Genomic DNA, 230686 nt, shown 5'->3' on the forward strand with positions numbered 1-230686 from the left:
ATTGCGGGTACTGGAGTATGACTGCAAAAGCAAACGTGCAACTGCTGAGTTTGAGAAGATTGTCAAAACGGCTGACAAACTGGCATCGACAGGAGTTATTGACCATACAGCAGTTGACAGGGTTATCTATGCAATCAAGGAGGCACAGGCTTGCATCGATTTTCAGGGGCAGCCTGTTAAAGCTGTGACAACGGAAGCGGTACGCAGAGCCATGAATGCCAAAGAGGTCTTGGATCGTATTGCCAAAGAGACGGGTGTTGTGTTTGAGATCATTGACGGGGAGAGAGAGGCAGCACTGACACTCAATGCGGTAAAATATCGTTTGCAAAAACTCTGTTTTGCTTCAGAGAAATTCGTACTTGCAGATATTGGCGGAGGGTCGACGGAGATTATTTTTATTTACAACAACCGTGTCTTTATGAAAAGTTTTCCGGTAGGCATTGTGACCATAGCGCAGGAGTATAAAAGTCTTGAGGCCATAGAAACTGCTTTACCCCAGGTGATGCTTCCTATGCAAATGTTCGCAGCCGAAGTCTATGCCACACAGGGAAATGTAGAGACATTTGTTGCAACAGCAGGTACCCCTACAACGTTAGCAGCTATGAAGCTAGGACAGTGTTATGCTACCTATGATGCAGGGAAGATAAACGGTACGACTTTAAAAAAAGATGAACTTGCTTTCTATTTGGAAAAGCTGCTTGCTATGCCGTTTGAGAAGAGAGAAGAGATGGTCGGTGTCGGCAGAAGCGACCTTATAGCAGCCGGTATTCTTATTTTCAGGTACTTGTATGTGCTGTTGGAAAAAGAGGAGTGTATTGTTGTAGATGACGGTTTGCGTGAAGGTGTTGCTCTGGAAAGTTGTCAAAATAACTCCTACACCGGTTAGATCAAAGAAGAAGATAGACAAGAAAAAGTGCGTCTAAGGTTTACAAGCTTGGGAGACTTGCCTACCGGTGTAGTGTCATTTTAGAGGTGTTATTTTCTAACAAGGGGGGGGATATGTAGTTTTATTCCACCTCTTACGAAGAAGTATAGTAGAAAAGTTTGTCACATTTTGTCAAAATAATTTTTTTTTAAATTATTTTGTAATAAATATATATCCGGCACCGTAACTACTTTTTAAAACCTCTTTTGGAAGCTTTTGGCGAAGACGCTTAATAAGAGAAGTGACTGCATAAGAAGAGAAGTCGCGTTCAGGCTGGTCTTCATAGATACAGTTATAAATATCGATAGCAGAAACTGTTTGATCCGTTTTTGAAATGAGAAGAGCAAGTACCTTTTGTTCTTTGGGTTTCAGTTGGATCTCTTTTTCTCCGTGAAAGAGTTTTCCTTTGATCTTGTCCCAGTAGTATCCCTCTTTTATCGGAATAAGGGAGCGTTCTTCTCTCAGTTCTTCTACAAGGGTGAAAAGCAGTTCTTTCAGGGTATTGCTCTGTACGGGCTTGATCAGATACTTCACAAGATTCAACTCTATTGCTTGCAAAAGTTTGTCTTTTTCCGAGTGGGCAGTGGTGATGATGATCTTGGTCTTCCGGTCTTTTTCCCTGATCTTTTTGATCAATGAGAGTCCATCTAAAAGTGGCATATGGATATCTGCGATGACTATATCAGGACCTTTTGTCAAATAAAGCTCATAAGCACTTTTTCCATTTTCAGCAGCATAGACATGTGTGAAGAAAAGCTGGAGGTACTCTATCATAGAATGCAGCAGTTTTGTTTCATCTTCTGCAATAAGTATGGAAATGTCCTCTATTTTAACAGTTTCCATCTACTCGATCCAATATAATATGAAAGGCTGCACCTTTTGTACGGTTTTCAACATCCAATCTGCCGCCCATATTTTTCTCTATGATCATTTTCGAGATATAGAGTCCCAGACCTGTACCCATAGATTTATGTTTGGTCGTGAAGTAGGGATCAAAGATCCGCTGCATATGCTCAGGTTCGATCCCCCCTGCATTGTCGCTAATGGTCAAAGTAATATTTCCATTATTTTTAGAGAGGGTGACATCAATTTCGGCATGGGCTGTCTTTCTTTCAACCAGTGCATCTTTTGCATTGGTAAGCAGGGCCATAACGACCTGGGTGTATTCATTCATATACCCTTTTACATAGGCAGTGTCACGATATTCAAAATTAAGTGTGATACCGGCTTTTTCCAGGATTGGGTGCATAATGGTCAAAGCATGTTCTATCACATCCGATACACTGAATATTGTTTTCTTTTTTTCTGGATGATAAAAACGCATAAAATCATCAATGGTTTTTGACATATACTGAATATTGTTCTCCATCTCTTCGAGTTTTGCAAGGAGTTCGGTACTCTCCAGTATCTGCATTTGGGATTTCTCTTTTAGAATGGAAAGAATAGTATTACTGATTGCCAAAGGCTGTCGCCACTGGTGGGCAATATTCCCTATCATCTCACCTATATCTGCCATTTTTGCTTTCTGAAAGAGAAACTCCTCCTTCTCTTTCAGTGCATTCATTGATGCTTCCAGAGCCATATCTTTTTGTTTCAGCGCTTCAATAGTATAAAGCAGTTCATGCCGGTACGCTTTTTCTATATAGAGTCCGCACTCGAGTGCTTTCATCTGTTCGATCAATGCAGGAATATGTCTCTTTTTGATGATAGAACCGTGTTGCGGTGCTATCATCTCTATATCGAGTGCTTCTATTTTGGTGAGTGCATAGTTGAAGATATCGCGGCTTGGCATATATTCTGCATGGAACTGTTTGGCTTTTTCAAAATAGTTGTCTCCTGCAAAAAATTCCCAGGATTCTTCTATCCCTCCAAAAATATCTCCGGAAAAGAGTGTTTTGGTTTTGGGTTCATAGGTGACAAAAGCACCAGGTGAGTGGCAGTAGGGGGTGGTAATGAACTTAAGTTCCAGATCGCCGCACTGCAGACTATGATCATGTTTGTCTATTTCATAGTAGTCTGAGCGGATCAGGTAGTGTTTGACAAGCGGTACCATACGGGAATGTGTGATTACTTTCAGGTCACTTCTGTTGATAAGCTTTTCCATTTCAGGGACACTTGCGGCGAGGTCAGGGTCCTGATGATGGAGAATGATATATTTGATATGGTGCATATTGCTGATGGTATTGATCTTTCGGACAACAGCATTGAATTCCAGCATGGAACCGGGATCAATAAGAATGGAGTTTTCTCCATTTTCAATGAAGTAGGGGTGACACTGGAACGGATCATTGGGCAGATACATACCGACCCACCAGATCTCTTTGGCTATCTCTATTGCTTGTGTAAAATCCATAGACAAAGTGTAGTAAAATAAGTGTAACTTTTTCCTGATTTCAATCAATGAATAGGTGTATTTGTTTCTTGTGCAGCATACAGTAAGTCCCACCTCTAATATTATTTTGCTATAATCGGAGTAAAAATAATATAATATGGAGTGTTGACCATGCAGATGAGTGGTGCACAGATGGTGTGTGAAGCGATCATCGCCGAGGGAATCAAAACAGTTTTTGGTTATCCCGGCGGTGCGATCATGCACGTTTATGATGAGATTTACAAGCAGGACGGTTTTGAACATATTCTTACCCGTCATGAGCAGGCGGCTGTCCATGCAGCCGATGGTTATGCCAGGGCGACAGGCGAGGTTGGTGTTGCAATGGTGACATCCGGACCGGGCTTTACCAATGCTGTAACCGGATTGGCAACAGCGTATATGGATTCTATTCCTATGGTTGTCATCTCCGGGCAGGTACCGCTTTCGCTTATCGGAACGGACGGATTTCAGGAGATCGATGCGGTAGGTATCTCAAGACCATGTACCAAACACAATTTCCTGGTACGCTCACTTGAAGAGTTGCCGCGTATTCTTAAAGAAGCATTTTATCTGGCAAGAAGCGGAAGACCAGGACCGATACTGGTAGATATCCCCAAAGATATCACTGTTGAGGTTGGTGAGTTTGACTATCCTGAGTCAGTGAACATCCCAAGCTACAAACCGACTTATAAAGGGAATGCCAGACAGATCGAAAAAGCGGTTGATGCTATCAAAAAAGCCAAAAAACCACTGCTTTATATTGGTGGAGGCGTGGTACTTTCCAATGCTTACGAACTGGTTCGGCAGCTTGCTGAGAAGACACAGATCCCTGTGGTTGAAACTTTAATGGCAAGAGGAGTAATGGGTGCAAAAAATCCACTGCTTCTCGGTATGCTTGGGATGCATGGGAACTATGCTTCAAATATGGCAATGAGTGAAACAGATCTGGTGATTTCTCTGGGTGCACGTTTTGATGACAGGGTTACGGGGAAACTCTCCGAGTTTGCCAAATATGCGGATATCATTCATGTCGATATTGATCCGGCGAACATCGCAAAACTGGTAGATGTAGATTATCCGATCGTTGGTGATGTAACACAGGTGCTTGAGAAGATGATCCCGTTGCTTGACGGAGTCAATCCTGACCGTTATCAGGCATGGAGAGAGATTTTGAAGCGTTATGATGAACTTCATCCCCAAGCCTATGTGGATTCTGATGAGGTCATTAAACCGCAGTGGGTTATTGAACGCCTGGGAGAGTTGGTTGGTGAAGATGCGATCATCACTTCAGATGTTGGACAGCATCAGATGTGGGCGGCACAGCACTATCCGTTTGACAGACCCAGACAATGGATCAATTCAGGTGGTTTGGGAACGATGGGATTTGGTTTCCCTGCTGCGATCGGTGCGAAGAAAGCCTATCCTGAAAAGACAGTTATAAACATTACCGGAGATGGTTCGATTCTTATGAATATGCAGGAGCTTGTGACAGCAGCAGAGTACAAGATCCCGGTCATCAATGTGATACTCAATAACCACTTCCTTGGAATGGTACGTCAATGGCAGACCTTCTTCTATGAGAAGCGTTATTCCGAAACGGATCTTACATTCCAGCCAAACTGGAAAGCACTTGCCGAGGCATGTGGCGGTATCGGGTATGATGTTACGACCAAAGAGGAGTTTGATGCAGCGCTTGAGGATGCTATCAAACAAGACAAAGTATGTTTCATGAACGTAGCAGTTAACCGTTTTGAAAACGTACTTCCGATGGTACCGGCAGGCGGGGCACTCTTTAATATGATGCTACCACCTAAAATCGAAAAAGACGGGGAGGAGAAGTAATGGCAAAAAGTACCGATGAAAGACGTGTAATCTCCGTTGTCGTAATGAATGAAAGCTCTGTACTTGCAAGAGTTACTGCACTCTTTGCAGGACGTGGATACAATATTGAGTCTTTAACTGTAGCACCGATCCCTGAAAGTGATATGTCGCATATCACGATTGAGACCAAAGGAAATGCAAAGGTTATGGAACAGATCACCAAGCAGTTGCATAAGCTGATTCCTGTCTATAAAGTAATTGAGCATGAAGAGATGGTTGAGAAAGAGATGGTACTTATCAAGTTCCCTATAGCCGAGAATCTCAGTGATATTGCTGCATTGGCTGCTGCATATAACGGCGGTATTGTAAATGTAGGCAAAGAGATGGTTGTTGCTCAGGTAGCGGATGAGCCGAAACGTGTCAAGCACTTTATTGAAGCAGCACAGCGTTACAACCCATGTGAGATCGTACGTGGCGGTGTAGTTGCTATTGAACGATAGAGACTAACCTATTCCTACAAGCACAACATACAAAATTTTATAATGCCGGGCTACCCCTTTCGGGTACCCCCTATAAAAAGGACATTTTGTGACCTACACACTCTCCCAGATCAGCAAAACGCTCAATCTCGACTTTAATGGCAATGATATAGAAATAGACGGCATCCACACTCTCGCTGAAGCCTCTTCCTCCCAACTCAGTTTTTTTAACGATGCCAAATATGCTTTCCAACTTCCAAAAACCAAAGCCGGTGCAGTACTGATCGATTCTGAACATGCAAAGCTGCTGCCTGTTTCGACCATTGCGCTCATTACCGATGAGCCTTATCTGAAATTGGCATATGCCTCCAAACTTTTTGCCCATACCCTCTCTACGGTATCGGAAGCACCCAAAATGGGAAGCGACTGTGATATTGATGAGAGCGTACGGTTTGGCAGTGGTGTCGTGCTTGGTGAAAATGTGACTATACTGGCCGGGTGCTACCTTGGAGACCATGTCTCAGTCGGTTCAAATACGATTTTGCATCCCAATGTAACACTCTACCACGGTACCAAAATAGGTCGTAACTGTATCATACACAGTGGTACTGTAATCGGTTGTGATGGGTATGGATTTGCACATACAAAGCAGGGAGAGCATGTAAAGATCTATCAGAACGGAAATGTTGTGGTAGAAGATGATGTGGAGATTGGTGCGAACTGTACGGTTGACAGAGCAGTATTTGGTTCGACAGTCATCCGTAGAGGTACGAAGCTTGATAATCTCATTCAGATCGCACACAACTGTGATATTGGTGAGCATACACTTTGTGCGGCACAGGTTGGCCTGGCAGGTTCAACGAAGCTGGGCCGCAATGTCGTTATGGGTGGACAGAGTGCGACAGCAGGACATCTTGAAGTGGGTGATTTTTCTACTATTGCAGGGAAAGGCGGGGTAACAAAGTCACTTGAGGGCGGAAAAACCTATGCAGGCTTCCCTGCCGTTGAGATCAAAGTGTGGCGTAAGATGCAGGCTGCTTTAATGCGTTTGGTAAAAAACCGTTAACTTTTATGCTATAATGATTGAAATCCAACTTAACAGGAGTAAAGATGAGTGGTAAAGTAACAGAAATATCAGAAATAGGCCTAAGTAGCAGCAATGATGGAAAGATAACGGTTACAACGATAGAAGAGCCTTACGGTACCGGAAGTGAAAGTGTAGCAAGTATCGGTATCTCATTGCAGGCAAATGCAGAGGAGCCAGACTGGAAGGTGCATATTCCAAAAGCGAATATCGATGCAGTGATCGATGCGCTTCAAAAAGCGAAAGAAGCACTCTAAAAAAGAGTGTTTCGTTATTTAAATATTTATTTTTCCTGTGCTTTCATGGTCTTGTACTGTGCAAGTGCTCTATCCATAGCGTCTCTGTCGGGTATTTTACGTCCGGCTATATATCCCACAATATTCCCTTCCTCATCCAACTTTGGTTTGATCCATACAACAACAAGGTAGTACTTGCCTTCGCTTGTCATATTTTTGACATACCCTTCCCAATAGTTACCGTTTTTGATAGTTTCCCACATTCCTTTAAATGCAGCTTTTGGCATATCCGGATGACGATTGATACTGTGTGGAGAACCGATGAGCTCCTCTTTGCTGTAGCCGGTTAATTCTCTAAATTTGCGATTGGCGTAAGTGATGATACCGGCTGTATCGGTTTCAGTGATCATTACCCCACCGTCAAAAGGCACTTCTTCATCTATCGGATCAGGCTTGGTGATCTCTTTGCCTGTAATAATATTTTTGATTGATTTACCCATTTATTATCCTTGTTTTATGCATTTGGCAGAGGGAAAAAAGCAACTATGCTGTAGTTGGAAACTCGGTGTCCCCGAAAGATTTATAGCATGCTGTCCTGTCTCAGCAGAGAGGTCTGACTTTTTCCATACGTCTATTTTTTAGCGTTAAAATTATAGCATTTTAACCTCTTAAAAACAACAGATATAGAGTTTAACGATACTTTGATACAATTGCATATTATATTCTTGGGGAGAAACCCAGAAAAGGAATACTTTGCCTGTCACAGAAACGATTAAAAATCTTTTAGAAGAGCGTATACTTGTTATCGATGGTGCCATGGGTACACAGATACAGGATCTTGAAGTACCCAAAGAGGCATGGATAGACCACAGAGGTAAAGAGCAGGAGGGGTGTAATGAACTGCTCAATGATACTGCTCCCGAACTGATAGGGCGCATCCATAAACGATATGCAATGGCTGGGGCGGATCTCATTAAGACCAATACTTTCGGAACGATGCCATGGGTACTCGATGAGTATGAAATGGGTGAACGTGCCTATGAACTTTCGAAAAAAGGTGCACAGCTTGTAAAGAGTGTCTGTGAAGAATACAGTACAGAAAACGCTCCAAAATTTGTACTTGGTTCCATCGGTCCCGGAACGAAACTTCCCTCTTTGGGGCATATCCACTATGATGAGATGTATGAAGGGTATAAGGAGGTAGCTCTGGGGCTCATTGATGGTGGCTGTGATCTCTTTTTGCTTGAGACCTGTCAGGACCCGCTGCAGATCAAAGCGGCACTGCATGCCTGTGAAGATGCGAATAAAGAGAGAAATATAAAATTGCCAGTTATGGTCTCGGTCACTATTGAATTAAGCGGTTCTATGCTTATTGGAACAGATGCAACAACAATTGTAACGATTTTGGAGCCGTTCGATATTCTTTCGCTGGGCTTTAACTGCGGGACAGGACCTGACCAGGTAAAAAAACATCTCAAAGTGCTTTCAGAACTATGCAGTATTCCTATTTCTGTTCATGCCAATGCGGGACTTCCTCAGAATCGGGGAGGATACACCTACTACCCGATGGGACCGGAGGAATTTACCCAAAAACAGTTGGAATTTACAGCGTTTGACGGTGTGGGGTTTCTGGGCGGATGCTGCGGAACGACACCACAGCATATTCATGCACTGAAAAAAGCGGTTGAGACCATTAGACCTAAAAAACCTACAGGAAGTATCAAGCCAAGTATTGCATCACTCTTTAATACAGTCGAGCTTTTTCAGGAACCTGCACCGCTGCTCATAGGTGAACGGAGCAATGCAACCGGGTCCAAAGCCTTTAGAGAACTCATTATTGCCGGAGACTATGAGGGGACACTGACGGTGGGACAGGCACAGGTACGTGACGGAGCGCACTGTCTGGATGTCAACGTGGAGTTTGCCGGACGTGACGGTGCCAAAGATATGAAAGAGGTGATGGCACTTTACAATCAAAAGATCCCTCTGCCGTTGATGCCGGATGCCACACGTGTCGGAACAATGGAGGCCGCACTCAAGTGCATTGGAGGAAAGCCTATTATCAATTCGGTCAACCTTGAGGATGGAGAAGAGAAACTTGATGCCATCTGCCGTCTTGCCAAACGTTTTGGAGCAGCTTTGGTTTGTCTGACCATTGATGAAACGGGAATGGCAAAGACCACAGATACAAAATTGGCTGTTGCCGAGCGTCTTTATGATCTTTGTGTCAACCGGCACGGTATCGACCCAAGCAATCTTATTTTCGATATGCTCACATTTACGGTAGGATCTGGAGATCTTGAGTACCGTGATGCTGCTATTCAGACTCTTGAGGCGATCAGGGAACTGCACAGGCGTCATCCTGAAGTGGGGTCGACGCTGGGGCTTTCCAATATTTCGTTCGGTTTGGACAAAAATGCACGTATCTTCCTGAATTCTGTTTTCCTTCATCACTGTATTCAGGCAGGGATGACCTCGGTTATCATCAATGTCAAGCATATTGTCCCTATGGCAAAGATGAGCCAGGAAGATATTGATATATGTGAAGAACTGCTCTTTCATCCTGATGACAATTCACTTTTCAAGTTTATTGAACACTTTTCTGACAAAACACTGGATGATTCGTCCACCGATGAAGCATATGAGGCAATGAACATAGAAGAGAAGATCGCCAAACTGCTGCTTGACGGGGATAAAGAGCGCATGATCCCGTTGGTTGAAGAAGCACGACATGATATTCATCCGGACAAGATTGTCAACGAAATTCTTATTGATGCGATGAAGGTTGTGGGTGAACTCTTTGGGTCAGGACAGATGCAGTTGCCGTTTGTACTCCAGTCGGCAGAAACTATGAAAGCAACAGTTGATTATCTTAATCCGTATCTGACCAAACAGGAGAAAGAGACTGATACGACACTGGTGATCGGTACGGTCAAAGGGGATGTACATGATGTTGGGAAGAATCTGGTCGATATTATCCTCTCCAACAATGGTTTCAAGGTGATTAATGTCGGAATCAAAACCGAACTTCAGGAGTATCTGGATGTAATGAAGGAAAAGTCTATTCAGGCTATCGGTATGAGTGGATTGCTGGTCAAGTCTACTGCTGTGATGAAAGATAATCTTGAAGCAATGGCTGAGATGGGAATTGAGATCCCTGTGTTGCTTGGAGGTGCTGCTTTGACACGCAGTTTTGTCGATGACTTCTGCCGCCCCGTATACAAAGGACCGATCTTCTACTGCCGTGATGCTTTTGACGGAGTAATTGCAATGAGCCGCATAGAGAAGTACAATGAAGATCCAGCTGCCGGGTTGGATACGCGTCTGGCAGGAGATATGGTGAAAAGAGAGGAGAGGAAAGAGAAAAAAGAGGTGGTTATTCCTCCTTTCGAAGAGATAAAGATGCCGCCTGCTGTAGATATTCCCACTCCACCGTTCTGGGGCAGAAGAGTGCTTCAAAAAGATGATCTTGATCTCGATATGATCTTTGACTGGGTTAATCAGAAAACAGTTATAAAGATGCACTGGGGATACAAAAGCAAAGGGATGGACAAGGCAGAATACCAGAAGCTGCTTGATGAAACGGTCTATCCTGCCTATGAGCGCCTGAAAAGAGAGTTTATCCAAAAAGACCTTTTTGATCCGACGATCATTTATGGGTATTATCCGGTACGAAGCAATGACCAGGAACTTCTGGTCTTTGATGAACGTGAAGGCTGGAATATTGATGCCAATGCGAACCGTGAAGCCTTCAAAGAGGTAGTAGGCAGAGCAGAATATGCCTTCTCTTTTCCAAGACAGAGAAGAAAACCCTACCGTGCGCTCAGCGATTTCTTCAGGCACGAAAGACATGATGTTCTTCCCATTACCTGTGTGAGTGCCGGGCCTAAGTTTTCTGCATATGAAAAAGAGCTTTACGATGCAGGAAAATACCTGGAGTATAATATGGTTCACGGTTTTTCCGTAGAACTTGCCGAGGCTTTGGCAGAAGTGGTACACAAACAGATACGTATGGATCTTGGTATCTTGAAAGAGGATGAAAAAGCAACTCTGCGTGATGTACGCATGAACCGATATCAGGGAGCACGCTATTCATTCGGCTATCCGGCCTGTCCCGATCTGGAACAGAGTCGTATTATCTTTGATCTGCTTAAACCTGAAGAGTTCGGTATCGAGCTTTCTGAAACTTTTCAGATTCATCCTGAACAGAGTACGACAGCTTTGGTGGTGCATCACCCTAAAGCAACCTACTATGCAGTGTAACCGGAAGAGAGGTTCTGCATGGTGCCTCTATGTTGAACACGTCACTATGGTGTAATATATGCTTCAATCGTTCCCACGTTGTACGTTGGAACGTATATTTCAAATCTAATATGCCCACAAATCGATAGCATGCTGTGCTCATCTATATGTTCCTGCGCAAAGCATGGGAACGAGTTTAAAGATCACTTGCTTGTAGCAAGTATCCGGACGGAATGAAAAAGACCGTTTACTTGATGCCATACTTGTCGCCGTAATTCTCAACAACAAAGTCAATATCTTTATCACCGCGTCCCGAAAGGTTTACAAGGATCGTACCGCCGTTATTATTCTCTTTTGCCAGCTTCAGAGCATAGGCAACAGCATGCGCTGATTCGATCGCCGGTATGATCCCTTCTTCTCTTGAGAGTTCGAAGAAGGCATCAATCGCTTCATGGTCGTAGACGTAGTGGTAGTTGACACGGCCGATGTCTTTGAGATAGGCATGCTGCGGACCGACCGATGGATAGTCAAGCCCACTGGCAACAGAGTAGACCTCTTGAGGTTCTCCATTACTATCCTGAAGCATATAGGATTTAAATCCGTGCATAACACCAGGTTTGCCGAGCGTCATAGTTGCTGCATTCTCTCCAGGAATCTCCAGGCTGCGTCCTGCAGGCTCCACACCATGCATGGCAACGGACTCATCATTGATGAATGCAGTAAAGAGCCCCATGGCATTGGAACCGCCACCGACACTGGCAACAAGATTCTCAGGCAGTTTTCCTGTTATCTGCTGAAACTGCTCTTTAGCTTCCACCCCGACGATCGACTGGAAGTCACGTACCATTTTCGGAAAGGGGTGAGGTCCTACGACCGAACCGATGGCATAGAACTGTGTGACGGGGTCTTTAAGATAGTTTTCAAATGCTGTGTCGACCGCCTCTTTGAGTGTCCGTCTTCCATGGGTTGCCGGAATAACCTTTGCTCCCAGAATGTGCATACGTACGACGTTTGGACGCTCTTTTTCCATATCGACCTCACCCATGTAGATGTCACACTCCAGCCCGACCAAAGCGGCAGCTGTTGCCAGTGCGACACCATGCTGTCCCGCACCGGTTTCTGCAATGAGTTTCTTTTTCCCCATCTTTTTTGCAAGCAGTGCTTCACCCAGACAATGATTGATCTTATGTGCACCGGTATGGTTGAGGTCTTCTCTTTTAAAATAGATGGCGGCACCATACTTTTTAGAGAGATGTTTGGCATGGAAAAGAGGACTTGGACGGCCTACATAGTGCTGATAGAGATCAGCCAGTTCATTCAGGAAGTCGGAGTCTTTTCTTATTTCATCGTAAGAACTACTGATCTCATTCATGATGACTTGAAGTTCCGGTGGAATGAAGGCCCCTCCATACTCTCCAAAAAATCCATTTTCATCAGGCAGCGGACAATCGAAAATATTTTCAGCCATAGTCAATCCTTATATATGCAGTTTTGACAATTGTACTTTAAAAGCGTTTGTGAATAACTGAAGGGTTTTTTATGTTAGAATATTTAGAAAAGGTGGAATATGGAGATCAAAAAAGGGATTTACCGGCATTATAAAGGCTGTGAGTATGAGGTATTTATGACGGCACGACATTCGGAAACAGAGGAGTGGCTGGTGGTATATCGCGCACTTTATGGTGATTATGGCGTATGGGTACGTCCTTATGAGATGTTTATTGAAAAAGTAGAAGTCAATGGAGAAAAGGTGGATCGGTTTACATTTCTCTACGCATGATTCTAAATTCCCTCCATTCTTCTTGCTTCAAAACTGACAAGGATATCATCTGAGAATCTAAAAGAGAGTTCAACAGGACGACAGCAGACCTCGCAGTCTTCGATATATTCACTCTCCTCTTCAGATGGGTCGAGTATCATTGAAATCTGTTCCCAGCAGTAGGGACAGGTAAAAAAATGTTCCATTGGTTTCTCCTTAATTCTGTTATTGTCAATGATCACTGTCTCTTTTCCTGAACCATCTTGTCAACCAGTTAGGTAAAGTACACCCGCTGCACTCTCCAGTTCTTTCACAGCGGCTCATCTGAATGTTCCGCCCGAGTATGATGGTGAAGCCTATGGCGATGACAAGCTGGAGTATACCGATACTCCATTGGTGGTTGATGAGGTTTTGGATACTTAGGACAAGCATCAGGATGGTGACGATAAGGCACACAAGGATATCCTTAATTTTATGTGATTGTATTATACTTCTTTGGTTATATCAAAGGTTTACTTTTAATAAGGGGTGATATCCCTGCTTTTTTAGAAAAAGTAGGTAACAATAGTTACTTTTTCAATTGTGCGGACGGTACCCGGGGCAATCTGTTTCGGAAATGTGGTTGCGTATGTACCTGCATAACCTGGCGCAAAAGTGACAAAACCATGTGTTCATAAAAAAATATCTGTAGAATGCGTTTTAAACGCACCATGTAAAGGAACAAAATGTCAAAGATCATTGAACATTTCAAAACATTGACTCAGATACCGCACTGCTCTAAAGAGGCAGACAAGCTGTGTGATTTTTTGGTTGGTTTCGCCAAAGAGAGAGGGTATGAGGCAGAAGTAGATGAAGTGAAGAACATCTACATCCATAAAGGTACACCAAGACTTTGTCTGCAGGCACACTACGATATGGTCTGTATGGGGAAAGCCCCTCAAATAGAGACCTATGAGGAAGATGGTTGGATGAAAGCCAAGGATGCCTCTTTGGGAGCAGATAATGCAATGGCGATAGCCATGATGATGCAGCTGATGGAGGAGGGAAAGGTATTGGAGTATCTTATCACTTCCGATGAGGAGATAGGACTTATCGGTGCCAACCAGCTTGCCTTTGATCTGAAGGCCTCCTACATGCTCAATCTTGACAGTGAGGATGAGGCGGAAGTCTACATCGGGTGTGCAGGAGGAGCGGATATTACGGCATTCAGGCAGGATAGCTATACGGAAGGAAAAGGAGCCTGTTATGAAGTGGCGGTCAGGGGGCTTTCGGGTGGACATTCCGGGGTTGACATCGATAAGAATATCCCCTCTGCCATTAAGGTGCTGGGAGCGTATTTGGCAAAGCAGAATGTTACACAGCTTGTCAGTCTCTATGCCGGAGAGCGTCGCAACTCCATTCCTGCCAATGCCGTGGCTATCGTGCGGAGTGAAACAGTGTTGCCGAATGAAGAAGCGGTGACGGCAAGGGTTTTAGATGAGTCACCGGATATCCTGAAAGAAGGAGCTCGGATCATCGAACTGATAAACTGCTTCAGGCATGGAGTACATCAAATGAACAAATCATTTGGTATTCCGCATACGAGTATTAATCTTGCCATTATATCGGCCGATGAAAAGGGAGGTATGCAGGTAGAGACCAGTGCCAGGGCAATGGATATGGAGGCACTGGAGAAGCTGACACAGGAGACGGTAGAACTGTTTGAAACTTTTGGGTTGACTGCAAAAGTCGAAGACAAGTATCCCGCATGGAAACCAGAGGTTACCGACTTTACAAAATTGGTAGACAAAAAGATGCAAGAGGTGTTCGGTCAAAGCAGGCTGATGGCGATCCATGCCGGGCTTGAGTGCGGAGTGATCGCCCAGAAGTATCCTCATATAAAGTTCGCTTCTATCGGGCCGACCATACGTTATCCGCACTCAACACGTGAGATGGTACAGCTTGATTCTGTGGAGAAGACTTTTTCAGTGCTTGAGAGGATCATCCAGGCTCTTTAGAAGATGGGTCAAGGAACGACTACTCCTGCTCATAATGTATTAATCATGTGTAGGTGTGACCATGTCACACATCCTGACGATGTTGATATCTGGTATGGGATCAAGACGTTATGCAGCGTTTGGTATAGCCAAACCTACTGAAATTTTTGTTGTTTTATGAAGAGGAGGAAGAGGGGTATTATACCTTGAAACTCTCTTTCGTTTTACAGTGTGCTGCCAGGAAACAGTCATCACATTCAGGTTTGACAGCCTTGCATCTGTAGCGTCCAAAAAGGACCATTGCCTGATGAAGACGGTGCAGATCGGTTTTGAACTTCCTTGTCAGCTCCTCTTCGCACTTGAGAGCAGTGGGAGCATCACACAGTCCCAAACGGTGTGCTACACGGTAGACATGTGTGTCGACTGCCATCAGGTTGGCACCTGTGTATTCTATCATTACCACGTTGGCGGTTTTTTGCCCTACACCTGCAAGTTTGACCAGTTCATCCCTCTCCAATGGTATCTCTCCACCGTAATTCTCTACGACGGACTGTGCCATTTTGATGAGGTTCTTTGCTTTGTTGTTGAAGAATGAACAGGTATTGATGTAGGATTTGACCTCGTCCAGATCTGCGTTGGCAAGGCTGACAGGATCGGGGTAGCGTTCAAAGAGCGCTGGTGTGATGATGTTAACCCGTTTGTCGGTACATTGCGCCGAAAGCATCACTGCAATGAGCAGCTCATATATGTTTTTATATTCCAGCTCAGTAACCGAATCAGGGTAGTGTTCCAAAAAGAGTGCTTTGATCTCTTCAATCTCTTTTTTTGTTGCTTTTTTTACCTTTTTAGCCATAGTGACTCAACTCCTTAAGAAAATCTTAGCATAACGCGTATTTGTTAATGAATTGTTTAACTAGAACAGATATACTATTATCACTTATAATTTTAAATCAAAAAGGACATCGTTACAATGTTAAAACTTGCAAAAACTTCACTTATCGCAGTTGCTGTTATGGCAACATCGGTTGTCGCATCAGACATCCTTGTTACCGTAAACGGAAAGAACATCACTAAACAGGATGCAGAGGCTTTCGTAAATGCAACTTCACCTCAGGCACATTATGCGCAGTTGACACCTGAGCAGAAAGCATTGGTGAAAAAGACATTGATTGAAAAAGCACTCTTTACCGAACTTGCGAAAAAAGAAGGGATTGACAAGACTCCTGAGTTTAAAAGAAATATGGCAAAGATCGCTGATGAGCTTATGGTCAATATGTGGATGAAAAAGCAGATGGACAGTGCTGTGGTCAGCGACAGTGAGGCAAAAGCTTTCTACGAGAAGAACAAAGATAAATTCATGATGCCTGAAACAGTACATGCCAGACATATTCTTGTAAAAACAGAAGAAGATGCAGAGGCAATCATTAAAGAGCTTAAAGGACTTAAAGGCGAGGCACTCAAAAAGAAGTTTATCGAGTTGGCAAAAGCAAAATCTACAGGCCCTTCAGGACCAAAAGGCGGAGATCTCGGAAACTTTAAAAAAGGGCAGATGGTACCGGAGTTCTCTAAAGCAGTATGGGCACTGAAAGTAGGAGAGATCACAACAAAACCGGTCAAAACACAGTTTGGTTATCATGTGATCTATCTTGAGGAAAAAACAAAAGCCAAGCCGGTCGCCTACGATGTTGTTAAAGAGAAGATCATTGCTACACTGAAGCAGCAGGAGTTTGCCAAAAAGATCGCTGATATGGCAAAAGAGCTGACAAGTAAAGCAAAAATCGTTGATATGAGCAAAGAGACGAAGAGAGAGAAAAAATAAGCCAGATCGCAAACAGGGGAGGAAGAATGAAAAAGATAGTTGTAGCGATAGGGCTTAGCAGCGGACTGTTGATCCAAAGTGCATCTGCAGATGCACTGAAGAACAGTCTTTCCGGTATGCTGAACAAAAAAGAAGAGACACCTGCCATGGTCAACTTAAACGGGATCAGTCTAGGCAGCAAGCCTGATCGGGTGAAACCGAAAACGCGCTCTGCCAAAGCGGTTATTGCTACGGTCAATGGTATGGAAATTGTAAAAAAAGAAGCAGACAACTATCTCTCCAAACGTACAAAGGGCAAAATCAAAGATTTCGATCTACTACCCAAAAAACAGCGTTTGGCACTTGTTAAAGAGCTGGCTCTTCCTATGCTTTTGGCAGAAAAAGCAAAGAAGGAACTCTCAAGTGAAGAGAAGGATGCGGTTCTCTCACGTGTCTGGATGCAAAAATCAGTTGCCGCAACCAATGTTCCTGATGAACAGGTCAGGGCAGCCTATGAGAAGATAAAGGCACAGGCTAAAGCGCAAAGTGCATTACAGCAGATACCTCCTTTTGAGGCAGTCAAAGACCGTATTAAACTGCAGATCATCGAACAACAGGTGGTTGCACAGCTGCTCAATGGTGCCAAGATCAGAGTCGAGCCCTCTTCAGATACGATTGCAGGATATGTCGGCATGATGGCACTGACTATTGATGAGGTGAACAAGGCATTGCAGATAAGAACCAACGGGAAGATGACCTGGGCAACTCTGCCTGAGAAGGAGAGAAAAAGAGTGCTGCAGATGGTCGCACCTGCCAAATTGATCGCGTTGGCAGCCAAAAACGGTCTTTCCAATGAGGAACAGGACACGGCTCTGGCAAACTACTGGATGCAAAAAAAACTCTCCCGGATAAGTGTAACGGATGAAGAAGCAAAGAGACGCTATGAAAAGATCAAAAAGATGGCCAAGAGATCTCAAAACAAGAAAAAACTTCCTGAGTATACGGAACTTGAGAAGAGTCTGAAGATGCAGATCGCACAAGAGAAGTTTATCGAGAAGTTAACAAAAAAAGCAAAGATCACATTGAAGTAAAGGAAGCAGTGAATATGTCTACAAAAGTGTTAGATACAGTAAATGCGGGTGTAGTTACCGGAGATGATCTCCAAACACTCTTTAGGATTGCAAAAGAGAATGAATTTGCCATTCCTGCAGTTAACGTGGTAGGAACCTCGTCGGTAAATGCTGTTATGGAGGCAGCTAAAAAAGTAAATTCTCCTGTCATTGTACAGTTCAGTAACGGCGGTGCAGCCTACTATGCGGGAAAAGGCATTCCTTCGGAAAAAGGTGCTGTTCTTGGAGCGATCTCCGGTGCACAGCATGTACATACTATGGCTGAAGCTTATGGTGTACCTGTAGTACTTCATACAGATCATGCAGCAAGAAAGCTGCTTCCATGGATCGATGCACTGCTTGATGCAAGTGAAACCCATTTTGAACGATATGGCAAGCCGCTCTACTCGTCGCATATGATTGATCTTTCGGAGGAACCGATCGAAGAGAATATTGCTACTTGTAAAGTGTACCTGGAACGTATGAGTAAAATAGGAATGACTCTGGAGATCGAGCTTGGAGTAACGGGTGGTGAAGAGGATGGTGTTGACAATACCAATATTGATAACGCTCTACTCTATACACAACCTGAGGAGGTTGCGTATGCCTATGAAGAACTGATGAAAGTCTCTGATAAATTTACTATTGCTGCATCGTTCGGGAATGTACACGGAGTATATAAACCGGGTAACGTAACGTTGACACCAAAGATCCTGGACAATTCTCAAAAGTACATTGAGGAGAAGTTCAGTACACGTCAAAAGCCTGTAGACTTTGTTTTTCATGGTGGCTCAGGTTCCGAGCTTTCGGATATCCGTGAGGCTATTGGTTATGGTGTTGTGAAGATGAATATCGATACTGATACCCAATGGGCATTTTGGGACGGTGTGCGTCAATACACAGCTTACTACCATGACTACCTGCAAGGCCAGATCGGCAATCCAGAAGGTGAAGACAAACCTAACAAGAACTACTATGATCCTCGAAAATGGCTTAGAGAAGGTGAGCTCTCTATGGTCAAGAGGCTTGAACAGGCATTTGAAGACCTTAATTGCGTAGGACGCAATTAAGAGGCATTGAGTACCGAATGTTTGGAAGAGGCAGCAAAGTTGCCTCTGAATCTACCTTCCCCTATTCAATCTATCTTTTTTGAAAATAAACAGTTCTATTTAAAACGTGATGACTTGATACACGCTGACTTTTCGGGGAACAAAGCACGTAAATTTCACTATTTTTTAACACATAGTTTTCCGCATATTAACAAGGTGGTCTCTTATGGTTCAGCACAGTCCAACGCTATGTACTCACTCTCAGTATTGGCAAAGATGAAGGGGTGGGTGTTTGAGTACTATGTGGATCATGTCGCAGACTATTTACAAGAAAATCCGCATGGGAACTATAGAGCAGCATTGCAAAACGGCATGGTGCTTCGACCAGCTCAGAAAACGGTTGCTGAGCTGGTCGAAGGGAAACCGGATATACTGTTTATCGAAGAAGGGGGGCGTCAACAAGAAGCTGTATACGGCATTAAGATATTGGCCCAGGAGATCATAGCCTGGCAAAGAGAAAATAATATAGAAAAACTTAATATATTTTTGCCATCGGGTACGGGGACGACGGCACTTTTTCTCCAAAAATCCCTCTTAACACTCAATGCTCAACGCTCAACGCTTGTATACACGACGCCATGTGTTGGAAATAAAGCTTATTTGAAGGAACAGTTTTTAATGCTGGAAGAAGATAAAGTATTCCACCCGACTATCTTGTGTTTGGAAAAAAAACACCATTTTGGCAAACTCTATAGAGAAAATTACGAAATTTGGCTAAAATTACAACAACAAACGGGCGTCCTGTTCGATCTGCTGTATGATCCTTTGGGGTGGCGGACACTGTTAGTCTATCCCGAAGTTTACAGCAAGCCGACACTTTATATCCACCAGGGGGGAGTGCTTGGCAATGAAAGCATGCTCCGACGATATGTGCGGAAATACCCGTCTGTCATGAGTGAATAATTAATGGGCACCTCTAATAACCCCATACGCCCATAATGGGTTTTGCAGATGTGAGATTTTGCAAGAGGCTTTCAAGTCCTAGCCAAAGCTAAGACGATGGAAGCATCTTGTGAAAGATCGCGTCTGCAAAGCCCACCCTTTGGGCAATGCCGGCTTTGCCCTATGCGGCGTTACACTTTTTCGACTTAGCTACGGCTAGGTCTGTAAAGTGTGCCTTGCCTAGAACAAAGCCGGCAATGTTATGAGCATATGGGGTTATTAAAGGTGCCCTAATAATGAATAGTGAATAGTTTTGGTATGCTTTCTTTTAGAAAGCTTTGATTAAAAAAGGTAGAAAATGAAAATATTGTACAGTAGTGATGATACATTTGAATCGAATTTCAATGAACTTTTAGAACGTGGCAAGATGGATATAGAGGGAGTAACCGGAATTGTTTCCGGATTGCTCAAAGAGATACAGACAGATGGAAACAGTGCACTTAAAGCACAGATTGCACGTTTTGACAGATGGGAACCGCAAAGTGATGATGACCTTCTGGTCTCAGTCGAAGAGATGGCAAAAGCATACGAGCGTATTGACCCCGCACTTCGTGAAGCCTTGCATCTGTCTTATGAGCGTATTGAAGCTTATCATCAGAAACTGATGCCAAAGACCTGGATGGACAAAGAAGAAAACGGAACTATCCTGGGACAAAAAGTAACGGCCGTAGACCGAGCAGGTCTTTATATTCCTGGTGGAAAAGCAGCCTATCCAAGCTCTCTTTTGATGAATGTGATTCCAGCACAGGTTGCGGGTGTAAAGGAGATCGTAGTCTGTACTCCGGCACCTGATAATGAACTCAATGAGCTGCTTCTTGCTGCATGCCACCTTTGTAAAGTCACCAATGTATTCAAAGTGGGAGGTGCATCAGCGATAGGAGCAATGGCGTATGGAACCGAGACTGTCCCGAAAGTTGATGTGATCACGGGACCAGGAAATATCTTTGTGGCAACAGCCAAGAAACTGGTGTATGGTGAAGTGAATATCGATATGATCGCAGGGCCTTCTGAGATCGGTATTCTGGCAGATGAGAGTGCCAAAGAGGACTATCTTGCGATCGATCTTCTTTCGCAGGCAGAACATGACGAAATGGCAAGTTCTATTCTTATTACCACCGACAGTGAGTTGGCAAACAAGGTCAGCGATAAAGTAGAGGAGTTTCTCAATACCCTTTCACGGGAAGATATTGCAAGAAAATCCATAGAAGAGCGTGGAGCGATCATTGTTACAAAAGATATGGACGAAGCGATTGAGCTGATGAATGAGATTGCTCCGGAACACTTGGAGGTAGTGACTAAAGATCCCATGACTTTGTTAGAGAAGATCAGACATGCGGGTGCCATTTTTCTTGGAGAGAATACACCGGAGCCTATTGGAGACTATATTGCAGGACCGAACCATACACTTCCGACAGGCGGTACGGCAAAATTCTACTCTCCTCTGAGTGTAGAGAACTTTCTGAAAAAATCTTCGATCATTATGATGAGTAGGCAGGGAATGGATGAGATCGGTGAGAAGTGTGCTTTAATCGCCAATACAGAAGGCTTGACAGCACATGAAGAGAGTGTTAGGATCCGTTTGAGAGACTAGCATCTTCTCTGTATATTCTCCATACTTGGTGAGAGTATGAAAAATATTATTTTTTTAAAAAACTGTTTACATGCAGTTTTTACCAGTTTTCTTACGGTTCTTGACCGATTAGAGACCTTTTGGCACGTCAGACAGGCATGAAGCTGATCTGATGCCTGTCGGATTTCCTCTGTAAATTACGTATAAAACATATTGTCGTACATAGATTTTGCCCAGGTAAATTGTGACTTGTGTTTGCCAAGAGTATTATCTCTCCAGTCTTCATCTGAGATAGTCTTGGCAAACTTTGTTTCTCCTTTGGAACCATATGTATATTCCGAAAGCAAAGAGATCTCACGTTGGGGCTTCATTGAAATCAGTGATACACAAAAAGTGATAGGTGATTTCCATTTTATCGCGTTTTTTCCGATGGCATCAGCAACCATTTTAGCTACATTGGCACCTTCAGTATAGGCGGTATTACCAGACTTTGAAAAGCCCATAGGTCTTAAGTCTCCACATCCGAAGATGTTATCATGCCCTTTGAAGCGATAGGTATAGACATCGAGGTTGGCTTCAATACGGTTGTAGGGAGTTTTGGTGGTCAGACCAAGTTTTTCAAGAAGCTTTGGTGCACGAACATTCGGGTAGAAAGCAGCATCTTCAAAAGGTATTTCATCAAATTCAGTCACTACAGTTTTTTTATCTAAGTCGATAGACTCTATTGTAGTCGAGGGCATATAGACAAGTTCTTCCTTGTATAGCTCTTTGAAAGCAGAAAGAAAGCCCTCTTCTTTGATAGTTACAGTATTGTTTGCATCAAGAATAACTACTTTGCCTTTTATTTTATTGCGTTTAATATGGTCAGCAAGCAGACAGGCCCGCTCATAAGGAGCAGGTAAACAACGATAGTTTCCGTTGGGTACGGTGATGATAAAGTTGCCGCCTTTAAAATGTTTGATTTTTCGTTTGAGTGTTAAATGTTCTGAACCGGGAATAAATGCCGGAGGATATTCTCGTTGGATACGTTTTTCAAATGCATTATCGCCTTTGCTCCATACGTAATAGTCATACTCTATGCCTGTAGCAAAAACAAGGTAGTCATAGTGCAGATCACCTTTGGTAGTTGAGAGGATATTCTCTTTGGCATTGAGTCCTGTCGCTTCGGCTTGCAGGTAGGTGTAGTTATGGTTATTCGCTGCATCAATAAAGCTGTGAGTTAAAAACTCCAGGTCAACCAAATCAAAGAGCCAGGCATTGCTGGCAGGGCAGGATACAAAGTGATCACGTTTTTCAACCAGTGTTACATTTGCGTGTGGCACATACTCTTTGACATGTTTGGCAAAGGAGAGTCCTGACCACCCCCCGCCTACTACTACAATATGAGGACCTTTTGAAGGTTTTTTGTTTGTTTGTGGTATTTGGGTGTTTTTTGAAGGCTCTGCTTTCATCATGGAAGAGAGCGACAAGAATGCAATGAGTGAACTTTTAAAAAGGTCTCTGCGTTTCATAGGAAATCCTTTTTTTTTGAAATAAAAAAGGATTATAACATAGATGAGATTATTGCTAATTTTAAAAATGTATTTTTTGTTGAATTATTTAAAGGAAAATGAGAATTGTTTGCCATACTATTTTGGTGGTCAGGATGATTTCCTTGTATCATGTACTAAGAAAGAGATGGAGAAGAGGATAAAGACTTGAACTATTTCCTGCAAAAGTATAAATAGCAGTTGTGTTTTTATAGAGAGAAGGATGATAATAAAAAAGAGCAGATATCCAATAAGGGTTTAGAAAATTGCATTTTGGTGCGGACAAGAGGACTCGAACCTCCACGGGATTGCTCCCACTAGAACCTGAATCTAGCGCGTCTACCAATTCCGCCATGTCCGCATGATTATCTGGAATTTGTGATTATAAAAAAGAAGTGGCGCGGCGGACGAGACTCGAACTCGCGACCCCCTGCGTGACAGGCAGGTATTCTAACCAACTGAACTACCGCCGCACCTGAACCTAAAAAGGTTGAAAAGTATTTTACCTTTTTTTCTTTAAAAAAGGTTATGGTGGTCGCTACAAGACTCGAACTTGTGACATCTACCTTGTAAGGGTAGCGCTCTACCAACTGAGCTAAGCGACCGAAAATGGCGACCCCTAGAGGATTTGAACCTCTGTGACTACGATGAAAACGTAGCATCCTTGGCCACTAGATGAAAGGGTCATCTAGATCCAAACAGTCACATATTGTATGGTGGTCGCTACAAGACTCGAACTTGTGACATCTACCTTGTAAGGGTAGCGCTCTACCAACTGAGCTAAGCGACCAACGAAGTGATTGTTTTGGTGGTGACCCGTCTAGGATTCGAACCTAGGGCCCACTCCTTAAAAGGGAGTTGCTCTACCAACTGAGCTAACGGGTCACAGTGACGAAAAGTGTGAATGGCGCGGCGGACGAGACTCGAACTCGCGACCCCCTGCGTGACAGGCAGGTATTCTAACCAACTGAACTACCGCCGCACATTACACATGGTGGTGACCCGTCTAGGATTCGAACCTAGGGCCCACTCCTTAAAAGGGAGTTGCTCTACCAACTGAGCTAACGGGTCACACGACTTATGCAGATTTTCTGAATAAGTGGACGGAATTATAGCCAAGACCGTCTTTATTGTCAAGAGATTTTTACAAAAACCGAAAAAATTTTCAAATATTCAGTTTTACAGCAAGTTTTTTAACGGCATACTGAACAGACTGCTCCTGTACCGATTCCCTGTTCCCTTTAAAGATGCAGTGGTATATCTCTTTCTCTCCCGGTGTCAGAACACCTATATAGACAGTACCTACCGGTTTGAACTTAGTTCCTCCAGCAGGTCCGGCAATACCGGAGACGGCGATGGCATAGTCTGCGTTTGCCATTTTTACAATACCGTCAAGCATCTGAGAGACACACTCTCTGCTTACAGCACCATAGTTTGCCAATACTTCATCCTCAACACCAAGCCAGAGATGTTTGATCTCATTTGAGTAAGTGACACAGGAACCGTTCAGTACGTTTGAAGCACCCGGGATCGCAGTAAAAGCTGCAGCGATCCTTCCCCCTGTACAGCTTTCTGCAAATGTGATCGTCTCTTCTCTTTTTTCCAGTTCTCTGATGATATTTTCTACTGATTTCTTTAGTTTCTTCATGATAAAATTGTACCAAAAGTAGCCTCTAATAGACATTTGGATATAATCACACGATAATATAAAAGGGGCGACCCTAAAAAGGTATTATCGACTATGGATTATAAAGAGACACTTCTCCTCCCCAAAACAGACTTTCCGATGCGTGGAAATCTTCCTGCGAATGAACCAAAAAAGTATAAGCACTGGTTTGATACCAACATTTATGAACAGATGAAAACCAAACGTGAAGGTGCTCCTGTATTTACGCTTCATGATGGTCCTCCTTATGCCAATGGTGATATTCACATCGGGCATGCTCTCAACAAAATTCTTAAAGATATTATCCTGAAGTATAACTATTTTCAGGGGAAAGCAGTTCGTATGACACCAGGCTGGGACTGTCACGGCCTGCCTATAGAACAGAAAGTTGAAGAGAAACTCGGAAAGTCCAAGAAGGAAGCAATGCCAACCGAGCAATTCAGGGAACTCTGTAGAGAACATGCAGCAAAGTTCATTGATATTCAAAGAGACGGTTTTAAATCACTTGGAGTAATTGCTGACTGGGAGAACCCCTATGTAACTATGGATTTCAAGTTTGAAGCGAATATTTACAGGACCTTGTGTGAAGTAGCCAAGAGAGGATTGCTTGTGGAGCGCCATAAGCCGATCTTCTGGTCATGGGCAGCACAGACGGCACTGGCAGATGCAGAGGTTGAGTATGAAGATAAAGAGGATTACTCGATCTACGTACATTTTGAGCTTTCCGATGCGGCAAAAGAGAGGGTAGGGGTTGAAGGAAAAGCCGGGCTGGTTATTTGGACGACGACACCCTGGACACTGCCGGCCAATACTGGTATTTCCATTAATCCTGATGAGATGTATGTACTTACCGATGACGGACATATCGTTGCAGAAGCACGTTATGATGCCATGATCGAAGAGGGAGTTGTCAGCGGTCATGCTTCACGGAAGATTGCTGCTACAGAAATGGAAGGGTTACTGGCGATAAACCCGCTGAACGGCCGCCCTTCAAAAGTAGTTCTTGGTGAACATGTATTGATGGATGGTGGTACCGGGTGTGTACACACAGCGCCAGGGCATGGTGAAGATGACTATAAAGTAGGGCTTAAATATGGTCTTGAAGTGCTTATGCCTGTGAATGAGAAAGGACTTTATGATGAATCGGTCGTAGGGTTGAACCTTCTGCCTGAGCCTGAAAAGTTTGTGGGAATGCATATTTTTAAAGCCAATGAGCCGATCCTTGAGCTTTTAGGAGACAATTTACTGAAAGTCAGCAAGTTCACACACTCTTATCCTCACTGTTGGAGAACGAAAAAGCCTCTCATCTACAGAGCGACCAATCAGTGGTTTATATCAATTGACGATAAAGCGGAAGGTTCTGACAAGACTTTAAGGGACGCAGCACTGAATGCCATTGAATCTGTCGAGTTCTATCCGGCTACGGCTAAAAACAGACTGCAGCCTATGATTGAAGGAAGGCCGGACTGGTGTATCTCCCGTCAGAGAAGCTGGGGTGTACCTATTGCCTTTTTCCGGGTCAAGAGTACCAAAGAGGTAATCTTTGATGAAGATGTGCTTGAACATGTAGCATCACTCTTTGATGTATATGGTGCAGACGCATGGTACTCTATGAGCATCGCAGAGCTTTTGCCTGAAGGCAGCAGATACAATCCTGACGAGCTTGAGAAGATCGAAGATATTCTGGATGTATGGTTTGACAGCGGTTCGACATGGAATTCGGTACTGAGTTCGGGTAATTATGATGCAGGAAACTATCCGGCATCACTTTACATTGAAGGAAGTGACCAGCACAGAGGGTGGTTCCAGTCTTCACTGCTTCTAAGCAGCGCAATCAACCAGATCTCTCCATATGAGACATTGATCACCCATGGTTTCACTGTCGATGAGAAGGGTGAAAAGATGTCCAAATCCAAAGGGAATGTTGTTGCTCCGGATAAAGTTATCAGGCAGTATGGCTCTGAGATACTCAGGCTGTGGGTTGCACTTTCAGATTATCAGACGGATTTGAAGATCTCTGACGGTATATTGAAGCAGACAGCAGAACAGTACAGAAAGATAAGAAATACTTTCAGGTTTCTGCTTGCCAATGTGAATGACCTGGATACTGTAGTGGCACAGGAAGCTTACGGAGAGCTGGATAGGTGGATATTTAATAAAGCAAGAGAAGTCTTTGCTTTGGTTAAAACGAGTTTTGACAGCAATGATTTTCTTAAAGGTTTTGCAACGCTCAATCACTTCATTACCAATGAGTTGAGCGGTATCTATATGGATATTACCAAAGACAGGCTTTATTGTGAGGCAAAAAACTCTGATGTCAGACGTGCAACACAATCTACGATGCTTCTTATTGCCAAGGCGATGTTGGGGTTGGTAGCTCCGGTACTTACCTATACTGCAGATGAGATCCTGGAGTATGCTCCGGCTATTTTCAAAGGGGGAATGGAGAATGTGTTTGATCTTGTCTATGAACCGCTTCCTGAAGTAGCTGCAAGTTTCAATGATGCGATTTTGCTTGAAGCCAGAGAGAAGTTCTCCGAAGCGATCGATTCCCTCAAGAAGGAGAAGATCATCAAATCAACACTTGAGCTTGAAATAGCAGGAGAGAGAGAAGCACTGCCAATCAGTGAAGATAAAGATATTGAAGACTGGTTTGTTGTTTCGGCTGTGAAAACAAGCAGTGAGGGAGATGAAGTGGCTTCTTTCGAAGTAGATGGCAAGACCTTTACTGTTCACAAGGCAACAGCGGCGAAGTGTCCAAGATGCTGGAGATTTACAAGCAGTTCTGAAGAGTGTGTCTGTGAACGTTGTGCAAGTGTTGTTGGAGAAGAGGCATAATGTTCGATCTCTCCCAACCTGTCCAACTGAGTGTGATCATCGGTTCGATCGTTTTTGTTTTTGGGTTGGTGGGAATTGGTCTGGCTATTGTTGCATACTATAAAAAGAAGTTCGATATTAAATAAGGATAAACAGTGATAACATTAAAAGAAGCATTAACAAAGTCTGCTGAGGAGTTGGCAATATTGCGACAGGAGCTTGAGGCAAAGGCAAAAGAGAGCGGTCTTAATGCGTATGTCGGTTTTGAAAGTTCGGGTGAAGGCGTACCTATTCTTATTAAAGACAATATTCAGGTAAAAGACTGGTCTGTCACTTCGGGTTCAAAGATCCTTCAAGGGTATATCGCACCTTATGAAGCAACAGCAGTTAAAAATTTGAAAGCTAAAGGAATGATGGCCTTTGGACGTGCAAATATGGATGAGTTTGCGATGGGGTCAACCACTGAGAGCTCCTGCTATGGACCAACGAAGAATCCGTACGGCGAAGAGAGGGTTCCGGGAGGAAGTTCCGGCGGATCGGCTGCAGCAGTAGCGGGAGGTATCGCTATTGCTGCTCTCGGATCCGATACAGGAGGGTCTATCAGGCAGCCTGCAGCCTACTGCGGATGTGTCGGGATGAAACCAACTTATGGACGTGTCAGCCGTTTTGGTCTTGCTTCCTATGCGTCAAGTCTTGATCAGATCGGACCTATCACACAGAATGTGGAGGATGCGGCTATTCTTTATGATGCAATTAAAGGGCATGATGACAAAGACTCTACCTCTGCGGATTTTGAGATAGAAGATATCGCGAACAATCTCAACCCGGATGTAAAGTTGACTATTGCAGTGATAGACTCCTATGTAGAAGCGGCAGATGCCGACATCCAAAAAGCTTTTGCCGATACTGTAGCAAAACTGGAAGCGGCAGGACATACCATTGTCCGCAGGGAGATGAGTAATACAAAATATGATATTGCTACATACTATATCTTGGCTACAGCAGAAGCAGCGACAAACTTGGCACGCTATGACGGTGTACGCTATGGCACCCGGGCAGAGTCCAAAACAACCGAAGAACTTTTCTATAATACAAGAAGTGAAGGTTTTGGAGAAGAGGTTAAAAGACGTATTTTGTTAGGGAACTTTGTGCTTTCATCAGGTTATTATGATGCTTATTATGTGAAAGCACAAAAAGTCAGACACCTCATACGGGATGAGTATAACAAGATATTTGAAGATGCAGATCTTATTCTTTCGCCTGTTGCACCAAGTGTAGCACCGAAGATAGGTGCACTGCATGATCCGCTTGAGATGTATAAGTCAGATATGTATACATTGGGTGTAAACCTTGCAGGATTGCCGGGTATTTCACTCCCTGTCGGAAAAAACAGTGAAGGTATGCCGATTGGGCTTCAGCTTATTGCCAAAGCTTTTGATGAAAAAACACTTTTTAACGGTGCTGCAAGTATGGAAAAAGCAGTTAACTATACTAAATAAATAAAGGAAAATTATGAGAATCAAAAAAAGAGCATTGACATTTGAAGATGTATTACTGGTACCACAACACTCTACTGTATTGCCTAAAGAAGTAAGTGTCACAACACAACTTACCAAAAGGGTTTCTCTTAATATTCCTATTGTTTCAGCAGCAATGGATACTGTAACAGAATTCAAAGCAGCGATCGCGATGGCAAGGCTTGGAGGGATCGGTGTGATCCATAAAAATATGGATGTAGCCACACAGGCACTTCAGGTTAAAAAAGTAAAAAAGTCTGAGAGCGGGATCATTATAGATCCGATCTTCATCGGTCCTGATGCAACGGTGGCTGAAGCAGATGCATTGATGGGCGAATACAGGATCTCAGGTGTACCTGTGGTTGATGATGCGCAGATACTTATCGGTATTATAACCAACCGTGACATGCGCTTTATTACTGATATGTCATTAAAGGTAAAAGAGGTTATGACACCTGCACCGTTGGTTACTGCTAAGAAAGGTACCACTCTTGAAGAAGCGGCAAAGGTACTTCAAAAACATAAGATCGAAAAGCTTCCAATCGTAGATGACGATGGAAAACTGATAGGTCTTATTACTATCAAAGATATTGAAAAGAAAGAGCAGTATCCTCATGCGAATAAAGATGAATTCGGACGTCTCAGGGTAGCAGCGGCTATCGGTGTGGGACAGCTTGAACGTGCCAAAGCATTGGTAGAAGCGGGGGTTGATGTGATTGTTCTTGATTCTGCGCATGGACACTCCCAGGGGATCATGGATACAGTACAGCTTATCAAAAAAGAGTTGGATGTTGATGTGATCGCCGGAAATATTGCTACAGGTGAAGCTGCGAAAGATCTTATTGAAGCAGGTGCAGATGGTGTTAAAGTAGGGATCGGACCAGGTTCTATCTGTACAACACGTATTGTTGCAGGTGTTGGTGTACCTCAGATCTCTGCTATTGATGAAGTGGCACAGGTTGCACATCAGTATGGTGTACCTGTTATTGCAGACGGAGGTATTAAATACTCCGGGGATGTAGCAAAAGCATTGGCAGTAGGTGCCAGTTCGGTCATGCTCGGATCTGCGTTGGCCGGAACCTATGAAGCACCAGGTGAGATGATCATCTACAACGGTCGTCAGTTCAAAGAGTATAGAGGGATGGGGAGTATCGGTGCGATGACAAAAGGAAGTACCGACAGATATTTTCAGGAGGGAACAGCAGCAGATAAGTTAGTTCCGGAAGGGATCGAAGGGCGTGTACCGTATCGTGGGAAGATCGCAGATGTTATCCATCAGATGATCGGTGGGCTTAGATCTTCTATGGGGTACTGCGGTTCTGAGAGCATCAAGATATTCTGGGAGAAAGCGGAGTTTGTCGAGATCACTGCAGCGGGACTTAAGGAGAGTCATGTACATGACGTTACCATTACAAAAGAGTCACCAAACTATCACGGTTAAAAAACTTTCTTTCGTTGCACCTTTTAAGGTGTAACTCTCTTTCCCGCCAAAGTGCAGTTATATTAAAATTTTCGAACTGTATCAAATCTATAGGCAAGCGTAAAGTATGTTTTATTATACATAGACCTATTACCCTTAAGAGTATCAATAATACTATATAAAGATATAAATAGAATACAAGTAATCATAAGCTATAATTTATATAAATATTTTAAATTAAGGAAACTTAGAATGCATGAACAGACCTTAGCGATCCATGCCGGATATGAAAAAGATGCACAGGGAACCATGGCGGTACCGATCTATCAGAGTACTGCGTATGAGTTCAGAGATACGGAACATGCAGCAAATCTATTCTCTCTCAAAGAGCTTGGCAATATCTATACCCGTTTGATGAACCCTACAACAGATGTATTCGAAAAGCGTTTTGCTGCACTTGAGGGAGGAGCTGCCGCGATCGGTACAGCTTCAGGGATGGCGGCGATCTTTTATGCCATTGCCAATGTAGCTGAAGCCGGAGACAACATTGTTGTTGCAAAGCAGGTGTATGGCGGAACGACAACATTGACAGGGCATACCATTAAACGTTTTGGGATTGAAACACGTTACTTTGATGTGACAGATCCATCCCAGATAGAACCTCTTCTCGATGAAAAGACGAAGCTGATCATTTTTGAAAGTATCACCAATCCGAGTATTGATGTGGCTGACATTGAAGCGATTGTAGCAGTTGCAGACAGACATGGTATTTTGACATGTGTAGACAACACGGTGGCAACACCGGTACTTTGCAAGCCGCTTGCATATGGTGTTGACCTGACTGTACACAGTACCAGTAAATATACAACCGGTCAGGGGTTGGCATTAGGCGGGATCATTGTTGAACGCAAGGATCTGGTAGAAAAGATTAAAGGTAACGACCGTTACTACCATTTCAATGAACCTGATGCCAGCTATCACGGGCTTGTCTACAGTGACCTTCCGCTTCCTTTGTTTACGTTGAGAGTAAGACTGGCATTGCTTCGTGATCTTGGCGGTGCACCAAGTCCGTTCAATTCATGGCTGCATATTCAGGGATTGGAGCATCTGCCGCTTCGTATGAGACAGCATTCCGCCTCAGCCTTAAAGATTGCAGAGTTCCTTGAATTACATCCGAAGGTCAAAAAAGTGAATTATCCGGGGTTGAAAAGCTCTCCGCAGCATGGATTGATTGAAAAATATTTTAAAGAGGGTATGGCAAGCGGACTGCTCTCTTTTGAAGTAGAAAGCAAAGAGACAGCACAGCAGATCGCAGACGCTACAGAGATCTTCTCGGTCGTAGTCAACATTGGTGACAGCAAATCGATCATTACACACCCTGCAAGTACGACACATCAGCAGCTCTCACCGCAGGAACTTATCGACGCAGGTGTACCGGGTGGACTTATCAGGCTCAGTATCGGGCTTGAAGATACGCAGGATCTCATTGAAGATCTGAAAAAAGCATTAGAATAAGATGTATGATGGGTGTTGCAAAGTATTGCATAAAAAAATTTGCATACAATTGCACGTCAGCAGAAAGAGATAATCTGTTTTGAGCATCAAAAAATACGTTGGCAAACGCACCCTACAAGTTTAAATATGATAAAATGTTGCACTTAAATCCTATCACAAAAGCCGTGTATGAAAATAGAAACCAAAACAGCACATTTCAGTTCACCACTTTACCTTGAGAGCGGACGTATCTTGGAGCCGTATGAGATCGCTTATGAGACCTACGGTGAACTTAATGAAGAGAAATCCAATGTCATACTTGTCTGTCATGCACTCAGTGGTTCACATCATGCGGCCGGTACGTATGAAGGGGACAGAAAACCGGGCTGGTGGGATGGACTTATCGGAGACGGTAAAGCAATAGATACGACCAGATATTTTGTGATCTGTACCAATGTGATTGGTTCATGTTTTGGGAGTACAGGTCCTATGAGTGAGAGTTACCCCTCACTGGAACCGTACCGGCTTAAATTCCCTGTTGTGACCATTAAAGATATGATCCGTGCACAGATGCATCTGCTCTCAGATCTTGGTATCTACCATGTACGTGCTGTCATCGGAGGTTCTATGGGTGGCATGCAGGCACTGCAGTTTGCTGTGGATTATCCCAACTTTGCAGATGACATCATTTCGCTGGCAGCAACGTATGCTACACGACCGTGGACAATAGCGTTCAATAAAGTGGCAGTTGAAGCCATACGTCGGGATCCAAGATTCAAGCATGGGAATTATGCTAAAGATGATTTTAAAGAAGAAGGGTTGGACGGATTGGCGGTCGGGCGTATTGCGGGGCATATTTCCTACCTTTCTCCCGATTCAATGGATGAGAAGTTTGGACGAAACTATGTGAGTAATGATGGGCTTTTTGAACTTTTCGGCCGTTATGAAGTAGAACGCTATATGGAGTATAATACCAATAACTTCTCTACGATCTTTGATCCGCTTTCCTATCTTTACATTGTGAAAGCGATCAATACCTTTAACTTGAGCCGCGGGTATGATTCTCTGTATGATGCAGTCTCCCGTATCAAGGCAAGAGTGCATCTGGTCAGCTTCTCTTCAGACTATCTTTTTTTCCCTTCAGAGATGGAACATATTGCCAAAATGCTGGAACGTAATGGGCAAGAGTATACTTACCTGGAAGTAGAGAGCAGTTATGGGCATGATGCATTTTTGGTAGAACTGGATAAATTTGATCAACACATCAAAGATGTGTTGAAGTGAAGGTTTATGGTAAGGTGCTCTTGCTTTGCAAGAAAGGCATAATTAATAATGAATAGTGAATAATTTTGGTATGCTTGCTTTTAGAAAGCTTATATTATTTGTAGGGTGCATACTTACGCACCATTAAGGTGTACGAATGAAAACTGAAACATTTGAAGAGAAATTGGCGTACTCCAAGCAGCTGCTTGAGAAACTGATGGACCCGGAGATCACACTTGAAGAGTCAGTAAAACTTTATGAAGAAGGTTTGAAAAATATCAAAGAGGCAGAAAAGCTGATTGAAGAGGCAAAGATGAAGATCTCCTTGATCGATCAGGCGAACCAGCAAAACGAAAGTGAATTGTAATGGCAAAGAAACTGGTAGTAGCGGCACTGCAGCTGCCTACACTGGGTATGAATGCTACACGTTTGGAATTCTATCTGAAAAAAGCGACAGAACGCGGTGCACAGGTTATGCTGCTTGGAGAGTATGTACTTAATCATTTTTATAAAGAACTTGCCTCTATTTCCAAAAGTATGGTTAAGGCACAAACAAAAAAACACCTGGAATTGCTCAAGGAGCTTTCAGTCAAATATAATATCGTCTTTGTGGCACCGATCATTCTTGTTAAAAAAGACGGTTACTATAAAACAATTGTCAAAATCACTCCGAAGAATACACGTTATTATGAACAGCAGATCCTGTTACCTTATGAACATTGGAATGAAAAGGCATTTTTCTCTAATGTCATTAAGCCACTCAAAGACCCTATGGTCTTCAAGCTCAAAGGTTTCAAGATCATGGTGATGGCAGGGTTTGAGATGCATTTCGACCCTTTCTGGAAAAAAGTAATGGAGAAGAAGATTGATCTGGTCCTGCTTCCTACGGCATCGACATTCGGTTCACATAACAGGTGGCGCGAGATCATCAAGACCAAAGCATTTTTGCACGGGTGTTTTATTTTGCGTGCCAACCGTTTGGGTGAGTACAGCGATGAAAATGTCAAGTGGAAATTCTATGGTGATACGATGCTGGTCTCTCCTGATGGTGAAGTTGAGATGATGCTGGAAGACAAAGAGTCGATGCTTGTAGAAGTGATCGATAAAAAAGAGGTGATCGGACACCGTAAAACATGGCAGTTTGAAAAAGCTCTTAATGAGCATGAAGTATAAGCAGGAGAGGAAAGTATGATACAAGAAGAGTATTTCAACCGACAGATACAGTTATGGGGTGAGGCAACACAAAAGAGTCTGCAAAAGAAGAAGATCGCTATCATTGGTTCAGGTGGACTTGGTTCTACCCTGGCAATGGCACTGGGTACTTCAGGAATCGGTGAGATTCACTTGGTAGATTTTGATACAGTCTCCAATCATAATATCCATAGACAGATCGCTTTTACACTTGAAGATGAAGGCCTGAATAAAGCCAAGACCATTGCAAAGCTTCTGGAGCGTAAAAATCCTTTTGTCAAAGCTGTGGCTTTCGATATGCCTTTTGATGATTTTAAAGAGATGGGAAACAGTTATGATCTGATTCTGGATGCAACAGACAATCTTCCGGTACGCTCTGAGATAGACAGGTATGCAAAAGCAACCGGCAGACCATGGATCTATGCCAGTGTGGAAGAGTTCAACGGCCAGGTCTGCTTCTTTGAAGAAGCAAATTTTCAGGTATTCAATATCTCTGACCACAAGCCTGGAGGCATTGCTGCACCGATCGTCATGCATATTGGATCACTCCAGGCAAATTTTGCATTGCGTTATCTTGCAGGGCTTCCTGTTGTGAAAGATAAGCTCTATTACCTCTATTTTAATAACGAGGGTGAACTTGTTACACAGAAGTTTGGAATGCCAAAAGCATAATAGTGATAGAATTGTAAAAATTTAAAAGGACATGATTATGAAACTGAGCATCGCACTATTTTCAGCTGCTGTGGCCTTTTCTTTTGTCGGATGTACACAGGAGACACAGAACTCGTTAAGCCGTTCTCTGCAGAACTGGACAGGGACAAACGGTGTTCTTGATGTGTATGCAGGAGACAAACTGGTACATAAATTTATCAAGATCGATAAGGTTTCAACTGCCTATGGAACAAATGACGGAAAAATGAGACCGTACCGTTATGGATATGGTGTAGATGATCTGAATTTCAACGGGAAGGCAGATCCGGGAGAGAAGAAGGTCTATTTTGAGTTCTCAGACTACTCCACCTCATATATATTTTATGAAAGAAACACCAAATAGAAAAGGAAAGATAAATGATGAGAATTGTAGCAACAAATGAAGCACCGGAAGCGATCGGCCCTTATTCTCAGGCGATCGTAGCAAACGGACTGGTATATACATCGGGACAGATCGCCTTGATGCCGGACGGTACGATGGAAACACGGGGGATCGAGTATCAGACCAAGCAGGTATTGAAAAATCTCTATTATGTACTGAAAGAAGCGGGTTCAGGATTTGATCATGTTATTAAAACAACCATCTATTTGGCTGATATGGATGATTTTAGCAAAGTGAATGAGATATATGAACACTATTTTGGAGACCACAAGCCGGCAAGGAGTACAGTAGCAGTGAAGACCCTTCCTAAAAATGCTTTGGTTGAGATAGAGTGTATTGCATTTGCAGATAAACACGTTGATTTTGGATAATGTGACATACTTTAAAAAAATATTAAACATTGATTGGGTATAATCACGAACTTTTTAAAATATACAGATAGTAAAGGGTTTGCAATGTACGCAATCATTAAAGCAAGTGGCCAACAATTCAAAGTGCAAGAGGGTGATATCATCTGTTTTGACAACATGGGTCTTGAGCCAAAAGCAGCAGTAGAATTCAAAGAAGTTCTTGCTGTAGATAACGGTGAATTAACAGTAGGTACTCCTTTTGTAGAAGGTGCTGTTGTTAAAGGTGAGGTGATCAACGAAGGTAGAGACAAGAAAGTGATCATCTATAAGAAAAGAAGAAGAAAAGATTCAAAGCTCAAAAGAGGTTTCAGAAGAGACTTTACAAGAGTTAGAATTACTAAAATCGCATAAGTATTTATAGAAGGAGCAAGATATGGCACACAAGAAAGGTCAAGGGTCAACCCAAAACAACCGTGATTCCGTCGGACGTCGTCTAGGCGTTAAAAAATTTGGTGGTGAGAAAGTAATCCCAGGTAATATTATCATCAGACAAAGAGGAACAAAAGTTCATCCTGGAAATGGTGTTGGTATGGGTAAAGACCACACTATCTTTGCACTTGTTGAAGGTGTAGTTAAATTTGAGAATAGAAGCAGAAGTCAAAAGAAAGTTTCTGTTATTCCTGCATAATATCCTAATTATCAGTATACCTTCAGGTGTACTGGTAATACTTCCTTGTTTTCCATAATTTTTTTACAATGTTGTGTTGAAGCAGCTGAAATCAATACGGCTCCTCTATCACGAGTAGATGACGGCATCTATTGCGTCCCAGAAACCATCCTTCATAATAATCTATATTTTGGTTAAAGAGTCTATGGGATTTTGTATAGGTTCCTTTGGCAGTTTCGCATCCGTCTCTGATACCTTTTTTGTAGATATCGGAGAGATCTTTTCCGAATGAGACACCACTGTAGGTATAGCCACCGAAATAGTGTGGAGTATTATTGGATTTGCATGCAGGTAAAAAGAGGATAAGCCCTCCTGTAATAAGTGTTGAAAGTGTGATTATTTTCATTTTGTAGTGATTGTTCCTTTTCTCTTTTTTGAATATAGCACTTGGTCAATTATATCAAAACTGTGTGAATTTGGGTATAATTCCGTAATTCATTCTACCATCTGAAATGACAGGATGGTTTTTTATAGTAAATAAAGGTAAATATATGTTTGTAGACAGTGTAGAGCTGACGATCAGTTCCGGTAAAGGTGGTGCAGGTGCCATTTCGTTCTGGACAGAAAAATTTGTGATAAAAGGTGGTCCGGACGGAGGTGACGGGGGTCGCGGCGGTTCAGTATTCTTTAAGGTGGACAACAACACAGACACGCTCTCCGGACTGCGGGGAAGAAACCATATCAAAGCTGAGAATGGTCGTCCTGGTGAAGGGCGTAAACGTTACGGAAGAAAAGGTGAGGATGTTACCATTACAGTTCCCCCTGGTACAGTAGTGATCGATATGGAGACAGGAGAAGAGTTGCTTGACCTGGTGGAAGAGGGCACAGTGGTAAAATTTCTTGAAGGCGGGAAGGGTGGTCTTGGCAATATGCACTTTAAAAGCTCGACGAACCAAAGACCTACCTATGCCCAGCCAGGCCTTCCGGGTATTACCAAACATGTCAGACTGGAGATGAAACTTATTGCAGATGTAGGGCTTGTAGGGTATCCGAATGTGGGTAAATCAACGCTTATTTCAACACTTTCCAATGCAAGACCGGAAGTAGCCAACTATGAATTCACAACATTGACACCAAAGCTTGGAGTGGTGCACATTGGTGATTATGATTCCTTTATGATGGCGGATATCCCGGGGATAATTGAAGGAGCGAGTGACGGACGAGGGTTGGGATTGGAGTTTCTTAAACATATTGAGCGTACCAAGACGCTGCTTTTAATGATTGATGCAGCAAACTATAGAGAGATGAAATATCAGTATAAGACACTTTTGGTGGAACTGGAGCGCTATTCAGAGATTTTGGCAACTCGTAAGCATGCTGTTGCCATAACCAAGATCGATGCATTATCACAGGATGAAGTGAATACCTTGACAGAACAATTTTTTAAAGATATTGATCTCACTCCCAATGATACACTTGGAAAGTATAATGCCGATATGGACTATATCAGTTATGGTTTCAAGACAGACTTTGGTGTGAAGCTTCCTGAAAAAAAGCCTCTGTTTGTAATGCCAGTCTCTTCCGTTGCCCATATTAATACAGAGGCATTACGTTATGCTTTGGGGGACTTTATTAAAAATGTTGAAGCAGAGAACAAGGAAGTATAGTGCGTCTGGTTATTAAAGTCGGTTCTCATGTCCTTACAGAAAACAGTACTATTGTCAAAGAGCGTATGATGGCACTGGTCAAGTTTGTCTCTGAGCTTAAAGAGTATAACTATGAAGTGATACTTGTCAGTTCCGGTGCGGTGGCAGCAGGATATACACTGTTGCCACTGGATAGAAGTTCGGTAGCAAACAGGCAGGCTTTGGCTGCGATCGGTCAGCCGTTACTGTTGAAAATGTATCAGGAGAAGTTTGCAAAATTCGGTTTTCTCTGTTCCCAGATACTTTTGAGTGCAGATGTTTTTGACTCACGCAAAGCAACGGCATATGCCAAAGTGGCGATCGATACTCTGCTTGCAAACGGTGTAGTACCTATTATTAATGAAAATGATACAGTGAGTATCGAAGAGCTGGTTTTTGGTGACAACGACAGGCTTTCTGCGCATGTAACACACTATTTTGATGCACAGATGCTGGTGATCCTCTCAGATATCGATGCATTCTATAATAAAGATCCGAACTGTTACGGTGATGCTGTACGGCGTCCTGTAGTTACTCATATCAGTGCAGAGGAACTTGCTGCTGAGCATACACCCAACAATGAGTTTGCCACAGGTGGTATCGTAACTAAATTGCAATCGGCAGACTTTTTGATGAAACATGGCAGAGAGATGTTCCTCGCAAGCGGATTTGACCTTAGTGATGCAAGATCTTTCCTGTTGGAAAAAGTACATAAAGGCGGTACACTGTTCAAGTCGCCCAATAAATGAAAGGATGGTTTTGAATAAAAAAATTGTCTATATGGGTACGCCCCATTATGCTCAAGAGATACTAGGGACTTTGATACAGTCTGAAGATATGGATGTGATATTGGTGATTACACAGCCTGACAGACCTGTAGGACGTAAAAAGGTTATGACACCACCGCCGGTAAAAGAGTTGGCAACGGAACATAGTATTGAAGTACTGCAGCCTAATCGCCTGAGTGATGCGGGGATCGAAGAGGCGATCAGGCATGTAAAACCGGACTTCATTGTTGTGGCTGCATTTGGCCAGCTTTTGCCCAGATCCATTCTTGACATTGCTCCGTGCATTAATCTGCATGCTTCATTGCTGCCACAGTATCGCGGTGCATCACCGGTACAACAGTCTCTACTTAATGGTGATAAAGTGACCGGAGTCACTTCTATGCTGATGGAAGAGGGGCTGGATACGGGACCAATACTGGAAAAAATTATTTTTGAGATTCCCCGGGATATGCGTCTGCATGCACTGATGGAGCAGCTTACCAAAGATGCCTGTACCCTGACACTCTCTACACTGAGAAACTTTGAAAATATCACACCACAACCTCAGGATGGATCCAAAGCAACACTTTGTAAGAAGATCCGAAAGAGTGATGGAGAGGTTGACTTTTCCGATGCGGAGGAAGTTTATAATAAATACAGAGCATTTGAAGGCTGGCCCGGAATCTTTGCTGCCAACGGTACGAAATTTGACAATGTGACGTTGCTGGAAAGAGATATAGCACATACCCCTTTTGAGATTTTGTCTTTTGAAGGAGATGAAGTGATCGTAGGGTGTGGAAAAGGAAGTTTGAAGATCGGTACGCTGCAGCCTGTTTCCAAAAAACCGATGAGCGCCAAAGCTTACAGTGTGGGAAGGGGGTTGAAAGTTGGAGATCATCTGTTGAATGGAGAAATATCTTGAAGGGCCCTCAAGATACAATGCTGACGCCGGGTAAAGCTGTGCAGTCGCCTCATCTGACCAGTCACATGGAAAACTTTGATATCCTTTCTTTTCCAAAACTTGCCTCAACACAAAAGTATCTTGTTGAGGCACTCAGGGAAAAGAAGCTTCAGCCTCCTGCTGCAGTAGTCACGGAAGAACAGTATGCAGGAGTGGGAAGCAGAGAGAACAGCTGGGAAGGAGAAAGAGGCAGTTTTTTTGCTTCGATTGCTCTTCATATTGCAGATCTGCCTGAAGATCTTCCTCTCTCTTCAGCCTCCATATATTTTTCTTTTCTTATGAAAGAAATACTCTTGGATTATAATGAAAAAGTATGGCTTAAATGGCCTAACGATCTTTATGTAGATGAAAATAAAATCGGTGGTACGATCACTCAAAAAGTAAAAGATATTTTAGTATGCGGCATAGGGATTAATTTAAAGAAAACACAAAGTGGCTACAGTGCCTTACAGTCCGATGTTTCACCTGATATTTTACTCAAACTGTACCTTGAAAAGCTTAATAAGTTTCCAAAATGGAAGCAGGTTTTTAGTGAGTATCAGGTAGAATTTGAACAGAATAGAAAGTTTTTTGCACATATAAAAAACATCAGGAAGAGCCTTTCTGAAGCACTTTTGTGCGAGGATGGCTCTTTACTTATCGAGGGGGAGAGGGTATATAGTTTACGATGAGTGAAATAATCAGCATAGCCAACCAAAAAGGTGGCGTAGGAAAGACAACCACTGCAGTCAACCTGGCAGCCTCATTGGCTGAAAAAGGTAAAAAAGTACTGCTTCTTGATATAGATCCGCAATCAAATGCAACGACCAGTCTGGGATTCAGCAGAAGTGACTATGAGTACAATATTTATCATGTACTTATCGGAAGTAAAAAACTTTCTGAAGTTGTACTTAAGACACAGATAAAGAAGCTTGATCTTGCACCGTCGAACATTGGTCTGGTCGGGATAGAAAAAGAGTTCTATAATCCAAAAAAGAAAAACCGGGAATTGGTGCTCAAAGAGAAGATCAGTGAGGTCTCCAAAAAGTATGATTTTATTATTATTGACTCTCCTCCTGCATTGGGACCGATCACTATTAATGCCTTGAGCGCATCTGATTCTGTTATCATTCCGATCCAGTGTGAGTTCTTTGCACTGGAAGGACTGGCACAACTTTTAAATACAGTAAGCCTTTTGAAAAAGACTATCAACCCGAAACTGAAGATCAAAGGTTTTCTGCCGACAATGTACTCCAAGCAGAACAACCTCTCCAAGCAGGTATTGGCAGACCTTTCCCATCACTTTAAAGATAAGCTCTTTCATATTAAAAAGAACTCCAAGGAGTGTATCGTCGTTCCACGCAATGTGAAAATCGCAGAGTCCCCGAGCTTTGGAAAACCTGTAACAGACTATGCAACGAGCTCAAAGGGTTCACTCGCCTACAGAGATCTTGCTACTGTGATCGCAAGAGGTTAATACATGGCTCTTGGTAGAGGACTGGGAGATATTCTCTCTGAAGTAGAGGAAGCATACGAGAAGGATCTGAGCGGTATCGACAGTTTTGAACTGGAGGCACAGGGGGCACGTGTTGAAGAGTTGGAGGTCAATTCGATCTCACCCAACCCTTTCCAGCCGCGTAAACACTTTGACGAAAAAGCTCTCAAAGAGCTGAGCAGTTCGATTAAAGAGCACGGTCTCCTCCAGCCCATTGTAGTGATCGAAAAAGGGGAAGGGTATCTTCTTGTCGCAGGAGAGCGTCGTCTTCGTGCCCACAAACTGGCAAAAATCCCCACGATTAAAGCTATCGTTGCCAATGTAAATATTGATGAACTACGTCTGCGGGAATTGGCACTTATAGAAAATATCCAGCGTGAGAATCTTAATGCAATAGAGCTGGCAAACTCTTATTCAGAACTGATAGAAGTACATAAGATCACGCATGATGAACTCTCAGAGATTGTGCATAAAAGTCGTTCACAGATTACCAATACCATACGACTTCTATCACTAAGTGACTATGCCAAAAAGCAACTGGCCAATGGAAAAATATCGCAGGGACATGCTAAAGTACTGGTAGGACTTGATGAAAAAAAACAGAAGGTCATTATTGACTCAATTATAGGACAGAAACTGAGTGTTCGTGATGTAGAGAAACTGGTTAAGAACAACAAGCACAAAAGTGTATCAAAAACACCAGCCAAGGCTTCACTGCTTGAAAACGCTGCCGAGGATATAGAGGCAGTATTGCCCTTTAAACATAAGCTCAAATCCAAAAGTATAGAGATATATTTCGAAAATGCCCAAGAGGTTGCAAACTTTCTCACATTCCTAAAAAATCGTTAAAAATTAACCCTTATCTCATATATAAGATGGTAATATATTGCGAAATTACTAGAGGAGTTTGAATGCTTGACATACATTTACCATTGATGTTGTTCGTCCTGGCGTTGTTCCTGACCCTTCTTGTCGTTTTAAATCGTATGCTGTTTCAACCGTTGTTGAAATTCATGGACGATCGTGATCGTTCCATTGCAAAAGATTTGGAAGCGGCAAAGGGCTTGAGCGGCAACAGCGATGAACTCAATGCCAAAGCGGAAGAGAACCTTAGCAAGGCTAAGAGTGAAGCTGCTGCGATCAGACAGAAAGCCATTGAAGAAGAGAAAGCTTTGGCGGCAAGTAAAGTCGAAACAAAACAAGCCGAGTTGGATAAGGCGTACGCAGAGTTCACTGAGAAGCTGGCTTCAGAGAAAGAGAATCTTAAAAATGAGCTTCTTTCCCAAATGCCTCTTTTCAAAGAGAGCCTCAAAGCTAAGTTCAGCAAGTTATAGGAAGGATGGATATGAAAAAAGTTTTACTGGTATCTCTGCTTGTCCTGCCTGCGCTTCTTTTGGCAAGTAGTGGACATGGAGAGGAAGCGAGCCGTTATTTCGCACAGACAGGAAGGGAGAGTGACTTCTGGCCGAGAGTGATCAACTTCACGATCTTTGCGGCACTGCTCTGGTATCTTCTTGCCAATCCTATCAAGAACTTCTTTGTAGGAAGAAAAGAGGGGATCGCATCTCAGCTTAAAGAGATAGAAGAGAAGCTTCAGGCTGCCAAAGATGAGAAAAAAGAGGCTCAGGCTCGTTTGGATGAAAGTGTGAAAAAAGCGGAGCAGATCATAGAAGATGCAAAAAAAGAGGCAGCTATACTGGCTCAGAAGATCGCTGAAGCAAATGCTCAAGAGTTGGAAGTGATGGAGAAGCAGTATGCTGAGAAGATTGCACTTGAGGAACGTAAAGCCTCAAGAGAAGCGATCGACGAAGTATTGAGTGAAAACATTACAACTGACGACATTATGCTTGATCAGGCTAAAGTGGTCGACATTATTTCTAAGAAGGTGGCATAAGTATGGAAGAGTTAATCGCAAAACGATATGCATCAGCCCTCTCTTCAGCAAGTAAAGATGTTGCTTCTGATTCAAAAATACTGAATATCTTGACAGAGGCCATTTCAAACGATGAAGTAATGACAGCATTGACTTCTCCGATCGTTTCGGCAGAGAAGAAGACTGAGATGATTCTCTCAGCTTTGGGTGATGAGGCAGACAAAGTGTTGGTAAACTTCATAAAGATCCTCGGTGAGAACAAAAGACTTGATCTGATTCCTGCGATCGCGAAAGTACTCAATGCAGACCTGCAAAAAGCATCTAACAAGTATGAAGGTGTACTTAAAAGCAACAAGAAACTGGATAAAGAGGAGTTGAAGAAACTCGAAGAGACACTTACCAGCTATACAGGGTCAAAGATCAAGTTGAAGCAGGAAAAGACAGATCTTGACGGAATGCGTGTTTCAGTGGATGATTTGGGAATTGAGGTTAACTTCTCCAAGCAGAGAGTTAAAGAACAGCTAATTGATTTCATTAAGAAATCTTTGTAGTTATCTATTAATAGAAAGGAGTATCAGTGGCAGTAAAATTGCAAGCAGATGAGATAAGTTCGATCATCAAAGAGAGAATAGAGAACTTTGAGATTGATGTAGACATCAACGAAGTAGGAAAAGTAGTAGGTATCGCAGACGGTATTACAACAGTTTACGGTCTTAACAATGTTATGGCCGGAGAGGTTGTAGAGTTCGAGAATGGTGCAAAAGGACTTGTTCTTAACCTTGAAGAGGCAAATGTCGGTGTCGTTGTATTGGGTAGCAGTGCAGGAATCAAAGAGGGGATGAGTGTTAAAAGACTCGGAACCCTTCTGAAAATACCGGTAGGCGACAGCCTGATGGGCAGAGTAATCAACCCGCTTGGTGAGCCGCTTGACGGAAAAGGTGCTGTAGAGGCAACAGAAGAGAAGTTCATTGAAGAGAAAGCACCGGGGATCATGGCACGTAAGTCCGTACATGAGCCACTTCAAACAGGTATCAAAGCGATCGACGCACTTGTACCGGTTGGTCGAGGACAAAGAGAACTTATCATTGGTGACAGACAGACAGGTAAGACAACTCTGGCGATCGATACGATCATCAACCAAAAAGGACAGGATGTTGTATGTATCTATGTCGCTATCGGTCAAAAGCAGTCAACAGTTGCCGCAACGGTTAAAAAACTTGAAGAGCACGGTGCAATGGATTACACTATCGTAGTCAATGCAGGTGCTGCTGACTCCTCTGCGCTGCAGTTCCTTGCACCATATGCGGGTGTCACTATGGCTGAATACTTCAGAGATAACGGCAGACATGCAGTTATTTTCTATGATGACCTTTCAAAGCATGCGGTTGCATACAGAGAAATGTCTTTGATCCTTAGACGTCCTCCGGGCCGTGAAGCATACCCGGGAGATGTTTTCTATCTACACTCAAGACTGCTTGAGAGAGCTGCGAAACTGAACGATGATCTTGGTGCCGGTTCTATTACGGCATTCCCGATTATTGAAACACAGGCAGGTGACGTTGCCGCGTATATTCCGACAAACGTTATCTCTATTACGGATGGTCAGATCTTCCTTGAAACCGATCTCTTTAACTCAGGTATCAGACCTGCGATCAATGTCGGTCTTTCTGTTTCACGTGTTGGTGGTGCTGCGCAGATCAAAGCAACAAAGCAGGTTTCCGGTACACTAAGACTTGACCTTGCATCGTTTAGAGAGCTTCAGGCGTTCGCACAGTTCGCTTCGGATCTTGATGATCACACAAGAGCACAGCTTGAGAGAGGTCAGAGAATGGTTGAAGTTCTTAAACAGGGACCATACTCTCCAGTACCTATTGAGAAGCAGGTTGTGATCATCTTTGCCGGTGCCAATGGATATCTTGATGATATCCCGGCATCATCAGTAGTGAAGTTTGAGGCGGAACTTATGCCATTTATGGAAGCAAAATATATGAATGTTCTTGATGCGATCAGAAATGACAAGAAGATCACAGATGAGACAGATGCAGAGTTGAGAAAAGCGATCGAAGATTTCAAAGCTTCATTTGCAGCGTAAGAAAGGCTTATCATGGCTAATTTAAAAGAGATTAAGCGTAAGATCGGAAGTGTAAAGAATACACAGAAAACCACTAACGCTATGAAACTTGTCTCTTCTGCGAAACTGAGAAGAACAGAAGAGCTTGCAAAAAGATCACGTGTCTACGCAGAAAAACTGACCGAACTTCTCAATGAGATCGCGCAGAAGATGCAAAAGGCAACTGATGATCTTGACAATGTCTACTTTAGAGCGGTAGAGAAACCGCAAACGGTAGATATTGTTTTCATAACGGCAGACAAAGGTCTTTGCGGTGGATTTAATGCACAGACTATCAAGAGAGTCAACCAGCTGATTGCTGAGTACAAAGCGGCAAACGTCAAAGTACGTCTTAGAGCGGTAGGAAGAAAAGGTATTGACTACTTCAAGTTCAATAATATAGAGTTGAACAATGAGATAGTCGGTCTCTCTGCTGCACCTGATTATGCGACGGCGGCTGAGTTCATCTCTGAAGTTTCACAAGCTTATCTGAATGGTGAGACAGACAAGATCATCATGGTACACAACGGATATGTGAATATGATCACACAAGAGATCAGAGAAGATCAGGTTCTTCCGGTCGATCCGTCCAAGTTGGAGTTAAACACAGTTTCTGCTTCAGAGCTTGAGGTGGAACCTGATGAAGATGATACTCTGCTTGATGCATTGGTCAAACGCTATGTTGAGTATACAATGTATTACTCTCTTATCGATTCGCTTGCAGCAGAACACTCTGCACGTATGCAAGCAATGGATGCAGCGACAAAAAATGCAAAAGAGATGGTCAAAACATTGACCGTTGCCTATAATAAAGCAAGACAAGAAGCGATTACGACTGAACTCATAGAGATCATCAGTGGTATGGAATCAATGAAATAATTAGAGGAGAAGTAATGACAGGTAAAATAGTTCAGGTTTTGGGTCCGGTAGTAGATGTAGATTTTACAGACTACCTTCCTGAAATTAACGAAGCATTGGAAACTACACTTGTTGTAGATGGTAAAGAACAGAGATTGGTACTGGAAGTTGCAGCACAGCTTGGTGACAAAAGAGTAAGAACCATTGCTATGGATATGAGTGAAGGCCTTGTAAGAGGTCAGGAAGTAAAAGCAACTGGTGCTCCGATCAAAGTTCCTGTAGGTGAAGAGGTACTTGGACGTATTTTTAACGTGATCGGTGAACCGATCGATGACAACGGACCGTGTGATGCAAAAGAGCACTGGTCAATCCACAGAGATCCTCCTCCGTTTGAAGAACAGAGTACAAAAACCGAAGTCTTTGAAACTGGTATCAAGGTTGTAGACCTTCTTGCTCCATATGCCAAAGGTGGTAAAGTAGGACTCTTCGGAGGGGCTGGAGTTGGTAAAACAGTTATTATCATGGAGCTTATCAACAACGTTGCAATGAAACACAGCGGTTACTCTGTATTTGCGGGTGTTGGTGAAAGAACACGTGAAGGTAACGACCTTTACTTCGAAATGAAAGAATCGAACGTTCTTGACAAAGTTGCTCTGTGCTACGGTCAGATGAATGAACCTCCGGGAGCAAGAAACAGAATCGCTCTTACAGGTCTTACTATGGCTGAATACTTCCGTGATGAGATGGGACTTGATGTTCTTATGTTTATCGATAACATCTTCCGTTTTGCGCAGTCTGGTTCAGAGATGTCTGCACTTCTTGGACGTATTCCTTCAGCAGTTGGTTATCAGCCGACACTTAGCCGTGAGATGGGTGCACTCCAAGAGCGTATTACATCGACTACCAAAGGTTCTATTACTTCCGTTCAGGCTGTTTATGTACCGGCGGACGACTTGACCGATCCTGCACCGGCATCTGTATTTGCCCACTTGGATGCAACGACTGTACTTAACAGGTCTATTGCTGAAAAAGGTATTTACCCTGCGGTCGATCCATTGGATTCAACTTCAAGAATGCTTGATCCTCAGATCATTGGTGATGAGCACTATGAAGTTGCACGTGGTGTCCAGCAGACACTTCAGAAGTATAAAGATCTTCAGGATATTATTGCAATCCTTGGTATGGATGAACTTTCCGAAGATGACAAACTTGTGGTTGAAAGAGCTAGAAAGATCGAAAAATTCCTTTCTCAGCCGTTCCATGTTGCAGAAGTATTTACGGGGTCACCAGGTGTATATGTTACATTGGAAGATACCATTGAAGGATTCAAAGGTCTTCTTGAAGGTAAATATGATGATATGAATGAAGCAGCATTCTATATGGTAGGAAATATGGCTGAGGCTATTGCGAAAAACGATAAGATCAATTCTAAATAGGACGCTTCAAAAGCAAAGCTCATAAAGTTACATTGGAACCGAGTCGACCTAAGAGGTCGGCTTGGGAAGCCAGCTATGTTTCAGTAGAGCTTTTACTATTTGGTTTACTAAAGGAAAACTATGGAACTAATGAAGCTTGAAATCGTCACACCAAACGGTGTGATATTCGATAACGATGTTCGTCAGGTAACACTTCCGGGGTCTGAAGGAGAGTTTGGAGTACTTCCTAAACATGCTACCTTGGTCTCACTGCTTGATACCGGTGTAATCGATATCGTAAAAGCTGATGGCAAGGAAGTAGCGGTTGCCATCAACTCCGGTTATGTCAAAGTTGACGAAGAGAAGACAACCTGTATCGTAGACGGTGCTGTTGCACTCTCCGGAGAAGATACAGACCTTGCCAAAGCACTCAATGAGGCAAAAGAACTTCTCAAAAAGGCTGAGTCATCCAACACGGTTATCGCAGCAGCGGTAAGTAAAGTAGAACAGATCGGAAAGTCTCTTTAAGTTGGGTTCTCTTCTAGATTATTTCATCAACAGCAGTGCGATCACCATTTTCGTACTGCTGGTGCTTTCACTCTATTTTATAGCTACCTTCTGGATATTCCTTGACCGCTACTATATTATCTCTGCCCGTATCAATTCGGAAGCGCGTTCTCTTAAGTCACTCTATACAGGTCAGTCAAAATCAGTGGCCGACAACTCACTTATTTTTACTTATCTATCACGTGTCAATAAACCAAATAAAGCCATTCTTAATGCTGCTGCTTCAGATGCCATTCGTGTCTCAACCAAAGGCTTGACCTGGCTTTCTATCATTGCATCAACCTCTCCCTTTATCGGTCTTTTTGGAACCGTTATCGGTATTTTGGAAACTTTCTCCAAACTTGGAGCAGAGTCTTCGGCTTCGCTCACAGTAGTTGCGCCAGCTATTTCTGAAGCACTCATTGCAACTGCAGCGGGGATTGCAGTTGCGATCTTTGCCTACAGTTTTCATCTTATTCTGAAACGTAAAGCCTATGAGCTCTCTTCTCTTCTTGCTTCCCAGTCAGAAGTGATACTCTCTCAAACAACAGAGGAGTAGACCATGTTTTCATGGGATGACAATCCGGATTTGAATATCACTCCGCTGGTGGATGTCATGCTGGTACTGATGGCTATATTGATGATCACTGCACCTACCATCACTTTCCAGGAACAGATCGATCTTCCGCAAGGTTCCAAAACTGTTAAAGTCACAAAGCCAAAAACGCTTACTATACGTATGGATAAAAACCAGAAGATATATATGGGTAAAGAGAAGTACACTCTCGCAACGTTCGCAGACGATTTTGTCAACAAGTCTGTTGATTACGACAAGAATACTGAAGTCTATATCCGTGCTGATGAGCGCTTGAAGTACAAAGATGTGATGTATCTGCTTAAAAGTGTTAAAGCTGCCGGTTTTGAAAAGGTCTCTCTTATTACGCTATGAAGCACAGAATACTGAGGATAGTCTGGGGAGTAGCATCGGTGGGTATCTACTTCTCAGTGGTAAGCTTGCTTATTTTTTATTTTAATCAGAGGGAGGTACGGGAGAAGAGGCATTATGTCAAAAAAAACGAGCATCGAATACAAGTAGCGCTTTCATCACCGAAAAAGAGGGTTGTCAGTAAACAAAAGAAACAAACCAAATCCAAAACAGTTCAGAGGCAAAGAAAGAGCACAAAACAAAAAAAGCATACACAGAAAAAAGTGATCAAAGAGAAGGTTGTCAAAAAGGTTGTAAAGAAAAAAGAGCAGAACCTTAGCAGACCCAAAAAGAGGCCCAAAGATCTTTTTGCCAATATTAAAACAGAAAAAAGAAAACCGCTTATCCAGGTTAGCAGCAAGCCAGTTTCAAGTAAACCCAAAAAGCAGTTGTTCGAAATAAGGGAAAAACGCCCAAGTGCGAGTATGCATATCAGTGATTCACTGAAGGTGCAAAAAGAGATGGACAGCGGTGTGGAAGATGCCTATCTTGCAAAGGTGCAGGAGATGCTTGAAGGGTGGCCGGCACAAAGTGATTTTGCCGGTGAGAAGGTTAAAGTACATCTTAAAATAAGACCAAGCGGCTATTTTGAATTTGTCATCAAACGAAAGTCGAACAATCCTGCTTTTAACGAGGCATTGAGTGACTATCTGAAACAGCTGCAGGAGTTTGGCTTCGGTCCTCATAAAGGAAAACGTACTTATCTGTTCGAAGCAGAATTTATTGCAAAAGATTGAGTTGTTTCCCTGCTTTACCATTATTAGTCTGCTGTTTGGTTCTGGCTCTGATGATCATAGAAGTCAAACGTTTCTTAAGTTTTATAGTATAAAATAACAAAATATGATATATTTTGTCATATTTTCTGCAATAAAGCCAAACCTGTTGCGAGGCAGGGACGGAAAGCCATGGGTCTTCCCAAGATCGCCAGGCCGCTCAGAAATCACACATATTTTACAGTTATGCAGCTTAAAAGGCTTCCAGTGTCTTTTTGGAATGCGGGGTGTTCAAGTATGTATCAGGTAGTAAAACTGACTATACATAAAAGGAGAGAAAATGAAAAAGGGAGTATTGTCTTTAGTGTCGATTCTGGCACTGAATGGAGTTGTGTATGCAGGAGGTAATATTGTACTTTCAGAACCAGCAGTGGAAGTACCGGCAGAGGTTTTGACAGGGTTCTATGTAGGTGTAGGCCTTGGACAGGCTGATGTCGATAACGATACCTCAAGGGAGAACTGGGACAGCAGTACACTCCTGTTCCAGGCAGGTTATCAGTTTAACCCGTATGTAGCTGTTGAAGGACGTTACAGTTTTGGTTTTAATATGGATTATGATAAAGGCGTTACACTGGGGACATATAATGGCATACCCCTGGATAATGATTTCTCAAGCTGGGGATTGTATCTAAAACCGATATATCCGATAGGCAATTTCAATCTTTATGCATTGTTAGGATACGGAGGTCTTCAGCTGAGTGATATCAGAGGCGGGGATGCCTATGAGGATGGTCTCCAGTGGGGACTGGGTACAAGCTATAGCGTAACAGAACGTATCTCTGTGTTTATGGACTATGTCTCTTTGTATGATGATACAGGATTTGACTATGTAGGTACATTGGACAGCTGGAATGCCGATACATGGACGATCGGTATCTCGTATAAGTTTTAAAAGGAGTTGGAGATGAGAAGAGTATATAGAAAGATAGCATTGATCGCACTATCGGGTATGGCAATGACAGCCTTAAGTGGATGTTTGGGAACAGGGGGAAGCACTTCGGAGAGTGGAGCAGGAGATGCATTCGGGTCTGCTTATGTGCCGGCTTATCCGACTGAAGCTGATAGCTTTGAAGGAGCAACAGGTGACAACAACATGTCAACTGCATCAACGATAACTGTCGGTGAGCCGTTACAGGGGCGCAGTATTTTCCCTCAAGGTGACTATGACTGGGTCAAGGTAGAGTTGGAGGCAGGAGTTGTGTATGATTTGTTTACAACAAACCTGAATGAAACTGGTGATACATATCTTTATCTGTATGATGATAGTGGAAATGAACTGGATAGTGATGATGATCATATAGACTATGATAGTTTTATAGAGTTTAATGCAACATATACAGGAACTTTTTATTTGAAGGTGCGCTCTTACAGTGTTGAAGAGGCCACTTCATATGAGTTAGGGGTTCGTGTACATATAGATGAAGATAATGACGGATACTCTGAACCATTTGACTGCAATGATAATAATGATACTATTTATCCCTTTGCAACTGAGATAGCAGGTGACGGTATTGACCAGGACTGTTCCGGTGTAGATGCAATTGCAAATGGTACACCAGATAATTATGAAGAAGATGATGACTTCAATAGTGCAAAGCCAATGCCGGAAACACAGGGTTCCTATGAGGAAGTACAGCACCGTAATGATATATTCAGTCAAATGAGGACACTGCATAATACGTCAGATACAGATTTTTACACAGTGACTATTCCTGCATATTCAGCAGCATATGTAATTGAATATGCTGGATATATGAGTGGAAACACCTTGAATAGTTATGAGTGGTATGTATATGATGAGAACCACACAGAGATTAATAATGGTACACCAGGGGTATATGAATTAGTTAGAAATGACAGTAGTAGTGAAAAAACCTATTATATTGAAGTACGGTCAAATGGATCTGATATCGGGTGGTATGCTCCTGCTCTGGTACATATTGGAGAAGACAGAGACAGAGATGGTTACTATACAATGGATTGGTATGGAGACTGTAATGATGCAAATGCTTCCATTTATCCTGATGCCAATGATGATAATGATACCGATGGTATAGATATGAACTGTGACGGTGTTGATGGTTATAATAGCAGTTATTAATCTTAAAGGTAGAGGTTGAAATATAAAGCTGTCGTAGTAATCTTGGTTATAGGGGTTGGCGTAGTACTGTACGGTTTGCTGAAGCCAACTTCTCAGGTGGAGAAAAAAGGTAGATATATTCCACAAAATATAATGCATGCTGTTTGGCCGACCAATAAAGCGAAGAGTGACATATCGCCGAAAGGGTCCCATGATAGTTACTCTCAAGCACATCAAAGTGATCCAAAAGAAGTGAAGGGCTCATCTTTAGTAGGGTCAGCAGCAGAACATGTTGAACGAGAAGCACTTTTTGCAACACGAAGAGAGAAGATAGAGGCTCGTAAACAGTATCAAAAAGAGCGTTATGAGTGGAGAAGAAGACTGAATAAAGTGTTACAGCAGGCAAAAAAAGATGGTGATTACTCAAAATACAATATGATCAAGGAGATGGAACCTGACAAGGAATTATTTTTAAAGTAAAGATTATTTATTAAGACCGTTCAGGGTTTGGTCCTAATTGATAGTTGCGCAAATGATATTGCAATTCAGGAGCTTTATCAAAACTTTCTTCAAATGAGATAGAGAGCTGTGAGATGGTGAAGCTCCAGTTCTGTATCGGTATAGTCTTTCGTGTTGATCTGCCGGAATATGGTACGTTTTGCATAGCTGCAAGACGGTCTTTTTATCCTGTCTGTTCTATTTACACATCAATTACATAAATATATACTATTGTGGAAGAAGGTATTAAAGTGTAGTCCGTGTTAAAAAAGGACAGCGATGAGGAGTCTTTATGCAAAAAATAGCTATTGTGGGAGCAAGCGGCTTTGTCGGAAGTTATCTGAAAACCGTTTTTCAAAAAAACAGATATGAGATCGTGGCTTTAAACAGCAGGGAAATGCGTAATGAACCTCTTCAGATAGCGAAGATGATAGAAGGGGCTTCCGTACTGATCAACCTTGCCGGTGCTCCTGTTATTCACAGGTGGAGTGAAGCCTATAAAAAAGTACTCTATGAGAGCCGTATAAAAACGACTGCAAAAGTGGTAGAAGCGATACGATTGCTGAAGCAGAAACCGAAGATACTCTTCTCAACTTCAGCAGTGGGTATATATGCAACGGGAGGACCCATGAGTGAGTCAAACTATACTTATGGTAATAACTTTTTGGCAACGATCTGTAAAGACTGGGAAGCAGAGGCGATGAAGGCCCAGGAGATGACAAGAGTCGTCATATTCCGTTTCGGTATCGTACTCGGTAAAAATGGCGGAGCCCTTGAAAAAATGCTGCCCTCGTTTAAATTGGGGATTGCAGGGACAATAGGAGACGGCAGTGAAGCTTTCAGTTGGGTGCATATAAACGATCTTGCCAGAGCCTATCTGTTTGTATTGGATCATACGAACATGGAAGGCGTTTACAATCTTACATCACCTAACCCTGTAACCAACAAGGTCCTCACGAAAACTTTGGGAAGGATACTGCACCGGCCGACATTGATCCCTTTGCCTGCATTTGTATTGAAGCTCTTTTTTTCCGAAGGAGCGACAGTTTTGACTGAAGGACAGAATGTGATCCCTGAGAGATTGATACAGGAGGGATTTTCATTTGAGTTTGAAGAGATTGAGGATGCTTTAAGAGAAGTATTGAATAATTAGAGTCACTGAAGAAGTCAGTGACTCAATATTAAAAAACAGAGTTGTTGTCACAAAAGTGTAAGACTACTCTTCTATCAGTCTACCGTTTGTTGGCTGAACAGGTCTGTTGTTCGGGAAGCCAAAGAGGCTGAAAAATGTATTGATCTGCTCTTTTGAAGCGTTAAGAGGGGTTTTGAATACATGCCACTTGACATTTTCACTGCATGGAGGAGTTGTAAGCGATCCCATGAATTTATAGTACTCTTTGTCTTTTGGCATCAAAGCTTTGATCTCATCGGCACTCAGTCCGCATTTTACAGCTTTCCCTACTTTCAGTGTGGGCAGTTTTTTCCATACTTTGTCCAAAACGGGATTAGCCTCTCCTTCATTGAACATGACTGCAATAACTGCCAGTTTGCCGTCATCTGTTGCATGTACAAAGTGTGCTTCTAAAGGAAATGCATCTCCGTTAATATTGTTTTCGCTTGGTACATGGAAGTGAAACTGTTTAAGTTTATATGTAACTCCATCGATGTTAAAGAGACTTCCCTTGTCAATATTGATCTGTACAGTATGTCCATTGTTGACAATAGTTGTAGAACCTGCTTTATAGTGAATATCCAATGGTTTCAGCTCTGTATCTTTGGTTGGAATGATATTGATAGGGGATTGCTGTTTCCCCTCAGAACACATATGGTATTTTGCATCAAGTTCACTCCAGTGGCGTGGTCCTGTATTGCCCATATACCCCCAGTGCTTTGTATGCGTTTCATGATGGACGGTCTTTTTGTCATTTGCCTGAATCGTTGTTGTAAGCAGTAATGCCGAGATTGCTATGGCTGAGCAGGTTAAGTGTTTCTTCATCTATTCTTCCTTTGTGTAAATGTAGCTTTATTTTAAATTAGTCTGGTTAAATGGTATGTTAAAAGGCCTCAAAAAGGAACAAAAAGAGGGTATTTTTCATTTTATTGAAAACAAATAGACAAATAGATCATAATATTTGATCTGTTTATTCAATAGAACATAGCACAAGAAATATATCTTGCAGCGGAAAGTGTATCTGTACTTCTTTTGTATTCTTTTTGTTTAGATCAGTACATGAGACTTGAAAGAGTATATCAGTATTACCTCTTTACTCCTGCAAAACAGTAATTGTGATCTGGATTTATGACAATACTTTTCTGCGGGATTGGAGCGTGACCTCCCTGAAGTCTTTTATCCATTTTGGATTCTTCTGACTCAGCCGGTATAAAAGGATGAAAGTTTTTGACGACCTGATAAGAAGATTTTCATTAATACTCTTTTGTTACAATTCTCCCACAATTAAAAGATATGATTTGAAAGATTTTATCTTCATTTATGGTGGAGCAGGTTATTTCATATTTATTAATGGGGGTTTCAACTCCGCCTTGTTACAATGCATAGTAAAAATCTAAAATTTTCTTAAATGAGTGAGTGTAAAGGATTATAATTGCGATATCTTCTATTTGTATTGGTGACACTGAATTTCTTGTCTGCTGTAGATGCCACATTGACTATTGAAAAAGATGTAGAACAGCGTACACGTATCGCTCTGGAAGACGGTTCGGCTTTTCCCAATGAGCAGCTTTTCAATATTTTGCTCTCCGATTTTAAGATCTCCGGGCATTTTCTTGTTGATGAGACTCCCCGAAAGGGGGTATTTGACGGTGGAGTGATTGACCCTGCACTAAAATCCCAGGAGTATGTACTCAAATATACGATGAGTCAGACCCAGGGGACAAAGCTCTCAATAAGACTCCTCACAGCATCTGACGGCAAGGAATTTTTTAAAAAGAGTTATGCTATCTCATCTGCAGCAAAAATGCCTTTTTTGGCACATAAGGCAGTCTCTGATATTAACAAGGTATTGAGATATCCAAGTATCGACTGGATCAACAGATATGTTGTCTTTTCCCGTTATCTGACTCCAAAACGCAGCGAAATAGTCTTGGCCGACTATACTTTCACTTATGAAAAAACGATAATTCGTGGTGGACTGAACCTCTTTCCGAAGTGGGCAGACAGGAACCAGAGAAGCTTTTACTATACCTCATACAGGGGATTGATACCGACACTTTACCGGTTGAATATTTATAATGGTGCCAGGTCCAAAGTAGCCTCATCGGAAGGAATGATGGTCTGTTCGGACGTCAGTATGGATGGAAGAAGACTCCTGCTTACTATGGCACCTCAGGGACAACCTGATATTTACGAACTCAATCTGGCAACAGGAGAAAAAACCAAGATTACACATTTCAATGGCATTGATGTAAATGGAAAGTATGTTGATGATGAGGGCCGAATGGTCTTTGTCTCCAACCGTTTGGGATATGCCAATATCTTTATGAAAGATATTAGAGGTTCTGCTGTTTCCCAGGTAGTTTACCACGGACGCAACAACAATGCCTGTGATGCTTACGGAGAGAAGATTGTCTATACAAGCCGGGAGAGCAGCAGTGCATTCGGGCATAATACATTCAATCTATACTTGACGTCAACGAACAGTACAGTTACAAGACCCCTTACTACAACAGGAAGTAACCAATTCCCCCGCTTTTCATCGGATGGTTCTGTAATACTCTACATCAAACAGACAGAAAGCGGATCTTCGGTGGGATATATCAATCTTCAAAGTAAACAGAGCCTGCTCTTTCCGATAAACGGAAGAAAGATTCAGGCAATTGACTGGTAATTGCATAAAAAAGGAAAAGAGATGATCAATAAAACAGTTATAGGCGCAGCAACTCTTGCACTTCTGCTTTTGAGCGGTTGTGGACAACCTGTTCCGGGGCTTGGCGGAAGTGGAAATATTTATGATACCGATACGGTGAGTATCGATGAGAGCCGATATGGCAGTACAGTACGAAACAGCAGCAGTGATGGTTTCCAGAGCCTCTATTTTGAGTTTGATTCTTACAGTATCACAGCCAGTATGGAGAATACTATTGCGAAGAATGCCTCTGTTGCACAAAAAGAAGCTGGACGAAAGATAAAGATAGAAGGTAACTGTGATGAGTTCGGGACGGATGAATATAACTATGCATTGGGACTGAAGCGTGCCAAGGCGGTCAAAGATTCTCTCTTGATGCAGGGAGTTCCGGCTTCGAGGATGGTACTTGTCAGTTACGGAGAGAGCAACCCTGCATGCAGCGAACCTACTGATGCGTGTTATGCACAGAACAGAAGAGTTGATCTTCGTCTGGCGAAGTAAAATATGATGCATATAAAAAGATCTCTTCTGCCTGCTCTTCTGGTATTGTTAAGCGGTTTGGTACATGCAGATGATCTTGCGATACAGAACCGCAACAATATTATTGCATTGCAGCGTGTTGTCATGGAACAGAATGAACGGATAGACGGGCTGACCTCTCTTATTGAAGGCTTGAGTGCATCTGTGGCTGAATTGAAAATGGCAAAGCGAAAGGGGATATCTTCAGCAGAAGAGAACAATATAACCTTGAAGCTTATCCGGGATCTTGGGAAAATGATCGATGAGATCAATAGGAGCTATGTAAGCAAAACAGAGCTTAAGCGTATTTTGGATGGAGAAAAAGCGGCTCTTTCCAAAGAAAAGAAAAAAAGTGTGAAGAAGCAACAGCGGGCCGAGAATGAACTGGAACGGACAGCTCCGGCAAAACTTTATAGTGAAGGGGTCAGACTTTTTGTCAAAAAACGCTATGAAGAGGCCGCAAAACGTTTTATACTTACTTCATCAAAGGGATATAAGCCGGCAGCTTCCAATTATTATCTCGGGGAGATCGCCTACTATACCAGAAAGTATCAAGATGCGATCTTCTACTACAAAAAGAGTGCCAGCCTGTATGATCGGGCAAGCTATATGGATGTACTGCTTCTGCATACGGCTGTCTCACTCGACAAGACCGGGGAGAAAGAGCAGGCAAAAGTCTTTTATAACAATGTTATTGATAACTATCCCGATAAAAAATCCTCTGCCATTGCCAAAGAGAAACTGAAAAGGATATAGATGCTGCATTGTCTACGTTCTTTGCCCTGGTTGCTCCTGTTGCCCCTCTTTTTATTGGCAGAGGTAGAGTATGATCCGGATGCGCCTCCTGTACCGCTTAAACATGAAGTGGTACCTGTGTCCAAAACACTTTTTCAGGTCATTCATCTTCAAAGCGGGAAAGAACGGCTGGTTGACCTGAGCGGGAAGGACTTTATTTTGGTTTCGGTACGGGAAGAGGGAAGTGACGGACGTTTTTATGCAGTAGACAGAGATGGTACGGTGTGGTGGAGCGGGGCAGTCACTTCGGGTGCCCCTCAATTCAGAAGTCCTTCAGGGGTTTTTAGCATTATCCAGAAGAAGCGTCACCATATGTCGACACTCTACCCTGATGAGAGCGGAGTGAACAATATGGATTATATGATGAAGTTTACAAAGGGAGGGCATGCCTTGCATAAAGGAAGTGTTGACTGGATGTCGCATGGATGTATCCATGTTGATCCCAAAGATGTTCCGGTCATCTACAAGTGGTCACGGTACGGTATGCCGGTTGTGATCACCCGACATAGCTATATGCCTTTTGCCAAAGAGGATCTCAGACGTATCTACCTGGATAGATAAGCAATGGAAAATGCTCAGGAGGAAAGATCAACCGCTTTTTTATAGGCTTTCTCTACAGCTTCCATACAACTTGCCCGAACCCTGCCTTTCTCCAAAGTACTGTATCCGGCAGCAGTAGTGCCACCTGGGGACATAACACTGTCTTTCAGCAAGGCAGGATGCATTTCCTGAATGAGTTTACCAAATCCGGCAAAGAGCCCCCGCATTACCAGCATAGCATCTTCCCGTTTAAGTCCCTGATTGACCGCACCGTCTGCAAGTGCTTCTGCTATAAGTGCAAGATAGGCAGGGCCTGAACCTGCCAATGCCGTTGCAATATCGATCTCTTTTTCGCTCTCCAGCCATAAAACACTGCCTGCACTGCGCATAAGCACTTCAGCCTCTTCTCTATGCTCTGCATCACCTGTAAGGGTTGTCATGGAAGCACCTGCTGACGCAGCCAGGTTCGGCATTGCTCTTACCACTGCTTTGCTTTTGATCTTTTTCTTAAGTTTCTCAACAGGTACGCCTGCAAGTACAGAGAGAAGCAGTTTGGCTTTTCCTTTCAGCTGTTTTGCGACACTTTCCAGATTCCCCGGCTTTACACACAGCAGGATAGTCTTGTCTGTAATATCAAAATCATCCAGAGGGAATTTCTCTACCTTTTTTCCCAGTGCTGCCTCAAAAGCATCAAGTCTTTCCATATTGCGTCCGACCACTTCGATATTGTATTTGCCTTTAAGCCCCTGGGCAATACTCTTAGCCATGTTTCCGTTACCAATAAATGTGATGGTTTGCATCAATGCCTCACTTTGATTTTGAATTAAAGTGATTATAGCATAAATGCATTTATGCTGATTGGTTATAGGTAATCATCTCTTCATCCAAGTGAAATATATTTGGTATAATACGGCAACTATTTTATGAGGATATGTTTCATGGAAGTATTTTTACAAGAGGCGAAAGCATCTAGCAGAGTATTGGCGCAGCTGAACGGTGCTCAAAAGAACCGTGTACTGCGGGAAATGGCCAAAGCACTGCGTATGCAAAGCAGAGAGATCCTTAATGCAAATGCGCTTGATATGGCTGATGCGGACAAGAATGACCTGACTCCTGCACTGAAAGAGAGGTTGTTTCTGGATGAAACACGTATCGAAGCAATGGCAGTAGCGATCGAGGAGATCGCTGCATTAAAAGATCCTGTCGGACGTGTACTGGACGGATGGTTGACTGAGGACGGACTCAAGATTGAGAAGGTTTCCATTCCTATAGGTGTGATCGGAATCATATATGAGTCAAGACCAAATGTCACCTCAGATGCAGCAGCACTCTCTTTTAAAAGTTCCAATGTGTGCGTACTCAAAGGAGGAAAGGAGGCACAGCATTCCAATGTGGCTATTGCAAAAGTATTGCAAAGTGTACTTAAAGCAAATGGTCTGCCCCAGGCGCTTATTTCACTTCTTCCGGATGCATCACGTGAGGGTGTTTCCAAGTTGATAAAGATGGATCGATATGTAGATCTTATTGTACCGCGTGGTGGGGAAGGGCTTATTCGGTATGTTAGTGAGAATGCGACCGTACCGGTAGTCAAACACGATAAAGGACAGTGTCATACCTATATTGATGCAGATGCAAATATTGAGAATGCCATTGCTATTGCACTCAATGCCAAAGTACAGCGTCCCGGAGTCTGTAATGCTATGGAGACACTGCTTGTGGACAGGGTGATAGCAGAAGAAGTGCTGCCTCAGCTGAAAGAGGTATTTGACAGTGCTCATACACAACTCAAAGGGTGTGATGAAACACGTAAAAGTATTGATGTAGAGAGAGCAACGGAGCAAGATTATGACACGGAGTATCTTGCAAATATTTTGAATATCCGTGTGGTTGATGGTGTCGAAGGAGCAATCGATCATATCCTCCGTTTTGGATCGGGACACTCTGAAGCGATCATTACAGAGAACATTACAACAGCAGAGAGGTTTCTTAATGCTATTGATGCTGCGGCAGTCTATGTCAATGCCTCAACACGTTTCACGGATGGCGGTGCATTCGGATTTGGGGCTGAGGTAGGTATCAGTACCAACAAGCTGCATGCAAGAGGGCCTATGGGGATTGAAGGCTTGACGACCTACAAATTCAAGATTTACGGAAGTGGGCAGATACGGCAATAATAGTTCATTAAGTTTGCTTAGATAGAATGTCACAAATCTAAATATTAGGAAAAATACATGGCAATTGAAAAAGAAAACAGTGTAGTAGGAATTGAGTACGAAGTAAAAGAAGCGGGTACTACAGAGATCGTAGACTCCAACAAAGGTGCACAGCCACTTGAGTTCGTAATGGGCAAAGGACAGATCATTCCCGGTCTTGAGAATGCATTGGTAGGCATGAATGAAGGCGAGAGTGCCGATATTCTTGTAAAAGCTGCAGATGCATACGGTGAGGTGAATCCTGAAGCAGTACAGGTACTTCCGATCGAGCAGTTCGAGGGTGTGGATCTTCAGGAAGGTATGACACTTTACGGACAGGGTGAAAATGGACAAACTGTTCAGGTTGTTGTAAAATCGTTCAATGACAAAGAAGTGACGATCGATTTTAACCACCCTTTGGCGGGGAAAGACCTAATGTTCTCTGTTACAGTTCTCTCTTCAAGAGAAGCAACAGCAGATGAAGCTGCAACCGGTCAGGTCGGTGGCGGCCATGGAAGTGAAAGCTGCGGTTCAGGGTGCGGCTGTCACTAATTCTTTTTTTCTCCCCTTCATGCCGGAAGGGGAAAGTTATTCTCACCTTTCTTCCTTTTTTACCATCAGTATAATATATTGAAACGTGACTATTATAGGTTTTGTGTTAAGATAGAGTATATTGAACTGGAACTATCGTGCGCAGAGGGGAGAAAAAGATGAAAGAAGTAGAGAAGTTTTTTGATATCAATATGGTCCTGATGACGATCTACTCTGCTCTTGAACAAGTAAGAGAAGAGGAAAAAATAGAGCTGGTCTATGATATTGATTCGACGATCCCCAAAGAGTTGCGTGGTGATGCAGCATCCGTTACCCATATTCTAACACAGCTTCTGATGTTTGTATTTCAAAATACACACAAACATGAAGTGATACTCTCTTTATATGCCCCCAAAGATTTTCTCTACGAAGAGTTCATCACTTTTGCCATAGATAATACTGGCATTAGCCGGGAAAAGGCTCTTAGTTTTTTTGATGCACGTCTGAAACCGTTGCTGGATAGACTTGATGCAACAGCTTCCTATGCAGAAGAGACTGAACGGATCTCTATCTCTGTCCCGTTTAAACTGCAAGATCTTGGGAACAGACGTTATTACCGTCTGCCGGATATTGGAATGCTTGGGAAGAATGTATTGCTTATTTGCAAAAGCAAAATCATTTCAGAAAGTCTTCAGAAAATGTTCAAATATTTCCTTTACGAAGTTGATGTAGGTGCGCAAGCATATAAAGAAAGAGGCAGCAACCTGGCACACTATGATCTTTTTGTATTGGAAGATTCTTTGTTGACCGAAGGTATAGAGGAACTGGTACAGAAGGTGCAACAAAAGCATGACCTCAAGTTGGTGATCCTTCAGGATGCCGATAATGCGAAAGTAATGAACAAGAAATATCTTTCTGCATATCTTGTCAAGCCTGTGATGCAAGAGAGTATCTATGAATTGATCATCTCGCTTTTTGAAGAGGATGTCAAAGAGAGAAAGATCAAAAGAGAACCGGAAAAACCGATTATCAATATGGAAAAATATATCATAGATGCTTTTAAAAAGAGTGAAGAGGCTTATGTGAGTATGGAGAAGGTCAAATCTGAGTTGAAACCCAGTGTGCTTTCTCCTGCCAGGAAGCAAGATACGGTCCAGGTGTTGAATGTTGCAGCAGGTGAGAAGAAGATGAAAAAAGCAGGCGTTGATTATGCAAAAGAGCTTGAAAAATTTATAGAGACGTTCGATCACTCTGATGTCTACTTCAGAGATATTGCAAAAAGCAAAGCGGCATGGCAGATCAAGGAGTTTGCGATCGATCTGGAGAAAAATGCCAACCTTATCGGAGCTGAGCGTATTGCACAGCTTGCAGAAAAGATCAGCCTGCTTTTTGTCTATGACAATCTGGATATGCTCCCTGTCTATACCGGTAAATACCATGTGGAATTGACAAAACTGCTGAGTGAGATCAGAAGTTATCTGAAGAAACGAAAGTAACGGCTTTAGGAGTATGTCAATTTGACATATTTCTGTTGTTCAGTTGAAAAATTGGACTATAATCTTTTATGCAGATCTATACAGACACCCAAATATATTCTATTGGAATACTCTTTCTTTTTTCTATTCTCTTGCTATGGAGAATTGTGTATTTCTTTGCCTTATCCCCATCCAAACGTTACTTGAAGCGGTACAGAACGGTCAAAAAACTTAAAAAACTTACCTGGAGTGAATTTGAGTATCTATCTAAACTGCTTTTTGAGGAAGAGGGATGGAAGGTGACAGAAAATGCCGGAAAGGGTGCAGATGGCGGTGTCGATCTCTGGATGAAAAAGTGGCGTATGTCCGCAATCGTACAATGTAAAAAGTATGAAGATGCCAGAGTGACCATTAAAGTGATCAGAGAGATGTATGGACTTATGTATGAATATAAAGTCGATAAAGCATTTATTGTTACTACCAGTGAATTTACCAAAGAGTGCTATAGGTTCGTTGAAGACAAGAAGATAGAACTGATCAATGGAGAGGGTGTGGTGAAAAGGATCTCACAGCTGATAAAATAACCGGCAATCACTCCTCATAAGGTTCAAAATCTTCTTTTGAAACACCACAGTCCGGGCATTCCCAGTCTTCAGGAAGTTCTTTGAATGGTGTCCCCGGAGGAATACCGCTGTCGGGATCCCCAATTGCGGGATCATAGATATATTCACATACTGTACAGATATATTTTTGTTCCATCTTATCTCCCTTCTGGTATCGGATTTATTTAAAAATGGTAAAATGTCTAAACTAATTTTACTAAAGCTACTGTGCAATATCTGTGCAGTCACGCTTTGAAACAAAGGACTTCAATATGTCAATCAAGTGTGCATTTTTATTTCCCGGACAAGGTTCCCAGGCAGTAGGTATGGGAGAGGATTTTTTTAACAATTCAGAGATCGCAAAACAGATGATCACAGATGCAAGTGAACGAACGGGTATCGATTTTGAGACATTGCTTTTTAAAGAGAATGATCAACTTGAGAAGACAGAGTTCACGCAACCTGCTATTTTGCTTGTCTCATCGATCGCGCATAAGCTTTTTGAGAACGAAATGCCAATTAAACCAGTGTTCGCACTGGGGCACTCTTTGGGTGAATTCTCGGCACTTACGGCCGTAGGTGCGATCGATCCGCTTGATGCGGTCGAGCTGGTTAATCTGCGTGGCAAGCTGATGGCGCAGGCATGTGAAGGTCAGGATGTCGGAATGCTGGTCTCATTGGGGTTGGATGACAAGACCGTAGAGAATATCTGTGAAGAACAGAGAGAAGCAGGGTTGCAGGTATGGCCGGTAAACTATAATGCCGAAGGACAGATCGTGATCGCCGGTATTAAACCGGATCTGCAAAAACTGGAACCTGTTCTAAAAGAGGCAAAAGCCAGAAGGGCAATGCTGCTCAATATGTCGGTAGCTTCCCACTGTCCTCTGTTGGAGAGTGCGACTGTACCGTTATCTGAAAAACTTAAAGAAGTACTTAGGGATGAGTTTACAGCACCGGTGATCTCCAATGTGACAGCTGAAAAGTACTCTACAAAAGAAGAAGCACTGGAACTGTTGCCCAAACAGCTGGTCTCTCCTGTCCTCTATAAACAGTCTATAGCAAAATTTGATGAAGAGGTGGACTGTTATGTTGAATTCGGTCACGGCGGTGTGCTCAAAGGGCTGAACAGAAAAGCGACCAAGAAACCACATTTTGTGGTTTCAGATATGCAGTCTCTGGCAAATGCATTGGAAGAGATAGGCAAACTAAGCTAAATTACTGCACTTGGATGTGTGCGGAACAGATAAACTAGGATTGAAATGAAAATAGCTATTATGGGTGCAATGCCCGAAGAGATCGAACCTTTGATCGGCCAGCTCGAGAATGTAAGTTCTTCGTTATATGCGTCAAATACCTATTATGAGGGAATATATAAAGGGAAAGAGGTAGTTGTTGCCTATTCAAAGATCGGAAAGGTCTTTGCTGCATTGACTGCCACGATACTTATCGAAAAATTTGATTGTGATATTCTGCTTTTTTCCGGGGTTGCAGGTGCAATCTCAGAAGAGCTCAAGATCGGTGATCTTATTATTGCAGAAGGCCTTTGTCAGCACGATCTTGATATAACTGCTTTTGGCCATCCCTACGGATATGTACCGGAGGGAGAGGTTTGTGTCAAAACCGATAAGCATTTACGTCAGATTGCTAAAACAGTTGCAGAAAAAAAAGGGATTACTCTTAAAGAGGGGGTCATTGCAACCGGTGATCAGTTCGTTGCAGACCCTGAGAGAAAAAAGTGGATCGGAGAGACATTCAAAGCAGATGCACTTGAGATGGAGGGTGCCAGTGTGGCAGTGGTCTGTGATGCATTGAATGTACCGTGCTTTATTCTGCGTGCCATCTCAGACAGCGCAGATATGGATGCGAGTTTCAACTTCGATGAATTCCTTGAGAGTTCAGCAAAAGTTTCAGCAGGCTTTATCCTCTCTATGGTAGAGGAAATTGAAGATATTTCATAAGAGATGTATTGATGCGGGTGTATAGTCACGCGCCGAAAAAGAGAGAATTGTGGAAGATAGAAGACGAGAAGAGACAAACAGTATTCCAATGAGCCGAAAACTCCTCAAGGTCATAGGCAAGACCAATGTAGAGTTCAGGCTTATCGGTGAAGGAGATAAAGTTCTGGTAGGACTGAGCGGAGGAAAGGATTCTCTGGCTTTGGTTCATGCACTCAAACATATTCAAAGACATGCACCGTTCAATTTCGAGTTTGAAGCCTGTACGATCAAGTACGGTATGCCGGATGAGCACTATGACTATCTGGCAGCACACTGTAAAGAGTATGGTATCAAACATACGGTGTACGATACCAATATTTATGAGATCTCTCACGATACCATAAGGGAAAATTCTTCATTCTGTTCATACTTTTCACGTATGCGGCGTGGGGCACTCTACAGTTTTGCCCAGGAAGGTGGATTTACCAAAGTGGCATTGGGGCATCATTTTGATGATGCAGTGGAGAGTTTCTTCATGAATATGTTCTACAACGGAACACTTAGAAGCCTTGCACCTATTTATAAAACGGGTAAAGGTTTTCATCTGATCCGTCCACTCATCCAGGTGAGAGAAAGACAACTGAGGGATTTTGCTACCGAGAACAACCTGCAGGTTATTGGTGATGAAGCCTGTCCTGCTATGCTGAAAGATGTCAAGATGCCTCATGCCAGAGCCTCTACCAAAGCATGGTTGGCCCAAATGGAAAAAGAGAATAAAGAGATGTTCAAGATGATCAAAGCGTCCTTCAAGCATATCCATGACGATACGTTCCTGGATCCCAAACGCTGGGAGAGGGATGATATTGTAATGAGTAATGAGTAATGAGTAATGAAAAACAGACTGTTTTAAAAGCCGGAAGAATAGATAAAATACTCTCTGATACTTTGGATATCAGCCGTAACCAGATTGAAAAACTTATTAAAGAAGGGCTTGTATCTGTTAATGGCAGAACTGTGAGAAAAACCAGTTTCAAAGTGGAAGAGGGTGATGAGATAGCCTACGTGTTCAAAAAGGCTGAAAAGCGTGAGCCTGTAGAGGTTGATTTTGATGTTGAAGTCCTCTATGAGGATGAATATCTTCTGGTGATCAACAAGCCTTCGGGGCTTGTCGTACATCCGGCTCCTTCGGTGAAGGAGCCGACACTGGTTGACTGGCTGGTCCAAAAGGGTATTTCTCTCTCCACCATTTCCGGAGAAGAGCGTCACGGGATCGTACACCGTATCGACAAAGAGACGACAGGCGCTTTGGTGGTTGCCAAAGACAACAGGGTGCATATGAAACTCAGTGAACAGTTGCAGGAGAAGAGTATGGGACGCTATTATCTTGCATTGATCGATCATCCGCTGAAAGATGATGTCACTGTGGACAAACCTATAGGACGTAATCCGAAGAACCGTTTGAAAATGGATGTCGTACCACACGGGAAAGAGGCAAAAACAGCTTTTAAAAAGCTTTTGGCATCACAGTATGATATTGAGCTGGTCTCTGCCAAACTCTTTACCGGACGTACCCATCAGATACGGGTACATCTGAACACACTGGGACGCCATATACTGGGAGATGATTTATATGGCTTTAAGAGCAAAAGAGATAAAATTCCAAGAGTTTATCTGCATGCCTATCTGCTCTATCTGACTCATCCTGTGACGGGGAAACAGATGGAGTTTGTTGCCCCGCTTTTTGACGATATGCAAACCTATCTGACAAAATATTTTGAAGAAGACGAGATCGAAAAGAAGCTTGATCCGAAGTGTTTGAAAGAGGGGTTTCAGGTTTTAGGTGTGTAAGAAATTTCCAATAAGCAGGAAGCTATGCCTCACATTAAAGTCAAACCGTTCGATACCGCCATTGTTGAAGAAAAAATCCCACAAAGCAGTCTATTGACATTCCGTGCAACAGCACTTAACCGGGGTGATGAACTTTGGGGGGTGGAAGTGGAAGGAAAAGAGTTCCTGCTTCAGGTCAAACCTGCTGGGAGCAATGTACTTATCAAGTATGACAAAGTAACCAGGCCGCTAAGGGTCAACCTGCTTAAAGAAGCATTGGCACAGGTGGCAAAAGAGCTTGAGCTTGAGATCATCGCATCCAATATTGCACAGCATAAAGAGACACTGTTTGCCTCTGCATATGAGAAGAAGATAGAGGATTTTGAAAATATTGCTTTCCCTAAAGAAAAGGTCTCTGTTGAGGTAGGGTTTGGATCAGGGAGACATTTGCTCTACCAGGCGAAGAAAAACCCGGATACACTTTTTATAGGACTTGAGATCCATACACCGTCAGCACAGCAGGTACTTAAACAGATCGAACTGCAGGGCCTGGAGAATATCTGGGTGGTCAACTATGATGCAAGGCTTTTTCTGGAGATGCTTCCCTCCAATCTTCTGGATCAGATCTTTGTGCATTTCCCTGTACCATGGGACAAAAAGCCGCACCGGCGTGTGATCAGTCCCAGTTTTCTCAATGAATCCATGCGAGTTCTTCATAAGGAAGGGCGGCTGGAACTTCGTACAGACAGTAATAACTACTTCTGGTATGCACTGGAGACTTTCTTTGCTGCTCCCAAAATAGAGCTGGAGGTACGTAAAAATGAAGCACTGGAGGTCACCAGCAAATATGAAGCACGCTGGCTCAGGCAGGAGAAAGACATTTATGACGTTTACGTAACATCTAAAGAGATGTCAGCACCCAGAGAAGTCCTGATTGACTTTAACTTTAACAATGTAAAATACAGCAAAGGGGTTGAAACATGTCTGCCTGCAAAAACATTGGTATTTGAAGACTATTTCGTACATATTGAACGTCTCTACAGGATCGGTGGAAGCAAGATGCTTATCAAGTGCTCATTCGGCAGTTTTGATCGGCCTGAACATAAGTATATTTTGCTTGAAGAGGAAGGATGCCGGTACTTTGTCTCTCCACCGGTTAAGACCAGTGTAAACCACAAAGCCCATCAAAAAATAACGGAGTTGCTCAATAATGTCAAATGTAATTAGTGCGAAGAATCTGACTTTGGCGTATGACAATGGTAGAAAAGAGATCATTAAAAATGCAAACTTCAGTATTGGAAAAGGGGATTTTGTTTTTATCACAGGTCCCAGCGGTTCAGGTAAATCGACATTGTTGAAGGCACTTTACGGACAGATCAGACCAAAAGAGGGAAGTCTGGTGGTAGGAGGGGTTGATCTTGCCAGCGTCAAGGCACGCAAACTGCAGGAGCTGCGTACCCACCTGGGGATCATTTTTCAGGACTATAAGCTTATTAATGAATGGACTGTAGCAAAGAATGTTGTACTTCCGCTGATGATCGCAGGATACTCTATCGATGTGCAGAACACCCAGGCACACAGACTGCTTAAACATGTAAAGTTGGCTGAGCATGCCGAGAAGTTCCCTTTGGAACTAAGCGGTGGTGAACAACAGCGTGTAGGAGTAGCCAGAGCTTTGGCGAAGAACCCGGTGGTTATTCTGGCTGATGAACCTACAGGGAATCTTGATGATTACTCTTCCAATGTGATCTGGGATCTGATGGAGAATGCCTGTCAGCAGCTTGAGACTACTGTACTGGTGGTTACACACAAGATCCCGACGATCTTCTCACTGCCGTATCGTCACTTTATTATCGAGAGCAAGGGTGTGTATGAAGTTCATTAAAAATCATTTGATGTTTATTTTGCCATTGATGGCAATACTGCTTGGGATCGAGTTCTATCTTGTGTTTGACCGTACGACAGACTCGTATGAGAAAGGACTTAAAGAGGGATATACGATGCTTGTTGTAACCCAAAAACCTGTGGAGCTCTCCAGGCTTAAAGCCCTTAATGAACACATTGCCGGCTCTGAGGCGATCAAACGGGAGAATATCGTTTCGGAAGTAGCCCAGGGGGTCAGCAAAGAGAGTAAAAAAGAGATTCTTGCGCTGCTTCCGTATTTTTATAATGTCGGCTTGGACAGTTATCTGGGTACAAAAGAGATCGAAAAGATAAAAAATGACCTTGAAAAAGATCCGAATATAAAGCGTGTTGAGACTTTTGGCAGCAGTTACAGTTCGGCCTACAGGCTCTTTTCCTTCATCAAGTTCCTTTTGAAGGTCTTTATCGGCTTTATGGGAGTCGTCAGCCTTTTCCTCATAATCAAGCAGATGGAGATCTGGAAGTATGCACATAAAGAGCGTATGCAGGTGATGGAGATATTCGGTGCACCGCTGATGCTGCGTTCAGGGGTACTCTTTAAAATAGCAATTTTTGATGCGTTTATTGCGACACTTTTTACTTCAGCGATCTTCTTTTATGTAAAATTTGTCTGGGCAGCACAAAGCGGTATCGATCTGATGATGCAAAAACAGGATGAGCTTTTCAGGTTGACCGATATGGCTATTTTACTTGCGGCAGCCCTTTTACTTGTGATTATTGCAGTCTACAGTGTTGTTTTCAGTTCCAGGGGAGTACAGGAGTGAGAGCACTGATCCTCTATCTTTTTCTTGCTGCTTCACTGGTCTGCGGAGCCAGTTCAACTACCAAAAAGATCTCTGTTTCCAAAAAGCATTTGAGCAAGGTTCAGAAAGAACAGAAACAGGCATCACGCCGCCTTGACAAGATCGCTAAAGATATCAAGGCAGCTGAAAAGGAGATCACCTATCTGGAAAAGAAAATAGATCTGCTTGCCAAAGACCAGAATGTCACAGAAGCTTCCTATCATCGTTTGAAAAAGGAGTTGAAGTATTCTGAAAATGAGTTGGCAAGGACAGGTCGGGAGCTTGAAAAGAAGCGCAAACAGTTCATCTCTCTGCTCTCTGAACGTTTTTCAGTGATCTTTGCAATGGAGAAGGCGCATGAGCCGACAAAGAAGTCGATTATTGACCAGGAGGTTTATCGGGTCTACAAAGTACAGAATACCAAGATGCTTGCAGCGTTGAAAAAAGAGATCAGTATACTGAAGAAGAAGAAAGAGGATACAAAGTATCGGCGCAACAAGACCAGGAATCAGCTTGCACGTATCATCAAAAAGCGTGAAAGCTATGCACAGAAGAAGAAGCAGAAAGAGAAACTGCTAAAAAAACTTGAGGCAGATGAGGAGAAATATACTGCAAAACTCCAGAAGATTGTTGATAAACAGAATGCTTTGCGTACAACATTGGCAAAGCTGAACATTTTACACAAGAAGGAGGTTGAAGAGGCACGCAAGAGAGCGGCTGCACGTAAAGAGGCATTGCGTTTGGAGAAAGAGCGTAAGCGAAAACTCAGGCTTGCCAAAGCCAAGGCGAAAGAGAAAGAACGAAAGGCACTGGAAGCGCTTAAGCGTGCCAAGACAGAAGAGGCACGCAAGAGAGCGCGTATGGCAGCAAAAGAGGCGGAATCGGAGAGAAAAAAGATTGCCAAAGAGAGCCAGAAAGTGCGTAATATCAACTCCTCTTACAAAAAAGAGGCAGTTTACCGCTACCGGGGAGGAAAGACGATCTCTCCGATCGCAGGAGCGAGGGTGATCAAGAAGTTCGGTACCTATGTCGACCCCATCTACAAGATTAAAATATTTAATGAGTCGATTACACTTCAGGCGCCGTCATCCCCTGCCAAAGTAAAGAATGTACTCAATGGAAAGGTTGTTTTTGCGGGTAAATCCAGTATGCTTGGGAAAGTGGTTGTGGTCGCACATAGCGGCAAAATGCATACAGTTTATGCCGGTCTTTCCAAGATCGCACCAACCATCCGTGTCGGCACGAAGATCAGAAAAGGGTATGTGGTCGGAAAAGTAAAAAGCAAGCTGGTATTCCAGGCGACCAAGAATTCAAAGCATATCAATCCGCTTAAACTCATTCGTATTTAAGTGTAATAACTGCGCTCCTTAAACCCCTCCTAACCAATATTTGGGTATAATCGCGAAATTATATAAGGGGCTTAGCTGTGGTAAAAAGAGTATTGGTAAAGTTTTCCGGTGAAGCATTGGCCGGCAAAGAAGGCTACGGGATCGACACAAAGATCCTCAACTATATCGCAGGCGAGATCAAAGAGCTTGTCGATAACGGTGTTGAAGTCGGTATTGTTGTCGGCGGGGGAAATATTATTCGCGGCGTGACTGCTGCTGCGGATGGAATTATCAAAAGAACCTCAGGTGACTATATGGGAATGCTTGCCACAGTTATCAACGGCGTAGCGATTCAGGAAGCACTTGAGCATGCAGGGCTCGAAGCACGCTTGCAGTCTGCGATCGATATGCATGAGATCGGTGAAGCGTTCATTGTCAGACGTGCGAGAAGACACCTTGAAAAGGGAAGAGTCGTCATATTTGCAGGAGGTACCGGAAATCCCTACTTTACGACCGATACTGCTGCGACACTGAGAGCTTCCGAGATCGAAGCGGACCTTCTTATCAAGGCGACAAAGGTTGATGGGGTATATGACAAAGATCCTGCGAAGTTTGATGATGCGGTCAAACTTGAGGCATTGACGTACGACCAGGCACTCAATGATCATATCAGGGTGATGGATGATACCTCTATTGCCCTGGCAAAAGAGAATAACTTGCCGATCGTTGTGTGCAATATGTTTGAAAAAGGTAATCTGTTGGCAATCATCAAAGGCGATATGAGTCTTTGTTCTATTGTCAAATAGCCGGTCAAAGAGGTTTGTTTTACAACCCTCCGGCATAATGCAAATGATGAAAAGTATAAAGCGTAAGATAACTTTTCTCGTTGGCGGCTTTGAAACCGGAGCGGTTGCATAAAAACGAGTATCATTCGCGATATCACAGGCAAGTTTTTCAGAAATGAGTGATCTGTCAAAGAATTTTAAAATGAAGGAATAAAAATGAGAACCGAACAATTAACTGCAAAAGCACTTGAGAAAGTGGACTATGATAAATATCTCTTGGCAAATGCCGTAGGAAAAAGAGCAGAAGAGATCGCAGGCGGCGCCAAGCCGCTTATAGATGTGGACCCTAAAATGGTGAAGCACACTGACATTGCTCTGCAGGAGATCGCAGAAGGCAAGCTTATAGTAAGTCTTGAGGGATAACTCCTTTTGGATGCGTTTCTCGCTAAAGTTAAAGAGATACATACGATAGAAGAGGCGACAGCCCTTCTGTGGGAACAACTTCCCTCTCCTTCTTCCCAGACCACCAAAGCGCTTGATGTCGCTATGACCGCTCATGACGGACAAAAGCGAAAAAGCGGTGAACCCTATATCGTACATCCCATTCTTGTTGCCGTGATCACTGCCTCCATCTCCGCTGATGAGACAATGGTGCAGGCAGCACTGCTGCATGATGTGGTGGAAGATACGGATATTGATCTTGAAGATCTTGAACATGAGTTTGGCGAGGATGTGACCCATATGGTTGAAGGACTCACCAAGATCGTGGAGATAAGGGATGAAGAACTGGCCCCGTCCGGTTCTGATGACAGGCTTATCTCTTCGGCATTGACTTTCCGTAAGATGCTTATCGCATCGATTAAAGATATACGTGTTTTGGTCATTAAACTTTGTGACAGGCTGCATAATATGCTTACTTTGGATGCCCTGCCGCTCCATAAACAAAAACGTATTGCTGAAGAGACACTGGTGGTGTACTCGCCGATCGCCCATAGACTGGGAATATCACGCTTGAAAAATCATCTGGAAGATCTGAGTTTTTACTATATCTACCCCGATGATTATGCCAAGATTGATACCTATATCAAAGCCAATGCACAGAATCTTCAGTTCAAACTGAATGCTTTTATTCAGAAAGTCAGGACACTGATGGAGAAGAACGGCTTTGAGGGCATGCATTTTGAGATCATAGGACGGGTGAAGCATTACTACTCCATCTATCTCAAAATGCACCGCAAAGGAGTGAGTATTGAAGAGGTACTTGATCTGCTGGCGATCCGTATTATTGTCAATGAACCGCTGGAGTGCTACAAAGTACTTGGATTGATGCATCTGAACTTTACACCGCTGATCTCACGTTTCAAGGACTATATAGCTGTTCCCAAAGAGAACGGCTATAAAACCATCCATACGACACTCTTCAATGAAGAGGGAATAGTGGAGGCACAGATACGTACTGCACAAATGCACCGTCTGGCTGAATACGGAGTTGCTGCACACTGGAAATACAAAGAGGGAAGCAACAGTGTCAATCTCCAGTGGCTGGAGAGTCTTTCTTATCAGAATGAATCGGTCGAAGAGTTCTATGAATTGGCAAAGAGTGACCTTTTTTCTGAAGATATTACGGTGTTCTCTCCCAAAGGGGATTATTATACGCTTCCCAAAGGGTCGGTTGTACTTGATTTTGCCTATGCCATTCACTCGGAAGTAGGTGCCAATGCCACAGGTGCACTGGTCAACAAACAGAAATCCTCTCTGCTTACGGTACTGAAGAATGGTGACATCGTCAGGATCATTAAAGATGATATGCCGCATCTTCACTGTTCCTGGCAGGATGCTGTGAAAACATCCAAGGCCAAAGAGGGAATACGAAGCCACTGTCGTGCAAGGCTTAAAGAGACAGATACCTTCTCTGCCTATAATATTCTCGCGACACTTTTTGACCAAAGTGTTGATGCTATAAAAAGACGTATAGAAGCTATGGGACTTGCAGAATCGATTCATAAACTTCCTACACAACTGGATTTTTTCAAAGAGACCATCCGTAAACTTGCAGTCTACATCGGTGCGAAAGAGGTACGTTTCTGGGAGCTTCTGAAAAAAGGTTACAAGAAGCCTCAACCCAAAAAGATCGAGCATTTTAAGTTTTTTACCAACAAGCCGTTGGACGGTGTAGAGTTTGATTATTGCTGTCATCCGAAAGTTGGGGACAAAATTGTTGCATTTTATAAGGACAGTAAGGCTATTATACATCATAAATTGTGCAAGAAAGCCTATGCGAAAATTCTCAATGCAGAACCGATGATCTTTGTAAGCTGGAGCGGCACTAAACTCTCCCGCTACAGGCTTATTATAAGCTTGCAGAACCAAAAAGGCGTATTGGCGGATCTGCTTGCCAGACTCTCTTCGCTGGATATGAATGTCATCAGTATCGAACTGGGTATTAAAAATTCAGAGAGTGCTGAGTATTGCCGGATTGAAGTTGAAAGTGCCGAATCAAGAAAGAGTGTACTGGAAGAGAAGATCGCACAACAGTTCAAACTGATCGAGATGATCAGTCTGGATGATGCATATAACAAATAAGTAATGTCATTCTGAAACTGTTCTGAATGAGGAAGAAAGGAAAAAATGTCAGTTAATCAAGCGTTAGAAGAGATCCGTAGGGGAACGGCCGAGATCATCGATATGGAACGTATCGAAACATTGGTGAAAAAGTTTTACGAAACAGGGGAGACCTATACGGTCAAAGCAGGATTTGATCCTACCGGAGCCGATCTGCATCTTGGACATACCGTACTGCTTCAGAAGCTGCGTATCTTCCAAAAACATGGAGGACGGGTACAGCTGCTCATCGGTGACTTTACTGCCATGATCGGTGATCCTACAGGAAAGAGTGAGACACGTAAAGTACTTGACAGGACTACGATTCTTGAAAATGCACAAACCTATCAGGACCAGGTTTTCAATATTCTTGACAAGAGCAGGACAGATGTGGTCTTCAACTCGACATGGCTTGAAGCACTGGGAGCTTCAGGTATGGTCTCTTTGACAACAACCTTCAATGTGGCGCGTATGCTTGAGCGTGATGACTTTGAAAAACGCTACAAAGCCGGGAAAAGCATCTCTATTTCCGAATTTATATATCCATTGCTTCAGGGATACGATTCCGTTGAGCTTCAGAGTGATATAGAGATTGGCGGGACAGACCAGAAATTCAATCTGCTGATGGGGCGGTTTTTGCAGCGTGCCTATGAAATAGGCAAGGAACAGGCAGTACTGATGATGCCTATCCTTGAAGGCCTTGACGGTGTTCAGAAAATGAGCAAGTCACTGAACAACTATATTGGTATCACGGAAGTGCCTAAAGAGATCTATGCAAAAACACTCTCTATTTCTGATGAGTTGATGTGGCGTTACTATGAACTGCTGAGTGAAAAGTCTCTTGAAGAGATCGCACAGATGAAAGAAGATGTAAAAACAGGGAAACTTCATCCCAAAGCTGCCAAAGAAAATCTTGCTCTTGAGCTGGTGACACGTTTTTATGATGAGGAAGCGGCAAAGGCTGCCAAAGAGGAGTTTGATAATGTATTCAAGGCCAATAAACTTCCCGATGATATACCTGAAGTAGAAGTAGAAGAGGGTATCTGGATCTGTAAGGCATTGGTAGATGCGGGGATAGAGCCTTCGACTTCACAGGCACGTAGGGACATTAAACAAGGTGCGGTACGTATTGATCAGGAGAAGGTAGGTGACGAGAAGCTCAATCTGGATACCGGAGAGTATATTTTACAGGTTGGAAAACGAAAATTTGCAAAAGTGAAGGTTGGAGTATGACATTTAAACCATTAAAGATCGGAAAATATACGATAGAAAAGCCGATCATACAGGGAGGTATGGGAGTAGGTATCTCTTGGGACCAGCTGGCAGGCTCTGTTTCCAAAGAGGGAGGGCTTGGTGTAGTCTCTGCAGTAGGTACAGGTGTGTACAAAAACAGAGCCTATCTGGATGAGGCAGAAATGGCGGGGAGAGAACACAGACCGCTTGAAGCGATCAACTTCTACTCTTACAGGGCATTAAAACATATTTTTGACAATGCCAGAGAGATCTGTGGTGACAGACCGCTTGCAGCAAATATCCTTTATGCTCAAAGTGAGTATGACAGAGTGGTTCAGGATGCCTGTAAAGCCGGTGCCAATATTATTATTACCGGAGCTGGACTTCCTCTTACAATGCCTGAAGCAGCAAAAGACTATCCTGATGTAGCACTGGTACCTATTGTCTCTACGGCAAAAGCGTTGCGTATTCTCTGTAGACGATGGAAAAAAACACATGACAGACTACCTGATGCAGTGATTGTCGAGGGACCGCTCAGCGGAGGACATCAGGGATTCAAATATGAAGAGTGCTTCATGCCGGAGAACCAGCTTGAAGCGATCTTGCCACCTGTAGTGGAAGAGGCGAAGAACTGGGGTGATATTCCGGTTATTGCTGCCGGTGGAGTGTGGGATCATAACGACATTATACGGATGATGGAACTTGGTGCCAGAGGTGTACAGCTTGGTACACGTTTTATCGGTACTGTGGAGTGTGATGCTTCAGATGTGATGAAGAATATCATTATCAATGCTACAGAAGATGACATTAAACTCTTCAAGTCACCGGTAGGATACCCTGCACGCGGTGTTAAAACAGAGTTGCACAAACGTATAGAAGAGGGAACAGCTCCGAAAGTAGCGTGTATTTCGAACTGTGTAACACCGTGTCATCGCGGAGAAGAGGCAAAGATAGTAGGTTACTGTATCGCAGACAGGCTTACTGATGCCTATGACGGGATCGCAGAGACAGGGCTCTTTTTTACAGGAGCCAACGGCTACCGTCTTAAAGAGATTATAACGGTTAAAGAGCTGATGGATAAACTGATGAACGGAGAAGAGAAGTAGCGTGAGAGGTTTGGTTCTTCTTTTTCTATGGTTCTGCAGCACAGTAATGCTCTTTGCTTCTGTAACGATCCTGGAGAAAGTCGAGATCAAAAAAGAGGAGCTGCGTCTCCATTTTAACAAAGGTTATAATAAAAGCGATATTCATCACTTCAGTCTGAAGAATCCCTATCGTGAAGTCTTTGATATACCGGATGTCCGTCTAAAAAACAGCCGGGTAGGGAAATATCTTCGTACATCACGCTGTCACTCTATCCGTATCTCCCAGTATAAACGCAATACGGTCCGTATCGTAATGGAAACGGAACGGGCATATGGATGTACACCGTACCGTCCGCTGTTTGCCTACAACTCCTATCATATCCCGCTTCCGCCATTCAAGGTAAGTAAAAAACATTACAAAGCCAAAAAGTCTTCAAAACCGAAAACAGTGGTGAAAAAAACGTATGGGAAAAAGAAATGGAGCTCTAAAAAAGCTGTGAAACCAAAACCCTATGTGATTGATACTTCCAAAAATATCTATCAAAAAGGGAGTGGAGAACTGATTGTGATAGATGCAGGGCATGGCGGGCACGATACAGGAGCGATTGCCGGAAGAAAGCGAGAGAAGGACCTGGTACTTCAGATCGCAAAGCGTTTGGAAAAACAGTTGAAAAAGCGTGGATACAGGGTCTATATGACACGACGAACAGACAAGTTCCTCAAATTGCCACAGCGTACCCGAATTGCGGACCGTAAAGATGCAAAGGTATTTATTTCTATTCATGCAAACTCTGTTCCGAAGCGTAAACGGAACAAGATACATGGAGTCGAGACTTTTTTCCTTCAAAAGACCAGAGATGCCAAGTCCCAGCGTATTGCCGCACGTGAGAACAAGGCGGTACTGAAGGGTGCAGGCAGCTCTTTGAGTAAAAAGGTGATCATCGATTCTGTACTTAACGGACCGAAGATTATTGAATCGAACAAACTGGCCATTGATGTTCAGCGCCGTATGATGGCAAATCTAAGAGCCCATTACAGAGGAGTAAGAGACGGTGGTGTAAGACATGCACCATTCTGGGTACTGGTAGGAGCCAGCCGACCTTCTATTCTGATAGAGGTAGGGTATATCTCACATCCAAAGGAGCGCAAGCGTCTTTTTACATCCCGCTATCAGGAACTTATTGCAAAAGGGATCGCAGAAGGGGTACAGAACTACCTCAATAACCGAAAAAGAGAGATTGAACTTTAGATGAAGTCTCTAAAATACCTTTTATCAATATTTGGGCTTTTAATACTGACTGCCTGTATGGGACCGGACCGTTCTTCCCGGCTTGTAGTGGTCGATGCAGGACACGGAGGACACGACTGTGGTGCACAGTGTGAAGGAAAACAGGAAAAGGACCTGGTACTTCAGCTGGTACATAAATTGCGAAACGAGTTCAGAAGTGAAGGGTACCAGGTCTATATGACAAGAGGAAGTGACCGCTTTTTGACATTGGGACAGCGTACACAGATTGCCGATAAAAAAGATGCTGATGTCTTCATCTCCATTCATGCCAATGCCATTGCAGATAAGAGCCGTTTTGAAATAGTAGAGGGAATTGAGACCTACTTCCTTCAAAAGACAAGGGATGAGAAGTCTCAGCGTATTGCAGCAAGAGAGAATGCTGCAGTACTGCAGGGTGCGGACGAACTGAGCAGGAGTGTGATTATCGATGCGGTACTCAACGGTCCTAAGATCGTAGAGTCCAATAAACTGGCTATAGATGTCCAAAAGAACATTATGGCAAGAGTGAAGTCAAGATATTCTGATGTAAAGAACGGTGGTGTCCGTCCTGCCCCGTTCTATGTACTTGTCGGTGCAAGCCGCCCTTCCATTCTTGTAGAAGTAGGATACATTACCAATTCCAAGGAAAGAGAGAGGCTTTTTACTTCTGACTATCAGGAACGCATTGCAGAGGGGATCGTTAAAGGTGTGAACCGTTATTTGGATAATCGGGAAAAGGAACTTGGAATTTAACCCGGAATATGCTGCAAAGTATAAGCAGTAGGTTAAGAAAGCAAGGCAGGTACGCTATGTACCATTTGCTGCCTGCGACTTATTTGTAGTTCTTGATCGCTTTCTCAAGGATCTCTGCTGCAGCGGCTTTGTCTTTGAACCCGCTTACTTTTACCCATTTGTTAGGCTCAAGCATTTTGTATGTTTCAAAGAAGTTCTTGATACGGTTGAGTGTATGCTCAGGTACATCTGCAAGGTCCTGGATCTTTGCATAGGTAGGATCGATCTTTTCTGTTGGTACTGCAAGCAGTTTCTCGTCTCCGCCAGACTCATCTTCTGTCATTAACACACCGACAAGTCTGCATTTGATGTATGAACCTGCCTGAAGCGGATAATCGCAGAGTACGAGTACATCTGCGGGGTCACCGTCATCAGAAAGTGTGTTTGCAACAAATCCGTAGTTTGCAGGGTAGTGCATTGCTGAGTATAGTACTCTGTCTACCTCCACAGCACCCGAATCTTTATCGATCTCATATTTGATGTTCGAGTTAAGCGGTACTTCGATGATTGCTTTGACTGCATCGGGACATTCACCCGGTCCGATTTTAGTAATATCCATAAGATATCTCCTTGCATTGAAGATCGTAGATCCTCAGAAATTTTGTTAGCAGATAGTAGCATAAAATTCATAAATACTTCATCAAGCTTTGCTATGATATGTAAAATAATATAGGAGTATAAGAAATGAAAAAACTGATTATAGGGTTGGCATGCGTTTTATTGAGCGCATCGGCTGTTGAAATTGGAAAGGTACCTGTAGAGGTAAATATTGGAGGCAGAGATGGGGGAAAAACAGATGGTACAGTCTGGAATTCATCCATGTTGAAAGGGAAGGTATACGTTCTTTTTTATGTAGATCCTGATGAAAAGGATCTGAACAAGGCATTGACACAGGCATTGAAAAAGCGTCACTTCAGCAGAACAAAATACGGTTCTGTTGCTGTAGTGAATCTTGCTGCAACATGGAAACCCAATATGATCATCGAGGCATTGTTGAAAAAGAAACAGAAGGAGTTTCCCGACACTCTCTATGTCAAGGACAAAAACAAAGTATTGGTTAAGCAGTGGGGGCTTGCTGATGACAATTCAGACATTTTAGTGCTTGATAAAAAAGGAAAGCTTATCTATAAAAAGTATGGAAAACTCTCTTCGGATGAAATAAAAGAGGTTCTTGCTTTGATTGAAAAGAATTTGTAGGTTTCTGGAAACAGGTTAGAGATACTTTTTCCTGAACCAAAGGTAATAGATCGCTGCAGCTATAAAACCGATACCGAGCAGAAAGGTGATCTCTTCCAGCGTAAGACCCCATTTTGAGGTATAGCCGATAAAGAGTGCCGTAATAATATTGGAGAGCATAAAGAACATGTCATTATAAGAGATAACACGTCCCATGAAGTCCTTTTCTGTCTCTTCCTGGAGCATCAGATAAGTCTGTGACCAGAGTGTGGAAGTGAAGAACCCTACACCAAAGAGCGCCACCAGAGCCCAATAGAAGTCAAACTGTACCTGGCTCCAGACAATGATGGCAGCTCCTTCAAGTATGAAAAAGTAGTGCAGGTTTTGCGTATTGATCCATCTCCCGATGAAAAATGGACCGATCATCAGAGCTGTTGCCCGTATCGCATTGATCCACCCGATGGCAAGGGGAACAGCAATAAGTTCTTTGTACTGAAAGTCTGCAAGAAGGGTAACCAGAGCATCGAAGCTGGTCAGACCAAGTGATGCATGGAGAAAGATAAGGTGCAGGATCTTTTGATTGCCTTTTAGATAGGCAAAACCGCTCTTGAGCATTTGAATATGAGTCTGCTTAGGTTCATGTATCTCCAGGTCGAGCTTCAAACCCAAAAGAATAAAGAGTGCAATAGTATACAGAAAAGCATCAATAAGAAATGCAGTATCGTATCCGAGATAATAGGTGACTACTCCGCCTGCTGCCATTCCCGCCGCATATGTGAAGGACCAGATGATTGAATGGATCTCGTTGGTGTTTTTGAGCATATCTCCCTCAATTATTTTAGGAAAAAGTGACATTTCGGCAGAAAAAAGCATAGAGCTGGCAGCAGAGCGTATAAATATAAGCAGCAGTAAGATCCAGATCAGAGAGATGGAGTTGATCAGTGTAAAGCTTGTGGTCATTGCAATCTCAATGATCAAAAGGGTGGTCATAAGTCTTTTAAAAGGGATACGATCGATAACAATACCGATGATCGGAGCCAGTACTACTGCAGGAAGCATTGCAGTTGCAGCTGTGATAGCGATGAGAACAGCATCTGCTTTGAACTCCACCAGCATTGAGAAGATTGCGACCTGTGAAAACCAGGTACCGAAGTAGGAGATAAGTTGTATAAGTGAGAGTCTGGCAATGACAGGATGTTGAAGGGTACGTATATAACGGGACATTATTCATCAGTAAGGGAGTAGGGGATCTCTCTGCATTCAAGCAGGGCAGTGTAACGTTTAAATGTTGTCTGTGCAAGTGCTTTGTCCCGTGAGGCGACAGAAAGAGTGACTCTCCACCCCTCATCATGCAGTTTTGGAAGAGAGGAGACCTCTATCTCTTTTGGCATCTGTTCCATAAGCTCGATGAACTCATTTTCTCTGCAGTGTGCTGTCAGTGTATAGCGATAGAACGGGTTCGCGAAGGGGAGGATATCTTCAACTATCTTTTCTACCATCGGGTGACTCATTTCGGGAAAACCGGGCATAAAAAAGAAACGCTTATCCAGAGCAAATGCAGGCATTTGGTTGACAGGATTCTTCAGAAGAGTAGCATTTTTGGGAAGTTGTGCCATCTTGACAGGATGAGGGTAGGCTCGCTCTTTTAAAGTCTCTTCGATGATTTTTTTGGCCTGCGGGTGTTCATAGAGCTTTCCGTCACGCAGTGCTATGGCGGCACATTTTCTTGTATGATCGTCCGGTGTCGAACCGATACCCCCAAAACTGAAGAGTACGGGATTTGGTTGAGAAGCAATGAACTTGATGGTTTGAACAATGAGAGCAGGGTCATCTTCGATGATGAAGGAACCTGAGAGTTTATGCCCTTTTTTTGCAAGGGTGCTGCTTACAAAGTCAAAATGTTTGTCTTCTCTTCTTCGGTTGAGTATTTCGGTTCCGATGATGAGGGTAAAGAAATGTGGTTCAGACATGATCTGGCTTCTCCTGCTTGGAAGCGTCAACCCGGATCTGCAACCCCTATGGTATTTCAGAGTCCCTTTGGATGCAAAAATTGTTTTAAAGTTTTAGGGACTCTGAAGCAAGGCCGGTATGACATATTATAGAATGAAAAGAACTACTCTTCGATATAGTTTTTAAGTTTACGTCCGACTTTTGGATGTTTGAGTTTCTTTATTGCGGAAGATTCGATCTGTCGGACCCTCTCACGTGTGACATTGAGCTCTTTACCAATCTCCTCAAGCGTTCTGTCACTCTCATCTTCCAAAAGACCGAAACGCATACGTATAACCGCTTTTTCTCTCTCGTTGAGTTGGTCAAGTACCTCGTCTATCTGGTTGTTAAGGTCATCTTTGAGTACGACGTCTGTCGGACTGAGTGTTGTCTTGTCTTCGATGAAATCCCCGAATCTACCGTCATCCTCATCCCCTACAGGGGTTTCAAGAGAGACTGGTTCTTTGGTGATCTTGATAACATTCTTGACCTTATCTACAGAGAGCCCTACCTCTTTGGCAATAGTGTCCAGATCAGGTTCCTTTCCTGTCTCCTGAAGGTACTTTCTGATGATCTTGTTGATACGGTTGATCGTTTCGATCATATGGATCGGGATACGGATGGTCCGTGCCTGATCAGCGATGGCTCTTGAGATAGCCTGACGGATCCACCATGTCGCATAAGTGGAGAACTTGTACCCTTTCTCATATTCGAATTTGTCGACTGCTTTCATCAGACCGATATTCCCCTCCTGGATAAGGTCAAGGAAGGGCAGACCGCGGTTGGTATAACGTTTGGCAATAGAGACCACCAGTCTGAGGTTGGATTTTGCCATTCGTGTTTTTGCTTTCTCGCTTTTGGCCTTACCCTGCCGGATCTGGTTGAGGATCTCCTGCAGTTTCTCCTCACTAAGATCGAATCCGCCTTTGCTTGCCTCTCTTGTCTCGAAGAGTTTCTTGATCTCGACATAGGTGCTGACCATAGTGGTTTCAGGAACAGCATCGATGATATCCTCTTTATCCATATTAATGATATTGTCGAGGATCTTCTGGTGATTTTCTCTGAGCGTATCATTGAAAAGCGGGAGTTTGTACTCCAGACGTTTGAGTTCTTTGTCGAAACTGTCATCGCTCTTGAGCGCAGTTTCCATCGCTTTGACCAGTTCATTGATGAGCTTGGAAGTCGGTCCAAGGTCAAGCAGTGCTGCTTTGAGCTGTTCTTTTTTGAAGGCGATCTTTAAACGCTCATGGATAACCTTGACCGGATCTGTCTCGTTCTCAAGAACATCATCCAGTCCTTCTCGTGCCTTCATCCACTCTTTCTTGGCTTTTTCAAGGCGTTTGAAGCTTTCAACGACATGTTTGACACGTTTATCGTTTTTTGGTGTTTCCAGTGTATCTTCTTCACTTTCCGTCTCTTCCGTTTCTTCTTTGTCGTTGTCGCCTTTTTCATCTTCAAAACTTTTAAAAAGTTCTTTTACACGTCGTTCGCGGTTAAGCAGAGGCTCTTTGTAGTTGAGAATATAGTCGATCAGGTAAGGAACCGAACAGATCGCATCAATGATGATCTCTTCACCCTCTTCGATCTGCTTGCTCAGTTCGACCTCTTCTTCCTTGGTCAAAAGCGGGATCTTCCCCATTTCTCGCAGATACATACGTACAGGAGAGTCTGAACGACTCCACTCAAGAAGCTCTTTTTCCTTATGAAGATCAAACTCGTCCTCTATCTCACCTTCAGCACCCCTTTTGCGTGCATCTTCTCTGCGTTTGGTCTCTTTATCTGTCAGCTGTTTGGCATATTCTGAAGCAGAAACAATCTTTACCTTTGCATCTTCTGCCAGTTTGTGGATCTTCTTTGCCTGGGCGGCAGTAGGGGCTTTGTTGAACTCTTTGGAGATGTTCTCAAAGGTAACCACATCCCCCTTTTTCTTGGAGTTGAATAGTGCTTCTATATTTTTCATACTGTCTTTTACTGCCATTAAAACCCTTTAGATGCTTTGATGTTTAGGAGGAAATCTCTTTAAGAGATAATTAAGGTGGATTATACCGAAATTTTCTTTGTTCTGGGTGTAAAATTTGTTAATTTCCATTTTTTTGGCTATAATCGCGAAAATTTTTAACGGGGAGATCCCGGATCAAAGGATGAACTTTGCAAGGAAAAGTTTGGAAATTCGGTGATAATATTGATACAGACCTTATTATCGCTGCACGTTATCTCAATACCAGTGAGCCATCGGAACTGGCGAAACATGTCATGGAAGATGCAGATCCTGAATTTGTATCAAAAATGAGTGAAGGGGACATTATTGTTGCAGGTGAGAACTTTGGATGCGGTTCAAGCCGTGAGCATGCACCGATTGCATTGAAAGCTGCAGGGATCAATGCTGTCATCGCACAGTCATTCGCACGTATATTCTATAGAAATGCATTTAATATGGGACTGCCTATTTTTGAGCTCAAAGAGGCAAATGAGATCAATGAGGGTGACACTGTACGTATCGATATGGATGCAGGTGAGGTTATTAATGTTACACAGGCGAAAACCTATAAGTTCACACCTATCCCGGAATTCATGCAGGAACTGGTTGACGCAGGCGGACTTATCAATTTTGCCAAAAAAGAACTTGAAGCAGGAGCAAAATGATGAAAAGTTACAGAATCGGTGTTATTAAAGGGGACGGGATCGGTCCGGAGATCGTTGATGAAGCACTGAAAGTACTGGATGCCGTTTCAGTTACACAGGGATTCAATCTCAAATATGATGAGATGCTTCTGGGTGGCGCTGCTATTGATGAGACAGGTGTACCTCTTCCTGACGAGACCATTCAGGGGGTCAAGAAGTGTGATGCCGTACTTTTTGGGGCTATAGGTGGGCCAAAGTGGGACAATCTGGAGCGTCATTTGCGTCCTGAGACAGGACTTCTCGGACTGCGTAAGGAAATGGGAACCTTTGCAAACCTCAGACCCGCAATGGTCTATGATGAACTGGTCAATGCTTCCAGCCTGAAGCCCGAAGTGATCCAGGGGGTAGATATTATGGTTGTCCGTGAGTTGACAGGGGGGATCTATTTCGGTCAGCCAAGAGAGCTTCAGGAGGAGAAAGCGTACAATACGATGGTCTATACCAAAGAAGAGGTAAGACGTATTGCGATAGTTGCATTTGATATCGCTATGAAGCGTAACAAACGTATCTGTTCTGTCGATAAAGCGAATGTACTTGAAGTCAGTCAGTTCTGGAGAGAGATTGTAGAAGAGGTTGCCAAAGACTACCCTGAAGTGGAATTGAGCCATATGTATGTGGACAATGCAGCAATGCAGCTGATCCGTGATCCTAAGCAGTTTGATGTGATATTGACAGGAAATATCTTTGGAGATATCCTCTCAGATGCGGCAAGTATGCTCAGTGGCTCCATCGGACTTCTTCCAAGTGCCAGTACCGGTAAAGGGGTTGGACTTTTTGAACCGATCCATGGTTCGGCACCGGATATTGCAGGGCAGGGTATCGCCAATCCGTTAGCGACCATCTCCAGTGCGAGTATGATGCTGCGTTATGCACTGGGTGAAACGGAAGCAGCAGAGAGAATAGATGAAGCGATTAAAAAAGCACTCGCAGAAGGATACAGAACCGGTGATATCGGTGATTACGATGCTAAAGAGATTGTCAGCTGTGCCGAGATGGGAAGCATTATCGCTGACTATGCAAGTCGATAAATTTAGTGAAGCATTAATACGAAGAGTTGAATATGCGGTGCACTGACTCCGCTTTTTACTGACATACAGGTGTGTAGATACACTGAAAAATGAACAATAGGGTACCAAATGGAAACCAAAGCGCGTGTACTGATCGACTGTCATGATGCCAAGGGGTTGGTCTATAAGATCTCCAGGGTTTTTTATGACAGAGATCTGAATATAGACTCAAACCGTGAATTTGTTGACAAAGAGAATGAGAAGTTCTTTATGCGTACTGTGGTGACCGGAAAATTTGAGATCAATGAGCTCGATGCTGCACTTAGAGAAGTGGCACCTAAAGAGGCACACATCAGAGTGATCGTACCCAAAGATAAAAAGGTGGTCATCCTGGCAACCAAAGAGTCGCATGCACTGGGTGACATTCTCATACGTCATGCGGCAGGAGAGCTTGGTGCGACCATTGAGTGTGTTATTGCCAACCATGAGACACTGCGCGATCTGGTCGGGCGTTTCGATATTCCTTTCTTTTATGTACCTGCTGAAGGGCTAAGCAGAGAAGCACATGAAGCCAAAGTAATGGAGAAGATCAATAAACACGACTTTGACTATATAGTACTGGCTAAATATATGCGTATTTTAACCCCGTCATTTGTTGCTGCCTATCCACAGCAGATCATTAACATCCACCACTCCTTCCTCCCTGCATTCATTGGTGCGAATCCGTATAAACAGGCATATGAGAGAGGTGTGAAAATCATTGGAGCAACGGCACATTTTGTGACAGATGATCTTGATGAAGGACCGATCATTGCACAGGATGTCATTCCTGTCAATCACCGTTTTGACTGGAAGGACATGCAGCGTGCAGGACGTGATGTAGAGAAGGTCGTGCTTTCCCGTGCTTTGAACCTGGTATTGAACGACCGTGTTTTTGTCAATGGCAATAAAACGATAGTCTTTTAATGGGTTCATAATGTTTAATATCGTATTAGTAGAGCCTCAAATTCCTCAAAACACCGGTACTATCGGACGTCTCTGTGTGAACCTTGGTGCAACACTGCACCTTGTCAAACCGCTTGGGTTTGATATTGATGACAAAGCGGTCAAACGGGCAGGGCTTGACTACTGGAGACTGCTTGATCTTGTCGTTTGGGAGAGCTTTGATGACTTCCTGAATGCCCATCCGATCGATGAGCATACCTACATGGCAACTACCAAAACAGACAATCTATACTTCAATGCACCTTTTAAAAAAGGGGATTACATCCTTTTTGGTTCAGAGACAAAAGGGATCGATGAACGTGTACTGCTTGAGCATCCCCGGCAGTGCATTACTATTCCTATGGGACCACAAGGCAGAAGTCTCAACCTTGGTGTCAGTGTCGGTGTGGTACTTTATGATGCAGTACGCCAGAACTATGAAGGCTTTGAGAAGATTACGATCCCCAACAGCCTAAAGGAGGGATAATGTCTTTTGGTGACATTCTCTATATCATCGTAGCTTTTCTTTTTTCATACATGACCTTTGTGATCATAAGAAATAACTTTCGTTCCAAATTTGATGAGGAGCAGAGACGAAAAGACCTTGTAGACGACTATGAAGATGACTATATATCAGACAAGGCAAAAAAAGAGTAATCTCCTGCCGGTCTCACTGCTTCCCGCGGCATACGTATAAACTTACATACAGACCCATCTGTCGGGCAAACCTCAGGATGATGTTTCAAGCAAGCATAGGAACGGGGCTTAAGGATCAAACGACTAACCACCCATTTACCAACATTTGGCTAAAATACAGCCTATTATTTCATATCCATAGGACAAATCTGTTATGACACAACCGCTACTGATAGAGATAGGGGTAGAAGAGCTGCCTGCTGTTCCGCTGCTTAAAATTGTAAAGAATATCGAATCTTCATGGAAAAAGATCCTTGAAGCGTATAAGTTGAATTCTGACTTCACATTCATTTATACCCCACGAAGACTGGTCCTGATGCATGAGGCTATGCCGCTGAAGCAGGAAGACAGTACCATTGAACTGATGGGGCCTCCAGTCGGTGTTGCCATAAAGGATGGAGAACCTACACAGGCAGGTCTGGGCTTTGCAAGAAAGTGTGGTGTAGACTTTTCTGAACTGGGACGGGCACCAAAAGGTAATATGGAAGTACTCTATTTTAAAAAAGAGGAGAAGGGTGCAGAGACTGCTTCATTGCTGCAGGAGATGCTGGAGAAATGGATCAATGCCATGGCATTTGGAAAAATGATGCGCTGGGGGAGCAGAAGTGATGAATTTATCCGTCCTGTCAGATGGCTTCAGGTACGTCTGGGTGAGACTTCTGTACCGGTGCAGCTTTTTGGAGTAGTATCCGGCACCAGAACCTATGTGCACCGTATGGTTACCCATGATGCGGTGGAGGTACCGGCTATTGAGGAGTATTCACGTATTTTGAAAGAGGGCGCAGTGATGCTGGAGCCTAAAGATAGGGAGGCATTGATCCTTACTGAATTTGATGCACTTGAGGAGCAGTATGATATTGTTATCGAAAGAGATAACACATTATTGGCAGAAGTAGTTGCGATTACTGAAAATCCAAAAGCACTGATAGGAAGTTTTGATGAACTCTTTTTGGAACTGCCGCCCGAAGTGATCATTACATCGATGAAAGAGCACCAGCGCTACTTTCCAGTTTTCAATAACGGCAAGATCACCAATAAGTTCGTGGTAGTGAGCAATGCTTATACGGATGACTACAGCAAAGTGATCGCGGGAAATGAACGTGTACTCAAACCAAGACTTTCTGACGGACTCTTTTTCTACCGTAATGACCTTAAAAGAGGATTGAGCACAGAGGGGCTTGAAAAGGTACAGTTCATTGACGGGCTGGGAACTCTGGCAGACAAGATCAAACGTGAAAAGAATATTGCCATCCGGCTTTTGGCTCTTTATATGGATCAACTTGAAGCAGAGACCGGTAAAAGTACGGCTGAACTTGAAAAGCTGATGGATCGGGCTGTAGAACTTTCAAAAGCAGACCTGATGAGTGAGATGGTGTATGAATTTACGGAACTTCAGGGACTTATGGGGTACTATTATGCCAAAGCACTGGGTGAAGACCCGCTGGTATATAATGCGATAAAAGAACAGTATATGCCCGTAGGTGAGGGGGCGGAACTTCCCTCTTCCCTCTTCTCCTCCATCGTAGCGATGAGTATTAAGCTTGATACGCTTCTGGGGCTCTTTTCGGTTGGAAAGATACCAACAGGTTCCAAAGATCCGTTTGCGCTCAGACGTGCAGTGAACGGGATCGTGCGTATTGTGACAAATTATGATGTCGCGTTCAATATTGATGATGTGATAGAGTTGCTCAAAGGTGACTATACCCAGTTTGATACAGAGGTACTCAAAGAGTTCATCATCGAGCGTATCAATAAATCACTCGATGCCAATCCGTCAGTGATCGCGGCTGTACTGGCAAGTGGAGAGAGAGATATCAATGAGATCGCAAAAAAGGTAGCAGCATTAAATGATATTGTTTCCTCAGATACATTTAAAGAGCAGTTCTCTACCTTTAAACGAGTGGCGAATATCTCCAAAGATATTGATCTTGAAGGTGATCTGAGTATTGATATTTCACTTTTTAAAGAGGATGCGGAAGTAACACTCTATACTGCCTATGAGAAAGTGGCTAACCAGAACTTTCCTGATTACAAGACCAAACTGGAAGCACTTTTCGGTCTCAAGCGAGAGCTGGATGCATACTTTGATGATGTATTGGTTAATAGTGAAAATGAAGCATTGAAGAAGAACAGACTGCATACCATCGGTTCGATCTATAAGACTTTCAGGGATATTGCAGATATCAAAGAGATCACGATATAAACACTTTGGGCTTTTACAGCTCTGTGATCACCCTGTTCCTTCCTTCGTTTTTAGCCTTGTAGAGTGCATTGTCTGCACGTTTAAGAACATCTTCAATTTTTGTATCGGTATCAGTTTGCAGAGCCGATACTCCTATGCTGACAGTCAGTTTTATCGTATACCCCTCAAGAACTATCTCTTCTGAGGCAATGATTTTGCAAAGTCTTTGCGCATATTCGGCAGCTGTATTGATATCTGTTTCGGGAAGCAGTATGATAAATTCTTCTCCGCCAAAACGGAAAATATGGTCGAGACTGCGCATATGTTTTTTACAGACAGTAACAAGTTTTTGCAGTACAATATCGCCATTGGCATGACCATAGTTGTCATTAATGCTTTTAAAATAATCTGCATCAATAATAAGAAGAGACAATGGCCTGCTGTTATGCTTTGAGCGAAGCAGTTCATAGTTGCTTATATCTTCGAACTTTCGTCTGTTGAGTGCGCCTGTAAGCGGATCGTAAAAGGCTATGTTCTCGAGATTCTCCGCCTTTTGCTGGTGTGCATGGATCTTGATCTCCTGTCTGTCACTTTTGAGCAGTTCGATCCTAAGGGCTTCATAGGCATCCTGAAGAAGTCCGAATTCATCTTTTGTGTGTTTCCGGAAAAAGTGGATATTCCTCTCTCCTTTTGAGAGAGCGATAAGCAGGTCGCTGAGTTTCTTGATGGGATCGTAGATGCTTTTTTCAAGTAAAAGAATAAAGTAGGTAAAAAGAATACCAAGCAGAACCAATACCCCTATCCACAGAAGAGGTACTGTAGTGAATGCTTCCGTTTTTCTGCGTGTATACTCCTGTATATGTTTGACCTCTCTATCGATAAATACTTTAAAAAGCTCAATACTCTCTGTCATGGTTTTAAACCACTCTTTGCTTGCAATGCCTGCCTCTCTGCCTTCGATGATCTGTTTAATGATCGCTTCTGTATATTGCCGGGAGAGTTGGGCAGGCTCTTTATTAAGAAGTGAGAAAAATTCCTTTTTCTGGATTTCGTCGGCCTGTTGCAGAAAAACTTTTCGAAAGAACTTCTCCTGCTCGTCAAGTGTGATGAATTCTCTTTTGAACCATGTCTGTTTTGGTTTTTGAAGCAGTATTGTACCGATAGCACGTTTCAGACCCATCTGTTCTTTCTGATAGAGCAGTGAAGCAAGTGAGATTAAAGAGGAACGAAGCATTTTGTCCGCAACGTTTTTTGAAAGATGCTCTTCCTGATTCAAAAGCTGGTGGATCATAAGAGTATAGGTATTGAGGATGTGATGTATGCTGCACTTGTTTTGATCTGTGTTCTGACGGCACTTTTTGATACGGCTGTATTGAGTATCTATATTTTGAATCAGTTTTCTATACTTTTGGGGAGAATAGAGTTCTTTGATCTGCCCGGTATACTTCTCATAATATTGTTGGACAAGGTGCTGTTGTGTAATGAGATCATTTTTTAAATTGCTATTTCTTTTAAAACTGTAGGCAATACTCAATCCACGTTCGAGCTGAAGAGCATTGGTCAGCCTGTTCATGCTTATGAAGGTCTGACTGCTGTTGTAGACTTTTCTGTTTGCCAGATAGTCATCATAGTGCTCTTTTATCATACTGAACACAAGTATTAGAATTACAAAGATCGGAATGGATGTAAGTGCCCAAAGCCGCATGCGTATTGTAATATGCCGGGAGAGTTTGTGAATGAGTTTCTGAAATAGTGATCTTTTCTTATGTAATGTTTCACTGTGTATATATTTGGTATATTTCAAGTCTTCTTTAATAATGTGGTTGACAAGCCAGTCAGCCAGAAACTGGTAGATGTTAAGTGCAGTCTCATGTGAATCTGCAGAGAAGAACTGCTCTTTAAGCTTTGGAAGTTTGTTTTGAAATTCCCTGTGAAGACGGATATGCTCTTCCAGTTCAGGAAACCGATGTTTTTTCATCAAAACTTCTTCACGTGCAAAATGGGTGGTAACATACTGGTCAAGCCAGTCGAAAATCTCTTTGAGTATCTGGGGACTTTCGTGGTTTCTGATGGCTTCCAAAAGGGTATTTATTATAGAGATAAGTTCTTTATGGTCTTCATCAATTGCAGCTACACCGACACTTAAGCTCTCATCCCATTCAAATGTGTGCATGATTGAAAAACTCCGCTTTTGAATAGATCCTGTATAATATAAGATCCTACAGTATAGTATACAAATATCATTAAATTATCTGTATCATAATAAAATAAAATAGAATTTTACCGGAAGTTTAGACAAACATGATGGAAGGTTCTGATTTTGAAAGAATACAGGAATGGAGAGGAAAGAGAAGATTGGCAGGCATATATGAAAAAAACAGACTCTGTACTTAGCCCTTATTGGTTATAATCACGGGAAAACACACTTTACCGGTTCTTTATAAGCCAGAGGAGTTTAGTGTATTATCAGATGGAGATCACATGTATGATACGATTGTTGTTGGTGCAGGGATTGCAGGGTGCTGTACGGCTCTTGCTTTGCATCAAAAGGGACAGAAGGTTCTGCTGGTCGACCGCAGCGGTACGGCTGCTGCCGGCGGTTCCGGTGCTGCAGGAGCATTTGTCTCTCCCAAGATCGGCAAGGGAGGTCCGCTTCAGGCTTTGACAAATGAGGCTTTTACATTTGCCAAAGAGTTCTACCTTGAATATTTTCCTGACTACTTCCATCAGACTGGTGTGATCCGCATTCCCAAAGATGATGAAGATGCCCGGAAATTCCATATCTATGAAGCATTCAACTTTTCAAAGTATCGTTGGGTTACCAAAGATGAATTGCTGTCACTGGGTATTGATGATGCAGCGGAGAGTTTTCTTTTTCCTGAGGCAGGTGTATGTGATGCACCGGAGCTTTGTAATGCCATTCTTGAGCATGTGCTTTTTAGACAGTTTGATGTTGCTCAACTGAAATATCATGATGACTGCTGGACTCTTTTCAGTGCTCAGGGCTCAATACTGAACGCTCAGAGCATCGTTCTCTCAACAGGATACCAGAACGATCTTTTTGATATGCGATATATGGGTGTAAAGGGTACCTGGGGTTCGCGCGGGGACTACTGTACCAAATCAAAACTGGAGGTCAGTATGCACAAAAGCATCTCTGTCTCTGCCAATATCAATGGTATTGTAAAACTTGGCGCAACACATGTCAAGGTCAAAGATCCCTGTATGGTTTGTGACGGAAAACCGCTGCAGAGTCTGGAAGAGAAAGCTTCTTGGATGGTAGATACAAGTGACTTTAAGCTCAAAGAGACCTTTTGCGGGATGCGTTCAGGCTCCAAAGACTACTTTCCGCTTGTAGGAAAAGTGATAGATGTACATTTTATGTTTGAGAGCTGTCCGGCTATTGTAAGAGGTGCAAAGCCGGAGATAAAACATAGGGATCATCTATATATACTCAACGGTCTTGGCGGTCGGGGTTTTGTCTTTGCACCGTTGATGGCGAAGTGGCTGAGTGAGTTGATCGTTGAGGGCAAAGAGATGGATAAAAGAGTTGATCCGGACCGGTTATTTTTGAAATGGGCGAGGAAGCTGAAGGCGGAGCCTTCAGCTTAGTGAAGAGTGAAGAGAGAATAGTGAATAGTTTTGGAAAGCTTTGCAGAGCAAAGCCTTTTAATTTTTAATTTTTAATTTTTAATTTTTAATTTTTAATTTTTAATTTTTCACTTCCACTGTTCCATTTCTCCCATAAAGGCTGTTCTGTAATATGCGGAAATCCATCCAGGATCTCCTGAGGTTGGAATTTCGGTTTATAGGCAAAGGCTTTGCACCCTTCAACCCAGTAACCAAGATAGATGTAGGGAAGTTCCAGAATACCAGCCAGTTTGATCTGGTAGAGGAGGGAATAGGTTCCGAGTGAAAGATGTGCATAATCGGGGTCATAGAAGAAGTAGATGGCACTGATGCCGTCATCAAGGATATCAATGAGGTCTACACCGATCAGTTTGCCATCGATGATATAGAGTACCTCTTTACCAAAGTCATGTGCTCCATCTACAAAATTCTCATGGTACTCTCTTTGCGAAATATTTCGGTGTGACCAACCGTCTTTTTCATGTTTATAGGCATGGTATTTGTTATAGAGATCAAGATGTGCCTGGGTCAGTGTTGGCTTTTGGACAATGATCTGGGTCTGTTCATTACGTCTGATCGTTTTTCTCTGCGATTTGCTGAATTTGTAGTTCTCCACATCGATACGGATGCTTTTGCATTCGTCACATCCATTACAGACAGGGTGGAAGAAGTACTTTCCAAAGCGTCTCCATCCTCTGGCAATGACGGCAGTCGCAAAGGTCCTGGAAGCATTTTGGACATACTTGTAATGCATGCGAACACTGCGTTCAGGCAGATAGGCACACTCATAATCGAGCATGGAAAAGTCTGTAGAGGGAGGGTTCAGCAGATCCAAGTCTTCATTCATGATACTCCCCCTTTGATATAGTCGGCTGCATGAGCCTGCTGCCGAAGCAAATTCAGTGTTAGTGTAGTAATACGGGATTTACTCATTTTGCGTTCTGTTGATATTTGGGTTTAACAGTTTTAATTCTTTATTCATCATCGCGATTATACAGAAAATATTGTAAAATTGCTATATTTTTCCTTTCAGGAGTACAGGTGTTTCTTTATCAGCCTACATCGGGATACTGTTATAACAGTGATTCTATCTTTCTTTATGATTTTATTTCAGAGTTCCGACCTAAAGGGAAACTGCTTGATGTAGGATGCGGGGTTGGAATCATTTCACTGCTGTTAACACGTGATTTTAAGATAGAGACAAGTATTATAGATAAACAGGAGAAGATGCTTGCCTATGCCAGACACAATTTTGCACTTAACGGTCTTGACGTTACTCCTTACCTGGGAGATTTTACATCGTTGCAGACAGAAGAGCGGTTTGACTTTATTGTCTCAAACCCTCCCTTCTATGACCCCCGTGTGACCCAAAGTGAAGATACACATCTGAATATTGCACGGTATGCGCACCATCTGCCAATGGAATTGTTCATCAGGCGGGTGAAGACATTTCTCAAGCCGAAGGGATGGTTCATTTTTTGTTATGATGCCAAACAGATAGATCTGTTGATGCAGTATCTGAAAGAGTACGGTATCAACCCGGAGAAGATACAGTTTGTCCATTCCAAAATAGACAGGGAGTCAAAGCTGGTGATGATCGCAGCGCGGAACAACTCCAAAACGATGACACAGGTTTTGCCGCCTTTTGTAGTGTTCGATGAGAAGAGCAACTATCTGCCTAAGGCAGCAGAGGTATTTAAAAGGGCGAATACCCACAGTATCAAAGGGGAACTTTTTAGTGAGGAGTAGTGTTGCTTTACAGCAAGCGAAGTGTGAAGCGTTTTGGTATGCTGTGCTTGGCAAAGCTTTTATTGTTGTAGGGCACCTCTAATAACCCCATACGCCCATAATGGGTTTTGCAGATGTGAGATTTTGCAAGAGGCTTTCAAGTCCTAGCCAAAGCTAAGACGATGGAAGCATCTTGTGAAAGATCGCGTCTGCAAAGCCCACCCTTTGGGCAATGCCGGCTTTGCCCTATGCGGCGTTACACTTTTTCGACTTAGCTACGGCTAGGTCTGTAAAGTGTGCCTTGCCTAGAACAAAGCCGGCAATGTTATGAGCATATGGGGTTACTAGAGGTGCCCTGTAGTGAAAAAAGGAACAGAATGCAAAATGCACTGATGGAAAAAGAAGGGTACAGTTACAAGTTTGATTCCTCTGCCTGTGAAGAGTGTGGAGGGCACTGCTGTACGGGGGAGAGCGGATACATTTGGACAAAGTATGATGAGATCATCAACATGGCAGCCTTTGTTAACCTTTCAGTGGAAGAATTTGCTACAATGTATCTGAAAAAAGTAAAACATCGCTACTCTCTTGTTGAAAAGCAGCTGGCACCTGACAATTTTGCCTGTATCTTTTTCGATGAAGAGAAAAAACGGTGCACAATCTATCCGGTACGGCCTCTACAGTGTCGTACCTTCCCCTTCTGGGAACAGTTTAGAAATGATGAAGATGAGGTAAGAAAAGAGTGTCCTGGTATCGTATAGTCCTGATATTTGTTACTGTTTTTGTTGTCAGTGCAAGTATGGTTCAGGCCAAAGAACTGCGTATGATCAGTGAAGATGAGCTGATCATGAGAGGGCTGCTCTATACGGAGTATAAAGCCTATGAGAACAGTCGTCAGGTTTTTGGAAAACTTTATGATATGACTGATGAAAAAGAGTATCTCTTCAGAGAGATGGCTTCTGCACTGCTTGGCAGAACACATATTCCGGAGAGTATTGCAAGGTTGAAACGCTTTGACAAGGAACATCCGGATATGCTGGAGGTCAAACGTCTGCTTATTCCTCTCTATCTTACCAACCAGCAGATCAATGAGGCTAAAAATGAAGCCGCATACCTTATAGAGCGTTCCGGTAAAGCGGCTGATCTTGATCTGGCATCCAACCCCTATCTCTATTCCGGTGAGTTTAAAAAGGCTGTTGCACTTTTGCAGCGTGCCTATGAGACATCTTTCAATGAGGAAATTTTGTTGCGGATGGTGACTATTATGGATGAGTATACTGCTGAACGCAAAAGGGCAATACAGCTTCTGGAGACACACAGACGTATGAATGCAGTAAACAGCAATGCAGTCTATTTCAAGCTTTTGGCACTTTATGTGAAAGAGAATGATGTGGATGGTGTGCTTGCTGTTTATTTGGCACTCTACGAGAATGAGAAGAGTGAAGAGTACCTGGACAAGATCATCAAAGCCTATGCTTTCAAAGGCGATATTGATGGCGCCATTGCATTTTTGGAAAAGAATCAGGCAGGACTGAAGACGCTTTATCAACTCTATAAAACGAAAAAAATCTTCTCCAAGGCATTGAAGCTGGCACAGAAACTATACAAAGAAGAGAACGATCCGAAATGGTTGGCTGAAATGGGGATCTTGTACTATGAACAGGCCAAAGATAAAAATGACAAGGCAATGATCGATAAAGTTGTCAAAACATTTGACAAAGCGATCTCTTTGGGGGTAGATGACAGTATTTATCTGAACTATTACGGATACACGCTGATCGATAAAGATATTGATATTCAAAAAGGGATGAAGATCCTTAAAAATGCACTTGAACAGCAGCCGGACAATAGCTATTATCTTGATTCGCTTGCCTGGGGATACTATAAAGAGAAAGAGTGTGGTAAAGCATATGAACTGATGCAGCGGGTTGTTGAACAGGAAGGTTTAAAAGAGCCTGAGATCGTTGAGCATTGGAAGATGATACAAAAGTGCAAGTAGAGCGTTCAGCGTTCAGCGTTCAGCGTTAAGGTATAATGCGGTAAAAATTTTTAAAGAGAAGAGATCATGGCTCAGATTTTAGATGAAATTATCAAAAAGACCAGAGAGGATCTGGAGAAGCGTAAGGTAGATTACCCGGTAGAGTGGCTGGGGCGTTCACTGGCATTCAATCCTTTTGTACCAAAAGATGTACAGTCTGCCCTGCGTGCAACACCTGACAATCCGTACCGTATTATTGCAGAGGTTAAAAAAGCAAGTCCGAGTAAAGGGGTGATACGTGAAGACTTTGACCCTGTAGCGATCGCACAGGCTTATGAGAAAGGTGGAGCAGACTCTCTCTCCATTCTGACAGAACCACATTTTTTTCAGGGAGACAAAGAGTACCTTGGGATGGTACGCCGTTATGTAGCTATCCCTCTGCTTCGAAAAGATTTTATTATTGACAAGTATCAGATCGTTGAAGCATTGGCATTCGGAGCAGACTACATTCTGCTCATTGCCAAAGCACTTTCGCGCAAAGAGCTGAAAGAACTTTATGAGTATGCTCTGCATTTGGGCCTGGAAGTACTTGTAGAGATCCATGACAGGACAGACCTCATTAAAGCTATGTTTGCAGGAGCAACCATTGTCGGTATCAACCATAGAGATCTTGAAACTTTTGAAATGGATATGCGTTTGACAGAAAAGCTTATTCCGCTTATCCCAAATAACAAGATCATTGTAGCTGAAAGCGGCATCAATGATCATGAAACAGTTGTAGAGATATCAAAAATGGGAGCGGATGCATTCCTTGTAGGTGAACACTTTATGAGGCAGGATGATATCACTGCGGCGATCAGAGAAGTGAAATTCGGTCCTTTGGCAGACTCAGATACCGAAAAATAATATTGCGTAGGAGACTGTGCTCCTGCAGCACTGTTTTTTATCTTTGAAATGAGTTGGTGCCGTCAGGGAACAATACACTGAGATCTAGCTCAAGAGTTTTTTGACCACCTGGTTAATACGTCCACCGTCAGCACGGTTTCCTACTTTTGCTTTTCCTGCACCCATCACTTTACCCATATCTTGCATACTCTGGGCACCTGTTTGGTTGATAACATCTTTTAAAATAGTTTCAAGTTCTTCATCACTGAGCGGTTCAGGCAGGTAGTTTTTGACGATGGCAAGTTCAGCCTCTTCTTTCTCCACCAAGTCCTCTCGCCCTGCATCTGCAAACTGTCTCTTGGCATCTTCACGCTGTTTGGCATATTTCATTAAAACTGCTTCAATATCACTGTCGCTGAGTTCACGTCTTTCATCGACTTCGATCTGTTTGATGGCGGCCTGCAGATTTCTAAGCGTATCTCTTTTTGCTTTCTCTTTGGTCCGCATGGCTTCCTTGATGTCATTTTTGATTCTCTCTTTTAAACCCATATTTCATCCTTTTATAATTTAATACGATTATACTATAATCATACTATGAAAATAAGAATACAAGACAAAGAGTTCGATACCAAAGAGATCACACAGCTCTATCCTGCAGCGGTAGTAAAAACAGGGTATAAAGATGAAACGACACAGGTAAGTCTTGAATGGCTTGAGGTAGAGTCAAAAGGGAAGGTTGAAGTGGTAGGTTTTGCTATTTTTGTGCATCTTGGTGAAGAGAAACAGCACAGTTTCATCTTCAGTACAAGGGAAGAAATGGATGAAGAGGCAGGGCGAATTGCCAGACAGATACAGAGCAGCCGAGCCTAAAAAACGTATTTTGTACAAAAGCGGTTTTTTTTGAAAAGTTCAGCTTCACGCCGGGTGTGCATTCATGCACACCAAATGTTACTGTTCTTTCTCTTTAAAATCAAGAGAAGCAGAGTTGATGCAGTATCTTAGGTAGGTTGGAGCAGGACCGTCCGGAAAGACGTGTCCAAGGTGTGATCCGCAGGCAGAACATCTTACTTCGACTCTGGTCATACCATGAGAGTGGTCCTCTATCTCTTCGATGACATCATCACAGATCGGCTTGAAGTAGCTTGGCCATCCTGTACCGGAATCAAACTTGCTCTCTGAAGAGAAGAGGGGGGTCTGACAGCATTTACAGCTGTAGACCCCTTCGGCCTTGTGATCCCAGAACTCATTTTGGAAAGGCGGTTCCGTACCGTGGTTCAGACAGACATTATATTCAAGCGGTGTTAATTCTTTTTGCAGCTTTTCTCTATCCAGTTCTATTTTATAGCCCATAATGATCCTTTGATTGTTTTTGGTATCATAGCCAAATTTCTTTGGCTTTAAGGTTGATTATCCTATTATTCGACATAAACTTTTGGAGTATATATGACAACGTTTCAACTTTTCCTACTTATTATTGCAGGAGGTGTTTTTTACCTCTTTTTCAAACAACTTTTTTCAGGAAGCTACCCTAAACGCGGTGTGGATTTTGAAGCCAAGTTGCCTGATGAGCAGATAGGTGGTATCAACCGTCCGGACAAAACTTTTTCCAAAACGCAACAGCCGGTATCCCGTATTGAGCAGCTTATCCAAATGACAGATGAAGCCATAGAAAAAGGTGATCTTCTTGAGGCCAGAAAAGCTGTACAGAGCGCACTGATCATTGATGAGAACAATATTGAAGCACTTCGAAGAGAGGGATATCTCTATTTGGAAGACAGAGAGTATGAAGAAGCCAAAAAGGTTTATGAAAAGATCCTCTCTTTGGATCCGGATGATGATATTGCACATGACTCTCTTGCCAATGTATTGCATAAGCTTGGAGAGGATGGGACTGCGCAGATACATCATAGAAAAGCGATAGAGCTTGATCCGGAGTATGCACCGCACTATTTCAATTATGCCAATACACTGTATGATATCGGACTGAAGGATGATGCATTGGTTAATTATAAAAAAGCGTATGAACTGGATAATACAATAGACGAAGCGAAAAAAATAATAGATGAACTGGAGGGGAGAAATGAGTAGTAATGCCTGTTTTGTAACTCAGGTGGCAACAAAAGAGATATTGCTTCGTGTGACCAATGTCTGCGGTGAATGTTATGCTGACCTTCATGAGGGAGATACGATCCACTATGATATGCAAAACTACCGATTCCTCTGTAACTGCTGTCAGGAAAAGCTGTGTTCAATGATGAACGAAGAGTGTGAAATCGTGCATGATGAAGCGGAGCCGAGTCTCTTTTGCTAAAAGGAAAAGTGTTTTAGCAAGTGAATGGTTTTGGTATGCTTTAAAAAGAAAAAGCGTAATGACATGTAACTTTTCCAAAGTTTTTTGAGAAGGTGAAGTGTACTGAAAAGCGTGCTGTACACTACACGCCCACAATATATTGAATCGCATTGAAGTAACTCAAGTGATTCAGTTTTGCTCTCTTGTAGGCAATATCAAATGCCGTACCGTGATCGACAGAAGTACGCAGGATCGGTAGATTCAGACTGATGTTGATCCCTTCATCGAAGTAGAGTGCCTTCAGCGGTGCCAGTCCCTGGTCATGGTACATGGCAATATAGTGGGTGTAGTATTTTCTTGTGTTAGGGGTAAAGGCAACATCGGGTACCATGGGACCTTCAAACGGAGCATTGAGCGCTGAGCATTGAGTGCTGAGAAATTGATTGGCATTGTTAATTGCTTGAGTGATCATCTTCTCTTCATCGCCGAGTACACCGTCATCTCCTGCATGTGGGTTAAGTCCGAGTACTGCAACGCTTGTTGCGGGTTTGGCGGTATGGTAAAAGTCTATCAAAAACTGTGTCAGCTTCTCTTCGTCAATGCTGCCGGCTACCTCTTTTAGCGGAATATGCTCAGTGTAAAGAGCTACATACATTTTGGGGCAGCCGAGCATCATGATGGCATCGCACTTAAAAAAATCGCGTAAGGCATCGGTGTGTCCTTTGTAGTGTACGCCGGCAAGTTCCCATGCTTTTTTGTGAATGGGCAGGGTGCAGATGGCATCGACCTTTTTTGCTTTTGCCATCTGTACGGCTTTGAGGAATGAAGCATAGGCATATGCCCCGCTTTCTTTGGTGACTTTGCCTGGTTTGATCTCAAAGGAGGGAGCAATCTCTTCTACTGTTCTAAAGTGATTTGGTACAGGGATATTTAGTTTTTCAGCTGCCTGTTCAAGCATGATGCTGTCGATACAGTAGATAGGTTCTGCTATTTGGGAAACCTTTTTATGGTTTTCCAATGCGAGTTGGATACCGATACCGTTGAGGTCTCCAATGCTGATGGCTACTTTTTGTTTTTCCATAACACAACCTTTGTTTTCAGTATAATGGTTTTATGTTCATTTCTTTTTTCTTTGTTCATGCAGTAAAGAAAAAAAGAAACGAACCAAAGAAAAAAGAAAATGCGAAGAACTGATACGTTGTCAAAAAGCTGCCTGTAGCAGGAAACTTCTTAGGACAATTTGCGTTTTGAGCAAAATTCTTGATAGTTTAAGTTTAACTGTGAAATTGTCACTTGACACTATCGTATCAACAGTGCTTTCATATCTACAATCGCCTGTTCCAGTCCTGTATAGACAGAGCGTGCAATGATGCTTTGTCCTATGTTGAGTTCTTCGATGGTCTCTATCTCTACAATGGCTTTGACATTTTGCATATTGAGTCCGTGACCTGCGGCGACTCTCAAACCAAGTTCCATAGCGTCACAGCTGAGCAGACGGAGGTTACGCAGTTCATCATCGAGCATCTGTTTCAGTATTTTGCGTGAGAGTTCAAGTTCTTTGATCGAGTGGTGTGTTTTGGCAAGGTTGGAGTAGAGCATTGCATGAATGTTGGCATACCTGCCTGTATGGAACTCGATCCACTCAACACCAAGATCAATGGAGGCTCTGACAGCATCCAGGGCAGGATCGATAAAAAGAGAGACCTCTATCTCCTCTTTCTGTAAACGTCTGATCGCCTCTTTGAGTCTGGACTGCTCTCCTGTTACCGCAAGGCCGCCTTCAGTGGTAACCTCTTCACGTTTTTCAGGTACCAGTGTAACGCGATGGGGTCTTAGTTCGCAGGCAATATCGATCATGGCCGGTGCGATAGCACACTCAAGGTTCACAGGAAGGGCAGAGAGTTCAATGATGCTTTTGGCATCGGAGTCCTGCATATGCCGTCTGTCCTCACGCAGATGAATGGTGATCTGGTCCGCCCCGGCACGTTTACATATGCCAAGTGCATCGAGGGGATCGGGATCGGCTACTTTTCTGGCTTCTCTTAAAACAGCAATATGGTCGATGTTTACACCCAACAACATGAAACTTCCTTGCATTTTTGATAAGTCTGATTATAGCAAAAGTTTTTAAGATAGGATTTGTATAATCACCAAATCACCACTTAAAGGAGTGCAAATGTCGGAAAAAAAGCCGCTTCCGGTCAGTCGATATGCCGATATCAAACACAATATCGGAAATGGACACCCTACCATTTTGGCATTTGGCATGAGCCACTGTTACAGTTGTCTTGCTATGTCTAAAGTATTTGCCCAGATTCTGGAAGAGCATCCGGAGTATCAGATCTATGCTGTTGACGGACAGAAAGAACGGATCATAAGCCGTGATATCTACAAACTCAAAGAGATGCCGACACAGATCTTTTTTGATGCTGAAGGCAATGAGATATTTCGGCATACAGGGGCATATAAAAAGCCTGTACTTGAGATCATTATGAAGAAATACGGCTTTATGCAGTGTTAGAGATGACCTTAACCAACATTATGGTAAAATCGCGACAATATTATTTTTTAACAAGGCTGAAACATGGCAAAAAGAAAGATCAAAAAGGCTGTACTGGCTTATTCGGGTGGGCTTGATACAAGTATTATCCTTAAGTGGCTGCAAGATGAATACGAATGTGAAGTGGTGACTTTTACCGCCGACCTTGGACAGGGTGAAGAGGTAGAACCTGCACGTCAAAAAGCGTTGGATATGGGGATCAAACCTGAGAACATCTTCATCTTGGATCTTAGAGAAGAGTTCGTAAAAGATTTCGTCTTCCCAATGTTCAGAGCCAATGCGATCTATGAAGGAGAGTATCTTTTGGGTACTTCCATCGCCAGACCGCTCATTGCCAAAAAACAGATAGAGATCGCAAAAGAGACAGGGGCTGATGCGGTCAGTCACGGGGCGACAGGAAAAGGAAATGACCAGGTACGTTTTGAGCTTGGTTATCTTGCACTTGATCCCGATATTGCGGTGATCGCACCATGGAGAGAGTGGGACCTTAACTCCAGAACAAAGCTGCTTGAGTATGCAAAGAACCATGGTATCGACATTGACGGTAAAGGTAAACCGAAGCCTTACTCGATGGATGCGAACCTGCTTCACATCTCTTATGAGGGTGAGTGGCTGGAGAATCCGTACAATGAGCCGGAAGAGGATATGTGGCTCTGGTCTGTCTCTCCGGAGGAAGCACCGGATGAGCCTGAATACATTACTATCACCTACAAAGAGGGAGATCCTGTGGCGATCAACGGTGAAGAGATGACTCCGGCCACGATCCTTGAGAGCCTCAACACATATGGAAAGAAACACGGGATCGGACGCATTGATATTGTTGAGAACCGTATGGTCGGCATGAAAGCACGCGGGTGTTACGAGACACCGGGCGGAACCATTATGCTTAAAGCACACCGTGCTATCGAGTCGATCACGCTTGACAGAGAAGAGGCACATGCCAAAGATGAGATGATGCCAAAATATGCCAAACTGATCTATAATGGTCTTTGGTGGTCTCCTGAACGCAGGATGATGCAGGCGGCCATAGATGCGACACAGGAACAGGTAAACGGTGAGGTCAGGCTCAAGCTTTACAAAGGGAATGTAATGGTTGTAGGACGTAAGTCTGAGAATTCCCTCTACTCTGAAGAGCACTCAACTTTCGAAGCAGATGAGGTTTATAACCAGAAAGATGCAGAAGGGTTTATTCGTCTCAATGCACTGCGTTTTATCATCGAAGGGAAAAAACAGCCGGAGCGTATTGCAACACTGGTAGGTGACTATGATGAGGTAGAGGTGTGCCATATTGAGACAGGTTCAACAACCATCTGTCAAAAAGTAAAACAGTTCTTTAAAAAGCTTATTGGTAAAGGTTAAGTGATCAAGGGACTGCAACTTATGCGGTACTGATCACTCCAGGACTTCTTTCATCTCTTTCAATATTTTGGAAGGGATGAACCTTAAAAAATCTTCCCGAAATAGAATGCTCGGAATAAACTCCAAAAAGAGATAGGCAATCCACAACATCGGATAGAATATATAGTATTCATACTTGAAAGAGTTGAATGTATAACGTTCTTTGAACCACTGTGTTGCACTTTTAAGATGGTGGTAAAAAAGAAGTACCTGCATGGCAAAGATGGAACCCCAGACAAAATAGGTCATGCCTGTTATCAGGAGAGCTCCTTCTATGCCGTATATACCCATCACTGCAGCTAAAAAAACAGCGCCATAGATTGCAAAAGAGCCAAAACCTATGGTAGCGAAGATCACCAGTGCAGAAAAAATGAAGAGCAGTGCACCACTGAGATAGAAAAGCTCCAAAAAGCTTTTCTGCTCTTCAAAGGTAGGGCTGAAATAGGCACCTGCCAGGATAATGCCAAAGAGTGCGAGAATGGTTAAAATCAGATAACTGTACTCTTTCATATCTCTCCTCTATAGGTACGTATTTACGTACGCTATGCGATTTCGTATAGTTTTATAAGGCTCTCTACCTCAGGTTTGCGGCCCAGCCACTCCCGGTAAAGTTCACTCATCTCTTTGGCTCCGCCGTTGGCAAGAATGATCTCTTTGTATCCCTTGGCACGCTCTTTGTTAAAACCTTCCTGCTCATCGAGACACTCAAAGAAAGCATCGGCACTGAGTACCTCTGCCCACTTGTAAGAGTAATACCCTGCAGCATATCCGCCTGCAAAGATATGGGAGAAGCCATGCTGGAACTTGTTATAGCTCGGCGGTTTGAGCAGAGCAGTCTTCTCTCTGATCTTGTCAAGGAGTGCCTGGACCTCTTCACCCTGATAGAGCTTTTGATGCAGCTTGAAGTCAAAAAGCGAGAACTCAACCTGACGCAGAATACCAAGAGCGGCCTGAAAGTTCTTTGTCTCTTTGATCTTTGCCATAAGTTCTTCAGAGATGGGCTCCCCAGTTTCATAATGGAAACCAAAGCGTTTGAGAATAGCAGCTTCGTAGGCAAAATTCTCAAGGAACTGGGAAGGGAACTCCACTACATCCCAGGCAACACCGTTGATACCGGAGATCGAACGCTCCTTGCATTTTCCAAAAAGGTGATGGATGGCATGTCCCATTTCATGAAAAAGAGTGACGACATCATCATGGCGCAGTAAAGAAGGGGTGGTTTCGGAAGCAGGTGCAAAGTTGCATACGACAAAGGCTGATGCAAGATGTTTTTTCCCCTCACTGTCGATGAAGTGTGTCTCCCAGTCAGCCATCCATGCGCCGCCACGTTTCTCTTTACGTGCTTCAAGGTCGAAGTAGATACGTCCTGAGAGCCTCCCCTCTTCGTATATGTCAAAAGGTTTGACGCACATATGCCATGTCGGAACATCTGCGGGCCTGAACTCTACACCAAAAAGTTCCGAAACGACATCGAGCAGTCCCTGAAGTACTTTTTGCTGTTCGAAGTAGGGCTTTGTCATGGTGTCATCAAAATCGAATTTCTCTTTTTTGAGTTTTTCGGAGTAGTAGGCAATATCATATCCGGCAAGCTCTTCGATACCGTCACACTCTCTGGCAAAAGTTTTGAGCTCCTCAAGTTCCTCTCTGGCTTGCGGCAGCGCTGCATCGGCGAGTATATCAAGAAACTCCAGTACCTCTTCCTGGTTTGCGGCATCCCTTGTCTCGAGTGCATACTGAGCATAGTTCTCAAAGCCGAGTATTTTTGCTTTTTCCTGTTTCAGTGCAAGGATCCTGTCGATCACCTCTGCATTTTCGGGAGCTCTGGTGCTGTAAGCTTTGGAGAGAGCTTCTCTGTATCTGCGGTTGGGGCCATAGGTCATATAGGCAAGGTAGCTTGGGATCTGGAGGGTGAACCTATAGACCGTTTTGCCGTCGATCTCTGTTCTGGCAGCTTCAATATCTGTTTGGGGCATGCCTTTGACATCTTTTTCATCTTCAATGATCAGTTCATAGGCATTGGTTGCATTGAGCAGGTTCTGTGAGAAAGCGTTGGAGAGTTCGGAGAGTTGAAGGGAGATCTCTTCAAGCCGTTTTTTCTCTTTTTCGGGCAGATCGATCCCGGAGAGTCTAAAGTCCCTTACATCATATTTGACAACAGTCTGCTGCTGGGGATCATCTGTTCGTATCTGCTCGATTTTTCTGAATAGAGGAACATTCTGTGCCATCTCCGAACTGAATTTGGAGAGCAGAGGAAGTGATGCTTCATATGCTTTTTGTGTCTCTTCGGAGTTCATGACCGAGTTAAGATGGGAGAGAGGAGTAAAAAAGAGATTTAACTCCTCATCGAGATCCTGAAGCGGTTTGAGTATACTGCCATATCCGGTTTCACTCGTTTTTGTGATCTCATCGATCTTTTTGCGCTGTGCATTGAGAAGCGTTTCGAGTTGCTGGGGAAAAGTGTCTAAGTTCTCTAGTTGAAAGGTTTGAAACATGTTGCTTTATCCATTTAGAAATTAATTTGTGTGATTGTAGCACATCGACTGTTAAGGGTACCTCTAGCAGCATGTTATCTCTGTACAGTACTGTCGGATGTGCCCTTAGTATTAATAAACTTTAGCTAAAATATTAATAATTTTAACAAGTATAACCCTAAAGGATAGTGAAAATATGAAAGTACTATTGATCAAAGATGTTAAATCACTGGGAAAAGCCGGAGAGATCAAGGAAGTAAAAGACGGATACGGACAGAATTTTCTGATCAACAAAGGACTGGCCAAACTTGCAACTCCAGAGGTGGTGGAGAACTGGAAAGCAGAACAGGCACGTAAGGAACAGGAACTCAAAGAGGAACTTGCACGTCTTGAGGCGGAGAAGAAAGAGCTGGAAGAAGCAACGATCAAAATTGAGAAACAGGCAGCACCGGTCGGGATCAAAGGTTCTGTAGGCAATGCTGACATTGCGGCAGCAGTCAGGGAACAGCTTGGGATTGAGCTTGATAAAAAGCACATTAACCTTAAAAAAGCGCTCAAGTCCACCGGTATTCATGAAGTCGATGCCAAGTTGGGACATGGCATTCATGCAATGTTGAAAGTAGAAGTAGTAGGTGTCTGATGTTTGAAGCAACTACGATACTGGGTTACAAAGCTGACGGGAAAGCTGTTATCGGCGGTGACGGACAGGTCACATTCGGTGATACGGTACTTAAGAGCAATGCGACAAAGATACGTACTTTGTATGAAGGCAAGATACTGGCAGGATTCGCAGGCAGTACGGCAGACGCTTTTAATCTGTTCGATATGTTCGAGGGATTTTTGAATGAGAAGAGAGGAGACCTTTTCAAATCAGTGATCGCCTTTTCCAAAGCATGGCGGAAAGACAAGCATCTGCGTCAGCTTGAGGCGATGATGATCGTTCTGAACAAAGAGCATATTTTCATCCTTTCCGGAACCGGTGATGTGGTAGAACCACAGGATGGCAGGATCGCTGCCATTGGAAGCGGCGGAAATTATGCGATATCGGCGGCAAGGGCATTGGATAAGCATGCAAACCTTGAACCACGAGATCTGGTAGAGGAGTCTTTGCAGATCGCCGGAGAGTTGTGTATCTATACCAATACGAATATAAAAATACTGGAATTGTAAATCGGTTTGTGGTAGCAAAAGTTTTTTAGTAAAGGGCACTTCTAATAACCCCATACGCCCATAATGGGTTTTGCAGATGTGAGATTTTGCAAGAGGCTTTCAAGTCCTGGCCAAAGCCAAGACGATGGAAGCCTCTTGTGAAAGATCGCGTCTGCAAAGCCCACCCTTTGGGCAATGCCGGCTTTGCTCTATGCGGCGTTACACTTTTTCGACTTAGCTACGGCTAGGTCTGTAAAGTGTGCCTTGCCTAGAACAAAGCCGGCAATGTTATGAGCATATGGGGTTATTAGAGGTGCCCTAAAGAAAAAAGAAAGGCTGATTTACTGATATCTCATCATAACTCTTTTCTGTAAAACAGTGGGAGGAGTGGTATGAAGGCCTTGAATAACAGAATTATAGGAGAAATGTTTGGATAATTTAACACCAAAAGAGATCGTGTCGCACCTTGACAAGTATGTGATCGGACAGCATGATGCCAAAAAAACAATCGCTGTAGCGCTGCGCAACCGTTACAGACGTATGCAGCTTACCCCCCAGATGCAGCAGGATGTCACTCCTAAGAACATTCTGATGATCGGAAGTACCGGTGTAGGTAAAACAGAGATCGCACGCCGTCTGGCAAAAATGATGCAGCTGCCTTTCATAAAAGTTGAAGCGAGCAAATATACGGAAGTGGGCTTTGTCGGACGTGATGTAGAATCGATGATCCGTGATCTGGCGGTTACAGCAATGAACATTGTACGTGAGTCGGAGAATGAGAAGAACAAAGAGAAGATCGCCAACTATATTGAGAATAAGATCATTGAAAAACTCCTTCCGCCTCTTCCTGCCGGTGCCAGTGAACAGAAGCAGGCAGAGTACGATGCATCTTTTGCCAGAATGCAGGAGAAGTTTGCCAAAGGAGAACTGGATCATCTCAAGGTCAAGGTAAACATCCCAAATAAAGCGGACTTTCCTGAAGAGGGGCTTCCTCCGCAAATGATACAGGTACAGGAGTCCATCGTCAAAGTACTTGGCGGTATGGGAAAAAAGGGACCTGAAAAAGAGGTAACTGTTGCAGAGGCCAGGAAGATCCTGGAACAGGAAGCAAGTGAAGTGCTTCTGGATGAGGAACAGCTTAAAGAACTGGCCAGAGAAAAGGTAGAGAAAGGCGGTATCGTTTTCCTTGATGAAGTAGACAAAATCGCTGTGGCAGCAGGTTCCCATAACAGACAGGATCCAAGCAAAGAGGGAGTACAGAGAGATCTGCTTCCTATCGTTGAAGGATCAACGGTCAATACCAAACTTGGAATGATCAGAACGGATCATATTCTTTTTATTGCAGCAGGGGCATTTCACCTGAGCAAGCCGAGTGACTTGATTCCTGAACTTCAGGGACGTTTTCCTCTGAGGGTGGAGCTTGAGAGTCTTAATGAAGAGACACTGTACCGTATCTTGACAGAGCCCAAAAACTCACTCGTTAAACAGTATCAGGCACTTTTGGCAGTAGAGGGTGTAGACCTGGTATTTGAAGAGGAGGCACTCCGTGCCATTGCACACTATTCTCTGCTTGCCAACGAAAAAACGGAAGACATAGGAGCCAGACGTCTGCATACAGTCATGGAAAAAATCATCGAAGAGATCAGTTTTGAAGCTGATATGCATAATGGAGAAACGATCAGGATTACCAAGGCTATGGTCGATGAGAAGATAGGCAGTGTTGTCGAAGATGAGGATATGACACGTTATATATTATAGTGAAAATGATGGAGATGGGAGTAATGGAGAAAAATGTTTAATCAGGGAAAAGAAGATACCAGGGCAGGATTTGTGGCAGTAGTTGGACGACCCAATGCAGGGAAGAGTACGCTGCTTAATTATATTGTAGGTGAGAAACTTGCCATGGTCTCAAAAAAAGCGCAAGCCACACGTAAGCGTATGAATATCATTGTGATGCATAAAAATGCACAGATCATCTTTGTGGATACACCCGGCATCCATGAGAAAGAGCGTCTGCTTAACCAGTTCATGCTGGATGAAGCGCTCAAAGCGATGGGAGACAGTGACCTGATCATTTTTTTGGCACCTGTGACGGACAAGCTGACAGAGTATGAAAAGTTTCTGGCACTCAATGAGGCCAAGGGGACCAAACATATGATAGTGCTGACCAAGATCGACCATGTAAAACAGGGGGATATTCTAAAGAAGCTTGGAGAGTATCAGAAGTATCAGGATAAATTTGAAGCGATTATTCCCTTCTCTGTAAATAAAAAGGTAGGAAAGGAGCAGCTGCTTGATGAGATCACCAGGCATTTGCCTGAATCTCCCTGGCTATTTGATCCGGAGATCCTGACCACTGACAATATCCGTGATATCTACAAGGAGTTGATACGTGAATCGATCTTTGAAAACATGAGTGATGAAATCCCTTATGAAAGCGATGTGATCATCGATAAGATCTATGAGGAGGATCATATAGACAAAGTCTATGCAACGATCGTAGTGGAGAAGGAGACCCAAAAAGGTATGATCGTAGGGCAGAAAGGTGCGGGGATCAAGCGTGTCGGAAAGCTTGCACGTGAACAGATGGAGCGTTTCGCCGGCAAGAAGATATTTCTTGATCTTCATGTCTCTGTTAAAAAAGGCTGGAGCAAAAATAGAGAAAGCCTGGAAGAATTTGGTTATATTGTATAAAGATATTGATTGCAAAAAAGTTGATCTAAACCCTTTGGGTCAAATAGTTGACAATTAAGAATAGTTATAATTTTTTTACTATATTGTAAGATAGTTTTAATATTATAACATATATAATTGGTCAACAAAGAAGGAAGTTTAGAGATGTTTTTGAAAAAGAATGGACTACCAGAATCAAAGTCGGCTATAAAGAATTTTGTTACGCTGAACGCATATACGGGGAAGAACTACATATTCAAAGGGGACAAGTTCCAGCCTTTGAAAAAACTGACCTATAATACCGCAAATTTTATCACCTCATATCTGAGTAATAAAGATTTTATTACCACCACAATAAGTGTGAGTCGAAGTATCCCTGAAGAGGATCTTCAAGATATTCTTGAGATCAAAGCCTATGAAGAGTTGGGATTGGATCAGGCACAAGAGTATATCATCTCTTCTATAGAAGCTGAAAGCAGCAATGAAGAGAGAGAATTCCATCTCTTTGTCGCGGAATCGGAAGTACTCAACCAGCTTTATCTGCCCATCAAAGAGGAAACGAAATATCTGGATCTTATTGTACCGGTTCCTCTTTTATATAAAGTCCTTTATGAAAAAGAGATCCTGAATGACAGTGGAACACACTGTTTTGTATACTTTACAAAGTATGATGCCTTCATCTGTTTTTACAAGAATGGCGAGTATATTTATTCAAAGTCTATAGAGTTCTCTCTGGAACAGATCTACGAGAAGTTTTGTGAAATAGAGGGCGAGCAGGTCGATAAAAGTGAATTCTTTTCTATTTTGGAGACAGAGGGACTGAAAGCGACAGACAGTAAATACCAGCAGAACTTCATGAAAATTTTCGGTGAAGTCTTTATTACGATCAATGACATAATTATCTATACAAAAAGAGCCTTTCAGCTTGAAACTGTTGACCATATGTATATCGGCAGCGCACAGGGACCGATTGTAGGGATAGATGAATACAGTCATAACTATCTTGGACTTCCTTCTGCAGATTTCAATTTTGATTACAATGTCAATAATGAAGAGTGGTATACTGATCAGCTTCAATACTTGATGCTGCTGACTTCAATGGAGTATATCGAAGACGAAAGCATCGTATTGAATCTCACAGTCTTCCCCAGACCGCCGGCATTTGTCAAGAGGGCAAGCGGTCAGTTCATTATTGCGACCTTCGCCGCTATTTCGATTGGGCTTGCGTATCCGCTTTATCACCTGATGAGTTCCTATGCAAATGATGCAAAGACATTTGCATTAAGTAAACAAAATGAGGTCTTGACAGCAGAGACAAACAAATATAAAAAGATCCTGAGTGAGAAAAAAAAGCAGATCAGTCAACTTGATAAAGAGTTGGCACGTCTGGCCAAACTCTATAGTGAAAAAACAAAAACACTGCAGTCTGTCTACAAGGAGAAAGTCGATTATCATCTTAAATCTGAACTTTTTTATACGATAGCCGAAGAGCTGAACAGATTTAATGTACATGTTGACAGGATCTTTACCAAGGAAGATACCATCTGGATGTCGCTTGTCAGTTCTGATGACAGGAAGCTTACGGAGTTGATCAAGTATATCTCTGAGACACATTTTGATGAGATTAAAGAGATCAATATCGAATTGATCGAGAAAGAGCCGGGCAGTGAGCATTACAAAGGTTTGTTAAAGGTTGAATTAAGATGAAGTTTTTAGAGGATAAATTAGAAGAGCTGGATGCTTATTTTGCTCCGAAAAAAGAGAGTGAAAAGTGGTTGATCATTCTGGGGATCGCAGGTTTTATTACCTATCTTGCCTATGATTATCTCCTGCCATATACCGAGCAGCTGCACAAAAAGAGTGAAGTGGCAAAAAAATCTGTTGAAAAAAGCATTAAAGATAACAGGCTTTATATGCGCAGTATCACAGTCAATGGAGATAAAGACTATTATGTGAAAAAGTATACTCAGGATATTGCCAACAAGAAGAAACGTATTGCCAAAACAAAAGAGAAGATCACCTTTATTGACTCAAACCTTAACAAGCTTTCAGATATGCTTTTTAACCAGAAGAACTGGTCTATCTTCCTGAACTCTATCACAGATAAAGCGGAAGTGCAGAATGTAGACCTGGAATATATAAGCAACAAGTATGTGAACAGTTCCGGGAGTTTCGGACATGTACTTGAAGTAGGTATTGGCTGCAAAGGGGAGTACAAGAATATTGTCAAGTTCATGAATGAACTGGAACAGAATGTGCTGGTTACAGATATTTACGGTACAGAGTTGTATATGGATGAAAACTCATCCAAGATCGTAGCAGATATCAATATCTCAGTATGGGGGATCAATCGCTAATGAAAAAGTTATTAACAATCATATTTTTTTGTCTGACCGCCGTCTATGCTGATTTGTCTGTTCAAAAGATAGAAAATATGATCCAGAAAATACATCTGAAACGTGAAGGCATCAGTCTTGACAAGCTGGAACAGACAAAAGAGCCGTTCGTACGTATTGAACAGGAAGAGAATACTACAGTTGTGATTGTACCTGAGCCGAGAGAGGAAGATGTAAAGCTGTCACTGCACGCAATAATGGGAGGGAAAGCCTTTATCAATGACGGCTGGAAAAAAGTGGGTGATGTGATCCTTGGCTATACAGTAAAATATATCGGTAAAAAAGGTGTGGTATTGAGAAACAGAAACACCATAAAAAAGTTGTTTCTTGGCAAGCCAAAGAAAAAAATTATCATACTAGAAGAAAGGGAATAGGATGAAAAGAGTAAAAAACAAGGGGATACAGTTCGTTTTTGCCATAATGATGGCAATAGGGCTGACCAATACTGCCGTTGCAGATGAGTGTTCAAGCAAACTCTTCTCGGTTACCATTGACAGTCAACTGACAATCGGAGATGTGATTGAAAATCTTGCAGATACATGTGCCATGACGGTGGTTGTCAAAGATGAGGCGGCACGGAAAAGAATGAAGAAGAAGCTTTACTATGTAAAGCTGAAGAACGCTACTCTGAAAGGTTTTCTGGATACGATTCTCAAGGATAATGACCTTCATTATACGCTTGCAGGGAATAAACTGAATATCTCCTATCTCATTACAAGGACATTCCGTATCCATTATATTTCCGGTCAGAGAATTGGAAAGAGTAATGCAAATGTTACTATTGCCAGTCCACAGAGCTCTACAGGCGGAGTCAGAGGTTCAAATACAATAAATAGTGGCAGTACGCAAAATAGTCTTTCAAAGACCGGTATTTCAATTGAAAGTAGTGATGAATTCCAGTTCTGGAAAACAGTGGAGACGGAGATACAGCGTATCCTTATAGGTGCGGCAGACGGGAGTACACACTATACACGCACTGGTGATACCTGGACCGGTCCTGACGGCAGAGTATGGGAGTATAATCCTTTGGCTCCGATCGTAAATCCGGAAGCGGGTATGATCACAGTCACTGGTACAGCAAGGCAGATCAACAGAGTGGCAAGATATATCCATACTTTAAGCAAGCAGATCAAGCAGCAGGTATTGATCGATGTACGTATTCTGTCAGTCACCTTTGATGACAGCCGTACGAGTGGGGTGGACTGGTCTCAACTCTACAGCCTGCAGAATTTTACGGTAGACTCGCTGCAAATGGCACAGAACAATGTGGCATCTTACACATTTGATGCTATTCAGGGGATTACTGAAGCAACTTTTGCACCGAATACTGATCCGACATCCGCCAGTGTTGTGAGTATTACCGGACATGCATCTGTGCAGGAGGTAGTCAAGTTCCTGGGAACACAGGGGGATGTAAAAGCGATCTCAAGTCCTCGTGTTATGACACTGAACAACCAGCCTGCATTGATCAGTGTGGGTAAAGAGTTGTTCTACAAGATCAAGTCAACCAGTGCCCTTGGAACAGGCAATAATCAGAATACAGCCGAAGGAGAAACGGTCGATTCCGTTTTTGCCGGGATCCTGCTTGATATCACGCCTGAGATCGATGCAAACGGAATGATCACACTGAAGATAAACCCTTCTATTTCGGAAACAGTAAATCCAGTTGGCAAGGATAATACAATAAGACAGATCCCGCCGGATCTTATCAGAAGACAAATCGCATCAGTCGTAAAAGTAAAAGACGGGGAACATGCGATCCTTGGCGGTCTTATTACGTCAAAAACTGGATTTGAAGCAAACAAGGTGCCGATACTTGGAGATATCCCGGTTTTAGAGTATCTATTCAAACAAGAAACAAAAATTGAGACCGTAGAGGAGCTGGTACTGATTATTACGCCGCATATTGTTAAAAACAGCAAATCTGTTTCTCTTAAAGATTTAGGATATACAAAAGTTAATGAAAAGTAGGTATGAAGCTGCCAAGAACGTATTTATAGATTCAGTTGATCTTGATGATTATATTGAACTGGACTCTTCTCTGACTGCTTATCAACAGCTTGAACACAGCATTGATAAGCCTTTGAAGATGATCCTTCTCTTTGGCCGTCCCGGTACAGGGAAGAGTATTCTTCTCAATCGTCTCCATAATAAACTCAAACACAAACGAGAGATCCACTACTTTGATACACCGGCGACCAATGAAAAGGAGTTTTTTCATAAAGTCTTTAAAGTATTGACAAAAAAATCGTTACCGCAAAACACTGAAGTGAACTTCTCTGCGCTGGTAAACTACTGTAAGGACCTGCGGGGGGAAAGAGAGATCATTATTCTTCTGGATGAAGCACAGATGTATGGTTCGGAGATGATGGAGAAGATACGGCTTCTCTCAGACAGCAGGGCAGTAAAATTCATTGTCTCTTTACATAAGACAGATGATGAAGACCTTGTGGCAAAGGAGCATTTCCAGTCAAGAATATGGGAAGTGATCGAGCTTCAAAATGCAACTCTGCCGGAGCAGGCAGCCTATATACATAAAAAGCTTTTGAAAAAAAATCTTTTTGAAACTGCCAACAGTATCAAAGAGAAGCATATGAAACTTATCCATAAGTTTACACAGGGTAACTACAGGGAGTGTAACAAGATGATGTTCACCATTTTTGAGATTTGTGAATATTATGACAGGCATGAACCTTCAAAGATCAACTACCAACAGGTACCCAAACGTATCATAGAGATGGCTGCGCTGAAACTGGGGTATATCAATGTATAACATCAAAGCACTTGAAGAGGATTGGAAACGGTATAACCGTAAAAAAAAGATACCCTGGATCATACTTCTTCTGCTTATAACAGTTGTTTTGGCGCTTATCCTTGCAAGGAATAGCGGTATGTTAAAACTTCAGGATACCAATATGAAAAATCAGGTTACTACCACACCATCCACGCTGCAGCAGAGTCAGCCTGTTTTCAGGGACAAAGCATTAACAAAGCTTGAAGAACAGGATAGAGAAGAAACGGTAGATGCACCTATGGATACCGGTTCTGGTGAGAGTATCAATGAAACAGATATGCAAGAGCGTACTGCTTTGGTCTCTTCAAAACCCCCTCGCAAAAAACTGCATATTGAAGTGATTGAAACAGCTTCAAGCCCTGAAGCTTTTAAAGAGATTGAAAAAAGATTCCGACTCGGGCATGATACAGACGATTCTCTTTTTCTTGCAAGAGCATATTACAGTAAGGGTAACTACAAGAAAGCGGAGTACTGGGCGCTTCAGACCAATAAGATCAATGAGAATATAGAAGAGAGTTGGCTGATCTTTGCAAAAGCGAAAGTGAGGCGGGGACAAAAAAATGAAGCAATAAGAATTTTGAACAGATATGTCAAGAAAACAAACTCGATCGAAGCTAAAGTACTTCTGGAGAAGATAAAAAAAGGTATGATCAGATAGCATTTAGCCAAATTGCGATGATAGCGTGGTATACTAATTAGATAAAAGGAGGGCGGAGAATGGTAAAACTGATCGAGATGATGTTGGATGAAGGTCTTATTACAAAAGAGGCTATTTCGACACTGGTAAAAAGCAGACCTCCTAAAAAAATCTCTTTTGCAAATCTTATTGCAGAGAAGATGATCGATCTGAGTGTAGTTGAGAATTTTCTTGTCAAGAAAATAAGACAAGGAGTGATCACACTCTCCCATCTCGAGAAGATAGAAGGTATTGATATTGTTCCGATCTTGAAAGAAGTTGCCAAAGAGCTGCATGTCGAGTATATTGACCTGGATGAACATGAGATCGATATGAGACTCTTCTCCGAAATCCCCTACAAGCAGCTGATCAGATATAATGTAATACCTATCGAAGAGACAGATCTCAATATTTTGATTGCATTTGAAGACCCTCTGGATATGGGAGCACATGATGCGATACAGCGTCTCTTTCCCAAAAAACCGATTAAAATGGCTATTGCAAAACCGAGTCAGATCCGTCAGCATCTGCAGCGTCTTGAGATAAATGAGAGTGTTAAAGGGCTTATTCAGGATATCAGACAGGATCTGAGTCAGGAAGGCAATATTGATGAAGATAATGAAAATTCATCTGCTGTATTGAAGCTGATCGATATCATATTGAAGTCAGCGATCTATATAGGTGCAAGTGATATCCATATTGAAGCAACTGAGAAAAGCTGTGTCGTACGTGAACGTGTGGATGGCATGTTAAGACAGAGTTTTACTTTCGATAAGGATATTTTCAATCCACTCTCTTCAAGAATGAAACTGCTTTCAAATCTGGATATCGCTGAAAAACGAAAACCGCAGGATGGAAGATTTTCCGCCTCTATAGCCAACAGGGATTTTGACTTCAGGGTATCTACGCTTCCAACGATCTATGGAGAGTCGATCGTACTGAGAATTCTTGACAAAACAAAAGCAATGATCAGACTGGAAGATGCAGGAATGAGCAAATTCTGTTATGATCGTTTTTCACAGGCGATCAAAGTACCATACGGGATCGTTCTTGTCACCGGGCCTACAGGTTCAGGTAAAACAACGACACTTTACGGAGCCCTCAATGCGATCAAGGATGTAAAAGACAAGATCATTACGGTTGAAGATCCTGTAGAGTATCAGATGAGCGGACTGCAGCAGGTACAGGTGCGGCCGCATGTCGGTTTGGGATTTGCAGATGCTCTGAGATCGATTTTGAGACAGGATCCGGATAAGATCATGATCGGTGAGATCAGAGACAAGGAGACACTGCGTATTGCTATCCAGGCAGCATTGACAGGGCACCTGGTTCTTTCAACCCTTCACACAAACGATGCGATCTCTGCAGTAACGAGGATCCTTGATATGGGGATCGAAGAGTACCTTGTCAGCGGGGCATTGGTGGCTATCCAGGCACAAAGACTTGTCCGAAAGATATGTACACATTGTAAAAGAGAGACGGTATTGCCGGAAAAACTTTTACAGGATGTCAGACAGTATCTTCCGGAGAACCCTGTTTTCTTTAAAGGAGAGGGGTGTAAAGAGTGTGGCCACAGTGGTTACAAAGGACGGGAGATGATTTCGGAAGTTTTGACTATCAGTGAGACATTCTCTCGAATGATCGCGCGTAATGCTTCAAAAGAAGAGATGACGAAGCAGGCAGTAGAAGAGGGGTTTATCAGTATGTTTGAAGATGGTGTCCATAAGGCATTGGCAGGCAAAACAACGATTGAAGAAATTTACAGAGTAGCGAGACTATAGTGATGAAATATTTTAATGTAACAGTCATGGAGCGTGGAAAGAGACGTCAGGAGCTTTTGAAAGCAGACTCAAAGATGGCTGCAATAAAACAGGCAAAATATAAATTTCCGACAAATGTTGTGGTTGTAAAAGCAGAAGAGACCTCTGCCCCTCTGGGAGAGACTTTTTCAGCCCTCTTTGCAGGTTTGAAAAAGCTCTTTAGAACAAAGGTACCTATCAATGACAAGATCTCTACGATCCGACAGATCGCTGTTATGACGGATGCAGGTATTGCTATCAATGATACTCTGGAGGATGTGGCTGACAATACGCATAATGAAAGGCTTAAAGAGATCTACACGAAGATCAATAACGATATCAATGCCGGACACAGTATGTCAGATGCAATGGAGCCTTATACGAATGAGTTCGGGCATGTGGCATTGGCCATGACAAAACTGGGTGAGCGTACCGGTAATATTTCCGAATCATACCATAAGCTTGCCGACATACTTGAAAATATTCGTGACAATACAGCAAAGTTCAAAAAAGCGATCAGGACCCCACTGATCACTTTGGTGGCAATGGCTATAGCTTTTACGATACTTATTATGGTAGTCGTACCGAAATTCAAAGATATTTTTGACAAATTCAAAACAGAACTGCCTCTGCCGACACAGATACTTTTGAAACTGGAGTGGGCATTCAGCAACTATGGTGGATATATTCTTATAGCGATCATAGCATCCCTTGTCATGTTGAAGTTTTTATATCAAAATAATGAGGAGTTCAAATACCAGATAGATAAAATTCTGATACATCCCAGGTTCTATCTGATCAATAAAGCGATCTTTCTTTCGACGATGCATAAATACAATCTTGTCTTCGGAGAGCTGGTTAAATCGGGTGTTCCTGTTTCCGAAGCTTTGGAAACAGCAGTCGGTATGGTCGATAACCTGGCGATCAAAGAGCAGCTTTTGACGGTCAATGCCAATATCGGACGGGGTATGAACCTTGCAGATGCATTTGCCATCACCGGTTTATATGAGAATATGCTTCTGCAGATGATCAAAGCGGGTGAAGCAGGAGGTCAGCTGGATGCCATGCTGGAAAAAGTTACCCAATATTATGATATGCAGTTCCAGGATCTGATAGACAACCTGGCTGCCTATATTGAGCCGATCATGCTGTTTTTTATTGCAGGTTTGGTACTTTTGATGGCACTGGGTATCTTTATGCCGATGTGGGATCTCGGGAAAGCTGTTAAAGGATAGCATGCAGCGTGTGTGACAGAAAAACCTCTTTCTGTCTGCACTCGGGTTTATTGTGTTTTATGTTTGATCTTCAGAGTCTGTGGTGCCTGATCGCCTTCTCCAGATCCTCTGGTGTATCTATGCCAAAACTCTCCGTACGGACCTCTGTCATAGCAACCTCATAGCCATGGTAGAGCGCACGTAACTGCTCCAGTTTTTCAATCTCTTCCAGTGGTGCAGGAGAGAGTGCACAGAATTTTTGCAGTGACCTGACTGTAAATCCGTAAATTCCCAAATGTCCTTTGTATCTGTCAAAGTGGTGATCTCTTGGATAGGGTACCTTTGCACGTGAAAAGTAGAGTGCGATATCCTTACTGTCTGTAACGACCTTGACGATATTTGGATCGTCTGCTTCGGGATTGCTGATGAACTTGTAACAGGAGTTCATCATGATCTGTTCCTTCTCTTTGTTCTTTTCGGTCAGATCATAGATAGCCTGTACAACCTCCGACTCTATAAAGGGTTCATCTCCCTGAACGTTGATGATGATCTCATCTTCTTTAAGAGAAAGTTTGACTGCTGCTTCATAGATACGATCTGTACCGCTTTGATGGGAAGAGGAGGTCATTACAGCCTGAATATCATGTTCTGCTGCAATCTCGATGACCTCTTGGGAGTCTGTGGCAATGATGACACTGTCAATATCCTGTACAGTCATAGCTGTTCTTACAACCATCGGTACGCCGCCTATATCTGCGAGTACTTTATTTGGAAAGCGGCTTGAACCGATACGTGCGGGGATAATGATCATAATAAAACCTTTTATGTTGAATTAGGTATGATTTTACACTCTCTATGCTAAAATACAAGACTTTAATCAAGAATGGAACAGGTATGAACAAGGCACTGCTGCTACTTAATATGGGCGGACCCAACAATATCGGAGAGGTAGAGCTTTTTCTTCGTAATATGTTTGCTGACAGGAATATCCTGCCTATGAACCCGTATATGCGAAAGTTTATTGCCAATATTATTATCTCCAAGCGTCTGGAGGATGTAAAAGAGAACTATCGTCTTTTGGGAGGAAAGTCTCCGCTTCCGGATTTGACGGCACAACTCGTTACAAAGCTTAGAGAGAGACTCTCTCTGCCTGTCTACGCAGCAATGCGTTACGTACCGCCTTTTGCAGATGAAGCACTCTACCGGTGTCAAAGAGAAGGGGTAGAAGAGCTGATACTTTTTCCTATGTATCCGCAATACTCTACAACAACAACACTCTCATCCGTAGAAGATATAGAACAGCGTTGTGCTGCAATGGGATATGCACCGAAGATCACAGTGATAGATCCCTACTATGATGATTATGATTACATCGAAATATGTTGTGAAAAGATCATGGAGGCAATGAAAGGCAGAGAGACAAGAGAGTATGATCTGCTTCTTTCTGCCCATGGCCTGCCTATGAGTATCATTAAAGCCGGTGATCCCTATCAGAACCAGATAGAGGGAAATGTTTCTGCGATCAAGACCTATCTTGCTTCCAAAGAGATTGTATTTCATGATATTAAACTGGTCTATCAGTCCAAAGTAGGATCTTCTGCCTGGCTGGAGCCGAATCTGGCAGATGTACTGCGAAACCCGACACATCGGAAAGTACTTATCTATCCATTGGCGTTTACCATTGACAATTCAGAAACGGTGTTTGAACTTGATATAGAACATAGAGAGATTGCAGAGAAGTTGAAGTATGAGGATTTTGTGGTTGCCAAATGTATGAATGATGATGAAAAATTTGTTCAGCTGATCGTGGACAGAGTTGATGCCTGCACAGTATAGGCTCCTGATAAAGTGTAGTTTCTGGGGTGCTCTGATCTTTAGCTATATTGCTGCGATCGTACCGCAGGATACGGCGCCTGCTGTTGGTGAACTGTCGGATAAAATATTGCATTTTATGGCTTTTTCTCTTTTGAGCCTGCTGCTGATGCTCTCCTATCGTATACAATGGTGGAAAAGTGTTGTCTACCTGTCAGGGTATGCGGTATTCATAGAACTCTCCCAGTCTTTTACTCCCAACCGTTGTGCCGACTGGATGGATGTTGCAGCAGATATGATCGGTATCGCTGCAGGACTGATAGTGTACAGCGTTTACCGAAAACTGGAGGCTCTCCGTGCAGACAGTTGAACGGACCGTTGAGACGGTCACAGAAGTGAACCGTTCCAAATTCATAGCCTATCTTCTTCCCTATACAGAATTTGAAGGGATGCAGGAGGAGTTAAAGGCTCGGCATCCCAAAGCCAACCATGTGGTCTATGCGCTTCGATACCTGAATACATTTGAGCAGGTCGTGGAGAACAGTTCAGATGACGGAGAGCCGAAAGGCTGCGCGGGTGTCCCCGCACTTAATGTGCTTCGCGGTGAAGCGATGATCAACTGTGCCGTACTTATTGTGCGTTACTTTGGCGGTATCAAACTGGGAACGGGGGGTATGGCAAGAGCTTATGCCAAAGCAGTTAAAGATGCCTTGAAAGCAGCCAGCACGACTCCTTATGAGAGAGAGATCATATATGAGTTTACCACAGATTACAGCAGCATAGACAAAATCCTGCATAGATTGAAACAGCTTGGTATTACTCAAATAGAACGGGATTTTGGAGTAGGTGAAGTAGTGTGGAAAATAAAAGCCTGTGAAGAAAAAATAAAGGCGTTCAGAGAACGCTAAGTGCTCAGCACTTAACGCTACAAGGCATCTTCATCCTCTTCATCTGTTCTGATACGAATGGTTTTTTCGATCTCCGATACAAAGATCTTGCCGTCACCGATCTTGCCTGTCTTGGCAGAGGTCTTGATCGCTTCAAGTGCTTTGTTGAGGTACTCGTCATTGCTGACGACGATCTCGAGCTTGACTTTGGGAATGAATTCGACCACGTACTCTGCACCTCTGTAGAGCTCCGAGTGTCCCTGTTGTCTTCCGTATCCTTTTACCTCGCTGATGGTCATACCTTCGATTCCCGCTTCGACCAGTGCCTCTTTGACATCGTCGAGCTTAAATGGTTTGATGATCGCTTCTATTTTTTTCATACGATAGCTCCTTAAATACTACGTTTAAATTCTGGGTAGGCTTCCATACCGCATTCGATGGAATCAATACCTTCGAGCTGTTCTTCATCTTCTGCGCGCAGTCTGAAAACCTTGTTGATACTATAGATTATAGCAAATGATAGTGGAAAAACAATAGCACCTACGACTACCACACCTTTTAGTTGTGTTAAAAAGCTGACATCGGTGAAGATACCTACTGCAAGTGTTCCCCAGATACCGTTGACAAGGTGTACCGAGAGTGCACCGACGGGATCGTCCATTTTAAGTTTGTCAAAGATCGGTACAAAGAGTACAACCAGTGCTGCACCGATCGCACCGATGAGGATAGGAGTATGAATATCATAAAGATCCGGTGCAGCGGTAATGGCAACCAGTCCGCCCAATGCACCGTTCAGTATCATAGTGATATCGAACTTTTTGTAACGGAAGTAGGTAAGCAGCCAGGCCGCAATGGCACCTGCAAGTCCGGCAGTATTGGTATTCATAATGGTGAGGGCTACAGCATCGGCATTCTCTTTGCTTGAGATGGCACCGACTGAACCGCCGTTGAAGCCGAACCATCCGATCCACAGCAGAAAAGCACCCAATACAACCAGCGGGATATTGGAAGCTGGTATGACCTGTACGGCACCACTCTTTTTATACCGTCCGCGTCTTGGTCCCATGATGAGAATGGCAGCCACAAGTGCCCACCCTCCGGTAGAGTGGATTACAGTTGATCCGGCAAGATCGTGCATCTCTGAGATGTCAAGAAAGGTACCGGAGAGAAAGTTTGCTCCCCAGGTGATATTGACAATAGTGGGATAAAGGAAGGCACCTACGATCACAGTAAAGATCACCAGCGGAATGATACGGGAACGTTCACTCACTCCACCGCTCATGATGTTGATGACCTTGCCGACAAAGGCCATCTGGAAAAGGAAGAAAGCATATTTGTTGATGCTCTCCTGATGGTCCCAGCTTCCGAAAGCATAGGTGTAGCCTATAAGCAAAAAGGCCATCGATGCAACGGCATAGATCATGGTATTGACTGTCAATACCGCAGTGACGTTCTTGGTTCTGACAAGCCCTGCTTCAAGCATAGCAAAGCCTGGCACCATTAAAATGATAAGTGTCATGGCAAAAATACTGAAAAACGTGTCAATGACATAATGGATTTCCATAAGAGACTCCTGATATTAATATTATAATAATATAAGTGTATCAGTTCCTGAGAGTAAAAAGTAGTAAAGATTGATGAATAAGTCATCAGTAAGGAGAGAAATTATTTTGTTTAATCGTTAATATTGATTATTTTTTAGGCAATTATGAGAAAAGCATACTTTTGCAGTATACAGAGAGTAAAAGAGATTTGGTTTCTCTCTCCTCTCTTGCCGCATATCTGAATCAGAGTGCCTCTTCGTCTTCTTCATCTGTTCTGATACGGATGGTTTTTTCGATCTCCGATACAAAGATCTTACCGTCACCGATCTTGCCTGTCTTGGCAGATGACTTGATCGCTTCGAGTGCTTTATTGAGGTATTCATCAGTACTGACCACGATCTCCAGTTTTATCTTGGGGATGAATTCTACGACATATTCGGCACCTCTGTAGAGCTCAGAGTGCCCCTGCTGTCTTCCGTACCCTTTGACTTCTGAAACTGTCATACCTTCGATACCCGCTTCAACAAGAGCCTCTTTGACATCATCCAGTTTGAATGGTTTAATGATTGCTTCGATCTTTTTCATTTGTATATCCTTTATTCCTGTATTGTCAGGGAAGAACCGTTAAAGGTTCATTCCTTTTTCTCCATGTACCGATTCGTCAAGACCCATCTCTTCACTCTCAGCAGTTACTCTTGCACCGCCTGTCAGAGCACTTGCAATATAGTAGACCACGACTGTACCGATAAGTGTCCAGATACCGACTACGAGAACGGATTCTATCTGTACCATGAACTGTCCCATTCTGTCTCCGCTCTCTTTCAGCGGACCGTCCCAGAGAAGATCTTTGTCATTAAGAGCAAGAAGACCTGTTGCCAGTGCACCCCAGAGACCTGCAAGGAAGTGGATACCAAAGGCATCAAGCGAGTCATCGTAGCCCAGTTTTTTCTTGAGTGTTACAACACCGAAGAAGGCAATGACCGATCCGAAGATCCCGATGATGAATGCCCCGCCGACACTTACAAAACCTGCTGCCGGTGTAATAGCAACCAGTCCCGCAATGATTCCTGATGCAATACCAAGCAGTGTCGGTTTTTTGAATACCACCCACTCGATCAGCAACCATGTTACACCTGCAGCAGCAGTTGCAACCGTAGTTGTCAGTACAGCAAGACCCGCAATAGCATTTGCACCAAATGCAGAACCGCCGTTAAATCCGTACCACCCGAACCAAAGCAGTGCTGCACCTGCAGCAGTGAAGATAATACTGAAAGGCTTCATAGCGACCTTTGGATAACCGGCTCTTTTGCCTACAAGGATTGCAAGTACCAGACCGGCCAGACCACCGTTCATGTGTACAACTGTACCACCCGCAAAGTCAAGAGCACCTGCATCAAAAAGAAGGGCACCGTCTCCACCCCATACCATATGTGTGATAGGCGCATATACAACCAGACCCCAGAGAGCAACAATGACCATCCATGTCGAGAACTTCATACGGCCGATCACTGAACCCGAAGCGATCGCTACAGTGATCGCAGCAAAAGTACCCTGGAACGCAACAAATACATAAGTCGGGTATGTACCGCTCAGGTCAGTCCACTTGGTTTCACTTAGAAGTACATTGCCAAGACCGCCGATAAATTTCTGAATACCGGCACTTTCAGCCGTACCGAATGCAATAGAGTATCCTGCAATGATCCATACTACAAAAGCGAGTACGAATGCCCCCATCACCATAGCATAGGTGTTGAGTGCGTTTTTGCTTCGTGTCATACCTGCATAGAAGAGGGCAAGTCCCGCAGGTGTCATGAGGAGTACGAGCGCTGTGGAGATCATCATCCAGGCTGTATCCCCGGTATCAAGTTTGTCTTCTGCAAAAGCAGCAATAGGCAGCAGTGCTGCCATAAGAGCGAAAAGTTTCAACTTCATGTTATTTCCTTTTAATATGTTAATACCAGAGTATCATAACATGTGGGAAAAAACTTTTGCACAGGTTTATGATTAATTTTTAATCAATCTATTGAATAAGAGGGATCTCAAGTTTGACAATGAACTCTTGCAGGTTACAGCTGATGTTGCACTGTTCGGAGAGGGATACGATCTCCTTGTCTGCATCTGTATAACGTCCGTTGGCACTGACGGAGAGTTGTGCTATCGCTGTTTTTTGGTTGTCGATGATCACATGTTCCCCCACAAGCAGTTTGAGCGCGATCTGGATGGAGTCTGATGAGCGGAAAGACTCGAGTACTTTTCTCAAGAGCTTGGAGAAGCGGTTCTGGTCAATTTTAAGCTGTGGCAGGTCAGGATCTGTCAGAAGCTGAAGTTGATTGGGATTTTTCGTCTTGAAAAGAGCAATGTTGGCTTCAAGCAGCAGGTTGATATCTGTCATTGAAAGCTTCTCTTTCTCCACTGGTATACTGTTCCGGATGCGTGGTGCATTGTAAAAACGTATGGAGAGCTGTTCCTCATTCTCATAGCCGACAGTTATGGAATAGAAGTTGAATACTTCATATCTTAGGGAAAGCGCGGTAGTTTTGTAGCCGAAGTTTTGCGGTGCATAGGCCAGTGCCAGATCAAAGAGCTCCTTTTTGGAGACATATCCCAAAAGGATCTCCGCACTGTTGTTGAGATAGAGTATCTTACCTTTGGGATCGAAGAGAATAAAAGGGTTGTTGTCCCACTCTACAAAAGGACGAAAATCAATCGATAGCGTGTTCATGGATCTTTTTTCTCAATGTATTGCGATTAATTCCAAGAATCTGTGAGAGCTTGAGTTGGGATCCGTACTTCTTCAGCCCGGATCTGATCAGTGGTACTTCATACAGATCGAGATGTTCTTTGTATCCGTTGTTACCTTCCAGGTGTTGCAGCAGATAGTTGTAGATCGCTTCCTGTATCTCCGCTTTTCCCATGGTCCGGCTTATAAGGTAGTGGAAGATCGACCTTTTGAGGGTTTTACTGTTGCCTGTCAGGTCAGTAGGAAGCTGCGCTGCAGTAAATTGAGAGATATCGGTCATAAGGATATTGCATGCCTCTTTTAAAAACGCTTTTTTAAGAAAAAGAACATCTTCGGGGCGTTCTTTTAATGACGGCATCATATAGATGAAGGCAAAGAGAGCGTCAATAGTCTGCTGGTTGCCGATGTAATTGGCAGTTGCAATAATACGCTTGTTGTCAAAGTCGAGGGATTCTTTGTTCGGAAGTTTTTCAAAATCGGTAATGATCAGTTCATCAGAAGCGGCCATCATCGATTCGACTGCCTCCTGATCTGCACCGGAAACGACGGGAGTATCGGGAAAGAGATGGGTAACCAGTCTCTTTTTCCCGATATGAGGCTGGCCGATAATGATGGAAGAGACATAAAGCGTCTTGGTCAGGTTCAATCCTTTGATGATCTGCTGTACCTGCTCTGATTTTGTATAAAATGATTCCATAGGATATTCCAGCTTTTGATTAAAAAATAATCAGTTGAGTATTAAAAGTATTATATCAAACTTATGTTAAACTATGGATGCATGGAAGTTCATCTGACAATACTCCTGCGCGACACAAATCCAGTAAAAACTGCTCTGCTCTTGCAGCGGTGGAGGATGCCATTTGGGTTGAGTGTATTGTTGATGCATTGTCAGATGAGCTTCCTTATGGGCACCTCTAATAACCCCATACGCCCATAATGGGTTTTGCAGATGTGAGATTTTGCAAGAGGCTTTCAAGTCCTAGCCAAAGCTAAGACGATGGAAGCATCTTGTGAAAGATCGCGTCTGCAAAGCCCACCCTTTGGGCAATGCCGGCTTTGCCCTATGCGGCGTTACACTTTTTCGACTTAGCTACGGCTAGGTCTGTAAAGTGTGCCTTGCCTAGAACAAAGCCGGCAATGTTATGAGCATATGGGGTTATTAGAGGTACCCTTATATTTTTAAAGATGCAAGGTAAGAACCATAAAAGAGGCATTTAACAGGTTTTGCAATTGTCACCCCTACCTGCCGCTGGAGTGTGCGATCGAATACTTTTCTATTCTGGGTGGGATAGAGGAGCATATCGAATTGGATTTTTTTGAGAGTGTAACGGCGATGGTGGAATCCAACTTCGTACATAACTTCACGGCTTTTCAGCAGATGGTCTCCCCATCCTATCTGTTGGAGTCTCCCTATCGTGAAGTATTAACGGCGGTTGCCAGAGGGGACGGAAAGTACTACTCCGTACTGCGTAAAGCAAGACTCAGTGAAGGAGTGGGAGAACGTATTATTGATGAGCTGGTCTCTTTGGGGGTACTTCGTATAGAACTGAGCCGTGAGCAGCCGCTTAAAACACATCCAAAACACAAGCTCAAAAAAGAACTGCGGCACTACCGCATACAGGACAAACTGCGTTTTGTAATGCCGTTCCTGCGTTTCTGGTTTGGTTTTGTGACCTACTATAAAGAAGATCTTCTCCAGGGAAAAGGTAATACATTTCTTGAAAATTTTAAAAGTAATTATGAACGTTTGCGAACACTTGTCTATGAGCAGTTGTGTGATGATCTTCTGGTAGAATATTATGCCGCTACAACACCGCTTTTAAGTCATGGAAGCTATTGGAATCAGTATAGTGAGTTTGACATTCTGGCAGTCACAAGCAACAAAAAACTGATACTGGGAGAGTGCAAGTATAAAGATAGAAAAGTGTGTAAAAACGAATTGAACAAGCTTAGAGCCAAAGCCGAACAGTCAGGCATACGTGCAGATATCTATGCCTTGTTTTCAAAAGACGGTTTTTCCAATGAACTGCTTGGTATGCAGGATGAAAACCTTCTGCTTTTTGACCTCAATGATCTGCAGAGGTTTTGTGTCTAATCTGGTCTGTATACCTTCAGGTTCTCTACACCCTCGGCATCTTTGAGATACTGTGCATGCAGCTGGCTCATAACCCCTTTGTCACAGTAGAGCAGGTACTCTTTCTCTTTTGGCAGTTTTTTGAATTCGCTCTTTAGCCGGTAGAAGGGGATCTTGAGTGTTTCACACTCCGTCTCAATAGAGTTCTCTTCGGCACGGATATCGATGACAATATGTCTGTCCGGATCAAGTTCCTTAACGATCTCTATGGGAGCATGCTCGGTAATATCTTCTACAATCTCATCGACATAAATGCTCTTTGATACTTCAACTGCCCGGTTCAGCACTTCATAGTCAAAGCGTTTGGCTTCTTTTTCCATTCTCCTGAATGAACCGTGTGTGATCGGATTTTTGGAGATCACACCGCAGTACTCGGGCATATTCTCGGCAAAACGGCGTGTTCCGATCTGTGTTGCAATACGAATGATCTCCGGCTTGTTCACAGTAGCCAGAGGGCGTAGTACCAGCTTATCGGTTGACTGGTCGATAAGGGCAAGGTTGCGCAGTGTCTGGCTGGATACCTGGGCAACGCTCTCACCGGTAACAAGCGCATCTATCTCCATCTCATCTGCGATCTTCTCTGCAGCCATCAGCATCAGGCGTTTGAGCGTCACACCCATGTAGCTCTCATGGGTGGAGCGGAAGATCTCAGCAACAACATCCTCAAAAGGTACCGAGACGAACTTGACACGGTGTGAAGCACCGAATTTGTTCCATAGGTACCATGCTACCTGCTTAACCCCGATTTCATGAGCGATCCCGCCGAGATTGAAGAATATGAAGTGGGTTTTGATACCACGTTTCATCGTCAGGTAGCTGGCTACGGTCGAGTCAAACCCTCCCGACATAAGCGAAAGGATTGCACCCTGTGTTCCTATGGGAAAACCACTCAGCCCCTCATGTCTCTGGGTAATGATATTCAGCTGGTTGTTGATGAGTTCAATACGGACGGTCACTTCAGGATTATGAAGGTCTACCCCTTTGGCATCTGTATGTGCCAGCGTATAACCACCGATGACACGTTCCATCTCCGAGGAGTTGAAAGGGTGGCTTCCGGTACGTTTGGCGCGTACGACAAACGTTTTGTCTGTGATCTCATCTGCAACAGTTTCGGCTACTTTTGCCTTGATCTCCTCAAGGGTCTCCATTTTGTCAAACTGTAACGCTTCAAGTACCTGTTCAATACCCGGTGTGTTCAATAGTACTTCTCTGACTTTATCAACAGTTTCAATGGGAGTGACCACTTCGATTTTGTCAGAGAACTTTTTGATCGCAAGTCTCTCATTCAGCGGTTTGAGCAGTGTCTGAAGGTTCTGGTAGAGCTGTGCTACCATCTGCTTTTTGGCTGAAGATCCTTTGACCATGATCTCAGGAAAGAGTTTTAGGATGAATTTTTGTGTTTTAACAGTTGTCTCTTGCACGTTTGGAAGCCTTCAGGTTTAAATGAGTGCAATTATAGCACAACAAGATTATCTCCCACCGTGAGTCTGCCGGACCTTATGATTGTTGCCCTGTATCCGCCGATATATTTGAGCCCATCCATCATATCTTGGCCCAAAAGTCTTGAGAGATAACGGCATGGCGGGCAGGTACGCACGATCCTGAAGGTAGCACTGCCGATGTTGAACTCCCGTTCTTTCACCGCTTCATAATCAAAATTGCCAATGACAAGATTACGCCGTAGATCCAAAAAATCAAGCTTTGCATCTACGCGTTCATTGCATTGGCTCAGTGAGTCGTAGGGGAGTATAGAGACCTCCCGCACACTCTGGGAGAGTTGTGGCTTGTTGAATGTCCCCCTGCCGTAAAAGTAGCGGTCCCCCTCAAGTCCTCTGCCTGCAACTGCCTGAACACTCTTAACATAGTGCAGGGGTTTCCGGGCTTCCTTCCCGATAATGATAGCATGAAGGTACATTATTGTTCAGAAGCTGCTTTTACTTTGTTCTCTTCAGGTATCTCTTCTTGATAGACTTTGACTCCTTCAAGATAGCCGGATATCTCCATCTCCTCATAGACGATACCTTCGGGTACTGCTTCCGAGTGAAGCTGCACGGCACACTGTTTATAGTTCGGCTCGAAGGACTTCGGGTCAAACTCCGGAATGGTAATATTGTTAATAAGCTGCTCATTGAAGTGGAACGGTACAAAGATATTGCCCTCCCTGACAGTTGCACTTACCTTGACAATAACATTCTCTACACGTCCTCGGTTACCTGAAAGGGCGATGCGGTCGCCGCTTTTGACCTTCAGCCTGGCAGCATCTTTTGGATTCAGGTCGACCCAGGCTTCAGGAGCCAGGTTATCCAGGATACCGATAGTACCGGTTTTGGTACGGGTATGGAACTGCTCAACGGTTCTTCCTGTATTGAGGATCAGAGGAAGCTCTCTACAGCTCATTTCACTCAGAGGTACCCACTCTACAGGCAGCAGCTGTGCTTTACCGTCAGGTGTGGGACATGGCATATCTTCACCGTAGAGACGTTTGGTACCTTTAGGCGCTTTTTCATTACACGGCCACTGGATACCTCCAAGTTCTTCCATGAGTTCATAGCTCATACCGCTGTAGTCACAAAGCCTTCCTTTACTGACACGTTGGATCTCTTCAAAAGCGTCACGCGGTGTGTGCAGCTCTTTAAAGAGCAGGTCATGTTTTCCTTCAAAATAGGTAGAGAACTCTTTGACGATGTAGAAGTCCGCTTTGCTCTCTCCCAGCGGTTCGATTGCTTTTTTGGCATAGTTGCAGCGTCTCTCAGAGTTGGTATAACACCCCTCTTTTTCACTCCATGTCGCTGCGGCAAAGACCACATCGGCAATTTGTGCCGTATCGGACATGAAGGCATCCTGAACGACCAGCAGATCAAGCTTTTTAAGTGCTTCACGCAATCCGTTCTGATCCGGATAGCTTACCAGCGGGTTGGTTGCAACGACCCAAAGAGCTTTGATCTCCCCGCGGTTGATCGCATCGATGATCTGCGGATAGGCGTAGCCGCGTTTGGTCGGGATGAGCTCTTCGGGTACACCGATGATGTTCGCGAACTCTCTGCGGTCACTCTCTGAGGCATAATTACGGTAGCCAGGGATCGATGAGGTAAAGCCAAACTCTCTTGTACCCATTGCATTACACTGTCCGGTGATCGACATCGGTGCGGCACCTTCCCTGCCGAGGTTGCCGGTAATGAGTGCGAGGTTGCAGATAGCTGAGACGGTATCGGTACCGATGGAGCTCTGGTTGACTCCCATCGTCCATGCACTCATGGCTGCATCGGCATTGGCATAGATACGTGCAAGGTTGTAGAGCTCCTTGACATCGATCCCTGTAATATTGGCGACCTCCTGGGGAGGATAGTTCGCCATGATATGTTTTCTAAACGCTTTGTAGCCGTTGGTACGTTCCCTGATGAACTTCTCATCCTCCCACCCCTGTTCCATGATGATATAGCACAGCCCGTTGATAAGGGCCAGGTCCGAACGCGGCTTGAGCGGTACGAAGATATCTGCCATCTGGGAGGTTTTGGACTTTCGGGGGTCAATGACGATAATGGTCGGTTTTCTGCCCCGTGTTTTTTTGTTTTTTGCAATATGAAGCTTGAGGATAGGGTGGTTGTCTGCAATGTTGGCACCGATGAGCATAATGACATCGGCTTTTTCAAAGTCCTCATAGCAGCCGACCGGTCCGTCACTTCCGAAGCTCTGCTTGTACCCCATGACGGCACTGGCCATACAGAGTGTGGTATTGCCGTCATAATTGTTGGTCCCGAGTCCAAGCTGTACGAATTTCCCCAATGCATAGAACTCCTCTGTCAGCAGCTGTCCGGTAGAGACTACGGCAACAGCACCTTTGCCATGCTGTTCCTGGATACGCTTGAATGTGTTGCTTGTATGGGTAAAGACCTCATTCCATGATGCAGGCTGCAGCTCTCCATCCCTGCGAAGCAGTGGCGTTGCCACACGGTTGTCCGCACGTACCATCTGGTGTTCGCTCAGTCCTTTGGGGCAGAGTGTACCCATATTGACCGGGTGAAGCGGATCCCCTTTGGAGTAGACCGCTTCACCGTTTTTGACACCGATGTACATACCGCATCCCACACCACAGTAGCCGCAGGTGGAGCGTACCCATTTGTCCGGAGCTTTGGCTTTGGCGACCTTGCCGAAGATGGGGTCGTCTACGAGGGCGTATTTCTCCTCTTTGATGTCTAGGCCTAAAAAGTTTTTTGCTTTGTCTATTAAACTCATTTGTTTTCCTTGGTATTGAGGGCAGCCACAAGGGTTGCCCCTGCATTAAAGTTTATATGTTGCTTAACCTTGCGGGTACCCAATATCTGTGCATCAATGTCTCTGATTTCCTGCAAAGAAATTCCCAGCCAATCCAAGCGGTACCACTGTCCTGTAGAAGAGGTACCGTCCTGCAAGTTCACTGGTGAATGCGCCTATGGCTGCGATGATCAGTGTTGCTACTGCCGGTCCGGTCATTCCGCTGGCCGTAAAGAGGATGGCAAACAGAGGCATGGCCAGTGCGAACAGGGCCAACGAGTAAACCCGGTACTTCTTTACTTTACCGAAATGTTCCTGAAGCAGGATTCGGCTTCGGTTGTACTGGTAGTAGAGCGGATCTTCTTTATCCAGATGTCTGTAGAACATTACCTCTTCAAGGATGACCAGTGCCTGCCCCATACCTGCAAGCAGTGTAATGGCAAGCAGTACCATGGCACCCTGGGAACCGTTGCTGAGAAGCAGCACCGAAGCGATGAGCAAAAAGCCGACATAGCCGGAACCGAAGAAACGCTTGGTAGTGCTTTTACGGTTCCAGCTTGGACGCGCTTTGATACGGTAGATCATCGACTGGGCATAGATGCCGTAGATACCCACAGCAAGTGTGAGTGCCTCAAGCAGCAGCAGTCCGAAGCCTTCTGCATCGAGAAAGTAGAAGAGGGCTACCAGTGTTGCCAGGCCGGTGAAGGCTCCCAGTGCGATCGCTTCACGGCTGAGCCATGAGGTTCTCCAGTTCTTCATAGCCATGATCGCCATACCGGGTCGTCCAAGATGCAGTGCAGAAAGAGGCAGTCCTATCATTGAGGGTATGACTGCCAGGAGAGCCATTGCTGTATTCGGCTTGGGAAGGTTGAACCCGAAAGTATAGAGCAGTTGTCCGAAAAAGAGTGCAAGGAACGCTCCCAGAGAGACTTGTGTCAATACGGTCATAAATACCAGCGGCAACTCCGCATGTGCCGGTTTGAGCAGATGCTCATCAGCCGGACGTATCTCTGCTCCCTTGGGGATATCCGGCAGTGTATAGCGAGTGGTAGGTTTGGTTATCTCAATATCAGGTAGATGGGGAGCAACGCCCTCTTTTGCCATATCTTCGGCAAGCCACTTCTCAACATTGACAGCCTCTATCTCGATGGCACCGCCCGGACATGCCTGAACACAGGCAGGAGTCTGTCCTGCTTCAAGCTTGTCCACACACATATGACATTTGGTAACGATACCTCTGTCGGGATTGAATACCGGTACTTCATAGGGGCAGTTCCAGGTACAGTACTGACATCCGATACAGCTCGGATCGTCATGCCATACGATCCCGTTATCCAGTTTGATGTAACTTTCTGTAGGACAGCCGCGCAGACATTCGGGGTCGATACAGTGGTTGCAGCTCATAGAGTTGAAGAGCTGGAGAGTATCGGGGAAGGTTCCCGTCTCCATTTCACCCACACGCCGCCACTTGATATCTGCATCATTTCCGTTCTGTTCGTTACAGGCCACTTCACAGCAGTGACATCCTACACAGGCGGTAGCATCGAAGTGGAAGCGGTACTGCTCTCCGGGCTTGAGTTCGGGGATGTCGATGGTGTAGTTGCCGCACTGCATGCCGGTTTCGTTCTTGTGGTTGATGAAGCTCTCTAATGGTGTGTGTTTGCTTAATGGTTCAACAGCCATTTGGTTTGTTTCCTTTCTTCATATCTCTCATTATAGTCTTGCAATATAAACTTTTTTTGAAGGTTGGTGGTTTCTTCCTGCTTTTTTAGAAAAAGTAGGCAAAAATCGTTACTTTTGCAATCGTGCGGGCGGTTATTCCGGCACCTTGCTTTGCAAATGCGGGTGTCTGCACAACCTGCACGAAAAGTGCAAAAGTAACACAAAAACATTATGAACGCTCAGCGCTGAACGCTGAACGCTTCAAAGAGGTGTTCACACCTCTTTGAGTGCCACCAGCAGTTCGGAGAATACCTGTGCACGTTCACTCTTGTTCTCGTGGGTCATATTGTAGATCACTTCCGAGAGTTTTGGCGGTACATCAGGGTTGAGTCTGCTTACTTCATCACGCTTGATCTTTCTTGGACGTGCCAGTGTAGGCGCCAGTCCGTTTACTGCCTCAAAACGTTTCTCACCTGTCAGAAGTTTGAAGAGTTTCAATCCGAAAGTAAAGAGCTCATACTCCTCCCTTCTTCCGCTTGCAGGCTCTTTGTCAAGTTCGAACATGACATCCAGTCCCAGCCTGTCACGCATAATATAGTTGATCTTGGTAAAGAACGAGATAGCCTGATAACTGTAGTTTTTGTTGAAAAAACGTGTCTCGAACGCTTCGAAAGTCTCACCGCGCATTTTATGGTCGGCATAGGTTTTGAGCAGATACTTTACATGGTATTTCGCCTCTTCTATGGGAAGTGCTTTGTGTAAAATGTGTGCCTCTTTGGCCCCACGGGTGATCTTTCCTCCCAGGAAGAGGTGTACACCGTCCACTCTGTTGCCTTCTGCATCCTTGGCCTTGCATCCTTCAAACCCGATATCGGCAATGCCGTGTACCCCGCATCCTTTGGGACAGGCTGACCAGTTCATACGTACCTGTGCACCGTCAATGGGTACTTCGCTGTTGAGAAAGTGTGCCATTTCGATCGCATCGGGTTTGTTGGGAATGACGCCGTAACTACAGGTCTGCGTCCCGGCACAGGCGATCATATCCTGAAAATAGAGGTTGTTGTATACGGCATATTTCCCGATCAGTTCGCTTTTTTCAAAAGCATCAAGGTTCTCTGTTCCGATATTGATAATATAGAGGTTCTGATCGTAAGTCAGGCGGATGTCGCCGCTGCCGTATCTCTTTGCCGTTTCTGCAGCTGCGATCATATCGGTACCGCTGAATATCCCTGAAGGTACTATGATTTTGTAGGCATAGGCACCGTTCTTAAGCAGCACCTTGTTGGCGCCAAGGGCGATGTTCTGCGACTGCACCAGGGTTCTGCCGCCCTGGGAGAACTCCATTCCCGCTTCCTTTTTGACCGCTTCAACGAACGCAGGAATACCTACATCCTGAAGCAGGAAGTGGAGGCGGTTCTTGTTGCGGTTGTCACGGTAGCCATACTTTTTAAAGACGCTAAGCAGTGCAGTAAAAAAGGCAGGTACCTCTTCGGGCATTACGAAAAGATCGGCATCTTTGGCCTGTATGCCGACACGGGCACCCAGGTAGACATTGAATCCAAAGTTCCCCTCACTGTTCGCCAGCACGAAGTTGCAGTCGTGTCCGAAGATGTTACAGGAGTTGCTCATACTTCCGAGAATACCGGTATTGAATTTACGCGGCAGTACGGAGATCCACTCCGGGTTTTCACCGATGATCTCCTGCAGCTGTTTCAGAATAGGCATCGATTCGATAATATTGTCATAGGCGATCCCGTCAAGCGGGTCAGTGACGATATTGCGGGGGTTGTCTACTCCTGTCTGGAAAGTGGAGATCCCTACCTCTTTGAGCGCTCTGAGAACTTTGGCAATATCTTCGATCCTAAGATAACGCAGTTCGACCTGCATACGTGTTGTAATATCGATATAATCGTTCCCGAACTCTTTTGCTACTTCCCCGATACGTACAGCCTGCTCGAAGCTGAGCTGCCCTCCGGGAATACGTACACGCAGCATAAAGTCTTCACCTTTGTCAAAAAGACCGAAACACTTTAAAAAATAGGAAGAGTCCTCTTTGCTCAGCTCTGCATACCCTGCCTGTGCGATCTCATCGAGTCTTTCATAGACCTCCATGGGATCTTTGAGGGCTTTTATGGTTTCAACCTTATTGATCTTTTTGCTTCTGGCTTCATACGCCTTTGCTAATGCTTCCATTGTATTTACTCTGCTCCTGTGATTCATTGTTTTATTATATCAAAAGTGTAAAAAGATAGAGTCACAGTATGTGATTAAAAAATAATCAATTGAATATGCCGTTTATACATATAGTATCGCTAGTACTCCTTTTAAAGCACTATACCTATTGATTAAAAATTAATCACTGTTCTGATAATCATAGAGATAACTTTCCTGTATAATTCTTTTATCATTTATTTTAAAGGAGAAAAGATGGCAGGGTTTAAAGCACTTAAAGGGGAGGGGCACTTTCCGACTCTCTTTATGGCTTTTTTGTATTTCGATATGAGTTTTATGGTCTGGACGATGCTCGGACCACTCTCAACGGAGATCACCGAAGCATTGGCTGCACACGGAGAGATCATCACGGCAGGACAGAAGGCGACGCTCCTTTCTCTTCCTATCCTCTCTGGAGCGATTTTGCGTATTGTGCTTGGCTTTGGAGTAGATAAACTGGGACCGAAACTGACTGCACTGATCGCTCAGGCTATTGTGATCGCTTCACTGCTTTTGGCCTATATGCAGGGTGAGTCCATTACCTATAACCAGTTGCTTGTTGTTGCTCTCGGACTTGGTTTTGCCGGGGCATCGTTTGCCGTAGCACTGCCACAGGCAGGACAATGGTATCCGCCAAAACTCCAGGGGGTTGTGCTTGGTATTGCAGGAGCAGGGAATATAGGTGTCGTACTCGACTTCCTCTTTGCACCAAAGATCGCAGAGAAGTGGGGATGGGAAGCTGTGTTCGGTGTAGGTGCCGCTATGGCGATCGTCGTCTTCATTGCCTATCTTTTCCTGGCCAAGAATGCCCCTGAGACTGTTTACAAGGCAAGACCGAAAAAGGTTTCTGACTACTTTAAACTGCTTCGTGACAAAGATACATGGTGGTTCAATCTTTTCTATGCCATCTCATTCGGCGGTTTTGTAGGATTTGCAGGATATATGAAAGTCTATCTGATGAATACCTATCAGGCAGATATGGCAGCCTTCGGTCTTGATGTGCTTGATGAGCCGAACGTCAAGGTCATTGCCGGATACTTTGGTGCCTTGACTATTTTTGCAGGTGCGGTACTCAGGCCTGTGGGCGGTAACATTGCCGACAGGATCGGAGGTGTGAAAGCCCTCTATTTCTTCTACGGGTCCGTGGCGGTGCTGGCAGCGATACTTGCACTGATAGAACTGCCGTTCTTTGTGGCCATTGCAGTGCTCTTTTTCATTATGGCAAGTCTCGGTATGGCGAACGGTGCGGTCTTCCAGCTGGTTCCTCAGCGTTTCGGCAAAGATATCGGTATTATGACAGGTATTGTTGGATGTGCCGGTGGACTCGGTGGTACAGCACTCATCAAAACACTCGGATGGTCAAAGGGTGCCTTTGACGGCTACATGGCAGGATTCCTCATCTTTGCAGGGGTTGTACTTGTTGCCATCGCCGGACTCAGTTTCGTCAAGACACGATGGAGAACCACATGGGGTGCGAGTGCCGGGGGAATGATATAGTCGAAATGATTTCCCGATTCTCCTGCGTATGTCGGATACGCAGGATTGACCTTTGTGGTTACATTGCCCACCACTTCACGTTTGGTAAGTAAAATCAAGCCGTAAGGAGTTGCCCCCTGCGGTCTGTTTTTTATCTTTTTACAATGTCTGTATGTCAACCACTTCAAAAAGCAAATGCTATAATAGATCCAGTAAAATAGAAGGCAGTATCCATGTCCAAGCAAAATATTGAAACGTCAGGCTTGACCCTTGCCAAGGGTACGCAGCTGAAGGGAGATGATTTCTTTGAAGTGAAGGTGATGGAGAATATCACCGTAGCGGTAGTGTGTGACGGGGTAGGTTCTGCCACGCATGGAGCCGAAGCAGCCAAACGTACGACACAGTTCCTGGTACAGTCACTCAAGAACCGTCCTCGAAGCTGGAGTATGGAAAAGTCCATCCGCCACTTTATCGGGAATATCAATCGCATACTTTACCTTGAGTCGATGGAACAGTATGAACGCGAGGAGCTGGTAACGACACTGACACTGGTGGTTATCGAAGGTGACAGACTCTATGGTGCCAATGTAGGCGACAGCCGTATCTATCTTTTACGTGAAGATGATCTTACCCAGCTCTCATCTGATCATGCAATGGACGAGGAGGGAATGGAAAATGTGCTTACCTCCGCCATCGGACTTGAAGAGCAGGTAGAAGCATACTACTTTGAGAACAACCTTCGGGCAGGAGATCGTATACTGCTCTGCACTGACGGGCTCTATAATGAACTCACTGATCGGGAGATCTCCGAGGGGATCAAGGTAGGAGCGTCATTCCTTGTCAAAAAAGCGAGTAAAAAACATCATGATGATCTGCCGGACGATACGACAGCAGTTGTTATCGAGATCAAAGAACTCGACCCGAGACTCAAGCTTAAACAGACATCATTGATCATACAGGAAGAGTATCAAAAAGGTGAAGAGATCGACGGCTACAGACTTCTCAGGCCGCTGATACAAAACAACCGTACATGGCTGTGTGAGAAAAAAGGGGTGGAGTATGTCATCAAGTTTGCTCCGCCTGAAGCAGTCGAAGATGAGGTAATGCTCGATCTTTTTGTTAAAGAGGTCTGGATGGCAAATCGTCTGAAAGCGGGCTTTTTCCCTAAAGCAGTTGTGCCAAAAAAGAGGACACACCGCTATTATATTATGAATTTTATTGAGGGGGTATCACTCAAGGAGTATATTGCCAAAAAGCCTTTGACGGTCGATCTAAGTGTGGAGCTGGCACATTTTCTGCTGAAGATGTCGCAGTTTCTTATCAAGCATAACCTCGTACACGGAGATATCAAGCCTGAAAACATCATTGTCACCAGGCGTAAATCGAAGACTGTTTTCAAGATGGTCGACTTTGGCAGCATTACCGAGGCATACTCCGGGATAACACGTGCCGGGACCCCCTCTTATCTGGCACCGGAACGTTTCATGCAGGCACCGGTGACCGAACAGACCGAGATATTTGCCATTGGAGTAACACTGTATGAAGCATTGACACGAAAGTTTCCCTATGGCGAGATAGAACCGTTTCAGACACCGGGGTTCGATAAAACCCCAAAACATCCGACCAGGCTCAATCCCAAGATACCGCACTGGCTTGAGAGCGTGATACTGCGTGCTGTTGAGACCGATACGGATAAACGCTACCGTAACTATTCCGAAATGCTCTATGAGATAGAGAATCCGGAGAAGGTTCAGCCATACTTTGACAAGCGTATGTCATTTATCGAACGTCATGAAATGATGGTCTACAAAGCAGGGTTCATTCTCATGTTCATTCTGAACATTGTACAGTTGCTCTTTTGGCACTGAGTTTAGGGCACCTCTAATAACCCCATATGCTCATAACATTGCCGGCTTTGTTCTAGGCAAGGCACACTTTACAGACCTAGCCGTAGCTAAGTCGAAAAAGCCCTTTATTTTTTCTTTGATCTGTTGATATTTTTACGGTGTGCCTTGAAATTGGTGGAAAAGTCGTGTGTTCCCTTTTTGTTCTTCATGAAGTAGAGGTACTTTGTCTTTGCCGGTGCGACAGCCGCTTTGATGGCTGCAAAACTGACTGCACCGATCGGTGAGGGCGGAAGTCCTTTGAATTTGTAGGTATTGAAAGTACTTTTATCGCCCCTGATACGTTCCGGAGTGACTTTGATATGGGAGAATTTCCCGTAGTTGAGCGTTCCGTCCATTTGCAGACGCATCCCTTTTTTCAGACGGTTGTAGATCACTGATGCGACCAGCGGCATCTCTTTTTCGTTGGCAGCCTCTTTTTGGATGATAGAGGCAACAGTCAGTATCTTTTCCCACTGCTTTTTGTCATACACCCCGTAGATCTTCTCAGCCAGCCTTTCATATCTTTTCTCAGACTCCCTGACAAGAAAGTGTATAAGGTGTTTCTCTCTGATCCCCACCGGGACATAGTAGGTGTCGGCAAAGATACCCGCTTCGGGGTAAGTGGAGTACTCTTTGTAGTATTGGAACAGTTTCTCCTTATCCAGTTTAAATGTTTTTGCAAGATTCCCGAAGAAGATATCAAGAGTCTCTCCGGGAATAAGCGTGACCTTATGGATCATTGCTTTTGCATTGGTAAGTTTATAGAGAAAATCAATACGGTTGAGGCTCTTCTTCCCAATGAAGATCCACCCCTGCTGCGGTTGTCCTATGAGCCTCAGGATATAGCTGTCGATCACAGAGACATTGTACCCCTTTTTAGCCAGCTGTGATATAATACCTCCGATAGAGCCTTGTGGAATATAGAGTGTTTGTGTCGATTTCACGGGCAGTGTAATATAAAAGGCGAGTGAAATGATCAAGACTATGGCAATATTCTCTGCCCATGCTATCCATGTTCTCCATGAGGTGGTACGTGATTTTTTCATTGCGCTGATCGTCCTTTTGGCTGCACTCTTCTTTTGGCTTATCTACGGTATACAGGTCGACAAGCTGGATATTGGAAGCTACAAGATAGATGGATTATACATCAAACTCGATAAAAAACTGATACTTAAAGCCAGAGAGATCACTCTGCCAAAGAAGAAGGCCAACCCTTCCTTTGACAGAGTTGATACGACCTTTGACCGGATCAAACACCTTTTGACCTTCTTTGATACGATCATGCTTGAAAAGGTGAATTTCAAGAACAACCATCTTACCCTTCTTTATGCTGATGATGTACTCTATATTACCAGTGATATCTATGAGATCGCAGGAAAGATAGAACGTAAAGGGCAGAAACTGGTCGCAGATGTCCCGATGCTCTATCTGAAAAAAGAGAAGGTAACAATATCGGGAAAGCTGAGTTACGATCTTCTTACAGAAGCACTGGAGACAGAAGGAAAGTTCAATGCGTTTGGTATCAGAGGACACTTCAGGGCAGTAAAGAAGGATCAGAACATTATCTATGCGCTCAATACCAGAATATTTACCGACCCTAAACCTCTGATCAGGCGTTTCAAGATGCATCCGGTGATCGAGTCATGGATCATTGAGAAGGTACAGGCCAAACAGTATAAGATCGAATACATTAAAGGGAAAATGGCTGTCAAAGACCAGGATATAAAAATCGATCTTGGTGCATTGAAAGGGAAAATACGTTTTGATGATGTAGAGATATTCTATAAAGAGAAGATCCCTCCTGCACATGCAGAAAGCATGGTATTGAGCTATGAAAAAGGAGATCTTGATTTTGTACTGAAGGATCCGGTCTATCAAGGACGGGACCTTTCCGGTACCGGTGTTGTCATCAAGCATATAATTGGCCCGCAATCACCGGTTCTGATACTCGACCTCCATGCCCTCTCACCGCTTGATGAAACGGTGCAGAAGATCCTTCGCGCCTATCATTTGAACATACCGGTCACACATACCGGCAAAAATAACAAAGCGGTAGTCCTGCTTAAGATCCCTCTTGGCAAAAAAAGAGAGAGAAAGATCAAGGCAGAAGTCGATGTCATTCTTGACAAGGGAGTACTGACGATCGACAGGCTTCCTCTCTCTGTACGAAGCGGGAAGATACACTACCGGGAGGGTCTGCTCTCACTCAACGATATCAAGATCGAAGAGAAGTGGTATGAAGGCAGTGTCAGCGGAAAGGTCAAGGTTAAAGAGAAAGCGGCAGACCTGATACTCAATGCCGAAAAGATCACCCTTGGAGAAGGAAAAAGACCGTTCTTGCAGATAAAAAGAAAAAAAATACCGTTAAAACTCTCTTACAAAGAGCCCCTGACACTGACCCTTCCCACACTGGAGACCAGAGTTGTCAAAAAGAACGAGGAGTTGAAAATTGAGCTGACGGACATAGGCAGGATCGTACCTTTCCTGCAGCAAAACAGTCTGGGATGGGAAGGAGGAGAGCTCGATATTGTCACTAAAGATCTTAAAACCTACCGTTTTAACGGTAAATTGAAGAAAGAGCTCTGTTTTTTCTATGAGAAGGGAGATCTCTGCTACACCTCTATCCCTGTAGAGGGAACAGTCAATACAGGGAGCGGAGAGATCGATCTCTATGCTTTCAATAAACGTTTTCATATCAATGTAGCAAAAGGCAAAGTTGAACTCAAAAATATCAATATTGATCTGGAACTTCTACTCAAAGAACGAAAGAGGTTTCACGAGGATAAAACAGCAACATTCCTATCCAGGAAAAAAATAGTGATCATCGGGGAGAACAGTCAGCTGCGTTACGGGGACTATACTCTTGTGACTGACAGTTATGATATAGAGATACTTCCCAGCGGAGATATCAAAGCGATGGGAATTATTGACAAAGATGTTGTAAAGTTTTCACGAAAAGGGAAGAATTTTTTTATGCAGGCACTGCGTGTCAAAGACAAGATGCTGCATCCGCTTATCAACTTCAAGGGCTTGAAGAGCGGCCGCTACTCCATAAAAGTAGAGGGGGATCCTGACAAAGAGATGAAAGGACGTATTATTATTGAGGGGGGTATTTTGAGTGATTTCAAAGCCTACAGCAACATACTCGCCTTCATCAATACTGTACCCGCATTGGCCACTCTGAACAGTCCGGGTTTCTCTGACAGAGGTTTCAAGATCAGGGAAGGGGTGATAGAATACAGGATGACACCAGAGAAGATCATTTTTGATTCGATCTATCTGAAAGGAAATACTGCTACAGTGGCAGGAAAGGGTGCGATAGATCTTAAGACAAAGAAGATTGATGTAAAGCTTGCTATCATGACAGTGAGGGAGCTTGGCAAGATCGTGGGAAAGATACCGCTTTTGGGTTATATTCTCATGGGAGAAAACAACAGTATGACAGTAGGGCTTGAAGTTGCGGGTACACTGGAGAACCCTAAAGTGAGTACTTCCGTTGCAAAAGATATCCTTACGCTTCCGCTGCAGATCATTAAACGGACCATTACCGCACCGGTGCAGCTTGGAGAAGGCAGCAAAGAGGAAGAGGTCTCCGGCCCTCAGTCAGAGACAGTACCTGCAAAGAGACAAAAGCATATCAGGCCGGTTCAGTCTGAAGAGAAGAAGGAAGAAGAAACTGCACCCGCCACCCCTTCCGTTACAGAACCTATTCGTTCCGAAGTACCGTCAGAGGGTCTGTCTGAGCAGCTTTTTTAGCCGGATAGAGAGCGGAGAGAAGGATAATGACAGAGGTTCCCAAAATAATGAATCCGAAATCACTCATGGTAAGGTCTACGGGCAGTTTACTGGTACCGTAGACATCTGCAGGCATGGAGATAATGTCGAAAGTCTTCAAAAGCCAGATACCAAATCCGCCGAGCAGTGTTCCCGTCACGATACCTGCAACCCCGATGATCAGCCCGAGATTGAAGAAGATACTGCGTATCTCCTCCTGTGCGGCACCGAGTGTCCGCATGAGGGCTATTTCACTGCGTCTGCTCATAACTGTCATGAGCAAAGAAGAGATGATATTGAGTGAAGCGACAAGTATGATGAGCAGCAGCACAAGAAACAGCGCCTTCTTCTCCATCTCCATAGCAGAGAAGAAGTTGCCGTTCTGCTGCCACCATCCTTCAATGACCACATTCTCCGGCAGTACTTTCCGTATTGCTTCTATATCTTTTTCAGGGTTCTTTGTGAAGATATGCAGACCGTCATAATAGCCTCTTTTTCGTTTGAGCAGTTTTTCGAATGCTTCGAGTGTGGTATACATGATCGCCTTGTCGTAGGCTTTGAGCCCCGAGTCAAAAACACCGTCTACAATGAAGCGTTTCTGGAGCGGCATTGTACCAAAACCGATCGCCTGCTGTTCAGAGAAGTAGAGTGTTACCTTGTTGCCTTTGGGAGCATCCATCTCATATGAGAGTGAATCACCGATAACCACTCTGAATTTGTTGCTGCCTGAGCTTTTTGCCTCTCTGAAGACGGGGTTGATCTCACTTTCTTTTTCAAAATCCACTCCGTAAAGCAGTGAACCCTGCACGGCACCGGCATTTTTTGTAATGACCTGGGTAGTATAGTAGGGGCTGAATTTCAAATGGGGAAATTCTCTGGAAAGGGAGTTGATGAGCGTATCACTGATAGCATCCTCCATCACAGGGAGTATGGTAAGCGGGTAGTTCATGACAAAGAGCCGTTTCTTGAACTCCTTCTGGGTACCGTTCATGATCCCCATAGCGATCATCAGCACCATGACACCTGCTGCGATACCGAGAAATGCCAAAACAGCAGAGATGAAGATAAAAGGGTTTTCTTTATCGTATTTGAGGTAATGTCTGATGATCCGCCGGACAAAGGTCTTGTTCAGCGGGGTGAGTGGTTTGGACATTATGCCAACAGTCCTTTTTTGGGGCCGCTCTTCCCACAGCAGTTCTTGTATTTTTTACCCGATCCGCAAGGACAGGGGTCATTTCTTTTGGGTTTCTTCGTAGCAGTGATAGGCTGTCGTCGGGGAGAGTCCTCCGCGATCACGCCTTCCTCGTAAGACTGGTTAAGCACTGTGTCGGCTACTTCACTCTCCAGCTCTTCACGGATCTGCTCGATGGCCGCCTCTTCCTCTTCCGGGGTAGTGAAGTCAAACTGTACCAGATGCAGTGTCTTGACAGCTTCGTACTTGATGCGTTGTACAAGGTCGGTAAAGAGTTTATAGCTGTCCTGTTTGTATTCGGTCAGAGGGTCTTTCTGGTTGTAGCCTCTGAGACCGATACCGGTCTTGAGCACATCCATCTCATAGAGGTGGTCTCTCCACTGGGGATCGAGTACCTGGAGATAGAGGATACGTTCGATCTCTTGACGCTGTTCAGGCTCAAGCGGGCTCATCTTCTCTTCATAGAGGTTCTCCATCATACTCAGGAGCATCTCTCCGATCTCTTCCGCTTCCTTCTCTTTGAAGTGTTCAGGATCGACATTGACCAGCAGTTCCTCTTTGATAAGGGCTGCCAGTTTTTCAAGGTTATAGTCCTCTTTTGGCATACCGTCAATGATATCCGCTTCTTCAAGCAGGTGCTGTACATACTCTGCACGGTTCTCTTTGATCTTCGCACCGATATCGAACTCAGGGTCAAGCAGCTGGTTCCTGAAAGTATAGATCGCTTTACGCTGGTGGTTGGCAACGTCATCATACTCCAGAATATGCTTACGTGCTTCGTAGTGCTGGTTCTCTACTTTTTTCTGTGCTTTCTCGACAGAACGCGTCACGATCTTGGAGTCTATATACTCTCCCTCTTCCACACCGAGACGGTTCATAATGTTCCTGATCTTCTCTCCTCCGAAGATGCGCAGCAGGTTGTCATCGAGACTGAGGAAGAACTGACTCTCACCCGGGTCTCCCTGACGGCCGGAACGTCCTCTGAGCTGGTTGTCGATACGGCGTGATTCATGTCTCTCTGTACCCAGAATGGCAAGACCGCCGAGTGCCCGTACTTCATCATCGATCTTGATGTCGACCCCGCGTCCGGCCATGTTGGTCGCAACGGTCACTGCACCTTTCTGTCCGGCATTTTTGATGATCTCTGCTTCCTGGAAGTGGTTCTTTGCATTGAGAACGTTATGCGGGATCTTCTCTTTTTTGAGTCTCTCATGGATCATTTCCGACTTCTCGATCGATGCGGTACCGATAAGGACCGGTTGCCCTTTGGCATGGTACTCTCTGACCTTGCGTACCACTGCATCAAGTTTCTCTTTTTCCGTATTATAGATCAGGTCGTTCTTGTCGATACGCTGAACAGGTACGTTGGTGGGGATGGAGATGACATCAAGACCGTAGATCTGTGCAAACTCGGTTGCTTCGGTCTGTGCCGTACCAGTCATACCGGCCAGCTTCTCATAGAGTCTGAAGTAGTTCTGGTAGGTGATCTCGGCAAGTGTCTGTGACTCTTCCTGTATCTCTACACCCTCTTTTGCCTCAAGCGCCTGGTGCAGTCCTTCGGAGTAACGTCTCCCCTCACTGAGCCTTCCTGTGAATTCATCAACAATGATGATCTCACCGTTCTGTACCACATAGTCTACATCTTTTTCGAAAAGATGGTGTGCTTTGAGTGCCTGGTCAAGGTGGTGTGAAAGGGCTGCATTTTCAAGAGAGTAGAGGTTCTCCACTTCGAAGAGGTCCTGTGCTTTCTGCAGCCCCTGTTCTGTCATTATGATCGTTCTGTTCTTCTCATCTACGATAAAGTCACCGGTTGTCTTCTCATCTTCACCCGGCTTCGTCTCTATCTTCTCACCGCGTATCATCTGCTTGGCGATCTCATTGGCTTTGGCATAATGGTTGTGGTCACGCTGGGTAGGACCGGAGATGATCAGAGGTGTTCTTGCCTCATCAATAAGAATGGAGTCGACTTCATCGACGATGGCATAGTTGTGTTCGCGTTGTACCTTCTCTTCGGCTCGCACCTTCATATTGTCGCGCAGGTAATCAAAGCCGTACTCGTTGTTGGTCCCGTAGGTGATGTCCGCATCGTATTGTGCTTTACGCTCCGTCTCATCATGGATATCAGTTGTAATGCATCCTACAGAGTAGCCGAGAAATTCGTAAAGTACTCCCATCTCTTCGGAGTCACGTTTGGCAAGGTAGTCGTTGACCGTAACAACATGCACCCCTTTCCCTGTCATGGCATTGAGTACTACAGCAAGGGTGGCTACAAGGGTCTTCCCTTCACCGGTCTTCATCTCTGCGATGTTCCCGTCATGCAGTACCATACCTCCTACCATCTGCACATCATAGTGCCTCATGCCCAGAGTACGTCTGCTCGCTTCACGTGTAATGGCGAAGGAGTCGTAAAGTACGTCATCCAGACTCTTGTCACCGCTGTTGACCGCAGCTTTGAGGAGATTGAATGCCTCTTTGAGCTCATCATCGCTCATAGATTCATATTTACTTTCGAGGGCATTGATGTTTTTTACTTTTTTGAGGTAGTTTTTGACGATCCTGTCATTCTGTGTGCCAAAAACTTTGAGTAGACTTTTTATCATTGTTGTCTTGCCTTGCTGAATAAATTGGGATTATTTTATCTAAAAAGTGATTAATAAACCGTTATGCCTGCAGACTTCACATCCTGTCCACTTTTTTATTATATTGTTATGGAGCCTCTAAACCCCTTTCAAGTGGCTTTAGGGTATATTTATAATATGTATATAAGGAAAAAAGTATGAGATTATTAACAGGACTGATGATCATCAGTGGTCTGTTCGCAGGAGACATCATCCTCCCCGAACACTTTACGGCCGGGTTTGCCCAGACCATTACCAATCCGAAGAACAAAGTGATACGCTACAGCGGGAAAGTGGCATTTTCCCATGAGAACTTTTTGAAATGGACCTATCTGAAACCGACAAAAAAAGAGGTCTGTACAGACGGTAAAGAGGTTCTTGTGGTAGACCATGATCTGGAACAGACATCAGCATACCGTATCAACAAAGGATTTGACCTGACACAGATCATCAAAGAGGCAAAACCCTATAAAGATGATATCTATGTCACAGAGTATGCAGGAAAAAGATATACGATCAGGCTGGACAGCAAAGGCCGCCTGCAGAGTGTGGCGTACTATGATGACCTCGATAACAAAGTGCAGATACTTTTTACAGGGATGCGTTACGGAAAAGGCGTACTCCCTGCAGAGGTGATGAAATGTAACTATCCCGCAAGTTACGATGTCATAAGAGGATAACGTGTGAATGAGATCATAGAGAAGATAAACAGTGATCCGATGTTGATGCTCAGCAGCGCTATTGCTGTGGTTGTGCTGCTTTTTGTAGTACTTGTGGTGCTTGTGGCAAGTATGAGGGTAAAGACCTACCGGGACCGCTTTATAAACATACGGATAGACAACATGGATAAAGAGAAGCGTATAGTGCAGCTGGAAGAGGAGCTGCAGGAGCTCAAGATCAAAAATGCCCAGAATGAACAGGCGCTTCAGCAGTTTGGCGAAACGAAAAAACGGCTCTCTGAGAGGGAAGAGATACTGGCCCGGACACAAAAAGAGCTTGCGCAGACGCAAAGCAGGCTGAGCCAGACGAAGACACAGCTGGAAAATGCAGAAAATATATATGAGAGACTGCTTGCCGAGCACAAGAGTCTCAAAGAGCGTTTTGATACACTCAACGACGAGAATAACAAGCTGCATATCAGCAATGCCAGACTTCTTATGAAGCTGGAAACAGAGGAGCGGTTCTCATCGCAGCTGCAGCAGCGCAATCCAAAAGAGAAGGGAGGAGGCGAATGAAAGGACAGCAGGCCTGTTTTACGACAGATCTTCCCGAGTATCAAAAGAAATACTCCAAAGTTTTCAAAAAAAACGGAGAGCTTAAAAAAGACTTTTATGAAAAGGAGAGTCACAGACTTCAGTACGAACTGGTCAAACTCCAAAAGTGGGTCATTGACAATAAAAAGCGCCTGCTGGTGATCTTCGAAGGGATGGATACTGCAGGCAAGAGTTCGACGATCAAGGTATTCAACTCCTATCTGAATCCCCGAAAGGCCCGTTCTGTTGCACTTCCAAAGCCAAACTCAAAAGAGACGGGGCAGTGGTATTTTCAACGGCATATCAAGCAGATACCCAATGCCGGCGAGATCGTTTTCTTTGACCGTTCATGGTATAACCGTGCCGGGATCGAACAGGTTTTCGGTTTTTGTACACAGGAGCAGCATGAGCACTTCTACCGGCAGGTCAACGGAGTAGAGGAGATGCTTACCGATGACGGGATCCTCTTTTTCAAGTTCTATCTGAACATTACCTTTGAGACACAGGCAGGCAGGCTTGAACAGAGAGAGAAAGATCCGCTGAAAAGCTGGAAACTTTCCGAACTGGACTACAGATCACATGAAGCCTACCCCCTTTATGAAAAACTGAGAGACAAGATGTTCAGGCTCACAGGAACCGAACATGCACCCTGGTGTGAACTTGATGCCAACGATAAAAAACGCGCAAGGCTCAATGCCATACGCTATCTGCTCTTCAATATCGATTATGATGATAAAAATACCGAGCTGGTCACCGGTGTTGACAGAAAGATCGTTACCCAGCATAAGAGAGGTGACTATCGGGGCAAATGCAGTATGAACCTATACCTGTAAGAAGGGTCTGACCAGGGATCCTTTTCCTCTCCTGCAGCGTATGTTATATTAATTTTTATGAATATGATATAATGGAAGCTGATCTCTGCTGTGAATATTAAAAGTTATCTGTGCAGCCCGTAGACGATCAGGCTGGATGAGAGCTTCCGTAAAAAAGGGAGGGATAAAATGGATGATACCTCCATTACATTAAAAGAGCGGGTCGAGTATGATAAATTAAGCTTTTACTATATCTCTCTACCTGTACTGCTTATAGGTCACCTGCTGGGAGCACTGCTTCTGTGTGCCATGCAGCTGACCGTTGTCGATATGTACTCTATTGCTGTCTGGCTTCTTCTGAATATTGTTATGTTCTTTTACCGCTTTTACCACTACACCCTGTTTAAAAAAGAGAATGAGAAGAATAAGTTGAGAGATATACGTCTCTGGCGTGACCGTTACTATACGAACGTACTGCTCAGCGGGATCATCTGGGGGAGCAGTGCATTTTTACTCTTTCCTGAAACAAGTCTGATCAATCAGATGATACTGGTCCTCTTTCTGTTTGCGATCGGCTTTTCGGCTCTGGGAGTACTCGCGACAAAAAGCGATCTGCTCCTGAGCTACGTCCTTGTAATGTACGGACCGCTCCTGTGGCGTCTTTTTTCCCCGGAAGGAGATATCTATCTTGCCTACAGTGTAATGTCTCTGGTACTTATCCTTATACCGGTAGCGAACTATTACGGAAAAGTGATCAACAAATCTCTGGAGGAGAAGCAGCACTTCATCGATATCAAAGCATCTCATGACAAACTCAAAGAACGTTTTTTCTCCCTTTTTGAACGTGCACCGATAGGGATCTACTACTACAATGATGCATTGAGACTTCAGGATGTCAATGTCGAGTTCGTGAAAATGAATGAAGTAGAGAACAAAAAGGATCTCACGGGGGTCACGCTTTACGGGAATCTCGATGAGAGCAAGATCATTACGGCACATGAGAGTGTCTTTTCGGGAAGAACAGGAAGATATCGCGGTCCTTTCAAGATAAACTCTGCAAATAGGGAGAATCTCTATGTCGATCTTTCAACGGTACCGATGCTCAACCGTGACGGAGAGGTGGCAGGAGGGATAGCGATCGTCAATGATATCACCGGTGAAGTAGCGGCACAGGAGAAGATGATGCGCAATGCCTATTATGACATGTTGACGAATATTCCAAACCGTACACTGCTTATGGACAAACTAAAAAATCTGATCGAAGCAAAGAGAATGGTAAAAAACTACGGTGCACTGCTCTTTCTTGATGTGGACAATTTCAAGAAGACCAATACTATGTTCGGTCATGAAACAGGGGACAAAGTGATCAAGCAGATCGCATATACCTTGGAAGAGGTACTGGAGGGGCATGAAACACTGGCTCGGGTTACCGGTGACAAATTCGTTCTTCTGATCCCGCTGGCAGGAAACAGCAAGGCAGAGGCGGAAAAAACGGTGCAGAAGTATGCCTCGAAGATAGACCGGCGTTTTTCCCAGGCGCTGAAGGTCTCAGGGAACGAGCATCATCTGAGTTTCTCCATAGGAGCGATCCTCTTTGCGGATACCAAGAAAACCGCCTTTGATCTGTTAAAACAGGTTGAAACAGCAATGTATGAAGCCAAAAAGACAAAAGGCGGCAGTCTGCAGTTCTATGAAGAGAGTATGGGGGTGGAGGTCGAAGAGCAGCTGATGCTCGAGAATGATATTCATAGTGCTATCAGGAACGATGAGTTCGTCATGTATTATCAGCCGCAGCTGGATGTAGAGAGCAATGAGATCATAGGTGCAGAGGCGCTTATACGCTGGAATCATCCTCAAAAAGGTTTCGTGATGCCGGATGCATTCATACCGTTGGCAGAGGAGAGCGGTATCATCATAAAGCTTGAAGAGTGGATATTCGACCGTATTTTCAGTGATATCAGGTCAATGATCCGAAAGATGGGAAGATTTCCTTTGAAGCATGTCTCCATCAATATCAGTACAGTGCACTTTCTCGAACCCCGTTTTGTTGAAAAATTGATGATGGCCGTCAAAAAACACGATGTGAAGCCGGAGTGGTTCGAGCTTGAGATCACAGAGAGCGGTATCATGAGAAATATCGATGATGCCATACGAAAGATCCGTGAACTGAAAAGTTTCGGATTTACGTTCTCTATAGATGATTTTGGAACAGGACACTCTTCGCTGTCCCATCTTAAGGAGCTTCCGGTAGATGTGATCAAGATAGACCAGTCTTTTGTCCGGGATATGAACGATGATGATGAGATGATCATTGAAGCGGTTGTGGCGATAGGACAGAAGTTCAACCTTGAAGTCCTCGCAGAGGGGGTGGAAAGCAGTGAGATATTGGCATATCTGCAGGATATACACTGTAACACCTATCAGGGATTCCTGGCATATACAGCGGTCGATCTTGAAGTGTTTGAAGCACTTTTGGATGCCAAAAAGTGACACTTCCCCGGTTTTTGGCACTATATTAAAGTAACAGTAATGTAAACTTCGAAAAAAAATGAAGGATAATACAATGAGCAAAGTAACCATCTGGCACAATCCGAGATGTTCCAAGTCGAGAAATGCGGCAAATCTGCTGGAAGAAAAAGGCATAGAGGCAGAAGTGGTCAGATACCTTGATACACCGCCGGGCAAAGAGGAGATCAAAGAGGTCCTGAAAATGCTCGGTATTCCGGCGCGCGGACTGATGCGTACCAAAGAGGCGCTCTATAAAGAGTTGGGACTGCAGGATGTGGAAGATGAAGAGAAGCTCATCGAAGCGATGGCGGAAAATCCAAAGCTCATAGAGAGACCGGTCGTCATCAAAGACGGAAAAGCTGCGATCGGGCGACCGATCGAGAAGGTTATCGAACTTTTGGATAGTTGATCTCTTCTTGTTTCCATGCTTTGCGTGGGAATGCATAGATTCCGTCAACATTCAACATGCAACGTTATTCTTCCTTCCCGTTCCCATAATTCTCATACAGATACTCTACCACTTCATCGATATCTTCAGGTTTGATCGGTGCATGGAAAACTGTGATCATCTTGATCACCTTTTCATGCCAGAACTTTTTGGATTGCGGACCCTGGTTGATCGTGTATCCCCAGGAGTGGCACATATTGCACTTCCCTTTGGTGGAGTACATTCCCTTTCCCTCTTTCATAGGAAAGGCCACATAAGGGATGGAAATACCTCTGTTCTCTGTCGCTGCGAAAAGTGCTGTACCTGTCAGACACAGTATGAGCAGGGCTCTTTTGAATCTCTGTATCATGCCAGCACCTCCACGTGCACTTCATCGATGCCGTTGTATTTGTAGCCGCCCCGGTTCCATTTGATCTCATGGGCAAAGGGCTGCTTCTCACCTTTGGTGTTGGTTGCCCTGCAGAGGATGGTCAGCGTGCCGCTTTGTGCAGGTTTCAGCGGATGGGAGAATGCACGGTAGGCGTACCTTCCCTCTTTACCGTCATCCAGCGCTGCTTCCTGCCATGATGTACCGCCGTCGACGGAGATCTCCACTTTACTGATACCGTGGCCGCCGTCAAACGCCACACCTCTTACGATGAGTTCCGCATCTTTTCTGACCTTTGTGCCGCTTGTCGGGTAGCCGATGACAGAGTTGACATTCATCTCTTCGATAGGTTTGGTTTTGGGTGCAAGATCGTCCGGTGTTTCACATTCGCATGCATTGTCTGCAATACGGTAGGCATGGTCCATAAAATGTAACCTGGGTTTCTCTCTGCTGACCGTGATATTGCAGAGCATCTTGATCCAGCTGTCCGAGTAGAACCCCGGAAGGATCAGCCTTACGGGAAAACCGTTGAGATAGGGAAGGTCCTCTCCGTTCATCTCATAGGCTATGATGATCTCATCATGCAGATCTTTAAGCTCCAGCGCCCTGATGAAACCGTCTGTCTTGTTGTAGACAGGTTTCTCCAGTCCGTTGAAGCTGATCCATTCGGCCTCTTTTCCCAGACCTGCTCTATGCAGCACATCTTTGAGTCTGGCACCTTTCCATCTGGCACACCCCATCGCACCGATCCCCCACTGTATACCGCCTGTAGTCGGTTTGAAAGCGCTGCGGCTGTTGCCGCCGCACTGAAGCACAGCGGTCAGTTCTACCGGTTCAAACTCTGTTTTCAGGGCTTTGAGCGAGAGCTTCAGCTCTTTATCCACCAGACCGTTGACGGAGATAGAGAAGGCATTGGGGTTGATATAGGTGGGGATCATCGGCATATGCCATCGTACGAAGAAGAGATCGTTGGGAGTGATGGAGGAAGCGAAAGCCTCTCTGGGAGTTTCAAGGAGCGGCGGTCTGTCCGAGTAGGTGATCAGCGGCCGTTTCTGAGGAAAGGCAATATCTGATACACTCCGGTTCTCAGCAGGATGTACGGTTTGCGCAGCCTCGGTCGCTGTTCCGCCTATAGCGGCACTTCCGGCAATGGTGACAGCTTTTTTGAAAAAATCTCTTCTTTTCATTATAGATCATGCTCCCTTTTCTGATTTTATGGAATTATACATAAAATAGCTAATTTTTTCGTCATTTCAGCACTTTCAACACATTATGCTAAAATGCCGTTATTATTTAACGGATAGATATTTACAACCTAAGGATAGAATGTGCTAAGTACAGTCAATTTAACACAACGTTACGGAAAGAGAGTGCTTTTCGACAAGATCAATGTTACGCTTGATGCAGGAAAACGCTATGGACTTATAGGTGCCAACGGAGCGGGGAAGTCAACTTTTATGAAGATCCTGGCCGGAGAGATCGAACCGAGTGACGGTGAAGTACAGCTTCAGCCCGGACTCAAGCTTGGAATGCTCAGCCAGAACCAGTATGCTTTTGAGGACTTTACGCTCAAAGATGCCGTGCTTTACGGGAACAAGAAGCTTTACGATGCCCAAAAGGAGAAGGAGAAGCTCTATATGGAGGGAGACTTCGAGAGTGATGAGGTCAACAATCGTCTGGCAGAACTTGAGATGATCTGTGCCGATGAGGACCCGACCTATGAGAGTGATGTCAAAATAGAAAAGCTGCTGACTACTCTGGGATTCCCGGTAGAGCAGCATAATGATCTGATGAGCTCACTCACCGGTGGGGACAAGTTCAAGATCCTGCTTGCTCAGGTACTCTTTCTCAAACCTGATGTACTGCTGCTGGACGAGCCTACCAACAACCTCGACATGGAGACCATTGCATGGCTTGAGCAAGAGCTCAAGCGTCATGAGGGGACACTGGTCGTTATCTCCCACGACAGACACTTCCTTAACGGGGTGGTGACACATATTCTCGATCTTGATTTTCAGACCATCCGTGAGTTCACGGGCAATTACGATGAGTGGTACATCGCAGCCAATCTTATGGCAAAGCAGGCGGAGGCAGATAGAAGCAAAGCGCTCAAAGAGAAAGAGGAGCTTGAGAAATTCATCGCTAGGTTCTCCGCCAATGCTTCCAAAGCCAAACAGGCGACTTCCAGACAGAAGCAGCTTGAGAAGCTTGATGTAGGGGAGATCAAGCTCTCCTCACGCCGAGATCCTTCCATTATGTTCAGACCGCACCGTGAGATAGGGAATGAAGTGCTTGAGGTCGAAGATCTCTCCAAGAGCTACGGTGAGGAGAAGGTGCTGGAGAATATCACATTCAAGGTCAACAAAGGAGACAAGATCGCGCTTATCGGGGCTAACGGTGTAGGAAAGACCACACTGCTTGAGATACTTATGGGAAGTTTGGAGCCTGACAGTGGAAAGTTCAACTGGGGACAGACCATTACCACCAGTTACTTCCCGCAGAACACCACTGATGTGGTCAACGGCGATATTGAACTTCCGCAGTGGATCCAGGGTTTTGATCCCAAATGGCATATCGATGACATTAGAAAGACACTGGGACGTATGCTCTTCTCCGGGGAAGAGCAGAAGAAGAAGGTCGATGCCTGTTCAGGAGGAGAGAAGCACCGTGTCATGATGAGCAAGATGATGATGGACAGTGCCAACTTCCTGGTCATGGATGAACCCAACAACCACCTGGACCTTGAAGCGATCGTCGCTCTCGGTGAAGCGCTGCACCGTTATGAAGGCGGTGTCATCTGTGTCTCCCATGACCGTGAACTCATTGATGCCTTTGCCAACCGTATTATTAAACTCAACGAAGACGGCAGTATGATCGACTTTGAAGGGAATTACGAAGATTTTGTAGAGAAGTACGGGAAAAACTAAAACAGGCCGGAGCCTGTTTTAGAGGAGTAAGTGCCAAGGATCAAGGCTTGAGAAAGTAAGACAAAGTTAATTGATATTTGTATAGACCGTCTGCACATCATCATCCTCTTCAAGCTTGTCAATGAGCGCCTCTATCTCTTCGAGTTGTTCATCATTGAGCTCTATCGGGGTATTGGCAATGTACTCCAGTGTTGATTTCTTGGGTTCGATGCCTCTCTCTTCGAATGCTTTGCTCAGTTCACCGAATGAGGTGAAGTCACCGTAGATCCTCAGGATCGCTTTGTCCTCACCGTTCTCCTGCGGTTCAACATCCTCTTCTACCTCCTCAAGACCATAGTCGATCAGTTCAAGTTCCAGCTCTTCCACATCCATATCTTCTGTTTTGTCGATCACAAAAACCGCTTTGCGTGTGAACATGAAGTTGAGAGAGCCTGAAGTGAGCATCTCTGCCTTGTTACGGTTGAGGATCGCTTTGACATTGGCGACCGTTCTGGTATTGTTGTCGGTTGCGCACTCTACGATCATCTGTACTCCGTAAGGTGCCTTGACATCATATGTGATCTCTTTGATGTCCGCCGCATCCTTGCTGAAAGCCCTTTTGATGGCTGCCTCGATGTTGTCTTTGGGCATGTTCTGCGCTTTGGCATTCAGGATCGCAGTACGGAGCTTGGAGTTCATCTCCGGATCAGGGCTCCCGCCCTCTTTGGCTGCCATTGTGATCACCTTTCCCAGTTTTGGGAACAGACGGGACATAGTCCCCCATCGTTTCATTTTTGCTGCTTTTCGGTATTCGAATGCTCTACCCATAAGTTATCCTTGGTTGGTTTTATTGTGCGTATTATACTCCGAAATCAATTAATAATGCATAGTAAATGATGAATCATCTCGGTATGCTTTTTGACAAAAGATTTTGTTTATGGGCACCTCTAATAACCCCATACGCCCATAATGGGTTTTGCAGATGTGAGATTTTGCAAGAGGCTTTCAAGTCCTAGCCAAAGCTAAGAGGATGGAAGCATCTTGTGAAAGATCGCGTCTGCAAAGCCCACCCTTTGGGCAATGCCGGCTTTGCCCTATGCGGCGTTACACTTTTTCGACTTAGCTACGGCTAGGTCTGTAAAGTGTGCCTTGCCTAGAACAAAGCCGGCAATGTTATGAGCATATGGGGTTATTAGAGGTGCCCTTATGTAAAGCGCAGGATGCCTCTTGTGAGTACAATTTTCTTCTGTTAAAGCGTAGGGGTGCCCCTTGTGGGTACCCTTCCCGTCCGGGTAACAACAAGGGATCGCCCCTGCATTTTCTACCTGCAGGAACTTTTAAGAAAGAGAAGATAGTATCATCACATGAAACTGAAAGAACTGAAACTGACCAATCCCTATCTCGATCTGCCAGCCGAATGTCATGACCGGGTAAAGCCTGCACCGCTGAACGCGCCATTTCTTATTCATGCCAATGAGGCTGTAGCCAAACTGCTCGATATCGATAAAGATGAGCTCTACACCGATGATTTTACAGCATTCGTCAATGGCGAGTACCATCCGGAGGGGAGTGATACCTTTGCCATGTGTTATGCCGGACACCAGTTCGGGCATTTTGTACCGCGCCTGGGGGATGGCCGTGCCATCAATATCGGAACACTGAAGGGCTGGCATCTTCAGCTGAAGGGTGCAGGGCCGACGAAGTACTCCCGTTCGGGTGACGGACGTGCCGTAGTGCGTTCCTCCATCCGCGAGTACCTCATGAGCGAAGCGATGCACGGACTGGGTATCGAAACGACAAGAGCGCTTGCCGTGATCGGTTCGGAGCATTCGGTATACAGAGAAGAGTGGGAAAAAGGTGCCATCGTACTGCGTGTCAGTCCCAGCTGGGTACGTTTTGGTACATTCGAGTATTTTGCCCACAAGAAGAAGTTCAAAGAGCTTGAGGCGCTGGTGGAGTATACTATTGCCGAGAGTTACCCGCATTTGCAAGAGAAAGCTGACAGATACATTCTCTTCTTTGCCGAAGTGGTAGAGAGGACTGCAAAGCTTTTGGCACAGTGGCAGTCGGTCGGTTTCAACCACGGGGTAATGAACACCGACAATATGTCCATTGCCGGACTCACCATTGACTATGGTCCCTATGCTTTTCTCGATGATTATGATTTCGGATATATCTGTAACCATACCGATACCTATGGACGCTACAGTTTCGGTTCACAGCCCGATGTTGCCGAGTGGAACCTCCGTGCCCTGATGGCTGCACTCTCTCCGATGATCCCTATGGAGAAGATGGAAGAGGTCATAGCCGGTTACGGCAGACTCTATAGTGAACATTATCTCCGTCTGATGGGAAGAAAACTGGGCCTGGACAGACAGGAAGAGAACGACCTTGAGCTGGTCCGGCATCTGCTGGGTACGCTTCAGGGACTGCATATCGACTATACGCTTTTCTTCAGAACCCTAAGCCGCTATAACGGAGAGAGAAAAAGCGTGTTGGAGCTGGGACTCTACCATACACCGATGAATGACTGGCTCGACCTGTATGATGAGAGGCTCAAGAGCAATACCTCTTCACAGGTGGAGAGAGAGCGCCAAATGCTCAGAACAAATCCTAAGTACGTGCTCAAGAACTATATGCTTCAGGAGGCGATCGATGCGGCAAAAGAGGGCAGTTTCTCTCTGGTGGACGCACTTTTCAAAATAGCACAGGAGCCGTTTGCCGAGCATCCGGAGTTCGAACGCTGGGCAGGAGCCACGCCAGAGCAGTTCAAGAACAACAAGCTGAGCTGCTCCTCCTAAAGATTTTCTTTTAAGTTTTCTCTCTTTATAATGAGAGAGAACTTTTGTACTGAAAGGAGTCTGCCATGTACTATCTCTCATCTATCGATATGTGCAGTGACTATGAACTGGAAAATGAGCTGAAACAGTTTTTTGTACGTTTACACCATATTAAACAGAGACTCTCACAGGAACGTGCCACGCTGACACTTAACCGTACCCAAAGAAAGCGATGCAGGCAGAACATTTTAGACCTCGAGAAGCTCGAGCGGGACTTCTATGCACTCTCTTATAAGGAAGATATCAAACATCTGTACCGAAAGATCCACCGTTATGTCAAACTTGACCATGAGAGGCTGATGGAGACTTTTGGGCGTGAAACGATGGGGCGCTGTTCTTTGTTTATAGCATTGTGATTTAAGAGGAAGAGCCCCCCCGTTTGGGATGCGATGCTTCTATTTTTCTGTAGACCCTGGAGAAAGTCTATTGGGTAAACTTATTATTGAGGAATAAATTATGACATTGGAACAACTGCAACAAACCATTAGAGAAGAGGTAGGCGTACTCCTCTACTTCTCAGGAGAGAGCTGCAACGTCTGCCATGCCCTCAGACCCAAGTTCAAAGAGCTTTTTGACAAAGAGTTCCCTCTCATCAGACAGATCTATCTTGATGCACACGAAAACCCGGAGATCTCGGCACACTTTCAGGTCTTCTCTGTACCGACGATGATCGTCTTTCTTGACGGCCGTGAGTTCGTACGTGAAGGCAGGGCGGTAAGCCTGCACAAAATGACCGAGCAGCTCAAACGCCCCTACACGATGATGACAGAGTGACGCTACGCTACGCTTTGCTTAGTGATAGTGATAGTGATAGTTTTTAGTGATAGTGATAGTGATAGGGGGGGGAGAGCGCTTCGCGCTTAGGGAATGGCGCTTAGGGAATGGAGAATGGATAATTGAGAATGGTGAATGGTCCTCGTTCCTGCGGGATTGTCGCTATGCTCGGATGAGAATTGAGAATGGTGAATGGTGAATGGTGAATTGATAATGGTGAATTGAGAATGCTGAATTCTATGAGCGCGAAGCGCTTCCTATCACTATCACTCCCCACTCCCACTGCGCAAAGCGCCCACTATCACTATCACTCCCCACTATCACTGAGCGCAAAGCGCTCTTCCCTCCAAAATATTATGTTAACCAAAAATAGCGAAAAATCAAAAATATCCATTTAAACGGCTTTAAATGCCGATTTAAGCCGTTTTTACCCTTTTATTAACACAAATTTGGATAAAATCTATCAATTTTTAATTTAAAAAGGAAAAGAATGGCTGATTTGTTTGAAGATGGTCAGAATACCGAAGAGGTATTGATAGAGGACAGTATCAAGACTAGCTACCTTGACTACTCCATGAGTGTCATCATCGGTAGGGCGCTTCCCGATGCACGTGACGGGCTCAAACCGGTTCACAGACGTATCCTGTACGCAATGAACGATCTGAACCTTTCGCATCGTGCACCCTACAAGAAATCCGCGCGTATCGTCGGGGATGTGATCGGTAAGTATCACCCACACGGTGACAATGCCGTGTATGATGCTTTGGTGCGTATGGCGCAGGATTTCTCCATGCAGGCACCGCTGATAGACGGACAGGGGAACTTCGGTTCTATCGACGGTGACAATGCCGCAGCAATGCGTTATACCGAAGCGCGTATGACTAGAATAGCAGAAGAGCTCCTGAGCGATATCGAGAAAGATACGGTCGACTATGTACCCAACTACGATGACTCGATGGTAGAACCCGATGTGCTACCCTCCCGTGTACCCAATCTTCTGCTGAACGGTTCAAGCGGTATCGCCGTCGGTATGGCGACAAATATTCCGCCTCATCGTCTGGATGAACTGGTCGAGGCACTGGTAATGCGCATCGACAACCCTGAAGTAACGGTCGAAGATCTCATGAAGGTCGTACATGGACCGGACTTCCCTACCGGCGGTATCATCTTCGGCCGCAAGGGGATCACCGATGCCTATACTACCGGACGCGGGCGTATCAAAGTACGTGCCAAAACACACATCGAACAGAAGGGGAACAAAGAGGTCATCATCATTGATGAACTTCCCTTCCAGGTGAACAAAGCAAGACTTATTGAGAATATCGCACAGCTGGTACGTGACAAGCACATCGAGGGGATCAGTGAGATCCGTGATGAATCGGACCGTGAAGGTATCAGGGTCGTACTCGAGCTCAAGCGTGATGCGATGAGCGAGATCGTACTCAACAATCTCTTTAAGTCCACGCAGATGCAGGTGACCTTCGGTATCATCATGCTTGCGATTAACAACAAAGAGCCCAAAGTCTTCAACCTGATGGAGCTTTTCGATCTTTTCCTCAATCATAGAAAAACGGTGGTCATCAGACGTACCATCTTCGACCTTGAGAAAGCCAGGGCCAGAGCGCATATTCTGGAAGGTCTCAAGATCGCGGTCGACAATATCGATGAGGTCATCAGGATCATCCGTGCTTCAGAAGATGACGAAGATGCCAGAAACAACCTCATGGAGCGTTTCAAACTCTCCGAGATCCAGGCAAAAGCGATCCTGGAGATGCGTCTGAGACGTCTGACAGGTCTTGAGATCGAAAAGATCGAAAATGAACTTGCCCAGCTGTTGAAGACGATCGCCGAGCTCGAAAGTATTCTCAAGTCCGAATCAAAGATCAATGCCATTATCCGCGAAGAGCTGGTCGAGATCGGTGAGAAGTACACAACGCCAAGACGTACTGAAATTGTTGATGACTATGACGATATCGACATTGAAGACCTTATTCCAAATGAGCCGATGGTCGTCACCATTACCCATAGAGGCTATATCAAGCGTGTACCTGTGAAGATGTACGAAAAGCAGCATAGAGGCGGCAAGGGGAAAACAGCTGTCACGACATACGATGACGATTTCATAGAGAGCTTCTTTACATCCAATACACACGATACACTGATGTTCGTCACTGACAGAGGACAGCTCTACTGGCTCAAAGTCTACCGCATTCCGGAAGGGTCCCGTACGGCCAAGGGGAAAGCAGTGGTCAACCTGATCAATCTCCAGCCCAATGAGAAGATCATGGCGATTATTCCGACAACGGACTTCTCTGATGAGAAGAGTCTGGTCTTCTTCACCAAAAACGGTATCGTCAAGCGTACGAACCTCTCTGAGTACTCCAATATCAGAAGCAGCGGTGTCAGGGCGATCAACCTCGATGAGGATGATGCGATCGTCGGAACGGAGATAGTCACACCTCAGACCAAGTGGCTCTTTGTGGCGACGAAAAAGGGTCTGTGTATTCGTTTCAAAGTGGAGGATGCCAGAGAGATCGGGCGTGTTTCACGCGGTGTGACAGCCATCAAGTTCAAGATCGACGGTGACTATGTCTGCGGTGCAACGACCATTGAAAGTGAAGATGAAGAGCTGCTCATGCTCTCCGAAAAAGGTCTGGGAAAACGTACCACTGCCAGTGAATACCGTGAGCAGAACCGTGCGGGCAAAGGGGTCATTTCCATGAAACTGACATCGAAGACCGGTGATGTGGTCGGTGTCGTAAAGGTCGAAGAGGACAAAGACCTGATGTGTCTGACCTCTGTAGGCAAAATGATCCGTGTGGATATGGAGCAGATACGAAAAGCCGGACGTAACACCTCAGGTGTCAAGATAGTCTCGGTTGACAAAAAGGATACTGTAGTAAGTATGGCAAAATGCCAGAAAGAAGAGAAGCCTGAAGCAACAAGCGAAGCGCAGAGCGAAGGTGGAGAGGAAGCTGCCAAGAGCAGTAGTGAAAACAACAATAATGACAACAGTTTAGGATTGCTATAATGAAGAAATACAATATTGCAGTAGTCGGTGCCTCAGGTGCCGTAGGGGAAGAACTTTTCAGAGTCCTTGAAGAGGTGAAGTTCCCCATCAATGATCTTTTGCCTCTGGCAAGTGCCAACAGTGCAGGGATAGAGGTGGAGTGCCAGGGAAATACCTATAAGATCGAAGAGCTGACCGAAAGTGTGTTCGAAGGACGCGATATCGATATCGCTTTTTTCAGTGCCGGCGGGAGTATCTCTGCGCACTATGCCAAATATGCGGTAGAAGCGGGGGCTGTGGTCATCGACAACACCTCCCACTTCAGAATGGACCCGGATGTCCCTCTTGTCGTACCGGAAGTGAACCCTGAGGACATTGAGCTGTGGGAAGATACCGGTATCATTGCAAACCCAAACTGTTCGACCATTCAGATGGTACAGCTGCTCAAGCCTCTGCATGACCTTTACGGTATCAAACGTGTAGATGTCAGTACCTATCAGGCGGTCTCGGGAGCCGGGAAAGCAGGTATGGAAGAGCTTGTCAGACAGATGCAGGACTTTTTTGCCTTCAAACTGGATGAGAGTGAGGTAAAGGCCTTTGCGCACAAGATTGCGCTCAATGTCATTCCCCAAATCGATACGCCGCAGCCGAACGGCTACACCAAAGAGGAGATGAAGATGGTCAACGAGACCAACAAGATCATGCATACCGATTTTGCCGTAAGTGCGACCTGTGTGCGTGTGCCTGTACTCAGATCCCACTCCGAGTCCATCACCGTTACCTTTAAAGAGGGAGTCGATGTGAGTGTTGCAGAAGCGAGAGAAGCGCTGGATAACTTTGAGAATGTCAAGGTCGTCGATGACCTTGAGACGCATCAATACCCTATGCCGATCATCTCCACCGATACGGACTATACCTATGTCGGACGTATCAGAAAAGATATCTTTGCGGAGAACATCCTTCATATGTGGGGTGTGGCAGACCAGGTTAGAGTAGGTGCGGCGACCAATGCCGTACGTATCGCACAGAAGTGGATCAAACTGCAGGAGAATATCTGATGAAGTGGTTGGAAGAGTCATTTGAGGGAAGCCTCTGGGCAACACGTTTTATGGTCATATCCGCTGTGGTATTCGGTCTGATCGGAGCCACTGTGCTCTTTATCGTGGCAAGTTTTGATATCTACAATATTGCCGCCTATGTCATCGATGTCTATGCGAACCATCTTCATCCTGACAAGTTTCACGAGAAGGTCGTAGGAGAGGTGATCGGTGCGGTCGACCTCTATCTGATCGGTGTGGTGATGCTGCTCTTCTCATTCGGTATCTATGAGCTCTTCATCTCTGAGATCGATGTAGCCAAAATGGAAGAGAGAAAGAACAAGATTCTTGCCATCCATTCGCTCGATCAGCTCAAAGACAAGATCTCCAAGGTCATTGTAATGGTACTGGTGGTCGGTTTTTTCAAAAAAGTAGGTTTGGCAGAGTACACGCAGCCGCTGGAGCTGCTCTATCTGGCACTTTCGATCACAGCGGTCTCGGTAGGACTCTATTTCCTCGGTAAAGTTGGAAAGCACTGATCGGATCTTTTGAAACATATACCAGGCTCCCTGCCAGGTCTGTGAATAAGCGGGAGTCAGAGCTTTGATCTCCAAAATGATATTATTTGTGAAAATGAAGGAAAATAATGAGTAAAATATTTGTAGATGCCTGTTTGGGCAAAGAGACCCCCTATACACCGGTATGGATGATGAGACAGGCAGGACGCTATCTGCCCGAGTATATGGCAGTAAGAGCAGATGCAGGTGATTTCCTCTCTCTCTGTCACGATCCAGAGAAAGCAGCAGAGGTGACCATACAGCCGCTCGATATTGTCGGAGTGGATGCTGCGATCCTCTTCAGCGACATCCTTGTCATTCCCGATGAGATGGGAATGGATCTGAGCTTTGTCAAAGGTGAAGGACCGAAGTTCTCCGATCCTATTGCCACACAGGAAGATCTGGACAGGCTCATCGGCGGAGAAGAAGCGGCAGATAGGCTGACCTATGTCTATGACACTATCAAACTGCTTAGAAAGCAGCTTGATGAAAGAGGTGATGAAAAAGCCCTTATCGGATTTACCGGCGCACCGTGGACTCTGGCGACCTATATGATCGAAGGCCAGGGGACAAAGACCTACAACATCTGTAAAAAGATGATGTACTCCAACCCGGAACTCCTGCACAACATCCTTGAAAAAGTGACCGAAGTGGTCAAGTACTATATGGAGAAGCAGATCCTCTCCGGTGTCGATGTCGTACAGATCTTCGACAGCTGGGCAGCAGCGATCGAACCGGGCAAATACGATGAGTTCAGCTGGAAGTACATGGTGGAGATTGCAGAGTATCTCAAAGAGAAGTACCCGCATATCCCGGTCATCATGTTCCCCAAAGGCATTGCAGCGTTCATCGAACGCGGCGGAATCTACGGTAACTTCGATGTGCTCGGCATCGACTGGGGGACACCGATGGCAATGGCAAAAGAGAAGCTCGGAGAGAAGTATGTTCTCCAGGGCAACATGGAGCCATGCCGCCTCTATTCCAAAGAAGCTACCACGGAGTGCGTAGAAGCCATTCAGAATATCATGGGAGGCAAAAGACACATCTTCAACCTCGGACACGGCATACTCCCCGATGTACCGGTAGAGAATGCGATACATTTCGTTAAGGAATGCCAGAGAGTAAGTGCAAAGAGCTAAGCTCTTGCACAGTGATAGAGACGCTACGCTTAGTGATAGTGATAGTGATAGTGATAGAGACGCTACGCTTAGTGATAGTTTTTAGTGATAGAAGGAAGTGATAGTGGTGGTGGGGTTATAGATGGACTATAAAGAGTTGGTTGTTTGGCAGCGATCTATTGAACTTGTGACTGATATTTATCAACTGGTAAAATGTTTGCCAAAAGAAGAGCTTTTTGCGCTATCTGATCAAATCAAAAGGTGTGCTGTTTCTATTCCCTCTAATATTGCAGAAGGAAGTGGAAGGAATACAACTAAAGAATTTATTCAGTTTCTTTATATATCATTAGGCTCAGCTTCAGAACTTGAGACACAATTGATCATTGGTAAAAACGTTGGCTTTTTTAATGATTTAGATGTGTATTTCAAAGAGATCAATGAAATAAGAAGAATGTTAAACGGACTTATCAATTCATTAAAAAATAAAGAAAACCGATGAATACCTCTATCAATAATTATCACCACAACTATCACTATCACCATCACTCCCACCATCCACTATCACTATCACTATCACTCTTCCGGATAAAAGAACTCAATGAGATTCTACGAATGTTAAATACATTAAAGAGAAGTTATGCCAAATAATTCTGAACGCCTAACGCTTAACGCTGAACCCTCACCTCCGGTGATCTTCGGACCAATCTCCTCCCGCCGTTTCGGCAAATCACTCGGGATCGACCTGAGTCCTTCCAAAAAGCAGTGCAACTTTGACTGTCTCTACTGTGAGCTTGATGCGGCAAAGACGATGGCAGGGCAGGATGAAGTCCTGCCTGTTTCGCAGATCGTTAATGCCGTCAAAGAGGGCTTGAGGGAGCATCAGGATATCGACGTACTGACCATCACAGCAAACGGTGAGCCGACACTCTATCCGCATCTGAATGAACTTATTGACGAGATCAACAAGATCAAGGGTACTACCAAAACCCTCATTCTCTCCAATGCTTCGACCATCGATGACCCTGACGTGCAGGAAGCGCTTTTGAAGCTTGACGAGGTGAAGCTCTCGCTTGACTGTGCAACACAGAAGTGTCTGAAAAAACTTGACCGTTCCCACAGCGGTATCGATGTGGAGAAGATCAAAGCGGGGATGCTGCTGTTCAAAGAGCGTTACAAAGGGCCTCTTGTTATCGAGATCCTGATGGTCAAGGGGCTTAACGATTCCAAAGAGGAGACAGCGCAGCTTAATGACTATCTGCTCAAACTCCAGCCTGCACGCATCGACATCGGTACCATTGACCGTCCGCCTGCTTTTGATGTCAAGCCGCTAAGCTATGGGGAGCTTCTTGCCGTCAGCCGTCAGTTCGATGCCTCGCTTCCAGTCTACATCGCTTCACGCAAAAAGGCAGAGGCGGCCCCTTCAGACTATGGCAGCGATGAGATACTCCAGACCCTCTCCAAGCGTCCATTGACGCAGGAAGATGTAGAAGTTCTGCTGGATGATGCAAGCCGAGAAAGGTTTGAAACATTGAAAAATGAAGGGAAAATCATACCGGTTGATTCAAATGGCGTGATTTTTTACAAAAAAGCCTGAAAAATCCTTGACTTTAAAGGACTTTTTCTCTATAATCTCACTCCACAAAACTTGTGCATTTGACTGATCCGGCATAGCTCAGCGGTAGAGTAGATGACTGTTAATCATTTGGTCCCAGGTTCGAATCCTGGTGCCGGAGCCACAAATTCAGGTTTTGTTCTTTTTTAACCATTCCGGCATAGCTCAGCGGTAGAGTAGATGACTGTTAATCATTTGGTCCCAGGTTCGAATCCTGGTGCCGGAGCCACTTCCAAAAAAAACACTAAAAACTATCACTAAGCGAAACGTCTCTATCACTAAAAACTATCACTAAAAACTATCACTATCACTATCACTATCACTAAAAACCCCCACTATCACTATCACTGCACCACACACATCCTGAACGCTGAACGCTTAACCCTGCGCAAAGCGCCTCTATCACTATCACTATCACTATCACTAAGCGAAGCGTCTCTATCACTATCACTGCGCCACACACATCCTGAACGCTGAACGCTTAACGCTGAACTCTGCGCAAAGCGCCTCTATCACTATCACTAAGCGAAGCGTCTCTATCACTATCACTATCAACTATCACTATCACTATCACTAACCCCCCCTCTATCACTAAACACTAAAATGCTATAATATTAACCAGAGAGATAATTTCTAAAAAGGGGGGGATTGCGTATTGAAAGTTCTGGTAACGGGCGGAGCAGGGTACATCGGGTCACACACCTGTGTGGAACTGCTTGAGGAGGGGTATGAGGTTGTGGTCTTTGACAACTTCTGCAACGCTTCTCCCGAGAGCATAAGAAGGGTAGAGGAGATCACGGGAAAAGAGCTTGTCACGGTAGAGGGCGACATCCGCAGCCGTGATGATCTGGCGCGCGTATTTGCAGAGCATACGATCGATACGGTCATTCATTTCGCAGGACTCAAGGCGGTAGGGGAGTCGGTAGAAGATCCGCTTCGCTACTATGAGAACAATGTCTGCGGTACTGTCGTTCTGTGCGAGGCCATGGCAGAGCATGGCTGCAAGTCCATTGTCTTCAGCTCTTCGGCCACGGTCTACGGCGACCCGCAGACGACGCCTATCAGAGAAGACTTTCCCCTTTCGGCGACCAACCCTTACGGCCGAAGCAAACTCTTTGTAGAAGAGATCCTCAGAGACCTCTATATTTCTGATCCTGAATGGAAGATCGTACTGCTTCGCTACTTCAACCCGGTAGGCGCACATACCTCCGGCCGCATCGGTGAAGACCCCAACGGCATCCCCAACAATCTTATGCCCTTCATCTCCCAGACGGCGGTAGGCAAACGGGAGAAACTGAGTGTCTTCGGAGATGACTACGATACCCATGACGGTACAGGGGTCAGAGACTACATCCATGTGGTCGATCTTGCCGCAGGACATGTGAAAGCACTGGAGAAGCTCCCGCAGACCGATGGTGTGCTCACCGTCAATCTCGGTACCGGGCAGGGGTACTCCGTACTCGACATGGTCAAAGCGTTTGAAAAGGTTTCCGGCAGAAAGATCCCCTATGTCATTGCCCCGAGAAGAAGCGGTGACATCGCCAAATGTTATGCCGATCCGACTTATGCAAAAGAGGTCCTAGGGTGGGAGGCCAAAAAGGGCATCGAAGAGATGTGCCGGGACAGCTGGCGGTGGCAGAGCCAAAATCCGGACGGCTATTGCAGTGACAGATTGAAGTGACAGCAGAATGCTCTTTTTTTGAGCACTATATAATGTTGTACAGTTGATCGGTATGGTATAATACAATATTAGCCAAGATCGCAATTGGTTTTATTTATCCTGGGGGGGGAAAGAGTTTATGTATATAGAGTTTGTATTGATCTTTCTCCTCTCCCTTGTACTGATAAGAGTGGTCAGACACTATGCGCCAAAGGTAGGGCTGATCGATGTTCCAAACGGCAGGAGCAGCCATGTCAGCCATACTCCCTGTGGTGCGGGTATAGGGTTTTACCTGGCGGTTGCCGTTGTACTGCCGCTCTTTCATTTTGAGAGTCTGGCCGCGCATACTTGGAGTCTGCTGGCTGTTTTTCTTGTTTTTCTCATCGGTATACTCGATGACCACCGCGACGCCTCTCCCCGCACCAAGTTCATTGTCCTTATTGTCAGTACGCTTTTTCTCTCTTTTGACGGTCTGGTGATTGATGATATCGGTACTTTTTTCGGTCAGCCTGTTGCTTTTGGCTGGTTTTCCCTCTCTTTCACACTGTTCGCCGTTGCGGGTTTCACCAATGCGCTTAACCTTATAGACGGTCTGGACGGTCTGGCAGCGACAGTGAGCATCGTGATACTGGGAACATTCTTTATCGTGGGGTATCAGCACGATGACACCTTCATGATGATCCTTTCAATGGCATTCATCGCTGCACTTTTGGCATTTCTGGTTTTCAACTGGCATCCTGCCTCCATTTTCATGGGAGACAGCGGTTCTCTGACCCTGGGATTTGTCATCTCTCTGCTGGCGATCAGGTCGCTGGAGTATCTGCCCACGGTCAGCGTCCTCTTCATCGCGGCACTGCCCATTCTCGATACGCTCATCGTTATGATCCGCCGCAAGCTCAGCGGACGTCCGGTCTTCTCTGCGGACAGATGTCATATGCACCATATACTGAGACACTTTTTTGCCGAAGATACACGAAGAACAGTACTCTTCCTGGGCATACTCCAGGCCATCTACTCCATCACAGGACTGCAGCTTGACAAAGAGATGGACGAAGGCTATCTCCTGATCCTCTTCATTCTTAATCTCGTACTGCTTTACCTTTCACTCGGAGCCATGATCAGACGCCAGAAGAGGAAGTGCTGAAGTGGGTAAATGGGAAGATGAGTGAATGTGTGGATGTGTGGATGTATGAATAAGGAGGAGATATTGAATGGTGACGCATAAAGATCTTGATGTTTGGAAACTTTCTATTGCCCTTGTGAAAGATATATATATGTTAACTGAGATGTTCCCACCGCAGGAACAGTATGGTTTGACAAATCAGTTAAGACGGGCTTCCGTTTCAGTTCCAAGTAATATAGCAGAGGGGTCAGCACGAAACAGTTTAAAAGAGTTTATCCAGTTCTGTTATATCTCTTTGGGTTCTCTTTCAGAAATCGAAACACAAACGATTATTGCCTGTGAATTAGATTTTGTAAACAGAGAACATTCCGATAAAATACTAAAACAAATTGAAATAATAAGAAAAAAACTTTTGAACTTTATCAAACATCTCAAAATAAAAGGTACAAACAATGCCAGATAACCCATTGACACATTCTTCCATCCACTCATCTACCGATCACAAGATCGCTATCATCGGCCTTGGCTATGTCGGTCTGCCGTTGGCGCATGCATTCAGTGAAAAGTATGAGGTTGTTGGTTTTGATATTAACGGGGAACGGATTGAAGAACTGAACAGAGGGTATGATCGTACGCTGGAGCTTGATGACACTCAGATGAAAGAAGCATTGGAAAATGGTATGAAGTTCACTACCGATCTGGATGAGATAGCAGACTGCAACATCTACATCGTGACGGTTCCCACTCCTATAGACAGTTCCAATCGTCCCGACCTTACACCGCTTATCAAAGCTTCCGAAAGTGTAGGAAAGGTGCTAAAAAAAGACGATATCGTCATCTATGAATCGACGGTCTATCCAGGCGTAACAGAAGAGGTTTGTGTTCCTGTACTCGAAAAGGTCTCCGGCCTCAAATATATCAGTACCGAAACACTATCCACTATCCACTATCCACTATCTACTGAACTCAAAGGGTTCTACTGTGGATACAGTCCTGAACGTATCAACCCGGGTGACAAGGAGCATACGGTTACAAAGATCCTCAAAGTCACTGCTGGTTCTACGCCTGAGATCGCCAAGGTAGTGGATGATCTTTATGCAAGCATTATTACGGCAGGAACCCATCTTGCTTCCTCCATCAAGGTGGCAGAGGCGTCAAAGGTCATTGAAAACACCCAGAGAGATGTCAACATCGCCCTGATCAACGAACTGGCACTCATTTTCGATACGATGGGCATCGATACCATGGAGGTCATAGAGGCGGCAGCGACCAAATGGAATTTCATCAAACTCACTCCCGGTCTGGTAGGCGGTCACTGCATCGGTGTGGATCCTTACTACCTGACACACAAAGCACAGGAGCTTGGCTACAAGCCAAACCTTATTTTGGGGGCGAGACAGATCAACAACGGCATGAGCAAATATATTGCTGAGCGTACCATCAAAGAGATGATAAGTCATGACAAGAAGATCAAAAATGCCAATGTACTGGTCATGGGTCTCACCTTTAAAGAGGATTGTCCGGATATCAGAAACTCCAAAGTTTTTGACATTATCGATGAGTTGCACGACTATGGCTGCCGCATCGATGCTTACGATCCGTGGATCGAAGAGAAAGAGGTAGATCAGAAGAATTTCACGTTCATCACAGATCCGTTTAAAAGAGATAAAAAGTATGATGCAGTCATTGTCGCTGTAGGACATAAAGTGTTTAAAGAGCTCGATAGAAGCCAGTATGAGACTGTCAGTACAGGTGAACCGGTGCTCATAGACATCAAGGGGATCATTAAAGATCCTACGTGGAGATTGTAGCAGATGACCAATATCATTCTATGCGGAGGAAACGGTACACGTTTGTGGCCGCTCAGTCGTACGCTGATGCCGAAGCAGTTTGTTAAACTTTTTGAGGAAGAGTCTCTTTTCCAAAAGACTGTTATTCGTAACGAGAAAGTCTGCGACAGTCAATTCATCGTATCCAATGCTGAGCAGTATTTTTTAGCAGTAGACCAACTTGAAGAGCTTACTCATAACTCAACATCCAATACTCGGCATTCAACACAATATCTTTTGGAGCCCGTCGGGCGCAATACAGCTCCTGCCATCGCATTGGCCTGTTTGGCACTTGATCCTGAAGAGACACTCCTTGTCACTCCGTCAGATCATCTCATCAAAGATGAAAAAGCCTATCTTGAAGCTGTAGAAAAAGCAAAGTATCTTGCAGAAAAGGACAACCTTGTAACATTCGGTATTACTCCGCAATATCCGGAAACAGGGTTTGGGTATATTGAGGCGATTGCTTCAGTGATAGTTGAGAGTGATAGTGATAGTGGGATGGATGTTATTCATTTTCATGAAAAACCGGATCAACAAACGGCACAGCAATATATTAATAAGAACCAAGAGGATCAATCACTATCACAATCCACTATCACTAAATTCTTCTGGAACAGCGGAATGTTCTGCTTCAAAGCAGGTATCTTTTTGGAAGAGCTGGAAAAATACGCCCCGGAGATCTATACAGCATCATTAAAAGCATTCCAAAATGCTAAACAAGAGGCCGTAATACGTATTCATCATGAAGAGATGATGAATATTCCATCCGAGTCGATCGATTATGCTGTCATGGAAAAAAGCGACAGGGTAAAGGTCGTTCCCGCAGACATTGACTGGAGCGATCTTGGAAGCTTCGATGCACTTTACGAAGAATTGCCGAAAGATGAAAATAGTAATTCGTCATTAGTGCTTAGTGATTCGAAAAAAGAACATAAGGCTAATGACCAATTACCAATTACCAATCATGCAACAGGTAATTTGATCATTTCGGAGAAACAAGTTGCCGTTGTCGATGTAGATGACCTTATCATCATCGACACTGCAGATGCCTTGCTCATCTCAAAAAAAGGATCTTCCCAAAAGGTCAAGGAGGTTGTTAAAACGCTTAAAGAGAGAAACTCTGAACTGCCAAACATTCATGTGACTGCACACAGACCATGGGGTACCTATACCATACTCGATGAATCAAATGGCTACAAGGTCAAACGTATCGTTGTTAAACCCGGGAAACGTCTCTCTTTGCAAAAACACTATCACCGTTCAGAACACTGGGTTGTTGTAAGTGGTACGGCCATAGTAACCCAGGGAACGGAAACGTATGCCGTCAGGGCCAACGAATCCACCTATATTCCCATCGGAGAGATACACCGCCTTGAGAATGTCGGGAAGATTCCGCTGGTAATGATAGAGGCACAGGTAGGTGAGTATGTGGGGGAAGATGACATCGTTCGGATGGAGGATGACTTTAAGAGAGCATAGTGTTAAGGGGTATGAGCTAAGGGCTGCGTGTTACGACAAAGGAATGAAAGATGAAATGTGAGAAATTGGATGTTTGGAAGAAGAGTGCTAGATTTTCTTCTGATGTCTATAAAGCTTTTAAGGAGTGTAAATATTTTGGCTTTAAAGACCAGATCACGCGTACCGGGCTTTCTATTCCAAATAATATTGCTAAAGGCATGAAGAAAGAGTCTCCAAAGGAACAGGTCAGGCTTCTCGATATAGCAAAAGGTTCAGCAGCAGAATTTGCAACACAAACGTATATCGATAGATCAGAAGGCAGAAAATGGATAGAAGAGTCAGAAACTATGCTCTCAATGCTATCTAGCCTTCAAAAAGTACGAAGAGAAAAAATCGTCACACGTAGTTCTTTGCACGTAACACGTAATTAATACAAATACAGGAAAACAGTCAATGAATAAAGAAACTCAAAATTCAACATCCAAAACCCATCCTAGCGAAGCGACAATCCCGCAGGAACGAGGACAAAACCCAAATGAACCAAAGGTGGCATTGATCACCGGAATTACTGGCCAGGACGGATCCTATCTGTCAGAGTTTCTACTTAAAAAAGGATACATTGTCCACGGTATCAAAAGAAGGGCATCACTCTTTAATACCGACCGTATCGACCATCTCTATGAAGATCCTCATGTTGAGAACCGCCATCTTATTTTGCACTATGGAGATATGACCGACTCCATGAACCTGACGCGTATCATACAGGAGGTGCAGCCTGATGAGATCTACAACCTTGCCGCCATGAGCCATGTTGCCGTTTCATTTGAGACACCGGAGTATGTCGCCAATGCCGACGGTACGGGAACCCTTCGTATTCTCGAAGCGGTCAGACTGTTGGGGCTTGAAGAAAAGACACGTATCTACCAGGCTTCTACTTCCGAGCTTTACGGAAAGGTGCAGGAGGTACCACAAAGTGAGACTACACCCTTCTATCCGCGTTCCCCTTATGCTGTAGCCAAGATGTATGCCTACTGGATCACTGTGAATTACCGTGAAGCCTACAACATGTTCGCCTGTAACGGTATTTTATTCAATCATGAGTCTCCGGTACGGGGTGAGACCTTCGTGACCAGAAAGATCACCAGGGCAGCTTCAAAGATCGCTTTGGGACTCCAGGACAAACTCTATCTGGGCAACCTCGACGCCAAACGTGACTGGGGCCATGCCAAGGACTATGTGAAGATGATGTGGCTGATCCTCCAGGCAGATGAGCCCGAAGACTGGGTCATCGCAACAGGTGTGACGACAACGGTACGTGATTTTGTCAAAATGGCATTTTCCTACTGCGGTATAGAATTGGAATTCAAAGGTGAAGGTGTTGATGAAGTCGGTATTGTTAAATCGGTTAACCAAGAGAGAGCCAAATCACTATTACTATCACCATCCACTATCACTAATCTTCTTGGAAAAGAGGTTGTTGCCGTCGATCCGCGCTACTTCCGTCCTACTGAGGTAGACCTGCTTATCGGTGATCCAAGTAAAGCAGAGAAAAAACTTGGCTGGAAACGCGAATACAAACTAGAAGAGCTTGTCAATGACATGATGCAGTCAGACCTAAAACTCATGACAAAAGACCAGTATCTTCAAGATGGTGGATATACGATAATGAATTACTTTGAATAAGCGCGAAGCGCAGTGTTCAGCATGTAGCTCGTAGATAGAATATAGTGTGTAAATGAGTAGGAGTAAAAGTGTATGCAGTGTGAGAACCTTGATGTCTGGAAACGGAGTTGTCGATTGAGTGTAGAAGTCTATAAAAACTTTGCGGAATTAAAAGATTATGGTTTCAAAGATCAAATTACAAGAAGCTCCCTTTCGATTGCCAGCAATATTGCTGAAGGACTGGAAAAAGATTCGGCTAAAGAGAAAGTACGTTTTATAGAGATTGCGCGAGGCTCGACTGCTGAACTAATCACCCAGGTTTATATTGGTATCGAAATAGGCTATATTGAAAAGAGTATGGGCTTGAAATGGGTGAAAGAGCTTAATGATATTTCCAAAATGTTGAATGGTCTTAAAAAATCATATAAAGAGAGTAATTAAAATGAAAAAAGATTCTAAAATCTTTGTAGCAGGTGGTAGTGGCCTGGTTGGAAGTGCAATTTTGAAAAATCTCAGTGAAAAAGGATATACTAACCTGATTACCAATTACCATACCCGTCCCCTACATGCTACACGCTACACGCCACATGCCGAAAAACTCGACTTGCTTGATGCTCAAGCAGTCAAAGAGTTTTTTGAAAGAGAAAAACCAGAATTTGTTTTCTTAGCTGCAGCAAAGGTCGGCGGTATTGTTGCCAACAATACCTATCGTGCGGATTTCATCTATGAGAATCTGCAGATACAGAACAACATCATTCATCAGAGTTACTTAAATGGTGTAAAGAAGCTGATGTTCCTGGGCTCAACCTGTATCTACCCCAAAAATGCCCCGCAGCCTATGCCGGAAGACTGTCTGTTGACCGATACGCTTGAATACACTAATGAACCCTATGCCATTGCAAAAATAGCGGGCATCAAGATGTGCGAAAGCTATAATCTGCAGTATGGGACGAACTTCATCTCTGTCATGCCTACAAACCTCTACGGTCCCAATGATAATTTTGATTTAGAAAAGTCTCATGTTTTACCCGCTTTGATCCGCAAAATACATCTAGGCAAAGCCCTGGAAGAAAACAACTGGGATACAATCAGAAAAGATTTAAATAAGTTACCTATAGAAGGTACTGATGGATCAGCTTCGAATGAAGAGATCATTAAAATACTTGAAAAGTATGGCATAAAGAAACAATTCAACACTCAACATTGCCCAACGGAAATGCCTTTAGGTGCAACATTCAACATTAGTATAGAAATCTGGGGTTCGGGTTCCCCGAAACGCGAATTTCTATACTCGACCGATATGGCCGACGCCTGCGTCTTCCTCATGGAGAAGATTAACTTCGACGATATTTTAAAAAATCAATTCAACACCCAACACCAAACACTACCGTCAACAGATGGAAAATCCTGCGAAGCAGTAACAAAACCACTATCACTATCCACTATCACTGAAGTGCGTAACACGCACATCAACATCGGAACTGGAATAGATGTGAGTATCAAAGAATTAGCCTACATGATAAAAGATTTTATTTGTTTTAAGGGTGAACTCTACTTTAATATCGACAAACCGGATGGGACGATGAAGAAGCTTACGGATGTTTCCAAGCTTCATTCTTTAGGTTGGCATCACAAAGTGGAGCTTCAAGAAGGGATTGAGAAGATATATCAGTGGTATAAGGAAAGTAATTAAATGCAAAAAATATTAATCGTCTTTGGGACTCGTCCAGAAGCCATAAAAATGGCACCACTCGTTAAAGAATTCCAGAAACATACGAATATTTTTGATATAAAAGTATGTGTAACTGCCCAGCATAGAGAGATGCTTGATCAGGTCTTAGCGTTGTTTAATATCATACCTGATTATGATCTTGATATTATGAAGCCTGGACAGGATCTTTACGATGTGACCTCCAGTGTTCTTCTGGGTATGAAAGATGTTCTGAGTGACTTCCAACCTAATGTTATTTTTGTGCATGGTGATACATCAACGACTTTTGCAGCATCCTTGGCAGCTTTTTATCAGCAGATCAAAGTAGCACATATTGAAGCAGGGCTTAGAACAGGAGATATCTACTCTCCATGGCCTGAAGAAGCGAATCGTCAGCTTACTACACAGATCACAGCCTACCATTTTGCTCCTACAGAAATAAGTAAAGCAAACCTTCTCAAAGAGAATGTCAAAGAAAATACTATTGAGATTACGGGCAATACTGTTATTGATGCTCTCTTTTTGGCACTAGAGAAGATTAGAACTAATATTGAACTGGAAAAAGAGATCATCTCTTCCATCAACAAGCTTTTACCTTCAAACTATCAATTACCAATTACGAATTTCGATTCACCTCAAAACCATAAAATGATTTTAGTCACCGGACATAGAAGAGAGAACCACGGTCAAGGCTTTATCAATATCTGCAAGGCACTCAAAACTATTGCAGAAAACAACCCTGATATACATATCGTCTACCCTGTTCACCTAAACCCCAATGTTCAAAATCCGGTAAAAGAACTGCTTAGTAACATAGAAAATGTTCATCTCATTGAGCCCTTGCAATATGAGCAGTTTATCTATATGATGAATAGATCATACTTAATTATTACTGACAGTGGTGGTGTACAGGAAGAAGCACCAAGTCTTGGTAAACCGGTCCTTGTCATGCGTGATACTACAGAACGTCCAGAAGCACTGGAGGCAGGTACGGTTAAACTGGTGGGTACAGATATCCAATTGATTATAAATGAAGCACAAGAATTAATAGAGAGCCAACAGGCATACGAAAAAATGTCAAAAGCACATAATCCATATGGAGATGGAGATGCATGTTATAAAATAGTACAATTTATCAAAGGAAGAGAATGAAACAAAGCAAAATGGTTTGTGTAATTGGTCTTGGTTATATCGGTCTCCCTACGGCTGCACTTTTAGCAAATCGTGGTTATAATGTTCATGGTGTGGATATTGTACAAAGTACAGTAGATACTATCAACCGGGGAGAAATTCATATTGTTGAGCCTGAGTTAGATACTTTTGTCCAGGCAGCAGTAAAAAGTGGTAAGCTAAAAGCAGATCTGAAACCGACTGAGGCGGATGTTTTTATTATTGCTGTGCCTACACCTTTTCATGAAGGTTATGTTCCCAACATTGACTATGTAGTTTCTGCTACAGAAGCTATAGCACCTTATGTCAAAGAGGAAAATATTATTATCTTGGAGTCGACTTCTCCAGTAGGTACAACCGATAAAGTTGAAGAAGTTTTAAAAAAAGAGGGTGTTGATACATCTAAACTGTATGTTGCACACTGTCCTGAACGAGTATTACCAGGGTATATTATGCGTGAACTAGTAGAAAATGATCGTATAGTAGGTGGTATAACGATAGAAGCGACCAAAGCAGCCGCAGCATTTTACAAAACATTTGTTTGTGGAGAGGTTTTAGAGACTGATGCGAAAACTGCGGAGATGGCAAAGTTAACGGAGAATTCTTTTCGCGATACCAACATTGCTTTTGCTAATGAGCTCTCTATTCTTTGTGATAAGTTTAATATCGATGTATGGGAACTTATTGCTCTCGCAAATCGACACCCAAGAGTGAATATTTTACAACCGGGAGCAGGTGTTGGTGGTCATTGTATTGCGGTTGACCCTTGGTTTATCGTTCATGCTGGAGGTAAAGATGCGAAGATGATCCGCACAGCTAGAGAAGTTAACACGTATAAAACGGAGTGGGTAATAGAGAAGATTAAAAATGCAGCACTTAAGTTTGAAAACCAGAATGGACGAAAAGCAAAGGTTGCCTGTATGGGACTTGCATTTAAACCGGACATTGATGACCTTAGAGAGTCTCCAGCACTTTATATTACAAGAAGACTTATTGCTGATGGTCTTAATGTACTTGCGGTTGAACCTAATATAAAAAGCTATAAAGAGTTTGAAATAATTGAATATAATGAAGCTATAGAAAAAGCTGATATTGTGACTTTTTTGGTTGCTCATAAACAGTTTAAAGCATTAGATATAGAAACTGATTTAGACTTTTGTGGAATTCAAAATAAAAAGGGAAAAAATGTTTAATAATAAAAATATACTTATCACAGGTGGGACAGGCAGTTTTGGTAAAAAATATACAGATGTACTATTGGCAAACTATAAACCAAATAAAATCATTATCTTTTCTAGAGATGAATTGAAACAGTTTGAAATGCAACAAACATACAATGATTCATGTATGCGATACTTTATTGGTGATGTTAGAGATGGAGAGCGACTTAAAGAGGCGATGAATGGTGTTGATTATGTGATTCATGCTGCTGCTATGAAACAAGTTCCTGCTGCAGAATATAATCCAATGGAATGTATTAAAACAAATATACATGGTGCAGAAAATGTTATTAAGGCTGCAATTACCAATGAAGTTGATAAGGTTATTGCTCTTTCTACAGACAAAGCAGCAAATCCTATTAATCTTTATGGCTCAACCAAACTAGCATCAGACAAGCTCTTTGTAGCAGCCAATAACATGGTTGGTAAAAAGAAAACAAGATTTGCTGCTGTACGTTATGGTAATGTTATAGGAAGCCGTGGTTCAGTGATTCCTTTCTTCTCAAAACTTATTAAAGAGGGGGCTACAGAGTTGCCCATTACCCATGCAGATATGACACGTTTCATGATTACTCTTGAAGAGGGGGTCAACTTCGTTCTTAAGAACTTTGAACGAATGCAGGGGGGAGAAATTTTCGTACCGAAGATCCCATCCATGAATATGACAGAGCTTGCCAAAGCGATGGCACCTGATTTACCTCAGAAGATAATAGGTATTCGCCCTGGTGAAAAATTGCATGAGATCATGTGTCCTGCTGATGACAGTCACTTGACATTGGAGTTTGATGATCATTATGTGATTCAACCAACTATTACATTTGCATTTAAAACATCTTATCTAGAAAATAGATTAGGTGAACAAGGCAAACCGGTAGAACAAGGATTTGAATACAACTCTGGTAACAACACAGAATGGCTTAGCCACGATAAATTCCTTGAAATGGCACAAGAGTATCTCTAATGAATTTCATACCTTACGGCAAGCAATGGATCGAGCAGGATGATATTGATGCAGTAGTTGAAACACTGCATTCTAACTATTTGACAACAGGTCCGAAGGTCAAAGCATTTGAATGTGCTTTAGCAGAATATTGCGGAGCTAAATATTGTGTAGCAGTTTCAAACGGTACGGCAGCACTGCATCTTGCCTCAATAGTTCTTTTGAACGAAGGTGATAAGGTGTTGACGACACCTAATTCTTTTCTCGCCACATCCAATGCTATTCTTTATTCAGGTGCCAAACCTATTTTTGTCGATATCGCAGAAGATGGCAATATTGATCTTGATTTGTGCGAAAAAGCACTTAAAGAAGATCCTTTAATCAAAGCTATTTATCCTGTGGCATTTAGCGGAAAAATGATTGACCAAAAAAAGTTGAAACACCTTAGAGAGACATTCAAGGTTAAAGTCCTTGAAGACTGTGCGCATGCCATCGGTGCAAAAGATGGTGATATTAAAGCAGCATCCTGTACCAATAGTGATGTATCTATTCTTTCATTTCACCCCGTTAAACATATGACAACGGGTGAAGGCGGTGCCATCACTACAAATTCGCTAGAGATCTATGAAAAACTACTCATGCTTCGTACACATGGTATGGTCAAAACTCCGGAAATGAAACCATGGGAGTATGAGATGCGTGACTTAGGGGTTAATTATCGTATCACAGATATACAGTGTGCACTCGGCCTCTCTCAACTCAAAAAATTGGACCGTTTTATAGCAAGACGTATAGAGATCGCTAAGACCTACGATAAAGCCTTTCAAAACACCAACATCAAACCACTCTACACCTATGATGGAAAGTCATCTTACCACCTCTACGTTGTTCAGGTAGACTTCTCTAAACAGAATATCGATAAAGTAGCACTCTTTAATAAACTTAGAGAAAAAAACATCGGTATACAACTTCACTATATCCCTATCAACAAACAGCCTTATTATAGAGGGCTAGGTTATGGTGGTGAGTCTACCCCTATGATGGATAAATATTATGAAGAGTGCTTTTCATTACCGATGTATCCAAAGATGAGTGATGGAGAACAATCTTATGTGATTGACACTTTGTTTGAGGTATTAAATGAAAAAAATTGATTTTAAAGGGCAGAAGTTGTCAAAACTAAGTTTTGGTACTGTTCAGTTGGGTCTTGATTATGGTATATCAAATATTGTGGGAAAGCCAACACAGGATATGGCAGATGACATCATTGCTTATCTTGTAAATGAGGGTATAAACTGTTTTGATACGGCAGTTGCATATGGTAATAGCGAAGAGGTCTTGGGGCATGCGATAGCAGAGAAAAGTACAGTCAATCTAGTTTCAAAAGTAAAATCAGATTTATTCACTGATAATATAGTAGAAATAGTTAGTGGGTCATTAAAACGACTAAAAACAGACAAGTTATTTGGCCTTCTTTTACATGATGGCGACCTGTTATATAGTTGGGATAAAAAGAAAGATGCAACAGTAACCTTACTGCAAGAACAAGAATTAATCCGTTATTTTGGAGTTTCAATTTATACATCTGATGAATTTGATAAAGCAATTGAAAACTCAACTGTTGATATTATACAACTACCTTTTAACCTATTTGATCAGAGAGCTATTAGGGATAACTGGTTTAAAAGAGCAAAAGAAGCAAATAAATTAATATTTATCCGTTCGGTTTTTCTTCAAGGATTGTTTTTTATGGATATTGATCAATTGACGGGAAACCTCGCTGAAGCAGGCCCTTACTTGAAAGAAATGCATACTATACGTTCAAACCTCAATCTTTCTGTTTCTGAATTTGCATTGGCGTATGTTGATAGCATTGCTACAGATGCAATCATCTTGTTTGGATGTGATACGTTAGAGCAGGCTAAAGAAAATATAAGAAGCTATAACAACCTTCTAACTATAGATCAGGCGACATTAAATATGATTTATGATTCATTTTCAGATATTTCTGGGTTTATAACAAATCCCGGCCAGTGGAGATTGTAATGGAAAGAAAAATTGTAGCTTTTTTACAAGCCAGAACAGATTCTACACGCCTACCCAAAAAAGTCTTGAAAACACTTCTGGATAAACCAATGATCATTCAAGAGCTAATACGTGTAAAGAGATCAAGTATGATCGATAAATTAGTCCTGTTGACAAGTGAAGAGACTAGTGATGATGAGTTGGCAAGCATTGTGTCTGAATATGGTTTTTCTGTTTTTAGAGGTTCAAAAGATAATGTTTTGGAACGATTTTATAAATGCACAGAAGCGTTGAAGTTAAATACAAATGATATTGTTGTTCGACTTACCGGTGACTGCCCTGTACATGATGCAGTTATTATTGATGAGTTAATAAATGCATTTTTAGAATCTGAATTTGATTATATGGCTAATTGTGTCAATCCTATTTATCCTGATGGTTTTGATGTAGAAGTATTTACATTTGAAGCCCTAAAAAAAGCTTATTTTGGTGCAAAAAAACTTTCAGAGAAAGAACATGTTACGCCTTATATAAGAGACAGTGGATTGTTTAAAACAGCAGACTTACAACTAGAATCTATTCATCCAGAATGGAGACTTACTGTAGATGAACCTACCGATTTTACTGTCATTGAAAAAATATACAATTATTTTGGATCTAATGACTTTAATTTTACTGATGTAGTTGCATATATTGAAAATAATCCAAGTATTACAGAGATTAATAGTACAATTAATCGTAATGAGGGTTATTTAAAGTCTTTAGAAAAAGATAAAATATAAAAGGATGTTTAATGGGTAAATCACAAGAACTATATAACAAAGCGAAGAAGTTGATACCTGGTGGGACACAACTACTATCAAAACGACCAGAGATGTTCTTACCAGATTTGTGGCCAGCATATTATAGTAAAGCAAAAGGCTGTCAAATATGGGATTTAGATAACAACCAATATACTGATATGAGCTATATGGGTATAGGTAGTTGTATACTTGGTTATGCAGAGGAAACAGTAAATACTGCTGTTAAAAATGCAATTGATAGTGGAAACATGACAACACTGAATGCTCCTGAAGAAGTAGAGTTGGCTGAGCTGCTATGTGACCTGCATCCATGGGCTGATGAAGTCAGATATGCAAGAAGCGGTGGTGAGTCTATGGCTATTGCTGTTAGAATTGCCAGGGCTAAGACACAAAAAGATGTAGTTCTTTTTTGTGGCTATCATGGCTGGCATGATTGGTATCTTGCTGCTAATCTTGCTGATGATGAAGCATTGGATGGACATCTGATTCCCGGACTTTCCCCCCGTGGTGTTCCTCGCGGACTTAAAGGTACATCTTTCCCTTTTAAATATAATGACGTTGATAGTTTTTTAGCTTTATATGAAGAGCATAAAGACAATATAGCAGCAGTAGTAATGGAGCCGTTACGCAATGTTTATCCTGACAAAGATTTTATTGATGTTATCCACAAAAAGACAAAAGATAATGATGTTGTTCTTATTGTAGATGAGATAACTGCTGGTTGGCGCTTGAATGTAGGTGGTGCACATCTTATCTTGGGAATTCAGCCAGACATCGCAGTATTTGGAAAGGCAATCAGCAATGGTTTTCCTATGGGGGTAATTCTTGGGAAAAAAGAGGTTATGGATGCTGCTCAAGATACATTTATCAGCAGTACTTATTGGACTGACCGTATAGGCTTTGTATCATCACTGGCTACTATTCGTGCATTACAAAAAAATAATGTTGTTGAACACCTTGGGAAGATGGGAAAAAAAGTTCAAGAAGGTTGGATCGAAGCTGCGAGGATACATGGTTTGGATATTTATGTAGATGGCATCTATCCTTTAGGACATTTTGGTTTTAACCATGAAAAAGCGATTCTATTAAAGACTCTCTTTACAAAGTTGATGTTGGAAAAGGGCTTTTTGGCAACGACTGCTTTTTATGCATCTTATGCACAGAAAGAAGATGATGTACAAAGATATTTGAAGGCTGTAAATGAAGTTTTTAGTACATTGGCGGGGTATATTAATGCAAATGATATTGAAACACATTTAGAAACACCTGTTTGCCATAGTGGATTTTCAAGGTTGACATAGACAATGAATATATTGGTTAGAGCAGATTCATCATCTTTTATTGGTACTGGTCATATTATGCGTGATCTGGTATTGATAGAACAGTACCCTAATGCTAATATTGTTTTTGCAACACAGAATTTTCCGGGGAATATTAGCCATAAGATAAAAGATAAAGGTTATGCCATTGAGATATTGAAATCTAATGATATAGAAGAGTTGGATGCTCTTGTAAAGAAGCATGCTAGTGATATGATAGTGATCGATCACTATGGAATTGACTACAACTTTGAAAAAGAATTAAAAGTTAAAAATCCAACATTAAAAATTATGGTATTGGATGATACCTACGAAAAACACTACTGTGATATTTTACTCAATCACAATATCTATGCAGATGAAACAAAATATCAAGGATTGATACCGGAAAACTGTGAGCTTAGATGTGGAGCCAAATTTACGCTGCTTCGTGAAGAGTTTAGAGTAGAGAAAGTAAAAGGACGACAAAATAACATTAACAGGGGAAAGTTGAATGTATTTGTTGCTATGGGTGGAATAGATCATACAAATATTAATATCGATATCCTTGAACTCCTTCGAGAGTTTTCGAATATACATATGCATGTTATTACTACAACGGCAAACCGACATTTGGCTGAACTTAAAGCCTATGTTGCTGATAAATCAAACATAACACTGCATATCAATACTAAACAAATAGCTAAATTGATGAATAAAGCAGATTTTACCATTGTGACCCCCAGTGTAACGATCAATGAGATCTTTTACTTAGGTGTACCATTCATTGCTATCAAGACGGCTGAGAATCAAAGGTTTATGTATGAATATTTAAAAGAAAATAATTTTGCTGCACTTGAACACTTTGACCACACACAACTAAGTCAGAAAATCAGTGAACAAATAGATGAGTTAAAAGTTGCATTGGTAAATTTTATCGATCTGTCACAGGAAGAGAAGAAAATGATTTTGGAGTGGAGAAATCATGAAAGAATTCGTAGGTGGATGTTTACACAGGATATCATAGAGTTAAATGATCATTTGGAATACATTGAATCTCTAAAAGAACGTAAAGATAGACTCTATTTTTTGGTAAAGTGTAATTTAAAACCAATCGGTGTGATAGACTTTACCAAAATAGACCTTGAAAACGGGCATAGTGAGTTTGGTGTCTATTCAAACCCGACTATAAAAGGTGTGGGTCGTATTCTAATGAAGGCTATCTTGAATTATGCATTTTCTGTACTTAAGATTGATAGATTGTTCTCTGAAGTATTTGAAGATAATTATCGTGCTATACAGCTTTATGAACAGTATAATTTTAGTAAGATAAATAGTAAAACCATCAATCGTAGAAATGTAATTGTAATGGAGTTGAAAAATGAAAATAGGTAACTTTGAGCTAAATAGTGATGGAGTATTCATTATTGCAGAACTTAGTGCAAATCATGGTGGTGATATCAATATCGCAAAAGAAACAATCAAAGCAGCCAAAGACATAGGGGCCAATGCGATCAAGCTCCAGACCTATACAGCAGATACTTTGACACTGGATAGCGATAAAGAAGATTTTATTATAAAAGGCGGTACGCTTTGGGATGATAAAAAGCTTTATGATCTTTATAAAGAGGCATATTTGCCATGGGAGTGGCATAAAGAGCTTTTTAGATATGCCAGAGAGATTGGTATCGATATTTTCTCTTCACCTTTTGACAAAACTGCTGTAGATTTCCTGGAACAATTTAATCCATCTGCTTACAAAATAGCTTCTTTCGAGATCACTGACTATGAGCTCATCCGTCACGCAGCATCAAAAGGAAGAGTGATGATCATCTCCACAGGTATTGCAACGATAGATGAAATCCAGGATGCCGTGGATATCTGTAGAAGTGAAGATAATGAAGATATTATTTTGCTAAAATGTACATCTGCCTATCCAGCTTCTTTAGAAGATGCCAACCTTTTAACCATTCCAAATTTAGCTGAAACCTTTGGTGTAATTAGTGGTTTTTCCGACCATACGCTTGGTACAACGGCCCCTATTGTTGCGACAACGCTGGGAGCGAAAGTTATAGAAAAGCATTTTATTTTAGACAGATCTATTGGTGGAGCGGATGCTGATTTCTCATTGGATAAAAAAGAGTTTTCCGAGATGGTAAAAGCAGTTAGAAATACTGAAAAACTCCTGGGTAAAGTTGATTACAGTATGACCGATAAAAAGAGGAAAAGTCGACAATTCTCACGAAGCCTTTATATTACAGAAGATATTAAAGTTGGTGATGTGATTAACGGAAAGAATATTCGCTCCGTCAGACCGGGTTATGGATTACATCCCAAGCATTTAAAAGAGGTTTTGGGGAAGAAGTTTTCTACTAATAGATCAATGGGAACTCCCCTTTCATGGAGAGATATAGACTGATGTTAAAAAAAATCATTTCAAATACGTTTTCAAACTATGTACTGAAATTAGTACAAATTCTTCTAAACCTTATAGCAATTCCGGTATTGATTAACAATGTAGGTAGCGAAGGATTTGGAATTATTCTTTTTGCAAATGTATTAGTTGGCTATTTTAGTGTATTGGATTTGGGTATTTCACAAGGATTAACTAAATTTGTGGCTGAATACACTGCAAAACATAACCTTGAAAGAGTCAAAAGTATCATAAATACTTCACTGTTTTTCTATTTCTTTATTGGATTAATTGTGTTATCCAGTGTTGTTTTAATTGTGCTTTTTGATGGTCTGAAACTATTTAATATTTCAGAAGAAAATTATGATGTTGCCAAAAATATTTTTATGTTAGCAGGAGTTTTAGCACTGTTTGCATGGCCTAAAATAGCAATGGAAGGGGCCTTTAGAGGTATACAGAAGTTTTCTGTACTCAATTTAACTATTGGTATAGGAAGAATTTTTTCTGTTGCTTTAGCTATTTTATTAGCCTTAATGGATACTCCTTTAGAATATATATTCTTGGCATTTAATGCTGATAAAATCATTCTCTTTTTCTGGCAGTATCAGCTGTTGACAAAACATATGAGTTTTTGGAGATTTGAGATGAGTACAGTCAGTATAAAAACATTTCAGATGATTTTTGCATTTAGTGGTTGGATTATGCTGGGACAGATCGCTGTTGTATTGGAATATCAATCAGACCAGTTTATTTTGGCAAGTATGGTTTCTGTTTCTGCAATTGCTACCTACACAATTGTGTTTTTTCTTTTTTTATTGATCCAACAAGTTTCAGGGTTGGCAGCATCGGCTGTTATGCCGGCTGTAGCAGAGACAAAAGCAAGGAATAATCAAGATACTGTAGACTTTTTTGTATTGTATGGTTCAAAATATCATAATCTTCTTTTTGTTCCTATAGTAATTATTTGTTATTATTTGGCAGAGCCATTTATACGTTTATGGGTAGGGGATGAGTATACAGAATATGTTTGGCTTGTACAGGTTTCTGTATTGTTTCAACTTTTCTGGCAATCTAATGCATTTTTAGGGCAGGTATATACTGGTATAGGAAAGTCTAAAAAAACAGGGCTTATTGCGATATTTAGTGGAATATCAAATGTTTTTCTGAGTGTGCTTCTTGTTAACTATTATGGGCTGTCGGGAGTGATCCTGGGAACGCTTTTAGCAGGAGCATTTAGTGTACCGTTAGTATATGTCTATATATTGCCAGATCTCAATTTATCTAGATTGCTTTATTTTAAAAAAATATTTATTGAGACACAAATCCCCCTTTTATTTTTAGGACTGTTGCTTTATCCATTAAGTGGTTATTTTAATGATATTGATAGTTGGGTGGGCTTAATAGCTGTATTTATGGTTTTGTTGGTATTGCTGTATGGTTTCAGTTATGTTTTTATTTTTGAGAAAGCGCATAAAGCAAAACTGATAGCATCGTTATCTTCCAAATATGGACATACCGTATGAGAAGCAAAGTAGCTAATATGCATGACGGTAGAGAATTGTTTCTTGCTTTAACATCTGATGAGTCATTTTGGGATACATCTAAAGAGATAGTCTTTTTGGGGGAGGAAGTGTGTTCATATACCAGTAAATATTATTCACCAGAGAGAGTAGTTTTACCGGAGTTTTGGGAAGATGAAAAACAATTAAACGATTCAATAGAATTTACAAATGCTACATATGAGAATGTATTGCAAAAACTTACTTTATCTTTAAACGAGATTCATGGCTTAGAGAAAAATACTCTTTACTGGAGAAGGATTATAGGATATTTTTTAAGAACTTATGTTGATACAATGTACGATAAATATGTGCGATTGAAATATACCTTGAAGGCTCATCCACATATTGTGGTATGTACGCTTGCGCAGGAGTCATTCTGTACATCTGATAATGCATTTCACTTTGTCCAGGCAGTTAGAGAAAGCGACACACTCAATTTGCAGCTTTTTACACAGATATTAAGTGAATTAGATCATAAAACGATAATTTCAAAACCATACTCTTTTTCTATTATCAAAGATGCTGAAAAAATCCAAAGAGGTAATCAAAAAAACTTTAAACATTTCGTAGTTGAACAAATACAAAAATTTATGAATAGAGGTAAGAAAAGCCAAGTTTCCCTCTATGTTTCACTGTTTAATAACAGGAGTTTGTTGAAAATTGTTTTTGGAACGAAATTCAAATGTTGGCCAATATTTTCTATGGATAGCATAGAACAAAATATCACTATGAATTATGATTTGAGAAATCAAATCTTTTCTATGAATAGTGATAACAGTGAAAATGAATTTGAAAATATTATACTGAAAACGTTAGTAAATGATATGCCAACTGATTTTATCGAAGGTTTTTCAAATATTCGTAATAAAGCTTTGATGAATATAGAATACAATGTACCAAAAGCAATTATAACGGGGATTGGTTTTCTTTGGGAGACTGCTTTCTCCATCTGGGCGGCAGAGTGTGCTGAAAGGGGTTCGGTACTATATGGAATGCAGCATGGGGGGACATACGGTGAAGTGGAATATATCAGTGTTGGAGAGGTCTTTGAGCAATCCCTGACGGATTATTATATAACATGGGGTTGGAAAAAGGATGAGACAACCATTCCTATGCCACCGTCTCGTTTGATTGGACTTGAGAAACAGAACTTTAATAAAAATGAGAATATCTTGTGGGTCACATCAGCTGATTCTAAATATGTTGCATTTATAGGTACTATAGTTTTTGGAAGCAGGTATATCAAATACTTTGAGCATCAAGCAAATCTTTACAATAATCTTTCTCCCAAGCTGAAAGAAAAGATAAGTGTAAGGTTGTATCCTGACGATTTTGGATGGCAACTAAAAGAAAGATGGCTTGATAGAAATAAAGATATACATTTTGCCGATGTCTCAGAACCATTGATGATACAGGCTCAAAAACACAAACTTCTGATTATTGACCATTTTGGAGGAACATCTACTTTGGAATGTTTTCGGTTAAAAATTCCCATGATTATCATTGGGAGCAATAAACTATTTACACTTGATCCTGAAGCAAAAAAATATTATAAACTTCTTGAAGATGCCGGTGTTTTGTTTTTTGATGCATTCCAGGCAGCAGATTCTATCAAGTCTGCATATGATAATATAGATGAATGGTGGAATGATTCTGAAAGACAAAAAGCAATTGGAAAATTTGTTAATCATTTTGCAAAGCCATTCAATAGACCCATAGATGAATGGGTATTATTTATCAATGAGATTGGAAAAAAGTAGATCAAATGAAGCAAAAATTTAATATTATATATTTTAGTGCGTTGGATTTTGGTGGAGCAGATGCTGCACTTGATCTTGTTAAAACGGCTTATACAGAATATTTGGCATGTTTCAAAGATAAGTATGACCTAGCTAAAGGCATAACAATTATTGACTTGGAACCTTCAGAATATCAAACAGTTTCACAGAACTGTAGAAAAGTTACATTGAAAAATCATACAGAAAAATCTCAAATGGAACAATTTTATAAAATTATTGAAGGATTAAAATGAAAGGTATCATATTGGCAGGAGGAAGTGGAACACGGCTTTATCCTATTACCAAAAGTGTGTCAAAACAATTGCTCCCTATCTATGACAAGCCAATGATCTATTACCCATTATCAGTGCTTATGTTGGCTGGAATTAAAGATATACTTATAATTTCAACTCCCCATGATTTATCGCGATTTAAAGAACTTTTAGGGAATGGCAGTGATATTGGAATGTCTTTTAGTTATATTGAGCAACCTTCTCCTGATGGTTTGGCACAGGCATTTATTTTGGGTGAAGAGTTTATAGGTAATGACCGTGTAGCTTTAGTCTTGGGTGACAACATCTATTATGGTCAGGGATTTACTCCTATTCTTAAAAAAGCTGCTGCACAAAAGAATGGAGCTACTGTGTTTGGTTATCGGGTAAAAGACCCTGAACGCTTTGGTGTGGTTGAGTTTGATACAGATAAAAAAGTCATTAGCATTGAAGAAAAACCTAAAAATCCAAAATCAAACTTTGCCGTTACCGGACTTTACTTTTATGATAATGATGTGGTAGAAATTGCCAAAAATGTGCAGCCTTCATACCGTGGTGAGCTGGAAATAACATCTATTAATGAAGCGTATCTTAAAAGAGGTGCACTCAATGTGGAGCTTCTTGGCCGAGGATTTGCATGGCTCGATACAGGAACACATGACTCTTTAATGGATGCAAGCCAGTTTGTGCAGACCATAGAGCATAGACAAGGCTACAAAGTGGCATGTATAGAAGAGATAGCCTTTAGAAACGGATGGATCAATAAAGAGCAGATCTTGAAACTGGCAGAGCCGCTTAAAAAAACCGGATATGGTCAATACCTGCTTGAGATAGCCGAGGAAAGTATGTAATGTTCAAGAACGACAATATAACGATACTTGTAACTGGTTGTGCCGGGTTCATTGGAAGTAACTTTGTACCGTATTTTCTCGACAAATACGCTGAGTACAACCTGCTCAATCTAGACCTGCTGACCTATGCCGGTAACTTGGACAATCTGAAAGAAGTTGAGAATAATCCAAGATACAAATTTATAAAAGGAGATATCTGCAACAGAGAACTTGTAGAGTTCATCTTTAATGAGTACGATATTCAAGGTGTCATTCATTTTGCAGCAGAGTCTCATGTTGACAACTCCATTAAAACCCCTGGGGTTTTCATAGAGACCAATGTCAATGGTACCTTCACACTTTTGGATGTCGCCTATAAACACTGGATGGAGAAGCCATTTAAATACAAAGATAAATACATTCAAAAACTATCAACCATCAACTATCAACCATCAACTGATGAAAACACTCCTCGTTTTCATCATATCTCAACAGATGAAGTCTACGGCACCCTTGACGAAACAGGCCTTTTTACTGAAGAGACCCCTTATGCACCAAACTCGCCATACAGTGCATCCAAAGCAGGCAGCGATATGATCGTGCGAAGCTATGTGGAGACGTATGGAATGAACTGCGTCATCACCAACTGCTCTAATAACTACGGCCCCAAACAACACGATGAAAAGCTCATTCCGACCATCATCAGAAAGGCACTGGCAGGTGAGCCCATACCCATCTACGGTGACGGCAAGAACATCCGAGACTGGCTCTATGTTCTTGACCACTGCAAAGGTGTCGACCTTGTCTACCATACCGGAAAAAAAGGTGAGGTTTACAACATAGGTGGAAGAAATGAAAGAACTAACCTGCAGATCGCAGATACCATCTGTACCATATTGGACGAGAAAGTTCCACCACAAAAAAATCCTTCACTAATTACTAATAACCAATCACTAATCACGTACAAAAGTCTCATCACTTTTGTAGAAGACAGAGCTGGCCATGACCGCCGCTATGCCATTGATGCTACAAAAATTGAAAATGAGCTTGGCTGGAAAGCAGATGAGAATTTTGATACGGGTATAGTTAAGACTATTGAATGGTATTTTGGGAAGTATAGTGATTAACGTAATAAAACCCCATCTTCCTAATAAAGAGAAGTGCAAAAAATATTTTGATAATGTCTATGCCAATGACTATGTGACAAAATATCGAAGCATAGATCACGCTGTATGCCTCTGCCATCACTACTTTGCTCGAGATTTTGAGAATGCTTTAGAAGATTGGGTTAAATTTTTACATTTGGAAAATGAGAAGAAAGAATGAATATACTCCATTTAAGTTCATATGATGATGGCGGAGCTGGATATGCAGCTTACAAAGTACATAAACATTTGAAAGATGCTGGTCATAATACATTGTTCTGTGTTGAAAGAAAAACTATTAAAGATGATGCAATAATTGAAATTAGACCTAGTCTGTTACATAAGCTAAAACGTAAAATATTTAGATTTTTTGAAGATAAACTACTTGATAGTTCGTATTCATTTATTGATAGAGGTCATTATTCGTTAAATTCTATTGAAAAGTTCAAGAAAAATGTAGCCATGAAACCAGATGTAATTGTGATTTATTGGGTTTCTCGTTTTATTAATATGAAGTTTATATATAAACTTCATAAAGAATATAATGTTCCAATATTTTGGTACTTTTTAGATATGGCTCCAATGACAGGCGGATGCCATTATGCACTGGAATGTCAAGGGTACTTTCACAACTGTAAAAATTGTAAGGCCATCAAATCAAAATATTGGAAATTGTCTGAAAAAAATTGGAAGCATAAAAAGAAATATATTGACAAGTCAAAGATTGTTGGTATGACAATATCAAGCTGGACAAAAAAGCAAGCCAAACAATCATCACTTTTTAAAGATGTCCCAATTGAAAGGTTGATTATAGATGTAGATGAAAATATATTTCAACCTATTAATAAAACTGCTTTAAGGAAAAAATATAATTTAAGTGCAGATAAAAAAATTATTTTATTTGGAGCAATGAATTTTAATGATTATAGAAAAGGAATGAACTTTCTATTTGATGCCTTCCAACAGTTAAAGAAGAGTTCCAAAGTAAATATAGAAGAGATCATTCTTGTTTCAATAGGCAATATTAACAATATTGATATTAGCCGAATATCTGGATTCGAGCATGTTAATTTAGGATATTTAAACGGTGAAGAAAAATTAGCTGAAGCATATCAATTAGCTGATATATTTGTTTCTCCTTCTATTGATGATTCGGGACCAATGATGATTAATGAAGCAATTATGTGTGGCACTCCAGTAGTTGCTTTTAAAACAGGGGTCGCTTGTGATCTTGTCATTAATAATAAAACAGGATACTTGGCAGAAATAAAAAATATTGATGACTTTTGTGACGGTATGGCTGCTCTTTTAAATATGAATAAGGTTCAATATGACGAAATGTCCCGTTCATGTCGTATGCTTGGATTGGAACTATATAGTTCAAAAAAACAGCTCGATAAAATATTGGCTATATTTCATAAGTATAGCTATGATTTTAAAGGTGAAGGAGTTCATTCCGGATGAAAAAAGTTTTAATTCTGGGGGTAACTAGTAATATTGGTTATAGGTTTTACACAATGTATCAACACCGGTATGATCTTTATGGAACTTGTCGAAAATTACCTGATTTAAAAATGTTAAATGTATATGAATTGAATAGTTTGAGTAAAGAAAAACTGAGTATGATTATTAACGAAGTAAAACCTGATATAGTCATAAATTGTATTGGTATTGGTTCGATAGATTTTTGCGAGTTGAATAAGGAAATAGCCAAAGAAATAAATTTTGAAGTTGTGAAATTATTGAGAGAGATCGGATATAAGGCAAAGTATATATTTTTTTCATCGGCTAGTATTTATTCGGGATCAGCTAATTTATATAATGAAGAATCTATACCAATGCCTTTGCATTTCTACGGTAAACTGAAAGTTGAAGCAGATCAATATATTAAACAAAAATTTGATGATTATTTGATTTTAAGACCAGCACCAATTATTGGAGTGCAACAATCATTTCAACGAGTAAATCCGGCAACATTTATAATCAGGAAGTTATATCAAAACTTGTCAATTATGTTGGTAAATGATGTATTTTCAAATTTGCTTTTTTTGGATGATTGTATAAAAATTATGGGAGAATTAATAGATTGCGATTCTCAAGGAGATTTTAATTTAGCGGGTAATGAAATAGTTAGTCGTTATGAATTAGGGAAAATGATAGCTAAAGCTATGCATAAAGATAATGGAGTGATTAAGGCATGTGATTCAAATTATTTTAAAAGCCTTGTACCTCGCCCACAAAACTTGATACTTGATAATAAAAAAATAAAATGTGAAATTGGGTATGAACCTTTATCTATTTCATCAGCAATTGAACAAATAGTAAAAGAACAATTAAATGATTTAAGAAAGACTCTAGAGGAGGAGATATGAAGCAGATATATCTATATTGTAATGAGTAATGTAAATCAAAAATATTCTACTACAAAACGTGTACTCAAAGAAAAACCTGATATTTTAAAGATAGGAAGTGATTTGTATAAGACAAGTTTGTTCATTAAAAGTACTGGTAATAAATTTGATGAAGGTGGATTGAGAAAGAAGGGTTATTATAAGCAGTCAAAGCCTGATCTGCCTCTTGTCAGCGTAGTTACAGTTGTTTATAATGGTGAGAAATACTTGGAAGAAACCATTAAGAGTGTTATTGGCCAGTCTTATGATAATGTTGAATACATTATAGTTGACGGTGCTTCAAAAGATACTACCCTTGATATTATTAAAAAGTATGATGAAGTTATAGACTATTGGATTAGTGAACCTGATAAAGGTATTTATGATGCCATGAATAAAGGTATTTCACTTTGTACCGGTGACATTATAAAACTGATCAATGCAGATGACCTTCTGACGGAGGGTTCAGTCTCAAAAGCCGTTCAAGTTTACAATGATCATACAAAAGATCGAGAATTTTTTATCAGCAGTTATCTTGAAATTATGGATGTAGATGGCAAATCAATAGCTATATGGGATGATCAGGGATTTACAAAATACTTTCAAGTTTTTAATCATCCAGGATGGTATGTCCCGACAAGGATTTATAAAAAATATGGATTATACAGTACCGATTTTTCAATTTCAGGAGATTATGAGTATTTTGCAAGACTTATGTCAAACAGAGTTGAGATGGTAATGATAGATGTCCCTTTGGCAAAGTTTCGCAAAGATGGCTCCTCAAGCGGGTTTGCCGGTGTTTTTCAGGTGTATGAGATTAATAAAAAGTATTTTAGTCTTGTGAGGGCAGTATATGTTTTTTTAATGCATGGAGGCATTAAGCTTGCAGGAAAAATAAAAAAGGTGCTTCTGACCCGATGAGAAAAATGCTTTTCTATTTGCTCTGCTTATATGCTTTTTTTGTTCCATTGGAATATTTGTATGTAGTGTTATTCAGTTTTGACAGTCCATTAAAACCATATCGCATTATATTTTTTATGCAGATGCCACTGTTTATGATATTTTTATTTATGAACAAAAGAAAAGTTGTCAAATTTGATAAAATCGATCTTTTGCTTTTAGTGCTCTTTTTATATGGGTTTATAATGGCATTTGTACGTTATTATTTTTTTGATGAAGGTATTATTGGTTATGCAATAAATGATATACAGCTGATTCTATTTGGTTATTTGACCTTTTTGATCTTAAAGCAATTGGAATTAAAAACTGATGAAATAAAAAAAATATTAGTTTTCTTTTTTATTTCGATTATGATAAATTCTTTTTATATCATCTACAATGCATTTGTATTGCATAGTTTTGAAAGGCTGGGCGGGTTTTTCAAAAACCCGAATCAGGCAGCAGAGGCAATAGTAATGGGTATTTTGATTCTCTTGTATTTTGTGGGGAAAAAATCATTTTCAAAATGGTGGCTGGGCCTTCTACCGGTCATGCTTATAGCAATTTTTTTCACTGGTTCAAGAGGGGCTTTAATTGGCTTGCTCATTGCCGGAAGTTATTTTTTGCTTCAAAACAGCAGACGTATGCTTTTTCGATTGTCTGCCGCGGGTATGCTGATTCTGGCATTTGTTTTGCCTTTTAATGCAGCTATGGAGACGTTAGATTTAAATAAGCTCATGAATCGTTTCACTTCGGAAAATATTGAAAGCAGTGGAGGGTCCGGACGTATTGATATTTGGAAAAGTGGGCTCTTGTTAGGAAAAGATACATACTTTACCGGAGTTGGAGCATCGGAATACAGAGCATATCATCATCACTATATACGCAAGATACCTGATGCCTATATTACAGTTCTTAATTATGATTTAGGCTTACACAGTGATTATATGTCGATGCTTGTCGAATATGGTTTTATAGGTTTGTTGTTATATCTATATTTGATATATTTTCTATTTTATAGACTTCATCAGATTAAGAGAGAAAAAGAACTTGATGATTTACCAACCCTTTTTATACTGATTTTCATCTCCATGTTTATTCAGGGTATGTTCCAAGTATCTTATATTTTACCTATGTATTGGTTGTTTATTGGACTTGGGTTCTCGTTGGTAAAAAATAGATACCGATATTCCAAAAAAGATTTATACTCTAAAGGAATTATTAATGCAAATTCATGACCTGTTAAGGAAGGTAGTGAGGTTCTATCGATTAGTCAGAGCTAGTGATGATTTTAAAAAGTTAAAATACGGAAGTAGTTTTATTGTTGGAACAAATTGTTTGATATATCCAAGTCAATTTATTAGTTTTGGAAATAATACGGCAATAGGAAGAGATGTAATTATTTCTACTTCAAAGTCAGGAAGAAGCCCTATTCAAATTGGAGACCATGTGATGATAGCCCAGAGAGTAATGATAATAGGTGGTAATCATGAAATTTCACAGATAGATGTTCCTATGGATACTCAGGGAGAAGGAAAGCAAGGACCAATTACAATAGAAGATGATGTATGGATTGGTGCTGGAAGCATTATATTGACTGGTATAACCATTGGTAAAGGAGCTGTTGTCGGTGCGGGGAGTGTCGTTACAAAGTCAGTAGAGCCTTATAGTATTGTAGCAGGCAACCCGGCTCGGTTGATAGGGAAACGGATATGATGAAGGATATAGTGATAGTCGGAGGCGCCAGGGATTACCATGTAATGGATTGGTATAGAACCGTAAAGGCTTTGGTTTCGGAGCGTAGAGTGATATTATTGACCGATTTGATCGGTGGTGAAGGGTTTGATATCCTGGTCACTCCTGATGATACAGTTAAAAAACTGTTCATTATTGACTGGTTTCTCTTTCGGATACAGAGCAGGAAAGGTGATCTTTGGAGAAATATATTTAAGCTTATTGTATTGCCAATTCAGGTGTTTTTACTAAAACGGTATGCAAAAAAGCATCCTGATTCTGTCTATCATGCGCAACCAATGTATTATATGTTTCTTTGCTGGCTTGCAGGTGTTGAGTTCATAGGTACGCCACAGGGTAGTGAAGTTTTGGTTAGACCGAAAAGGTCAAAACTTTACAAGTATTTTGCAACAAAGGCATTAAATGCAGCCAAGTTTATTACTATTGATTCCCAGTCAATGAAAGATGGTATTAAAGAGTTAAGTGGAAAAGATGCGATGATTATTCAAAATGGAATAGACATTCAAAATATAGCTAAGTATAGAATTGAAAACAAGAATAAGAATATAGTATGTTCCATTCGGGGCATGACAGAACTATATAGAATAAAAAATATATTAGAGGCAAGAAACAGCAGTAATACTATGTATCCGATAACTTTTATATACCCTTTTCAAGATCAAATATATAGAAATGAAATAGATGCTTTATTTCAAACTGACGATAAAGATCTGGGGAGGCTGGGGAAAGAGGATATGTATAAATTGCTTGCTTCTGCAAAGTTGGTTATTTCCATTCCTAAAAGTGATTCATCACCAAGAAGTGTATATGAATCTATTTTCTCAGGGGCGTGTGTTGCCGTTACATATAATCCCTGGATAGATATTTTACCAGTGTGTATGAAAAAAAGAGTATTTATTGTTGATTTGGAGGATAACAATTGGTTTGACAATGCAATAAAATATGCCAATAGCATATCGAAAAGACCATATGTTCCATCAGAAGAAGCTATGGAAATGTTTGATGAAAAAAGAACAATGAGGAAAGCTATTGAGCTTTTATATTAAAATGGGGAGAGAAAATGAGTGAAAGAAAATACCAAATATGTACAAACTGTGTAATGGATACGACCGACAGTAAAATAATTTTTGATGAGAACGGAATGTGCGATCACTGCCAGACGTTTTACCATGAGATCCAGCCAAATTGGCATCCGAATGAAGAGGGTTGGAAAGAGATAACAAAAATTGCCGAGAACATTAAAAAAGAGGGTGAAGGCAAAGACTTTGACTGTATCATCGGGATGAGTGGGGGAATAGACAGCTCTTACCTTGTGTACCTGGCTACAGAAAAATTGGGCTTAAGACCATTGGTCTTTCATGTCGATGCGGGGTGGAACTCTGACACTGCCGTACATAACATAGAACGGATAGTCGATAAGCTGGACCTGGATCTTTATACGGAAGTGATAGATTGGGAAGAGATGAAAGATCTTCAGTTAGCATACTTTAAAGCAGGGGTATCGAACACTGACACACCTCAGGACCATGCTTTTTTTGCTACCATGTACAAGTTTGCCGAGCAGTACGATGTCAAATATATATTGACGGGTGGAAACTACTCTACTGAATGCATCCGAAACCCTTTGGAATGGATGTACTATCAGTCAGACTCCATTCAGCTGCGGGACATACATAAAAAATTTGGTACGCGTCCATTAAAGAATTTTCCGGTGACAAACATACTTTGGCATAAAGTATATCTGCCGTATATCAAGAAGATCAAACTCATAAGACCGCTTGACTATATGCCTTACCATAAAGAAGAAGCAACACAGTTTCTAGTGGATAATTTTGGTTATCAGCGTTACGCACAAAAGCATTTTGAATCACGGTTTACCAAATTTTACGAATCGTACTGGCTGCCGAAAAAATTTGGCTACGACACGAGAAAAGTCCAGTACTCCAGCCTAATCGTTACCGGACAGATGACAAGAGAAGAAGCATTGGTAAAGTTGAAAAATCCTGCCTATGATGAAGAGACCATTAATCAGGATTTCGAATATATCGCTACCAAGCTGGGGATCACTGTCAATGAATTGCAAAGCTATATGGATGCACCTAATAAAACCTATAAAGATTATAGAAATCAGATGGCGATATATGATATAGGTGCGAAAGTAATGCGAATGTTGGGTCTGGAGCGTGGAGGAAAGCGATGATAGCGATCGTTGACTATGGAGTAGGAAATATTAAAGCATTTGCCAATATTTATAAAAACTTGAATATCCCTTTTAAAGTGGCAAAATCCGAAGATGATCTGGAAGATGCAACCAAGATCATCTTACCCGGAGTCGGGTCGTTTGACCATGTGATGCAAAGTCTTAATGGTTCAGGTATGAGGGAAAAACTGGATAAACTTGTGTTGGACAAAAAACTGCCTGTTCTTGGTATTTGTGTCGGTCTTCAAATGTTGGCAAAGTCAAGTGACGAAGGAGAACTCGAGGGGTTAGGTTGGATAGATGCTCATGTTAGAAAGTTTGATGAGTCAAAACTGACAAAAACAACACCGCTTCCTCATATGGGATGGAACAGTATTAAAATAGTAAAAGATAATGCACTTTTGAAGGATCTGGATACAGAAGCACGGTTCTATTTTTTACATTCGTATTTTATAGAATGTAAGAATGAGAATGTAGTCGCTGCCACAGCAAGCTACAGTGAAACATTTACAAGCATGGTGCATCAAGACAATATTTACGGGATTCAACCGCATCCAGAGAAAAGCCATAAAAATGGTATTACATTACTTAAAAACTTTGGAGAACTCTAATGCTTTATCCAAGAATCATTCCATGCCTTTTGGTGCACAATAAAGGGCTTGTTAAAACCATTAAGTTTAAAGAGGGCAAATATGTCGGTGATCCTATCAATGCAGTGAAGATATTTAATGAAAAAGAGGTTGATGAACTGATGGTCTTGGACATCGACGCAACAGTAGAGGGGTGTGAACCCGACTATAAGATGATAGAAAACCTTGCCGTTGAGTGTAGGATGCCTTTGTGTTATGGAGGAGGGATAAAAACTGCCGAGCAAGCTGAAAAGATATTTAGCCTTGGTGTGGAAAAGATAGCTATCAGCTCTGCAGTAATCGATAATCCATCTATAGTAAAAGAGTTGGCACAAAAAGTAGGAACACAAAGTGTTGTTGTAGTCCTCGATGTTAAAAAGAAGATGTTTGGCGGATATGAAGTTGTGACTCATAACGCAACAAGGAAAACAGGGATTGACCCGGTGAAATTTACTAAAGAGTTGGAAGCGTTAGGTATTGGAGAGATTGTAATAAACTCTGTAGATAATGACGGCATAATGAAAGGTTATGATTTTAACATTATCGACAAAGTCAAAGAGATCGTTACAGTACCCATGACCGTACTTGGTGGAGCCGGTTCGTTGGATGATATGGGACAGGTAATAAAACGGCATGGAATTATCAGTGTTGCTGCGGGAAGCTTGTTTGTGTTTAAAGGGAAGTATAAAGCTGTTTTGATTAATTATCCGAAGCATGATGAAAAAGAAAAACTAATAAATGAAAATTACAAGGGAATAGAATGAAACAACTAATACAAAGCTTTAAAACAGGAGAACTTGGACTTTTTGATGTCCCCGCTCCGATCTGCCAGGAAAATGGTGCCTTGGTGCAAACAACAGTGAGTCTAGTGAGTGCAGGTACAGAGAAGATGTTGGTGGACTTTGCTAAGAAGTCGATGTTGGCAAAAGCTAAAGATAGACCTGACCTTGTAAAACAAGTTGTGGACAAGATGAAAAAAGAGGGTGTTAAAAACACACTTGAAAAAGTGTTTACTAAACTCGATACACCAATACCTCTTGGGTACTCTGCTGCCGGTCAAGTGATAGAAGTCGGTTCTAACATGAGTGGACTCAATGTAGGTGACAGAGTTGCTTGTGGTGGTGCTGGGTATGCAAACCATGCTGAGATCAATTATGTGCCTAAGAACCTGATGGTCAAAATACCTGACGAAGTGGATGACATCGATGCTTCGTTTGTCACTGTAGGGGCTATTGCACTTCAAGGTGTGCGCCAGACAGAACCAAAACTTGGTGAGAGAGTGGCGGTTATAGGACTTGGACTGCTTGGACAACTTACTGTTCAGCTTCTTAAAGCCAACGGCTGTAAAGTCATCGGTTCTGATGTTGACCCAGACAAGATAGCATTGGCTAAAAAATTGGGTGCTGACGAGACTTGTCATGCAGGAGATCTCATAGCCAAAGCCAATGAATTTTCTAACGGACATGGAGTAGATGCAGTCATCATCGCGGCTTCGACATCATCTAACCAACCTGTCATCGATGCAGCTGAGATCTCTCGTATGCGTGGTAGAGTCGTGTTCCTTGGTATGGTAGGAATGGACATTCCTCGTAACGACTACTACAAAAAAGAGATCGACCTGCGTTTGTCTATGGCCTATGGACCGGGACGTTATGACCCTGAGTATGAAGAGAAAGGACATGATTACCCCTTTGACCTGGTACGCTGGACAGAACAGCGTAACTTTGAAGCCTTTTTGGGACTCATAGAAGAGGGGAAGATCACCCCTAAAGAGCTCATCACCCATAGTTACGGCTTCGATGATGCCATGACCGCTTACGATCTGCTCGAAGGCAAGATACAGGAGAAGTACCTCGGTATTGTCTTGAAGTATAAAAAGGACATCAACCTCGACGAACACAAGATCGTTCAGCGCAGTGACAAGGCTGTGAGTGCTGACAAAGTCAATGTTGGGCTTATCGGTGCGGGGAACTTTACCAAATCTGTCATCTTACCGAATATGCAAAAAGTCGGTGGCTATGAACTGGTTGGTCTTTGTACAGCTACAGGAGTTAGCGCCCAAGGGACAGGTAAGAAGTATGACTTTAAGTACATCACGACAGACAGTGACGAGATCTTTAAAAACACTGAGATCAACTCTGTCTTTGTGACAACACAACACAATGACCACGCCCTAAAAGTCATCAAAGCTATGGAGAACCAAAAACATTGTTTTGTAGAGAAACCACTCTGCATCTATGAAGAGGAGCTTGAAGCCATTAAAGAAGCATATAACGGAAAATCCATCTTGCAGGTGGGCTTTAACCGACGTTTCTCACCAATGGTAGAGAAGATGAAAGTCAAACTTAACGGACCGGCCTCCATTAACTACCGTGTTAATGCCGGGATCATTCCTAAAGATATCTGGATACAGGACAGGACCATCGGCGGTGGGCGCATCATCGGTGAAGTGTGTCACTTCATCGATACCTGCTCTTACCTTGTAGATTCCGAAGTGGTGTCTGTGTATGCCGCAACGGTACAAAAAGATGACCAGTCTATCCCTGATGAGGACAACGTCAACATCACGTTGAAATATGCAAATGGAAGCACCGCGATCATTTCCTACTATGCCTATGGCGATACCTCTATGCCCAAAGAGCATATAGAGGCTTTTTGCAATGGAGTGAGCATGCAGATGACAGACTTCAGAGAACTCATCATCTACAGTGGCGGAAAGAAAGAGAAGATTAAAAGTGCTAATCAAGACAAAGGTTTCATGGGAGAGTTCAAAGCCTTTAAAGAATCTGTACAGAATGGGAGACCGGCGATACCATTTGAGAGCATCTATAATACGACGAAGACGACATTTAAGATCTTGGAATCGATTAGAAGAGGGAATGTAGAACAAGTTTAATGAAAAAGTTTATAAGACTCTTTAATACCGTTAAATACCTAAAGAGTATTCAGGTTTTTTATAGATTGTATTATTTCACACGAAGACGATGGAGAAATTTTAGAGGATTTCAGTACCCGTTGGCAATACCTGCGAATTCGGCAGCATTGATAATGGAACAATCAATACCAAGCTATAGTTCGATTGAGGAGAAAAGGTTTACTTTTTTAAATCTTTCTCATACTTTTGAACATAATATAGACTGGAATTTTTCGGAGTATGGGAAACTTTGGACTTATAATCTTACATATTTTGACTATTTGCAGCAAGATGATATGAACAAAGAGAGAGGTGTAGCACTGATCTATGAGTTTATAGATCAATCTACTTTGGTCAAAGATGGACTGGAACCCTTCCCCATCTCACTTCGTGGTATTAATTGGATAAAGTTCCTTACCCAGCATAACATCCGGGATCAAAAGATAGACGACAGTCTTTATGCCCAGTATATGATACTGTTGGATAATCTAGAGTACCATCTTCTGGGGAACCATCTACTTGAAAATGGTTTTTCTCTGTTTTTTGCTGCCTACTACTTTCAGGATAAAAAATTTTACGTAAAAGCCAAAGAGATATTACTTGCGGAATTGGAAGAACAAATACTCGATGACGGAGCACATTTCGAACTAAGCCCTATGTATCATCAGATCATACTGTTTAGAGTTTTGGATTGTTTGAACCTTCTTCAGAACAATCAGTGGATGGTTGATAGTCGATTGTTGATAGAGTTTTTGGTGGCTAAAGCTGTGAAAATGTTGGGATGGCTGAACGCCATAACCTTTGAAAATGGGGAGATCCCGTTGTTTAATGACAGTACTTACGATATCGCTCCCACTACAGAACAACTTAATTATTATGCAAAATTACTTGGTATTGACCATCAACCATCAACCGTCAACCCTCAACTAAACGAAAGTGGTTACCGAAAGATAACAAAGCAAAATTATGAAATGACCATCGATGTTGGTCCCATCGGTCCAGACTATATTCCAGGGCATGCTCACGCTGATACATTTAATTTTGAATTACAGATAAATGGTAAGCCGTTGATTGTTGATACCGGACTCTCAACTTATGAAACCAATGCAAGACGAACAGAAGAACGTGCTACATCTGCACATAATACCGTTGAGATTCTGGACAGCAACAGTAGTGAAGTCTGGGCCGGCTTTAGAGTGGCTGATCGTGCTTACGTTACTATAGAACAAGAGAGTGACAATAGGATCGTTGCAAGTCATGACGGCTACCAGAAGAAGTTTGGCATAATCCATACGAGAGAGTGGCAGTTTGAAGAGGATAAGATCGTTATAAAAGATACCCTGAACAAACCCGTAAAAGCGGTTGTCAGGCTTCATTTTCATCCCAGTGTAACGGAAGAGATGATACATGAACGAATTCAAAATTCAAAATTCAAAATTCAAAATTATAAATACGCTCCTGAGTTCAACAAGCTTGTTGATGCTAAAGTAGTTGAGATAGAATTTGAAAAAGAGTTGGAGATAGAGATACGACTATGAACAATAAAATATTATTTATAACCGACAACTTTCCACCAGAAGTGAATGCGCCTGCAACAAGAACATATGAACATTGCCAGGAATGGATAAAAAAAGGAGTAGAAGTAACTGTCATTACATGTGCACCTAATTTCCCTCATGGGAAAGTTTATGATAGATATAAGAATAGACTGTATCAAAAAGAAAATATGGATGGTATAGAAGTGATACGTGTCTGGAGTTACATTACTTCCAACAGCGGATTTGCAAAAAGAGTCTTTGACTATGTTAGTTTTGCGTTTATGGCATTTTGGGTCGGACTTTTTCAAAAATATGATGTCATAGTTGCTACCTCACCACAGTTCTTTACTACATGGACAGCCTGGGCTCTTTCTAAGATACAAAGAAAACCATGGATATTTGAATTACGTGATCTCTGGCCTGAGTCCATTAAAACTGTTGGAGCAATGGAACAGGGAAAAATCATTGATATTTTGGAGAAAATAGAACTCGGACTTTACCGGGATGCTGATAAAGTCGTGCCTGTAACAGATGCTTTTAAAACCAATCTCATAAACCGTGGCATAGATGCTTACAAAATAGAAGTAGTTACAAATGGTTCAAATATGGAAATGTTTTCTCCAAGAGATAAAGATATTTCATTACTGAAAGAGTTGGAATTGGAAGATAAATTTATTGTCGGGTATATCGGGACACATGGAATGGCTCACAGTTTGGATTTCATTGTTCGGTCTATCGCAAACATCAAAGATGAGAATATTCATTTTCTTTTTATAGGAGATGGAGCAATGAAAAGTATGATAGTGGATTTGGTAAAAGAACTCAAACTAAACAATATTACCTTTTTGGCACCGGTTTCCAAAGAAGAAGTGCCAAAGTATCTCTCAATTGTAGATGTTTCTCTTGCACCATTGAAAAAAGAAGATAATTTCAAGACAGTTATCCCTTCTAAAATATTTGAAGCTTCTGCTATGCAAAAACCGACATTGCTGGGTGTAGAAGGACAGGCACAGGAGATTATAGAAAAATATGATGCAGGAATTTGTTTTGAACCAGAGAATGAAGAAGATTTTATTAAAAAACTGACAGAGCTACGTGATAAAAAAAGATATAAAAAGTTAGAAAAAGGCTGTGAGATGCTAGCTCAGGATTTTGATAGAAAAAGATTGGCAGAGAAAATGCTCAATGTTATTTTGCAGGTGATTAGAGATTGGTAACTAGCGGTCAGTTACTTTTTAAGTAATGAAATATTTTTTGATCAGCAGATAGGGTCTGACAAGATAATAGGCCCAAGAAAACTCTTTGGGAAGATCGATATGCCAGTATTCATTGAATGAGGGTTTAAGTATGACCTTGTGTAAGTATTTTATTTGCTCTTTTGTGCCGGGAAAAAGTTTGAGCATGGCAGCAGTTTTGGCAAAAGTACTTTTTGGAGTTTTCCAGCTTTGCAGAACAAATTCTGAAAGTGGTTCGACCTGCGGATACTGTACGATCTCATTATGGATACTTTTTGGTAATGGTGTATGAAACAAAAAGACACTTAGTGAAAGTCCAAGATAGACCATTTTCTCAAAATTGTTTTCTTTTGCCTTTTGAATGATAATCTCCCAGTTGACCTTATGTTTCCGTATCAGCAGATCGATATCTTTGATCCATTCTACCCGTTCCCAAAGATGCTTTGAACCGTGTATACAGAGGTAATAGAGTAAGTTTTCATTTGAAAAAGTAGAGATATCATGACCGTTTAGTTTCACTGTTTGGGTCTCTTTCCAAAAATTTTCAAGGTTTACCTGCATAGGATAGTCTTCATCCAAAAATGACCAGTGCATTTCAAAATGTACACCTTTTTGTTTGTGAATGAACCCCATATCGTGTGCGTATTTGATCCAGACTTTCTCTTGAATAGGTGTGAGTGTTAATAAGCGTTTATACCCATAGGCTTTTAGAAGGGAATCGATTTTGTATATATTTTCTTTTCTTGTGAGTACATCTAGATCGCTATACTGCCGCAGTGTAATATCTTCATACACCATCTGTGCCAGTGCAGGGCCTTTGAAGGCAAGGGCTTCGATGGAATTCTTTCTGAGTAAATCCATAATTTTAATAAGTTCGCTTGTCATTAACATATTTCTTTGAACTATTGACATATAGTATGGCTTAAGCTCAGAGAGAAAAGTGTTGAGCGTTGAGCGTTGAGCGTTGAGAGAATCGCTTTGCGATAGGTTTTTGATGGTTTTGTAGACCAATGGTAGAATGCCATGGCGGGATGCCATGGAAGTGATAGTGGATAGTGATAGTGATGGTGTGGAGAGGTAAGAAAGGATGAACTCTGTGTCTTCTTCTGAGGGATCTGTCTGGCAGCAGGCGATGAGAAACTTGATCTCGTTGAAGATCAGTTCCGAGTGCACCCCAAGGGCATTTCCTGTTGGGGCAATGTTGAGTTTTTTTAGTTGTTGGTTGATAGAAGGCTTTGTATTATTTGGCATAGGGTATTATAGCAGTATAGTGATTAGTGATAGTGGATAGTGGATAGTGGATAGTGGATAGTGATAGTGGTAGTGACAGTTGATAGTTGGTAGTTGGTAGTGATGGTGATGGTAGAGAGTGATAAAGGGAAGTGATAGTTGGTAGTGATAGTTGGTAGTGATAGCGGTGAGTGATAGTGGATAGTGGTAGTGGATAGTGGTAGTGATAGTTGCTAGTTGGTAGTGATAGTGATGGTGGGGAGTGATGGTGATGGTGGGATGCTCCGTATCAGTTATATATGAAGGTGCTTTTGTAGAAAGGGTTGTTTGGCATTTAAAAAACGGTGTCTATTTCTTGGTCCTTAAGAGAGATAAAGATATAATCAACTATTAAATCTTTAAAAAAGGATGAGGAATGAAAAAGAGAGTATTTGCTGCATTGGCAGTAGCAGCGTGGAGCAGTTTTGCAGTTGCCGGCGGAGATATGCTAAACAGTAAAGAGGTAGAGCCTGCAGTGGCTTTACCTGTAGTCATAGATGAGCCTGCAGATGAGAGCGGCTTTTATGCCGGACTTGCTTTGAGTGCGCTCAGCGCACGTGACGCTTCTGTTTCAATGGATCTTTTCAGCGGCCAGGATGGGCAGGACAGGCTGGGGAATGTTACGCTGCAGGCAGGGTACAACTTCAACACCTATATGGCACTGGAAGGCAGATATACGACTTCAGTTTCCCAGGAGGACCGTGTAGAGATGGAGGGCTGGAGCCTTTTTGTCAAACCGCAGTATCCTCTCGATGAGTCGTTCAGTATCTATGCGCTCCTTGGCTTTGGGAATGTGACTCTGAATGGTGTGAACGGCATCAATATAGATGTGGACGATACCGGGTTCCAATGGGGGGTCGGCATGAGTTATCTGATTATGGAAGACCTCTCTCTCTTTACTGACTATACTTCTCTCGGAAACGATATGGACGGTTTCTACGACGGGGCATCCAAGGCGGATGCGGATGCCGTTACTGTCGGTGTGACATACAGCTTCTAGGCATAGAAGGCTAAAGCCTGCCTGGGGGGATGAACCTGCTCTTGGAGCAGTTTTTGTCTAAAACCGTGTTAACATACAATAACAATCTAAACTTTTTATAACACTAAACTGAACATATAAGGGTATTTATATTTATGAGTAATGAACATCCTATCGACGAAGATGAGATAGACATCAAAGAGCTCTTTCGTACCATATACCGCTATAAAGTGATGATCCTCTTCTTTGTCCTGCTCTTTGGTGCTGCCAGTGCATATATCGCCTACTTTAAACCTAATGTTTATCAGGCATCCTCTACTGTAGAAGTGGGACTGCAGAAGCGCGGATACGGCAGCAATGACATTTTGAGTATGGCGATGGATCCGGGTGTGATGACCCCCGATACGGAGATCGAGATTATCAAGTCCCGCTTTCTTGCCAAAAAAGCGCTGGAGAAGGTCGACTTCAGCCACCGCTACTTTACGACACGTAACTTTAGAGAGATAGAACTCTATAAAGCCTCCCCGTTCCAGGTAGGGATGCTGAAGGGGTTTGAGGTGCCTTTCACCCTTTACGGCGTCGATGAGAAAAGCTACCGCCTTGTTGTAGAGGGAGCCGAAGATGAGAAGGGGAGGGAGTGGAGATACGACAAGGTCCTGCCGTACGGAAAAGAGATCGTCACCGAACACTTTCACCTCAATGTCGTGCGCAATGCTCCGCTTACAGATGAATCCTACCACTTTGTTGTCTACGAAGAGAACCTGCCGGTGGGAAAGGTTGGGGTGACACAGACCTCCAAGTTCTCCACGATACTGAAGATCTCCTATGAGGACAATGTACCTCTGCGTGCACAGGAGTATACCAATGCACTGGCCGAGGCCTATATACAGCAGAGTATAGAGAAGAAGACCAAAGAGGCGACACGCAAACTCGACTTCATTGACAAACAGCTCAAGAAGATCACGGAGAACCTCAAAAGCTCCGCAGTGAAGATAGAAGAGTTCAAGAAAGGCACCAATACCGTTAGTCTCAGCTCCAAGGCGGAGATCATCATCCGGCAGATGAGCGAGGCGGAAGCGAAGCTTGAGGAGATCTCCATGGAGAGTGAACTGCTCAACAGCCTCTACAAAAAGATCAAAAAAGGGAAACACCTCGAATCACTCTCTGTGGTAGGCATAGGCAGCGGGAATGCTGCACTGGCCGAGCAGGTCAAGGCACTCCAGGAGGCGATCTTGAAGAAGAAGATCCTTCGTGAGGACTATACGGAGATGTACCCGGGTGTGATCAAGCTGCGCAAGCAGATCGCCTATCTGAAAAAGAACATCATCGAGACGATCGATAACCTCAGAAGCAGTATGAATGAGAAGAAGCAGCTGCTTGAAAAGTCCATTGCCAAGTACCAGAAGAGCCTGAATGTACTCCCCGCGGATGAGAGAATGTACGGGCAGCTGCAGCGCAAGTTTGCCGTCAATGAGAAGATCTACTCCTACCTGCTGGAGAAACGTTCGGAAACGGCGATCATCAAAGCCTCTACCGTCAGCAGGAACAGGATCATCGATACGGCACTGCTCCCGGAAAAACCGGTCAAGCCAAAGCGCAAGCTTATTGTGCTTGTCGGACTGATCTTGGGGCTGGTAGCGGGGATCGCCCTTGCCTTCCTGAGAAACTTCCTGGATGACAGGATCAAGACCGAAGAGGATATCAAGCATCTGACGAAAGCGCCGATTCTGGGGTTCATCCCGCATATGAAAGAGGACAATAACAAGCTCAAAGTACTCATCTCGCCCAAATCAGCTGTTGCCGAGTCGTTCAGGAACCTGCGTACCAACCTGCAGTTCATGGTACGCAAGGACCGCTCCCATGTCATCGCCGTAACATCGACCATCAGCGGCGAAGGGAAGACGACCGTCTGTGTCAACCTCGCGGCGATCATGAGCATCGCCAACAAAAAGGCGATCGTCCTGAATCTCGATATGCGTAAACCGACACTGCATGAGAAGTTCGGCCTCTCCAACCAGCAGGGAATGAGCACGCTGCTTTCAGGCAGTACTACCCTTGGAAGTGTCATACAGAAGACAGAATATGAGAACCTCGATGTCATTACATCAGGTCCCGTACCGCCAAACCCGAGTGAACTCATTCAGAGTGAACTGATGGAGAAGGTCATTGAAAAACTGCGCGAAGCCTACGATGTGATCATACTCGATACACCGCCCATAGGGCTGGTCACCGATGCGAGGACCCTGATGCATATGGCAGATACCAGCATCTATATACTGCGTACCGGGTATTCGAAAAAAGGGTTTGTACAGAGCATCAATGAACTCTCTGTCCTGAGAGAGATACACGGTCTGGGCATACTGCTCAATGATGTGAAGATCGACAAACACGGGTACGGATACGGTTATGGCTATGGGTACGGTTACTATGAGGAAGAGAGTAAATGATCTTCTCCTTTTTCAGAAAAGGGAAAAAGAAGAGCAGGTGCGGGCCCCAACTTCGGGTGGACATCCATTCGCACCTGATACCCGGCATCGATGACGGCTCCCAAAGTATGGAGGAGAGCCTGAAGCTGCTGCGCGGGCTTGAGGCGCTTGGCTATGAAAAGGTCATTACCACACCCCACATCATGTCCGACAGTTACCCCAACAGCGCCGAGAGTATACTCACCGGGCTTGAAGCCTTGAGAAGTGCAGCTGCCAAAGAGGGCATTGCCCTGCATATCGAGGCAGCAGCAGAGTACTACCTCGATGAGCACTTCTATGACGAGATGAAAAAAGAGCAGATACTGACGATAGCGGGGAAGTATGTGCTTTTTGAAAGCTCCTATATCTCCAAACCGCTTCAAATGGAGGAGATGATCTTTGCCATCGGAGAAGCAGGGTATGAGCCGATGATGGCGCATCCGGAACGCTGCCGCTACATCAGAGAACCCGAAAAGGAGTACCGGCGCTTTAAAGAGCTGGGGGTACATTTTCAGGTAAACCTGAACTCCTTTGGCGGACACTACGGCAAGAGTGCAAAGTATCTGGCGAACTATCTGAGCGAAGCGGGGATGATAGACTTTCTTGGTTCGGACGTACACCATCAAAAGCATGTTGATACACTCCATGAGGTCTTTCATTCTGAAGCCTACCGCAAGATCTTTGAACATAATACGATCAAAAATGATACCCTCTGATAAGAATTCATTTGATTTGTGATATCATAAAAAAACAAAAACAAGGAGTTGGAATATGTTGACGGGAAAAAGTATAGCAGCGGTTCTTTTGGCTTTTTTGCTCGCAGGGTGCGGAAGCGACTCTGACTACAGACTGCTGCAGACAGAACATGCGGTCGAAAACCACAAAGTCACCGATAGGAGCATAGAGTACCGTATTCTGCCGCAGGACAGACTGGCGGTTGTACTCTACAAAGACCCGAATCAGGAAAACATGGTAAGCGCAGGTGAACTTGGACAGAGAATGACCAGTAAAGGGATACTTGTAGATACGGCAGGGAACATCACACTTCCTCTTATCGGAAAGGTAAAAGTAGCAGGCTTGAGCCAGACACAGGCTGCGGACAGGATCACAAAGCGCTACAAAAAGTACCTGAACACCCCTTCGGTCTACCTGGAAGTGCTCAATAAACGTATTTTGGTACTCGGAGAGGTCAGGAAGCCGGGTGTGATAGAACTGGACAAAGAGAAGATGACGCTCTTTGAGGCCCTGGCACATGCGGGAGACCTGACAGACTCTGCTGTACGGGACAATGTGATCATTCTCTCCAACGATACGCACGGTATGCATATCAGACGTGTGGACCTGACACACTTTGACACGATGACCTATGCCAGTCTGATGCTCAGACCCAATGACATTGTCTATGTGCAGCCAAACAACTGGAAAGAGTTTAAGATCGCATCGGACAACTTCACGGCACCGTTCGAGACGATCAGCAAGGTCGCTTCGCCGTTTGTGACACTGAAGTACCTGGACAACTGATGCGTACGTGACGGGGAGAGCCGGGTGGCTCTCCCCCGATCAGGATTTGGGAGGGACCCTCTTCATGATGGCAAACCAGTCTCTCTTAAAATGTTTTCTGATGTAGGCTTCATGATGAGGGACCGTGCAGGCCGAACAGTTCTGATGCAGCGCCTCTTTGCTTTCAAATACACTTCCATCCTCTGAATCGATACTGCAGTAGCTGTAGAGCGTTTTGCCCTCTCTTTCCCTGAAGCCCGAGTCGTCGAACCTGAAGTTGGGACAGGCGCAGAGATAGCAGTTGAGCAGATCTGTCTCATGGCATTTCCGGTTCTCTTTGTAGAGAGGACAGAAGTCCGGTTCGTGTATGACCATATTTTCAAAACGGAAATACGCTATGACCTCTTCATCACTCATATGCGTAAGCTTCTCCATGATCTTCCGATGCTTCTCTCCATGTTGTCTAAACCAGCTGCTGTAACCCACGTTCGATCCTTATAAATTCGAGATAGTCTATCTTTGCTTTTGAAAGACCAAGCAGATAGAGTATTTTTTGCAGTGTTCCGGCATGGGAACAGATGAGTATCTCTTTATCGTGAGGCAATTCTGCCATAAAATGCCTGATACGCCGTTCAAAAGCAGATGCACTCTCAGCACAGACATAGGCGTGCCATCTCTCCTCCTCTTTTAAAAGTGAAGCATCATAGTCCTGAAGACGGCAGATCTCATCGAAACTCTTTCCCTCTATATGGGCTTTGAAGCGCACTTCTCGAAGCCTCTTCTCAATGGAGTACTCCTTTATGCCCATCAGCTCAAGTGTCTGTGTACAGCGTACCAGATCGGAACTGTAGACAAGATCGAACTTCTGTCTCTGCAGCAGAGAGATCTTCTCTTTTTTAAAAAGGGAGGGCTCGATGGAGAGGTCGGTCCATCCGTTATACCGTCCCTGGTCTCTTGGGTGCAGCGCAGCATGGCGCAGAAGGGTCAGAGCCACAGCAGGGCTCCTGCAGCAAAAAGTACTGTCTCCGTACTCTCCAGCGTTGTGCCAATGACATCACCGTTGATAAAACCGAGTTTCCGCTTTATGGCGGCAGCTGTGAGATAAGAGAGCAGAAGCCCCATGAAAAGCAGAACAATAAAGTGCATGCCTGCTGTCAGGAGACCGGCCAGTGTAAAGAGTATAAGTGCAGACCATAGATAGGCAGAGGTGAGGGCATGCTTGAGCTGTGTCAGAAATGAAGATCTGAATCTCTGCGTGTAAAAAAGCACCAGGAGCGCCATGCGGCTGACCGTCAGTATGGCAATGAACTCGGCAAAAAGATGGTGCATCAGCAAAAAAACAGTACCGGAGCCCTTGAGCAGTACAACAGTGATGCCCCAGAGCACTCCCATCGCCCCTGCGGCAGGATCTTTGATGACCTCATAGGCATCTTTTCCGGAATGGGAGGCATAGAGGGCATCTGCTACATCGATGACCGCTTCGGTGTGTATAAAGCCGTAAAAGACCATATAGGCTGCGGCAGAGAGTACAGTCCCGTACCATCCGAGTGTTTCAAGCAGATGAAAGAGTCCGACGGTCAGAAGACCCAGGACGATGCCCACAAGCGGGAAGAAGAGAAGCATCGCCCCCAGTACCTCCTTTGAAGCCAGGTCATCACTGCTTTTAAACCGTACAGGCAGTATGGAAAAGTAGGAGAAAGCAAATTTTAAACCTAAATAGAGATTTCGCACAAGGCCTCCTTCAGTCTCAGCAGTGCCTGCATATCTTTGACTGCTATCCTCAGATAGCGCTCATCGAGAAATTCGAAGTTCGAACAGTCGCGCACCATGATCCTGTACGGGGTAAGCTTTGACTGGAAGGCCGCTGCACTCATCTGCCTCAATTTTACCATAACAAAGTTGGCACAGGAGGGAAATACTTTCTCTATGGCAGGATGCGCTTCCAGCATACGGACCAGGTACTCCCTGTGCGCTTCGTTTGCGCTTTGTGACCTCTGTGCAAATGTGCTGTCCCTGAGTGCCGACTGCAGATAGAGGCTGTCAAACCGTGAGAGCTTCCAGAGGGGTTCTCTGCGGTGGATCTCCTCTATATTTTCTGCTGAGGAGATAAGCGCGCCTATACGGATACCTGCGGCAGCGTAGAACTTTGTCATGGACTTGAGAACATAGAGCCGTCTGCAGCTTTTCAGATGGGAAAGCGCAGAGCCGGCAGCAGCAAAGTCCAGGAACGACTCATCTATCAGAACGGTACACTCCTTCTCCCTCCAGCGCTCCATGAGTTCCTTCAGGAGGTAGCAGCTTCCGTCCGGAGTAGAAGGGTTGACGAAGACTACCAGTGACCTGGGCCGGACCTCTGCATAGAGATCTTCGAAGCGGTGAATGTGATCGATGGCATATCCATGGGCCTTTGCAGCTTTCTGGTACTCCAGGTAGAGTGGCGCATAGAGGGTGGTATGTTTCAGACCGAGCAGTCTGTAAAGCGCATAGATGGCTGAAGTCGCACCGTTGAAAAGTTCGATATTGGAAACATCCACACCGTAAAGCGCCGCAATGTCACTCTGCAGTGCGCTGTAGTCGGGATAGGGTGCCGTATCGATACTGTTGAAATCGATATCGAGCTCCGGTTTGATGAAATTGATATTGGAGGAGAGGTCGATGACTTCATCTACCCTGCATCCATTCTCCTGTGCGAACCGGTAGATATCTCCTCCGTGTCCGTTCTCTCTCATATCATACGCTCCAGTCTCTTTAACAGGATACGATAGTCACGCCCTCCGGCATATCGTACAGCGGCATAATAGAGCAGTGCATACCTGATGTAGGCTCTGAATGCAAACGCATCCATTCCGGAGCCGTAGTATTCCAAAAGCGTCTCTGTCTTCTCTTCGTTAAGCGATGCTCCTTCAAAACACCAGCCTGCAGCGACAACTGCCAGATCGAAATGGAAATCCCCCAGGCATATATCGGAGAGATCATAGACACCGCTCAGTCTGCCCTCTGTGAACTTGCAGTTGTCAGGGAAGAGGTCTCCGTGGATGATCCCATCTTTTTTCAGGACCAGGTCACTCTCTTTGAAGTGCTGAAGCAGGAGAGGGTACCCGGTCTCTGCGATCAGCGCTTCAAGCTCTTGCCTCTGAAACCTCTTGGTGCAGGATATCTTGATGTTTTGGCTTTGTGCATGAAATGCTTTGAGAAAAAGAGCGATCTGACTGATATGCCGGAGAGTCGGCTTATCTATGCTCTCTCCGGCTATCTGTGTGTAGACAATAGCCTGGCGGCCTTTGAGGAGAAACCTCTCTACTACCCTGGGAAGAGGCAGACCGCTGATGCCTGAAAGCAGATCGGTCTCATTCTCTATCATCGATAGAGGCGTCTCTTTTTCAAAAAGTTTCAGCACATAGAGATCGTCCAAAAGATAGACGGTCGCCATCACGCCGTTCTCGGTGGGAATGAGCCGGTAACGCCGGTATCTCTTGGGCAGTTCAGCGTGTGTTATGGAGGTTCTTATACCCATATGAGCGCTCCTAAGAGTAGAATAAAAAAGATATCGAATCGTTGTTGAAAGGAGAGTGCATGGCGGATATCTTCAGTCGTGATGGTCTCTCTCCCCTCTCCAAAACAGGGTTTGGGTCTTATTTTTCCAAAATAGGAGGCGGCTCCTCCCACCCGTATGCCCAGAGAGAAGGCCATAGCCGAGATCGGGTATCCTGCATTCGGACTGTCGTGATCTCTTCCCTGGCGGAATACTTTAAAGAGGAGGCCGGGTGCCTCTGCCAACGCACCGCCCAATACTGTGATCATAACAGCCGTAATGCGGGCAGGTATGTAGTTTGCCGCATCATCGAGCCTTGCAGCAAATTTGCCGAACCTCTCATACCTCTCATTTCTGTACCCCACCATAGAGTCGAGGGTGTTGACGGCCTTATAGACAAATGCACCGGGCAGTCCAAAGAGCAGCAGGTAGAAGAGTGGCGCAACGACACCGTCCGAGAGATTTTCGGCATAGGTTTCAATGGCCGCTTTGTTGATATCGGAACGGTTGAGAGATCCTGTATCTCGGCTGACAAGATAGCGGATGCTCTGAGGGTCGTCAATGACGCCCTTGACAGAATCGAAGAGCATTTTGGAGGCGATGGAGGTCGATCCTATTGTGCCCATAAGGATCGAAGTGATGAGTGTCGGGTAGTGGCTGCCAAGAGAGAGGAGAAGGGATTGGAGAAGATAGGAGATTGCCGCGACTATTGAAATGAGAGATATGCCAAGCCATGCACCCCGGATGACACTCTCTTTATAAAAGTGTTTTTCAAACCATTTGATGTAGTCACCCATCAGCACGACCGGATGGCGGACAAAGCGGAATTCGCCGACGGTGCGGTCAACAAGGTAGGCGATGAGAGCGGTTTCAGCGTACACTTTGTATGATCCTCTCTGCATCCAGATGCCTCTTCATCTTTTTTACAAACCTCTCAATGGTCTCTCTCTCGTAGTGCTTAAACCACGCATCTGCAAAAAGTCCGTGTGAAAAGGTACCGTAGACTTTACCGTTCCTGTATTCGGAAGGGTAGGCGGCAGAAGTACCATGGTGTATCTCATACTTTTCTCCGTTCCGCTTCAGTATCTTCTCTTTTTGGAAGTGTATCTCTCCCTCTATGAAGCCGAGCGCTGCCGCGGAAGCAGGCTTTTGCACCTCTATGCAGTGCTCATCCACGATGCGCTCGAACATCATCTGGTAGCCGCCGCAGATTCCGACAAGGTTGATCCTGCCCTCCCTGTAGTGTTGTTGAAGCTGGGCGAAGAGACCTCTCTCTTTAAGCCATGTCAGATCCTGCATCACAAGCTTGGAGCCGGGCAGGATGATACATTCAAATCCTGAGAGATCCACATTGGTTCTGATGAACTCCAGGCAGATATCGGGATTGGCCAGCAGTGGTTCAAAGTCGGTGTAGTTACTCATCGCAGGGTAGGCGATGACGGCAATGCGCCGCAGGGCTCTGCTGCACTCCTGTGTATAGTTCATCAGGCTTTGCGAGTCCTCGAACCCAAGGTTGAAAGGAGTGTAGGGAAGTACACCCAGTACAGGGATGCCGAATTCATTTTCGATGATCTCTATGCCTTTGTCAAAGAGGCTCAGATCACCTCTGAACTTGTTGATGATAACCCCGGCGACATTCTCTCTGAGTTGTTCCGGAAGCAGGTGGTAAACGCCGTAAACAGAAGCAAAAACCCCGCCTTTTTCGATGTCTGCTACAAGAATGATACGGGTATTGAAGCGGGTTGCGATGAAGATATTGGAGAGATCCTTGTCCATCAGGTTCAGCTCTACCGGACTGCCCGCACCTTCTGCAATGACCACATCGTAACGCGCATCCAGGTACTCAAATGCCTCCTGGACAATGGGTTTGAGCGTATCAAGATCGCGGTAGTACTCTCTGACATCTTTGGAGGCTGCCGTTTTGCCGCCAACAATGAGCGAGGCAGATGAACCGCGTCCCGATTTGAGCAGTACGGGGTTGTTGTGCCAGGAGGTGGGTACGCTGAGCGCTTTTGCCTGAAAGTACTGTGCTATGGCAATTTCGCTGCCGTCATCTGCTACATGAGCGTTGTTGGAGACATTTTGGGCCTTGAAGGGGGCAACGCTGCAGCCGGCTTCCTGCAGCAGCCGCCCGACAAGCCATGTAACGGTACTTTTACCCGCATCGCTGGAGGTGCCGAAAATAGAGATGTTATGCATTATTTTAACCTTCTCTCCAGTCCAAGTTTTACCTCGTAGACCTCGTCGCAGAGCGCTGCCAGCCTCTGTCCTGTAGTGCCCGATCTGTCTACATATTTTCGGCTCTGTGCATCCATGGGGATCACCCCGGAGCCCACATCGTTAAGTACAAAAACAATGTTCGCCTCCAGCTTTGCCAAAGCATTTATCCGGGCAGATATCGTCTCTTCGCTCTCATGGAGTGTATTGAGTATCCACATACTCATGCAGTCGATGAGGTAGGTACCGTCACCTTTGATGACCTCGTCAAGCCTGACGCTCTCTTCGATGGTCGTAAAAGACTCCTTTCTCTGCAGCTGGTGTTTTGTGATACGCTCAGCCATTTCACTGTCGCCATAGCTGTTGTCGTAGGTAGCGATGTAGCAGGGTTTTCGACTGCCTGCAAGCGCAAGTGCTTTTTGCTCAGCTACCCGGCTTTTACCGGATTTCTGACCGCCGTAATAGAGAACTTTCATACCAGGAACCCCTCTGTCTGCCGGGTGATCTCTTCGTGTGTTAATCCGTTCAGGAACCCGTACATCAAAGCTCCGCCGGCTCCAACACCCTCCTTGGCCTCACCCTTGTCATACAGCTTCAAGGCAGGATGATGGCTCAATGAGAAGTCAAAGTCCGCATAGTAGGCGTTGACAGGGAACTCCAGCATCTCCAGCAGGGCTTTGATGTCAGAGTTCCTGTCTTTGGCTACCCATTTGGTGGTGCAAAGCATGATATGCCCGAATGAGGCATGCTGCATATGGGGTACAGAGTGCCGGTATCTGTTGTTTCGCAGCGCTTTTATGACGGAGTTGGCTACAAGCAGTACGGCTGCCATCTGGGTACCGCCTGCAAGTATAACAGGGAAACGTCCGTTGACACCCAGTATAAATCCGGCATTGAAGAGGAGCATGTTGTCAGATACAGAGCCCAGGATATCAAAGATATCGGTGCTGCCTTTTGCATTGGTAAGCGCTTTGGTAATGGTCTTCTCCCGTATGGTGTCGGGTACCTCTTTGAAGCTTGAAGAGAAAAGCGCTTTGGCATCGTAGCCCAAAGCCAGTGCCGCTGTCGCGGCGGTAGTGGTACCGGAGGGGACGGATTCACCGAGAATGAGGTAGTCATCCCGAAGTCGGTAGCTCTCTCCGAAGGCATAGCCCTTTTCAAAGACCGCTTTGGCATCGATACCCGCGCCTTTGGCGATGCTTTTGCTTGGAGCAATGCCAAAGCGGTGCAGTCTGCCTTTGAACCTGGGAGGGGTTTTGAGCCCAAGATCGAGTGCTTCTATGCGTCCGAAGGGGTGCAGCAGATGGACTGCCCGGCTGATAAGAGCAGGGGTGGGGATACCTTTTTGGGTTTCAGGCAGTTTTTTGAGGCTTTTGAGTTTTCCGCGTGAGAGAAACTCTGCATCGAGCGTGGGGGTCAGGTGCATCAGTCCCGGCAGTCCTGCCTGGGAGATGCCTTTGATCTTCGCTGTTGCGGTATTGCTCAGAGCGAGCATAAAGGTGGCTTTTTTGTCTATGAGGGGCTGAAGAGAGCTTTTGTCTCCTGTAATGACCTCAATGGCACTGTGCGATCCTCTTTGTCCGGAGCTCTCTATGTGCAGAACGGTTTGTCTCTTTTTTTTCGCTTCCTGCCACTTTTTGGTCTTGAGTTCCGGTTCATTGAGAAATCTTTTGACCTTGCCGACACAGAGGTAGCCGACAAGCTCATAGGCTTCTCCCAGTCCGAGCAGTCTGCGTACTTTTCCGGGACTGAGGATGCTGACCCAGCCGATACCGATATTCATGGCACGTGCCATCAGCCACATATTCTGTATGGCAGCTGCGACACTGTAGCGTCCGGTGTCCGGCTGGGATGTCTGTCCGAGGATACTTCCTCCCTGGTGGTGGTAGAAAACAGCAATATGCACAGAAGTCTCTTTCAGTGCTTCAAGTTTCAGTTTTTTGTACAAAGGGCGGTGTTTGAACTTTTTTTTACTCTTTTTGTAGGTTCGTTTAAAGTTCTCATAGACGGCATCCCGGATCTTGCTGTCTCGGATGACGACAAATTTCCATGGCTGTGAATAACCTACCGACGGCGCATGCATGGCAGCTTCAAGGATGGTGTCGATCTCTTCGCGGCTGACCGCTTCGCTGGTAAAGAGATTGCCTCTGACATCACGTCTGGCCCTGATGACTGCTTCGAGCGTTCGGGCATCCTGGAAAGAGAAACGTTTCATGACCTTCCTTTATTTTGATAGTACAGGCTGAGCTGTTGGAACTGCAAGGCCGTCATGAGGACCTTCTTGCAAGCAAAAGATAGATAAAGAAGGGTGCCCCGATAAAGGAGGTCACCACACCAATGGGGATATCTGATGCCGTACCGAGATTACGCGCTATGAGATCGGAGAGCACCAGAAAGAGACCACCGTAGAAAAATACCTGCAAAATAAGCGTGTCGGCACTCTGACGGTAGAGCTCTTTGACAATATGGGGAATGATGAGCCCTACAAATCCGATAGGACCGGTTATGCTCACTGCAACCCCTACGGCGAACGAAACGAGGAAAAGCAGCATATAGCTGCTCTTTTTGACATTGATCCCTTTGAGGTAAGCGAACTCATAAGAGACAAGCAGCAGTTTGAGTGTATGGCGGTACCGATAGATGCCCGGCAGCAGAACGAGGGATGTGAAAACAAGCGTGAGAATCTCTTTAAAACCGACTGTGTCCAGACTCCCCATCGTAAAACGCATGATCTCGTAACTCTCCTGAAGCGAGGAGATATAGTACATAACCATCAGTGCAGCGGCATAGAAGAATGAAAGGGCAATACCCACCAGCAGCAGGGTGTTGGGATCATAGCCTTTAAACCTTGCGGCAATGGCAAAGAGGATAATGACCGTCAGCATCGCACCGGCAAAAGCAAAGAAGGGGCTGAACGTGCCCAGGCCGAGTATGATGGCGATGGCGGTAAAGAGTGTTGCGCCAGAGGCAACCCCCAGTGTGAAGGGGGTACTCATGGGATTGCGGAAGACCACTTGAAAGATGAGCCCGCCGAGTGAGAGGATCCCTCCTGCAAAAAAGGCCAGCAGTACACGGGGAAGGCGTATCTCGAAAAAGACCTGATGCTCCATACTCGCACCATCGGCAAGTTTATTCAGAGGGAGGTCGATCTGTCCGAAAAAAGGTGCGGATATCAGCAGCAGGAGCGAGCTTAAAAAAAGTATTTTTTTCATAGTGCTGTCACCACATGTGTGCCGATGTTCCGAACGGCACCGTCATAGAGCCGGTCAAGATGCGACTGTTCAAAGAACTCACTGCTTCTGCCGTGAAATGCCACCTCTCCCTCATGCAGATAGAGAATATCAAATCCCAAACGGTAGGCCAGATCGAGGTTGTGGGTAATGATGAGCTTGCTTGGCAGGGTTCTCTCCTCTTTGAGCAGTGCAAAAAGCAAGCGCATACGGACAGGGTCGAGGTTGGCAGTAGGTTCGTCGAAGATCGTATAGTCTGCCCCGTGCAGGAGGGCGGAAGCGGTCAGAAGCAGTTGTGATTCCCCTGAGCTGAGCAGTCTGCACGGTTTGCCTTTAAGGTGTGCAATGCCTACACGCTCCAGTACCGCATCGATGGTCAGGTTTCGGTTAAAATGCGAAAGTGCCAGGAAATCCTCTACCGGAAGATAGCTATCGTAGATCTCCAGTTTGGGAGGGATATAGTTGATGATCCCGGCTCGTTTCTCTCCATAGACTTTGGAGGGAATGATATCGTCAACACGTACTGCTTCGGAAGGTATAAGTCCGCAAAGGACTTTGGCAAGGGTGCTCTTTCCTACCCCGTTGGCACCAAGAATGACAAGGTGTTTCCCTTTTTCCAATGAGAAAGAGATCCCGCTGAGGATGGCGTCGGTATAGTTACTGATCTGCAGCGGCATGGAGGATCGCTTTGAAATCATTGAGAAAAAGTACAAGACGGTCACTGGGAATGCCCGCGTACTCCTTGTCAATGATGTAAATGTCTCTGTTCCGGGCTGCGGTAACAGGCAGTTTCAGCCATGGATCGATAAGCTCTTGCTTTGTCACTCCCCGTGCTTTCATCCCGTGTGCAAGCAGAATAACAATGTCGGGGTTGGCAGCAATGATGTTTTCCCGGTTGAGTATGGGCTGTCCTTTGCGGTTTGAGTGCAGGGCATTGGTATTGCCCGAAGCATTGATGATGTCATCAAGGTAAAGATTCTGTCCTGCGACAAAGATCTGCTTGACCAGTTGTGTGTTATGCCCTATGACAATCAGTATCTTTCTGTCCGAAACGATACCCTTGGTCTCTTTCAGCGCACGGTCGATATCGGCTACAATGTTGTTGGCTCTCTCCTCCTTTTGCAGTACTCTTCCAAGCGCTAAAACAGCTTCTGTGATATGCGGCAGTCTGTCGATTCGGATGATCCGGGTCCTGATGCCGAGCTTTTGCAGTTTTTGGGCCAGTTTTGCATTGTTCTGCTGCATGATGACCAGTGTCGGTCTGAGTGCAATGATCTTTTCAAGATCAGGGGAGAAATAGCCGCCTACTTTAGGAACACTCCCGGAAGCCTCCGGGTAGGTGGCGTAAGTGGTGTTGCCCACGACCTGATTGCCCGCTCCAAGGGCATAGACGATCTCGTTGATGGCAGGTGAGAGGGTAACAATGCGCTCCTGCGCGAAGGCAGAAAAAGCAAGTGAAAGTAACACCATCCAAAATTTCATATGTACCCCTTTAAAAGGAAGGTATAAGACCTGCCCCTGTAATTTGACTCTCTGCTCCTGGCTGCCTGCGCTTTACGGTCTATCTAGATTTTTCCTCTTACCCCGATGTAGAAGGCTCTGGGGCTTGTTGCATAGCCATAAACAGTTTGGTAGTATTTGTCACCGAGATTCTCGATTTTACCATAAACCTGAACGTTCTCTGTGACCTGATAGTCCGCTGTCACATTGAATAGAGTATATTTTCCTGTCTGGGCACCCTGATTGTCTGCCCGGTCATAACGTTCTCCGATGTATTGGGCATCTGCCCCGATGTGCAGTTTTTCAATACCGTAGTAGTCTACAGCAAGGTTGAAGGTCTCTTTTGCACGTCTTGCCAGTGCTTTTCCGTCATTGTCCTCCGCGCTGATGAGTCGTGTATAGTTGGTGTTGAACAGTATACCGTCAAAGATCTCTTTTTCATAGGCAAGTTCGATACCGTCGATCTTTGAAGTTCCGGCTATATTCTCATAACCTCCACCGATCCAGTTTCCGTTTGCATCATACTGGCTTACATACTGGATCATATCATCGATCTTATTGTTAAAGTATGTCACTTTGAAATCTTTATATGCCACAGTGACATCATAACTCTTGATACTTTCAGGTGTCAAGTCTGCATTACCGCTGAACGGATCATAGAGGTTGTACATAGTAGGTACATTGTAGGCTGTACCGTAATTGAATGAGGTGACCAGTCCCTGAATATGTTCATGGATATGTTTGATACCTATCTTTCCGGTTATTTCATTGTCAAAGTCACTGTATCTGTCGTAGCGTAGAGACTCGGTCAGTATGGTCGTTCCGCCCATTACACCCTCAAGGGTATTGGTATTGGTTGCAAAAAAACCGGTAGAATCATAAGATTTGTTCAGGCTGTTCTCATGGCTGTACTCTTTTGTATCAAGACCGACAAGTATGAAGTCCTTTGTTCCGTAACCGATTTTGGAGTTGACCCCGAACTCATCGATGCTGCCGTCAAAGTGCTGGCTGTATGTCGCATCTGGGTAGGTACGGCTGAAGTCGGAGCGTTGTGCGTATATATTGAGCTCGTTGAAGCTGTCAATGTGGTTGAAGTTCATTTTTGTGAACTTGTAGGTACTTTCGAGTCTGTAGTCACCATCGGGGTTGAAAGAGTAGGTAGAGAAATCAAAAGGATCCGCATCACCTTTCCCCTCTATGCGTGTATGCAGGAGGTCCACCTTGTTGGCTGCATTGAAGCTGAAGCCGGCCTGTATGTTCAGTGTTTTGTTTCTATACTCATCGTCTTCATACTGGTCGATATCTTCACCATAAGGAGCTACCGTGGTAAATCCGTCCGTATCGACAATGTTGTAGCTGAGTTTGAGGTAGTAGTTCTCAGCTGCAGTAGAGAGTGTGGCACCGTATTTCCAGGTATTGAAACTTCCGCGTTCGATGTGTGCAGAGGCGTGTGTACCCGGTTGTGCCTTTTTGGTGATAATATTGATCACACCGGCACTGGCATCTGCTCCCCATATACCGGACTGTGCCCCTTTGACCACTTCGATCTGTGCAATGTCATCGATCATCAGATCGGCAAAGGGTGCACCGCCAAGAGATGTCGGATCATTGTAGCGTACGCCGTCGATGAGTACGAGGGTATACTTGCTGCTCATACCGCGAAGGAAAAGAGAAGTGCTTTTCCCGATGCCGCCGTTGCTCACATAGGATACACCGGCAATAGAGCCAAGTACCTGTGCTACAGTGGTATAGCCTCGGGCTTCGATCTCCTCTGCTGTGATCACATCGACGTTGGAAGTGACTTCATCAAGACTCTGTGCCGTTTGTGTAGCTGTGGTGACAATGATCTCTCCGAGATCTTCCTGTGCGAATGTGTGTGTGGTTAAAAGCAGAGCCGGTATCAGGCTGAGTGTAATGTTTTTTTTCATGTCTGTTTTCCTGTTTTGTTTTAATGATTGGTCTTCGTGTTCCCATGTGTAACGCGGTAATAAAGTTATCTATGCATTACCGGGTTACTCATGGGAACAGCTTGAATATTTTACTCGTTCCCATACTCTGCATGGGAATGCATAGATACATTATAGATCCAAATCCAATATATATTAGAGGTGCCCTTAAAGTACGCATTCCTACGGAGAGCGCGGGAACGAGAGAAACGGTTCAGATGAATTTATGCAGAGAGAACCGGCGGAGCGGTTTTGCGAGGCAGGGGGGAGTATGCCAGTTTGTGGTACTGATAGCTGCTGTCAAGACGGCAGAGTCTGTGCAGTGTCGAGTACATGGCGATGATGGCAAGGGAAAAGTACCTTCTGGTATAGCCTCGTAAGTGTTTCATGCGCGGATTTTACACTATTTTAAATAAAAACGAGTATAATCACCCATCATTTTTATCATTATATTCAGGAGTATTTTATATGGCAATAGAGACATTGACATCAACAGAAGAGTTTAAAAAACTGGTAGCGGAGACGACTTCACAGAAGGGGTACAGAGAGCCGGTTGCATTTGGTATTGCCAGAGTGGACAGAGGACAGAAGAATGCGGAGAAAGTACTTCAGGCAAGCTTCCCCCTGATCAACTGGAAAGAGAACTTCGGTTCGGCAGCAGTATTCATCAAGGCACTTCAGGAGGCTAAGTGTGATGTTGATTTCAGCGGCAGTGAGTTTGTAGCGACTATCAATGACAACTTTGTAGCCAATGCGATGGCTGCATTTGCACCCTATGCAGCAGAAGCGACAGGTGATGCACACAGAAATGTGCAGGTGATCAAAGCACTGGCAAACATGGAAGATATTGGTAAAGACTACCGCATTGTATTCCTTTTTGAAGATGCGGCACCTCAGAGTGTAGAAGCGGTCTATCTCAAGCTTTATGCTCTTTCTCTGAGAAAAGCAGAGCTTAGAAAAGTCAATCTCAACGGTGCATTCGGTATTCTCTCCAATGTGGCATGGGTAGGCAACACACCGTATGAACTGGAGTGGCTGCGAGAAAATGAGATCGAGATGAAACTGAACGGTACCTATCCGGCAGTCGACTCTGTAGACAAGTTCCCGAGATTCCTTCAGCACATCATTCCTGATGACAATACGCGTATCCTTGATGCATCCAAAGTACGTATGGGAGCACAGCTTGCAGCCGGTACGACAGTGATGCCGGGAGCCTCCTACATCAACTTCAATGCCGGAACGCTCGGACCGGTCATGGTTGAAGGACGTATCTCATCTTCGGCGATCGTGGGCAGCGGTTCGGATGTCGGAGGGGGTGCGAGTATCCTCGGTGTCCTTTCCGGAACGGACGGCAATCCTATCAGCATCGGAGAGAATACCCTGCTTGGTGCCAACTCGGTAACAGGTCTGCCGGTAGGTGACGGATGTATTGTGGATGCGGGTGTAACGATCCTTGCAGGAACGAAGATCAAGATCTCACCTGAAGAGCTGGAGAAGATCAAAGCAGCGAATCCGGATGCAGAACTTGAAGAGAAAACAACTTTCAAGGGAGAAGAGCTCCAGGGGCTCAACGGTATCCACTACAGACAGAACTCACTGACCGGTGAGACCATTGCACGCAGAAGTACGCGTGAAGTAAAGCTTAATGCCGACCTCCATTAACATGTAGGGGTCGATCTTGTGTCGACCCTTGAGAAAGATAATATCTTCCCATACGGAGATTAAATATGAACGATGAAGATAAAAAGCTTTTAAAACAGGTCACCCTCCTTGGTATACTCAAAAAGCATAAAGGTGAAGGGCTGGATGATGTTATCGGGATGCTGATCGACTCTGGCAGCTACTCGCAGAGTGAAGCAAAAAAGCTTGTGAAAGAGCTCAAACGTGAAGGGCTTATTAACTCCATGGGCAACCTGACGATGAAGGGGCATGCCAGGGCCAAAGAGGCTGAAGCAAAGTTCAAACAGTAAGAAGGGACACATATGAATGCAGATGATATAGATATTCTGAAGAAGGTGACGCTTCTTGGTATTATGAACAAAAAGCCTGATGAGACACTGAAAGATATCCAGGTGATGCTGGTGGCAACAGGTATGTACAATATGAAAGAGGCAAAGCAGATCTTCAAGCAGCTGAAGGCGGAAAAGTACCTGATGGACGGGCAGCTGACCCTGAAAGGGCTGACAGGTGCGAAGGAAGCGGAAGCACTTTTCAAGCAGTGAAAAGTGTAGTGGTAGTTGCGAGTGATAGAGGGCGCTTCGCGCTGGATTCAGCGTTGAGCGTTCAGCGTTCAGGATGCGTGTGGCACAGTGATAGAGACGCTTTGCTTAGTGATAGTTGATAGTGATAGTGATAGTGATAGTGGGGAGTGATAGTTTTTAGTGATAGTGATAGTGGGGAGTGATAGTGACAGTTGGTAGGGGGTGTATAAAATTTTTATCACTATCTACTATCACTTTCGATGAAAGGAGAAGTGATGCGTGTAGATAAATGGCTCAGTGCGGTGAATGTGGTCAAGCGCAGGACCATTGCGACCGATATGCTCAAGAGCGGGGTGGTCTATGTCAACGGGCAAAAGGCAAAGGCTTCGAAGGATGTGAAGGTCGGAGACAGGATCACGATCGAGTATCTGAAAGGACCGAGATCGTATGAGGTGCTTCAGATACCGATGACCAAGACGATCCCGAAGAGTCAGAAAGAGGAGTATGTGAAAGAACTTTGAGAGTTCTTTCGCATACAGTGATAGTAGCTAGTGATAGTGATGGTGGAGAGTGATAGTGAGAGTGAGGAAGAATGAACATCAAAGAACAATTCGAAAGACTGTTTAACAACGAGATGGAAGAAACAGAGGCGCGTCAGTTCCTCATTGACCTTTATGAAAAAGGAGAGAGCGGAGAAGATATCGCCGCAGCGGCTTCGGTGATGCGCGAGCACTCTGTAAAGCTTCCTCTCTCTGATGAACTCAGAGCAAAAGCGATCGATGTAGTCGGTACGGGCGGAGACAGAAGCGGTTCGTTCAACATCTCTACCACCGTTTCCCTCCTGCTTGCTTCCATGGGGTGTGTGGTAGCCAAGCACGGGAACCGTTCCATTACTTCCAATTCGGGTTCAGCAGATGTGCTGGAAGCACTGGGTATCAATCTGAACCTTCCTGTGGAGGCACAGATCAGAATGCTTGAAGAGACAGGTTTCGCATTTATCTTTGCCATGAACCATCATCCTGCCATGAAACATATCATGCCGGTGAGAAAGTCGATAGAGCACCGTACCATCTTCAATATTCTGGGACCGCTTACCAACCCTGCCGGAGCAGGAAAATATCTGCTTGGCGTGTTCGATCCGGACTTTATAAAACGCATGGCTGAAGCGCTTCTGGAACTTGATACAGAGCGTGCATTCGTGGTCAGCAGCCATGACGGGATGGATGAGATCTCCCTGGCATGCAGCAGCTCTTTTGCCTATGTAGAGAACGGACGCATTCTGGAAGGGGAGATAGACCCTGCTGCCTTTGGCTTCTCAAAAGCGCCCAAAGAGGAGATACTCGGAGGGGATGCGCAACATAATGCACAGATCACCAGAGAGATCCTCTCCGGTGTGGAGCAGGGCCCGAAACGTGACATTGTTCTGCTTAATGCTGCCTATGCGCTTTTTGCCGATGGCAGTGTACGGGACATTCAGGAAGCGGTAGAAAAGGCAAAAGATGCCATAGCCAGCGGTAAAGCTGCAGCGCATCTGCAGAAGGTGGCGGATGTGAGCCAGTCATTGGTGATCGCGTAGGGGATCGGTCTTGTGCCGACCGGGGCAGGCATAAAACCTGCCCCTACATACATCAACAAGAATAAGAATGGCTGAAACAAGCCAAAAACTCAGGTAGGGTACCCACAAGGGAGACCTCTGCAGATATTCATAAGTAGGAACAAAATGAGTAAAGAGATAAGAGCATCCCTGTCGGAACTTGACAAAGTAGTCAGTTACCTGGAAGAGACACTTCCTGCCAATGCGATCGTATTCCTCAGAGGAGATCTTGCTGCGGGCAAGACCACGCTGACCCAGGCCATAGCCAAAGCCAGGGGTGTGGAAGGGGAAGTGACCTCTCCGACCTTCTCTTTGCAGCACTGTTACGGTGAAGACCTCTGCCACTACGATCTTTACCGTCTGGAGCATGAGGAGTTCATGCAGATGGGGCTTTTTGAAGAGTTTGAGAAGCCGGGATGGCATATGGTCGAGTGGGGAAGCGATGCACTCAAAGCATTCTTAGAAGGGGTTGGTTATAATGTGGCCATTGTAGAGATCACTCCCCATGATCAGAGAAGAATATACAGGATAGAAACCTAATGCACACACTTGAAGCCAGAAGTCTCTCCAAAACCATCAAAAAGACCAAGATCGTCCATGATATCTCACTCAAGGTAAAAAGCAAAGAGATCGTCGGCCTGTTGGGGCCGAACGGTGCAGGTAAGACCACTTCTTTCTATATGGTATGCGGATTGACCGGAGTGACTGAAGGAGAGGTGTTCCTGGACGGGGAGAACATTACAGCACTGCCTCTGAGCAGACGTGCACAGATGGGGATAGGATATCTTCCCCAGGAGTCGAGTATCTTCAAGGACCTGACGGTAGAGGAGAATCTGCTTATTGCCGCAGAAGCACTGCGCCTGCCTGAAGAGACGGTTCAGCCCCGTATTGAGAAACTTTTGGAGATCTTCAATATAGAACCGATACGTGCACGCATGGGTATTCGCCTGAGCGGAGGTGAGCGACGGCGTGTGGAGATCGCACGGGCACTGGTGGGAGAGCCGAAATTCCTGCTGCTTGATGAACCTTTCGCCGGTGTCGATCCTATTGCCGTACTTGACATTCAAAATATCATTCGCCAACTGGTGGAGCTGGATATGGGTATACTGATCACAGATCACAACGTGCGTGAAACACTGGGAATATGTAACCGTGCCTATGTGATGCGAAGCGGGGAGATGCTTGCTTCGGGCAGCAGTGACGAGATCGCCAATGATGAAAATGTCCGCAGGTACTATCTGGGAGAGCACTTTACATTCTAGAGACTAGAGAGGATCTCAGGTATCAAAGCTGGTTCTCTTACCGGTCCGCGGGCTTTTCAAAACGCCTTTCCAGGTATTGAACAGGAGAAGAAAACTGAAACTTTCTGATGTGAGAAGCATGCTTGAAACAGAAGCAGCCAGGCGTAACGATCTTTCGGAACTCTCTTATGAGAAACCCGATCCGCTCTTTGTTGCTTCACGCTGGAAAGATGAATCCGTCGCATTGATCTGTGCGCTTTTCGCCTATGGCAATGCCGGGCAGATCGTCAAATTCCTGGAGAGTCTTGATTTTGCACTTCTGGATGCAAGTGAAGAGGAGATCTCTGTCTCATTGCAGAAACACTACTACCGCTTTCAAAAACCTGAAGATGTTGCAGCACTTTTTATAGCACTCAAGCGTTTGAAAGAGGTAGAGAGCGTTGAAGATCTTTTTTATGAGGGATACAGAAAAGAGGGGAATATTCTCGATGGTCTGTGGCACTTTATCGGGACATTGAGGCGCGTTTACCCGCATACCTCCTACGGTTACGATTTTCTTACCGGAAAAATCCCCAAAAACCCGGCTTCAGCCGGAACATACAAACGTTACATGATGTATCTGCGCTGGATGGTCCGTGACGATGCACTGGATATGGGACTGTGGTCAAAGATCAAAAAGAGGGATCTGCTGATGCCGCTTGATACACATACCTTCACAGTAGCAAAAAAGCTGAAGCTTCTGAAACGGAAAAGTTACGATATGAAAGCAGTGACCGAACTGACAGAAGTATTCAGAAGATGGGACCGGGAAGATCCTGTGAAGTACGACTTTGCGCTCTATCGTATCGGACAGGAAAAAATTCTATCTATTCATTAAAATTAACCCGTAATTTAGTGCTTTTTATGTAAAATACAGCAAATTATAACAAGAGGATGTTTTATGGAAGGTGTATTTACTTACCTAGGCGTGATTTTCGGACATGGACAGATGCTGTTCGTTGCCCACCTTGTACTGGTGGCGGGAATTATTCTGTTCATTGCAAAATCAGCGACAAAAAGTCTAAGAGCTGTACCGACAGGTGCACAGAATGTAATGGAAGCTTACCTTGGCGGTGTGGTTGCTATGGGTAAAGATGTGATCGGTGAAGAGTTGGCAAGAAAGTACCTTCCGCTTGTTGCGGCAGTAGGGCTTTTCATTTTTGTTTCGAACGTGATCGGTATTATTCCCGGTTTTGAATCCCCGACCTCCAACATCAATATTACACTGCCTTTGGCATTGATGGTATTCTTCTACTACAACTATGAAGGTATCAGAAAGCAGGGTGTGGTACACTACTTTGCACACTTTGCAGGGCCGGTAAAACTTCTTGCGCCTTTGATGTTCCCGATCGAGATCGTTTCACATATTTCAAGAATCATCTCTCTCAGTTTCCGTTTGTTCGGTAACATTAAAGGGGATGACCTTTTCCTGTGGGTACTCTTGATGCTGGTCCCATTCATTGCACCGCTTCCGGCATATCTCCTGCTTACATTCTCTGCGCTGCTTCAGACATTCGTTTTCATGATCCTTATCTACGTTTACCTTGCAGGTGCTGTAGCGATCGATGAAGAGCATGAAACAGCACCAAACCCTGCAGCCGACACTATGGGTGCTGTGTAACGCTGATGCGGTTTGAGAACAGAACACTTGGTTTTGTGATCAATTTTCTTTTAGGTGTTGCCTGGGCCGTTATGCTTATAGGCGCACTGACCTCTTTTCTCTCTTTTTACGAAAGCAGTATTCTCTTTGCCGTTATCTCTGCACTGATAGGAGCAACGCCCGGTCTGCTGGGTGTACTTGCGCTGGAGTATTTCATCACTGACAAAGAGAAACTGTCAGAACTGAAGAAGCAGACGAAACTGCTTGAAAAGCTTGCAGATCAGAAAGAGGGTTAAGAATTAGGAAAGGTTTGCTGCATGATCGTTCTTAACTCTTAACTCTTAACTCTTAACTCTTCCTAAACTGCATCAAATAACCAAAACGCTATAATATCTTCTAATTTAACACCTACGTTTTGAAGGAAAATCACTATGTTTGAAACCGTTATCGGTCTTGAAGTTCACGTTCAACTCAACACGAAAACCAAACTCTTCTGCTCTTGTCCAACCTCATTTGCCGAGCACCAGAACAGCAATACCTGTCCAACCTGCCTTGCAC

The 230686-nt window shown here is 43.6% G+C and carries 227 protein-coding genes, 10 tRNA genes, 1 pseudogene and 1 riboswitch (2 of these 239 running past the window's edge); of the genes and pseudogenes, 172 read left to right on the top strand and 66 right to left on the bottom strand.

From position 1 onward, the window contains the following. Nucleotides 1-886: the 3' portion of a Ppx/GppA phosphatase family protein gene (locus tag IMZ28_RS02905; RefSeq protein WP_197549237.1), read on the top strand. Its footprint begins 29 nt before the window's first position; the window shows 886 of its 915 coding nt (coding positions 30-915); its start codon lies beyond the left edge, outside the window; the stop codon is at nucleotides 884-886. Between the two features lie 192 nt (nucleotides 887-1078). On the opposite strand, the gene IMZ28_RS02910 is transcribed toward IMZ28_RS02905, so the two are convergent. Together IMZ28_RS02910 and IMZ28_RS02915 are read right to left on the bottom strand one after the other, a co-directional pair. Next, nucleotides 1079-1768 carry a response regulator transcription factor gene (locus IMZ28_RS02910; RefSeq protein WP_197549239.1) on the bottom strand — a complete coding sequence of 230 codons (690 nt, stop codon included), beginning with the start codon at nucleotides 1766-1768 and terminating at the stop codon, nucleotides 1079-1081. Further along, nucleotides 1755-3278 (bottom strand): oxygen-binding di-iron domain-containing protein, encoded by a 1524-nt coding sequence (locus IMZ28_RS02915; RefSeq protein ID WP_197549241.1) that lies wholly within the window; start codon nucleotides 3276-3278, stop codon nucleotides 1755-1757. The genes IMZ28_RS02910 and IMZ28_RS02915 overlap by 14 nt, the downstream gene beginning before the upstream one ends. 150 nt (nucleotides 3279-3428) lie before the next feature. On the opposite strand from IMZ28_RS02915, the gene IMZ28_RS02920 reads away from it, so the two are divergent. The 4 genes from IMZ28_RS02920 (at nucleotide 3429) to IMZ28_RS02935 (ending at nucleotide 6937) form a co-directional block, all read left to right on the top strand. Next, complete coding sequence (locus IMZ28_RS02920; RefSeq protein ID WP_197549243.1) at nucleotides 3429-5138, top strand: acetolactate synthase large subunit; 1710 nt, start codon at nucleotides 3429-3431, stop codon at nucleotides 5136-5138. Next, nucleotides 5138-5617: an acetolactate synthase small subunit gene (ilvN, locus tag IMZ28_RS02925; protein ID WP_197549245.1), complete on the top strand. Its 480-nt coding sequence runs from the start codon at nucleotides 5138-5140 to the stop codon at nucleotides 5615-5617. The genes IMZ28_RS02920 and ilvN overlap by 1 nt, the downstream gene beginning before the upstream one ends. 88 nt (nucleotides 5618-5705) lie before the next feature. Next, on the top strand, nucleotides 5706-6662 hold the full coding sequence (gene lpxD / locus IMZ28_RS02930; protein WP_197549247.1) for a UDP-3-O-(3-hydroxymyristoyl)glucosamine N-acyltransferase: 957 nt from the start codon (nucleotides 5706-5708) through the stop codon (nucleotides 6660-6662). Nucleotides 6663-6706: 44 nt separating this feature from the next. Then, nucleotides 6707-6937: a hypothetical protein gene (locus tag IMZ28_RS02935; protein ID WP_197549249.1), complete on the top strand. Its 231-nt coding sequence runs from the start codon at nucleotides 6707-6709 to the stop codon at nucleotides 6935-6937. Between the two features lie 26 nt (nucleotides 6938-6963). On the opposite strand, the gene IMZ28_RS02940 is transcribed toward IMZ28_RS02935, so the two are convergent. Next, on the bottom strand, nucleotides 6964-7416 hold the full coding sequence (locus IMZ28_RS02940) for a PAS domain-containing protein (protein ID WP_197549251.1): 453 nt from the start codon (nucleotides 7414-7416) through the stop codon (nucleotides 6964-6966). A 253-nt stretch (nucleotides 7417-7669) separates the two neighbouring features. Here IMZ28_RS02940 and metH point away from each other — a divergent pair, with 253 nt between their 5' ends. Further along, nucleotides 7670-11179: a methionine synthase gene (gene metH, locus IMZ28_RS02945; RefSeq protein WP_197549253.1), complete on the top strand. Its 3510-nt coding sequence runs from the start codon at nucleotides 7670-7672 to the stop codon at nucleotides 11177-11179. Nucleotides 11180-11405: 226 nt separating this feature from the next. Here metH and trpB read toward each other — a convergent pair whose 3' ends face one another. Next, nucleotides 11406-12626, bottom strand: a complete 1221-nt coding sequence (gene trpB / locus IMZ28_RS02950; protein ID WP_197549255.1) for a tryptophan synthase subunit beta — start codon at nucleotides 12624-12626, stop codon at nucleotides 11406-11408. A gap of 99 nt (nucleotides 12627-12725) precedes the next feature. On the opposite strand from trpB, the gene IMZ28_RS02955 reads away from it, so the two are divergent. Continuing rightward, entirely contained in the window at nucleotides 12726-12938 is a 213-nt protein-coding gene (locus tag IMZ28_RS02955) for a DUF1653 domain-containing protein (RefSeq protein ID WP_197549257.1), read from the top strand. A 2-nt stretch (nucleotides 12939-12940) separates the two neighbouring features. Here the strand turns inward: IMZ28_RS02955 and IMZ28_RS02960 are convergent, their stop codons facing one another. Both IMZ28_RS02960 and IMZ28_RS02965 read right to left on the bottom strand, forming a co-directional pair. Then, nucleotides 12941-13123, bottom strand: a complete 183-nt coding sequence (locus IMZ28_RS02960) for a CPXCG motif-containing cysteine-rich protein (RefSeq protein ID WP_197549259.1) — start codon at nucleotides 13121-13123, stop codon at nucleotides 12941-12943. Nucleotides 13124-13148: 25 nt separating this feature from the next. After that, nucleotides 13149-13373, bottom strand: a complete 225-nt coding sequence (locus IMZ28_RS02965; protein ID WP_197549261.1) for a hypothetical protein — start codon at nucleotides 13371-13373, stop codon at nucleotides 13149-13151. 269 nt (nucleotides 13374-13642) lie between these two features. Here IMZ28_RS02965 and IMZ28_RS02970 point away from each other — a divergent pair, with 269 nt between their 5' ends. Continuing rightward, nucleotides 13643-14914, top strand: a complete 1272-nt coding sequence (locus IMZ28_RS02970) for a M20/M25/M40 family metallo-hydrolase (protein ID WP_197549263.1) — start codon at nucleotides 13643-13645, stop codon at nucleotides 14912-14914. Nucleotides 14915-15092: 178 nt separating this feature from the next. Here the strand turns inward: IMZ28_RS02970 and nth are convergent, their stop codons facing one another. Continuing rightward, complete coding sequence (gene nth, locus IMZ28_RS02975) at nucleotides 15093-15746, bottom strand: endonuclease III (protein ID WP_197549265.1); 654 nt, start codon at nucleotides 15744-15746, stop codon at nucleotides 15093-15095. Between the two features lie 117 nt (nucleotides 15747-15863). On the opposite strand from nth, the gene IMZ28_RS02980 reads away from it, so the two are divergent. From IMZ28_RS02980 to hisD, 5 genes are all read left to right on the top strand, one after another. Further along, nucleotides 15864-16712, top strand: a complete 849-nt coding sequence (locus IMZ28_RS02980) for a peptidylprolyl isomerase (RefSeq protein WP_197549267.1) — start codon at nucleotides 15864-15866, stop codon at nucleotides 16710-16712. Nucleotides 16713-16738: 26 nt separating this feature from the next. Beyond that, nucleotides 16739-17782 (top strand): hypothetical protein, encoded by a 1044-nt coding sequence (locus IMZ28_RS02985; RefSeq protein ID WP_197549269.1) that lies wholly within the window; start codon nucleotides 16739-16741, stop codon nucleotides 17780-17782. A gap of 14 nt (nucleotides 17783-17796) precedes the next feature. Next, nucleotides 17797-18870 carry a class II fructose-bisphosphate aldolase gene (gene fbaA / locus IMZ28_RS02990; RefSeq protein WP_197549271.1) on the top strand — a complete coding sequence of 358 codons (1074 nt, stop codon included), beginning with the start codon at nucleotides 17797-17799 and terminating at the stop codon, nucleotides 18868-18870. 21 nt (nucleotides 18871-18891) lie between these two features. Beyond that, complete coding sequence (locus tag IMZ28_RS02995) at nucleotides 18892-19812, top strand: 1-aminocyclopropane-1-carboxylate deaminase/D-cysteine desulfhydrase (protein ID WP_232087506.1); 921 nt, start codon at nucleotides 18892-18894, stop codon at nucleotides 19810-19812. Nucleotides 19813-20149: 337 nt separating this feature from the next. After that, nucleotides 20150-21442 (top strand): histidinol dehydrogenase, encoded by a 1293-nt coding sequence (gene hisD, locus IMZ28_RS03000; protein WP_197549272.1) that lies wholly within the window; start codon nucleotides 20150-20152, stop codon nucleotides 21440-21442. A 176-nt stretch (nucleotides 21443-21618) separates the two neighbouring features. On the opposite strand, the gene IMZ28_RS03005 is transcribed toward hisD, so the two are convergent. From IMZ28_RS03005 to IMZ28_RS03050, 10 genes are all read right to left on the bottom strand, one after another. Next, nucleotides 21619-22932 (bottom strand): FAD-dependent oxidoreductase, encoded by a 1314-nt coding sequence (locus IMZ28_RS03005; RefSeq protein ID WP_197549274.1) that lies wholly within the window; start codon nucleotides 22930-22932, stop codon nucleotides 21619-21621. A gap of 292 nt (nucleotides 22933-23224) precedes the next feature. Next, nucleotides 23225-23311: transfer RNA gene (locus IMZ28_RS03010), tRNA-Leu, on the bottom strand. A 35-nt stretch (nucleotides 23312-23346) separates the two neighbouring features. Then, nucleotides 23347-23423 (bottom strand) — tRNA-Asp (locus tag IMZ28_RS03015). Nucleotides 23424-23479: 56 nt separating this feature from the next. Next, nucleotides 23480-23555 (bottom strand) — tRNA-Val (locus IMZ28_RS03020). Nucleotides 23556-23560: 5 nt separating this feature from the next. Continuing rightward, nucleotides 23561-23636: transfer RNA gene (locus IMZ28_RS03025), tRNA-Glu, on the bottom strand. A gap of 28 nt (nucleotides 23637-23664) precedes the next feature. Next, nucleotides 23665-23740, bottom strand: a tRNA-Val gene (locus IMZ28_RS03030). A gap of 19 nt (nucleotides 23741-23759) precedes the next feature. Further along, nucleotides 23760-23835: transfer RNA gene (locus IMZ28_RS03035), tRNA-Lys, on the bottom strand. A 20-nt stretch (nucleotides 23836-23855) separates the two neighbouring features. Then, nucleotides 23856-23932 (bottom strand) — tRNA-Asp (locus IMZ28_RS03040). Nucleotides 23933-23945: 13 nt separating this feature from the next. Beyond that, nucleotides 23946-24021: transfer RNA gene (locus IMZ28_RS03045), tRNA-Lys, on the bottom strand. A gap of 94 nt (nucleotides 24022-24115) precedes the next feature. After that, nucleotides 24116-24598: a CinA family protein gene (locus tag IMZ28_RS03050; protein WP_197549276.1), complete on the bottom strand. Its 483-nt coding sequence runs from the start codon at nucleotides 24596-24598 to the stop codon at nucleotides 24116-24118. A gap of 93 nt (nucleotides 24599-24691) precedes the next feature. Between IMZ28_RS03050 and ileS the strand changes: the two genes are divergently transcribed. The 13 genes from ileS to rpmA all read left to right on the top strand — a co-directional run bounded on the left by ileS (nucleotide 24692) and on the right by rpmA (nucleotide 36449). Continuing rightward, nucleotides 24692-27454, top strand: coding sequence for an isoleucine--tRNA ligase (gene ileS, locus IMZ28_RS03055; RefSeq protein WP_197549278.1), 2763 nt, complete (start codon nucleotides 24692-24694; stop codon nucleotides 27452-27454). After that, nucleotides 27454-27579 carry a hypothetical protein gene (locus IMZ28_RS11050; RefSeq protein WP_269472901.1) on the top strand — a complete coding sequence of 42 codons (126 nt, stop codon included), beginning with the start codon at nucleotides 27454-27456 and terminating at the stop codon, nucleotides 27577-27579. Before ileS ends, IMZ28_RS11050 begins: the two co-directional genes overlap by 1 nt. Nucleotides 27580-27588: 9 nt before the next feature. Further along, entirely contained in the window at nucleotides 27589-28932 is a 1344-nt protein-coding gene (gene gatA / locus IMZ28_RS03060; RefSeq protein ID WP_197549280.1) for an Asp-tRNA(Asn)/Glu-tRNA(Gln) amidotransferase subunit GatA, read from the top strand. Between the two features lie 13 nt (nucleotides 28933-28945). Further along, nucleotides 28946-30391, top strand: a complete 1446-nt coding sequence (guaB, locus tag IMZ28_RS03065) for an IMP dehydrogenase (protein ID WP_197549282.1) — start codon at nucleotides 28946-28948, stop codon at nucleotides 30389-30391. 231 nt (nucleotides 30392-30622) lie between these two features. After that, the gene (locus IMZ28_RS03070) at nucleotides 30623-31885 is read left to right on the top strand and encodes an O-acetylhomoserine aminocarboxypropyltransferase/cysteine synthase family protein (protein WP_197549284.1); all 1263 of its coding nucleotides are present in this window, start codon (nucleotides 30623-30625) and stop codon (nucleotides 31883-31885) included. Between the two features lie 168 nt (nucleotides 31886-32053). Continuing rightward, the gene (metX, locus tag IMZ28_RS03075) at nucleotides 32054-33148 is read left to right on the top strand and encodes a homoserine O-acetyltransferase MetX (protein ID WP_197549286.1); all 1095 of its coding nucleotides are present in this window, start codon (nucleotides 32054-32056) and stop codon (nucleotides 33146-33148) included. Between the two features lie 136 nt (nucleotides 33149-33284). Continuing rightward, nucleotides 33285-33494, top strand: coding sequence for an exodeoxyribonuclease VII small subunit (gene xseB / locus IMZ28_RS03080; protein WP_197549287.1), 210 nt, complete (start codon nucleotides 33285-33287; stop codon nucleotides 33492-33494). Continuing rightward, nucleotides 33494-34300, top strand: a complete 807-nt coding sequence (locus tag IMZ28_RS03085) for a carbon-nitrogen hydrolase family protein (RefSeq protein ID WP_197549288.1) — start codon at nucleotides 33494-33496, stop codon at nucleotides 34298-34300. Before xseB ends, IMZ28_RS03085 begins: the two co-directional genes overlap by 1 nt. Before the next feature lie 15 nt (nucleotides 34301-34315). Beyond that, entirely contained in the window at nucleotides 34316-34990 is a 675-nt protein-coding gene (locus tag IMZ28_RS03090) for a HesA/MoeB/ThiF family protein (RefSeq protein ID WP_197549289.1), read from the top strand. Nucleotides 34991-35027: 37 nt separating this feature from the next. After that, nucleotides 35028-35372: a hypothetical protein gene (locus tag IMZ28_RS03095; protein ID WP_197549290.1), complete on the top strand. Its 345-nt coding sequence runs from the start codon at nucleotides 35028-35030 to the stop codon at nucleotides 35370-35372. 17 nt (nucleotides 35373-35389) lie between these two features. Further along, the gene (locus IMZ28_RS03100) at nucleotides 35390-35782 is read left to right on the top strand and encodes a RidA family protein (RefSeq protein ID WP_197549779.1); all 393 of its coding nucleotides are present in this window, start codon (nucleotides 35390-35392) and stop codon (nucleotides 35780-35782) included. Between the two features lie 84 nt (nucleotides 35783-35866). Further along, nucleotides 35867-36172: a 50S ribosomal protein L21 gene (rplU, locus tag IMZ28_RS03105; RefSeq protein WP_197549291.1), complete on the top strand. Its 306-nt coding sequence runs from the start codon at nucleotides 35867-35869 to the stop codon at nucleotides 36170-36172. A 22-nt stretch (nucleotides 36173-36194) separates the two neighbouring features. Beyond that, entirely contained in the window at nucleotides 36195-36449 is a 255-nt protein-coding gene (rpmA, locus tag IMZ28_RS03110; protein WP_197549292.1) for a 50S ribosomal protein L27, read from the top strand. A gap of 91 nt (nucleotides 36450-36540) precedes the next feature. On the opposite strand, the gene IMZ28_RS03115 is transcribed toward rpmA, so the two are convergent. After that, nucleotides 36541-36834, bottom strand: coding sequence for a hypothetical protein (locus IMZ28_RS03115; protein ID WP_197549293.1), 294 nt, complete (start codon nucleotides 36832-36834; stop codon nucleotides 36541-36543). Between the two features lie 145 nt (nucleotides 36835-36979). On the opposite strand from IMZ28_RS03115, the gene obgE reads away from it, so the two are divergent. The 20 genes from obgE (at nucleotide 36980) to IMZ28_RS03215 (ending at nucleotide 53606) form a co-directional block, all read left to right on the top strand. Further along, the gene (gene obgE, locus IMZ28_RS03120) at nucleotides 36980-38095 is read left to right on the top strand and encodes a GTPase ObgE (protein WP_197549294.1); all 1116 of its coding nucleotides are present in this window, start codon (nucleotides 36980-36982) and stop codon (nucleotides 38093-38095) included. Next, nucleotides 38092-38862: a glutamate 5-kinase gene (proB, locus tag IMZ28_RS03125; protein ID WP_197549780.1), complete on the top strand. Its 771-nt coding sequence runs from the start codon at nucleotides 38092-38094 to the stop codon at nucleotides 38860-38862. Before obgE ends, proB begins: the two co-directional genes overlap by 4 nt. Before the next feature lie 10 nt (nucleotides 38863-38872). Then, nucleotides 38873-39802, top strand: coding sequence for a methionyl-tRNA formyltransferase (gene fmt / locus IMZ28_RS03130; protein ID WP_197549295.1), 930 nt, complete (start codon nucleotides 38873-38875; stop codon nucleotides 39800-39802). After that, entirely contained in the window at nucleotides 39799-40512 is a 714-nt protein-coding gene (locus tag IMZ28_RS03135; RefSeq protein ID WP_232087507.1) for a biotin--[acetyl-CoA-carboxylase] ligase, read from the top strand. The genes fmt and IMZ28_RS03135 overlap by 4 nt, the downstream gene beginning before the upstream one ends. Continuing rightward, on the top strand, nucleotides 40509-41297 hold the full coding sequence (locus IMZ28_RS03140; protein ID WP_197549296.1) for a ParA family protein: 789 nt from the start codon (nucleotides 40509-40511) through the stop codon (nucleotides 41295-41297). The genes IMZ28_RS03135 and IMZ28_RS03140 overlap by 4 nt, the downstream gene beginning before the upstream one ends. A 3-nt stretch (nucleotides 41298-41300) precedes the next feature. After that, nucleotides 41301-42164 carry a ParB/RepB/Spo0J family partition protein gene (locus IMZ28_RS03145; protein ID WP_197549297.1) on the top strand — a complete coding sequence of 288 codons (864 nt, stop codon included), beginning with the start codon at nucleotides 41301-41303 and terminating at the stop codon, nucleotides 42162-42164. A 62-nt stretch (nucleotides 42165-42226) separates the two neighbouring features. Next, complete coding sequence (locus tag IMZ28_RS03150; protein ID WP_197549298.1) at nucleotides 42227-42649, top strand: FoF1 ATP synthase subunit B'; 423 nt, start codon at nucleotides 42227-42229, stop codon at nucleotides 42647-42649. A gap of 11 nt (nucleotides 42650-42660) precedes the next feature. Further along, nucleotides 42661-43209, top strand: a complete 549-nt coding sequence (locus IMZ28_RS03155) for a F0F1 ATP synthase subunit B (RefSeq protein WP_197549299.1) — start codon at nucleotides 42661-42663, stop codon at nucleotides 43207-43209. 2 nt (nucleotides 43210-43211) lie between these two features. Next, nucleotides 43212-43739: a F0F1 ATP synthase subunit delta gene (locus IMZ28_RS03160; protein WP_197549300.1), complete on the top strand. Its 528-nt coding sequence runs from the start codon at nucleotides 43212-43214 to the stop codon at nucleotides 43737-43739. A 26-nt stretch (nucleotides 43740-43765) separates the two neighbouring features. Beyond that, entirely contained in the window at nucleotides 43766-45280 is a 1515-nt protein-coding gene (gene atpA, locus IMZ28_RS03165; protein WP_197549301.1) for a F0F1 ATP synthase subunit alpha, read from the top strand. A gap of 12 nt (nucleotides 45281-45292) precedes the next feature. Continuing rightward, nucleotides 45293-46177 carry an ATP synthase F1 subunit gamma gene (gene atpG / locus IMZ28_RS03170; protein ID WP_197549302.1) on the top strand — a complete coding sequence of 295 codons (885 nt, stop codon included), beginning with the start codon at nucleotides 45293-45295 and terminating at the stop codon, nucleotides 46175-46177. Nucleotides 46178-46191: 14 nt separating this feature from the next. Then, complete coding sequence (atpD, locus tag IMZ28_RS03175; RefSeq protein WP_197549303.1) at nucleotides 46192-47592, top strand: F0F1 ATP synthase subunit beta; 1401 nt, start codon at nucleotides 46192-46194, stop codon at nucleotides 47590-47592. A gap of 120 nt (nucleotides 47593-47712) precedes the next feature. Continuing rightward, nucleotides 47713-48099, top strand: a complete 387-nt coding sequence (gene atpC / locus IMZ28_RS03180) for an ATP synthase F1 subunit epsilon (RefSeq protein WP_197549304.1) — start codon at nucleotides 47713-47715, stop codon at nucleotides 48097-48099. 1 nt (nucleotide 48100) lies between these two features. Beyond that, complete coding sequence (locus IMZ28_RS03185; protein ID WP_197549305.1) at nucleotides 48101-48676, top strand: MotA/TolQ/ExbB proton channel family protein; 576 nt, start codon at nucleotides 48101-48103, stop codon at nucleotides 48674-48676. A gap of 3 nt (nucleotides 48677-48679) precedes the next feature. Beyond that, a complete protein-coding gene (locus IMZ28_RS03190; RefSeq protein WP_197549306.1) occupies nucleotides 48680-49066 on the top strand; it encodes a biopolymer transporter ExbD in 387 nt (128 codons plus the stop codon). Next, nucleotides 49063-49839 carry a TonB C-terminal domain-containing protein gene (locus tag IMZ28_RS03195; protein WP_197549307.1) on the top strand — a complete coding sequence of 259 codons (777 nt, stop codon included), beginning with the start codon at nucleotides 49063-49065 and terminating at the stop codon, nucleotides 49837-49839. Before IMZ28_RS03190 ends, IMZ28_RS03195 begins: the two co-directional genes overlap by 4 nt. A 125-nt stretch (nucleotides 49840-49964) precedes the next feature. Beyond that, nucleotides 49965-50039, top strand: a riboswitch (cyclic di-GMP riboswitch). 116 nt (nucleotides 50040-50155) lie between these two features. Further along, nucleotides 50156-50767 (top strand): porin family protein, encoded by a 612-nt coding sequence (locus IMZ28_RS03200; protein ID WP_197549308.1) that lies wholly within the window; start codon nucleotides 50156-50158, stop codon nucleotides 50765-50767. A gap of 12 nt (nucleotides 50768-50779) precedes the next feature. Next, nucleotides 50780-51976, top strand: coding sequence for a MopE-related protein (locus IMZ28_RS03205; protein WP_197549309.1), 1197 nt, complete (start codon nucleotides 50780-50782; stop codon nucleotides 51974-51976). Nucleotides 51977-52108: 132 nt separating this feature from the next. Next, complete coding sequence (locus tag IMZ28_RS03210; protein WP_197549310.1) at nucleotides 52109-52435, top strand: hypothetical protein; 327 nt, start codon at nucleotides 52109-52111, stop codon at nucleotides 52433-52435. 310 nt (nucleotides 52436-52745) lie between these two features. Further along, complete coding sequence (locus IMZ28_RS03215) at nucleotides 52746-53606, top strand: TIGR01777 family oxidoreductase (RefSeq protein WP_197549311.1); 861 nt, start codon at nucleotides 52746-52748, stop codon at nucleotides 53604-53606. Nucleotides 53607-53669: 63 nt separating this feature from the next. On the opposite strand, the gene IMZ28_RS03220 is transcribed toward IMZ28_RS03215, so the two are convergent. After that, nucleotides 53670-54449 carry a carbonic anhydrase gene (locus tag IMZ28_RS03220; RefSeq protein ID WP_197549312.1) on the bottom strand — a complete coding sequence of 260 codons (780 nt, stop codon included), beginning with the start codon at nucleotides 54447-54449 and terminating at the stop codon, nucleotides 53670-53672. 607 nt (nucleotides 54450-55056) lie between these two features. Here IMZ28_RS03220 and tolB point away from each other — a divergent pair. From tolB to IMZ28_RS03240, 4 genes are read left to right on the top strand one after another with little or no spacing between them, the layout of a single operon-like run. Continuing rightward, nucleotides 55057-56298 carry a Tol-Pal system protein TolB gene (gene tolB / locus IMZ28_RS03225; RefSeq protein ID WP_197549313.1) on the top strand — a complete coding sequence of 414 codons (1242 nt, stop codon included), beginning with the start codon at nucleotides 55057-55059 and terminating at the stop codon, nucleotides 56296-56298. 21 nt (nucleotides 56299-56319) lie between these two features. Continuing rightward, nucleotides 56320-56817, top strand: coding sequence for an OmpA family protein (locus IMZ28_RS03230; RefSeq protein ID WP_197549314.1), 498 nt, complete (start codon nucleotides 56320-56322; stop codon nucleotides 56815-56817). A gap of 6 nt (nucleotides 56818-56823) precedes the next feature. Continuing rightward, entirely contained in the window at nucleotides 56824-57591 is a 768-nt protein-coding gene (locus tag IMZ28_RS03235) for a tetratricopeptide repeat protein (protein WP_197549315.1), read from the top strand. After that, nucleotides 57592-58191: a L,D-transpeptidase gene (locus IMZ28_RS03240; RefSeq protein WP_197549316.1), complete on the top strand. Its 600-nt coding sequence runs from the start codon at nucleotides 57592-57594 to the stop codon at nucleotides 58189-58191. Between the two features lie 14 nt (nucleotides 58192-58205). On the opposite strand, the gene IMZ28_RS03245 is transcribed toward IMZ28_RS03240, so the two are convergent. Continuing rightward, the gene (locus tag IMZ28_RS03245) at nucleotides 58206-58970 is read right to left on the bottom strand and encodes a pyrroline-5-carboxylate reductase (protein WP_197549317.1); all 765 of its coding nucleotides are present in this window, start codon (nucleotides 58968-58970) and stop codon (nucleotides 58206-58208) included. Nucleotides 58971-59108: 138 nt separating this feature from the next. Between IMZ28_RS03245 and IMZ28_RS03250 the strand changes: the two genes are divergently transcribed. The 4 genes from IMZ28_RS03250 to IMZ28_RS03265 all read left to right on the top strand — a co-directional run bounded on the left by IMZ28_RS03250 (nucleotide 59109) and on the right by IMZ28_RS03265 (nucleotide 62952). Further along, a complete protein-coding gene (locus IMZ28_RS03250) occupies nucleotides 59109-60344 on the top strand; it encodes a glutamate-5-semialdehyde dehydrogenase (RefSeq protein ID WP_197549318.1) in 1236 nt (411 codons plus the stop codon). A 57-nt stretch (nucleotides 60345-60401) separates the two neighbouring features. Beyond that, nucleotides 60402-60914, top strand: a complete 513-nt coding sequence (locus IMZ28_RS03255; RefSeq protein ID WP_197549319.1) for an FKBP-type peptidyl-prolyl cis-trans isomerase — start codon at nucleotides 60402-60404, stop codon at nucleotides 60912-60914. A 158-nt stretch (nucleotides 60915-61072) separates the two neighbouring features. Next, a complete protein-coding gene (locus tag IMZ28_RS03260) occupies nucleotides 61073-62389 on the top strand; it encodes an ATP-binding protein (protein ID WP_197549320.1) in 1317 nt (438 codons plus the stop codon). A 146-nt stretch (nucleotides 62390-62535) separates the two neighbouring features. Continuing rightward, nucleotides 62536-62952 carry a restriction endonuclease gene (locus IMZ28_RS03265; protein WP_197549321.1) on the top strand — a complete coding sequence of 139 codons (417 nt, stop codon included), beginning with the start codon at nucleotides 62536-62538 and terminating at the stop codon, nucleotides 62950-62952. Nucleotides 62953-62959: 7 nt separating this feature from the next. Here IMZ28_RS03265 and rd read toward each other — a convergent pair whose 3' ends face one another. Continuing rightward, nucleotides 62960-63127: a rubredoxin gene (gene rd / locus IMZ28_RS03270; protein ID WP_197549322.1), complete on the bottom strand. Its 168-nt coding sequence runs from the start codon at nucleotides 63125-63127 to the stop codon at nucleotides 62960-62962. Nucleotides 63128-63242: 115 nt separating this feature from the next. On the opposite strand from rd, the gene fabD reads away from it, so the two are divergent. The 15 genes from fabD (at nucleotide 63243) to IMZ28_RS03345 (ending at nucleotide 78491) form a co-directional block, all read left to right on the top strand. Further along, on the top strand, nucleotides 63243-64184 hold the full coding sequence (gene fabD, locus IMZ28_RS03275; protein ID WP_197549323.1) for an ACP S-malonyltransferase: 942 nt from the start codon (nucleotides 63243-63245) through the stop codon (nucleotides 64182-64184). Between the two features lie 45 nt (nucleotides 64185-64229). Continuing rightward, the gene (locus IMZ28_RS03280; protein WP_197549324.1) at nucleotides 64230-64928 is read left to right on the top strand and encodes a 5'-methylthioadenosine/adenosylhomocysteine nucleosidase; all 699 of its coding nucleotides are present in this window, start codon (nucleotides 64230-64232) and stop codon (nucleotides 64926-64928) included. Nucleotides 64929-65016: 88 nt separating this feature from the next. Further along, entirely contained in the window at nucleotides 65017-65790 is a 774-nt protein-coding gene (locus tag IMZ28_RS03285; protein WP_197549782.1) for a tRNA lysidine(34) synthetase, read from the top strand. Beyond that, complete coding sequence (locus IMZ28_RS03290; protein WP_197549325.1) at nucleotides 65790-66755, top strand: RluA family pseudouridine synthase; 966 nt, start codon at nucleotides 65790-65792, stop codon at nucleotides 66753-66755. The genes IMZ28_RS03285 and IMZ28_RS03290 overlap by 1 nt, the downstream gene beginning before the upstream one ends. 24 nt (nucleotides 66756-66779) lie before the next feature. After that, nucleotides 66780-67961, top strand: a complete 1182-nt coding sequence (gene trmB, locus IMZ28_RS03295) for a tRNA (guanosine(46)-N7)-methyltransferase TrmB (RefSeq protein WP_197549326.1) — start codon at nucleotides 66780-66782, stop codon at nucleotides 67959-67961. Further along, nucleotides 67945-68619, top strand: coding sequence for a cell division ATP-binding protein FtsE (locus IMZ28_RS03300; protein ID WP_197549327.1), 675 nt, complete (start codon nucleotides 67945-67947; stop codon nucleotides 68617-68619). Before trmB ends, IMZ28_RS03300 begins: the two co-directional genes overlap by 17 nt. Further along, on the top strand, nucleotides 68606-69421 hold the full coding sequence (locus tag IMZ28_RS03305; RefSeq protein WP_197549328.1) for a cell division protein FtsX: 816 nt from the start codon (nucleotides 68606-68608) through the stop codon (nucleotides 69419-69421). Before IMZ28_RS03300 ends, IMZ28_RS03305 begins: the two co-directional genes overlap by 14 nt. Continuing rightward, nucleotides 69418-70788 (top strand): murein hydrolase activator EnvC family protein, encoded by a 1371-nt coding sequence (locus IMZ28_RS03310; RefSeq protein ID WP_197549329.1) that lies wholly within the window; start codon nucleotides 69418-69420, stop codon nucleotides 70786-70788. Before IMZ28_RS03305 ends, IMZ28_RS03310 begins: the two co-directional genes overlap by 4 nt. A gap of 77 nt (nucleotides 70789-70865) precedes the next feature. Continuing rightward, complete coding sequence (pyrH, locus tag IMZ28_RS03315) at nucleotides 70866-71573, top strand: UMP kinase (RefSeq protein ID WP_197549330.1); 708 nt, start codon at nucleotides 70866-70868, stop codon at nucleotides 71571-71573. Between the two features lie 195 nt (nucleotides 71574-71768). After that, complete coding sequence (locus IMZ28_RS03320; protein ID WP_197549331.1) at nucleotides 71769-71975, top strand: DNA-directed RNA polymerase subunit omega; 207 nt, start codon at nucleotides 71769-71771, stop codon at nucleotides 71973-71975. A 6-nt stretch (nucleotides 71976-71981) separates the two neighbouring features. After that, a complete protein-coding gene (locus IMZ28_RS03325; protein ID WP_197549332.1) occupies nucleotides 71982-74135 on the top strand; it encodes a RelA/SpoT family protein in 2154 nt (717 codons plus the stop codon). 45 nt (nucleotides 74136-74180) lie between these two features. After that, nucleotides 74181-75386: a tyrosine--tRNA ligase gene (gene tyrS, locus IMZ28_RS03330; protein WP_197549333.1), complete on the top strand. Its 1206-nt coding sequence runs from the start codon at nucleotides 74181-74183 to the stop codon at nucleotides 75384-75386. Continuing rightward, the gene (locus IMZ28_RS03335; RefSeq protein ID WP_197549334.1) at nucleotides 75383-76492 is read left to right on the top strand and encodes a nitronate monooxygenase; all 1110 of its coding nucleotides are present in this window, start codon (nucleotides 75383-75385) and stop codon (nucleotides 76490-76492) included. Before tyrS ends, IMZ28_RS03335 begins: the two co-directional genes overlap by 4 nt. A 1-nt stretch (nucleotide 76493) precedes the next feature. Then, nucleotides 76494-77720, top strand: a complete 1227-nt coding sequence (locus IMZ28_RS03340; protein ID WP_232087508.1) for an N-acetylmuramoyl-L-alanine amidase — start codon at nucleotides 76494-76496, stop codon at nucleotides 77718-77720. Further along, complete coding sequence (locus IMZ28_RS03345) at nucleotides 77721-78491, top strand: N-acetylmuramoyl-L-alanine amidase family protein (protein ID WP_197549335.1); 771 nt, start codon at nucleotides 77721-77723, stop codon at nucleotides 78489-78491. A 79-nt stretch (nucleotides 78492-78570) separates the two neighbouring features. Here IMZ28_RS03345 and ppa read toward each other — a convergent pair whose 3' ends face one another. After that, nucleotides 78571-79089: an inorganic diphosphatase gene (gene ppa / locus IMZ28_RS03350; RefSeq protein ID WP_197549336.1), complete on the bottom strand. Its 519-nt coding sequence runs from the start codon at nucleotides 79087-79089 to the stop codon at nucleotides 78571-78573. A gap of 125 nt (nucleotides 79090-79214) precedes the next feature. Between ppa and IMZ28_RS03355 the strand changes: the two genes are divergently transcribed. Next, on the top strand, nucleotides 79215-79727 hold the full coding sequence (locus IMZ28_RS03355) for a YtfJ family protein (RefSeq protein WP_197549337.1): 513 nt from the start codon (nucleotides 79215-79217) through the stop codon (nucleotides 79725-79727). Between the two features lie 15 nt (nucleotides 79728-79742). Here the strand turns inward: IMZ28_RS03355 and IMZ28_RS03360 are convergent, their stop codons facing one another. The 3 genes from IMZ28_RS03360 to rpoD all read right to left on the bottom strand — a co-directional run bounded on the left by IMZ28_RS03360 (nucleotide 79743) and on the right by rpoD (nucleotide 83673). Further along, entirely contained in the window at nucleotides 79743-80930 is a 1188-nt protein-coding gene (locus IMZ28_RS03360) for an MFS transporter (protein ID WP_197549338.1), read from the bottom strand. Continuing rightward, nucleotides 80930-81676 carry a competence/damage-inducible protein A gene (locus tag IMZ28_RS03365; RefSeq protein WP_197549339.1) on the bottom strand — a complete coding sequence of 249 codons (747 nt, stop codon included), beginning with the start codon at nucleotides 81674-81676 and terminating at the stop codon, nucleotides 80930-80932. The genes IMZ28_RS03360 and IMZ28_RS03365 overlap by 1 nt, the downstream gene beginning before the upstream one ends. 143 nt (nucleotides 81677-81819) lie before the next feature. Then, complete coding sequence (gene rpoD, locus IMZ28_RS03370) at nucleotides 81820-83673, bottom strand: RNA polymerase sigma factor RpoD (protein ID WP_197549340.1); 1854 nt, start codon at nucleotides 83671-83673, stop codon at nucleotides 81820-81822. Between the two features lie 170 nt (nucleotides 83674-83843). On the opposite strand from rpoD, the gene IMZ28_RS03375 reads away from it, so the two are divergent. The 6 genes from IMZ28_RS03375 (at nucleotide 83844) to glyS (ending at nucleotide 89267) form a co-directional block, all read left to right on the top strand. Beyond that, nucleotides 83844-84338: a 3-isopropylmalate dehydratase small subunit gene (locus tag IMZ28_RS03375; protein WP_197549341.1), complete on the top strand. Its 495-nt coding sequence runs from the start codon at nucleotides 83844-83846 to the stop codon at nucleotides 84336-84338. Next, entirely contained in the window at nucleotides 84338-85405 is a 1068-nt protein-coding gene (gene leuB / locus IMZ28_RS03380) for a 3-isopropylmalate dehydrogenase (protein WP_197549342.1), read from the top strand. The genes IMZ28_RS03375 and leuB overlap by 1 nt, the downstream gene beginning before the upstream one ends. Nucleotides 85406-85513: 108 nt before the next feature. After that, nucleotides 85514-86350 (top strand): formyltetrahydrofolate deformylase, encoded by an 837-nt coding sequence (gene purU, locus IMZ28_RS03385; RefSeq protein WP_197549343.1) that lies wholly within the window; start codon nucleotides 85514-85516, stop codon nucleotides 86348-86350. Between the two features lie 10 nt (nucleotides 86351-86360). Continuing rightward, entirely contained in the window at nucleotides 86361-86855 is a 495-nt protein-coding gene (locus tag IMZ28_RS03390; protein WP_197549344.1) for a tRNA (cytidine(34)-2'-O)-methyltransferase, read from the top strand. Further along, nucleotides 86855-87025 carry a hypothetical protein gene (locus IMZ28_RS03395; protein ID WP_197549345.1) on the top strand — a complete coding sequence of 57 codons (171 nt, stop codon included), beginning with the start codon at nucleotides 86855-86857 and terminating at the stop codon, nucleotides 87023-87025. Before IMZ28_RS03390 ends, IMZ28_RS03395 begins: the two co-directional genes overlap by 1 nt. Nucleotides 87026-87218: 193 nt before the next feature. Further along, nucleotides 87219-89267 (top strand): glycine--tRNA ligase subunit beta, encoded by a 2049-nt coding sequence (glyS, locus tag IMZ28_RS03400; protein ID WP_197549346.1) that lies wholly within the window; start codon nucleotides 87219-87221, stop codon nucleotides 89265-89267. Nucleotides 89268-89280: 13 nt separating this feature from the next. Here the strand turns inward: glyS and IMZ28_RS03405 are convergent, their stop codons facing one another. Further along, complete coding sequence (locus tag IMZ28_RS03405; protein ID WP_197549347.1) at nucleotides 89281-91419, bottom strand: bacteriohemerythrin; 2139 nt, start codon at nucleotides 91417-91419, stop codon at nucleotides 89281-89283. Between the two features lie 308 nt (nucleotides 91420-91727). Here IMZ28_RS03405 and mnmC point away from each other — a divergent pair, with 308 nt between their 5' ends. Next, nucleotides 91728-92858 carry an FAD-dependent 5-carboxymethylaminomethyl-2-thiouridine(34) oxidoreductase MnmC gene (gene mnmC / locus IMZ28_RS03410; protein ID WP_197549348.1) on the top strand — a complete coding sequence of 377 codons (1131 nt, stop codon included), beginning with the start codon at nucleotides 91728-91730 and terminating at the stop codon, nucleotides 92856-92858. 85 nt (nucleotides 92859-92943) lie between these two features. Here the strand turns inward: mnmC and IMZ28_RS03415 are convergent, their stop codons facing one another. After that, nucleotides 92944-93723, bottom strand: coding sequence for an arginyltransferase (locus tag IMZ28_RS03415; protein WP_232087509.1), 780 nt, complete (start codon nucleotides 93721-93723; stop codon nucleotides 92944-92946). A 194-nt stretch (nucleotides 93724-93917) separates the two neighbouring features. Here IMZ28_RS03415 and IMZ28_RS03420 point away from each other — a divergent pair, with 194 nt between their 5' ends. The 4 genes from IMZ28_RS03420 (at nucleotide 93918) to trpC (ending at nucleotide 97485) form a co-directional block, all read left to right on the top strand. Continuing rightward, a complete protein-coding gene (locus IMZ28_RS03420; protein ID WP_197549349.1) occupies nucleotides 93918-94625 on the top strand; it encodes a tRNA1(Val) (adenine(37)-N6)-methyltransferase in 708 nt (235 codons plus the stop codon). 356 nt (nucleotides 94626-94981) lie between these two features. After that, on the top strand, nucleotides 94982-95362 hold the full coding sequence (locus IMZ28_RS03425) for a YkgJ family cysteine cluster protein (protein ID WP_197549350.1): 381 nt from the start codon (nucleotides 94982-94984) through the stop codon (nucleotides 95360-95362). Next, entirely contained in the window at nucleotides 95344-96600 is a 1257-nt protein-coding gene (locus IMZ28_RS03430; protein ID WP_197549351.1) for a tetratricopeptide repeat protein, read from the top strand. Before IMZ28_RS03425 ends, IMZ28_RS03430 begins: the two co-directional genes overlap by 19 nt. Before the next feature lie 66 nt (nucleotides 96601-96666). After that, nucleotides 96667-97485 carry an indole-3-glycerol phosphate synthase TrpC gene (trpC, locus tag IMZ28_RS03435; protein ID WP_197549352.1) on the top strand — a complete coding sequence of 273 codons (819 nt, stop codon included), beginning with the start codon at nucleotides 96667-96669 and terminating at the stop codon, nucleotides 97483-97485. An 84-nt stretch (nucleotides 97486-97569) separates the two neighbouring features. Here trpC and IMZ28_RS03440 read toward each other — a convergent pair whose 3' ends face one another. After that, nucleotides 97570-98013, bottom strand: coding sequence for a GatB/YqeY domain-containing protein (locus tag IMZ28_RS03440; protein ID WP_197549353.1), 444 nt, complete (start codon nucleotides 98011-98013; stop codon nucleotides 97570-97572). A gap of 45 nt (nucleotides 98014-98058) precedes the next feature. Between IMZ28_RS03440 and IMZ28_RS03445 the strand changes: the two genes are divergently transcribed. Next, entirely contained in the window at nucleotides 98059-98334 is a 276-nt protein-coding gene (locus IMZ28_RS03445) for a phosphomannomutase (RefSeq protein WP_197549354.1), read from the top strand. A gap of 78 nt (nucleotides 98335-98412) precedes the next feature. Here IMZ28_RS03445 and msrB read toward each other — a convergent pair whose 3' ends face one another. After that, complete coding sequence (msrB, locus tag IMZ28_RS03450) at nucleotides 98413-98814, bottom strand: peptide-methionine (R)-S-oxide reductase MsrB (protein WP_197549355.1); 402 nt, start codon at nucleotides 98812-98814, stop codon at nucleotides 98413-98415. Nucleotides 98815-98907: 93 nt separating this feature from the next. On the opposite strand from msrB, the gene IMZ28_RS03455 reads away from it, so the two are divergent. Continuing rightward, nucleotides 98908-99552, top strand: coding sequence for a tetratricopeptide repeat protein (locus tag IMZ28_RS03455; RefSeq protein WP_197549356.1), 645 nt, complete (start codon nucleotides 98908-98910; stop codon nucleotides 99550-99552). Beyond that, a complete protein-coding gene (locus tag IMZ28_RS03460) occupies nucleotides 99545-99775 on the top strand; it encodes a hypothetical protein (RefSeq protein ID WP_197549357.1) in 231 nt (76 codons plus the stop codon). Before IMZ28_RS03455 ends, IMZ28_RS03460 begins: the two co-directional genes overlap by 8 nt. Before the next feature lie 121 nt (nucleotides 99776-99896). Here the strand turns inward: IMZ28_RS03460 and pdxA are convergent, their stop codons facing one another. Next, nucleotides 99897-100835 carry a 4-hydroxythreonine-4-phosphate dehydrogenase gene (pdxA, locus tag IMZ28_RS03465; RefSeq protein WP_197549358.1) on the bottom strand — a complete coding sequence of 313 codons (939 nt, stop codon included), beginning with the start codon at nucleotides 100833-100835 and terminating at the stop codon, nucleotides 99897-99899. 218 nt (nucleotides 100836-101053) lie between these two features. Further along, the gene (locus IMZ28_RS03470; protein ID WP_197549359.1) at nucleotides 101054-101836 is read right to left on the bottom strand and encodes a pyridoxine 5'-phosphate synthase; all 783 of its coding nucleotides are present in this window, start codon (nucleotides 101834-101836) and stop codon (nucleotides 101054-101056) included. 94 nt (nucleotides 101837-101930) lie between these two features. On the opposite strand from IMZ28_RS03470, the gene IMZ28_RS03475 reads away from it, so the two are divergent. Both IMZ28_RS03475 and IMZ28_RS03480 read left to right on the top strand, forming a co-directional pair. Then, nucleotides 101931-102275: a thioredoxin family protein gene (locus IMZ28_RS03475; RefSeq protein WP_197549360.1), complete on the top strand. Its 345-nt coding sequence runs from the start codon at nucleotides 101931-101933 to the stop codon at nucleotides 102273-102275. A gap of 63 nt (nucleotides 102276-102338) precedes the next feature. Then, the gene (locus tag IMZ28_RS03480; protein ID WP_197549361.1) at nucleotides 102339-103673 is read left to right on the top strand and encodes an argininosuccinate synthase; all 1335 of its coding nucleotides are present in this window, start codon (nucleotides 102339-102341) and stop codon (nucleotides 103671-103673) included. Between the two features lie 33 nt (nucleotides 103674-103706). On the opposite strand, the gene IMZ28_RS03485 is transcribed toward IMZ28_RS03480, so the two are convergent. Together IMZ28_RS03485 and IMZ28_RS03490 are read right to left on the bottom strand one after the other, a co-directional pair. Continuing rightward, on the bottom strand, nucleotides 103707-104222 hold the full coding sequence (locus IMZ28_RS03485) for a hypothetical protein (protein WP_197549362.1): 516 nt from the start codon (nucleotides 104220-104222) through the stop codon (nucleotides 103707-103709). A gap of 32 nt (nucleotides 104223-104254) precedes the next feature. Then, on the bottom strand, nucleotides 104255-106204 hold the full coding sequence (locus IMZ28_RS03490; RefSeq protein WP_197549363.1) for a M3 family metallopeptidase: 1950 nt from the start codon (nucleotides 106202-106204) through the stop codon (nucleotides 104255-104257). A gap of 175 nt (nucleotides 106205-106379) precedes the next feature. Between IMZ28_RS03490 and rplI the strand changes: the two genes are divergently transcribed. The 12 genes from rplI (at nucleotide 106380) to IMZ28_RS03550 (ending at nucleotide 118905) form a co-directional block, all read left to right on the top strand. Next, entirely contained in the window at nucleotides 106380-106823 is a 444-nt protein-coding gene (rplI, locus tag IMZ28_RS03495; RefSeq protein ID WP_197549364.1) for a 50S ribosomal protein L9, read from the top strand. Beyond that, on the top strand, nucleotides 106823-107353 hold the full coding sequence (gene hslV / locus IMZ28_RS03500) for an ATP-dependent protease subunit HslV (RefSeq protein WP_197549365.1): 531 nt from the start codon (nucleotides 106823-106825) through the stop codon (nucleotides 107351-107353). The genes rplI and hslV overlap by 1 nt, the downstream gene beginning before the upstream one ends. 408 nt (nucleotides 107354-107761) lie before the next feature. After that, a complete protein-coding gene (hslU, locus tag IMZ28_RS03505; RefSeq protein WP_197549366.1) occupies nucleotides 107762-109090 on the top strand; it encodes an ATP-dependent protease ATPase subunit HslU in 1329 nt (442 codons plus the stop codon). 33 nt (nucleotides 109091-109123) lie between these two features. Then, nucleotides 109124-110026 carry a GTPase Era gene (gene era, locus IMZ28_RS03510; RefSeq protein ID WP_197549367.1) on the top strand — a complete coding sequence of 301 codons (903 nt, stop codon included), beginning with the start codon at nucleotides 109124-109126 and terminating at the stop codon, nucleotides 110024-110026. 144 nt (nucleotides 110027-110170) lie between these two features. Next, nucleotides 110171-111712: a hypothetical protein gene (locus IMZ28_RS03515; protein WP_197549368.1), complete on the top strand. Its 1542-nt coding sequence runs from the start codon at nucleotides 110171-110173 to the stop codon at nucleotides 111710-111712. Continuing rightward, nucleotides 111709-112362, top strand: a complete 654-nt coding sequence (locus tag IMZ28_RS03520) for a hypothetical protein (protein WP_197549369.1) — start codon at nucleotides 111709-111711, stop codon at nucleotides 112360-112362. Before IMZ28_RS03515 ends, IMZ28_RS03520 begins: the two co-directional genes overlap by 4 nt. Beyond that, nucleotides 112362-112775 (top strand): hypothetical protein, encoded by a 414-nt coding sequence (locus IMZ28_RS03525; protein WP_197549370.1) that lies wholly within the window; start codon nucleotides 112362-112364, stop codon nucleotides 112773-112775. The genes IMZ28_RS03520 and IMZ28_RS03525 overlap by 1 nt, the downstream gene beginning before the upstream one ends. A gap of 1 nt (nucleotide 112776) precedes the next feature. Further along, nucleotides 112777-114372, top strand: a complete 1596-nt coding sequence (mshL, locus tag IMZ28_RS03530) for a pilus (MSHA type) biogenesis protein MshL (RefSeq protein ID WP_197549371.1) — start codon at nucleotides 112777-112779, stop codon at nucleotides 114370-114372. Further along, nucleotides 114362-115174, top strand: a complete 813-nt coding sequence (locus IMZ28_RS03535; protein ID WP_197549372.1) for an ATP-binding protein — start codon at nucleotides 114362-114364, stop codon at nucleotides 115172-115174. The genes mshL and IMZ28_RS03535 overlap by 11 nt, the downstream gene beginning before the upstream one ends. Beyond that, nucleotides 115167-115853 carry a tetratricopeptide repeat protein gene (locus IMZ28_RS03540; RefSeq protein ID WP_197549373.1) on the top strand — a complete coding sequence of 229 codons (687 nt, stop codon included), beginning with the start codon at nucleotides 115167-115169 and terminating at the stop codon, nucleotides 115851-115853. The genes IMZ28_RS03535 and IMZ28_RS03540 overlap by 8 nt, the downstream gene beginning before the upstream one ends. A gap of 59 nt (nucleotides 115854-115912) precedes the next feature. Beyond that, complete coding sequence (locus IMZ28_RS03545) at nucleotides 115913-117652, top strand: GspE/PulE family protein (RefSeq protein ID WP_197549374.1); 1740 nt, start codon at nucleotides 115913-115915, stop codon at nucleotides 117650-117652. A gap of 2 nt (nucleotides 117653-117654) precedes the next feature. Beyond that, on the top strand, nucleotides 117655-118905 hold the full coding sequence (locus IMZ28_RS03550; RefSeq protein WP_197549375.1) for a type II secretion system F family protein: 1251 nt from the start codon (nucleotides 117655-117657) through the stop codon (nucleotides 118903-118905). 70 nt (nucleotides 118906-118975) lie between these two features. Here IMZ28_RS03550 and kdsB read toward each other — a convergent pair whose 3' ends face one another. Then, nucleotides 118976-119695, bottom strand: coding sequence for a 3-deoxy-manno-octulosonate cytidylyltransferase (gene kdsB, locus IMZ28_RS03555; RefSeq protein WP_197549376.1), 720 nt, complete (start codon nucleotides 119693-119695; stop codon nucleotides 118976-118978). A gap of 83 nt (nucleotides 119696-119778) precedes the next feature. On the opposite strand from kdsB, the gene hemH reads away from it, so the two are divergent. The 3 genes from hemH to IMZ28_RS03570 are packed head-to-tail and all read left to right on the top strand — an operon-like array spanning nucleotide 119779 to nucleotide 121604. Further along, nucleotides 119779-120720 (top strand): ferrochelatase, encoded by a 942-nt coding sequence (gene hemH, locus IMZ28_RS03560; protein ID WP_197549377.1) that lies wholly within the window; start codon nucleotides 119779-119781, stop codon nucleotides 120718-120720. Further along, on the top strand, nucleotides 120704-121066 hold the full coding sequence (locus tag IMZ28_RS03565) for a VanZ family protein (RefSeq protein WP_197549378.1): 363 nt from the start codon (nucleotides 120704-120706) through the stop codon (nucleotides 121064-121066). The genes hemH and IMZ28_RS03565 overlap by 17 nt, the downstream gene beginning before the upstream one ends. Further along, nucleotides 121053-121604, top strand: coding sequence for an IMPACT family protein (locus IMZ28_RS03570; protein ID WP_197549379.1), 552 nt, complete (start codon nucleotides 121053-121055; stop codon nucleotides 121602-121604). Before IMZ28_RS03565 ends, IMZ28_RS03570 begins: the two co-directional genes overlap by 14 nt. Before the next feature lie 17 nt (nucleotides 121605-121621). Here IMZ28_RS03570 and IMZ28_RS03575 read toward each other — a convergent pair whose 3' ends face one another. The 6 genes from IMZ28_RS03575 to IMZ28_RS11055 all read right to left on the bottom strand — a co-directional run bounded on the left by IMZ28_RS03575 (nucleotide 121622) and on the right by IMZ28_RS11055 (nucleotide 126564). Continuing rightward, nucleotides 121622-121963, bottom strand: a complete 342-nt coding sequence (locus IMZ28_RS03575; protein ID WP_197549380.1) for a P-II family nitrogen regulator — start codon at nucleotides 121961-121963, stop codon at nucleotides 121622-121624. A gap of 11 nt (nucleotides 121964-121974) precedes the next feature. Continuing rightward, nucleotides 121975-123147, bottom strand: coding sequence for an ammonium transporter (locus tag IMZ28_RS03580; RefSeq protein ID WP_197549381.1), 1173 nt, complete (start codon nucleotides 123145-123147; stop codon nucleotides 121975-121977). 223 nt (nucleotides 123148-123370) lie between these two features. Next, nucleotides 123371-123712 carry a P-II family nitrogen regulator gene (locus IMZ28_RS03585; protein ID WP_197549382.1) on the bottom strand — a complete coding sequence of 114 codons (342 nt, stop codon included), beginning with the start codon at nucleotides 123710-123712 and terminating at the stop codon, nucleotides 123371-123373. Between the two features lie 39 nt (nucleotides 123713-123751). Continuing rightward, nucleotides 123752-125059 carry an ammonium transporter gene (locus tag IMZ28_RS03590; RefSeq protein WP_197549383.1) on the bottom strand — a complete coding sequence of 436 codons (1308 nt, stop codon included), beginning with the start codon at nucleotides 125057-125059 and terminating at the stop codon, nucleotides 123752-123754. A gap of 88 nt (nucleotides 125060-125147) precedes the next feature. Then, nucleotides 125148-125849 carry a hypothetical protein gene (locus IMZ28_RS03595; RefSeq protein WP_197549384.1) on the bottom strand — a complete coding sequence of 234 codons (702 nt, stop codon included), beginning with the start codon at nucleotides 125847-125849 and terminating at the stop codon, nucleotides 125148-125150. Continuing rightward, nucleotides 125830-126564, bottom strand: a complete 735-nt coding sequence (locus IMZ28_RS11055) for a DNA-binding transcriptional response regulator (protein WP_197549385.1) — start codon at nucleotides 126562-126564, stop codon at nucleotides 125830-125832. Before IMZ28_RS11055 ends, IMZ28_RS03595 begins: the two co-directional genes overlap by 20 nt. A gap of 609 nt (nucleotides 126565-127173) precedes the next feature. Between IMZ28_RS11055 and IMZ28_RS03605 the strand changes: the two genes are divergently transcribed. Continuing rightward, nucleotides 127174-127962, top strand: a complete 789-nt coding sequence (locus IMZ28_RS03605) for a DUF234 domain-containing protein (RefSeq protein ID WP_232087510.1) — start codon at nucleotides 127174-127176, stop codon at nucleotides 127960-127962. On the opposite strand, the gene thiI is transcribed toward IMZ28_RS03605, so the two are convergent. From thiI to IMZ28_RS03630, 5 genes are all read right to left on the bottom strand, one after another. Next, nucleotides 127959-129422: a tRNA uracil 4-sulfurtransferase ThiI gene (gene thiI, locus IMZ28_RS03610; protein WP_197549386.1), complete on the bottom strand. Its 1464-nt coding sequence runs from the start codon at nucleotides 129420-129422 to the stop codon at nucleotides 127959-127961. The genes IMZ28_RS03605 and thiI overlap by 4 nt on opposite strands. Before the next feature lie 32 nt (nucleotides 129423-129454). Beyond that, nucleotides 129455-129916 (bottom strand): MOSC domain-containing protein, encoded by a 462-nt coding sequence (locus IMZ28_RS03615; protein WP_197549387.1) that lies wholly within the window; start codon nucleotides 129914-129916, stop codon nucleotides 129455-129457. After that, nucleotides 129916-132234 (bottom strand): molybdopterin oxidoreductase family protein, encoded by a 2319-nt coding sequence (locus IMZ28_RS03620; RefSeq protein ID WP_197549388.1) that lies wholly within the window; start codon nucleotides 132232-132234, stop codon nucleotides 129916-129918. The genes IMZ28_RS03615 and IMZ28_RS03620 overlap by 1 nt, the downstream gene beginning before the upstream one ends. A gap of 93 nt (nucleotides 132235-132327) precedes the next feature. After that, nucleotides 132328-133935: a DmsC/YnfH family molybdoenzyme membrane anchor subunit gene (locus IMZ28_RS03625; RefSeq protein ID WP_197549389.1), complete on the bottom strand. Its 1608-nt coding sequence runs from the start codon at nucleotides 133933-133935 to the stop codon at nucleotides 132328-132330. 252 nt (nucleotides 133936-134187) lie between these two features. Then, nucleotides 134188-136107, bottom strand: coding sequence for a nitrite/sulfite reductase (locus IMZ28_RS03630; RefSeq protein WP_197549390.1), 1920 nt, complete (start codon nucleotides 136105-136107; stop codon nucleotides 134188-134190). Nucleotides 136108-136341: 234 nt separating this feature from the next. On the opposite strand from IMZ28_RS03630, the gene IMZ28_RS03635 reads away from it, so the two are divergent. Continuing rightward, complete coding sequence (locus tag IMZ28_RS03635) at nucleotides 136342-137622, top strand: MFS transporter (RefSeq protein ID WP_197549391.1); 1281 nt, start codon at nucleotides 136342-136344, stop codon at nucleotides 137620-137622. A 212-nt stretch (nucleotides 137623-137834) separates the two neighbouring features. After that, nucleotides 137835-139469: a bifunctional protein-serine/threonine kinase/phosphatase gene (locus IMZ28_RS03640; RefSeq protein WP_197549392.1), complete on the top strand. Its 1635-nt coding sequence runs from the start codon at nucleotides 137835-137837 to the stop codon at nucleotides 139467-139469. Between the two features lie 104 nt (nucleotides 139470-139573). Here IMZ28_RS03640 and mltG read toward each other — a convergent pair whose 3' ends face one another. Further along, on the bottom strand, nucleotides 139574-140533 hold the full coding sequence (gene mltG / locus IMZ28_RS03645) for an endolytic transglycosylase MltG (protein WP_197549393.1): 960 nt from the start codon (nucleotides 140531-140533) through the stop codon (nucleotides 139574-139576). Here mltG and IMZ28_RS03650 point away from each other — a divergent pair. Beyond that, nucleotides 140460-143243, top strand: a complete 2784-nt coding sequence (locus IMZ28_RS03650; protein WP_197549394.1) for a YhdP family protein — start codon at nucleotides 140460-140462, stop codon at nucleotides 143241-143243. The genes mltG and IMZ28_RS03650 overlap by 74 nt on opposite strands. On the opposite strand, the gene IMZ28_RS03655 is transcribed toward IMZ28_RS03650, so the two are convergent. Then, on the bottom strand, nucleotides 143194-144414 hold the full coding sequence (locus tag IMZ28_RS03655; protein WP_197549395.1) for an ABC transporter permease: 1221 nt from the start codon (nucleotides 144412-144414) through the stop codon (nucleotides 143194-143196). The genes IMZ28_RS03650 and IMZ28_RS03655 overlap by 50 nt on opposite strands. Further along, on the bottom strand, nucleotides 144414-147053 hold the full coding sequence (secA, locus tag IMZ28_RS03660) for a preprotein translocase subunit SecA (RefSeq protein ID WP_197549396.1): 2640 nt from the start codon (nucleotides 147051-147053) through the stop codon (nucleotides 144414-144416). The genes IMZ28_RS03655 and secA overlap by 1 nt, the downstream gene beginning before the upstream one ends. Before the next feature lie 176 nt (nucleotides 147054-147229). Here secA and lolA point away from each other — a divergent pair, with 176 nt between their 5' ends. The 5 genes from lolA to arsC all read left to right on the top strand — a co-directional run bounded on the left by lolA (nucleotide 147230) and on the right by arsC (nucleotide 152053). After that, nucleotides 147230-147751 carry a LolA-like outer membrane lipoprotein chaperone gene (lolA, locus tag IMZ28_RS03665; RefSeq protein WP_197549397.1) on the top strand — a complete coding sequence of 174 codons (522 nt, stop codon included), beginning with the start codon at nucleotides 147230-147232 and terminating at the stop codon, nucleotides 147749-147751. A 3-nt stretch (nucleotides 147752-147754) separates the two neighbouring features. Beyond that, nucleotides 147755-148306 carry a hypothetical protein gene (locus tag IMZ28_RS03670; RefSeq protein WP_197549398.1) on the top strand — a complete coding sequence of 184 codons (552 nt, stop codon included), beginning with the start codon at nucleotides 147755-147757 and terminating at the stop codon, nucleotides 148304-148306. Further along, nucleotides 148303-149157 (top strand): polyphosphate kinase 2, encoded by an 855-nt coding sequence (gene ppk2 / locus IMZ28_RS03675; RefSeq protein WP_197549399.1) that lies wholly within the window; start codon nucleotides 148303-148305, stop codon nucleotides 149155-149157. The genes IMZ28_RS03670 and ppk2 overlap by 4 nt, the downstream gene beginning before the upstream one ends. A gap of 168 nt (nucleotides 149158-149325) precedes the next feature. Next, nucleotides 149326-151626 (top strand): putative bifunctional diguanylate cyclase/phosphodiesterase, encoded by a 2301-nt coding sequence (locus IMZ28_RS03680; RefSeq protein WP_197549400.1) that lies wholly within the window; start codon nucleotides 149326-149328, stop codon nucleotides 151624-151626. A 73-nt stretch (nucleotides 151627-151699) separates the two neighbouring features. Beyond that, complete coding sequence (arsC, locus tag IMZ28_RS03685; RefSeq protein WP_197549401.1) at nucleotides 151700-152053, top strand: arsenate reductase (glutaredoxin); 354 nt, start codon at nucleotides 151700-151702, stop codon at nucleotides 152051-152053. A gap of 64 nt (nucleotides 152054-152117) precedes the next feature. Here arsC and IMZ28_RS03690 read toward each other — a convergent pair whose 3' ends face one another. Both IMZ28_RS03690 and IMZ28_RS03695 read right to left on the bottom strand, forming a co-directional pair. Continuing rightward, a complete protein-coding gene (locus IMZ28_RS03690; RefSeq protein WP_197549402.1) occupies nucleotides 152118-152441 on the bottom strand; it encodes a sulfite:cytochrome C oxidoreductase subunit B in 324 nt (107 codons plus the stop codon). Further along, complete coding sequence (locus tag IMZ28_RS03695) at nucleotides 152438-153646, bottom strand: molybdopterin-dependent oxidoreductase (RefSeq protein WP_197549403.1); 1209 nt, start codon at nucleotides 153644-153646, stop codon at nucleotides 152438-152440. Before IMZ28_RS03695 ends, IMZ28_RS03690 begins: the two co-directional genes overlap by 4 nt. Nucleotides 153647-153787: 141 nt before the next feature. Here IMZ28_RS03695 and IMZ28_RS03700 point away from each other — a divergent pair, with 141 nt between their 5' ends. Beyond that, nucleotides 153788-155386, top strand: a complete 1599-nt coding sequence (locus IMZ28_RS03700) for an ABC-F family ATP-binding cassette domain-containing protein (protein ID WP_197549404.1) — start codon at nucleotides 153788-153790, stop codon at nucleotides 155384-155386. Nucleotides 155387-155452: 66 nt separating this feature from the next. Here IMZ28_RS03700 and IMZ28_RS03705 read toward each other — a convergent pair whose 3' ends face one another. Next, on the bottom strand, nucleotides 155453-156193 hold the full coding sequence (locus IMZ28_RS03705; RefSeq protein WP_197549405.1) for a YebC/PmpR family DNA-binding transcriptional regulator: 741 nt from the start codon (nucleotides 156191-156193) through the stop codon (nucleotides 155453-155455). A gap of 536 nt (nucleotides 156194-156729) precedes the next feature. On the opposite strand from IMZ28_RS03705, the gene IMZ28_RS03710 reads away from it, so the two are divergent. From IMZ28_RS03710 to IMZ28_RS03935, 46 genes and pseudogenes are all read left to right on the top strand, one after another. Then, on the top strand, nucleotides 156730-158166 hold the full coding sequence (locus IMZ28_RS03710; RefSeq protein ID WP_197549406.1) for a protein adenylyltransferase SelO: 1437 nt from the start codon (nucleotides 156730-156732) through the stop codon (nucleotides 158164-158166). 65 nt (nucleotides 158167-158231) lie between these two features. Next, nucleotides 158232-158561 carry a hypothetical protein gene (locus tag IMZ28_RS03715; RefSeq protein WP_197549407.1) on the top strand — a complete coding sequence of 110 codons (330 nt, stop codon included), beginning with the start codon at nucleotides 158232-158234 and terminating at the stop codon, nucleotides 158559-158561. Between the two features lie 100 nt (nucleotides 158562-158661). Beyond that, complete coding sequence (locus IMZ28_RS03720; protein ID WP_197549408.1) at nucleotides 158662-158979, top strand: thioredoxin family protein; 318 nt, start codon at nucleotides 158662-158664, stop codon at nucleotides 158977-158979. A 490-nt stretch (nucleotides 158980-159469) separates the two neighbouring features. Then, complete coding sequence (gene gyrA / locus IMZ28_RS03725) at nucleotides 159470-162010, top strand: DNA gyrase subunit A (RefSeq protein WP_197549409.1); 2541 nt, start codon at nucleotides 159470-159472, stop codon at nucleotides 162008-162010. Next, nucleotides 162010-163047 (top strand): aspartate-semialdehyde dehydrogenase, encoded by a 1038-nt coding sequence (locus IMZ28_RS03730; protein ID WP_197549410.1) that lies wholly within the window; start codon nucleotides 162010-162012, stop codon nucleotides 163045-163047. Before gyrA ends, IMZ28_RS03730 begins: the two co-directional genes overlap by 1 nt. Further along, the gene (locus IMZ28_RS03735) at nucleotides 163047-163565 is read left to right on the top strand and encodes a YqhA family protein (protein ID WP_197549411.1); all 519 of its coding nucleotides are present in this window, start codon (nucleotides 163047-163049) and stop codon (nucleotides 163563-163565) included. Before IMZ28_RS03730 ends, IMZ28_RS03735 begins: the two co-directional genes overlap by 1 nt. A gap of 107 nt (nucleotides 163566-163672) precedes the next feature. Next, nucleotides 163673-164722 carry a uroporphyrinogen decarboxylase gene (gene hemE / locus IMZ28_RS03740; RefSeq protein ID WP_197549412.1) on the top strand — a complete coding sequence of 350 codons (1050 nt, stop codon included), beginning with the start codon at nucleotides 163673-163675 and terminating at the stop codon, nucleotides 164720-164722. 121 nt (nucleotides 164723-164843) lie between these two features. After that, complete coding sequence (locus tag IMZ28_RS03745) at nucleotides 164844-165200, top strand: four helix bundle protein (RefSeq protein ID WP_197549413.1); 357 nt, start codon at nucleotides 164844-164846, stop codon at nucleotides 165198-165200. Between the two features lie 138 nt (nucleotides 165201-165338). Further along, nucleotides 165339-166295, top strand: a complete 957-nt coding sequence (locus IMZ28_RS03750; protein ID WP_197549414.1) for a radical SAM protein — start codon at nucleotides 165339-165341, stop codon at nucleotides 166293-166295. Nucleotides 166296-166362: 67 nt separating this feature from the next. Beyond that, nucleotides 166363-166437, top strand: a tRNA-Asn gene (locus IMZ28_RS03755). Between the two features lie 30 nt (nucleotides 166438-166467). Further along, nucleotides 166468-166542 (top strand) — tRNA-Asn (locus IMZ28_RS03760). Nucleotides 166543-166968: 426 nt separating this feature from the next. Beyond that, nucleotides 166969-167994 carry a UDP-glucose 4-epimerase GalE gene (galE, locus tag IMZ28_RS03765; RefSeq protein ID WP_197549415.1) on the top strand — a complete coding sequence of 342 codons (1026 nt, stop codon included), beginning with the start codon at nucleotides 166969-166971 and terminating at the stop codon, nucleotides 167992-167994. Between the two features lie 118 nt (nucleotides 167995-168112). After that, entirely contained in the window at nucleotides 168113-169117 is a 1005-nt protein-coding gene (locus IMZ28_RS03770; protein ID WP_197549416.1) for a glycosyltransferase family 4 protein, read from the top strand. Nucleotides 169118-169184: 67 nt separating this feature from the next. Then, complete coding sequence (locus IMZ28_RS03775; protein ID WP_197549417.1) at nucleotides 169185-169559, top strand: four helix bundle protein; 375 nt, start codon at nucleotides 169185-169187, stop codon at nucleotides 169557-169559. Next, the gene (locus IMZ28_RS03780; protein WP_197549418.1) at nucleotides 169549-170907 is read left to right on the top strand and encodes a nucleotide sugar dehydrogenase; all 1359 of its coding nucleotides are present in this window, start codon (nucleotides 169549-169551) and stop codon (nucleotides 170905-170907) included. Before IMZ28_RS03775 ends, IMZ28_RS03780 begins: the two co-directional genes overlap by 11 nt. A 3-nt stretch (nucleotides 170908-170910) precedes the next feature. Beyond that, nucleotides 170911-172407, top strand: coding sequence for a mannose-1-phosphate guanylyltransferase/mannose-6-phosphate isomerase (locus tag IMZ28_RS03785; protein ID WP_197549419.1), 1497 nt, complete (start codon nucleotides 170911-170913; stop codon nucleotides 172405-172407). A gap of 50 nt (nucleotides 172408-172457) precedes the next feature. Continuing rightward, nucleotides 172458-172817 carry a four helix bundle protein gene (locus IMZ28_RS03790; protein ID WP_197549420.1) on the top strand — a complete coding sequence of 120 codons (360 nt, stop codon included), beginning with the start codon at nucleotides 172458-172460 and terminating at the stop codon, nucleotides 172815-172817. Nucleotides 172818-172839: 22 nt separating this feature from the next. Next, nucleotides 172840-174069, top strand: a complete 1230-nt coding sequence (gmd, locus tag IMZ28_RS03795) for a GDP-mannose 4,6-dehydratase (RefSeq protein WP_232087511.1) — start codon at nucleotides 172840-172842, stop codon at nucleotides 174067-174069. A 72-nt stretch (nucleotides 174070-174141) separates the two neighbouring features. Continuing rightward, nucleotides 174142-174489: a four helix bundle protein gene (locus tag IMZ28_RS03800; protein WP_197549421.1), complete on the top strand. Its 348-nt coding sequence runs from the start codon at nucleotides 174142-174144 to the stop codon at nucleotides 174487-174489. 1 nt (nucleotide 174490) lies between these two features. Beyond that, nucleotides 174491-175741 carry a GDP-L-fucose synthase family protein gene (locus tag IMZ28_RS03805; protein WP_197549422.1) on the top strand — a complete coding sequence of 417 codons (1251 nt, stop codon included), beginning with the start codon at nucleotides 174491-174493 and terminating at the stop codon, nucleotides 175739-175741. After that, nucleotides 175742-176911, top strand: coding sequence for a non-hydrolyzing UDP-N-acetylglucosamine 2-epimerase (gene wecB / locus IMZ28_RS03810; RefSeq protein WP_197549423.1), 1170 nt, complete (start codon nucleotides 175742-175744; stop codon nucleotides 176909-176911). Further along, the gene (gene wecC / locus IMZ28_RS03815; protein WP_197549424.1) at nucleotides 176908-178122 is read left to right on the top strand and encodes a UDP-N-acetyl-D-mannosamine dehydrogenase; all 1215 of its coding nucleotides are present in this window, start codon (nucleotides 176908-176910) and stop codon (nucleotides 178120-178122) included. The genes wecB and wecC overlap by 4 nt, the downstream gene beginning before the upstream one ends. Further along, nucleotides 178115-179110, top strand: coding sequence for a UDP-N-acetylglucosamine 4,6-dehydratase (inverting) (gene pseB / locus IMZ28_RS03820; protein ID WP_197549425.1), 996 nt, complete (start codon nucleotides 178115-178117; stop codon nucleotides 179108-179110). Before wecC ends, pseB begins: the two co-directional genes overlap by 8 nt. Further along, complete coding sequence (pseC, locus tag IMZ28_RS03825; RefSeq protein WP_197549426.1) at nucleotides 179110-180243, top strand: UDP-4-amino-4,6-dideoxy-N-acetyl-beta-L-altrosamine transaminase; 1134 nt, start codon at nucleotides 179110-179112, stop codon at nucleotides 180241-180243. The genes pseB and pseC overlap by 1 nt, the downstream gene beginning before the upstream one ends. Continuing rightward, a complete protein-coding gene (locus IMZ28_RS03830) occupies nucleotides 180230-181135 on the top strand; it encodes an aldo/keto reductase (RefSeq protein WP_197549427.1) in 906 nt (301 codons plus the stop codon). The genes pseC and IMZ28_RS03830 overlap by 14 nt, the downstream gene beginning before the upstream one ends. Beyond that, entirely contained in the window at nucleotides 181135-181896 is a 762-nt protein-coding gene (locus tag IMZ28_RS03835) for a cytidylyltransferase domain-containing protein (RefSeq protein ID WP_197549428.1), read from the top strand. The genes IMZ28_RS03830 and IMZ28_RS03835 overlap by 1 nt, the downstream gene beginning before the upstream one ends. 11 nt (nucleotides 181897-181907) lie before the next feature. Beyond that, entirely contained in the window at nucleotides 181908-183218 is a 1311-nt protein-coding gene (locus tag IMZ28_RS03840) for an aminotransferase class III-fold pyridoxal phosphate-dependent enzyme (protein WP_197549429.1), read from the top strand. A gap of 3 nt (nucleotides 183219-183221) precedes the next feature. After that, nucleotides 183222-184610, top strand: coding sequence for a UDP-2,4-diacetamido-2,4,6-trideoxy-beta-L-altropyranose hydrolase (gene pseG / locus IMZ28_RS03845; protein WP_197549430.1), 1389 nt, complete (start codon nucleotides 183222-183224; stop codon nucleotides 184608-184610). Then, a complete protein-coding gene (gene pseI, locus IMZ28_RS03850) occupies nucleotides 184597-185634 on the top strand; it encodes a pseudaminic acid synthase (protein ID WP_197549431.1) in 1038 nt (345 codons plus the stop codon). Before pseG ends, pseI begins: the two co-directional genes overlap by 14 nt. Beyond that, on the top strand, nucleotides 185634-187151 hold the full coding sequence (locus IMZ28_RS03855) for an oligosaccharide flippase family protein (protein ID WP_197549432.1): 1518 nt from the start codon (nucleotides 185634-185636) through the stop codon (nucleotides 187149-187151). Before pseI ends, IMZ28_RS03855 begins: the two co-directional genes overlap by 1 nt. After that, nucleotides 187148-188950, top strand: a complete 1803-nt coding sequence (locus tag IMZ28_RS03860) for an LIC12162 family transferase (RefSeq protein ID WP_197549433.1) — start codon at nucleotides 187148-187150, stop codon at nucleotides 188948-188950. The genes IMZ28_RS03855 and IMZ28_RS03860 overlap by 4 nt, the downstream gene beginning before the upstream one ends. A 5-nt stretch (nucleotides 188951-188955) precedes the next feature. Beyond that, entirely contained in the window at nucleotides 188956-189222 is a 267-nt protein-coding gene (locus IMZ28_RS03865; protein ID WP_197549434.1) for a hypothetical protein, read from the top strand. Then, nucleotides 189219-190091 carry a glucose-1-phosphate thymidylyltransferase RfbA gene (gene rfbA / locus IMZ28_RS03870; RefSeq protein ID WP_197549435.1) on the top strand — a complete coding sequence of 291 codons (873 nt, stop codon included), beginning with the start codon at nucleotides 189219-189221 and terminating at the stop codon, nucleotides 190089-190091. The genes IMZ28_RS03865 and rfbA overlap by 4 nt, the downstream gene beginning before the upstream one ends. Next, nucleotides 190091-191197, top strand: a complete 1107-nt coding sequence (gene rfbB, locus IMZ28_RS03875; protein ID WP_197549436.1) for a dTDP-glucose 4,6-dehydratase — start codon at nucleotides 190091-190093, stop codon at nucleotides 191195-191197. Before rfbA ends, rfbB begins: the two co-directional genes overlap by 1 nt. Nucleotides 191198-191392: 195 nt before the next feature. Beyond that, entirely contained in the window at nucleotides 191393-192679 is a 1287-nt protein-coding gene (locus tag IMZ28_RS03880) for a glycosyltransferase (protein WP_197549437.1), read from the top strand. Beyond that, nucleotides 192676-193587, top strand: coding sequence for an SDR family oxidoreductase (locus tag IMZ28_RS03885; protein ID WP_197549438.1), 912 nt, complete (start codon nucleotides 192676-192678; stop codon nucleotides 193585-193587). Before IMZ28_RS03880 ends, IMZ28_RS03885 begins: the two co-directional genes overlap by 4 nt. A gap of 21 nt (nucleotides 193588-193608) precedes the next feature. Next, on the top strand, nucleotides 193609-194526 hold the full coding sequence (locus IMZ28_RS03890) for a glycosyltransferase family 2 protein (RefSeq protein ID WP_197549439.1): 918 nt from the start codon (nucleotides 193609-193611) through the stop codon (nucleotides 194524-194526). A 149-nt stretch (nucleotides 194527-194675) separates the two neighbouring features. Beyond that, the gene (locus IMZ28_RS03895; RefSeq protein ID WP_197549440.1) at nucleotides 194676-195782 is read left to right on the top strand and encodes an O-antigen ligase family protein; all 1107 of its coding nucleotides are present in this window, start codon (nucleotides 194676-194678) and stop codon (nucleotides 195780-195782) included. 316 nt (nucleotides 195783-196098) lie between these two features. After that, nucleotides 196099-196254, top strand: a pseudogene (locus IMZ28_RS11125) (DapH/DapD/GlmU-related protein); the annotation flags it as partial. Between the two features lie 2 nt (nucleotides 196255-196256). After that, entirely contained in the window at nucleotides 196257-197345 is a 1089-nt protein-coding gene (locus IMZ28_RS03905; RefSeq protein ID WP_197549442.1) for a glycosyltransferase, read from the top strand. Between the two features lie 14 nt (nucleotides 197346-197359). Further along, nucleotides 197360-198499, top strand: a complete 1140-nt coding sequence (locus tag IMZ28_RS03910; RefSeq protein WP_197549443.1) for an N-acetyl sugar amidotransferase — start codon at nucleotides 197360-197362, stop codon at nucleotides 198497-198499. Then, nucleotides 198496-199110 (top strand): imidazole glycerol phosphate synthase subunit HisH, encoded by a 615-nt coding sequence (gene hisH, locus IMZ28_RS03915; protein WP_197549444.1) that lies wholly within the window; start codon nucleotides 198496-198498, stop codon nucleotides 199108-199110. The genes IMZ28_RS03910 and hisH overlap by 4 nt, the downstream gene beginning before the upstream one ends. Beyond that, a complete protein-coding gene (locus tag IMZ28_RS03920; protein WP_197549445.1) occupies nucleotides 199110-199892 on the top strand; it encodes an AglZ/HisF2 family acetamidino modification protein in 783 nt (260 codons plus the stop codon). The genes hisH and IMZ28_RS03920 overlap by 1 nt, the downstream gene beginning before the upstream one ends. After that, on the top strand, nucleotides 199889-202024 hold the full coding sequence (locus IMZ28_RS03925) for a bi-domain-containing oxidoreductase (RefSeq protein ID WP_197549446.1): 2136 nt from the start codon (nucleotides 199889-199891) through the stop codon (nucleotides 202022-202024). The genes IMZ28_RS03920 and IMZ28_RS03925 overlap by 4 nt, the downstream gene beginning before the upstream one ends. 314 nt (nucleotides 202025-202338) lie before the next feature. After that, the gene (locus IMZ28_RS03930; protein WP_197549447.1) at nucleotides 202339-203580 is read left to right on the top strand and encodes an alginate lyase family protein; all 1242 of its coding nucleotides are present in this window, start codon (nucleotides 202339-202341) and stop codon (nucleotides 203578-203580) included. Next, entirely contained in the window at nucleotides 203577-204797 is a 1221-nt protein-coding gene (locus tag IMZ28_RS03935; protein ID WP_197549448.1) for a glycosyltransferase family 4 protein, read from the top strand. Before IMZ28_RS03930 ends, IMZ28_RS03935 begins: the two co-directional genes overlap by 4 nt. 18 nt (nucleotides 204798-204815) lie before the next feature. Here IMZ28_RS03935 and IMZ28_RS03940 read toward each other — a convergent pair whose 3' ends face one another. Next, a complete protein-coding gene (locus tag IMZ28_RS03940) occupies nucleotides 204816-206066 on the bottom strand; it encodes a nucleotidyltransferase domain-containing protein (RefSeq protein ID WP_197549449.1) in 1251 nt (416 codons plus the stop codon). A 394-nt stretch (nucleotides 206067-206460) separates the two neighbouring features. Between IMZ28_RS03940 and IMZ28_RS03945 the strand changes: the two genes are divergently transcribed. From IMZ28_RS03945 to IMZ28_RS03960, 4 genes are all read left to right on the top strand, one after another. Then, nucleotides 206461-207084, top strand: coding sequence for an outer membrane protein (locus tag IMZ28_RS03945; RefSeq protein WP_197549450.1), 624 nt, complete (start codon nucleotides 206461-206463; stop codon nucleotides 207082-207084). A 134-nt stretch (nucleotides 207085-207218) separates the two neighbouring features. Then, on the top strand, nucleotides 207219-209510 hold the full coding sequence (locus tag IMZ28_RS03950) for a GumC family protein (protein ID WP_197549451.1): 2292 nt from the start codon (nucleotides 207219-207221) through the stop codon (nucleotides 209508-209510). Next, nucleotides 209507-210244, top strand: coding sequence for a tyrosine-protein phosphatase (locus IMZ28_RS03955; RefSeq protein WP_197549452.1), 738 nt, complete (start codon nucleotides 209507-209509; stop codon nucleotides 210242-210244). The genes IMZ28_RS03950 and IMZ28_RS03955 overlap by 4 nt, the downstream gene beginning before the upstream one ends. A gap of 55 nt (nucleotides 210245-210299) precedes the next feature. Next, nucleotides 210300-211049, top strand: coding sequence for a polysaccharide biosynthesis/export family protein (locus tag IMZ28_RS03960; protein WP_197549453.1), 750 nt, complete (start codon nucleotides 210300-210302; stop codon nucleotides 211047-211049). Between the two features lie 39 nt (nucleotides 211050-211088). Here the strand turns inward: IMZ28_RS03960 and IMZ28_RS03965 are convergent, their stop codons facing one another. The 14 genes from IMZ28_RS03965 to IMZ28_RS04035 all read right to left on the bottom strand — a co-directional run bounded on the left by IMZ28_RS03965 (nucleotide 211089) and on the right by IMZ28_RS04035 (nucleotide 223842). Further along, nucleotides 211089-211514, bottom strand: coding sequence for a hypothetical protein (locus IMZ28_RS03965; protein WP_197549454.1), 426 nt, complete (start codon nucleotides 211512-211514; stop codon nucleotides 211089-211091). Then, entirely contained in the window at nucleotides 211492-212022 is a 531-nt protein-coding gene (locus IMZ28_RS03970) for a histidine phosphatase family protein (RefSeq protein WP_197549455.1), read from the bottom strand. Before IMZ28_RS03970 ends, IMZ28_RS03965 begins: the two co-directional genes overlap by 23 nt. Beyond that, nucleotides 212013-212759: an adenosylcobinamide-GDP ribazoletransferase gene (locus IMZ28_RS03975; protein WP_197549456.1), complete on the bottom strand. Its 747-nt coding sequence runs from the start codon at nucleotides 212757-212759 to the stop codon at nucleotides 212013-212015. The genes IMZ28_RS03970 and IMZ28_RS03975 overlap by 10 nt, the downstream gene beginning before the upstream one ends. Beyond that, on the bottom strand, nucleotides 212741-213757 hold the full coding sequence (locus tag IMZ28_RS03980; protein WP_197549457.1) for an aminotransferase class I/II-fold pyridoxal phosphate-dependent enzyme: 1017 nt from the start codon (nucleotides 213755-213757) through the stop codon (nucleotides 212741-212743). The genes IMZ28_RS03975 and IMZ28_RS03980 overlap by 19 nt, the downstream gene beginning before the upstream one ends. Then, a complete protein-coding gene (locus tag IMZ28_RS03985; protein WP_197549458.1) occupies nucleotides 213754-214542 on the bottom strand; it encodes a phosphotransferase in 789 nt (262 codons plus the stop codon). Before IMZ28_RS03985 ends, IMZ28_RS03980 begins: the two co-directional genes overlap by 4 nt. Continuing rightward, nucleotides 214533-215441 (bottom strand): adenosylcobinamide-phosphate synthase CbiB, encoded by a 909-nt coding sequence (cbiB, locus tag IMZ28_RS03990; RefSeq protein WP_197549459.1) that lies wholly within the window; start codon nucleotides 215439-215441, stop codon nucleotides 214533-214535. The genes IMZ28_RS03985 and cbiB overlap by 10 nt, the downstream gene beginning before the upstream one ends. Further along, entirely contained in the window at nucleotides 215431-216759 is a 1329-nt protein-coding gene (locus IMZ28_RS03995) for a cobyric acid synthase (protein WP_197549460.1), read from the bottom strand. The genes cbiB and IMZ28_RS03995 overlap by 11 nt, the downstream gene beginning before the upstream one ends. Next, nucleotides 216759-217253, bottom strand: a complete 495-nt coding sequence (locus IMZ28_RS04000) for a bifunctional adenosylcobinamide kinase/adenosylcobinamide-phosphate guanylyltransferase (RefSeq protein WP_197549461.1) — start codon at nucleotides 217251-217253, stop codon at nucleotides 216759-216761. The genes IMZ28_RS03995 and IMZ28_RS04000 overlap by 1 nt, the downstream gene beginning before the upstream one ends. Further along, nucleotides 217250-218992 (bottom strand): 5,6-dimethylbenzimidazole synthase, encoded by a 1743-nt coding sequence (bluB, locus tag IMZ28_RS11110; protein WP_332061165.1) that lies wholly within the window; start codon nucleotides 218990-218992, stop codon nucleotides 217250-217252. Before bluB ends, IMZ28_RS04000 begins: the two co-directional genes overlap by 4 nt. Nucleotides 218993-219044: 52 nt before the next feature. Beyond that, nucleotides 219045-219989, bottom strand: coding sequence for a FecCD family ABC transporter permease (locus IMZ28_RS04015; protein WP_197549462.1), 945 nt, complete (start codon nucleotides 219987-219989; stop codon nucleotides 219045-219047). Then, nucleotides 219986-220684: an ATP-binding cassette domain-containing protein gene (locus tag IMZ28_RS04020; RefSeq protein ID WP_197549463.1), complete on the bottom strand. Its 699-nt coding sequence runs from the start codon at nucleotides 220682-220684 to the stop codon at nucleotides 219986-219988. The genes IMZ28_RS04015 and IMZ28_RS04020 overlap by 4 nt, the downstream gene beginning before the upstream one ends. Next, nucleotides 220665-221489 (bottom strand): ABC transporter substrate-binding protein, encoded by an 825-nt coding sequence (locus tag IMZ28_RS04025; RefSeq protein ID WP_197549464.1) that lies wholly within the window; start codon nucleotides 221487-221489, stop codon nucleotides 220665-220667. Before IMZ28_RS04025 ends, IMZ28_RS04020 begins: the two co-directional genes overlap by 20 nt. Before the next feature lie 83 nt (nucleotides 221490-221572). Further along, nucleotides 221573-223435: a TonB-dependent receptor plug domain-containing protein gene (locus IMZ28_RS04030; protein ID WP_197549465.1), complete on the bottom strand. Its 1863-nt coding sequence runs from the start codon at nucleotides 223433-223435 to the stop codon at nucleotides 221573-221575. 242 nt (nucleotides 223436-223677) lie between these two features. Next, nucleotides 223678-223842 (bottom strand): hypothetical protein, encoded by a 165-nt coding sequence (locus tag IMZ28_RS04035; protein ID WP_197549466.1) that lies wholly within the window; start codon nucleotides 223840-223842, stop codon nucleotides 223678-223680. Between the two features lie 79 nt (nucleotides 223843-223921). Here IMZ28_RS04035 and IMZ28_RS04040 point away from each other — a divergent pair, with 79 nt between their 5' ends. The 11 genes from IMZ28_RS04040 to gatB form a co-directional block, all read left to right on the top strand. Next, on the top strand, nucleotides 223922-225115 hold the full coding sequence (locus tag IMZ28_RS04040) for a tetrahydrodipicolinate N-succinyltransferase N-terminal domain-containing protein (RefSeq protein ID WP_197549467.1): 1194 nt from the start codon (nucleotides 223922-223924) through the stop codon (nucleotides 225113-225115). Nucleotides 225116-225180: 65 nt separating this feature from the next. Beyond that, on the top strand, nucleotides 225181-225423 hold the full coding sequence (locus IMZ28_RS04045; RefSeq protein ID WP_197549468.1) for a hypothetical protein: 243 nt from the start codon (nucleotides 225181-225183) through the stop codon (nucleotides 225421-225423). Between the two features lie 12 nt (nucleotides 225424-225435). Next, nucleotides 225436-225675, top strand: a complete 240-nt coding sequence (locus tag IMZ28_RS04050) for a hypothetical protein (RefSeq protein WP_197549469.1) — start codon at nucleotides 225436-225438, stop codon at nucleotides 225673-225675. A gap of 254 nt (nucleotides 225676-225929) precedes the next feature. Further along, the gene (locus IMZ28_RS04055) at nucleotides 225930-226175 is read left to right on the top strand and encodes an RNA-binding S4 domain-containing protein (RefSeq protein WP_197549470.1); all 246 of its coding nucleotides are present in this window, start codon (nucleotides 225930-225932) and stop codon (nucleotides 226173-226175) included. A gap of 71 nt (nucleotides 226176-226246) precedes the next feature. Continuing rightward, entirely contained in the window at nucleotides 226247-227230 is a 984-nt protein-coding gene (gene trpD / locus IMZ28_RS04060; protein WP_197549471.1) for an anthranilate phosphoribosyltransferase, read from the top strand. Between the two features lie 144 nt (nucleotides 227231-227374). Then, complete coding sequence (tsaE, locus tag IMZ28_RS04065) at nucleotides 227375-227788, top strand: tRNA (adenosine(37)-N6)-threonylcarbamoyltransferase complex ATPase subunit type 1 TsaE (protein WP_197549472.1); 414 nt, start codon at nucleotides 227375-227377, stop codon at nucleotides 227786-227788. Further along, nucleotides 227788-228510, top strand: coding sequence for an LPS export ABC transporter ATP-binding protein (gene lptB, locus IMZ28_RS04070; RefSeq protein ID WP_197549473.1), 723 nt, complete (start codon nucleotides 227788-227790; stop codon nucleotides 228508-228510). The genes tsaE and lptB overlap by 1 nt, the downstream gene beginning before the upstream one ends. Nucleotides 228511-228628: 118 nt before the next feature. Then, entirely contained in the window at nucleotides 228629-229366 is a 738-nt protein-coding gene (locus IMZ28_RS04075) for a TIGR02757 family protein (RefSeq protein ID WP_197549474.1), read from the top strand. 63 nt (nucleotides 229367-229429) lie between these two features. Beyond that, nucleotides 229430-230149: a F0F1 ATP synthase subunit A gene (locus tag IMZ28_RS04080; protein ID WP_197549475.1), complete on the top strand. Its 720-nt coding sequence runs from the start codon at nucleotides 229430-229432 to the stop codon at nucleotides 230147-230149. Between the two features lie 5 nt (nucleotides 230150-230154). Continuing rightward, nucleotides 230155-230424 (top strand): hypothetical protein, encoded by a 270-nt coding sequence (locus IMZ28_RS04085; RefSeq protein WP_197549476.1) that lies wholly within the window; start codon nucleotides 230155-230157, stop codon nucleotides 230422-230424. Between the two features lie 135 nt (nucleotides 230425-230559). Next, nucleotides 230560-230686: the beginning of an Asp-tRNA(Asn)/Glu-tRNA(Gln) amidotransferase subunit GatB gene (gatB, locus tag IMZ28_RS04090; RefSeq protein ID WP_197549477.1), read on the top strand. The gene runs 1304 nt beyond the window's last position; the window shows 127 of its 1431 coding nt (coding positions 1-127); its start codon is at nucleotides 230560-230562; its stop codon lies off the right edge, out of view.

It is taken from the genome of Sulfurovum indicum, assembly GCF_014931715.1.
In the GTDB taxonomy this organism is placed as follows: Bacteria; Campylobacterota; Campylobacteria; order Campylobacterales; family Sulfurovaceae; genus Sulfurovum; species Sulfurovum indicum.

What these genes read in the sequence shown, in the direction of transcription:
- IMZ28_RS02980 (WP_197549267.1), top strand. Translation starts at nt 15,864, where the DNA reads ATGTTAAAACTTGCAAAAACTTCACTTATCGCAGTTGCTGTTATGGCA.
- IMZ28_RS03750 (WP_197549414.1), top strand. Translation starts at nt 165,339, where the DNA reads ATGCCAAATAATTCTGAACGCCTAACGCTTAACGCTGAACCCTCACCT.
- IMZ28_RS03780 (WP_197549418.1), top strand. Translation starts at nt 169,549, where the DNA reads ATGCCAGATAACCCATTGACACATTCTTCCATCCACTCATCTACCGAT.
- IMZ28_RS03085 (WP_197549288.1), top strand. Translation starts at nt 33,494, where the DNA reads ATGGCAAAGAAACTGGTAGTAGCGGCACTGCAGCTGCCTACACTGGGT.
- IMZ28_RS03095 (WP_197549290.1), top strand. Translation starts at nt 35,028, where the DNA reads ATGAAACTGAGCATCGCACTATTTTCAGCTGCTGTGGCCTTTTCTTTT.
- IMZ28_RS03250 (WP_197549318.1), top strand. Translation starts at nt 59,109, where the DNA reads ATGGAAGTATTTTTACAAGAGGCGAAAGCATCTAGCAGAGTATTGGCG.
- rpoD (WP_197549340.1), bottom strand. Translation starts at nt 83,673, where the DNA reads ATGGCAGTAAAAGACAGTATGAAAAATATAGAAGCACTATTCAACTCC.
- IMZ28_RS03335 (WP_197549334.1), top strand. Translation starts at nt 75,383, where the DNA reads ATGACATTTAAACCATTAAAGATCGGAAAATATACGATAGAAAAGCCG.
- mnmC (WP_197549348.1), top strand. Translation starts at nt 91,728, where the DNA reads ATGTATGATACGATTGTTGTTGGTGCAGGGATTGCAGGGTGCTGTACG.
- pseG (WP_197549430.1), top strand. Translation starts at nt 183,222, where the DNA reads ATGAATATATTGGTTAGAGCAGATTCATCATCTTTTATTGGTACTGGT.
- fbaA (WP_197549271.1), top strand. Translation starts at nt 17,797, where the DNA reads ATGTCTACAAAAGTGTTAGATACAGTAAATGCGGGTGTAGTTACCGGA.
- rfbA (WP_197549435.1), top strand. Translation starts at nt 189,219, where the DNA reads ATGAAAGGTATCATATTGGCAGGAGGAAGTGGAACACGGCTTTATCCT.
- IMZ28_RS03415 (WP_232087509.1), bottom strand. Translation starts at nt 93,723, where the DNA reads ATGAATGAAGACTTGGATCTGCTGAACCCTCCCTCTACAGACTTTTCC.
- IMZ28_RS04080 (WP_197549475.1), top strand. Translation starts at nt 229,430, where the DNA reads ATGGAAGGTGTATTTACTTACCTAGGCGTGATTTTCGGACATGGACAG.
- IMZ28_RS03230 (WP_197549314.1), top strand. Translation starts at nt 56,320, where the DNA reads ATGATCAATAAAACAGTTATAGGCGCAGCAACTCTTGCACTTCTGCTT.
- IMZ28_RS11055 (WP_197549385.1), bottom strand. Translation starts at nt 126,564, where the DNA reads ATGGAATCATTTTATACAAAATCAGAGCAGGTACAGCAGATCATCAAA.
- IMZ28_RS04030 (WP_197549465.1), bottom strand. Translation starts at nt 223,435, where the DNA reads ATGAAAAAAAACATTACACTCAGCCTGATACCGGCTCTGCTTTTAACC.
- IMZ28_RS03890 (WP_197549439.1), top strand. Translation starts at nt 193,609, where the DNA reads ATGAGTAATGTAAATCAAAAATATTCTACTACAAAACGTGTACTCAAA.
- hemH (WP_197549377.1), top strand. Translation starts at nt 119,779, where the DNA reads ATGAACAAGGCACTGCTGCTACTTAATATGGGCGGACCCAACAATATC.
- rpmA (WP_197549292.1), top strand. Translation starts at nt 36,195, where the DNA reads ATGGCACACAAGAAAGGTCAAGGGTCAACCCAAAACAACCGTGATTCC.
- IMZ28_RS03240 (WP_197549316.1), top strand. Translation starts at nt 57,592, where the DNA reads ATGCTGCATTGTCTACGTTCTTTGCCCTGGTTGCTCCTGTTGCCCCTC.
- IMZ28_RS03150 (WP_197549298.1), top strand. Translation starts at nt 42,227, where the DNA reads ATGCTTGACATACATTTACCATTGATGTTGTTCGTCCTGGCGTTGTTC.
- IMZ28_RS03360 (WP_197549338.1), bottom strand. Translation starts at nt 80,930, where the DNA reads ATGTCCCGTTATATACGTACCCTTCAACATCCTGTCATTGCCAGACTC.
- IMZ28_RS03770 (WP_197549416.1), top strand. Translation starts at nt 168,113, where the DNA reads ATGTATATAGAGTTTGTATTGATCTTTCTCCTCTCCCTTGTACTGATA.
- kdsB (WP_197549376.1), bottom strand. Translation starts at nt 119,695, where the DNA reads ATGATCATTATCCCCGCACGTATCGGTTCAAGCCGCTTTCCAAATAAA.
- IMZ28_RS03525 (WP_197549370.1), top strand. Translation starts at nt 112,362, where the DNA reads ATGAAAAAGTTATTAACAATCATATTTTTTTGTCTGACCGCCGTCTAT.
- ilvN (WP_197549245.1), top strand. Translation starts at nt 5,138, where the DNA reads ATGGCAAAAAGTACCGATGAAAGACGTGTAATCTCCGTTGTCGTAATG.
- IMZ28_RS04085 (WP_197549476.1), top strand. Translation starts at nt 230,155, where the DNA reads ATGCGGTTTGAGAACAGAACACTTGGTTTTGTGATCAATTTTCTTTTA.
- IMZ28_RS03805 (WP_197549422.1), top strand. Translation starts at nt 174,491, where the DNA reads ATGAAAAAAGATTCTAAAATCTTTGTAGCAGGTGGTAGTGGCCTGGTT.
- lolA (WP_197549397.1), top strand. Translation starts at nt 147,230, where the DNA reads ATGAGATTATTAACAGGACTGATGATCATCAGTGGTCTGTTCGCAGGA.
- IMZ28_RS03245 (WP_197549317.1), bottom strand. Translation starts at nt 58,970, where the DNA reads ATGCAAACCATCACATTTATTGGTAACGGAAACATGGCTAAGAGTATT.
- IMZ28_RS03575 (WP_197549380.1), bottom strand. Translation starts at nt 121,963, where the DNA reads ATGAAAAAAATAGAAGCGATCATCAAACCATTTAAGCTCGACGATGTC.
- mshL (WP_197549371.1), top strand. Translation starts at nt 112,777, where the DNA reads ATGAAAAGAGTAAAAAACAAGGGGATACAGTTCGTTTTTGCCATAATG.
- IMZ28_RS03480 (WP_197549361.1), top strand. Translation starts at nt 102,339, where the DNA reads ATGGCAAAAAGAAAGATCAAAAAGGCTGTACTGGCTTATTCGGGTGGG.
- IMZ28_RS03070 (WP_197549284.1), top strand. Translation starts at nt 30,623, where the DNA reads ATGCATGAACAGACCTTAGCGATCCATGCCGGATATGAAAAAGATGCA.
- IMZ28_RS03210 (WP_197549310.1), top strand. Translation starts at nt 52,109, where the DNA reads ATGCATGCTGTTTGGCCGACCAATAAAGCGAAGAGTGACATATCGCCG.
- IMZ28_RS03620 (WP_197549388.1), bottom strand. Translation starts at nt 132,234, where the DNA reads ATGAGTTTAATAGACAAAGCAAAAAACTTTTTAGGCCTAGACATCAAA.
- IMZ28_RS03160 (WP_197549300.1), top strand. Translation starts at nt 43,212, where the DNA reads ATGGAAGAGTTAATCGCAAAACGATATGCATCAGCCCTCTCTTCAGCA.
- IMZ28_RS03255 (WP_197549319.1), top strand. Translation starts at nt 60,402, where the DNA reads ATGGCAATTGAAAAAGAAAACAGTGTAGTAGGAATTGAGTACGAAGTA.
- IMZ28_RS03935 (WP_197549448.1), top strand. Translation starts at nt 203,577, where the DNA reads ATGAACAATAAAATATTATTTATAACCGACAACTTTCCACCAGAAGTG.
- IMZ28_RS03005 (WP_197549274.1), bottom strand. Translation starts at nt 22,932, where the DNA reads ATGAAACGCAGAGACCTTTTTAAAAGTTCACTCATTGCATTCTTGTCG.
- IMZ28_RS03205 (WP_197549309.1), top strand. Translation starts at nt 50,780, where the DNA reads ATGAGAAGAGTATATAGAAAGATAGCATTGATCGCACTATCGGGTATG.
- IMZ28_RS03090 (WP_197549289.1), top strand. Translation starts at nt 34,316, where the DNA reads ATGATACAAGAAGAGTATTTCAACCGACAGATACAGTTATGGGGTGAG.
- wecC (WP_197549424.1), top strand. Translation starts at nt 176,908, where the DNA reads ATGAAACAAAGCAAAATGGTTTGTGTAATTGGTCTTGGTTATATCGGT.
- IMZ28_RS03680 (WP_197549400.1), top strand. Translation starts at nt 149,326, where the DNA reads ATGGATGATACCTCCATTACATTAAAAGAGCGGGTCGAGTATGATAAA.
- hisD (WP_197549272.1), top strand. Translation starts at nt 20,150, where the DNA reads ATGAAAATATTGTACAGTAGTGATGATACATTTGAATCGAATTTCAAT.
- IMZ28_RS03425 (WP_197549350.1), top strand. Translation starts at nt 94,982, where the DNA reads ATGCAAAATGCACTGATGGAAAAAGAAGGGTACAGTTACAAGTTTGAT.
- hemE (WP_197549412.1), top strand. Translation starts at nt 163,673, where the DNA reads ATGAGTAAAATATTTGTAGATGCCTGTTTGGGCAAAGAGACCCCCTAT.
- IMZ28_RS02985 (WP_197549269.1), top strand. Translation starts at nt 16,739, where the DNA reads ATGAAAAAGATAGTTGTAGCGATAGGGCTTAGCAGCGGACTGTTGATC.
- IMZ28_RS03305 (WP_197549328.1), top strand. Translation starts at nt 68,606, where the DNA reads ATGAAGTTCATTAAAAATCATTTGATGTTTATTTTGCCATTGATGGCA.
- IMZ28_RS03730 (WP_197549410.1), top strand. Translation starts at nt 162,010, where the DNA reads ATGAAGAAATACAATATTGCAGTAGTCGGTGCCTCAGGTGCCGTAGGG.
- IMZ28_RS03905 (WP_197549442.1), top strand. Translation starts at nt 196,257, where the DNA reads ATGATGAAGGATATAGTGATAGTCGGAGGCGCCAGGGATTACCATGTA.
- rfbB (WP_197549436.1), top strand. Translation starts at nt 190,091, where the DNA reads ATGTTCAAGAACGACAATATAACGATACTTGTAACTGGTTGTGCCGGG.
- IMZ28_RS03145 (WP_197549297.1), top strand. Translation starts at nt 41,301, where the DNA reads ATGGCTCTTGGTAGAGGACTGGGAGATATTCTCTCTGAAGTAGAGGAA.
- IMZ28_RS04040 (WP_197549467.1), top strand. Translation starts at nt 223,922, where the DNA reads ATGGCAATAGAGACATTGACATCAACAGAAGAGTTTAAAAAACTGGTA.
- IMZ28_RS03615 (WP_197549387.1), bottom strand. Translation starts at nt 129,916, where the DNA reads ATGTACCTTCATGCTATCATTATCGGGAAGGAAGCCCGGAAACCCCTG.
- wecB (WP_197549423.1), top strand. Translation starts at nt 175,742, where the DNA reads ATGCAAAAAATATTAATCGTCTTTGGGACTCGTCCAGAAGCCATAAAA.
- IMZ28_RS03910 (WP_197549443.1), top strand. Translation starts at nt 197,360, where the DNA reads ATGAGTGAAAGAAAATACCAAATATGTACAAACTGTGTAATGGATACG.
- IMZ28_RS03280 (WP_197549324.1), top strand. Translation starts at nt 64,230, where the DNA reads ATGAAAATAGCTATTATGGGTGCAATGCCCGAAGAGATCGAACCTTTG.
- IMZ28_RS03545 (WP_197549374.1), top strand. Translation starts at nt 115,913, where the DNA reads ATGGTAAAACTGATCGAGATGATGTTGGATGAAGGTCTTATTACAAAA.
- IMZ28_RS03895 (WP_197549440.1), top strand. Translation starts at nt 194,676, where the DNA reads ATGAACAAAAGAAAAGTTGTCAAATTTGATAAAATCGATCTTTTGCTT.
- IMZ28_RS03775 (WP_197549417.1), top strand. Translation starts at nt 169,185, where the DNA reads ATGGTGACGCATAAAGATCTTGATGTTTGGAAACTTTCTATTGCCCTT.
- IMZ28_RS04045 (WP_197549468.1), top strand. Translation starts at nt 225,181, where the DNA reads ATGAACGATGAAGATAAAAAGCTTTTAAAACAGGTCACCCTCCTTGGT.
- IMZ28_RS03635 (WP_197549391.1), top strand. Translation starts at nt 136,342, where the DNA reads ATGGCAGGGTTTAAAGCACTTAAAGGGGAGGGGCACTTTCCGACTCTC.
- IMZ28_RS03595 (WP_197549384.1), bottom strand. Translation starts at nt 125,849, where the DNA reads ATGAACACGCTATCGATTGATTTTCGTCCTTTTGTAGAGTGGGACAAC.
- IMZ28_RS03590 (WP_197549383.1), bottom strand. Translation starts at nt 125,059, where the DNA reads ATGAAGTTGAAACTTTTCGCTCTTATGGCAGCACTGCTGCCTATTGCT.
- IMZ28_RS03300 (WP_197549327.1), top strand. Translation starts at nt 67,945, where the DNA reads ATGTCAAATGTAATTAGTGCGAAGAATCTGACTTTGGCGTATGACAAT.
- IMZ28_RS03625 (WP_197549389.1), bottom strand. Translation starts at nt 133,935, where the DNA reads ATGGCTGTTGAACCATTAAGCAAACACACACCATTAGAGAGCTTCATC.
- IMZ28_RS03395 (WP_197549345.1), top strand. Translation starts at nt 86,855, where the DNA reads ATGTCTTTTGGTGACATTCTCTATATCATCGTAGCTTTTCTTTTTTCA.
- IMZ28_RS03140 (WP_197549296.1), top strand. Translation starts at nt 40,509, where the DNA reads ATGAGTGAAATAATCAGCATAGCCAACCAAAAAGGTGGCGTAGGAAAG.
- tyrS (WP_197549333.1), top strand. Translation starts at nt 74,181, where the DNA reads ATGTCAGTTAATCAAGCGTTAGAAGAGATCCGTAGGGGAACGGCCGAG.
- trpD (WP_197549471.1), top strand. Translation starts at nt 226,247, where the DNA reads ATGAACATCAAAGAACAATTCGAAAGACTGTTTAACAACGAGATGGAA.
- ppk2 (WP_197549399.1), top strand. Translation starts at nt 148,303, where the DNA reads ATGAAAGGACAGCAGGCCTGTTTTACGACAGATCTTCCCGAGTATCAA.
- IMZ28_RS02970 (WP_197549263.1), top strand. Translation starts at nt 13,643, where the DNA reads ATGTCAAAGATCATTGAACATTTCAAAACATTGACTCAGATACCGCAC.
- IMZ28_RS02935 (WP_197549249.1), top strand. Translation starts at nt 6,707, where the DNA reads ATGAGTGGTAAAGTAACAGAAATATCAGAAATAGGCCTAAGTAGCAGC.
- IMZ28_RS03580 (WP_197549381.1), bottom strand. Translation starts at nt 123,147, where the DNA reads ATGGAAATCCATTATGTCATTGACACGTTTTTCAGTATTTTTGCCATG.
- IMZ28_RS03800 (WP_197549421.1), top strand. Translation starts at nt 174,142, where the DNA reads ATGCAGTGTGAGAACCTTGATGTCTGGAAACGGAGTTGTCGATTGAGT.
- IMZ28_RS03655 (WP_197549395.1), bottom strand. Translation starts at nt 144,414, where the DNA reads ATGTCCAAACCACTCACCCCGCTGAACAAGACCTTTGTCCGGCGGATC.
- ppa (WP_197549336.1), bottom strand. Translation starts at nt 79,089, where the DNA reads ATGGATATTACTAAAATCGGACCGGGTGAATGTCCCGATGCAGTCAAA.
- IMZ28_RS03885 (WP_197549438.1), top strand. Translation starts at nt 192,676, where the DNA reads ATGAAAAAAGTTTTAATTCTGGGGGTAACTAGTAATATTGGTTATAGG.
- atpD (WP_197549303.1), top strand. Translation starts at nt 46,192, where the DNA reads ATGACAGGTAAAATAGTTCAGGTTTTGGGTCCGGTAGTAGATGTAGAT.
- IMZ28_RS03705 (WP_197549405.1), bottom strand. Translation starts at nt 156,193, where the DNA reads ATGGGTAGAGCATTCGAATACCGAAAAGCAGCAAAAATGAAACGATGG.
- IMZ28_RS03220 (WP_197549312.1), bottom strand. Translation starts at nt 54,449, where the DNA reads ATGAAGAAACACTTAACCTGCTCAGCCATAGCAATCTCGGCATTACTG.
- IMZ28_RS03190 (WP_197549306.1), top strand. Translation starts at nt 48,680, where the DNA reads ATGTTTTCATGGGATGACAATCCGGATTTGAATATCACTCCGCTGGTG.
- ileS (WP_197549278.1), top strand. Translation starts at nt 24,692, where the DNA reads ATGGATTATAAAGAGACACTTCTCCTCCCCAAAACAGACTTTCCGATG.
- IMZ28_RS03690 (WP_197549402.1), bottom strand. Translation starts at nt 152,441, where the DNA reads ATGATACAGAGATTCAAAAGAGCCCTGCTCATACTGTGTCTGACAGGT.
- trpB (WP_197549255.1), bottom strand. Translation starts at nt 12,626, where the DNA reads ATGGCTGAAAATATTTTCGATTGTCCGCTGCCTGATGAAAATGGATTT.
- IMZ28_RS04035 (WP_197549466.1), bottom strand. Translation starts at nt 223,842, where the DNA reads ATGAAACACTTACGAGGCTATACCAGAAGGTACTTTTCCCTTGCCATC.
- IMZ28_RS03790 (WP_197549420.1), top strand. Translation starts at nt 172,458, where the DNA reads ATGAAATGTGAGAAATTGGATGTTTGGAAGAAGAGTGCTAGATTTTCT.
- pseC (WP_197549426.1), top strand. Translation starts at nt 179,110, where the DNA reads ATGAATTTCATACCTTACGGCAAGCAATGGATCGAGCAGGATGATATT.
- IMZ28_RS02910 (WP_197549239.1), bottom strand. Translation starts at nt 1,768, where the DNA reads ATGGAAACTGTTAAAATAGAGGACATTTCCATACTTATTGCAGAAGAT.
- IMZ28_RS03585 (WP_197549382.1), bottom strand. Translation starts at nt 123,712, where the DNA reads ATGAAAAAGATCGAAGCAATCATTAAACCATTCAAACTGGATGATGTC.
- IMZ28_RS03445 (WP_197549354.1), top strand. Translation starts at nt 98,059, where the DNA reads ATGAAAATAAGAATACAAGACAAAGAGTTCGATACCAAAGAGATCACA.
- pseB (WP_197549425.1), top strand. Translation starts at nt 178,115, where the DNA reads ATGTTTAATAATAAAAATATACTTATCACAGGTGGGACAGGCAGTTTT.
- IMZ28_RS03405 (WP_197549347.1), bottom strand. Translation starts at nt 91,419, where the DNA reads ATGCACACATTTGAATGGGATGAGAGCTTAAGTGTCGGTGTAGCTGCA.
- atpC (WP_197549304.1), top strand. Translation starts at nt 47,713, where the DNA reads ATGGAACTAATGAAGCTTGAAATCGTCACACCAAACGGTGTGATATTC.
- IMZ28_RS03050 (WP_197549276.1), bottom strand. Translation starts at nt 24,598, where the DNA reads ATGAAGAAACTAAAGAAATCAGTAGAAAATATCATCAGAGAACTGGAA.
- gmd (WP_232087511.1), top strand. Translation starts at nt 172,840, where the DNA reads ATGAATAAAGAAACTCAAAATTCAACATCCAAAACCCATCCTAGCGAA.
- IMZ28_RS03650 (WP_197549394.1), top strand. Translation starts at nt 140,460, where the DNA reads ATGATCAAGACTATGGCAATATTCTCTGCCCATGCTATCCATGTTCTC.
- trpC (WP_197549352.1), top strand. Translation starts at nt 96,667, where the DNA reads ATGGCTCAGATTTTAGATGAAATTATCAAAAAGACCAGAGAGGATCTG.
- IMZ28_RS03235 (WP_197549315.1), top strand. Translation starts at nt 56,824, where the DNA reads ATGCATATAAAAAGATCTCTTCTGCCTGCTCTTCTGGTATTGTTAAGC.
- IMZ28_RS03745 (WP_197549413.1), top strand. Translation starts at nt 164,844, where the DNA reads ATGGACTATAAAGAGTTGGTTGTTTGGCAGCGATCTATTGAACTTGTG.
- glyS (WP_197549346.1), top strand. Translation starts at nt 87,219, where the DNA reads ATGACACAACCGCTACTGATAGAGATAGGGGTAGAAGAGCTGCCTGCT.
- IMZ28_RS03515 (WP_197549368.1), top strand. Translation starts at nt 110,171, where the DNA reads ATGTTTTTGAAAAAGAATGGACTACCAGAATCAAAGTCGGCTATAAAG.
- IMZ28_RS03960 (WP_197549453.1), top strand. Translation starts at nt 210,300, where the DNA reads ATGTTGACGGGAAAAAGTATAGCAGCGGTTCTTTTGGCTTTTTTGCTC.
- IMZ28_RS03520 (WP_197549369.1), top strand. Translation starts at nt 111,709, where the DNA reads ATGAAGTTTTTAGAGGATAAATTAGAAGAGCTGGATGCTTATTTTGCT.
- IMZ28_RS03460 (WP_197549357.1), top strand. Translation starts at nt 99,545, where the DNA reads ATGAGTAGTAATGCCTGTTTTGTAACTCAGGTGGCAACAAAAGAGATA.
- xseB (WP_197549287.1), top strand. Translation starts at nt 33,285, where the DNA reads ATGAAAACTGAAACATTTGAAGAGAAATTGGCGTACTCCAAGCAGCTG.
- IMZ28_RS03830 (WP_197549427.1), top strand. Translation starts at nt 180,230, where the DNA reads ATGAAAAAAATTGATTTTAAAGGGCAGAAGTTGTCAAAACTAAGTTTT.
- pdxA (WP_197549358.1), bottom strand. Translation starts at nt 100,835, where the DNA reads ATGGAAAAACAAAAAGTAGCCATCAGCATTGGAGACCTCAACGGTATC.
- IMZ28_RS03865 (WP_197549434.1), top strand. Translation starts at nt 188,956, where the DNA reads ATGAAGCAAAAATTTAATATTATATATTTTAGTGCGTTGGATTTTGGT.
- IMZ28_RS03880 (WP_197549437.1), top strand. Translation starts at nt 191,393, where the DNA reads ATGAATATACTCCATTTAAGTTCATATGATGATGGCGGAGCTGGATAT.
- IMZ28_RS03260 (WP_197549320.1), top strand. Translation starts at nt 61,073, where the DNA reads ATGAAAGAAGTAGAGAAGTTTTTTGATATCAATATGGTCCTGATGACG.
- IMZ28_RS03195 (WP_197549307.1), top strand. Translation starts at nt 49,063, where the DNA reads ATGAAGCACAGAATACTGAGGATAGTCTGGGGAGTAGCATCGGTGGGT.
- IMZ28_RS03365 (WP_197549339.1), bottom strand. Translation starts at nt 81,676, where the DNA reads ATGTCTGAACCACATTTCTTTACCCTCATCATCGGAACCGAAATACTC.
- IMZ28_RS03720 (WP_197549408.1), top strand. Translation starts at nt 158,662, where the DNA reads ATGACATTGGAACAACTGCAACAAACCATTAGAGAAGAGGTAGGCGTA.
- obgE (WP_197549294.1), top strand. Translation starts at nt 36,980, where the DNA reads ATGTTTGTAGACAGTGTAGAGCTGACGATCAGTTCCGGTAAAGGTGGT.
- IMZ28_RS03155 (WP_197549299.1), top strand. Translation starts at nt 42,661, where the DNA reads ATGAAAAAAGTTTTACTGGTATCTCTGCTTGTCCTGCCTGCGCTTCTT.
- IMZ28_RS03715 (WP_197549407.1), top strand. Translation starts at nt 158,232, where the DNA reads ATGTACTATCTCTCATCTATCGATATGTGCAGTGACTATGAACTGGAA.
- IMZ28_RS03695 (WP_197549403.1), bottom strand. Translation starts at nt 153,646, where the DNA reads ATGAAAAGAAGAGATTTTTTCAAAAAAGCTGTCACCATTGCCGGAAGT.
- IMZ28_RS03945 (WP_197549450.1), top strand. Translation starts at nt 206,461, where the DNA reads ATGAAAAAGAGAGTATTTGCTGCATTGGCAGTAGCAGCGTGGAGCAGT.
- IMZ28_RS04050 (WP_197549469.1), top strand. Translation starts at nt 225,436, where the DNA reads ATGAATGCAGATGATATAGATATTCTGAAGAAGGTGACGCTTCTTGGT.
- IMZ28_RS03950 (WP_197549451.1), top strand. Translation starts at nt 207,219, where the DNA reads ATGAGTAATGAACATCCTATCGACGAAGATGAGATAGACATCAAAGAG.
- IMZ28_RS02955 (WP_197549257.1), top strand. Translation starts at nt 12,726, where the DNA reads ATGGAGATCAAAAAAGGGATTTACCGGCATTATAAAGGCTGTGAGTAT.
- lptB (WP_197549473.1), top strand. Translation starts at nt 227,788, where the DNA reads ATGCACACACTTGAAGCCAGAAGTCTCTCCAAAACCATCAAAAAGACC.
- guaB (WP_197549282.1), top strand. Translation starts at nt 28,946, where the DNA reads ATGAGAATCAAAAAAAGAGCATTGACATTTGAAGATGTATTACTGGTA.
- IMZ28_RS03540 (WP_197549373.1), top strand. Translation starts at nt 115,167, where the DNA reads ATGTATAACATCAAAGCACTTGAAGAGGATTGGAAACGGTATAACCGT.
- IMZ28_RS03565 (WP_197549378.1), top strand. Translation starts at nt 120,704, where the DNA reads ATGCCTGCACAGTATAGGCTCCTGATAAAGTGTAGTTTCTGGGGTGCT.
- IMZ28_RS04000 (WP_197549461.1), bottom strand. Translation starts at nt 217,253, where the DNA reads ATGAAAGTTCTCTATTACGGCGGTCAGAAATCCGGTAAAAGCCGGGTA.
- IMZ28_RS04015 (WP_197549462.1), bottom strand. Translation starts at nt 219,989, where the DNA reads ATGAAAAAAATACTTTTTTTAAGCTCGCTCCTGCTGCTGATATCCGCA.
- IMZ28_RS03345 (WP_197549335.1), top strand. Translation starts at nt 77,721, where the DNA reads ATGAAGTCTCTAAAATACCTTTTATCAATATTTGGGCTTTTAATACTG.
- IMZ28_RS03390 (WP_197549344.1), top strand. Translation starts at nt 86,361, where the DNA reads ATGTTTAATATCGTATTAGTAGAGCCTCAAATTCCTCAAAACACCGGT.
- IMZ28_RS03535 (WP_197549372.1), top strand. Translation starts at nt 114,362, where the DNA reads ATGAAAAGTAGGTATGAAGCTGCCAAGAACGTATTTATAGATTCAGTT.
- rplU (WP_197549291.1), top strand. Translation starts at nt 35,867, where the DNA reads ATGTACGCAATCATTAAAGCAAGTGGCCAACAATTCAAAGTGCAAGAG.
- msrB (WP_197549355.1), bottom strand. Translation starts at nt 98,814, where the DNA reads ATGGGCTATAAAATAGAACTGGATAGAGAAAAGCTGCAAAAAGAATTA.
- IMZ28_RS04020 (WP_197549463.1), bottom strand. Translation starts at nt 220,684, where the DNA reads ATGCCGCTGCAGATCAGTAACTATACCGACGCCATCCTCAGCGGGATC.
- IMZ28_RS03470 (WP_197549359.1), bottom strand. Translation starts at nt 101,836, where the DNA reads ATGTTGTTGGGTGTAAACATCGACCATATTGCTGTTTTAAGAGAAGCC.
- IMZ28_RS02920 (WP_197549243.1), top strand. Translation starts at nt 3,429, where the DNA reads ATGCAGATGAGTGGTGCACAGATGGTGTGTGAAGCGATCATCGCCGAG.
- arsC (WP_197549401.1), top strand. Translation starts at nt 151,700, where the DNA reads ATGAGCAAAGTAACCATCTGGCACAATCCGAGATGTTCCAAGTCGAGA.
- IMZ28_RS03115 (WP_197549293.1), bottom strand. Translation starts at nt 36,834, where the DNA reads ATGAAAATAATCACACTTTCAACACTTATTACAGGAGGGCTTATCCTC.
- IMZ28_RS03440 (WP_197549353.1), bottom strand. Translation starts at nt 98,013, where the DNA reads ATGGGTTTAAAAGAGAGAATCAAAAATGACATCAAGGAAGCCATGCGG.
- hisH (WP_197549444.1), top strand. Translation starts at nt 198,496, where the DNA reads ATGATAGCGATCGTTGACTATGGAGTAGGAAATATTAAAGCATTTGCC.
- IMZ28_RS11050 (WP_269472901.1), top strand. Translation starts at nt 27,454, where the DNA reads ATGTTCGATCTCTCCCAACCTGTCCAACTGAGTGTGATCATCGGTTCG.
- rd (WP_197549322.1), bottom strand. Translation starts at nt 63,127, where the DNA reads ATGGAACAAAAATATATCTGTACAGTATGTGAATATATCTATGATCCC.
- IMZ28_RS03630 (WP_197549390.1), bottom strand. Translation starts at nt 136,107, where the DNA reads ATGGAAGCATTAGCAAAGGCGTATGAAGCCAGAAGCAAAAAGATCAAT.
- IMZ28_RS03995 (WP_197549460.1), bottom strand. Translation starts at nt 216,759, where the DNA reads ATGCATAACATCTCTATTTTCGGCACCTCCAGCGATGCGGGTAAAAGT.
- IMZ28_RS03100 (WP_197549779.1), top strand. Translation starts at nt 35,390, where the DNA reads ATGAGAATTGTAGCAACAAATGAAGCACCGGAAGCGATCGGCCCTTAT.
- IMZ28_RS02960 (WP_197549259.1), bottom strand. Translation starts at nt 13,123, where the DNA reads ATGGAACATTTTTTTACCTGTCCCTACTGCTGGGAACAGATTTCAATG.
- IMZ28_RS04055 (WP_197549470.1), top strand. Translation starts at nt 225,930, where the DNA reads ATGCGTGTAGATAAATGGCTCAGTGCGGTGAATGTGGTCAAGCGCAGG.
- IMZ28_RS03855 (WP_197549432.1), top strand. Translation starts at nt 185,634, where the DNA reads ATGTTAAAAAAAATCATTTCAAATACGTTTTCAAACTATGTACTGAAA.
- IMZ28_RS03475 (WP_197549360.1), top strand. Translation starts at nt 101,931, where the DNA reads ATGTCGGAAAAAAAGCCGCTTCCGGTCAGTCGATATGCCGATATCAAA.
- IMZ28_RS03980 (WP_197549457.1), bottom strand. Translation starts at nt 213,757, where the DNA reads ATGAGAGAGAACGGACACGGAGGAGATATCTACCGGTTCGCACAGGAG.
- IMZ28_RS03640 (WP_197549392.1), top strand. Translation starts at nt 137,835, where the DNA reads ATGTCCAAGCAAAATATTGAAACGTCAGGCTTGACCCTTGCCAAGGGT.
- IMZ28_RS03925 (WP_197549446.1), top strand. Translation starts at nt 199,889, where the DNA reads ATGAAACAACTAATACAAAGCTTTAAAACAGGAGAACTTGGACTTTTT.
- gyrA (WP_197549409.1), top strand. Translation starts at nt 159,470, where the DNA reads ATGGCTGATTTGTTTGAAGATGGTCAGAATACCGAAGAGGTATTGATA.
- mltG (WP_197549393.1), bottom strand. Translation starts at nt 140,533, where the DNA reads ATGAAAAAATCACGTACCACCTCATGGAGAACATGGATAGCATGGGCA.
- IMZ28_RS03985 (WP_197549458.1), bottom strand. Translation starts at nt 214,542, where the DNA reads ATGGGTATAAGAACCTCCATAACACACGCTGAACTGCCCAAGAGATAC.
- nth (WP_197549265.1), bottom strand. Translation starts at nt 15,746, where the DNA reads ATGGCTAAAAAGGTAAAAAAAGCAACAAAAAAAGAGATTGAAGAGATC.
- IMZ28_RS04075 (WP_197549474.1), top strand. Translation starts at nt 228,629, where the DNA reads ATGCTTGAAACAGAAGCAGCCAGGCGTAACGATCTTTCGGAACTCTCT.
- rplI (WP_197549364.1), top strand. Translation starts at nt 106,380, where the DNA reads ATGAAAGTACTATTGATCAAAGATGTTAAATCACTGGGAAAAGCCGGA.
- IMZ28_RS03290 (WP_197549325.1), top strand. Translation starts at nt 65,790, where the DNA reads ATGAGTAATGAAAAACAGACTGTTTTAAAAGCCGGAAGAATAGATAAA.
- IMZ28_RS03455 (WP_197549356.1), top strand. Translation starts at nt 98,908, where the DNA reads ATGACAACGTTTCAACTTTTCCTACTTATTATTGCAGGAGGTGTTTTT.
- IMZ28_RS03355 (WP_197549337.1), top strand. Translation starts at nt 79,215, where the DNA reads ATGAAAAAACTGATTATAGGGTTGGCATGCGTTTTATTGAGCGCATCG.
- era (WP_197549367.1), top strand. Translation starts at nt 109,124, where the DNA reads ATGTTTAATCAGGGAAAAGAAGATACCAGGGCAGGATTTGTGGCAGTA.
- IMZ28_RS03550 (WP_197549375.1), top strand. Translation starts at nt 117,655, where the DNA reads ATGAAATATTTTAATGTAACAGTCATGGAGCGTGGAAAGAGACGTCAG.
- trmB (WP_197549326.1), top strand. Translation starts at nt 66,780, where the DNA reads ATGCCTCACATTAAAGTCAAACCGTTCGATACCGCCATTGTTGAAGAA.
- atpG (WP_197549302.1), top strand. Translation starts at nt 45,293, where the DNA reads ATGGCTAATTTAAAAGAGATTAAGCGTAAGATCGGAAGTGTAAAGAAT.
- IMZ28_RS03840 (WP_197549429.1), top strand. Translation starts at nt 181,908, where the DNA reads ATGGGTAAATCACAAGAACTATATAACAAAGCGAAGAAGTTGATACCT.
- IMZ28_RS04025 (WP_197549464.1), bottom strand. Translation starts at nt 221,489, where the DNA reads ATGAAATTTTGGATGGTGTTACTTTCACTTGCTTTTTCTGCCTTCGCG.
- IMZ28_RS03485 (WP_197549362.1), bottom strand. Translation starts at nt 104,222, where the DNA reads ATGAAAGAGTACAGTTATCTGATTTTAACCATTCTCGCACTCTTTGGC.
- IMZ28_RS03785 (WP_197549419.1), top strand. Translation starts at nt 170,911, where the DNA reads ATGACCAATATCATTCTATGCGGAGGAAACGGTACACGTTTGTGGCCG.
- hslV (WP_197549365.1), top strand. Translation starts at nt 106,823, where the DNA reads ATGTTTGAAGCAACTACGATACTGGGTTACAAAGCTGACGGGAAAGCT.
- leuB (WP_197549342.1), top strand. Translation starts at nt 84,338, where the DNA reads ATGAAAAGTTACAGAATCGGTGTTATTAAAGGGGACGGGATCGGTCCG.
- IMZ28_RS03955 (WP_197549452.1), top strand. Translation starts at nt 209,507, where the DNA reads ATGATCTTCTCCTTTTTCAGAAAAGGGAAAAAGAAGAGCAGGTGCGGG.
- IMZ28_RS02940 (WP_197549251.1), bottom strand. Translation starts at nt 7,416, where the DNA reads ATGGGTAAATCAATCAAAAATATTATTACAGGCAAAGAGATCACCAAG.
- purU (WP_197549343.1), top strand. Translation starts at nt 85,514, where the DNA reads ATGGAAACCAAAGCGCGTGTACTGATCGACTGTCATGATGCCAAGGGG.
- IMZ28_RS02915 (WP_197549241.1), bottom strand. Translation starts at nt 3,278, where the DNA reads ATGGATTTTACACAAGCAATAGAGATAGCCAAAGAGATCTGGTGGGTC.
- pseI (WP_197549431.1), top strand. Translation starts at nt 184,597, where the DNA reads ATGAAAATAGGTAACTTTGAGCTAAATAGTGATGGAGTATTCATTATT.
- IMZ28_RS03320 (WP_197549331.1), top strand. Translation starts at nt 71,769, where the DNA reads ATGAGAACCGAACAATTAACTGCAAAAGCACTTGAGAAAGTGGACTAT.
- IMZ28_RS03835 (WP_197549428.1), top strand. Translation starts at nt 181,135, where the DNA reads ATGGAAAGAAAAATTGTAGCTTTTTTACAAGCCAGAACAGATTCTACA.
- IMZ28_RS03710 (WP_197549406.1), top strand. Translation starts at nt 156,730, where the DNA reads ATGAAACTGAAAGAACTGAAACTGACCAATCCCTATCTCGATCTGCCA.
- IMZ28_RS03490 (WP_197549363.1), bottom strand. Translation starts at nt 106,204, where the DNA reads ATGTTTCAAACCTTTCAACTAGAGAACTTAGACACTTTTCCCCAGCAA.
- secA (WP_197549396.1), bottom strand. Translation starts at nt 147,053, where the DNA reads ATGATAAAAAGTCTACTCAAAGTTTTTGGCACACAGAATGACAGGATC.
- IMZ28_RS03285 (WP_197549782.1), top strand. Translation starts at nt 65,017, where the DNA reads ATGAGCCGAAAACTCCTCAAGGTCATAGGCAAGACCAATGTAGAGTTC.
- IMZ28_RS03735 (WP_197549411.1), top strand. Translation starts at nt 163,047, where the DNA reads ATGAAGTGGTTGGAAGAGTCATTTGAGGGAAGCCTCTGGGCAACACGT.
- fabD (WP_197549323.1), top strand. Translation starts at nt 63,243, where the DNA reads ATGTCAATCAAGTGTGCATTTTTATTTCCCGGACAAGGTTCCCAGGCA.
- tsaE (WP_197549472.1), top strand. Translation starts at nt 227,375, where the DNA reads ATGAGTAAAGAGATAAGAGCATCCCTGTCGGAACTTGACAAAGTAGTC.
- metX (WP_197549286.1), top strand. Translation starts at nt 32,054, where the DNA reads ATGAAAATAGAAACCAAAACAGCACATTTCAGTTCACCACTTTACCTT.
- IMZ28_RS03200 (WP_197549308.1), top strand. Translation starts at nt 50,156, where the DNA reads ATGAAAAAGGGAGTATTGTCTTTAGTGTCGATTCTGGCACTGAATGGA.
- IMZ28_RS03860 (WP_197549433.1), top strand. Translation starts at nt 187,148, where the DNA reads ATGAGAAGCAAAGTAGCTAATATGCATGACGGTAGAGAATTGTTTCTT.
- IMZ28_RS03940 (WP_197549449.1), bottom strand. Translation starts at nt 206,066, where the DNA reads ATGCCAAATAATACAAAGCCTTCTATCAACCAACAACTAAAAAAACTC.
- IMZ28_RS03930 (WP_197549447.1), top strand. Translation starts at nt 202,339, where the DNA reads ATGAACAAAGAGAGAGGTGTAGCACTGATCTATGAGTTTATAGATCAA.
- IMZ28_RS03920 (WP_197549445.1), top strand. Translation starts at nt 199,110, where the DNA reads ATGCTTTATCCAAGAATCATTCCATGCCTTTTGGTGCACAATAAAGGG.
- bluB (WP_332061165.1), bottom strand. Translation starts at nt 218,992, where the DNA reads ATGAAACGTTTCTCTTTCCAGGATGCCCGAACGCTCGAAGCAGTCATC.
- IMZ28_RS03215 (WP_197549311.1), top strand. Translation starts at nt 52,746, where the DNA reads ATGCAAAAAATAGCTATTGTGGGAGCAAGCGGCTTTGTCGGAAGTTAT.